At 71.3% G+C, this 225,739-nt stretch carries 203 protein-coding genes, 3 tRNA genes, 3 pseudogenes and 1 riboswitch (2 of these 210 running past the window's edge); of the genes and pseudogenes, 80 read left to right on the top strand and 129 right to left on the bottom strand.

The genetic code is table 11. The annotated features are described in order from the left end of the window. The 4 genes from G3I78_RS09365 to G3I78_RS09380 form a co-directional block, all read right to left on the bottom strand. A protein-coding gene (locus G3I78_RS09365; RefSeq protein ID WP_164422371.1) for a DegT/DnrJ/EryC1/StrS family aminotransferase crosses the window boundary here: on the bottom strand, nucleotides 1-502 show its 5' end (the start). The gene continues 638 nt to the left of window position 1, outside the view; the window shows 502 of its 1,140 coding nt (coding positions 1-502); the start codon lies at nucleotides 500-502; its stop codon lies off the left edge, out of view. After that, nucleotides 499-1,473: an NAD-dependent epimerase/dehydratase family protein gene (locus G3I78_RS09370; RefSeq protein WP_239157712.1), complete on the bottom strand. Its 975-nt coding sequence runs from the start codon at nucleotides 1,471-1,473 to the stop codon at nucleotides 499-501. Before G3I78_RS09370 ends, G3I78_RS09365 begins: the two co-directional genes overlap by 4 nt. A 74-nt stretch (nucleotides 1,474-1,547) precedes the next feature. Further along, nucleotides 1,548-2,597 carry a Gfo/Idh/MocA family oxidoreductase gene (locus tag G3I78_RS09375; RefSeq protein ID WP_343243695.1) on the bottom strand — a complete coding sequence of 350 codons (1,050 nt, stop codon included), beginning with the start codon at nucleotides 2,595-2,597 and terminating at the stop codon, nucleotides 1,548-1,550. Between the two features lie 23 nt (nucleotides 2,598-2,620). Next, a complete protein-coding gene (locus G3I78_RS09380; RefSeq protein ID WP_164422374.1) occupies nucleotides 2,621-4,060 on the bottom strand; it encodes an exopolysaccharide biosynthesis polyprenyl glycosylphosphotransferase in 1,440 nt (479 codons plus the stop codon). A 247-nt stretch (nucleotides 4,061-4,307) separates the two neighbouring features. On the opposite strand from G3I78_RS09380, the gene G3I78_RS09385 reads away from it, so the two are divergent. Genes G3I78_RS09385 through G3I78_RS09395 form a run of 3 tightly spaced genes read left to right on the top strand, consistent with a single transcriptional unit; the run spans nucleotide 4,308 to nucleotide 7,671 of the window. Then, nucleotides 4,308-5,159, top strand: coding sequence for a glycosyltransferase family 2 protein (locus G3I78_RS09385; RefSeq protein WP_343243696.1), 852 nt, complete (start codon nucleotides 4,308-4,310; stop codon nucleotides 5,157-5,159). A gap of 27 nt (nucleotides 5,160-5,186) precedes the next feature. Then, a complete protein-coding gene (locus tag G3I78_RS09390) occupies nucleotides 5,187-6,590 on the top strand; it encodes an MFS transporter (RefSeq protein WP_164422376.1) in 1,404 nt (467 codons plus the stop codon). 58 nt (nucleotides 6,591-6,648) lie between these two features. After that, nucleotides 6,649-7,671, top strand: coding sequence for a TolB-like translocation protein (locus G3I78_RS09395; protein ID WP_164423063.1), 1,023 nt, complete (start codon nucleotides 6,649-6,651; stop codon nucleotides 7,669-7,671). A 4-nt stretch (nucleotides 7,672-7,675) separates the two neighbouring features. On the opposite strand, the gene G3I78_RS09400 is transcribed toward G3I78_RS09395, so the two are convergent. Beyond that, nucleotides 7,676-9,490, bottom strand: coding sequence for an ABC transporter ATP-binding protein (locus G3I78_RS09400; RefSeq protein WP_164422377.1), 1,815 nt, complete (start codon nucleotides 9,488-9,490; stop codon nucleotides 7,676-7,678). A 167-nt stretch (nucleotides 9,491-9,657) separates the two neighbouring features. Here G3I78_RS09400 and G3I78_RS09405 point away from each other — a divergent pair, with 167 nt between their 5' ends. The 4 genes from G3I78_RS09405 (at nucleotide 9,658) to G3I78_RS09420 (ending at nucleotide 15,872) form a co-directional block, all read left to right on the top strand. Then, nucleotides 9,658-12,612, top strand: coding sequence for a GH59 galactosidase (locus G3I78_RS09405; RefSeq protein ID WP_239157713.1), 2,955 nt, complete (start codon nucleotides 9,658-9,660; stop codon nucleotides 12,610-12,612). Nucleotides 12,613-12,785: 173 nt separating this feature from the next. After that, nucleotides 12,786-13,814: an aldehyde reductase gene (locus tag G3I78_RS09410; RefSeq protein WP_164422378.1), complete on the top strand. Its 1,029-nt coding sequence runs from the start codon at nucleotides 12,786-12,788 to the stop codon at nucleotides 13,812-13,814. A 10-nt stretch (nucleotides 13,815-13,824) separates the two neighbouring features. Then, complete coding sequence (locus tag G3I78_RS09415) at nucleotides 13,825-14,640, top strand: helix-turn-helix transcriptional regulator (RefSeq protein WP_164422379.1); 816 nt, start codon at nucleotides 13,825-13,827, stop codon at nucleotides 14,638-14,640. A gap of 329 nt (nucleotides 14,641-14,969) precedes the next feature. Further along, the gene (locus G3I78_RS09420; RefSeq protein WP_239157714.1) at nucleotides 14,970-15,872 is read left to right on the top strand and encodes a carbon-nitrogen hydrolase family protein; all 903 of its coding nucleotides are present in this window, start codon (nucleotides 14,970-14,972) and stop codon (nucleotides 15,870-15,872) included. A 70-nt stretch (nucleotides 15,873-15,942) separates the two neighbouring features. Here G3I78_RS09420 and G3I78_RS09425 read toward each other — a convergent pair whose 3' ends face one another. Both G3I78_RS09425 and G3I78_RS09430 read right to left on the bottom strand, forming a co-directional pair. Next, a complete protein-coding gene (locus tag G3I78_RS09425; RefSeq protein ID WP_203614784.1) occupies nucleotides 15,943-18,756 on the bottom strand; it encodes an ABC transporter permease in 2,814 nt (937 codons plus the stop codon). Nucleotides 18,757-18,761: 5 nt separating this feature from the next. Then, nucleotides 18,762-19,460, bottom strand: a complete 699-nt coding sequence (locus G3I78_RS09430; protein ID WP_164422382.1) for an ABC transporter ATP-binding protein — start codon at nucleotides 19,458-19,460, stop codon at nucleotides 18,762-18,764. A gap of 63 nt (nucleotides 19,461-19,523) precedes the next feature. On the opposite strand from G3I78_RS09430, the gene G3I78_RS09435 reads away from it, so the two are divergent. Then, nucleotides 19,524-20,105 carry a PadR family transcriptional regulator gene (locus tag G3I78_RS09435; RefSeq protein WP_164422383.1) on the top strand — a complete coding sequence of 194 codons (582 nt, stop codon included), beginning with the start codon at nucleotides 19,524-19,526 and terminating at the stop codon, nucleotides 20,103-20,105. A gap of 139 nt (nucleotides 20,106-20,244) precedes the next feature. On the opposite strand, the gene G3I78_RS09440 is transcribed toward G3I78_RS09435, so the two are convergent. Beyond that, a tRNA-Pro gene (locus G3I78_RS09440) sits at nucleotides 20,245-20,318 on the bottom strand. A 100-nt stretch (nucleotides 20,319-20,418) separates the two neighbouring features. Here G3I78_RS09440 and G3I78_RS09445 point away from each other — a divergent pair. After that, nucleotides 20,419-21,060 carry a DUF309 domain-containing protein gene (locus tag G3I78_RS09445; protein ID WP_164422384.1) on the top strand — a complete coding sequence of 214 codons (642 nt, stop codon included), beginning with the start codon at nucleotides 20,419-20,421 and terminating at the stop codon, nucleotides 21,058-21,060. Nucleotides 21,061-21,070: 10 nt separating this feature from the next. Beyond that, on the top strand, nucleotides 21,071-23,152 hold the full coding sequence (locus G3I78_RS09450) for an MDR family MFS transporter (protein ID WP_164422385.1): 2,082 nt from the start codon (nucleotides 21,071-21,073) through the stop codon (nucleotides 23,150-23,152). A gap of 72 nt (nucleotides 23,153-23,224) precedes the next feature. Here the strand turns inward: G3I78_RS09450 and G3I78_RS09455 are convergent, their stop codons facing one another. Both G3I78_RS09455 and G3I78_RS09460 read right to left on the bottom strand, forming a co-directional pair. After that, on the bottom strand, nucleotides 23,225-23,998 hold the full coding sequence (locus G3I78_RS09455; RefSeq protein ID WP_164422386.1) for a sulfite exporter TauE/SafE family protein: 774 nt from the start codon (nucleotides 23,996-23,998) through the stop codon (nucleotides 23,225-23,227). A gap of 91 nt (nucleotides 23,999-24,089) precedes the next feature. Further along, the gene (locus G3I78_RS09460; RefSeq protein WP_164422387.1) at nucleotides 24,090-25,277 is read right to left on the bottom strand and encodes a thiolase family protein; all 1,188 of its coding nucleotides are present in this window, start codon (nucleotides 25,275-25,277) and stop codon (nucleotides 24,090-24,092) included. Between the two features lie 87 nt (nucleotides 25,278-25,364). Here G3I78_RS09460 and G3I78_RS09465 point away from each other — a divergent pair, with 87 nt between their 5' ends. From G3I78_RS09465 to G3I78_RS09480, 4 genes are all read left to right on the top strand, one after another. Further along, nucleotides 25,365-26,165 carry an alpha/beta hydrolase gene (locus G3I78_RS09465; protein WP_164422388.1) on the top strand — a complete coding sequence of 267 codons (801 nt, stop codon included), beginning with the start codon at nucleotides 25,365-25,367 and terminating at the stop codon, nucleotides 26,163-26,165. 163 nt (nucleotides 26,166-26,328) lie between these two features. Further along, nucleotides 26,329-26,808, top strand: a complete 480-nt coding sequence (locus G3I78_RS09470) for a DNA starvation/stationary phase protection protein (RefSeq protein ID WP_164422389.1) — start codon at nucleotides 26,329-26,331, stop codon at nucleotides 26,806-26,808. A 33-nt stretch (nucleotides 26,809-26,841) separates the two neighbouring features. After that, nucleotides 26,842-27,174, top strand: coding sequence for a DUF3140 domain-containing protein (locus G3I78_RS09475; RefSeq protein WP_164422390.1), 333 nt, complete (start codon nucleotides 26,842-26,844; stop codon nucleotides 27,172-27,174). A 218-nt stretch (nucleotides 27,175-27,392) separates the two neighbouring features. Then, a complete protein-coding gene (locus G3I78_RS09480) occupies nucleotides 27,393-28,187 on the top strand; it encodes an SAM-dependent methyltransferase (RefSeq protein WP_164422391.1) in 795 nt (264 codons plus the stop codon). A 28-nt stretch (nucleotides 28,188-28,215) separates the two neighbouring features. On the opposite strand, the gene G3I78_RS09485 is transcribed toward G3I78_RS09480, so the two are convergent. From G3I78_RS09485 to G3I78_RS09520, 8 genes are all read right to left on the bottom strand, one after another. Then, nucleotides 28,216-28,905, bottom strand: a complete 690-nt coding sequence (locus G3I78_RS09485) for an SDR family oxidoreductase (RefSeq protein WP_164422392.1) — start codon at nucleotides 28,903-28,905, stop codon at nucleotides 28,216-28,218. Beyond that, on the bottom strand, nucleotides 28,902-29,774 hold the full coding sequence (locus tag G3I78_RS09490; protein WP_164422393.1) for a cupin domain-containing protein: 873 nt from the start codon (nucleotides 29,772-29,774) through the stop codon (nucleotides 28,902-28,904). The genes G3I78_RS09485 and G3I78_RS09490 overlap by 4 nt, the downstream gene beginning before the upstream one ends. Further along, a complete protein-coding gene (locus tag G3I78_RS09495; protein ID WP_164422394.1) occupies nucleotides 29,771-31,117 on the bottom strand; it encodes an amidohydrolase family protein in 1,347 nt (448 codons plus the stop codon). The genes G3I78_RS09490 and G3I78_RS09495 overlap by 4 nt, the downstream gene beginning before the upstream one ends. Before the next feature lie 22 nt (nucleotides 31,118-31,139). Next, complete coding sequence (locus tag G3I78_RS09500) at nucleotides 31,140-32,120, bottom strand: alpha-ketoacid dehydrogenase subunit beta (protein WP_164422395.1); 981 nt, start codon at nucleotides 32,118-32,120, stop codon at nucleotides 31,140-31,142. Further along, nucleotides 32,108-33,085, bottom strand: a complete 978-nt coding sequence (locus G3I78_RS09505; protein WP_164422396.1) for a thiamine pyrophosphate-dependent dehydrogenase E1 component subunit alpha — start codon at nucleotides 33,083-33,085, stop codon at nucleotides 32,108-32,110. Before G3I78_RS09505 ends, G3I78_RS09500 begins: the two co-directional genes overlap by 13 nt. After that, nucleotides 33,072-34,430, bottom strand: coding sequence for a M24 family metallopeptidase (locus G3I78_RS09510; protein WP_164422397.1), 1,359 nt, complete (start codon nucleotides 34,428-34,430; stop codon nucleotides 33,072-33,074). Before G3I78_RS09510 ends, G3I78_RS09505 begins: the two co-directional genes overlap by 14 nt. A gap of 52 nt (nucleotides 34,431-34,482) precedes the next feature. After that, nucleotides 34,483-35,115: a cupin domain-containing protein gene (locus tag G3I78_RS09515; protein WP_343243697.1), complete on the bottom strand. Its 633-nt coding sequence runs from the start codon at nucleotides 35,113-35,115 to the stop codon at nucleotides 34,483-34,485. Between the two features lie 141 nt (nucleotides 35,116-35,256). After that, complete coding sequence (locus tag G3I78_RS09520) at nucleotides 35,257-36,402, bottom strand: sensor histidine kinase (RefSeq protein WP_164422399.1); 1,146 nt, start codon at nucleotides 36,400-36,402, stop codon at nucleotides 35,257-35,259. Nucleotides 36,403-36,562: 160 nt separating this feature from the next. On the opposite strand from G3I78_RS09520, the gene G3I78_RS09525 reads away from it, so the two are divergent. Both G3I78_RS09525 and G3I78_RS09530 read left to right on the top strand, forming a co-directional pair. After that, nucleotides 36,563-36,931 (top strand): DUF4333 domain-containing protein, encoded by a 369-nt coding sequence (locus tag G3I78_RS09525; protein ID WP_164422400.1) that lies wholly within the window; start codon nucleotides 36,563-36,565, stop codon nucleotides 36,929-36,931. A gap of 299 nt (nucleotides 36,932-37,230) precedes the next feature. Then, nucleotides 37,231-37,932 (top strand): response regulator transcription factor, encoded by a 702-nt coding sequence (locus G3I78_RS09530; protein ID WP_164422403.1) that lies wholly within the window; start codon nucleotides 37,231-37,233, stop codon nucleotides 37,930-37,932. 38 nt (nucleotides 37,933-37,970) lie between these two features. Here the strand turns inward: G3I78_RS09530 and G3I78_RS09535 are convergent, their stop codons facing one another. Then, a complete protein-coding gene (locus G3I78_RS09535; protein ID WP_164422405.1) occupies nucleotides 37,971-38,426 on the bottom strand; it encodes a potassium channel family protein in 456 nt (151 codons plus the stop codon). A 183-nt stretch (nucleotides 38,427-38,609) separates the two neighbouring features. On the opposite strand from G3I78_RS09535, the gene G3I78_RS09540 reads away from it, so the two are divergent. From G3I78_RS09540 to G3I78_RS09555, 4 genes are read left to right on the top strand one after another with little or no spacing between them, the layout of a single operon-like run. Then, nucleotides 38,610-39,422, top strand: coding sequence for an SAM-dependent methyltransferase (locus tag G3I78_RS09540; protein WP_164422407.1), 813 nt, complete (start codon nucleotides 38,610-38,612; stop codon nucleotides 39,420-39,422). Between the two features lie 39 nt (nucleotides 39,423-39,461). After that, nucleotides 39,462-40,865 (top strand): glutamine synthetase family protein, encoded by a 1,404-nt coding sequence (locus tag G3I78_RS09545; RefSeq protein ID WP_164422409.1) that lies wholly within the window; start codon nucleotides 39,462-39,464, stop codon nucleotides 40,863-40,865. 2 nt (nucleotides 40,866-40,867) lie between these two features. Next, nucleotides 40,868-42,022: an amidohydrolase family protein gene (locus tag G3I78_RS09550; RefSeq protein WP_164422411.1), complete on the top strand. Its 1,155-nt coding sequence runs from the start codon at nucleotides 40,868-40,870 to the stop codon at nucleotides 42,020-42,022. Between the two features lie 33 nt (nucleotides 42,023-42,055). Further along, nucleotides 42,056-42,592 carry an NUDIX hydrolase family protein gene (locus tag G3I78_RS09555; RefSeq protein WP_203614716.1) on the top strand — a complete coding sequence of 179 codons (537 nt, stop codon included), beginning with the start codon at nucleotides 42,056-42,058 and terminating at the stop codon, nucleotides 42,590-42,592. Nucleotides 42,593-42,596: 4 nt separating this feature from the next. On the opposite strand, the gene G3I78_RS09560 is transcribed toward G3I78_RS09555, so the two are convergent. The 3 genes from G3I78_RS09560 to G3I78_RS09570 all read right to left on the bottom strand — a co-directional run bounded on the left by G3I78_RS09560 (nucleotide 42,597) and on the right by G3I78_RS09570 (nucleotide 44,640). Beyond that, nucleotides 42,597-42,926, bottom strand: a complete 330-nt coding sequence (locus tag G3I78_RS09560) for a DUF2218 domain-containing protein (protein ID WP_164422415.1) — start codon at nucleotides 42,924-42,926, stop codon at nucleotides 42,597-42,599. A gap of 110 nt (nucleotides 42,927-43,036) precedes the next feature. After that, the gene (locus G3I78_RS09565) at nucleotides 43,037-43,966 is read right to left on the bottom strand and encodes a carbohydrate kinase family protein (RefSeq protein ID WP_164422417.1); all 930 of its coding nucleotides are present in this window, start codon (nucleotides 43,964-43,966) and stop codon (nucleotides 43,037-43,039) included. Further along, on the bottom strand, nucleotides 43,963-44,640 hold the full coding sequence (locus G3I78_RS09570; protein ID WP_164422419.1) for a class II aldolase/adducin family protein: 678 nt from the start codon (nucleotides 44,638-44,640) through the stop codon (nucleotides 43,963-43,965). Before G3I78_RS09570 ends, G3I78_RS09565 begins: the two co-directional genes overlap by 4 nt. A 58-nt stretch (nucleotides 44,641-44,698) precedes the next feature. Here G3I78_RS09570 and G3I78_RS09575 point away from each other — a divergent pair, with 58 nt between their 5' ends. The 3 genes from G3I78_RS09575 to G3I78_RS09585 all read left to right on the top strand — a co-directional run bounded on the left by G3I78_RS09575 (nucleotide 44,699) and on the right by G3I78_RS09585 (nucleotide 46,730). Beyond that, complete coding sequence (locus G3I78_RS09575; protein ID WP_164422420.1) at nucleotides 44,699-45,358, top strand: TetR/AcrR family transcriptional regulator; 660 nt, start codon at nucleotides 44,699-44,701, stop codon at nucleotides 45,356-45,358. Nucleotides 45,359-45,382: 24 nt separating this feature from the next. Continuing rightward, nucleotides 45,383-45,673, top strand: coding sequence for a DUF1905 domain-containing protein (locus tag G3I78_RS09580; protein ID WP_164422422.1), 291 nt, complete (start codon nucleotides 45,383-45,385; stop codon nucleotides 45,671-45,673). A 148-nt stretch (nucleotides 45,674-45,821) separates the two neighbouring features. Then, a complete protein-coding gene (locus tag G3I78_RS09585; RefSeq protein WP_164422424.1) occupies nucleotides 45,822-46,730 on the top strand; it encodes a hypothetical protein in 909 nt (302 codons plus the stop codon). Nucleotides 46,731-46,842: 112 nt separating this feature from the next. Here the strand turns inward: G3I78_RS09585 and G3I78_RS09590 are convergent, their stop codons facing one another. Then, nucleotides 46,843-47,736: an EamA family transporter gene (locus G3I78_RS09590; protein WP_164422426.1), complete on the bottom strand. Its 894-nt coding sequence runs from the start codon at nucleotides 47,734-47,736 to the stop codon at nucleotides 46,843-46,845. A gap of 69 nt (nucleotides 47,737-47,805) precedes the next feature. On the opposite strand from G3I78_RS09590, the gene G3I78_RS09595 reads away from it, so the two are divergent. Together G3I78_RS09595 and G3I78_RS09600 are read left to right on the top strand one after the other, a co-directional pair. After that, on the top strand, nucleotides 47,806-48,663 hold the full coding sequence (locus G3I78_RS09595) for a LysR substrate-binding domain-containing protein (RefSeq protein WP_164422428.1): 858 nt from the start codon (nucleotides 47,806-47,808) through the stop codon (nucleotides 48,661-48,663). 60 nt (nucleotides 48,664-48,723) lie between these two features. After that, nucleotides 48,724-49,719, top strand: a complete 996-nt coding sequence (locus G3I78_RS09600) for a glycoside hydrolase family 43 protein (protein ID WP_164423067.1) — start codon at nucleotides 48,724-48,726, stop codon at nucleotides 49,717-49,719. Here the strand turns inward: G3I78_RS09600 and G3I78_RS09605 are convergent. Genes G3I78_RS09605 through G3I78_RS09625 form a run of 5 tightly spaced genes read right to left on the bottom strand, consistent with a single transcriptional unit; the run spans nucleotide 49,709 to nucleotide 56,854 of the window. Continuing rightward, a complete protein-coding gene (locus tag G3I78_RS09605; protein ID WP_164422430.1) occupies nucleotides 49,709-51,817 on the bottom strand; it encodes a beta-L-arabinofuranosidase domain-containing protein in 2,109 nt (702 codons plus the stop codon). The genes G3I78_RS09600 and G3I78_RS09605 overlap by 11 nt on opposite strands. 25 nt (nucleotides 51,818-51,842) lie before the next feature. Further along, nucleotides 51,843-53,723 (bottom strand): beta-L-arabinofuranosidase domain-containing protein, encoded by a 1,881-nt coding sequence (locus G3I78_RS09610; RefSeq protein WP_239157715.1) that lies wholly within the window; start codon nucleotides 53,721-53,723, stop codon nucleotides 51,843-51,845. A 4-nt stretch (nucleotides 53,724-53,727) separates the two neighbouring features. Continuing rightward, a complete protein-coding gene (locus tag G3I78_RS09615; RefSeq protein WP_164422431.1) occupies nucleotides 53,728-54,549 on the bottom strand; it encodes a carbohydrate ABC transporter permease in 822 nt (273 codons plus the stop codon). A 14-nt stretch (nucleotides 54,550-54,563) separates the two neighbouring features. After that, nucleotides 54,564-55,508: a sugar ABC transporter permease gene (locus G3I78_RS09620; RefSeq protein WP_164422434.1), complete on the bottom strand. Its 945-nt coding sequence runs from the start codon at nucleotides 55,506-55,508 to the stop codon at nucleotides 54,564-54,566. Between the two features lie 32 nt (nucleotides 55,509-55,540). Continuing rightward, complete coding sequence (locus G3I78_RS09625) at nucleotides 55,541-56,854, bottom strand: sugar ABC transporter substrate-binding protein (protein WP_164422436.1); 1,314 nt, start codon at nucleotides 56,852-56,854, stop codon at nucleotides 55,541-55,543. 171 nt (nucleotides 56,855-57,025) lie between these two features. Here G3I78_RS09625 and G3I78_RS09630 point away from each other — a divergent pair, with 171 nt between their 5' ends. The 3 genes from G3I78_RS09630 (at nucleotide 57,026) to G3I78_RS09640 (ending at nucleotide 62,986) form a co-directional block, all read left to right on the top strand. Continuing rightward, a complete protein-coding gene (locus G3I78_RS09630; protein ID WP_164422437.1) occupies nucleotides 57,026-58,054 on the top strand; it encodes a LacI family DNA-binding transcriptional regulator in 1,029 nt (342 codons plus the stop codon). A 124-nt stretch (nucleotides 58,055-58,178) separates the two neighbouring features. Further along, the gene (locus G3I78_RS09635; protein WP_164422439.1) at nucleotides 58,179-61,505 is read left to right on the top strand and encodes a discoidin domain-containing protein; all 3,327 of its coding nucleotides are present in this window, start codon (nucleotides 58,179-58,181) and stop codon (nucleotides 61,503-61,505) included. Beyond that, a complete protein-coding gene (locus G3I78_RS09640) occupies nucleotides 61,502-62,986 on the top strand; it encodes a family 43 glycosylhydrolase (RefSeq protein WP_164422441.1) in 1,485 nt (494 codons plus the stop codon). The genes G3I78_RS09635 and G3I78_RS09640 overlap by 4 nt, the downstream gene beginning before the upstream one ends. Here the strand turns inward: G3I78_RS09640 and G3I78_RS09645 are convergent. From G3I78_RS09645 to G3I78_RS09655, 3 genes are all read right to left on the bottom strand, one after another. Beyond that, entirely contained in the window at nucleotides 62,975-64,330 is a 1,356-nt protein-coding gene (locus tag G3I78_RS09645; RefSeq protein WP_164422443.1) for an alpha/beta hydrolase, read from the bottom strand. The two genes, G3I78_RS09640 and G3I78_RS09645, sit on opposite strands and share 12 nt — an antisense overlap. Nucleotides 64,331-64,467: 137 nt before the next feature. Beyond that, on the bottom strand, nucleotides 64,468-66,585 hold the full coding sequence (locus G3I78_RS09650) for a nitrate- and nitrite sensing domain-containing protein (RefSeq protein WP_164422445.1): 2,118 nt from the start codon (nucleotides 66,583-66,585) through the stop codon (nucleotides 64,468-64,470). 477 nt (nucleotides 66,586-67,062) lie between these two features. Continuing rightward, nucleotides 67,063-67,704, bottom strand: coding sequence for a superoxide dismutase (locus tag G3I78_RS09655; RefSeq protein WP_164422447.1), 642 nt, complete (start codon nucleotides 67,702-67,704; stop codon nucleotides 67,063-67,065). Nucleotides 67,705-67,945: 241 nt separating this feature from the next. Here G3I78_RS09655 and G3I78_RS09660 point away from each other — a divergent pair, with 241 nt between their 5' ends. From G3I78_RS09660 to G3I78_RS09680, 6 genes and pseudogenes are all read left to right on the top strand, one after another. Then, entirely contained in the window at nucleotides 67,946-68,398 is a 453-nt protein-coding gene (locus G3I78_RS09660) for a transcriptional repressor (RefSeq protein ID WP_164422449.1), read from the top strand. 301 nt (nucleotides 68,399-68,699) lie between these two features. Beyond that, nucleotides 68,700-69,749: a tRNA (adenosine(37)-N6)-threonylcarbamoyltransferase complex transferase subunit TsaD gene (gene tsaD, locus G3I78_RS09665; RefSeq protein WP_164422451.1), complete on the top strand. Its 1,050-nt coding sequence runs from the start codon at nucleotides 68,700-68,702 to the stop codon at nucleotides 69,747-69,749. Next, nucleotides 69,749-70,315 carry a GNAT family N-acetyltransferase gene (locus tag G3I78_RS09670; protein WP_164422453.1) on the top strand — a complete coding sequence of 189 codons (567 nt, stop codon included), beginning with the start codon at nucleotides 69,749-69,751 and terminating at the stop codon, nucleotides 70,313-70,315. The genes tsaD and G3I78_RS09670 overlap by 1 nt, the downstream gene beginning before the upstream one ends. Before the next feature lie 7 nt (nucleotides 70,316-70,322). Beyond that, a pseudogene (locus tag G3I78_RS51855) lies at nucleotides 70,323-70,508 on the top strand (hypothetical protein); the annotation flags it as partial. 103 nt (nucleotides 70,509-70,611) lie between these two features. Continuing rightward, entirely contained in the window at nucleotides 70,612-70,944 is a 333-nt protein-coding gene (locus G3I78_RS09675) for an antibiotic biosynthesis monooxygenase family protein (RefSeq protein ID WP_164422455.1), read from the top strand. Between the two features lie 9 nt (nucleotides 70,945-70,953). Further along, nucleotides 70,954-71,751 carry a MucR family transcriptional regulator gene (locus G3I78_RS09680; protein ID WP_164422457.1) on the top strand — a complete coding sequence of 266 codons (798 nt, stop codon included), beginning with the start codon at nucleotides 70,954-70,956 and terminating at the stop codon, nucleotides 71,749-71,751. A gap of 18 nt (nucleotides 71,752-71,769) precedes the next feature. On the opposite strand, the gene G3I78_RS09685 is transcribed toward G3I78_RS09680, so the two are convergent. Together G3I78_RS09685 and G3I78_RS09690 are read right to left on the bottom strand one after the other, a co-directional pair. After that, a complete protein-coding gene (locus G3I78_RS09685; protein WP_343243698.1) occupies nucleotides 71,770-72,381 on the bottom strand; it encodes a class F sortase in 612 nt (203 codons plus the stop codon). Between the two features lie 47 nt (nucleotides 72,382-72,428). Then, the gene (locus G3I78_RS09690) at nucleotides 72,429-73,235 is read right to left on the bottom strand and encodes a hypothetical protein (RefSeq protein ID WP_164422461.1); all 807 of its coding nucleotides are present in this window, start codon (nucleotides 73,233-73,235) and stop codon (nucleotides 72,429-72,431) included. A gap of 152 nt (nucleotides 73,236-73,387) precedes the next feature. On the opposite strand from G3I78_RS09690, the gene G3I78_RS09695 reads away from it, so the two are divergent. The 5 genes from G3I78_RS09695 to G3I78_RS09715 are packed head-to-tail and all read left to right on the top strand — an operon-like array spanning nucleotide 73,388 to nucleotide 78,451. Next, nucleotides 73,388-74,974, top strand: coding sequence for an ABC transporter substrate-binding protein (locus G3I78_RS09695; protein WP_164422463.1), 1,587 nt, complete (start codon nucleotides 73,388-73,390; stop codon nucleotides 74,972-74,974). A gap of 26 nt (nucleotides 74,975-75,000) precedes the next feature. After that, nucleotides 75,001-75,969 (top strand): ABC transporter permease, encoded by a 969-nt coding sequence (locus tag G3I78_RS09700; protein ID WP_164422465.1) that lies wholly within the window; start codon nucleotides 75,001-75,003, stop codon nucleotides 75,967-75,969. Then, nucleotides 75,959-76,846, top strand: coding sequence for an ABC transporter permease (locus tag G3I78_RS09705; protein WP_164422467.1), 888 nt, complete (start codon nucleotides 75,959-75,961; stop codon nucleotides 76,844-76,846). The genes G3I78_RS09700 and G3I78_RS09705 overlap by 11 nt, the downstream gene beginning before the upstream one ends. Then, a complete protein-coding gene (locus tag G3I78_RS09710) occupies nucleotides 76,843-77,802 on the top strand; it encodes an ABC transporter ATP-binding protein (RefSeq protein WP_164422469.1) in 960 nt (319 codons plus the stop codon). Before G3I78_RS09705 ends, G3I78_RS09710 begins: the two co-directional genes overlap by 4 nt. Next, entirely contained in the window at nucleotides 77,795-78,451 is a 657-nt protein-coding gene (locus tag G3I78_RS09715) for an ATP-binding cassette domain-containing protein (RefSeq protein ID WP_164422471.1), read from the top strand. Before G3I78_RS09710 ends, G3I78_RS09715 begins: the two co-directional genes overlap by 8 nt. Nucleotides 78,452-78,582: 131 nt before the next feature. Here the strand turns inward: G3I78_RS09715 and G3I78_RS09720 are convergent. Together G3I78_RS09720 and G3I78_RS09725 are read right to left on the bottom strand one after the other, a co-directional pair. Continuing rightward, nucleotides 78,583-78,656, bottom strand: a tRNA-Pro gene (locus G3I78_RS09720). 81 nt (nucleotides 78,657-78,737) lie between these two features. After that, a complete protein-coding gene (locus G3I78_RS09725; protein WP_164422473.1) occupies nucleotides 78,738-80,165 on the bottom strand; it encodes an MFS transporter in 1,428 nt (475 codons plus the stop codon). Between the two features lie 176 nt (nucleotides 80,166-80,341). Between G3I78_RS09725 and G3I78_RS09730 the strand changes: the two genes are divergently transcribed. Continuing rightward, complete coding sequence (locus G3I78_RS09730; protein WP_164422475.1) at nucleotides 80,342-80,920, top strand: TetR/AcrR family transcriptional regulator; 579 nt, start codon at nucleotides 80,342-80,344, stop codon at nucleotides 80,918-80,920. Between the two features lie 85 nt (nucleotides 80,921-81,005). On the opposite strand, the gene G3I78_RS09735 is transcribed toward G3I78_RS09730, so the two are convergent. The 7 genes from G3I78_RS09735 to G3I78_RS09765 all read right to left on the bottom strand — a co-directional run bounded on the left by G3I78_RS09735 (nucleotide 81,006) and on the right by G3I78_RS09765 (nucleotide 87,581). Then, nucleotides 81,006-82,328, bottom strand: coding sequence for an aromatic acid/H+ symport family MFS transporter (locus G3I78_RS09735; protein WP_164422477.1), 1,323 nt, complete (start codon nucleotides 82,326-82,328; stop codon nucleotides 81,006-81,008). A gap of 113 nt (nucleotides 82,329-82,441) precedes the next feature. Next, the gene (locus tag G3I78_RS09740; protein ID WP_164422478.1) at nucleotides 82,442-83,392 is read right to left on the bottom strand and encodes a catechol 2,3-dioxygenase; all 951 of its coding nucleotides are present in this window, start codon (nucleotides 83,390-83,392) and stop codon (nucleotides 82,442-82,444) included. Beyond that, nucleotides 83,392-84,483, bottom strand: coding sequence for a 4-oxalomesaconate tautomerase (locus G3I78_RS09745; RefSeq protein ID WP_164422480.1), 1,092 nt, complete (start codon nucleotides 84,481-84,483; stop codon nucleotides 83,392-83,394). Before G3I78_RS09745 ends, G3I78_RS09740 begins: the two co-directional genes overlap by 1 nt. Then, complete coding sequence (locus tag G3I78_RS09750; protein ID WP_164423071.1) at nucleotides 84,480-85,184, bottom strand: 4-carboxy-4-hydroxy-2-oxoadipate aldolase/oxaloacetate decarboxylase; 705 nt, start codon at nucleotides 85,182-85,184, stop codon at nucleotides 84,480-84,482. The genes G3I78_RS09745 and G3I78_RS09750 overlap by 4 nt, the downstream gene beginning before the upstream one ends. Then, nucleotides 85,181-85,930, bottom strand: a complete 750-nt coding sequence (locus tag G3I78_RS09755) for a PIG-L deacetylase family protein (RefSeq protein ID WP_164422482.1) — start codon at nucleotides 85,928-85,930, stop codon at nucleotides 85,181-85,183. Before G3I78_RS09755 ends, G3I78_RS09750 begins: the two co-directional genes overlap by 4 nt. Nucleotides 85,931-85,978: 48 nt before the next feature. Then, nucleotides 85,979-86,629 (bottom strand): GntR family transcriptional regulator, encoded by a 651-nt coding sequence (locus G3I78_RS09760; RefSeq protein ID WP_164422484.1) that lies wholly within the window; start codon nucleotides 86,627-86,629, stop codon nucleotides 85,979-85,981. An 82-nt stretch (nucleotides 86,630-86,711) separates the two neighbouring features. Continuing rightward, the gene (locus tag G3I78_RS09765; protein WP_164422486.1) at nucleotides 86,712-87,581 is read right to left on the bottom strand and encodes a LysR family transcriptional regulator; all 870 of its coding nucleotides are present in this window, start codon (nucleotides 87,579-87,581) and stop codon (nucleotides 86,712-86,714) included. A 68-nt stretch (nucleotides 87,582-87,649) separates the two neighbouring features. On the opposite strand from G3I78_RS09765, the gene G3I78_RS09770 reads away from it, so the two are divergent. Then, the gene (locus G3I78_RS09770) at nucleotides 87,650-88,576 is read left to right on the top strand and encodes an EamA family transporter (protein ID WP_164422488.1); all 927 of its coding nucleotides are present in this window, start codon (nucleotides 87,650-87,652) and stop codon (nucleotides 88,574-88,576) included. Between the two features lie 84 nt (nucleotides 88,577-88,660). Here the strand turns inward: G3I78_RS09770 and G3I78_RS53160 are convergent, their stop codons facing one another. The 3 genes and pseudogenes from G3I78_RS53160 to G3I78_RS09780 form a co-directional block, all read right to left on the bottom strand. Continuing rightward, nucleotides 88,661-88,810: a helix-turn-helix domain-containing protein gene (locus G3I78_RS53160; RefSeq protein ID WP_343243718.1), complete on the bottom strand. Its 150-nt coding sequence runs from the start codon at nucleotides 88,808-88,810 to the stop codon at nucleotides 88,661-88,663. 187 nt (nucleotides 88,811-88,997) lie between these two features. Then, nucleotides 88,998-89,333: pseudogene (locus G3I78_RS53165) on the bottom strand (response regulator); the annotation flags it as partial. After that, nucleotides 89,330-89,854, bottom strand: a complete 525-nt coding sequence (locus G3I78_RS09780; protein ID WP_164422490.1) for a MarR family transcriptional regulator — start codon at nucleotides 89,852-89,854, stop codon at nucleotides 89,330-89,332. The gene G3I78_RS09780 and the pseudogene G3I78_RS53165, both read right to left, overlap by 4 nt. A 263-nt stretch (nucleotides 89,855-90,117) precedes the next feature. On the opposite strand from G3I78_RS09780, the gene G3I78_RS09785 reads away from it, so the two are divergent. From G3I78_RS09785 to G3I78_RS09795, 3 genes are all read left to right on the top strand, one after another. Next, the gene (locus G3I78_RS09785; RefSeq protein WP_164422492.1) at nucleotides 90,118-91,149 is read left to right on the top strand and encodes a zinc-binding dehydrogenase; all 1,032 of its coding nucleotides are present in this window, start codon (nucleotides 90,118-90,120) and stop codon (nucleotides 91,147-91,149) included. Nucleotides 91,150-91,288: 139 nt separating this feature from the next. After that, the gene (locus tag G3I78_RS09790; RefSeq protein WP_164422494.1) at nucleotides 91,289-92,491 is read left to right on the top strand and encodes a sensor histidine kinase; all 1,203 of its coding nucleotides are present in this window, start codon (nucleotides 91,289-91,291) and stop codon (nucleotides 92,489-92,491) included. A gap of 106 nt (nucleotides 92,492-92,597) precedes the next feature. Continuing rightward, nucleotides 92,598-94,079 (top strand): MFS transporter, encoded by a 1,482-nt coding sequence (locus G3I78_RS09795; RefSeq protein WP_164422496.1) that lies wholly within the window; start codon nucleotides 92,598-92,600, stop codon nucleotides 94,077-94,079. 112 nt (nucleotides 94,080-94,191) lie between these two features. Here the strand turns inward: G3I78_RS09795 and G3I78_RS09800 are convergent, their stop codons facing one another. Next, nucleotides 94,192-94,704: a hypothetical protein gene (locus G3I78_RS09800; RefSeq protein WP_164423073.1), complete on the bottom strand. Its 513-nt coding sequence runs from the start codon at nucleotides 94,702-94,704 to the stop codon at nucleotides 94,192-94,194. A gap of 123 nt (nucleotides 94,705-94,827) precedes the next feature. Here G3I78_RS09800 and G3I78_RS09805 point away from each other — a divergent pair, with 123 nt between their 5' ends. Further along, on the top strand, nucleotides 94,828-95,172 hold the full coding sequence (locus G3I78_RS09805) for a cupin domain-containing protein (RefSeq protein ID WP_164422498.1): 345 nt from the start codon (nucleotides 94,828-94,830) through the stop codon (nucleotides 95,170-95,172). Here G3I78_RS09805 and G3I78_RS09810 read toward each other — a convergent pair. Beyond that, nucleotides 95,162-96,166 carry a LacI family DNA-binding transcriptional regulator gene (locus G3I78_RS09810; RefSeq protein WP_164423075.1) on the bottom strand — a complete coding sequence of 335 codons (1,005 nt, stop codon included), beginning with the start codon at nucleotides 96,164-96,166 and terminating at the stop codon, nucleotides 95,162-95,164. The genes G3I78_RS09805 and G3I78_RS09810 overlap by 11 nt on opposite strands. 116 nt (nucleotides 96,167-96,282) lie before the next feature. Between G3I78_RS09810 and G3I78_RS09815 the strand changes: the two genes are divergently transcribed. Both G3I78_RS09815 and G3I78_RS09820 read left to right on the top strand, forming a co-directional pair. After that, nucleotides 96,283-97,443 (top strand): Gfo/Idh/MocA family oxidoreductase, encoded by a 1,161-nt coding sequence (locus tag G3I78_RS09815; protein ID WP_164422500.1) that lies wholly within the window; start codon nucleotides 96,283-96,285, stop codon nucleotides 97,441-97,443. Then, complete coding sequence (locus G3I78_RS09820; protein WP_164422502.1) at nucleotides 97,440-98,432, top strand: Gfo/Idh/MocA family oxidoreductase; 993 nt, start codon at nucleotides 97,440-97,442, stop codon at nucleotides 98,430-98,432. The genes G3I78_RS09815 and G3I78_RS09820 overlap by 4 nt, the downstream gene beginning before the upstream one ends. Before the next feature lie 4 nt (nucleotides 98,433-98,436). On the opposite strand, the gene G3I78_RS09825 is transcribed toward G3I78_RS09820, so the two are convergent. Further along, on the bottom strand, nucleotides 98,437-99,456 hold the full coding sequence (locus tag G3I78_RS09825; RefSeq protein WP_164422505.1) for a LacI family DNA-binding transcriptional regulator: 1,020 nt from the start codon (nucleotides 99,454-99,456) through the stop codon (nucleotides 98,437-98,439). A 107-nt stretch (nucleotides 99,457-99,563) separates the two neighbouring features. Here G3I78_RS09825 and G3I78_RS09830 point away from each other — a divergent pair, with 107 nt between their 5' ends. The 5 genes from G3I78_RS09830 (at nucleotide 99,564) to G3I78_RS09850 (ending at nucleotide 105,080) form a co-directional block, all read left to right on the top strand. Further along, a complete protein-coding gene (locus G3I78_RS09830) occupies nucleotides 99,564-100,730 on the top strand; it encodes a phytanoyl-CoA dioxygenase family protein (protein ID WP_164422507.1) in 1,167 nt (388 codons plus the stop codon). Nucleotides 100,731-100,770: 40 nt separating this feature from the next. Further along, nucleotides 100,771-101,547, top strand: coding sequence for an SDR family oxidoreductase (locus tag G3I78_RS09835; RefSeq protein WP_164422509.1), 777 nt, complete (start codon nucleotides 100,771-100,773; stop codon nucleotides 101,545-101,547). A gap of 70 nt (nucleotides 101,548-101,617) precedes the next feature. Beyond that, nucleotides 101,618-102,622 (top strand): Gfo/Idh/MocA family oxidoreductase, encoded by a 1,005-nt coding sequence (locus G3I78_RS09840; protein ID WP_164422512.1) that lies wholly within the window; start codon nucleotides 101,618-101,620, stop codon nucleotides 102,620-102,622. Nucleotides 102,623-102,661: 39 nt separating this feature from the next. Beyond that, a complete protein-coding gene (locus G3I78_RS09845; RefSeq protein ID WP_343243700.1) occupies nucleotides 102,662-104,026 on the top strand; it encodes an FAD-dependent oxidoreductase in 1,365 nt (454 codons plus the stop codon). A 46-nt stretch (nucleotides 104,027-104,072) separates the two neighbouring features. Then, nucleotides 104,073-105,080: a Gfo/Idh/MocA family oxidoreductase gene (locus tag G3I78_RS09850; protein WP_164422514.1), complete on the top strand. Its 1,008-nt coding sequence runs from the start codon at nucleotides 104,073-104,075 to the stop codon at nucleotides 105,078-105,080. A gap of 38 nt (nucleotides 105,081-105,118) precedes the next feature. On the opposite strand, the gene G3I78_RS09855 is transcribed toward G3I78_RS09850, so the two are convergent. The 6 genes from G3I78_RS09855 to G3I78_RS09880 all read right to left on the bottom strand — a co-directional run bounded on the left by G3I78_RS09855 (nucleotide 105,119) and on the right by G3I78_RS09880 (nucleotide 111,194). Next, the gene (locus G3I78_RS09855; RefSeq protein WP_164422516.1) at nucleotides 105,119-106,105 is read right to left on the bottom strand and encodes a hypothetical protein; all 987 of its coding nucleotides are present in this window, start codon (nucleotides 106,103-106,105) and stop codon (nucleotides 105,119-105,121) included. A 132-nt stretch (nucleotides 106,106-106,237) separates the two neighbouring features. After that, entirely contained in the window at nucleotides 106,238-107,257 is a 1,020-nt protein-coding gene (locus G3I78_RS09860) for a Gfo/Idh/MocA family oxidoreductase (protein ID WP_164422518.1), read from the bottom strand. Between the two features lie 11 nt (nucleotides 107,258-107,268). Then, nucleotides 107,269-108,171: a sugar phosphate isomerase/epimerase gene (locus tag G3I78_RS09865; protein ID WP_164422520.1), complete on the bottom strand. Its 903-nt coding sequence runs from the start codon at nucleotides 108,169-108,171 to the stop codon at nucleotides 107,269-107,271. 1 nt (nucleotide 108,172) lies between these two features. Continuing rightward, on the bottom strand, nucleotides 108,173-109,090 hold the full coding sequence (locus G3I78_RS09870) for an ATP-binding cassette domain-containing protein (protein ID WP_164422522.1): 918 nt from the start codon (nucleotides 109,088-109,090) through the stop codon (nucleotides 108,173-108,175). A 5-nt stretch (nucleotides 109,091-109,095) separates the two neighbouring features. Then, the gene (locus G3I78_RS09875) at nucleotides 109,096-110,175 is read right to left on the bottom strand and encodes an ABC transporter permease (protein WP_164422524.1); all 1,080 of its coding nucleotides are present in this window, start codon (nucleotides 110,173-110,175) and stop codon (nucleotides 109,096-109,098) included. After that, entirely contained in the window at nucleotides 110,175-111,194 is a 1,020-nt protein-coding gene (locus tag G3I78_RS09880; protein WP_164422526.1) for a sugar ABC transporter substrate-binding protein, read from the bottom strand. Before G3I78_RS09880 ends, G3I78_RS09875 begins: the two co-directional genes overlap by 1 nt. Before the next feature lie 248 nt (nucleotides 111,195-111,442). On the opposite strand from G3I78_RS09880, the gene G3I78_RS09885 reads away from it, so the two are divergent. Genes G3I78_RS09885 through G3I78_RS09895 form a run of 3 tightly spaced genes read left to right on the top strand, consistent with a single transcriptional unit; the run spans nucleotide 111,443 to nucleotide 114,427 of the window. Beyond that, entirely contained in the window at nucleotides 111,443-111,733 is a 291-nt protein-coding gene (locus G3I78_RS09885) for a hypothetical protein (protein WP_164422528.1), read from the top strand. Continuing rightward, nucleotides 111,733-113,607 (top strand): 3D-(3,5/4)-trihydroxycyclohexane-1,2-dione acylhydrolase (decyclizing), encoded by a 1,875-nt coding sequence (gene iolD, locus G3I78_RS09890; RefSeq protein ID WP_203614722.1) that lies wholly within the window; start codon nucleotides 111,733-111,735, stop codon nucleotides 113,605-113,607. Before G3I78_RS09885 ends, iolD begins: the two co-directional genes overlap by 1 nt. Nucleotides 113,608-113,641: 34 nt before the next feature. Then, on the top strand, nucleotides 113,642-114,427 hold the full coding sequence (locus G3I78_RS09895) for a GntR family transcriptional regulator (RefSeq protein ID WP_164422530.1): 786 nt from the start codon (nucleotides 113,642-113,644) through the stop codon (nucleotides 114,425-114,427). A 1-nt stretch (nucleotide 114,428) separates the two neighbouring features. Here G3I78_RS09895 and G3I78_RS09900 read toward each other — a convergent pair whose 3' ends face one another. Further along, complete coding sequence (locus G3I78_RS09900) at nucleotides 114,429-115,412, bottom strand: aldo/keto reductase (protein ID WP_164422532.1); 984 nt, start codon at nucleotides 115,410-115,412, stop codon at nucleotides 114,429-114,431. 86 nt (nucleotides 115,413-115,498) lie between these two features. Next, nucleotides 115,499-116,161 carry an NUDIX domain-containing protein gene (locus tag G3I78_RS09905; RefSeq protein WP_164422534.1) on the bottom strand — a complete coding sequence of 221 codons (663 nt, stop codon included), beginning with the start codon at nucleotides 116,159-116,161 and terminating at the stop codon, nucleotides 115,499-115,501. 138 nt (nucleotides 116,162-116,299) lie between these two features. Between G3I78_RS09905 and G3I78_RS09910 the strand changes: the two genes are divergently transcribed. Then, nucleotides 116,300-118,156, top strand: a complete 1,857-nt coding sequence (locus tag G3I78_RS09910) for an acyltransferase (RefSeq protein ID WP_164422536.1) — start codon at nucleotides 116,300-116,302, stop codon at nucleotides 118,154-118,156. 678 nt (nucleotides 118,157-118,834) lie between these two features. On the opposite strand, the gene G3I78_RS09915 is transcribed toward G3I78_RS09910, so the two are convergent. Beyond that, a complete protein-coding gene (locus tag G3I78_RS09915) occupies nucleotides 118,835-120,679 on the bottom strand; it encodes a TerD family protein (protein ID WP_164422538.1) in 1,845 nt (614 codons plus the stop codon). A gap of 470 nt (nucleotides 120,680-121,149) precedes the next feature. Between G3I78_RS09915 and G3I78_RS09920 the strand changes: the two genes are divergently transcribed. From G3I78_RS09920 to G3I78_RS51160, 3 genes are all read left to right on the top strand, one after another. Further along, the gene (locus tag G3I78_RS09920) at nucleotides 121,150-121,959 is read left to right on the top strand and encodes a class I SAM-dependent methyltransferase (protein WP_203614723.1); all 810 of its coding nucleotides are present in this window, start codon (nucleotides 121,150-121,152) and stop codon (nucleotides 121,957-121,959) included. A gap of 183 nt (nucleotides 121,960-122,142) precedes the next feature. Continuing rightward, complete coding sequence (locus G3I78_RS51155) at nucleotides 122,143-122,427, top strand: hypothetical protein (RefSeq protein WP_203614724.1); 285 nt, start codon at nucleotides 122,143-122,145, stop codon at nucleotides 122,425-122,427. Nucleotides 122,428-122,452: 25 nt separating this feature from the next. Continuing rightward, nucleotides 122,453-122,611, top strand: coding sequence for a hypothetical protein (locus G3I78_RS51160; protein ID WP_203614725.1), 159 nt, complete (start codon nucleotides 122,453-122,455; stop codon nucleotides 122,609-122,611). 180 nt (nucleotides 122,612-122,791) lie between these two features. Here the strand turns inward: G3I78_RS51160 and G3I78_RS09930 are convergent, their stop codons facing one another. From G3I78_RS09930 to G3I78_RS09965, 8 genes are read right to left on the bottom strand one after another with little or no spacing between them, the layout of a single operon-like run. Next, the gene (locus G3I78_RS09930) at nucleotides 122,792-124,555 is read right to left on the bottom strand and encodes an ABC transporter ATP-binding protein (RefSeq protein ID WP_164422542.1); all 1,764 of its coding nucleotides are present in this window, start codon (nucleotides 124,553-124,555) and stop codon (nucleotides 122,792-122,794) included. Continuing rightward, nucleotides 124,552-126,291, bottom strand: a complete 1,740-nt coding sequence (locus tag G3I78_RS09935; protein ID WP_343243701.1) for an ABC transporter ATP-binding protein — start codon at nucleotides 126,289-126,291, stop codon at nucleotides 124,552-124,554. Before G3I78_RS09935 ends, G3I78_RS09930 begins: the two co-directional genes overlap by 4 nt. Continuing rightward, complete coding sequence (locus tag G3I78_RS09940) at nucleotides 126,288-127,493, bottom strand: alpha/beta hydrolase-fold protein (protein ID WP_164422544.1); 1,206 nt, start codon at nucleotides 127,491-127,493, stop codon at nucleotides 126,288-126,290. The genes G3I78_RS09935 and G3I78_RS09940 overlap by 4 nt, the downstream gene beginning before the upstream one ends. Next, nucleotides 127,486-128,340 carry an ABC transporter ATP-binding protein gene (locus tag G3I78_RS09945; protein ID WP_343243702.1) on the bottom strand — a complete coding sequence of 285 codons (855 nt, stop codon included), beginning with the start codon at nucleotides 128,338-128,340 and terminating at the stop codon, nucleotides 127,486-127,488. Before G3I78_RS09945 ends, G3I78_RS09940 begins: the two co-directional genes overlap by 8 nt. Beyond that, entirely contained in the window at nucleotides 128,337-129,374 is a 1,038-nt protein-coding gene (locus G3I78_RS09950) for an iron chelate uptake ABC transporter family permease subunit (protein WP_164423086.1), read from the bottom strand. Before G3I78_RS09950 ends, G3I78_RS09945 begins: the two co-directional genes overlap by 4 nt. Nucleotides 129,375-129,391: 17 nt before the next feature. Continuing rightward, nucleotides 129,392-130,447, bottom strand: coding sequence for an iron chelate uptake ABC transporter family permease subunit (locus tag G3I78_RS09955; protein WP_203614726.1), 1,056 nt, complete (start codon nucleotides 130,445-130,447; stop codon nucleotides 129,392-129,394). An 11-nt stretch (nucleotides 130,448-130,458) separates the two neighbouring features. After that, complete coding sequence (locus tag G3I78_RS09960; protein WP_164422546.1) at nucleotides 130,459-131,445, bottom strand: ABC transporter substrate-binding protein; 987 nt, start codon at nucleotides 131,443-131,445, stop codon at nucleotides 130,459-130,461. 55 nt (nucleotides 131,446-131,500) lie between these two features. Continuing rightward, a complete protein-coding gene (locus tag G3I78_RS09965; protein WP_164422548.1) occupies nucleotides 131,501-133,366 on the bottom strand; it encodes a siderophore-interacting protein in 1,866 nt (621 codons plus the stop codon). 129 nt (nucleotides 133,367-133,495) lie between these two features. Here G3I78_RS09965 and G3I78_RS09970 point away from each other — a divergent pair, with 129 nt between their 5' ends. Next, entirely contained in the window at nucleotides 133,496-135,094 is a 1,599-nt protein-coding gene (locus G3I78_RS09970) for an AraC family transcriptional regulator (RefSeq protein ID WP_239157717.1), read from the top strand. 206 nt (nucleotides 135,095-135,300) lie between these two features. Here the strand turns inward: G3I78_RS09970 and G3I78_RS09975 are convergent. The 8 genes from G3I78_RS09975 to G3I78_RS10010 all read right to left on the bottom strand — a co-directional run bounded on the left by G3I78_RS09975 (nucleotide 135,301) and on the right by G3I78_RS10010 (nucleotide 141,371). Next, nucleotides 135,301-135,374 (bottom strand) — tRNA-Pro (locus G3I78_RS09975). 96 nt (nucleotides 135,375-135,470) lie between these two features. Next, nucleotides 135,471-135,830 carry an MmcQ/YjbR family DNA-binding protein gene (locus G3I78_RS09980; RefSeq protein ID WP_203614727.1) on the bottom strand — a complete coding sequence of 120 codons (360 nt, stop codon included), beginning with the start codon at nucleotides 135,828-135,830 and terminating at the stop codon, nucleotides 135,471-135,473. Nucleotides 135,831-135,860: 30 nt separating this feature from the next. Continuing rightward, on the bottom strand, nucleotides 135,861-136,394 hold the full coding sequence (locus G3I78_RS09985; RefSeq protein ID WP_164422552.1) for a GNAT family N-acetyltransferase: 534 nt from the start codon (nucleotides 136,392-136,394) through the stop codon (nucleotides 135,861-135,863). Then, nucleotides 136,391-136,969, bottom strand: coding sequence for an XRE family transcriptional regulator (locus G3I78_RS09990; protein WP_164422554.1), 579 nt, complete (start codon nucleotides 136,967-136,969; stop codon nucleotides 136,391-136,393). The genes G3I78_RS09985 and G3I78_RS09990 overlap by 4 nt, the downstream gene beginning before the upstream one ends. A gap of 32 nt (nucleotides 136,970-137,001) precedes the next feature. Continuing rightward, nucleotides 137,002-137,904: a LysR family transcriptional regulator gene (locus G3I78_RS09995; protein ID WP_164422556.1), complete on the bottom strand. Its 903-nt coding sequence runs from the start codon at nucleotides 137,902-137,904 to the stop codon at nucleotides 137,002-137,004. Nucleotides 137,905-137,957: 53 nt separating this feature from the next. Next, nucleotides 137,958-139,151: a glycine C-acetyltransferase gene (locus G3I78_RS10000; protein WP_164422558.1), complete on the bottom strand. Its 1,194-nt coding sequence runs from the start codon at nucleotides 139,149-139,151 to the stop codon at nucleotides 137,958-137,960. 35 nt (nucleotides 139,152-139,186) lie between these two features. Continuing rightward, nucleotides 139,187-140,215, bottom strand: coding sequence for an L-threonine 3-dehydrogenase (gene tdh / locus G3I78_RS10005; RefSeq protein ID WP_164422560.1), 1,029 nt, complete (start codon nucleotides 140,213-140,215; stop codon nucleotides 139,187-139,189). A 226-nt stretch (nucleotides 140,216-140,441) separates the two neighbouring features. Then, nucleotides 140,442-141,371: a LysR family transcriptional regulator gene (locus G3I78_RS10010; RefSeq protein ID WP_164422562.1), complete on the bottom strand. Its 930-nt coding sequence runs from the start codon at nucleotides 141,369-141,371 to the stop codon at nucleotides 140,442-140,444. A 224-nt stretch (nucleotides 141,372-141,595) separates the two neighbouring features. Between G3I78_RS10010 and G3I78_RS10015 the strand changes: the two genes are divergently transcribed. Both G3I78_RS10015 and G3I78_RS10020 read left to right on the top strand, forming a co-directional pair. Continuing rightward, nucleotides 141,596-142,759, top strand: a complete 1,164-nt coding sequence (locus tag G3I78_RS10015; RefSeq protein WP_164423090.1) for a YbfB/YjiJ family MFS transporter — start codon at nucleotides 141,596-141,598, stop codon at nucleotides 142,757-142,759. Nucleotides 142,760-142,772: 13 nt separating this feature from the next. After that, nucleotides 142,773-143,381, top strand: coding sequence for a GPP34 family phosphoprotein (locus tag G3I78_RS10020; RefSeq protein ID WP_164422563.1), 609 nt, complete (start codon nucleotides 142,773-142,775; stop codon nucleotides 143,379-143,381). Nucleotides 143,382-143,397: 16 nt separating this feature from the next. Here G3I78_RS10020 and G3I78_RS10025 read toward each other — a convergent pair whose 3' ends face one another. From G3I78_RS10025 to G3I78_RS10060, 7 genes are all read right to left on the bottom strand, one after another. Then, on the bottom strand, nucleotides 143,398-143,973 hold the full coding sequence (locus G3I78_RS10025; protein WP_164422565.1) for a GAF domain-containing protein: 576 nt from the start codon (nucleotides 143,971-143,973) through the stop codon (nucleotides 143,398-143,400). Nucleotides 143,974-144,034: 61 nt separating this feature from the next. After that, complete coding sequence (locus G3I78_RS10030) at nucleotides 144,035-144,634, bottom strand: ATP/GTP-binding protein (RefSeq protein ID WP_164422567.1); 600 nt, start codon at nucleotides 144,632-144,634, stop codon at nucleotides 144,035-144,037. After that, nucleotides 144,612-144,983, bottom strand: coding sequence for a DUF742 domain-containing protein (locus G3I78_RS10035; RefSeq protein WP_164423092.1), 372 nt, complete (start codon nucleotides 144,981-144,983; stop codon nucleotides 144,612-144,614). Before G3I78_RS10035 ends, G3I78_RS10030 begins: the two co-directional genes overlap by 23 nt. Nucleotides 144,984-144,985: 2 nt before the next feature. Next, nucleotides 144,986-145,420 carry a roadblock/LC7 domain-containing protein gene (locus G3I78_RS10040; RefSeq protein WP_164422570.1) on the bottom strand — a complete coding sequence of 145 codons (435 nt, stop codon included), beginning with the start codon at nucleotides 145,418-145,420 and terminating at the stop codon, nucleotides 144,986-144,988. 68 nt (nucleotides 145,421-145,488) lie between these two features. Continuing rightward, a complete protein-coding gene (locus G3I78_RS51860; protein WP_239157718.1) occupies nucleotides 145,489-148,233 on the bottom strand; it encodes an ATP-binding protein in 2,745 nt (914 codons plus the stop codon). 620 nt (nucleotides 148,234-148,853) lie between these two features. Further along, the gene (locus tag G3I78_RS10055; RefSeq protein ID WP_164423094.1) at nucleotides 148,854-149,267 is read right to left on the bottom strand and encodes an Lrp/AsnC family transcriptional regulator; all 414 of its coding nucleotides are present in this window, start codon (nucleotides 149,265-149,267) and stop codon (nucleotides 148,854-148,856) included. A 59-nt stretch (nucleotides 149,268-149,326) separates the two neighbouring features. Continuing rightward, nucleotides 149,327-150,505, bottom strand: coding sequence for an MBL fold metallo-hydrolase (locus G3I78_RS10060; protein WP_164422572.1), 1,179 nt, complete (start codon nucleotides 150,503-150,505; stop codon nucleotides 149,327-149,329). A 175-nt stretch (nucleotides 150,506-150,680) separates the two neighbouring features. On the opposite strand from G3I78_RS10060, the gene G3I78_RS10065 reads away from it, so the two are divergent. After that, a complete protein-coding gene (locus tag G3I78_RS10065; protein WP_164422574.1) occupies nucleotides 150,681-151,859 on the top strand; it encodes a glutamate dehydrogenase in 1,179 nt (392 codons plus the stop codon). Nucleotides 151,860-151,911: 52 nt separating this feature from the next. Continuing rightward, complete coding sequence (locus G3I78_RS10070; RefSeq protein ID WP_343243703.1) at nucleotides 151,912-152,523, top strand: TetR/AcrR family transcriptional regulator; 612 nt, start codon at nucleotides 151,912-151,914, stop codon at nucleotides 152,521-152,523. Nucleotides 152,524-152,596: 73 nt separating this feature from the next. Here G3I78_RS10070 and G3I78_RS10075 read toward each other — a convergent pair whose 3' ends face one another. From G3I78_RS10075 to G3I78_RS10100, 6 genes are all read right to left on the bottom strand, one after another. Beyond that, nucleotides 152,597-153,382, bottom strand: coding sequence for an SGNH/GDSL hydrolase family protein (locus G3I78_RS10075; RefSeq protein WP_164422575.1), 786 nt, complete (start codon nucleotides 153,380-153,382; stop codon nucleotides 152,597-152,599). Between the two features lie 142 nt (nucleotides 153,383-153,524). Beyond that, entirely contained in the window at nucleotides 153,525-154,244 is a 720-nt protein-coding gene (locus G3I78_RS10080) for a DUF6250 domain-containing protein (protein WP_164422577.1), read from the bottom strand. Nucleotide 154,245: 1 nt separating this feature from the next. Next, a complete protein-coding gene (locus G3I78_RS10085) occupies nucleotides 154,246-155,340 on the bottom strand; it encodes a GDSL-type esterase/lipase family protein (protein WP_164422579.1) in 1,095 nt (364 codons plus the stop codon). After that, nucleotides 155,337-158,063, bottom strand: coding sequence for a Tat pathway signal sequence domain protein (locus tag G3I78_RS10090; RefSeq protein WP_164422581.1), 2,727 nt, complete (start codon nucleotides 158,061-158,063; stop codon nucleotides 155,337-155,339). The genes G3I78_RS10085 and G3I78_RS10090 overlap by 4 nt, the downstream gene beginning before the upstream one ends. Before the next feature lie 212 nt (nucleotides 158,064-158,275). Next, nucleotides 158,276-159,226, bottom strand: a complete 951-nt coding sequence (locus G3I78_RS10095) for a LysM peptidoglycan-binding domain-containing M23 family metallopeptidase (RefSeq protein ID WP_164422583.1) — start codon at nucleotides 159,224-159,226, stop codon at nucleotides 158,276-158,278. A 4-nt stretch (nucleotides 159,227-159,230) separates the two neighbouring features. Continuing rightward, nucleotides 159,231-159,392: riboswitch (cyclic di-AMP (ydaO/yuaA leader) on the bottom strand. A gap of 303 nt (nucleotides 159,393-159,695) precedes the next feature. After that, on the bottom strand, nucleotides 159,696-161,771 hold the full coding sequence (locus G3I78_RS10100) for an alpha-galactosidase (RefSeq protein WP_164422585.1): 2,076 nt from the start codon (nucleotides 161,769-161,771) through the stop codon (nucleotides 159,696-159,698). A 207-nt stretch (nucleotides 161,772-161,978) separates the two neighbouring features. On the opposite strand from G3I78_RS10100, the gene G3I78_RS10105 reads away from it, so the two are divergent. After that, entirely contained in the window at nucleotides 161,979-162,776 is a 798-nt protein-coding gene (locus G3I78_RS10105) for a tyrosine-protein phosphatase (protein ID WP_164422587.1), read from the top strand. A gap of 9 nt (nucleotides 162,777-162,785) precedes the next feature. Here G3I78_RS10105 and G3I78_RS10110 read toward each other — a convergent pair whose 3' ends face one another. From G3I78_RS10110 to G3I78_RS10200, 20 genes are all read right to left on the bottom strand, one after another. Further along, the gene (locus G3I78_RS10110; RefSeq protein ID WP_164422589.1) at nucleotides 162,786-162,908 is read right to left on the bottom strand and encodes a DUF6126 family protein; all 123 of its coding nucleotides are present in this window, start codon (nucleotides 162,906-162,908) and stop codon (nucleotides 162,786-162,788) included. After that, nucleotides 162,905-163,510, bottom strand: a complete 606-nt coding sequence (locus G3I78_RS10115) for an XRE family transcriptional regulator (RefSeq protein ID WP_164422591.1) — start codon at nucleotides 163,508-163,510, stop codon at nucleotides 162,905-162,907. Before G3I78_RS10115 ends, G3I78_RS10110 begins: the two co-directional genes overlap by 4 nt. Before the next feature lie 87 nt (nucleotides 163,511-163,597). Beyond that, nucleotides 163,598-164,983 (bottom strand): aspartate aminotransferase family protein, encoded by a 1,386-nt coding sequence (locus G3I78_RS10120; RefSeq protein WP_164422593.1) that lies wholly within the window; start codon nucleotides 164,981-164,983, stop codon nucleotides 163,598-163,600. Then, nucleotides 164,980-166,902, bottom strand: coding sequence for a 1-deoxy-D-xylulose-5-phosphate synthase (dxs, locus tag G3I78_RS10125; RefSeq protein ID WP_164422596.1), 1,923 nt, complete (start codon nucleotides 166,900-166,902; stop codon nucleotides 164,980-164,982). The genes G3I78_RS10120 and dxs overlap by 4 nt, the downstream gene beginning before the upstream one ends. A 27-nt stretch (nucleotides 166,903-166,929) precedes the next feature. Then, nucleotides 166,930-168,084: a flavodoxin-dependent (E)-4-hydroxy-3-methylbut-2-enyl-diphosphate synthase gene (gene ispG / locus G3I78_RS10130; protein WP_164422598.1), complete on the bottom strand. Its 1,155-nt coding sequence runs from the start codon at nucleotides 168,082-168,084 to the stop codon at nucleotides 166,930-166,932. A gap of 4 nt (nucleotides 168,085-168,088) precedes the next feature. Further along, complete coding sequence (gene hpnH / locus G3I78_RS10135) at nucleotides 168,089-169,111, bottom strand: adenosyl-hopene transferase HpnH (RefSeq protein ID WP_164422600.1); 1,023 nt, start codon at nucleotides 169,109-169,111, stop codon at nucleotides 168,089-168,091. A gap of 5 nt (nucleotides 169,112-169,116) precedes the next feature. Then, entirely contained in the window at nucleotides 169,117-169,758 is a 642-nt protein-coding gene (locus G3I78_RS10140; protein WP_164422602.1) for a 1-hydroxy-2-methyl-2-butenyl 4-diphosphate reductase, read from the bottom strand. Further along, the gene (gene shc / locus G3I78_RS10145) at nucleotides 169,758-171,749 is read right to left on the bottom strand and encodes a squalene--hopene cyclase (protein ID WP_164422604.1); all 1,992 of its coding nucleotides are present in this window, start codon (nucleotides 171,747-171,749) and stop codon (nucleotides 169,758-169,760) included. The genes G3I78_RS10140 and shc overlap by 1 nt, the downstream gene beginning before the upstream one ends. 121 nt (nucleotides 171,750-171,870) lie before the next feature. Continuing rightward, nucleotides 171,871-172,935: a polyprenyl synthetase family protein gene (locus tag G3I78_RS10150; protein ID WP_164423098.1), complete on the bottom strand. Its 1,065-nt coding sequence runs from the start codon at nucleotides 172,933-172,935 to the stop codon at nucleotides 171,871-171,873. 71 nt (nucleotides 172,936-173,006) lie between these two features. Beyond that, a complete protein-coding gene (gene hpnE, locus G3I78_RS10155; RefSeq protein ID WP_164422606.1) occupies nucleotides 173,007-174,401 on the bottom strand; it encodes a hydroxysqualene dehydroxylase HpnE in 1,395 nt (464 codons plus the stop codon). Further along, nucleotides 174,398-174,547, bottom strand: coding sequence for a DUF6380 family protein (locus G3I78_RS51865; protein ID WP_343243704.1), 150 nt, complete (start codon nucleotides 174,545-174,547; stop codon nucleotides 174,398-174,400). The genes hpnE and G3I78_RS51865 overlap by 4 nt, the downstream gene beginning before the upstream one ends. Then, entirely contained in the window at nucleotides 174,547-175,497 is a 951-nt protein-coding gene (hpnD, locus tag G3I78_RS10160; protein WP_164422609.1) for a presqualene diphosphate synthase HpnD, read from the bottom strand. The genes G3I78_RS51865 and hpnD overlap by 1 nt, the downstream gene beginning before the upstream one ends. After that, complete coding sequence (gene hpnC / locus G3I78_RS10165; RefSeq protein WP_164422611.1) at nucleotides 175,494-176,396, bottom strand: squalene synthase HpnC; 903 nt, start codon at nucleotides 176,394-176,396, stop codon at nucleotides 175,494-175,496. Before hpnC ends, hpnD begins: the two co-directional genes overlap by 4 nt. 387 nt (nucleotides 176,397-176,783) lie before the next feature. After that, a complete protein-coding gene (locus G3I78_RS10170; protein ID WP_164422613.1) occupies nucleotides 176,784-177,563 on the bottom strand; it encodes an ABC transporter ATP-binding protein in 780 nt (259 codons plus the stop codon). After that, a complete protein-coding gene (locus G3I78_RS10175; protein ID WP_164422615.1) occupies nucleotides 177,556-178,485 on the bottom strand; it encodes an ABC transporter permease in 930 nt (309 codons plus the stop codon). The genes G3I78_RS10170 and G3I78_RS10175 overlap by 8 nt, the downstream gene beginning before the upstream one ends. Before the next feature lie 97 nt (nucleotides 178,486-178,582). Beyond that, nucleotides 178,583-179,467, bottom strand: a complete 885-nt coding sequence (locus tag G3I78_RS10180) for a glycosyltransferase (protein WP_164422617.1) — start codon at nucleotides 179,465-179,467, stop codon at nucleotides 178,583-178,585. Next, nucleotides 179,464-180,243 (bottom strand): CDP-alcohol phosphatidyltransferase family protein, encoded by a 780-nt coding sequence (locus G3I78_RS10185; protein ID WP_164422619.1) that lies wholly within the window; start codon nucleotides 180,241-180,243, stop codon nucleotides 179,464-179,466. The genes G3I78_RS10180 and G3I78_RS10185 overlap by 4 nt, the downstream gene beginning before the upstream one ends. Then, entirely contained in the window at nucleotides 180,221-181,282 is a 1,062-nt protein-coding gene (locus tag G3I78_RS10190) for an iron-containing alcohol dehydrogenase family protein (RefSeq protein WP_164422621.1), read from the bottom strand. Before G3I78_RS10190 ends, G3I78_RS10185 begins: the two co-directional genes overlap by 23 nt. Beyond that, nucleotides 181,270-182,022: a phosphocholine cytidylyltransferase family protein gene (locus tag G3I78_RS10195; RefSeq protein WP_164422623.1), complete on the bottom strand. Its 753-nt coding sequence runs from the start codon at nucleotides 182,020-182,022 to the stop codon at nucleotides 181,270-181,272. The genes G3I78_RS10190 and G3I78_RS10195 overlap by 13 nt, the downstream gene beginning before the upstream one ends. Further along, on the bottom strand, nucleotides 182,019-183,806 hold the full coding sequence (locus G3I78_RS10200) for a DUF5941 domain-containing protein (RefSeq protein ID WP_164422625.1): 1,788 nt from the start codon (nucleotides 183,804-183,806) through the stop codon (nucleotides 182,019-182,021). The genes G3I78_RS10195 and G3I78_RS10200 overlap by 4 nt, the downstream gene beginning before the upstream one ends. Before the next feature lie 277 nt (nucleotides 183,807-184,083). Here G3I78_RS10200 and galE point away from each other — a divergent pair, with 277 nt between their 5' ends. From galE to idi, 3 genes are all read left to right on the top strand, one after another. Next, the gene (gene galE, locus G3I78_RS10205) at nucleotides 184,084-185,052 is read left to right on the top strand and encodes a UDP-glucose 4-epimerase GalE (RefSeq protein ID WP_164422628.1); all 969 of its coding nucleotides are present in this window, start codon (nucleotides 184,084-184,086) and stop codon (nucleotides 185,050-185,052) included. 143 nt (nucleotides 185,053-185,195) lie between these two features. Then, the gene (locus tag G3I78_RS10210; RefSeq protein WP_164422630.1) at nucleotides 185,196-186,137 is read left to right on the top strand and encodes a cation diffusion facilitator family transporter; all 942 of its coding nucleotides are present in this window, start codon (nucleotides 185,196-185,198) and stop codon (nucleotides 186,135-186,137) included. Nucleotides 186,138-186,324: 187 nt separating this feature from the next. Continuing rightward, nucleotides 186,325-186,918, top strand: coding sequence for an isopentenyl-diphosphate Delta-isomerase (idi, locus tag G3I78_RS10215; RefSeq protein WP_164422632.1), 594 nt, complete (start codon nucleotides 186,325-186,327; stop codon nucleotides 186,916-186,918). A gap of 6 nt (nucleotides 186,919-186,924) precedes the next feature. On the opposite strand, the gene G3I78_RS10220 is transcribed toward idi, so the two are convergent. Together G3I78_RS10220 and G3I78_RS10225 are read right to left on the bottom strand one after the other, a co-directional pair. Continuing rightward, entirely contained in the window at nucleotides 186,925-187,425 is a 501-nt protein-coding gene (locus tag G3I78_RS10220; protein WP_164422634.1) for an ATP-binding protein, read from the bottom strand. A 126-nt stretch (nucleotides 187,426-187,551) separates the two neighbouring features. Further along, a complete protein-coding gene (locus G3I78_RS10225) occupies nucleotides 187,552-188,181 on the bottom strand; it encodes an HdeD family acid-resistance protein (protein WP_164422636.1) in 630 nt (209 codons plus the stop codon). Nucleotides 188,182-188,250: 69 nt separating this feature from the next. Between G3I78_RS10225 and G3I78_RS10230 the strand changes: the two genes are divergently transcribed. Beyond that, a complete protein-coding gene (locus G3I78_RS10230; protein WP_164422638.1) occupies nucleotides 188,251-189,015 on the top strand; it encodes an enoyl-CoA hydratase/isomerase family protein in 765 nt (254 codons plus the stop codon). On the opposite strand, the gene G3I78_RS10235 is transcribed toward G3I78_RS10230, so the two are convergent. Together G3I78_RS10235 and G3I78_RS10240 are read right to left on the bottom strand one after the other, a co-directional pair. Then, nucleotides 188,987-189,637: a DJ-1/PfpI family protein gene (locus tag G3I78_RS10235; RefSeq protein ID WP_164422640.1), complete on the bottom strand. Its 651-nt coding sequence runs from the start codon at nucleotides 189,635-189,637 to the stop codon at nucleotides 188,987-188,989. The two genes, G3I78_RS10230 and G3I78_RS10235, sit on opposite strands and share 29 nt — an antisense overlap. 163 nt (nucleotides 189,638-189,800) lie before the next feature. After that, a complete protein-coding gene (locus G3I78_RS10240) occupies nucleotides 189,801-190,760 on the bottom strand; it encodes a GlxA family transcriptional regulator (RefSeq protein WP_164422642.1) in 960 nt (319 codons plus the stop codon). 128 nt (nucleotides 190,761-190,888) lie between these two features. Between G3I78_RS10240 and G3I78_RS52815 the strand changes: the two genes are divergently transcribed. Further along, a complete protein-coding gene (locus G3I78_RS52815; protein ID WP_343243705.1) occupies nucleotides 190,889-191,020 on the top strand; it encodes an LPFR motif small protein in 132 nt (43 codons plus the stop codon). Between the two features lie 80 nt (nucleotides 191,021-191,100). Next, nucleotides 191,101-193,473 carry a Tex family protein gene (locus G3I78_RS10245; RefSeq protein ID WP_164422644.1) on the top strand — a complete coding sequence of 791 codons (2,373 nt, stop codon included), beginning with the start codon at nucleotides 191,101-191,103 and terminating at the stop codon, nucleotides 193,471-193,473. A gap of 54 nt (nucleotides 193,474-193,527) precedes the next feature. On the opposite strand, the gene G3I78_RS10250 is transcribed toward G3I78_RS10245, so the two are convergent. Next, nucleotides 193,528-195,171: an ABC-F family ATP-binding cassette domain-containing protein gene (locus G3I78_RS10250; protein WP_164422646.1), complete on the bottom strand. Its 1,644-nt coding sequence runs from the start codon at nucleotides 195,169-195,171 to the stop codon at nucleotides 193,528-193,530. Between the two features lie 48 nt (nucleotides 195,172-195,219). Further along, entirely contained in the window at nucleotides 195,220-196,245 is a 1,026-nt protein-coding gene (locus tag G3I78_RS10255; protein WP_164422648.1) for an oxidoreductase, read from the bottom strand. A 66-nt stretch (nucleotides 196,246-196,311) separates the two neighbouring features. Between G3I78_RS10255 and G3I78_RS10260 the strand changes: the two genes are divergently transcribed. Further along, a complete protein-coding gene (locus tag G3I78_RS10260) occupies nucleotides 196,312-197,262 on the top strand; it encodes an FAD-dependent oxidoreductase (protein ID WP_164422650.1) in 951 nt (316 codons plus the stop codon). A 12-nt stretch (nucleotides 197,263-197,274) separates the two neighbouring features. Here the strand turns inward: G3I78_RS10260 and G3I78_RS10265 are convergent, their stop codons facing one another. From G3I78_RS10265 to G3I78_RS10275, 3 genes are all read right to left on the bottom strand, one after another. Next, nucleotides 197,275-198,975: a BCCT family transporter gene (locus G3I78_RS10265; RefSeq protein ID WP_164422652.1), complete on the bottom strand. Its 1,701-nt coding sequence runs from the start codon at nucleotides 198,973-198,975 to the stop codon at nucleotides 197,275-197,277. Between the two features lie 88 nt (nucleotides 198,976-199,063). Next, nucleotides 199,064-200,305 (bottom strand): M14 family metallocarboxypeptidase, encoded by a 1,242-nt coding sequence (locus G3I78_RS10270; protein WP_164422654.1) that lies wholly within the window; start codon nucleotides 200,303-200,305, stop codon nucleotides 199,064-199,066. Continuing rightward, on the bottom strand, nucleotides 200,302-202,287 hold the full coding sequence (locus G3I78_RS10275) for a Xaa-Pro dipeptidyl-peptidase (RefSeq protein ID WP_164422656.1): 1,986 nt from the start codon (nucleotides 202,285-202,287) through the stop codon (nucleotides 200,302-200,304). The genes G3I78_RS10270 and G3I78_RS10275 overlap by 4 nt, the downstream gene beginning before the upstream one ends. A 161-nt stretch (nucleotides 202,288-202,448) precedes the next feature. On the opposite strand from G3I78_RS10275, the gene G3I78_RS10280 reads away from it, so the two are divergent. Next, entirely contained in the window at nucleotides 202,449-203,951 is a 1,503-nt protein-coding gene (locus G3I78_RS10280; protein ID WP_164422658.1) for a M1 family metallopeptidase, read from the top strand. Nucleotides 203,952-203,990: 39 nt separating this feature from the next. Here G3I78_RS10280 and G3I78_RS10285 read toward each other — a convergent pair whose 3' ends face one another. The 3 genes from G3I78_RS10285 to G3I78_RS10295 are packed head-to-tail and all read right to left on the bottom strand — an operon-like array spanning nucleotide 203,991 to nucleotide 206,899. Next, complete coding sequence (locus tag G3I78_RS10285; protein ID WP_164422660.1) at nucleotides 203,991-204,902, bottom strand: PfkB family carbohydrate kinase; 912 nt, start codon at nucleotides 204,900-204,902, stop codon at nucleotides 203,991-203,993. Next, entirely contained in the window at nucleotides 204,899-205,387 is a 489-nt protein-coding gene (locus G3I78_RS10290; protein WP_164422663.1) for a macro domain-containing protein, read from the bottom strand. The genes G3I78_RS10285 and G3I78_RS10290 overlap by 4 nt, the downstream gene beginning before the upstream one ends. Before the next feature lie 45 nt (nucleotides 205,388-205,432). Then, nucleotides 205,433-206,899, bottom strand: coding sequence for an amino acid permease (locus G3I78_RS10295; protein WP_164422665.1), 1,467 nt, complete (start codon nucleotides 206,897-206,899; stop codon nucleotides 205,433-205,435). 256 nt (nucleotides 206,900-207,155) lie between these two features. On the opposite strand from G3I78_RS10295, the gene G3I78_RS10300 reads away from it, so the two are divergent. Then, a complete protein-coding gene (locus tag G3I78_RS10300; protein ID WP_164422667.1) occupies nucleotides 207,156-207,875 on the top strand; it encodes a MerR family transcriptional regulator in 720 nt (239 codons plus the stop codon). Here G3I78_RS10300 and G3I78_RS10305 read toward each other — a convergent pair. Next, nucleotides 207,852-208,577, bottom strand: coding sequence for an SDR family oxidoreductase (locus tag G3I78_RS10305; RefSeq protein WP_164422669.1), 726 nt, complete (start codon nucleotides 208,575-208,577; stop codon nucleotides 207,852-207,854). The two genes, G3I78_RS10300 and G3I78_RS10305, sit on opposite strands and share 24 nt — an antisense overlap. Nucleotides 208,578-208,714: 137 nt before the next feature. On the opposite strand from G3I78_RS10305, the gene G3I78_RS10310 reads away from it, so the two are divergent. The 3 genes from G3I78_RS10310 (at nucleotide 208,715) to G3I78_RS10320 (ending at nucleotide 212,609) form a co-directional block, all read left to right on the top strand. Beyond that, nucleotides 208,715-209,743: an ABC transporter permease gene (locus G3I78_RS10310; RefSeq protein ID WP_164422671.1), complete on the top strand. Its 1,029-nt coding sequence runs from the start codon at nucleotides 208,715-208,717 to the stop codon at nucleotides 209,741-209,743. Between the two features lie 300 nt (nucleotides 209,744-210,043). After that, on the top strand, nucleotides 210,044-211,105 hold the full coding sequence (locus G3I78_RS10315) for a sugar ABC transporter substrate-binding protein (RefSeq protein ID WP_164422672.1): 1,062 nt from the start codon (nucleotides 210,044-210,046) through the stop codon (nucleotides 211,103-211,105). A gap of 1 nt (nucleotide 211,106) precedes the next feature. Then, nucleotides 211,107-212,609, top strand: coding sequence for a sugar ABC transporter ATP-binding protein (locus G3I78_RS10320; protein WP_164422674.1), 1,503 nt, complete (start codon nucleotides 211,107-211,109; stop codon nucleotides 212,607-212,609). Between the two features lie 151 nt (nucleotides 212,610-212,760). Here the strand turns inward: G3I78_RS10320 and G3I78_RS10325 are convergent, their stop codons facing one another. From G3I78_RS10325 to G3I78_RS10350, 6 genes are all read right to left on the bottom strand, one after another. Continuing rightward, nucleotides 212,761-213,501 carry an IclR family transcriptional regulator gene (locus G3I78_RS10325; protein WP_164422676.1) on the bottom strand — a complete coding sequence of 247 codons (741 nt, stop codon included), beginning with the start codon at nucleotides 213,499-213,501 and terminating at the stop codon, nucleotides 212,761-212,763. Nucleotides 213,502-213,558: 57 nt separating this feature from the next. Next, nucleotides 213,559-215,187 (bottom strand): thiamine pyrophosphate-binding protein, encoded by a 1,629-nt coding sequence (locus G3I78_RS10330; protein ID WP_164422678.1) that lies wholly within the window; start codon nucleotides 215,185-215,187, stop codon nucleotides 213,559-213,561. A 287-nt stretch (nucleotides 215,188-215,474) separates the two neighbouring features. Then, nucleotides 215,475-217,652, bottom strand: a complete 2,178-nt coding sequence (locus G3I78_RS10335) for a 3-hydroxyacyl-CoA dehydrogenase NAD-binding domain-containing protein (protein WP_164422680.1) — start codon at nucleotides 217,650-217,652, stop codon at nucleotides 215,475-215,477. 42 nt (nucleotides 217,653-217,694) lie between these two features. Continuing rightward, nucleotides 217,695-218,909 carry an acetyl-CoA C-acetyltransferase gene (locus G3I78_RS10340; RefSeq protein WP_164422682.1) on the bottom strand — a complete coding sequence of 405 codons (1,215 nt, stop codon included), beginning with the start codon at nucleotides 218,907-218,909 and terminating at the stop codon, nucleotides 217,695-217,697. A gap of 41 nt (nucleotides 218,910-218,950) precedes the next feature. Continuing rightward, a complete protein-coding gene (locus tag G3I78_RS10345) occupies nucleotides 218,951-220,093 on the bottom strand; it encodes an acyl-CoA dehydrogenase family protein (protein ID WP_164422684.1) in 1,143 nt (380 codons plus the stop codon). Next, nucleotides 220,090-221,226, bottom strand: a complete 1,137-nt coding sequence (locus G3I78_RS10350; protein WP_164422686.1) for a CaiB/BaiF CoA-transferase family protein — start codon at nucleotides 221,224-221,226, stop codon at nucleotides 220,090-220,092. Before G3I78_RS10350 ends, G3I78_RS10345 begins: the two co-directional genes overlap by 4 nt. Before the next feature lie 230 nt (nucleotides 221,227-221,456). Here G3I78_RS10350 and G3I78_RS10355 point away from each other — a divergent pair, with 230 nt between their 5' ends. Next, entirely contained in the window at nucleotides 221,457-222,635 is a 1,179-nt protein-coding gene (locus tag G3I78_RS10355; protein WP_164422688.1) for a saccharopine dehydrogenase NADP-binding domain-containing protein, read from the top strand. Nucleotides 222,636-222,678: 43 nt separating this feature from the next. Here G3I78_RS10355 and G3I78_RS10360 read toward each other — a convergent pair whose 3' ends face one another. Both G3I78_RS10360 and G3I78_RS10365 read right to left on the bottom strand, forming a co-directional pair. Beyond that, nucleotides 222,679-222,837 (bottom strand): hypothetical protein, encoded by a 159-nt coding sequence (locus tag G3I78_RS10360; RefSeq protein WP_203614735.1) that lies wholly within the window; start codon nucleotides 222,835-222,837, stop codon nucleotides 222,679-222,681. A 49-nt stretch (nucleotides 222,838-222,886) separates the two neighbouring features. After that, nucleotides 222,887-223,612, bottom strand: coding sequence for an endonuclease V (locus tag G3I78_RS10365; protein WP_164422691.1), 726 nt, complete (start codon nucleotides 223,610-223,612; stop codon nucleotides 222,887-222,889). 42 nt (nucleotides 223,613-223,654) lie between these two features. Between G3I78_RS10365 and G3I78_RS10370 the strand changes: the two are divergent. Then, a pseudogene (locus G3I78_RS10370) lies at nucleotides 223,655-223,828 on the top strand (YciI family protein); the annotation flags it as partial. Between the two features lie 19 nt (nucleotides 223,829-223,847). On the opposite strand, the gene G3I78_RS10375 reads toward G3I78_RS10370, so the two are convergent. Continuing rightward, on the bottom strand, nucleotides 223,848-224,177 hold the full coding sequence (locus tag G3I78_RS10375; protein ID WP_164422693.1) for a plasmid stabilization protein: 330 nt from the start codon (nucleotides 224,175-224,177) through the stop codon (nucleotides 223,848-223,850). Between the two features lie 49 nt (nucleotides 224,178-224,226). Further along, on the bottom strand, nucleotides 224,227-225,294 hold the full coding sequence (locus tag G3I78_RS10380) for an oxidoreductase (protein WP_164422696.1): 1,068 nt from the start codon (nucleotides 225,292-225,294) through the stop codon (nucleotides 224,227-224,229). A gap of 290 nt (nucleotides 225,295-225,584) precedes the next feature. Between G3I78_RS10380 and G3I78_RS10385 the strand changes: the two genes are divergently transcribed. Continuing rightward, nucleotides 225,585-225,739, top strand: partial view of an SsgA family sporulation/cell division regulator gene (locus G3I78_RS10385; RefSeq protein WP_164422698.1) — the start only. The gene runs 262 nt beyond the window's last position; the window shows 155 of its 417 coding nt (coding positions 1-155); its start codon is at nucleotides 225,585-225,587; the stop codon falls past the right edge of the window.

Genomic DNA, 225,739 nt, shown 5'->3' on the forward strand with positions numbered 1-225,739 from the left:
GCTTGCCGCCGACGGTCGAGCCGATGGCGCAGGCCGCGTCCTCGACCAGCGGCAGGTCCCAGTCGGCGCAGGCGGCGCGCAGGGCGTGCACGTCGGCCGGCACACCGCCCTGATGGACGGCGAGGACGGCCTTGGTGCGCGGGGTGCGGACCTGGTCCACGGTGTCCGTGGTCAGGTTGCCGGTGGCGGGGTCGACGTCCGCGAACACCGGCTCGGCGCCGACGTACCGCACGGCGTTGGCGGTGGCGATGAACGACAGCGAGGGCACCACGACCTCGTCGCCGGGGCCGACGCCGAGGGCGACCAGCGCGAGGTGCAGGGCGGTCGTGCAGGAGCTGACGGCGACGGCGTGCTCGGCCCCGACCCGCTCGGCGAAGGCCTTCTCGAAGGCGGCGACCCGGGGGCCCTGGGCGACCCAGCCGGACAGCACCGCGTCGGAGGCCGCCCTGGCCTCCTCCTCGCCGAGCCAGGGGATCATCACGGGGATGCGGTCGGTGCTCACTTGGCGGCCTCCCGCTCCGAACGCCACCACTCGACCAGGTCCTTGAGCCCGGTGCGCAGGTCGATCTCCGCGGTGAACCCGAGCCGTTCGGCGGCCCGCGAGGTGTCGGCGAGGCGGCGGACCACGGAGTTGACCGAGCGGGCGGGTCCGTGGACCGGCTCCAGGCCCTCGGCGCCCATCGCCTCCAGCAGTCCGTCGGCGAGTTCGCGCAGCGAGGTCTCGGTGCCGCTGGCCACGTTGAACACCTCGTCGGTGACGTCCGACTCGGCGGCGAGGATGTTGGCCCTCGCGATGTCGCGGACGTCGACGAAGTCCATGGTCTGCGTGCCGTCGCCGAGGATCAGCGGCGGCTCGCCCGACTCGATGCGCTCCATCCAGCGGATGAGGACCTCGGTGTACAGGCCGTGGATGTCCATCCGGGGGCCGTAGACGTTGAAGTAGCGCAGCGCCACGTAGTCCAGGCCGTACATGGCGTGGAAGCTGCGCAGCATGCCTTCGTTGAAGGCCTTCGCGGCGCCGTAGAACGTGTCGTTGTTGTAGGCGTGGTGGCGCTCGGTCGTCGGGAAGTCCTCCGCCATGCCGTAGACGGAGGCCGACGAGGAGGCGATCACCTTGCCGACGCAGGCCGCGGCCGCCGCCTCCAGGACGTTGAACGTCCCGTCGACCAGCACCTCGTTGGCGAGCCTCGGCTCCTCCGCGCACTGGGTGATGCGGATCGCGGCGAGGTGGAACACCAGGTCGGCGCCCTCGGTGACCTTCCGGACCGTCTCGACGTCCCGTACGTCGCCCTCGACGACCTCGACGACTCCGCTGGGCAGGGCCCGCGCGAGGTTGGCGCGCCGACCGCGCACGAAGTTGTCGAGTACGACGATCTCGCGGGCGCCGCCCTCGGCGAGCAGGTCGACCAGGTTGGAGCCGATGGTGCCCGCTCCCCCGGTGACCAGGATCTTCTTGCCTCGTACGCTGCTCAACTGCTGTGCCCTCTCAGGGAATTGCATCGTTTGACTGGTTTCGCTCGGGCGCCCGGCGCCTTGGTCGGTGTCGCTCAGCGGCCGGCGCGCAGGCCGACGACCGCGCCCTTGAACTCCAGGCTTCGGGAGGCGGCCTCCAGGATGTCCAGCACCCGCAGGCCCGCCCGGCCGTCGGTCAGCGGCGCGCGGCCCGTCCTGATCGCGTCGGCGAACTCGTCGACCATGCTGCGCAGCGCTTCCTTCTCGCCGATCGCGGGCGCGACCATGTCGCCGGAGCGGTAGGAGATGAGCATGTCCCGGCGCTCGTCCGCGCCGATCTCCTGCGGGGCGGCCATGTCGACGCCCCGGTCGTAGACGGCCACCCGCTGAAGCGGGTTGAGGTCGTCCCAGACCAGGGTGCGCTTGGAGCCGCCCACCATGGTGGTGCGCACCTTGGTCGGCGACAGCCAGTTGACGTGGACGTGGGCGATGGCCCCGGTGTTGAGCGTCAGCGTCAGATAGGCGACGCACGCCTGTCCGGCGCCGATCGGGTCGGCCCCGTGGGCGGCGACGGCGACCGGCTCGACGCCCGCCGGGAGGATGAAGTCGAGGATCGACAGGTCGTGCGGGGCGAGGTCCCACATGACGTCGATGTCCTTCTGGACCAGGCCGAGGTTGATGCGGACCGAGTCGACGAAGTGGACCTCGCCGAGTTCGCCGGAGTGGACCAGTTCCCTGATCCGGCCCACGGCGGGCGTGTAGCAGTAGGTGTGGTCGCACATCAGGGTGAGCCCGCGCTCCTCGGCCTCGGCGACCAGCCGCTGCCCGTCGGCGTAGGTCGCCGCGAGCGGCTTCTCCACGAGGACGTGCTTCCCGGCGCGCAGGGCGGCCAGGGCGATGTCGAGGTGGGTGCCGGCGGGCGTGGCCACGGCGACGGCGGCCACGTCGGGGTCGGCGAGCACGGCCGCGTAGTCCGAGGTGGCCTGGATCGTGGAGTAGCCGCCGAGGACCCGCTGGGCGCGGTCCACGTCGAGGTCGCAGAGCCAGCGCAGCCGGAAGCGGTCGCTGGCCTGGAAGTTGCGGACCAGGTTGGGTCCCCAGTAGCCGGCCCCGACGACCGCGACCCCGAGCGGTTCCTGCGTCACTGTCTTCCTCTTCCTTCGGTCCATCAGTAGGCCCCCGTTCCGCGCACCACCGCTGTCGTGGTGCGCGCCAGGATGGACAGGTCGAGAGCGGTCGACCAGTTGTCCACGTATGCGAGATCGAGTCGGACCGCTTCCTCCCAGGGCAGGTCCGAGCGGCCGCTGACCTGCCAGAGGCCGGTGAGACCGGGCTTCACGAGCAGCCGGCGCTTGACCTCCGCCGGGTACTCGTCCACCTCCTCGGGCAGTGGGGGGCGCGGGCCGACGAGCGACATGTGGCCGCTGATCACGTTGATCAGCTGCGGCAGTTCGTCGAGCGAGCTGCGGCGCAGGAGCGAACCGACCCGGGTGATCCGGGGGTCCTCCTTCACCTTGAACAGCAGTCCGTCGCTGTTCTGGTTGAGGTGCTCCAGCTCGGCCCGGAGGGACTCCGAGTCGGGCCGCATGGTGCGGAACTTGAACATGGTGAAGTGGTCGCCGTACCGGCCCACCCGCTGTTGGCGGAAGAGCGCGGGGCCGGTGCTGTCCAGGCGGACGATCAGTGCGATGAACAGCAGCAGCGGGGCGAGGAGAAGCAGCAGGGCCGCGGCGAAGGAACGATCCAGCAGTTCCTTGGGCAGCCGGGAGGTCCGGGAGAGGTTGGGCGCCTGCACCCGGACCAGCGGCACCCCGTTGGTGGGGCGTACCGCGAGCCGGGAGGCGGAGACGTCGGCCAGTACGGGGGCCAGCAGGAAGTCGACGCCCTGCACGGCCGCGGTCCAGGACATCCGGCGCAGGACGTTGGCGTCGAACTCGGGTGCGGGGAGCACCACCACGGTGCCGATGCCCATGGCCCGGATGACGTCGTCCATGGTGTCGACGCCGCCGAGGACGGGGAGCCCGAGCTTGCGGACCTCCGCGGCGTTGCGCGGGTCGCTCAGGCACACGCCGGCGGCCTGGAGTTCCTGGACGCCGCCGCGCCGCAGCACGGCCACCAGCTCCGCGATGCCGCGCGCGGGACCGACGAGCAGGGTGGCGCTCCTGCCCCGGTCCCTGGCCCACCGCCGGTGCAGCCGGCGGCGGAGCGCGTAGCGGACGGCCACGGCGATGACCGCGGCCGGTATCGCGGCCATGGTCATGTCATGAAGAAGTCCTGAATCGTGGGTGAACGACCAGTGCGCGACCGCGGCCAGCGCCGGCAGCGCGACGGCGCCGCGCAGCACCCGCCGGTACTCCTCGGTGCCGAGCCCCAGGGCGCTGCGGTCGTAGGAGCGGTGGGCGAGCATCGCCACGATCCACGTCGGGGGCAGCACCAGGGCCACCGCCCAGCGGCCGTACGCCGCGTGGACCACGAAGGCCGCGGCAGCAGCGGCGAAGCTGTCCGCGACCAGCAGGACTATCCGGTACTTCTTCTCCCAAGGTCTTCGGCGACCTCGCGGAGCACTGTGTTCCACAAGCTGTTGCTCATGCGTGACCTCAATGGTCATGCGCCCCCCACCACGTGCACGGTTACCCCTGACCGAACACCGATGTGCCCCCGACACAGCGGCAGTTGATAACTAAGTAGCCTCAGCGGTTCCCCAACCGCCTCATGTCCCCTGCATGTCGGCTAGCGCCTCACGTTCCCCACCCAAACCGGTTCGGCGGCCCTCAATCTAGACCACCGAACGCAGTCACGGGAACAGTTGGACGAAACACACATCGCAATAGTGACATCGAATGCATACTGCCCAGGTGACGAGCATCGTGATCCCGGCCCACAACGAGGCGCAAGTCATCGGCCGGCTCCTCGACTCACTTCTGGCCGATTCCACCGAGGACGAGACAGACATAGTGGTCGTGTGCAACGGGTGTACGGACGACACCGCACGGATCGCGGCCGCCCGCGGCCCGCGCGTGCGGGTGGTCGAGATACCCGTGCCCTCCAAGCACGCCGCGCTGCGGGCGGGCGACGACCACGCGCGCGGCTTCCCGCGCCTCTACGTCGACGCCGACGTCGTACTCGGCGGCGCCGACGTACGGGCGCTGACCGAGCCGCTCGACGACGACTCCTCGGGCATCCTCGCCACCGCCCCGGAGCGCCGGATTCCGCTGACCGCCTGCGCCTGGCGGGTGCGCGCCTACTACCGGGTGTGGCAGCGGCTGCCCGCCGTGCGCGAGGGGCTGTTCGGCCGGGGGGTCATCGCGGTCTCCAAGGCCGGGCACGCGAGGATCGCCGCGCTGCCGCCGCTGATGGCGGACGACCTGGCCGCCTCGCTGGCCTTCGCGGCCGAGGAGCGGCTCGTGGTCGGCACCGCCCACGTGGTGGTGCAACCGCCACGAACATGGCCGGATCTGATCAAGCGCCGGGTCCGGGCGGCGGTGTCCACGGCCCAGGTCGAGCAGCAGCACCAGAGCCCCGAGGAGGCCACGGCACGCACCGGCAAGGCCGATCTGCTCGCCCTGCTGCGCGCGGATCCCGGGCTGGCCAGTGGCGTCGTAGTCTTCGTCGCGGCGGCGGTCGTCGCCCGGCGCCGGGCCGCGAAGGCCATCCGGGCACAGGACTTCGGCACCTGGCTGCGGGACGAGAGCAGCCGACAGAACTGATGCGCACCAGATCCGGAGTTCCCGAACATGTACCTCACTGACCGCTCCGCGCCCGTGGGGGCGGGCCCCGACCAGGGCCGAAGACGGGGCATACGGCCCCGGGTCGCCCCGGTCGTGCTCGTCCTCGGCACGGTCAGCCTGATCACCGACATCTCCTCGGAGATGGTCACCGCCGTCCTGCCGCTCTACCTCGTCACCACGCTCGGCTTCAGCCCGCTGGCCTTCGGCACCCTCGACGGTGTCTACAACGGCGTCAGCGCGCTGGTCCAGCTGACCGGCGGCCATCTCGCCGACCGGGTGCGCAACCACAAACTGCTGGCCGGACTCGGCTACGGCCTCTCCGCGCTGTGCAAGCCGCTGCTCCTGCTGGTGAGCAGCATCGGTGCCCTCGGCACGGTCCTCGCCGTGGACCGCACCGGCAAGGGCCTGCGCACCGCCCCGCGCGACGCGATGATCTCCCTGTCCACGCCGCTCGAGAAGCAGGGCCGGGCCTTCGGTGTGCACCGGGCCATGGACACGACAGGCGCGATGCTCGGCCCGCTGGCCGCCTTCCTCATCCTGAGCGCGGCGGCCGACGGCTACGACGCGGTGTTCGGCGTGAGCGCCTGCGTGGCGGTGCTCGGCGTCGTCGTACTGATGCTGTTCGTACCGGGCAAGCGGGCCTTCTCGGCGGGCGGTGCGGGCGGCGAGCAGTGGAGTGCCGACAAGCCCGCCCCCGTACCCGGTGCGCGTACGCCGGAAGGCGGCGCGCCGGGCGCGGCGCACGACGGGACCGCTTCCGGCGCGTCCGGAGAGGCCACTCCCGGCGCGTCCCGAGAAACCGCCACCGGCAGACCTCCCGTCCGTGTCCGCGAAGCGCTCGCGCTGCTGCGGCTGCCCCGGCTGCGGGCGCTCGCCGGCTGTGCCGCGCTGCTCGGTCTGACCACCGTCAGCGACGCCTTCGTCTATCTGCTCCTGCAACGGCGCGCGGGCATCGCCGAGCAGTGGTTCACGCTGCTGCCGCTGGGCACCGCCGTGGTGTTCCTGCTGCTGGCGGTGCCGGTCGGCGCGCTCGCCGACCGGATCGGGCGGCACACCGTGTTCCTCGCCGGGCACGTGGCCCTGCTCATCGGCTACGGCCTGCTGCTGTGGGCCCCGCACACCCCGGCCCTGCCCTTCCTCGTGCTCGCCCTGCACGGCGTGTTCTACGCCGCCACCGACGGAGTGCTCCCCGCCGCACTCGCCGACATCGTGCCCGAGCAGCTGCGCGGCAGCGGGCTCGCCATCGTCGGCACCAGCCAGGCGCTGGCCCGGTTCTGCTGCTCGCTGGCCTTCGGCGCCGCCTGGACGGTGTGGGGCGACGGCCCCGCCCTGGCCGCCTCCGCGATCGGCCTGCTGTGCTGCGCAGCCGTCGCGGGCCGGGTGCTGCGTCCGACGGACGCCACCCGATGACCACGACCGCCACGACCCTCCACCGAATCCCATGACCGGCACAGCCTCGAAGGTCCAGATGACACCTCTACGCCGCCGCCTGCTCATCCTCTGTACGGCGGTCCTGCTGCTCGCGGGCGTGGGCACCGGCATGGTCCTGCACGCCGCCGACCGCGCGGACCGGGCGAACAAGCCCCAGGCGGGCGGCCCCGCCGTCAGCACGGGCAAGCTGACGCTCGGCCAGAAGAACCGCCTCGCCTTCATCAACGCGGCCGCGGGACCGCACCGCACCGCGGTCGCCTCGGTCCCGTCCGCCGATCCGGAGAGCGGGCGCACCGCCTCGGACCTGAAGTGCGCCCGCTTCTACGCGGCGGCCGGCACCGGCATCTGCCTCCAGTCCAACCCCGGTGTCCTCAAGCAGAGCAACCGCGCCCTGCTCCTCGACGCCGACCTGCGCACCCGGCACACCTACGCGCTCGCGGGCACCCCGAGCCGGGCCCGGGTCTCGCCCAGCGGCCGTTTCGTCGCCTGGACGGTGTTCGTCTCCGGCGAGTCGTATTCCTCGGCGTTCTTCTCGACCCGGACCTCGGTCCTGGACACCCGCACCATGAAGCTGACGCCGAGCCTGGAGACCTTCTCCATCACCCTGGACGGCAAGCCGTACCAGGCCGCGGACGTCAACTTCTGGGGCGTGACCTTCGCCTCCGACGACGACACCTTCTACGCGACCCTCAACACCGCCAACAAGACCTATCTGGTGCGGGGTTCGCTGTCCGGCCGGAAGGTGACCACCCTGGTCGAGAACGTGGAGTGCCCCTCGCTCTCCCCCGACGGGACCCGGGTGGCCTTCAAGAAGCGGGTGCTGTCGCGCACCGACCTCTGGCACGAGTACGTCCTCGACCTGCGCACCCTCAAGGAGACCGCGCTCGCCGAACGCCACAGCGTCGACGACCAGGCCACCTGGCTGGACAACAGGACGGTGGCCTACGCCCTGCCCACCAACGGCAAGGTGGGCAGCAGCGATCTGTGGAGCGTCCCGGCCGACGGCACGGGCAGGCCGAGCCTGCTGATCCCGGGGGCCTCGTCACCGGCGCCCCTGTAACCCGTCAGTGCAACTCGGCCTCCACGGCGGTGTCTTCGAGGAAGCCACCCGACTGGTGGTGCCACAGCTTCGCGTACGGGCCGTCGAGCGCGAGGAGTTCCTGGTGACTGCCCTGCTCGACGATCCGGCCGCGGTCGAGGACGACGAGCTGGTCCATGCCCGCGACCGTGCTCAGCCGGTGTGCGACCACGAGCGCGGTCCGTCCCTCCATGAGCCGCCACAGCGCCTCCTGGACGAGGATCTCGCTCTCCGAGTCCAGGGCACTGGTCGCCTCGTCGAGCAGCAGGATCGGCGCGTCCCGCAGGATCGCCCGGGCGAGTGCGACACGCTGGCGCTGGCCGCCGGAGAGTTTGACGCCCCGCTCGCCGACCAGGGTGTCGAAGCCCTCGGGCAGCGCGTCGGCGAACTCCGTGACGTGTGCCGCCTCGGCCGCCCGGCGGATCTCGGCGTCGGTGGCGTCCGGCCGGGCGAAGGCGATGTTGTCGCGCAGGGTGCGGTGGAACATCGCCGGGTCCTGCGGGACGTACGCCATCAGGCTGCGCAGGTCGGTCTGGCGCAGCCTGCTGATGTCCTGGCCGCCGACGAGGATGCGCCCGCCGTCGATGTCGGTCATCCGCAGCAGCAGCCGGGTGAGGGTGGTCTTGCCGCCGCCGGACCGGCCGACGAGACCGACCTTCGTCCCGCCGGGCACCACCAGGTCGAGCCCCTCGAAGAGCCGGTCCGCGCCCGCGTGGCTGAAGCCGACCCGCTCGAAGCGGACGTCGGCGCGTCCGGGCAGCAGCGGCTCGGGCGACGGCGGGTCCAGGACGGTCGGCGGGGTCATCAGCAGTTCGGTGAACTGCGCGGCCTCCGTCATCGAGCTCTCCAGACGGCGGTAGATCTGGTTGAACTCGAACATGATCCGCGTCGCGTTGGAGTAGTAGGTGAAGGCGACCACGACCGCCTCCACGCCGTGCCGGCCCCCGCCGAGGGCGACCGCGAGGAGCAGGCCCAGCGCGTTGGTCAGCACCGACATCGGCGCCACGAAGGTGTCGATGCGCAGGTTGCCGTAGTCCCAGGACCTGAGCATGAGCCGGCGCGAGGTGGCGACACGGGAGCGGTGTTCGGCGGCCTCGCGCTCCTCGGCGCCGAACGCCCGGACCGTGTCCATGTTCATCAGGCTGTCGGCGACGTGCCCGGACACCCGGGCGACCGCCGCCTCGCGCTCGGCGACCAGTGCCTGGCGGCGCCGGATGAGCGGAGCCGCGCACAGCGCCGTCAGGACGATCATCGTCAACAGGCCGACGACGAGCAGCGGTTCGTAGCGCCACAGCACCACCGAGCCGAACAGCAGCGGGACGAGGCTGCCCACGATCTGGAAGACCAGGGTGTCGACGAACGGTTCGAAGCGGGTGGCGAAGCTCAGCACGCGCTTGGTCAGTGATCCGGCGAAGTTGTCGTGGAAGAACGTGGCGTCCTTGGCGAACAGTTCGTCCATCCCGATGACATAGAGGTGCTCGATACCGAGGGCGTCGAGGCGGTTGAGGCAGTGCAGGGCGACCCGCCACAGGCCCTCGGCGAGGAGCAGGACTCCGGCGAAGCCCAGTACGTACGGCAGCGCCGAACCTGCGGTGACGCGCGCGCCGTCCGCGATGCCGCCGGCCAGCTTGGCGACGATGAGCGGCGCGATGTAGTTGATGCCGATGCCGCCGAGCGCGGCCATCAGCATGGCGGGCACCGTCAGCCGGCGAAGCCGTGCCAACTCCCGTCCGTAGTAACGAAGCGCGAGGAGCACCGAGCCCTTGCGCGGGGGAATCCTCTGTAACTCAGGCGTCTGCATCCTGACCCTGTGTGTTGGGGAAGTCGCTGTCCGAGTTCGGCAGTGTCCCGCGACGAAGAGTCCGCGGTCCACGCGTTTTCCGGCGGGTGGCAACCCCTGGGGCAGCCAATTCTCAAGGGGCGCAAGGGGATTGACGCAGAAAGCGCTTGCCACCTACGGTCCCCCGAATGGGTATGAAGCGAAGATTCGGCTGGGCGTCGCTGGCCGCGGCGACCACCATGGCACTGGCGGCAGGAGTGACCTCGGCACCCGCCGCCCACTCCGCGGACGATCCCGTGCAGGTCGTGGTCGACGGGAACGACGTACGCGCCGACAACGTGAACGGCCTCACCTACAAGGGCCTCGGCCTGCTCAGCTGCAACAGCACGAGCAATCTGCTGATGGACTACAAGGCGGAGCACCCCGACCGCTACTGGGAACTCGTCCGGGTGCTCTTCGGCGGCCGGAACCCGCTCATCAACCACGTCAAGGTCGAGATGGGTTCGGACACCAACACCTCGACCGGTTCCGATCCGGCGACCATGCGCACGGCCGACGAACTCGCCGACGCGTCCCGCTCCCCCGGCTTCCAACTCGCCGCCGACGCCAAGACGGTGAACCCGCACCTCAAGGTCTCGATCCTGCGCTGGGTCATGCCCCAGTGGGTGCAGACCGAGTGGAACAAGGGCACCGGCACCGACGAGATGTACAAGTGGTACAAGGAGACGATCCTCGACGCGTACCAGAAGTACGGGTACATGGTCGACTACGTCGATCCGGACACCAACGAGACCACCAAGCCGGACATCTCCTTCATCAAGTGGTACAAGAACGCGCTGGCAAGCGACACCGAATTCACCGACGTCCGCTACGGTTTGACGCCCCGTCAGCAGAAGGCGGCGGCGAAGGCGTACCACGCCATCAAGATCGTCGCCTCGGACGAGAACACCACGAAGAACATCGGGCCCGCGATGCTCACGGACACCGAACTCTTCGGCATGGTCGACGCGGTGGGCTACCACTACACCACCGACGACCGGCTCGACGGTGCCCCCGACAGCGCCACGTACCGGCCCTACACGAAGCTGGCGACCGCCGCCTCGGGCCAGGACAAGGAGGTCTGGTACAGCGAGGGCGTCGGCTCCTTCGGCTGGACGGACCACCGGGTCGCCAACACCGAGGGCCCGGGCGGCGCGAGCACCGGGATCGGCGGGGTGCAGAGCGCGCTCGACCTCGCCAACCGTTCGGTGAAGAGCTACGCCAACTCCAAGCGGACGCACTACATCTTCCAGCCGGCGATCGGGGCCTTCTACGAGGGCGCCCAGTACAGCCACAAGGAGCTGGTCAGCGCCCGCGATCCGTGGTCGGGGAACATCCACTACGACGCCGCGCTGTACGTGATGCAGCACTTCACCCAGTTCGCGAGGACCGGCTGGGAGAACTCCGCCAACACGGCCGGGATCTGGCGCACCGTGCCGGAGGCGAGCTACAGCGGGGTGAGCGGTACCGAGAACGTCGACGGCTCGAACGGCGCCCCGAGTTACATGACGCTCGCCGACCCGAAGAAGAGGGACTTCTCCACGATCGCCGTCAACGACAGTGATCTGACGAGGACTTACCGAATCAGGGCCGAGAACATGGACCTGGGTGGCGACCCCACGATGGAGGTCTGGGAGACCCGCGCGGCGGACCCCGGCCAGGCGTACGACGCCAACTTCAAGCACCTGGCCGCCCAGATCCGCCCCGACGGCGACGGTGTCTACACCTACACGGTGAAGCCGCGCTCGATCGTCACCTTCACCACGCTCGACCGCAGCCGCGACAAGGCGACGAAGCAGCGCCTGCCCGAGTCCGGGGACCGCACGGTGCTCGACACCGACGCGACCGGCAAACGGCACGACACCCGTGACGGAGTCCTGTACGCCGACGACTTCGGGTACGAGGAGGAGGGCCGGGTCCGGGTCGGCGCGGACGACGGCGCCCGCACGGTGTCCCAGCCATACCTCAAGTCCCGTGGCAACCAGCCACGTTACCTGGTCGACCAGACCGGAGCGTGGGAGATCGGCAAGGACGCCGACGGCGACAACGTGCTGTACCAGTACCTGGACCAGTCCATGAAGGACACCGGCGCCTGGAACCGCAACACCCCCAACACCACGGTCGGCGACTTCCGTTGGGAGAACTACCGGGCTTCGGTGGACGTCTCCTTCCCGGATCCGCAGGGCGGCCTCGCCACCCTGGGCGTACGCCAGCAGAAGGGCATGGCCGCGACGGACGCCGCGTACAGCGTCGGGATCGGCCCCGCGGGGAACTGGACCTTCTACCGGTACGGCACCGCCCTGCGCACCGGAACGGTCGCCGCGTCCAGCGGTTACCGCCTCGCGGTCGAGGCGAAGGGCGCGTCCGTGACGGCGTACATCGACGGACAGGCCGTCACCACGTACCAGGACCCGGTACCGGTGACGGGCGGGCGCGTCAAGCTGGGCACCGACTTCCACCGGACCGCGTTCGACGACCTGAAGGTCGAGAAGGTCGCCGGCTTCACCCCGTACGCCACCACGCTGACCGACAACATGGACAACTCGGTCTCCTACGGCGGCACCTGGAGCCGGAACGCCTCCCTCGGCGACGCGATGAACTGGTACCGGTCGACCTCGACGAGTACGACCGCCGGCGCGACCGTCACCGTCCCGTTCCGCGGCACGGGCATCGACGTCATCGGTGGCAACGACGGAAGCGCGGTCCTCGACGTCTCCGTGGACGGCCACCCGGTCGCCCGCGCCGCGAGGACCACGGCCACGGACAAACGCCAGGCGACGTACTCGCTCCGCGGCCTGTCCGACGGCAGGCACACGGCGACCTTCACCCTGAGGTCGGGAAAGATCGTCCTCGACGCGTTCACCGCGCTCTCCGGGGACGTGGACGGACGGGTCGACACGACACCGCTCCGCAGCGCCCTGACCGCGGTGGGCTCCCCTGACCGGACCGCCTACACGGCCGACTCCTGGGCGCTCTTCGCCACCGCGCGCTCGGCCGCCGGAGCCGCGCTGTCGGGGCAGCGGGGCCTCGACACGATCGGCGTCGAACAGCTCGCGAGCAGGCTGGGCGCCGCGTACGCCGGGCTGGTGGTCAAGGAGGTCTGACCGGGACGAGCGGCGGGCCTGTCCTTCCTGGCGGGCCCGCCGTTCGGCATGGCCGGGACGACAGCGGGGGGCGTCACCGTGGAGTCTCCAAGCCGCGTCGCTGAGCCTGTCCCTGGGAGTACTGGTATCGGCGGGATCTGGAACCCACCGGCCCGACTGCCGAGCATGAAGGCATGGCACATGTACTCGTCACGGGCGGAACCGGTTTTCTGGGTTCCCACCTGATCGCGCGACTCCTGCCCGCCGGGCACACGGTCACGACCACGGTCCGTTCCCTGGCCCGGCGTCCTGACGTCGAGCGGATGCTCGCCGTGGCCGAAGCCCCGCACGCGGATGGCGTCTCCTATGTAGAGGCGGACCTGACCTCCGACCGGGGCTGGGAGCGGGCCGTGGCGGGAGTCGACCACGTCCTGCACGCGGCCTCGCCGTTTCCCGGGGCAGGGCCGAAGCACGAGGACGAGGTGATCGTCCCGGCCCGTGACGGGACCTTGCGGGTCCTGCGGGCCGCCCGGGACGCGGGGGTGCGGCGCACGGTGCTGACCTCTTCCTTCGCCGCGGTGGGCTACGGCCATGGCCGGACCGCACGGACGTTCGGCGAGGACGACTGGACCAGGAGCGACGGGCCGGGGGTGTCCGCGTACGTCAAGTCGAAGACGATCGCCGAACGGGCCGCCTGGGACTTCGTCGAGCGCGAGGGCGGCGGCCTGGAGCTGACGGTCGTCAACCCCGTGGGGATCTTCGGTCCGGTCCTCGGGCCTGACTTCTCCACGTCGATCCGTATCGTCCACGCGATGCTCACCGGCCGGATGCGGGCCGCGCCGCCGATCTGGACCAACACGGTCGACGTACGCGACGCGGCCGACCTGCACCTACGTGCCCTGACGGCACCGCAGGCAGCCGGACAGCGCTACCTGGCGCTCGCGGGCGAGCCGATCTCCTTCCACCACATCGCCCTGGCCTTGCGCGCGGAGCTGGGCGAGGCCGCCGCGGCGGTGCCCACCGGCTCGGCACCGGCCTGGCTGCTGCGTCTGCTGGCCATGGTGAACCCGGCGCTGCGCGAGACGGTGCCGCAGCTGAATGTCGTACGCCGTGCCTCCAACGCGAAGGCCCGCAAGGAGCTGGACTGGTCCCCGCGGTCCAACGAGGAAGCGGTCGTGGCCACCGCGCGGAGCCTGGTCCGACTCGGCCTGCTGAACGGCTAGCGTCGACGGCATGGCACGCGACACAGCCGACACCCTGGGCGAGTTCCTGCGGGCCCGGCGCGCATCGATCAGCCCGCGACAGGCCGGGCTGCCCGCCGGCGAACGGCGCCGGGTCCCCGGACTGCGCCGCGAGGAGGTCGCCCAGCTCGCCGGCATCAGCCCCGAGTACTACCTGCGCCTGGAACAGGGCCGCAACCTCAACCCCTCCGACCACATCCTGACCGCACTGGCCGGCGCCCTCCAGCTCGACGAGGACGCCGTCGCCTACCTGCACCGCCTCGCCCACCCCGCGCCACCTCCTCGCAGGCCGCGCAGCCGCACCCGTACGAACCAGGGCGATCTGCAACCGCTGCTGGACAGTTGGCCGCAGACCCCCGCCTACGCCCAGGGCCCCGGCGGACGAGTCGTCGCCGCGAACCGGCTGGCCGTACTCCTGTGCCCCTTCTTCGCCGTCGGCCAGAGTCCCCTGCGGGCCGCCTTCCTCGAACCCGAGATGCGCGGCCTCTACCCGCAGTGGGACGACATGACCGCGAAGGCCGTCTCAGGACTGCGCGCCATGATCGACGTGGACCAGGCCGACCCTGAGCTGCTGGAGACCATCGGCGAACTCACCGTCGCCAGCGAGCAGTTCAGCACTCTGTGGACCCGCCGCGAGGTCCGCCGCCGCGACACCGGCCTCACCCGCCTCGACCACCCACTCGTGGGCGAACTCGACCTGCGCTACGAGAAGATGATCCGCCCACAGGCCCGCCAACTGATCGTCGTCTACTACGCCGACCCGAACTCCACGAGCGCCGAACGCCTGGCGCTTCTCAGCAGCCTGTGAACCAACGGACGGGGACGGCAGGGCAGTAGGGATCTTGACGGGGTCCGCGAGCGACGGCATGATGGCCGACTGCGTGGCCTACGCCGAACCTCCCGCGACCGTCCCCGGCACGGTCTCCCACCGGAGGCAAAGGGACCAGCGTCTCAGGCCGTTGTCGCAGCCCGATCGCCTCGGGCGAGGTTGCCGGGGAACTGTCGCTCAGGGCGTGGAAGGCCGCGATGACAGCCCGTAGGAACTTCAAACGCCAGGTGCGTGCCCGCGCCGCCAAGACCGGCGAGTCCTATACGTCCGCCCTGCGGCACTTCCTTCCGACTCCATCAGGAGACGTCATGTCGGAAGCAAGGAATCCCAACACCGTACGGCTCGCCGTGGCGCAGACCCCGGTCCGCGACGACCCCCGAGACGTCCAGGCGCTGCGCGAGAGCGGGCGCGAGGTCCGCGCTCTGATGCGCGAGGCCGCCGCCCAGGGAGCGCGGCTCGTGCACTTCCCGGAAGGCGCGCTCTGCTTTCCGAGCAAGTTCGTCATGTCCGTCGACGGCCCCGACACGGTCGGCCCGGCGGACTGGGACCGGTGCCAATGGCCGGTGCTCCAGTCGGAGTTGGCCGCGATCACCGAGCTGGCCCGCGAGCTGCGGCTGTGGACGGTGATCGCATCGGTACACCGCCTGACCGGCCCGAATCGCCCGCACAACAGCCTCTACGTCCTCTCCGACCGGGGCGAGGTCGTCACACGCTACGACGAACGCCTGCTGTCGAAGACGAAGGTCTCGTACATGTACTCCCCGGGCGTCTCACCGGTCACCTTCGAGGTCGACGGCACACGCTTCGGCTGCCTACTGGGCATGGAGATCCACTACCCCGAACTGTTCGCGGAGTACGAGAAGTCGGACGTCGACTGCGTCCTGTTCTCCACCAGCGGCACCCCGGGCAACACCGCCGCCCAGGCCCAGGGCCACGCCACGGTCAACAGCTACTGGGTCAGCATGTCCGTCCCCTCCCAGCACAGCCCCACCGCCCCCTCCGGCATCGTCGCACCCAACGGCGACTGGCTCGCCCGATGCCCGGCCGACGGTTCGCCATCGGTCGCGATCGCCCACCTCGACGCCGGCTCGGAGGCCGCCGCCGACGCGGTGACCTACGGCCGCCCGTGGCGCCGTGAGGCACGCGCGGGCATCTACACCGAGCACCAGGTGAACGACCCACGCAGCGAGGACCGGACGGCGGCCTTCTAGCCCGGAGATCGAGCTTTCCTCCGTGTCACTCCAGGATCGGCCAGGGTCCGGGGGTGCGTGCAACCGCCGTTCACTCCCTCGCCAACAGCTGAGCCGGCGCGATACGGGACATCGCGCGGATCGGGAAGGAGAGTACGCCGCAGACCAGGGTGACGCCGGCCAGGGCTGCCAGAAGTGCTGCGCCGGCCAGGGCCGGCAGTCGGTCTGCCCAGAGTCCCTGGCCGATTGTCAGGACGGTGGTCAGGCCCGCGGCGGCTCCGGTGAGGCCGCCCAGGAGGGCGAGGCCGGCGCCCTCGTACAGGGCGAGGCGGGCGAGTTCGCGGTGGGACCAGCCGGTGGCGCTCAGGACGGCGAGGTCGGCGGCGCGCTCGCGTTGGGAGAGGACCAGCACGTCCACGGCGCCGGCCGCGCCGAGCACAAGGGACAGGGCCACGCTGAGGTAGTCGGCGGTGCGGGCCTGGGCGACGACGGCGTTGCCCAGCAGCGAGCCGGCCACCTCGCCGCGGAAGGCGAGGGTGAGGGAGAGCAGCACGGTGAACGCGGCCACGCCGAGCGCCAGGCCGGCCGCGCCGAGCACCGTCCGGCCGGGGGCGCGCAGCAGGTTGCGCAGCGCGAGACCGGCCACCGAGCGGACGGCGACCGCCCGGCGGGTGGCGGTGACCGGGGGTGTGACCGCGTCCAGCGGCTGCACCCGGGTCGCCCGCCAGGCGGGCAGCACACCCGCGGTGAGCGCGAGCAGCAGAGCGACGGGCAGCACGAGGGCCGCCTTCGCCACCGAGGTGGACAGGCCGAGCAGGGCGCCCAGGCCGTAGGCGAGAAGGGCGCCGAGCGTGCCCGCGGCGAGCCCGATCACCGCGAGTTCGCCGAGGATCAGCCGGAGGATCTCCGGCGCGCTCCAGCCGACGCAGCGCAAGGTGCCGATCTCGGTGCGGCGCGAGCGTACGGAGGCCAGGGCCGCCTGCGCGAGGAAGAGCCCGCAGACCACCAGGACCAGCCCGAACAGCACCGCGCTCTTGGTGTCCACGGCCCGCAGGATGCTCAGGGCGACCCCCTTGGCGACCCAGTGTTCGGTGACCTTGACGCCTCCCGGCAGCGCCACGGTCTGCGGGGCGGGCGAGCTGCCGACGGTGACGTCCACCTGGAGCGCGGGGTAGGCGGCGCGGATCTGGCCGGCGACCGAGTTGACGCGGGCGCGGGAGGCGGGGTCCACGCCGGTCACTCCTGCCACCCGGATGCGGATGGCGCTGACGGGCGCCTTCTCCTGCGCGGTGGGCTTTCGGCGGCTGTGGGTGATGACGGAGAGCGAGTCGAGGGTGGTGAGCAGGGTGGGCGGCGGGCTGAGGTAACCGCCGAGGTTCCGGTCGGGGCGCAGCGGCTGGTCGCCGAGGGCCGCGCGGGAGGCTTGGTCCGCGCCGACGACCTGCGGGGAACGGTAGGTCTCCAGCGGCACCTGGGAGAGGGTGGAGAAGCCGCGCAGCCGGTCGGTGTCGTAGCGGCCGACGATGTTCAGGACCGGTGTCGGACCGCGCCCGGCGTCCTTGCCCACGCACGTCTTGAAGGCCATGCAGTCGGTGGCCGCGTGGGCGGTGACCGCGCGGAACTGCGTGCCGGTGTTCTCCTCCGGGACGTTCGGCACCAGGTCGTCCTCGACGTTGGTGCGCCACAGGTCTCGCGGCTGGGCCGAGCGGGTCCGCACGGTGAGGCCGTCCTCGGTGGCCCGGTAGTCGACGGGGCCTACGGTCCAGTACAGGGGCACCTCGAAGTCGTCGCCGCTGGTGATGGTGCGGAAGCCGGCGCCGAGATCGGCGGTCACCTCGCCGGCGGCGCTGCCGCGCAGGCCGTTGACGTAGTCGTGGGCCCGCGGGCTCGCCAGCTCGGCGGGCAGGGCGGCGGGATCCTTGACGTCGAGCCGCTGGACGGTGGCGGTCAGGGCGCCGGCGGTGAGGGTGCGGCTGCTCAGGATGACGGGGACCTGGTAGTCGTGCTGCCGTTCGGACTCGACCGGGTTCAGGTCGAAGGCGTCGGGCCCCCAGAAGGGCTTGTCCTTGTCGGTGAGCATCCGGCCGGAGGTGACCGCGCCGCCCAGACCGACCAGCCGGTCCTCGGCGACCGGGTCGATCGCCGACAGGAGCACCGGGTAGGCGACCGGGATCCGCGCCGTGGCCTTTCCGTCGCCCGGTACGCAGGTCATCCGGGAACGGGCGTCGGGAGTGAAGGCCGTCCTGGGGACGGGGTTCCACACGAACAGCGGCTGGGGCAGCCGCTCCCCCAGACTGTCGAAGGTGTCCCCCTTCTTGTCCTCGTTGTAGAACCAGCACACCGCGTACTTCTTGTCGTCGGCGATCTCGTGCTGGAGGTCGGGCCAGATGGTCTCGGCCTTGTTCCACGTCTTGTACGTGACGATCGGGTTGCGGGTCAGGTAGACGTACTGGTCGGCCATCGGGTAGCTGCCCAGTCCGGCCTTCAACTTAGGTGTGAGGCGCAGGAGTTGGGCGGGCACATCGCTGTCGCGGAAGGCGGAGACATCCACGGGGACCGTGCTCTGCACCATCAGGTGGCCGACGTTGGCGACCGGTGCGGCGGTCTCGACCCCGGTGAGGGACTTGATGCGTTCGTACTGGCCGAGGGTGATGCCGCCGAAGATGCCGGACAGGAAGTTGGCCTCGACCAGGCCCTGCGCCTTCTCGACCTCGTCGCCCGCGCCCGGCGGGCGGACCAGGATGTCGTAGGCGGAACGCGCACTCTCCTCGACGAGGCCCGTGGTGCGGGCCTGGCTGGTGGTGACCGTCGAGGTGAGCAGGGTGAAGCTGGTGGCGGCGACCAGGATGCCCGAGGCGAGCGCCAGGGCGCGGGAGCGGCGGCGCCACAGCTGGGACAGGATCATGGCGATCACGGGCGCAGCCCTCCGAGCCGGTCGAACACGTCCTCGTCGGGGTCGAGTCGCTCGTCGGCGACGATCCGACCGTCGTGCAGCCGGACGATCCGGTCGCAGCTCACGGCGACTTCGGGGTCGTGGGAGGTGAGCAGCAGGGTCATGCCGTAGCGCTCGCGCAGGGAGAGCAGCAGGTCGATGATCTCGCGGCCGGTCGCGCTGTCGAGGTTGCCGGTGGGCTCGTCCGCGAGCAGCAGGCCCGGTCGGTTGATCAACGCCCTTGCTGTGGCGACCCGTTGCTGCTGGCCGCCGGAGAGTTCGGACGGCAGCGCGTCGGCGCGGGCGGCGAGGCCGACCGCCTCCAGGAGTTCCATGGCGCGTGCGCGTCGGTCGAAGTCCACCCGGCGGGGCAGCACGGGTGCGAGGACGTTGTCCAGCACGGTGAGCGCGGGCAGCAGGTGGAAGCGCTGGAAGACGAACCCGATCCGGCGCCGGTGCGCGTCGAGTCGGCGTGCCGTCAGTTCCGTGCCGTCGATCTCGATCGAGCCCTCGTCCGGCCGGTCCATGCCGCCGACCAGGTGCAGCACGGTGGACTTCCCGGAACCGGATGGGCCGGTGACCGCGACCGCCTCGCCGTCGCCTATCTCCAGATCGACCGCGTCCAGGGCGACCAGCCCCGGATACCGGCGCGTGACGCCCCTCAACCTCACACCCACTGCCGTCCTCCTACATTGGGACAATGCAGCGGTACATTGTCACAATCCAGGAGGTGTGTAAATTTGCCGCTGCACCACGCCGTGCTCGCCCTGCTGACCGAGGGGGAGAGTCACGGGTACGAGCTCAAGGGCCGATTCGAGGAGGCCATCGGCCCGCAGTGGGGCGGCCTCAATATCGGCCACCTGTACCAGATCCTGGACCGGCTGGTCCGCGACGGATTCGTCACCCGGTCCCAGGTGGCCCAGCCCGACCGGCCCGACAAGACCCTCTACCGGCTCACCCCGCCCGGGCGGCAGGAGGTGCGGGACTGGGCCACCAGTGCGTGGGTGCGCACCGGCGGGTTCCGCGACGAGCTGTTCCTGAAGCTGTTCGGCGCCTCAGCGCTCGGCGCCGAGGCCCTGGACACGTTCGTCGCGGCACAGCGCCAGACCTATCTCTCCGAACTCGCCGGGCTGACCCGGCTGCGCCGCACCCACACCGGCGACCCGCTGGTGTCCCTCCTCCTCGACGCGGCCATCGGCCATACCAAGGCCGACCTGGAGCTGGTGGAGGGCGCGGCCGAGCGGCTCGCACCGGCGGCGGGGCGGGACGCGTCCGCGGCGGACGACGGCGCCGGGAGCGCCGGCCGCAGTCGCCCGGCCTGAAGGGGCTCGCCTGGCCTCCGAACGGTCCCCGAAACGTCAAGGGACGGTTCCCGAAAACGTCAAGTGACGGTTCCCGAAAACGTCGAGGGGCCGTTTCAGATCTCCTCTGAAACGACCCCTGACCCGCGACTTCGTAAAGTCGGGACGACAGGATTTGAACCTGCGACCCCTTGACCCCCAGTCAAGTGCGCTACCAAGCTGCGCCACGTCCCGGTGCGCTGCCCCACGGTGGATCGCGGGAACGCGCGTAGGGAACTTTACCCCACGCCGGGGGCGGCTCCGAAGCCGGTGCCGGGCGCGGGACAATCGGTGTATGGCCAGTACATCGTCAGGGCGGCAGGCGGACGCGCGGGACCGGGACGGCGAGGGGCGGGCGCGGAACGCGCGGCCTCGGGACGGGTTGGGGCGGCCGCTGCCGTACGGGTCCGACGGGGTCGCCCGGCAGCCGGAGGGCGTCCTGCGCACCCCCGAGGAGACCGTGGCCGAGGCCCAGGAACTGCTGGACGCGGGGCGTCCCTTCCACGCGCACGAGGTCTTCGAGGACGCCTGGAAAGCGGGCCCAGACGAGGAGCGCACCCTGTGGCGGGGGCTGGCCCAGCTCGCCGTGGGACTGACCCACGCGGCGCGGGGCAACGTCACGGGCGGGGCCCGGCTGCTGCGGCGCGGGGCCGGGGCCGTGGAGGAGTGGCGGGCGGAGGCCGGGCAGCAGCGGCCGTACGGGATGGATCTCGGGGCACTCACGAGCTGGGCCCGGGAGCTGGCGGAGTCGGTGGAGACGGGCCACGCGCGCGTGGACGCGGCGGCACGGGCACCCCGGCTGCGGCGCTGGCCAGACGGACGGCCCGGCCCGCTCGGAGGCGGGCCCACGGCTCCTCCCCCACCCCACCACGACCACGCACCGCGCCCCGGCACCCACCCGGACCCCCCGGCATGCACGGATGGCCCAGCGATGTGATCGTGCCCTTGTGACCGTCGCCGAGGAAACCGCACCGTCCGCCGCCTCCCAGCCCCCCGTGCTGGACGCGCGCCGCCGCAACGTCGTCTTCGTGACGATCATGCTCGGCATGCTGCTCGCCGCCCTCGACCAGACCATCGTCGGCACCGCGCTGCCGACGATCGTGTCGGACCTCGGCGGCGCCGCGCACATGTCGTGGGTGGTGACGGCGTATCTCCTCGCGGAGACCGTCTCGACCGTGCTGGTCGGCAAGTTCGGCGACATGTTCGGCCGCAAGGTGGTCTTCCAGGTCTCGGCGATCGTGTTCATCACGGGCTCGTTCCTGTGCGGTCTCGCCGGGAACATGACGCTGCTGATCCTCTGGCGGGCGGTGCAGGGCGTCGGCGCGGGCGGGCTGATGGTGACGGCGATGGCGTTGATCGCCGACGTCATCCCGTTGCGCGAGCGCGGCAAGTACCAGGGCGCGATCGGCGCCGTGTTCGGGGTCGCCACGGTCATCGGGCCGCTGCTGGGCGGCCTGTTCACCGACCATCTGACCTGGCGGTGGGCGTTCTACGTCAACGTCCCGATCGCGATCGTCGTCGTGGCGGCGGCCGCCCGCACCATCCCGGTGGTGAAGTCGGCGACCCGGCCCGTGATCGACTACCTGGGCATCGCGTTCGTCGCCGTGGGCGCCAGCGCGCTGATCCTCGCGACGAGTTGGGGCGGCAACGAGTACGCATGGGGCTCCGGGGTCGTCATCGGCCTGTTCATCGGCGGGGTGGTGGCGCTCGGGCTGTTCTGCTGGGTGGAGACCCGGGCGGCCGAACCGATGCTGCCGATGCGGCTGTTCGCCAACCCGGTGTTCACGGTCTGCTCGATCCTGAGTTTCATCGTGGGCTTCGCGATGCTCGGCGCGATGACGTACCTGCCGAGCTATCTCCAGTACGTCGACGGCGATTCGGCCACCGTCTCAGGTGTCCGCACGCTCCCCATGGTGATCGGCCTTCTCATCGCCTCGGTCGCGAGCGGAAACGTGGTGAGCAAGACCGGTCACTACCGGCTCTTCCCGATCGCCGGGTCCCTGGTGATGGGCGTCGGCCTGTATCTGATGTCCCTGATGGGGCCGTCCACGGGCGCCTGGCTGGAGTCGCTGTACATGTTCGTGCTCGGCACCGGCATCGGGCTGTGCATGCAGGTGCTGACGATCGCCGTGCAGAACACCGTCGAGTACGCCGACCTCGGCACCGCGACCTCCGGCGTCACCTTCTTCCGTACGCTGGGCAGCTCCTTCGGCACCGCGGTCTTCGGCACGATCTACACCAACTCCCTCACGCCCAACCTCAAGGACGGCATCGCCTCGGCGGTACGGGCGGGCGACGGCATCGACCCGGCCGCCGTCGCCAAGGCGGCGACCAGTCCGGAGGGGGTGCACCGGCTGCCGTCGGCCGTCGCCGCGCCGATCATCGACGCGTACGCCGACACGTTGCAGACCGTCTTCCTGTGGACCGTGCCCGTCGCCGGGCTGGGGTTCGTCGTCGCCCTGTTCCTCAAGCAGGTGCAGCTGCGCGACAGCGCGCGGGCCGGCTCGACCGACATGGGCGAGGGGTTCGCGTCACCGTCGGGGGCGAACTCGCAGCGGGTGCTGGAGACCGCCGTGGGGAAGATCATCGGCAGCACGGACCTGGACACCGCGCGCCGGATCATGGCGGACTCCGACACCCGGCTCGACGTCGCCGGGGCCTGGGCGGTGATGCAGGTGGAACTGCACACCCGGATGGTGGGCCACGCGAGCCTCGGCATGATCGCCGCCCGCCGCCATCTGCCGCCCGAGGTGCTGCTGCCGGTCTTCGACCGGATGGTCGACGAGGGCTATCTGACCCGCGACGGCTCCCTCCTCTCGCACACCGAGGCGGGCGCGCGTGAGGCACGGGTCATCGGCAAGGCGTGGGGGTCCTGGCTGGAGGAGCGGGTGCGGCAGGACATCGGCCGTCCCTCGGGCACGGACCTGCGCGCCGCGGTGGACACGATCGCCAAGCGCCTGCTGGTGGAGGACCTCGGCACCGGACTCCCGCAGCGGGCGAAGGAGCTGACCGGCAGCTCGGCGTCCTGAGACGCCTGAGACGCCTGAAGCGGCCTACGACGTCCTGAGGCGCCCTGTGACCTCCCGAGCACCGGGTGGGCGTCAGCGGAGCAGGAGTTGTACGCCGCCCACCACGGTCGCCGCGATCACCAGTTGCTCGAAGAGTCGCTGGTTGATCCGGTTCACAGCCCACTTGCCCAAAAACGCGCCGGGCACGACGAACGCCACGAGCGCGAGGTCCAGCAGCAGCGAGTGGCCGTCGATCAGGCCGAGGCCGACGCTGAAGGGCACCTTGGAGACGTTGACGATCAGGAAGAAGAACGCCGAGGTGCCGAGGAAGCCGAGTTTCCGGAAGCCCGCCGAGAGCAGGTACATCGACATCACCGGCCCGCCGGCGTTGGCGACCATCGTGGTGAAGCCGCCGAGGACGCCGTAGGAACGGGCCTTGACGCGGCCCGCGCGGGTGCCGACCGAGTCGGGTTCCTCCTCCGTCCCGGCCTTGCGGCGGCGCCACATGGTCACGCCGGCCATGAACAGCAGGATCGCGCCGATCGAGGTCCGGACGATCCCGTCGTCCGCCCACTCCAGGAACAGCGTGCCCGCGACCACGCCGACCGCGACAGCCGGGAACAGCCGCCACAGGGTGGGCCAGTGGGCGTGCCGCCGGTAGGTGAGCACCGCCAGCACGTCCCCGGCGATCAGGATCGGCAGCAGGGCGCCGGTGGAGGCGCGGGCGGGCAGTACGGCGGCGAAGATCGCGAGGCTGACCGTGTTGGCCCCGCTGACGGCTGTCTTGGAGAAGCCGACGAGCAGGGCCGCGGCGGCGAGCGCGGCGAACTCCCCACCGGAAATGTGCCAGAGCGTCATCGTGTCCATGCGGAGACCGATGCTAGATGCAGGTAACCGCCCTGGTAAGTGCCGTCTCGCCGAGTGGTCCTGTTGCGTCGGCGAGCGCCGGGGGCCCGCACTACCCCCGCTCCACCAGCACCGCGCTCCCCTGGCCCACTCCCACACACATCGTCGCCAGCCCTCGTGCCGCCTCCGTCCTGCGCATCCGGTGCAGCAGGGTCGTCAGGATGCGGGCGCCCGAGCAGCCCAGCGGATGGCCGAGGGCGATGGCGCCGCCGGTGGGGTTGACGCGGTCGGGGTCGATGCCGAGCCGGTCGACGCAGGCGAGCGCCTGGGCCGCGAAGGCCTCGTTGAACTCGGCCTCCTCGATGTCGTCGACGCTCCAGTCCACGCGTGCGAGGGCCTTGCGGGTGGCGGGGACCGGGCCGATGCCCATCACGTCGGGGTGGACGCCCGCCGAGGCACCGGCGACATAGCGTCCCAGGGACTCCAGGCCCAGTTCCTCCAGGGCCTCCTCGCTGACCAGGAGGAGACCCGCCGCTCCGTCGTTCATCGGTGACGCGTTGCCCGCCGTGACCGTGCCGCCCGAGCGGAACACCGGCTTGAGGCGGGCCAGTTTCTCGTACGAGGTGTCCTCGCGGATGCACTCGTCGCTGTCCACGACCACGCCGTCCGCCCGCTCCACCGGGAGGAGTTCGTCGTCGAAGTGGCCGTTCTTGCGGGCCTCGGCGGCGAGTCGGTGGCTGCGCAGGGCGAACTCGTCCTGGCGGGCGCGCGAGATGTCGTAGCGCCCGGCGACCTCCTCGGCGGTCTCGCCCATCGGCAGCAGGCCGTGGAGGTCCTTCATCGCCGGGTTGACCAGCCGCCAGCCGAGCCGGGTGTCGAAGGTCTCCATGCGGTGCGGGAGGGTCTCGTCGGGGCGGGGCAGCACGAAGGGGGCGCGGCTCATCGACTCGGAGCCGCCCGCGAGCACGATGTCCGCCTCGCCCGCGGCGATGGTGCGGGCGGCGGTCGTCACGGCCTCCAGGCCGGAGGCGCACAGCCGGTTGACCGTGGCGCCGGGCACCGACTCGGGCAGTCCGGCGAGCAGCGCGGCCATGCGGGCGACGTTGCGGTTGTCCTCGCCCGCCTGGTTCGCCGCGCCCCAGTAGACGTCGTCGATACGCTCCGGGTCGAGCGCGGGCACGTCGGCGACCAGTCCGCGGATCACGGTGGCGGCGAGGTCATCGGGGCGTACGGCGGACAGGGCGCCGCGGAGCCGGCCGATGGGGGTGCGGCGGGCGGCCGCGAAGTGGACGGGACGCACGACTGGACTCCTGACCGTCGCCGGAGGGGGACCGAACAGCTTTAATTAGCACCGCTAGTTTCGGACTATAGCGCAGCTGGAGGAGACATGGCCGAGCACGCCCTGGCAGGAACCCGCGGCTCCCTCACCGTCCGCGAGTGGCCCCACGACCGGCCCCGGTACGTGGCCCTCCTGGTGCACGGCTACGGCGAGCACATCGGCCGGTACGAGGAGCTCGCCGGCGTCCTCTCGGCGCACGGCGCGGCCGTCCTCGGCCCGGACCACGTCGGCCACGGGAGGTCGGCGGGCGAGCGGGTCCTGATCGAGGACTTCGAGGACGTGGTCACCGATGTGCACACGGTGGCCGACCTGGCCCGGAGCATCCACCCCGGCGTACCGCTCGTCATGGTCGGGCACTCCATGGGCGGCCTCGTCGCCGCCCGCTTCGCCCAGCGCTACGGCGACGAGCTCGCCGCGCTCGTGCTGTCGGGGCCGGTGATCGGCGCCTGGGAGCTGCCGGGGGCGCTGCTCGCCCTGGACGAGATCCCCGACACGCCCATCAGCCCGGCCTCGCTCTCCCGGGACCCGGGGGTGGGCGCCGACTATGTGGCCGATCCCCTGGTGTGGCACGGGCCGATGAAGCGGCCGACGCTGGAGGCGTTCGCGCGCACCCTGGAGACCGTGTCCAAGGGCGGCTGTCTCGGCCCGCTCCCGCTGCTGTGGGTGCACGGCGACGACGACCGCCTGGTCCCGCTCGCCGGGAGCCGTGTAGGCGTCGAGGAGATCAGGGGCGGGCGGTCCACCGAAAGGATCTACCCCGGCGCCCGGCACGAGGTGTTCAACGAGACGAACAGGGCGGAGGTCTTCGCGGACGTGACGGACTTCCTGGAGGGCGTGCTCACCCGCTGAGCCACCCCTGTTTGCACCAGTACGCCCTGGGCACCCGCGCCCCCATGGAGTGGTTGCGTCGAGCGGCCTGTGCGGGAGAGGACCCCGAGCTGTTCTTCCCCGAAGCGTGTCTGCGCGCGCTGCTCCGTACCGACACTGGCCCTGCCCGAAGGAGGAGCACGGTATGACTGTGGTGAAGAGCGCCCTGTCCGACTCGGCCCGCGAGACGGCCGGGGAGGCCCTTCAGAGCACCCTGGTGGATCTGATCGGGCTGTCGCTGATCGGGAAGCAGGCGCACTGGAACATCGTGGGCCCGCGGTTCCGCTCCATCCATCTCCAGCTGGACGAGGTGGTGTCGACGGCCCGCGCCTTCTCCGACACGGTGGCGGAGCGCGCCGCGGCCCTGGGGCTGCCGCCCGACGGCCGGCCGGAGACGATCGCCGCCGCCTACACCCTGCCCGGCTCGAAGAACGGCTGGATCCGGGACGACGAGGTGGTCCGGCTGGTCGCCGAGACACTGGACGCGGCGATCGGCAGGCTCCGCGAGCGCATCGAGACCACCGAGAAGGCCGATCCGGTCACCCAGGACCTGCTGATCGGGATCACCGCCGAACTGGAGAAGCAGCGCTGGATGTTCGAGGCCGAGAACTGGCCCCGGGACTGACCGGCACGCCGTACCCGTGGAAAGGCGCACCCGATGACCGACGCCCTCGAACTCGACGCGCTGTGGGAGGACTTCCACCGCGCGGTGAACATGACCTCGCAGGAGCTGGCCGCCTGGCTGCGGGTGAGCGACGCCGACGAGTCCGCGGAGCCGCTGCCGGAGCACGCGGGCGAGCCGACGGGACAGCATGTCCTGGCGATCCTCCAGAAGCGGCGGACGGACCTGACCGACGACGACATCCAGGTGATGTACGAGGTCGTGGACACCGTCACCGCGGAGGCCGACGCGGGGGACGAACCGCAGGCCGAGGAGACGCTCCGCAGGCACCGGCTGATGTCCGTCGGTCACGACCCGCTCAGGCCGTGACCCCGGGCGAGCGCTGAGCCGCGGCGACTGTCGCCGGCACGACGGGCGTACGACGACCCCACTGGGCCAGGACGCCGGCCGGGGACACCCAACCGGCCGTCCTGGCCGCCGCGTTGGCGCGCGCGGGACGGGACGAAGAGGCGATCGAGGACAGCCTCCGCCGGGCGGGGTGATCGTGGCACACTGCTCGCACACATTGTCGAGCAGAGGAGCCGAGTGTGACCGGGACCGAGTCGGCCCGCCGTCGGATCGACACGAGCAGACCGCATCCTGCCCGGGTGTACGACTGGTTCCTCGGCGGCAAGGACAACTACCCCGTCGACGAGGAGCTGGGCCGGCAGATCACCGCGCGGGGTGACGCGCCCCGGCAGGCGCGGGCCAACCGCAGGTTCATGGAGCGGGCCACGCGGGTCGTCGTACGGGAGGCGGGCATCCGGCAGTTCCTCGACATCGGCTCCGGCATCCCCACCGAGCCCAACCTCCACCAGATCGCCCAGTCCGCGGTGCCGGACGCGCGCGTGGTGTACGTCGACAACGACCCGATCGTCCTCGCCCACGCCGAGGCCCTGCTGCACGGCACCCCGGAGGGGGCCACGCACTATCTCCAGGCCGACGCCCGCGAGCCGGAGCGGATCCTGCGCGGGGCCTCCGCCGTCCTGGACTTCGAGCAGCCCGTGGCCCTGTCGATGGTCGCGCTTCTGCACTTCATCGCCGCCGACGACGGCGCCCAGGAGCTGGTGGACACCCTGGTCGGGGCGCTGGCGCCGGGCAGTTGTCTGGTGCTGTCGGCGATGACGGCGGACTTCGACCCGGAGAAGGTGAACGCGGGCATCGCGGCGTACACGGCGAGCGGGGTCACGCTGGTGGCCCGCACCCACGACGAAGTGGCCCGTCTCTTCAAGGGACTCGACCTGCTGGAGCCGGGGATCGTGTCCCTGTCCCGGTGGCGTCCCGAGCAGGCGGAGGAGGGCGAGCCGATCTCGCTGTACGGCGCGGTCGGCATCAAGCGCTGAACGGCACGAAGGGCTCAGCGCCCCGGCCTCACCCCAGGAGCCATCCCCCGTCCACGCTCAACTCCACCGCGTTCACCGACCGGTTGCGCAGCAGGAAGTCCACGGCGTCCACCACGTCCGCCACGGTCGCCAGCTGCCCGGTCGGTGTCCTGGACCGCAGCCCGGCCAGCACCTCCTCCGGCTTGGCCCGCCAGTACGGGCTGTCGCCCACGACCCCGGGGTGGATCGCGTTGACGCGGACGGGGGCGAGTTCGACGGCGAGGGTGTGCATCAGCCCGGTCACCCCGGCGTTGACGGTCGCCACCGTCGTCGCCCCCGGGTAGGGCCGTTCCTTGGCCTGGCCGCCGAACAGCACGATCGCGCTGTCGTCGTGCAGCCGGGGCCAGAGGGTGTGCACGACCTCGGCGTACCCCACGAGTTTGAGGGTCACGAGGTGCACGGCCGCGTCGATGTCGTACGCGGTGACCCGGTTCTCGTCGCGGGAGATGCCCGCGATCACCAGGTGGTCCACGCGTCCCACGTCGCTCAGCGCGGCGGCGACCCCGTGCGGCTGTGCGAGGTCGAGGGCGAGACCCCGGGCGCCGATCTCCTTGGCGACGGTGTCGGTGCGGTGGGCGTCGCGCCCGGTGATCACCACCTCGTCGCCGCGTTCCGCGCGGGTCCGGGCGAACTCCCGCCCGATGCCCGAGGTTCCGCCGATCACCACCACGCCGCTCATCCGGACGCCTCCCTCAGGTAGTCCCAGTCCCGTGTGAACCGGTACGAGTGCCGCACCGGCGGCTGCGGCGCCTGCGTCTCCAGCCAACGCAGCGGTCCGTCACCGGCGTTGGCGAAGCCGTGCACACAACCGGCGCCCGCCCAGGCGCAGTCGCCGGGCCCGAGCCGGTAGCGCGTGCCGTCGAAGACCGCGTCCACCTCGCCTTCGAGGAACAGATAGGTCTCCTCGAAGGGGTGGTCGTGGGTGCCGGCGACGCCGTCCGGCGCGTACTGCACCATGAACATCGTCGAGGCGACCGCGCCGAGGTCGCCGTCGACCATCATCTTCACGGTGATCCCGCTGTAGACGAGCAGCGCGGTCCGCATGCTCGCCGACACCGCGAGCAGGTCCTGCGACTGCTTGCCGGGGTCCATCTGGGCGGGCTCGAAGTGCCCGAAGGACCGGGTGCGCGGGTCACGGACGTCGACGCGGACGGGCGGGCGCACGGGCCACGCGGGGACGGCCTGGGTGTCGTACCCGTAGCGGGCCCGCGGCACCGGCGCGAGCATGTCCGCCCAGCGGGCGACACCGTCCCCGGCGCCGCGCCAGGCGTGCGGGACCCCGGCCGGGAGGAGGCCGTAGTCGCCCTCCTCCAGCAGATACGACCCCTCGGGCACATCGAGGACCACGCTCCCGTCGAGGACGTGGAAGCTCTCCTCGTACGAGTGCACATGGGCCGCGATGATCCCGTCGGGCCGCAGCTCGCACACCCCGAAACCGGTGTGCGAGCTGCCGTCGGCCTCGCCGACCAACTCCCGTCGCCGGTAGCCGTGTTCGTCGTACGACGGCTCCGGGACGTCGGCCGCGCGGCGCACCAGGTGCAGCGTCACGCCTTGGCCTCCTTCGCGGCCAGCAGCCGGTCACGGGACTCCTCGACCAGGCGCCGGGCCCGGGCCACGTCGGCCGTGAGCCTGCCGTCGCGCTTGTGGACGACACCGTCGACGATGACGGTCTCCACGTTGGACACGTCGGCGCTCAGGGCCACGGCGGCCGCGGCGTCGTGAACGGGCGCCACGTTCAGGGCGGTTGCGTCGATCGCCACGATGTCTGCGCGCTTGCCGGGGGTCAGTGAACCGGTGCGGTCCTCCAGGCCGGCCACGTGCGCGCCGTTGCGGGTGGCGATCTCCAGCATCTGACGTGCCGTCAACATGGTATCGGGGACCGGGACATCGGCCTGCCAGCTGTCCGCGTTGACGCGGGCGCGCTCGGCGCCGAAGGCCGCGCGGATCTGGGTGAACATGTCGCCGGGCACGGTGGTGACAACGTCGATGCTGAGCGAGGGGCGCAGGCCGTGCTCGATGGCCTTCATGACCGGCGGCCAGCCGTGCCCCATCTGCGTCTCGACCTGCGGCGCGATGGAGACCGTACCGCCGCTGTCGGCGACCAGCCGCCACTCCTCCTCGCTGAGGTAGCAGCAGTGGATGTAGGTGGTGTCGGGACCGAGGAGTCCCAGGTCGTGGAGTTGCTTCACCATGCCGAAGCGGCCGGCGAGCCGTCCCATGGCCACGTGCACGGTGATCGGGATGTCCAGCTCACGGGCGAGGGCCCATTCGGAGGTGACGACGTCGTTGACGCAGAAGCCGGGGCCGCGGGTGGCGAGGGCCAGGGTGAGCAGGCCGTCGTCGGAGGAGAAGTGCTCGGAGCGGACACGGCGTACGTCGTCGCCCGGGATCGCGATCTTGCTCTCGAACCAGTAGTCGGCGAGGGAGGTGTTGGCGCTGCCGTACGCGTACTGGGCGCGGATTCCGGTCTCCTTCAGGGCCCGGATCGCCGCGTCGGGGTGCTCGGGCGTGTTGTTGATGTGGGACCAGTCGACGAGCGTGGTGATCCCGGCGTTGAGGCATTCCAGGGCGCCCGCGAGGTTCGCCGCGTAGACGTCCTCGGGGGTGTAGAGGGGGGCAAAGGTGTCGAGGATGTCGACGAAGTAGTCGTCGAGGGTGGCGTCGGGCGCCACGTTGCGGATCGAGGCCTCCCAGGTGTGGCGGTGGGTGTCGACGAAGCCGGGGATCACGATCCGGCCCGTCATGTCGAGGACTTCGGCGTCCGCGCTGATCTCGCGGTCCACCGCGACGATCTTCCCGTCCTCGATGAGCACGTCGCCCCTCGGCAGATCCCCGACGGCGGGGTCCATCGAGAGCACGTGCCCGGCACGAAGGAGTGTCCGATGGGTCATCGCGCTTCCTCCTCAGGGGTGTTCAGTACGCGGCGAGGCTCCTGACGGCCGCCACGACCTTGTCGACGGTGGGGATGACCTGTTCCTCCAGCGCGTCCGCGAAGGGCAGCGGGACGCACTCCCCCGCGATCCGGCGCAGCGGCGCGTCCAGCAGCCCGAACCCCTCGTCGGCGACGACGGAGACGAGGGTCGCGCCCCAGCCGCCCTGGTACGGGTTCTCCTCGACGGTGACGAGCCGGGAGGTCCGGCCGAGCGAGGCGAGGACGGTGGCCGTGTCCAGCGGCACCAGCGAGCGCAGGTCGACGACCTCGACGTCGATGTCCTCCTCGGCGAGCACCGAGGCGGCCTTCCGGGCGACCGGCACCATCGAGGCGAGCGCCACCAGCGTCACGTCGGCGCCCTCGCGCACGACGGCCGCGCGGCCCAGCTCGACGACGTGGCCGGGCGGCGGGGGCTCGCCCTTCGAGGCCAGCAGCCCCTTGTGCTCGAAGAACACCACCGGGTCGTCGCTGCGGATCGCGGCCGCCATCATGCCGATCACGTCGGCGGGCGTGGCGGGTGCCGCGATCTTCAGCCCGGGGACGGTCAGGGCCCAGTTCTCCGTGGCCTGCGAGTGCTGGGCACCGAAACCGAGCCCGCCGCCGTTGGCGGTGCGCACGACGAGGGGCATGGTGACCTGACCGCCCGTCATGTAACGCACCTTGGGTATCTCATTGGCGAGGTAGTCCCAACAACAGGCCAAAAAGTCCGAGAACATGATCTCCGCGACGGGCCGCATCCCGGTCATCGCGGCGCCCATCGCCGCGCCCACGATGGCCTGTTCGGAGATCGGCGTGTCCCACACCCGCTCGGGCCCGAACTCCTTGAACAGCCCGGCGGTCGTCTTGAACACCCCGCCCGCCTCGCCGATGTCCTCGCCGAGGCACACGACGGACGCGTCCCGCCGCATCTCCCGGGCGATGCCCTCGGCCACGGCCTCGCGATAGGTGATCACGTCCGCCATGCGGCACCTCCGTCGGCCCATACGTCGGTGAACGCCTCGCGGGGATCGGGGGGCGGCGCGTTCTTCGCGGCCTCGATCGCCTCCTGTACGACCGTCCGCACGCGAGCGTCGGCCGCGGTGAGCGTCTCCTCGGCCACACCGGCCTCGACCAGCCGGCCCCGCGCGAGGTCCAACGGGTCGTGCTTGAGCCAGCGTTCGACCTCCTCGGCCGGACGGTAGGTCGCCGGGTCGGCCCTGCTGTGACCGAAGTGGCGGTAGGTCTCGGCCTCCAGAACAGCGGGCCCGTCTCCGGCCCGGGCCCGCCGCGCCAGCCGTGCCACCGCCTCCTGGACCAGGACGACGTCGTTGCCGTCGACGACCTCGCCGGGGATGCCGTACGCGGGCGCCCGGTCGGCCGCCGGGCGGGGTACCGAGGTGACGGCGGCGATCGGCGTGTACTCCATGTACAGGTTGTTCTCGCAGACGAACAGCACGGGCAGCTTCCATACGGCGGCCAGGTTCAGGGCCTCGTGGAAGGCGCCGATGTTGGTGGCGCCGTCGCCGAAGAAGGCGACCGCGAGCTGTCCGGTGCCGCGCAGTTTCGCGGACCAGGCGGCGCCGACCGCCATCGGGAGGTGGGCGCCGACGATGGCGTAGGAGCCGAGCATGAACGCGTCGGCCTTGGTGAGGTGCATGGAGCCGCCCTTGGCCTTGCACAACCCCGTTGCCCTGCTCATGAGTTCGGCGAGGCACTCCTCGGGGGTGGCGCCCCTGGCCATCGCGTGGTGGTGGCCCCGGTAGGTGGCGAAGACGTAGTCGTCGTCGCGCAGGGCGGCGCTCGCGCCGACGGCGACGGCCTCGTGACCGGCGGCGAGATGGGTGGTGCCCTTGACCAGGCCCTGGAGGAACAGGTCGTGGGCGGCCTTCTCGGTACGGCGGATGAGGGCCATCTGCTCGTACCGGGCGAGGAGTTCAGCGCTGTCCATCGGCGGTCCCCCGGTGTCCGTCCGCGGTCCCCGTGTTGAGGTGGGACTGCGCCTCCCGGGCGGTGTTCAGCTCGCCGCCGACCGTCCAGTACTTGCGGCCCGCCACCAGGAGTTCCTCGGCAGGGAACTTGGTGATGACCTCGCAGCCGTCGGCGGTGACGACCAGCTCCTCCTCGATCCGGGCGGCGGACCAGCCGTCGGCGGCGGGCCAGTAGGTCTCCAGGGCGAACACCATGCCCGCTTCGAGGACTTCGGGGTGGTCGAGGGAGACCAGTCGGCTGAAGATGGGCTTCTCCCAGATCGACAGGCCCACCCCGTGGCCGTACTGGAGGGCGAACGCGGCGGTTTCGTCGGCGAAGCCGAACTCCTCAGCGCGCGGCCACACCTGGACGATGTCGGCGGTGGTGGCGCCCGGCCGGACCAGGGAGATCGCCTCGTCCATGTACTCACGGCAGCGGACGTACGCGTCCCGTTGCGCGCGGGAGGCGCTGCCGACGGCGAACGTGCGGTAGTAGCAGGTGCGGTAGCCGAGATGGCTGTGCAGGATGTCGAAGAAGGCGGGGTCGCCGGGGCGGATCAGGCGGTCGCTGTAGACGTGCGGGTGGGGTGAACAGCGTTCCCCCGAGATGGCGTTGACGCCTTCGACGTACTCGCTGCCGAGATCGTAGAGGACCTTGCTGACCAGGCCGACGCACTCGTTCTCGCGGACTCCGGGGCGGAGGTAGCCGTACAGCTCCTCGTAGGCCGCGTCGACCATCGCGCAGGCCTGGGCGAGCAGGGAGATCTCGTCGCCGGTCTTGATGCGGCGGGCCTCCAGGAAGACCTGCTGGCCGTCGACCACGTCGATGCCCTCGGCGCGCAGGGCGGCGAGGACCGGCATCTCGGCGACGTCGATGCCGAGGGGTTCGCCGGCCAGGCCGTGGGCGCGGAGTTCGCCGGCGATCTTCCTGGCGACGTCCTCGGCGATCCCGGCGTCCGGGTGGAAGGCGCCGCGCAGGGTGGAGATGCCGGCGCGGGCTCCGGTGGGCGGGCCGTCCTTGCCGTCGCTGTAGTCGAGCCACGGGTTGTAGAGCTGGTGATGGCGGGCCGCGGAACCGAAGTCCCAGACGATCGGCTCGCCGCCGCGGACCAGCAGGGCGAAGCGGATCAGCTTGTCCATCGCCCAGGTGCCGATGTGCGTGGCGGTCATGTAGCGGATGTTGGCGAAGTCGAAGCTGAGCACCGCGCCCAGCTCTGAACGGTTCAGCGTGTCGTGGAGCCGGGCCAGCCGCTGCCTGCGCAGCCGGTCCAGGTCGACGCGCTCTTCCCAGTCGACGGCATTGGGGCCGTAAGTGCGGATCGCCATCGCGACCACCCCCACCTTCGAGTCAACGACCGTCCGGAGAGCGTGTCAAGTGTCACTGAACACTTTGGCCGGACACGAACCAGACGCCCACGGCCGGTTCCTCGCCGTCGTTGCGGTAGCGGTGCGGGATCGTGCACTCGAAGGAGACCGCGTCGCCGGGGCGCAGGACGTGCTCGTCGAAGCCCAGGGTGAGGACGAGTTCGCCGGAGGTCAGACAGCCGTACTCGGTGCCGGCGTGCCGCATCAGGCCGCCCGAGGTGGAGGAGGAGCCGCCGGGCCGGTAGGTGACGAGCAGGAAGTCGACGTCCGCGCCGGGGACATGTCCGAGGCGCTCCCACACCACGCCCGAGTCCAGCTCCAGCACCTCCCGCTCACCGGGTGTGACCAGGGGTCCGATGCGTCTGCCGGGGTCGGCCGCGAAGGCCGCCAGGGCGTGCACGACCTGGGCCGGACTCGCCGCCGCGGCGGTCTCCCGCACCTCGAAGAGGGATTCGACGGAGATGCCGAGTGCGGTGGTGATGCCGTACAGCGTGCTCACCGACGGCTGGCTCTTGCCGGTCTCGATCTGGGAGACCAGGCTCGCGGAGACGCCGACCTCGCGGGCCAGGGCGCGCAGGCTCAGGCCGCGCTCCAGACGCGCCTGCCGAATGCGGGTGCCGACGGACGGCACGGGGGCGGGGGACACGGGCGGGCTCCTCTCCTGTGCAGTGCCATTGAACATCCCGGGCCCCACCCGGGGAAAGGGCACCCTCGTCATCCGGGAAGGACCGCCCACCTCGTCCAGGGAAGCCAGGGAAGCCAGGGAAGCCGGGAAGGACCGCCCACGTCACCCCGGGAAGACCGCCCGCACCTCCCACCCGTACCCGGCCCGCGGCCCCGCGTGCAGTTCCCCGCCCAGGGCCGTCACCCGCTCCTTCAATCCGACGAGGCCGAAGCCGCCCCCGTGCGCCGCCGCGGGCAACTGGCTGCCGCCGCGTCCGTCGTCGGAGACGGAGACCTCCAGGCGGGCCCGCCCGTAGCGCAGCCCGACGGTGACCTCGGTCGCGTCGCCCGCGTGCCGCCGTACGTTGGTCAGGGCCTCCTGCACCACCCGGAAGGCGGCCGCCTGGACCTCGTGCGGAAGGTCGCCCGGGACATCCGCCTCGCGGTGCAGGACGGCCTTCTGGATCGGGGTCGTGAAGCCGTCGACGAGTCCGGCGATGCCCACGAGGTCGCCCACCGGGCGGCGGTCGGCCGCTTCGTCGGTGTCGCGCAGCACGCCGACCGTGCGGCGCATCGAGGCGAGGGCCTCGGTCGCGGCCCGCTCGATCCCGGCGAGCACGGGGTCGAGATCGTCGCGCCCGGAGTCCGTCATCATGCGGGCCATCTGGGTCTGCACCAGGATGCCGGTGACATGGTGGGCGACGAAGTCGTGCAGGTCGGCGGCGATGGCGAGGCGCTCGGAGCGCCGGGTCTCGCTGACGGCGACGGTCCGCCGGTAGTCCTGCGAGCGCAGATACGCGGCGAACGCCACGGTCAGGCCGACCAGGACGAGCCCGATCAGCATGAACCCCAGCATGGTGTCGTGCTGGCTGAGGAACGGCCGTACCGGAAGCGCCAGCACGGCGGCCCCGTCGAGGGCGGCGCACGCCACGACCCAGTTGCGCGGACAGTGCCGTACGGCCACGAACAGCAGGCACAGGAGGATCAGCAGCTCGCCCGGGCCGAACAGGATGCCGGTGCGGACCACCGAGTCCAGCGTGCACACGAGGGAGAGCGCGGCCGGCAGGGCGGTGCGCAGCTGCGGGGTGAGCCGAGCGGGGCGCCGGGCAGCCGGCCACAGGACGGCGGCCCCGCCGAGCAGCAGGGTGGCGGCCAGCGACCAGGAGGGGCCGTCGGCCGCGTTCGCGTAGGCCACGTCGACGACGACGGCCGCGAACAGCGCACCGATACCGGCGCCGACCGCGCAGCCCCGGGCAGAAACGGACTTCATGCAGTTCACGGTATGCGCGACCGCCGTCCGCTGGATCGGCCGAACGGTCGAGGCACCGCCGTGTCGGGTCCGCGGGCCGTGGCCGTTCGGCCGAGGCGGGCGCCCGGGGCCGCGGGCGAGAGTGGAGTCACTTCCTCCCCCTTGCCCTCAGGAGTACGCGATGCCCAGCAAGTACCTCGTCAGCACCGTCGGCGGACTGGCCGGAGCGGCCGTCGTCTTCGGGCTCGGCACCCACTTCCTGGCCGGCACCGAGTCGACCACCGCGCTGGACACGCACAGCACCGCGTCCGTCGGCGGTCACAAGGCGCTCGCCGCGTACGTCGTCGAGGGCCGGACCGAGAGCAAGTACAACCCGCTGCCCTGGGTCGGCGTGCAGGTCTCGGACGTCACGTGCCCGACCGGCCTCAAGGCCGTCGCCGGGGCCAGTGTCACCTGCACCGGCAAGAAGCGGGACGGCGGGTCCGTGGACATCCCCGTCTCCGTGGTCAAGGCCTCGGACACATCGGTCACCTGGAAGTTCGACCGCTAGAGCCGATCCGGCGGATCATGCCGACGTCGCGGGGCAGACGCGCGCTCCCCCGCCGCCCCAAAGGCCCGGGGGCCCGGCAGCGTTGTCGGTAACTGGCCGACTGCGCCATGCTCGACTCGACCTCGCACCGGAGGGCCTCATCGCGTCGCCCGCCGCGGAGCGGCTGACGTCGGAGCCTCCTCCGCCCGGCAGCTGCCCGCACCGGACCCCGCTCACCCGCGCTGACAATCACCGGTTGCCCGAAGTCGGCCCGACCCGGCGGAGCCACCGCACCCCCACCCCTGAGGCATGATCGACCCATGACGAGCCCCACCTCCCCGGCCGCGCCGATCCGTGTGCTGATCGCCGACGACCAGGACATGGTCCGTACCGGCTTCCGGTTCTTCCTGGACGCGCAGCCCGACATGACCGTGGTCGCCGAGGCGGCCGACGGGGAGACGGCGGTGCGGCTGGCCCGGGAGGTCCGTCCGGACGTGTGTCTGCTGGACATCCGCATGCCGAAACTGGACGGGCTGGAGGCGACGCGGCTGCTCGCGGGGCCGGATGTCGCCGATCCGATGCGGGTGGTCGTGGTGACCACCTTCGACCTCGACGAGTACGTCTACGGCGCCCTGCGCGGCGGCGCCTGCGGGTTCCTGCTCAAGGACTCAGGCCCCACGCTCCTCGCCGAGGCGGTCCGCGCCGCCGCGGCCGGTGACTCGCTGGTCTCCCCCTCGGTCACGGTCCGCCTGCTCCGGCACGTCACGGCGGAGCCGACCCCGGAGCCGGTCGTCGCGGCCCGCCCCGCGCCCGCCACCGAGCCCCTCACCGACCGTGAGCTCGACGTGGTCCGCCTGGTCGCCCTGGGCCGCACGAACGCGGAGATCGCCGCCGAGCTGTACGTCTCCCTCTCCACGGTGAAGACCCACCTCTCCAGCGTCCAGCTCAAGCTCGCCGCCCGGAACCGCGTGGAGATCGCGGCCTGGGCCTGGCAGTACGGACACGCCCAGCCGGAGAGCTGAGACGCCCCTCAAGTCACGCCCCCAAGGCACGAGGCGGGTCAGCCCTTCTTCCGCCCCGCCTCCAGCAGCTCCTCCAGCCGGTCGAAGCGCTCGTGCAGGGCGTGCACCGTCTCGGCGCCCACCTCGTGCAGCCCGTGGCGCCGCTTCCGCTCCCGCCCCACGAACCAGGTGGCGAGGGCCGCCGTGACCATGCCGTACGTCGTGATGCCCACGACCATGACCACCGTGCCGACCGCCCGGCCCCACCAGGTCACCGGGTAGAAGTCGCCGTAGCCGACGGTCGTCGCCGTCTCGACCGACCACCACAGCGCCTTCGGGTACGAGGTCAGATTGGCGCCCCGCGCCCCGTCCTCGGCGCCGACCACCGCCCAGGAGCCGAGGAGCATCACGACGAGCAGGACGGCCGTGGCGGCGCCCGCGGCCTTCAGATGGAGCGAGCGTCCCTCCCGGCCGAGCAGCAACCCGACGGTCCTGGCGAGGAATCCGGGCAGCATGCTCACTCCTCGCGCTCAGGGGGTCGTATCGGGCCAGTGTCACCAGCGGAACTCGGGGCAGCATCCCGGACGGGGCGTTCGAGTCGCCGTTTCCGGGGACAAGCTGATCATCGGACGGCACAATGGCGGCAACGGCCGCAGGTACGAGCGGCAACGGCCGCAGGCGCGAGAAGGAGCACAGCAGTGAGCGAGAGCCACACCCCGTCGGGTCCGTCGGCGAGGCTGAACACCGGTGTGGCGCACAACGCGCGCGTGTGGAACTACTGGATCGGCGGCAAGGACAACTACGAGGTCGACCAGCGGGTCGGCGACCAGGTGGCCGGGATGTTCCCGATCATCCGGGACGTCGCCCGCGCGGACCGCTGGTTCCTGGGCCGCTCCGTGCGCTACCTCGCCGAGGAGCGGGGCATCCGGCAGTTCCTCGACATCGGCACCGGACTGCCGACGGTGGACAACACCCACGAGATCGCCCAGCGCATCGCGCCCGACGCCCGGATCGTCTACGTCGACAACGACCCGATCGTGCTGGTCCACGCCCGCACCCTGCTGACCAGCACCCACGAGGGCACGACCGACTACATCGACGCCGACGTCCACGACCCGGCCGCGATCCTCGAACGCGCCGCCGGCACCCTCGACTTCGACAAGCCGGTCGCCGTGATGATGCTCGGCATCCTGAACTTCGTCCTGGACACCGACGAGGCCCGCCGGATCGCGCGCGAGGTCATGGCCTCGATGCCGGCCGGCAGCCATCTCGCCCTGACGCACCCCACGTACGACGCCGACCTGGGCGGCGAGGGCAACATCCCGGCGATGGAGTTCTGGAACGCCAACGCCACTCCGCCGATCACGGCCCGCAGCGGCGCCGACATCGCCACGTTCTTCGAGGGACTCGAGATCCTCGAACCCGGCCTGGTGTCCTGCTCGCGGTGGCGGGCCGAGGCCGACTCCCCGGCCGTGGTACCGCAGTTCGGCGCGGTGGCCGTGAAAGCCTGACGCGGGATCCGAACCAGCGAAGCCCGTCGTGGAGGACGTATGACCACCCTTGCCGACCCCGTCCCCGGCGGCCGTCCCGGTGACGTGGACCGGGCCACCGTGCTCACCCAGGAGCTGTTCGAGAAGGGCGTGCACGGCGTGGTCCTGGCCTACGTCGACACCGCGGGCATCTGCCGGGTGAAGACGGTCCCGACGGCGAAGCTGCCGTCGGCTGCGGCCTGGGGCGTGGGCATGTCCCCGGTGTTCGACACCTTCCTGGCGAACGACTCCATCGTCACCACCGACAAGCTGGGCTCCCCCGACGGCGATCTGCGGCTGTACCCCGACCTGGACCGGCTGGTGGCACTGGCCGCGCAGCCCGGCTGGGCGTGGGTGCCGGTCGACCGGATCACGCAGGAGGGCGCCCGGCATCCGGGCTGCTCCCGCACGGTCCTGCGGCGGATCGTCGCCGAGACCGCCGAGCGGCACGGCATCACCTTCAAGGCGGGTGTCGAGATCGAGTGGGCGGTGGGCCGGGGCCCGGTGGCCGACGGCGAGTTCGTGCCCGCGGTGTCGGGTCCGGCGTACGGCGCCACCCGCCAGGTCGAGCTCAGCGAGTACACGGCCGACCTGCTGGCGGCCTGCGCCGAGCAGGGCATCGAGGTGGAGCAGCTCCATCCCGAGTACGCGGCCGGGCAGTTCGAGATCTCGACGAGCGCCCTGGACCCGGTGGCGGCGGCCGACGTCAGCGTGCTCGTACGGCAGACGATCCGGGCGGTGGCCCAGCGGCACGGCCTGGTCGTCTCCTTCTCCCCGTCGGTCTTCGCCGAGGGCGTCGGCAACGGCGGCCATCTCCATCTCTCCGCCTGGCGCGACGGCGTGAACCTCCACTCCGGCGGCAAGGGCCGCTACGGCATGACGCCCTACGCCGAGTCGTTCGTGGCCGGTGTCCTCGCCCACCTCCACGCCCTCGCGGCGCTCACCGCGCCGAGCCCGGCCAGCTATCTGCGCCTCAAACCCTCCCAGTGGGCCGGGGTGTTCACCGCCTGGGGCCGGGAGACCCGGGAGGCGGCCGTCCGGATCGTCACCGGCACCGCGGGCCTGACCGAGAGCGCCGCGAACATCGAGCTGAAGCCGGTCGACCTGGCCGCCAACCCGTATCTCGCGCTGACCGGTCTGATCGCCGCCGGGCTGGACGGTCTGACCTCGTCCCTGGAGCTACCCGAGGAGATCACCGGGGACCCGGCCCTGCTCGCCCCCGACGAGGCCGCCGCCGCGGGGGTGCGCCGGCTGCCGACCTCCCTCTCCCAGGCGGTCAGGGCGTTCCGCGCCGACGAACGGCTGCGGACCGCGCTGGGTCCGGTCCTCGCCGACGCCGTGGTCGCCGTGCGCTTCGGCGAGGTCGACTCGGTGGCCGACCTGGACGACGAGCGAATCGCGGCGGCGTACCGCTGGAAGTACTGAGCATGAGCGGACGCGTCCAGGAGGCACTCGCCGCCGCCCGGCTGGTGGACCACCACTGCCACGGGGTCGTCACCGACGGCCTCGACCGGGCGGACTTCGAGTCGTTGATCACCGAGGGTGCGGTCTGGCCCGGCGTCTCGCCCTTCGACAGCCCGGTCGGTGTGGCGGTCCGCCGCCACTGCGCGCCCCTGCTGGACCTGCCCCGTCACGCGCCGCCGGAGGACTATCTCGCCCGCCGCGCCGAGCTCGGCCCCCAGGAGGTCAACCGCCGCTTCCTGAGGGCCGCGGGCACGGACGTGTTCTGCGTGGACACCGGGTACGCGCCGGAACGTCTCACCACTCCCGCGGAGTTGGCCGGGAGTGCGGGCGGGACGGCGTACGAGATCGTGCGGCTGGAGACCGTCGCGGAGGCGGTGGCCGCGCGGGGCGTGGAGCCGGACGCCTACGCGGACGTGTTCCGCGCCGCCTGTCTGGAGGCCGTGGGCCGTCCGGGCGTGGTCGGCGTGAAGTCGGTGGCGGCCTACCGCACCGGCTTCGACCTGGACCCGGCCCGTCCGGCGGACGCGGAGGTCACCCGTGCCGCCGCCGGCTGGCTGGCCCGCGGCGGCCGGCTGGCCGATCCGGTTCTCGTACGGCACCTGCTGTGGACCGCCGTCGACCTGGGCCTGCCGCTCCAGCTGCACACCGGGTTCGGGGACAGTGACATCCGGATGCACCGCGTGGACCCGACCCACCTCACGGACTGGCTGCACCTGACCGCGGGCACCGTCCCGGTCCTGCTGCTGCACTGCTGGCCGTACCAAAGGCAGGCCGCCTATCTGGCCGCGGTGTTCGAGCAGGTGTACCTGGACGTGGGCCTCGCGCTGCACTACGTCGGCCCCGCGCGGTCCCGGGCAGTCCTGGCGGAGGCGCTGGAGATCACGCCGTTCCGCAAGCTGTTGTACAGCTCCGACGCCTACGGAGTGGCCGAGTTCCATCTGCTGGGCGCGCTGTCCTTCCGGCAGGGCCTCGGCGCCCTGCTCCAGGAGCGGGTGGCCGCCGACGAGCTGAGCCTGCCCGACGCCTTGCGCATCGCGGCCTGGACGAGCGGGGACAACGCCCGCCGCCTCTACGGACTTCCTGCCCCGGCCCCCGTCCCACCAGGCGAGCGCGACTGAGCGCCCGCCGTCCCCGGAAAGTATGATCCAACAATGTCTGACTTGACCGATACCACGCCCGGCTGGCTGACCGCCGACGACCTTGAGCAGGCGCGCGCCCGGATGCCCATCCTGTACGTCGAGGCCGTGCCCGTGCGCGTCGACGACAGCGGCGAAGTCACCAGCGTCGGCCTGCTGCTGCGCATCGGCCCCGACGGAACGGTCAGCCGGACGCTGGTCTCCGGCCGCGTTCTGCACCACGAGCGGGTCCGGGACGCCCTGTTGCGGCACCTGGAGAAGGACCTGGGGCCCGTGGCGCTGCCCCGGATCCCGTCCTCGCTCCAGCCGTTCACGGTGGCCGAGTACTTCCCGACGCACGGGGTCACGCCGTACCACGACCCGCGCCAGCACGCGGTGTCCCTCGCCTACGTCGTCCCGGTGACCGGCGACTGCCGGCCCCGCCAGGACGCCCTGGACCTGGTGTGGTTCAGCCCGCAGGAGGCCCTGTCACCGGCGGTGGAGAGCGAGATGCCCGGCGGGCACGGAGTGCTGCTCAAGCAGGCGCTGGCCCATGTGGGCTGTGTGATCTGACCTTTCAGTCCGATTCCTTGCGCTGGATCGTGCCCGGCTCCCCGGAGTCGCGGCGCCACTCGACGACGAGTTCGTCCTTGCTGCCGAAGCGGACGAGATGGCTGCCGACGACCCCTTCCAGGAGGTCGAGGTGCTCGGCCTCCGTCTCCAGGGTCAGCAGCAGCGCGCCCTCGGTCGCGGTGAGGGAGCCCTTGCCGCCGTTCTGGAAGAGCAGGCTGCCCTCGCCGCTGTCCTCGTCCCAGCTGGTGGTGGAGCGGCGGCCGAGGTGCGAGGCGAGCTGCTTGGCGTAGCGGTGCGGCCGGTCGGTGGCGACGCGGGCTTCGGAGCGGGGCATGGGGACGACTCCCTGTCGTGCGGTGCTGCGGGACGACTCGATGCTCCCGCAACACCGCCCGCCGTGGGCCCATTCCCCACCCGTCACAGCACGCGGGGTGAGGACGCGGATCAGGCCCGGGTGTCGTGGGTCATCGAGAACTCGTCGGCCTCCGCGAGGTCGAACTCCCCGTGGTCGCTGCCCAGTCCCTGTGCCACCAGTGCCGCCGCCGCACTGCCCAGGATCGCCGCCTCGCGCGATGTGCGGCCCAGGCTGATGCCCCGCAGGAAGCCCGCCGAGAAGGCGTCGCCGCAGCCGGTGGTGTCGACGACCTCGACCGCGAAGGCGGGCACCGCCTCCGTGCCCTCCGCGGTGACCAGCAGGGCGCCGTCGCCGCCGCGGGTGACGGCGACCAGGCCGACCCCGCCGGCCACGAACTTCTTCGCGCCGGCGACGAGATCCTGCTCCTCGCTGAAGCCGAGGACCTGGTCGTCGTTGGGGAGCAGGAAGTCGACGTACGGGAGCAGCGGTTCGATCTGGTCGAAGGTGCCGAGCTCGCCGGGGGCGAGGAGGTCGACCGAGGTGACCACGTCGTGGTCCTTGGCGTGCGCCAGGATGCGCGCGGCGACGTCGGCGCCGATCAGCTCGGGGCCGCCGAGGTGCAGGTGGCTCGCCCCGGCGACGGCGTCCCAGGGGACGTCGTCGAGGCCGTAGGTGATGTTGGCGCCGAGCAGGTGCAGGGAGGGGCGGTCGCCGTTGGGGCGGATCGGCAGGACGCTCGCGGAGGTGGAGGTGTCCCGGCGCCGGACCAGCAGCTCGGTGTCGATGCCCGCCCTGTCGAGGAGCTGGACGAGCAGGTCGCCGGTCGGGTCGGTGCCGATGGCTCCGGCGGTGCGCACCGAGGCGCCGAGCTTGGCGAGGGTGAGGGCGGTGCCTGCGGCCGTGCCTGCGGCGGTCATGCGGATGTCCTCGACCAGGGTCGCGCCCTGGCCCTCGGGTATCTCCTCGACCGGCCGTACCAGCACGTCCAGCACGTGCACGCCCATGGTGACGACGTTCATCTCTTCCCCTCCGGTGCGGATTGCGTGGTGCCGTAGTTGCGGGCGAGGGCTGCCTCGATCACCGCGATCTGCTGCTGTTCGTCGAGGATGCGCGGTGTGCCGAGGGCGGCCGCGCGCTGGTAGACACCGCAGGCCCACTCCAGGAGGAGCGCGTGCTCGACCGCCTTGTCGAGGGTCGGGGCGTGGGTGACGGCCCCGTGGTTGGCCATCAGGGCGGCGCCCCGGCCCTCCAGGGCGGTGAGGACGGACTCGGCGAGTTCCGGGGTGCCGAAGGTGGCGTACGGCGCGACCCGGACGGTGCCGCCGAGGGCGAGCAACTGGTAGTGGATGCAGGGCAGTTCGTCGAGGACGAGGGAGAGCGCGGTGGCCATCGGGGCGTGGGTGTGCACGACGGCGGTGGTGCCGTAGCGGCGGTAGACGCCGAGGTGGAGGTCGAGTTCGGAGGTCGGCAGCAGTCCTCCGGCGACGATCTCGCCGTCGAGGTCCACGACGGTCACCTGGTCCGGGGTGAGGTCGGCGAGGACCGCGCCGGTCGCGGTGATGGCGACCCGGTCGTCGACCCGCACGCTGACGTTGCCCGCCGTACCGATGAGCAGGCCCTCGGCCCCCAGCCGGCGGCAGACGTCCGCCACGGCGACCCGCTCCTCGCCGAGCACCGGGCTTGAGTCGGTCATGCGCGCGACGCTAACCTAAACATGAAACAAAGTCACGTTCAGGTTCGGAGGCTGTTGCGTGGGCGAGGTCACCGCTGACACCGATCGGGCGGCGTGGATCGCCTCGCTGCGCCGCACTCCCCAGCAGGCCCGCAGCCGGGCCCGGCTGGCCCGGGTGCTGGAGGCGGCCGAGCGCATCCTGGTCGAGGAGGGCGTCGAGTCGCTCACCACGACCCGGATCGCCGCCGAGGCGCGGGTGTCGGTCGGCTCGCTGTACCAGTACCTGCCCGACCGGGGCGCGATCATCGAGGCGCTCGCGGCGGGCTACTTCGCCAAGCTGGAAGCGGCGATGGACGCGCTGGTCGAGGCCGCGGCCGCCGAGCACTGGGAGGACCCGGTCGGCGTGCTCATCGACGCGTACGCCGAGATCTACCGCACCGAACACGGCTTCCGCGCCCTGTGGTTCGGCAGCGGGCTGACCGAGCGGACCCGGGCCGCGGACCGCGAGCACAAGCGCCGGATGGCCGACGGGGTGCGCCGCGTCCTGCTCGCCCTGCGCGTCGCCGAGGACGACGACACCCTCCCCCGGGTCTGCCACGCCGCCGTCCTCGCCGCCGACGCCCTCGCCCAGGAGGCCTTCCGCCGGGACACCGAGGGGGACACGGCGCTGCTGGAGGAGGCCAAGATCCTGCTCCGGGGTTATCTGACGGACATCGCGGCGCGGTACAACGGGTCCTGACGCACTTCGAGCGACGGGGGCCCCATGCAGCTCACCTTCACCGGCCGGGTCATCGAATGGCGCGGCCCGGCGCCGTACTACTTCGTGCCGGTGCCCGACCAGGAGTCCGCCGACATCGGCGAGGTGGCCAGGACGGCCTCGTACGGCTGGGGCGTGATCCCGGTCGAGGCCCGCGTCGGCGAGGTCACCTTCACCACGTCCCTGTTCCCGAAGGACGGGGGTTATCTGCTGCCGCTCAAGCAGGCGGTGCGCGGGCCGGAGGGGCTGGACGCGGGGGACGACGTGCGGGTGGAGATGACGGTGCGCTTGGGATGACGGTGCGCTTGCAGCGCGCGTGGGGTGTCGACTGCCGTCGGCCTTTGACTGTTGGCTGAAACGTCAACTCATCACACCTGAAACACAGTTGTCGCACAGGCTCCTCATTGGCAGACTCGCCCCGCCGACCACAACGGGGGGAACTTTCATGAATCTCTGTCTGCCCAGACGCGCCCTGGCCCGTGCCACCGCCACCCTGGCGCTGGCGCTCGCCATGGCCACCGGCACCACCGGCCTGCTCGCCGGCACCGAGGCACACGCCCTGCCCGTCACCGAGGGCTCCTTCAGCTTCAGCGGTGACGAGGGCGACTACATCAGCGGCGGCGGGTCCTACGCCTACACGGCGTCCCAGGACCGCATGAACGTCTCCGCCGACACCGCCAACAAGGCGGTCAGCGTCTCCGTCGACGGGGCGAACGGCGACTGGTGGACCCTGGACCTCGCGGCCCCGTCAGGCCAGGTCCTCAAGCCCGGGACCTACACGGGAGCCACCCGCTACCCGTTCAACGAGGGGGCCGAGCCGGGCCTCTCGCTCAGCGGCAACGGCCGTGGCTGCAACCAGCTCACCGGCACCTTCACCGTCTCCGCGGTGGAGTTCGGACCCCAGGGCTACGTGAAGAAGCTCGACGCCGCCTTCGAGCAGCACTGCGAGGGAGGCACCCCGGCCGCGCGCGGCGAGATCCACATCGAGAACCCGGCCCCGCCCGCCGAACTCGGCCTGGGCCTCGACATCGCCCTCAACGGCACCGCGAGCTCCCTCAACGGCAAGGCCACCTTCCACGGCACGGTGAGCTGCAACAAGCCGGTGCAGGTGACCGTGGCGGGCGACGTCACGCAGGTCAAGAAGCGGGACCTCATCCGCGGCTCCTACTCCACGTCGGTGTCCTGCACCCCGGGTGCCCCGGTCGCCTGGACCGGCACTGCCGTACCGACCGGCTCGGTCCCCTTCCAGAAGGGGGACGTCGAGGTCGAGGGCCGCGCGACGGCGACGGACCCGGACTACGGCCGGGCGGTGACGGTCAGCGAGACGGTGGCGGTCCGCCTCACCAGGGTCTGACCTTCGAGGATCTTCGCGGATCTTCGCGGATCTTCGCGGATCATCCCGGACGTGAGTGGCGGGTGGCCCGACGGCCACCCGCCTTCGTGATCACTCTCCGGAACCGGAACCACTAGCGCCCGCCCGTCCGCACCGCCCCCGCACTGGCCGCCACCACCAACCCGATCGCGGCGCACTGCGACAGCGTCAGGCCCTGGTCGAGGACCAGGTAACCGGCCAGCGCGGCGAGGGCCGGGGCCAGGCTCATGAGGACCGCGAAGGTGGCGGCGGGCAGGCGGCGCAGGGCGAGGAGTTCCAGGGTGTACGGGACTCCCGAGCCCAGGATCGCGATCGCCAGGCCCAGGCCGAGCACGCCGGGCTCCAGCAGGGCGGTGCCGGACGCGCCGATGCCGAGGGGCAGGCTGACCAGGGCGGCGACGCTCATCGCGATCGCGAGTCCGTCGAGGCGCAGGAAGCGGGCGCCCGCGCGGGCGTTGAGCAGGATGTACGCCGCCCACATGGCCCCGGCGCCGAGCGCGAAGCCCACACCGGCGCCGTCGAGGACGCCGAAGTCGCCGCGGCCCAGCAGGAAGACCCCGGTCAGGGCGAGGGCGGCCCACAGGAGGCCGGTGGCGCGGCGGGAGGCGAGCACCGAGAGCAGGAGCGGGCCGAGCACCTCGACGGTGACCGCGGCGCCGAGCGGGATCCGGTCGATCGACTGGTAGAAGAGGATGTTCATGCCGCCGAGGGCGACACCGAAGCCGGTGACCACCGCCCAGTCGGCGCGGGAGTGGCCGCGAAGGCGGGGCCGGGTGACGGCGAGCAGGAGGACCGCGGCGAACGCGGCCCGCAGCGCGACCGTGCCGAGCGCCCCGGCGCGCGGGAAGAGCAGGGCCGCGAAGGCGGACGCGAACTGGACGGAGACGGCTCCGGCCAGCACGAGGCCGACGCCGCCGAGGGAGCCGCGGCCCGCGGGACGCCGTACGACAAGGGGCGTGGTGGTGTCCGTGTGCGCCGTGGAGGTCATGCCGTTCACGCTAGGAACCGCGAGGCGCGGTGTGAAATGCCGGTTCGCCCGCGGTTATGCTCCGGAGGCATGACCGTCGAGCTGCGGCACCTGCGCGCCTTTCTCGTGATCGCCGAGGAGGGGAACATCACCCGTGCCGCGGCCCGGCTCCATCTGGGCCAGCCCGCGCTGTCCCGCACCCTGCGCCAGCTGGAGACGCAGCTCGGCGCCCGGCTGGTGGACCGCTCCACCCATCACCTCGAACTCACCGCGGAGGGCCGCACGTTCCGCGACAAGGCGGCCGTCGCCCTGGCGGCCGTGGAGAACGCCCTCGATCCGCGAGGCCTGAAGGCCTGGCCACTGCGGCTCGGCCACCCCTGGGCGGCGCTCGGCGACCACACGATCCCCCTGCTGCGCCGCTGGGACGAGACGCACCCGGACACCCCGCTGGAACTGCTCCGCATCGACGACCGTACGGCGGGCCTCACCCAGGGCAGGGTCGACGCGGCCCTCCTGCGCGGCGAGGTCACCGCGCCCGGTCTGCGCACGGAGCGGCTGCTGTCGGAGAAGCGGGTGGTGGTGATGGCGTCGGACTGCCCGCTCGCCGCGCTCCCCGAGGTGACCCTGGCCGACCTCACGGCCCACCGGATCGCCGTCAACACCGTCTCCGGCACCACGTCGGTGGACCTGTGGCCCGCGTCGGCCCGCCCGGCGGCGACCCTGGAGGTGACCAACACCGACGAGTGGCTCATGGCTGTGGCGGCGGGCCGCGCCGTGGGCATCTCCACCACGGCCACCCCCAGCAACCACGCCCACCCGTCCCTCCTCTTCCGCCCCCTGGTCGACGCCCCCGACATCCCCCTCCTCCTCGCCTGGCGCGAGGGCCCTGGCCACCCGGCACTGCCGGACCTGGTGGCGCTCACGCGGGAGATCCTCGCCGCCGGCTGATTCACCGGGCCGACGTATCGTTCAGCCGTGACCGACACCGAGCCCCTGCGGCTGCCCGACATGCCGTTGCACGATCCGTTCGTCGTCGCCGACGAGGAGACGCGGACCTATCACCTGTACACGTCCAACGAGCCTGCCGTGTCCGGGGTGGAGGGTGTCGGGACGATGGTCTACCGGAGTGGGGACCTGCGGGAGTGGACGCGGCCCGTGGTGGTGTTCCGGGCGGAGGAGCAGGAGGGGATCTGGGCGCGGGACGGCGGTTGGGCGCCCGAGGTGCACGAGTGGGGTGGCAGGTACTACCTGTTCACCACGTTGCACGACGAGAGCGCGCCGCTGCCGGTGCCGCCGGCCGGGCGGTGGGGTACGCCCTTCCAGCTGCCGAACCACGCGCGCGGCACGATCACCGCCGTGTCGGACTCGCTGCTCGGCCCCTTCACCGTCGTCGACCCGGCCGGGCCCACTCCGCCCGCGCATCTCATGACCCTCGACGGGACGCTGTACGTCGATCCCGACGGGCAGCCGTGGATGGTGTACGCGCACGAGTGGCTGCAGACCGTCGACGGCACGATCGAGGCCGTCCGGCTGGCTCCCGACCTGACCGGCACGGTCGGCGATCCGGTGTTCCTGTTCAAGGGCTCCGACGCGTCCTGGATCAGCGAGCAGATCCCCGCGGGCGTACCGCACCAGATCGCGCCCTACGTCACCGACGGCCCGCAGCTGCACCGCACCCCTGACGGCGCCCTCCTCATGCTGTGGTCGACGTACGAGAAGAACAGGGCCGGTGCGGACGGCACCGTCAGCGGCGACTACGTGCAGACCTACGCCGTCTCCAAGTCCGGTGCGCTGACCGGGCCTTGGGAGCAGCGCCGGCCGCTGGTCCGGGACGACAGCGGGCACGGCATGCTGTTCCGGACCTTCGACGGCCGGCTGATGATGATCCTCCACCGCCCCTTCGAGAACGCGCGCGGGAAGCTGTACGAGATGCGGGTCGAGGGCGATGAGCTGCGGGTGCTCCGGCAGCGCACCGACCTCGACGGGGACGGCGTCAGCGTCTGAGACCCGCGTTCTGCGCGGCGGCGACCACCCGGTCCCGTTCCGCACCGCTCAACAGCCCTTCGGCGACCCATGTGTTGGAGAGATCGCGTACCGCCTGGACGAAGGCTCCCGTGCTCGCGAAGGGGGCCTGCGCCCAGAGCACGTCCAGGAAGGTGAGGCCGTCGCCGCGGGGCCGGTTGGGGACCCCGGAGTTCGCCGCGCCGAAGACGACGACGGGTTCGGCGCGCTTGAAGTAGGCGTGGTAGCGGGTGTCGTCGGCGATGTGGAAGGGGGCGAGGGTGAGGCCGTGCGTGGTGAAGTACAGCGGGCGGCCCTCGGGGCGGACCGCGTCGGCCAGGTCGCCGCGGAGCGTGAAGTCCTTGTAGAGGGAGAACGCGCGCAGGGTCGTGGCCGGGCTCTGGGCGACCAGCAGGACCGGGCCGAAGAAGAGCGACTGGACGGTGGGGTCGTCCGACGCCCGTTCCACACGCAGCCGGTAGGGGGTGGAGACAGCCACCCGGTCGCCGGTCCGCCAGTCCCGGTTGAGGGTGATGTAGCTGCCGGGCACGGCCTGGACCTGCTGCCGCACCCCGTTGACCGTGACCGTGACTCCGGTCGTCGCCCAGGAGGGGACCCGGAGTCTGAGGTCCAGCCTGCCGCCGCCCTCGCGGAAGGTCAGGGTGCGGACGCCGTCGTACGGATAGGCGCTCGTCTGCTCAAGGACGAGCCCGCGCTCCGGCCAGCGCAGGGTCGAGGCGAGGTAGAGGTTCACGTACAGCGCGTTGCCGTCGGCGGAGCGGAAGTAGACGGAGTCCTGGTACTTGGTGTGGTTCTCCATCCCGGTGCCGCCGCAGCAGGTGCCGGTGTTGTCGTACTCGCGGACCGCCCCGGGGCCCATGCCGACGAAGTAGGTGACCTCCGGGCTGCTGGTGCTGGGCGTGTCCCGCCGGGAGGCGAGGATGTGGTTGGTCAGGCCCCGCTCGTAGTGGTCGATGTACTTGGGGTCCGGGTCGCGGAAGAAGAGCTGCCTGCTCAGCTTCAGCATGTTGTAGGTGGCGCAGGTCTCGGCGTTGTTGTCGCCGAGGGTGGTCGCGATGGCTCCCCTGGCCCGGAACATCTCGCCCTGTCCGGTACCGCCCAGGCTGTAGGTGCGGGGTCCCGCGACCATGCCCCAGAAGTTGCGGGCGGCGGAGGCGTAACGGGACTCCCCTGTCTCGTCGAACAGCCGGATGTAGCCGGTGAATTGGGGGATGTGCTGGTTGGCGTGGCGCCCGTCGAGGATGTCCCGGTTCTGCGAACAGGCTTCCAGCAGCGCGGTGTTGTCGAAACAGCGGGCTGCGGCGAGGTGTTCGGGCCGTCCGGTGAGCGTGTACAGGTCGGCCAGCACCTCGTTCATGCCGCCGTACTCACCGGCGATGTAGATCGACCACATCCGCTCCAACTGCGCCTTCGGCAGCCGGGACAGGCGGCTGTGCACCCAGTCCCCCATCGCCGAGGCGATCCGCAGGGCCTGCTGGTTCCCGCCCAGGGTGTGCGCGTCGAGCAGTCCGCGCATGATCTTGTGGCAGGTGTAGTACGGCGCCCAGATGGTGGGGTACGTCGTGTAGCTCTCCAGCAGGATGAACTGGGTCTCCGGGTAGGCCGCCAAGTATCCCGGATGGCTCGGTCTCGGCGAGCCGTGCTCCGCGAACGCCAGCCGGCACTCGTCGAGAGCGGTGACCAGGTAGTCGAGCTTGGTCTTGAGCGCGGGCTCCCTGGTGCCGGCGTACGCCTGGGAGACGAGCGTGAGGAAGTGGCCGCCGTAGTGGCCGCGCAGGTTGCCGTCGGCGGTCTCCCAGCCGCCGGGCGGCCTCGCGCCCCGGGTGTCGAGACCGGCGTTGGCGCGGAAGACGGCAAGGATGCGGTCGGCGGGGTAGGAGCGGGCGTAGTCGAGCATCAGGTCGCGCTTGCGGGGGAACACTCCCTCTCCGAGCGTGACTTGGTCGAGCGGGAAGGGCTGTACCGCCCAGGGGGTGGAGGCGGCGGCGTACGACACGGTGCCGAGCTGCGCGAGGGGGACGGCGGCGGCCGTGGCCGCGGCGATCCCCAACACGCGTCTACGGGTGGGGGGTTGGGTCATGCTCGCTCTCCGATCGTCGGATTCGTCAGGGCGGGGTCGTCGGCAGCCACACACGCATCGTCGAAGGCCCCCGGTTGGCCCAGGAGTGGTACGGCACCAGCACAAGCCCCCGCGGCTCGGCGGCGGCGGACACCCGGGCCGGGGCCAGGGGCCGGTACGGCCAGCCCTCGTCCTGCGGCTCGACCAGTTCTCCCGGCGCCACGACGGTGCCGTCCGGCCCGTCCACCGGCTCGGCGGCCCGGTCCACCCGTACGGCGTCCACGTCCCGTCCCTCCGGCAGGTCCACCGACTCGGCGCAGTACACCAGCGGTCCGCGCTGGACGGCGACCGTGCCGCGTACGGCGTCGACGCGGGGGTCGGGCTCGATCCAGCGGGGGGCGACGGGCAGTTCGAGCCGGATCTCGTCGCCGGGGCGGAAGACGCGGGTGACCGTGGCCGTGCCCGGGGTGACCGTGCGGCGGGTGCCGTCGGTGTCGACCAGCGCGGCCGGGATGCCCTCGGTCCAGGCCGGGACGCGCAGCGAGAGGGTCCACGGGTGGTCCGGTGCCCGGTCGATCCGCACGGCCACGGTCCCGCCGGAGGGGTAGTCGGTGCGGACGCGCAGGGCGGTGCCGTCGACGGCGATCTCCGCGTCGGCGTACTGGTGGAGCTGGATGCCCTGGCCGTCGGTCGTGGCCAGGTAGGTGGGCAGCAGGGCGAGGGTGCGGGCCACGTTGGTCGGGCAGCAGGACACCGCGAACCAGGGTGCGCGCAGGCTGGATTGGGCGCGGGGGCTGACCGCGTCCGGTGCGGGGACGGTGCCGCGTCGGCGGCGGTGCAGGGTGTTGGCGTAGAAGAAGGAGCGGCCGTCCTCGGCCGGGGAGGTCGCGACGACGTTGAACAGGGTCCGTTCGGCGAGGTCGGCGAAGCGTGGCTCGCCGGTGGCGAGGAGGAGCCGCCAGCTGAGCATCACGGAGGCGACGGATGCGCAGGTCTCCGAGTAGGCGCGGTCGGGCGGGAGGACGAAGTCGTCGCCGAAGGACTCGTCGCGGTGGTGGGAGCCCATGCCACCGGTGAGGTAGGTGCGGCGGGCGACCGCGGTCTCCCACTGCCGTACGACCGCCGCGAGGAGTTCGTCGTCGCCTGTCTCCACGGCGACGTCGACGGCGCCGGAGGCGAGGTAGAGGGCGCGGACGGCGTGGCCGCGCAGGACGGTCGCCTGCCGTACGGGCATGTCGTCCTGGTAGTAGGCGCGGCCGAACTCGCCGTCGGCGAGGGTGCCTTGGCCGCGGCGGGCGACGAAGAGGGCGGCCTGGTCGAGGTAGCGCTGTTCGCCGGTGGCGCGGGCGAGTTCGACGAGGGCGGTCTCGATCTCCGGGTGTCCGCAGACGCCTTGGATGCCGTCGGGGCCGAAGGCGGCGCACACGTGGTCGGCGGCGCGCAGGGCGATCTTCGCCAGTTCGCCCTCGCCGCGGGTGCGGATCCGGGCGACGCCCGCCTGGATCAAGTGGCCGTAGCAGTACAGCTCGTGGCCCCATTCGAGGTCGCTGTAGCGGGCCTGCTGCCCGGGGCGGCCGAAGTTGGTGTTGAGGTAGCCGTCGGGTTCCTGGGCGGCGGCGATCGACTCGGTGATCGGGTCGAAGCCGACTCCGGCCCAGGTCATCGCTTCGAGCAGCTTGTAGACGTCGGAGTCGGCGAACTCCCGTCCCTGCCTGGCCTCGACGGGCGCGCTGAAGTTGCCGAGCCAGCCGACGCGTTCCATCCAGTCACGGCAGTGGTCGAGGGTGGCGGTCGCGTTGGTCTCCCGGCGCCGGGCCCAGAAGCCTCCGGTGATCCGGACCTCGTCGAGGCCGAGGGGCCTCAGGCGACCGCGGCTCGGTGCGACCGGTACGACCAGGTCCGTGGGCGCATTCGACTTCGGCTTCAACGCATCATCCCTTCAGGGCACCCGACATGAATCCGCGCACGTAATGCCGTTGCAGGAGCAGGAAGACGAGGAGACAGGGCACGGCGAGGACCACCACGCCCGCCTCGGTGGCGCCGTAGTCCACGGCCCCCATGCTCTGCTGGCGCAGGTTCGCCACGGCCAGCGGCAAGGGGGCCTTCTCGCTGTCGGAGATGAGGATCAGCGGGGCGATGAAGTCGTTCCAGGCCGCGAGGAACGCGAAGAGGCCCACGGTGATCAGACCCGGACGCACCGCGGGGAGCAGCACCCGGCGCAGGGCGCCCGCGGTGCCGCAGCCGTCGACCAGCGCCGACTCCTCCAGTTCGCGCGGGACCGCCTCGAAGGAGATCCGCATCATGAAGGTGGCGAACGGGAGTTGGAACATGGCGAGCACCAGGCTCAGCCCGATCAGGGAGTTCTGGAGGTGCAGTCGGCCGAGGAGGACGTAGAGCGGGATGAGGAGGGTGGCGTACGGGACCATCAGGATGGCCAGGGTCAGCAGGAACAGCAGGTTCTTGCCGGGGAAGCTGAAGCGGGCGAAGGCGTAGCCGCCGAGCAGGGACACACCGACGGTCAGGGCGACCGTGAACGCCGAGACGAGCGTCGAGTTGAGGAGGTAGCGCCACAGGCCGGCGTCGTAGTCGAGCAGGGTGCGGTAGTTGCCGAGGCCGTAGCCGGACTGCTGGGCGGTGCCGGGCTGGGCGCTGACCGAGGCCCAGGTGTTCCACAGCAGCGGGAAGAGGAAGATGACGGCGAGGCCTGAGGCGACGACGTAGTACGGCGTCCGGCCGAGCGCTCGGGTGGGCACGGAGAGGTCCCTCCTCATGATTCGTCGGCGTGCCGCAGTCCGCGGAACTGGAGGGCGTTGAGGAGCAGCAGCGCGGCCAGCACGATGATCGAAAGGGCCGCCGCCGTACCGAGGTCGAGCCGCTGGAAGGCCTCCCGGTAGATCAACTGCACCACGGTGACCGTGCTGTTGTCCGGGCCGCCCTTGGTCAGTACGAAGAACTGGTCGAAGGCGAGCAGCGATCCGGTCACGCACAGCAGCAGGGACAGGGCGAGCGACGGGCGCAGCAGCGGCAGGGTGATGGAGCGGAAGATCTGGGCGCGGCTCGCGCCGTCCATGCGCGCGGCCTCGTACAGCTCGTGCGGGATGCGCTGGAGGCCGACCAGCAGGATCAGCATGTAGAACCCGGCGAACTTCCACACCACCAGGAACACCGTCGAGAGCAGGGCGGAGGTCGGGGTGCCGAGGAAGGACACCGGGTCGTCGACCAGGCCGAGTCGCTCCAGGGTGCGGCTGAGGGGGCCGGTGGTGGGGCTGTACATGCCCCAGAAGAGGAGGGAGGCGGAGGCGAGGCCGAGGGCGCCGGGCAGGAAGTAGACCGTGCGGAAGAAGCCGGTGCCTGGGCGGGACTCCTGGACCAGCAGGGCGAGGAGGAGGGCCAGGCCCAGCAGGACGACCGTGACGATCCCCGTGTAGAGGAGCGTGAAGCGGACGGCGGGCCAGAACAGGGTGCTGTCGGTGACGTCGGAGTAGTTCTCGGGGGCGTTGCCGCCCTGGTCCCCGGCGAGCAACGGCCAGTCGTGGAACGACATCTGGCCGACGAGGAGCAGCGGCCAGACGAAGAGGACGGCGACGAACAGGGCGGTGGGGGCCGCGTATCCGAGCCCCTGGAGGGTGCGGGAGTACCTCAGGCTCCGGGGCCGGCGTTCGGTCCGGACCGGGGGTTCGACCGCCGCCCGGTCCGGCGCCTTCACCCGCATGTCCCTCCTCTGCCGCAGACCGTGCGGCATGGTCAGTCGGCCAGGGAGGCGGTGACGGCCTCGTTGTCCTTGTCGACCTTCGCCGCGTCCCCGAAGACGGCGTCGCGCATCAGGGTCAGCCAGGGCCCGTTGGGGTCGTTGAAGGTCTGGCCGAACTTCAGGGCGTAGGGCGTACGGCCGTCCGCCACCAGCTGGTTGATGGTGACCAGGCGCGGGTCCGCCTGGGAGAACTTGTTGGCCGCGAGGTCGGAGCGCGCGACCACGTCCTTGTGCGCGGCGACCACGTCGACCTGTGCCTCGTCGCCCACGGACCAGGCGAGGAAGTTCCAGGCCTGGTCGACCTTGTCGCTGGTGGCGGAGACGCCGATGGCGTCACCGCCGACGAACGTCGACCTGCCGCCGTCCGGTCCGGGGATGGGGGCGACGCCGAGGTCGAGGTCCTTGGGCATCAGGCCCAGGGTCGTCGACGGCATAGGCATCACGCCGATCTTGCCCTTGGGGAAGATTCCGGTCCAGGTCACACCGGTCTCGTCGCGGGCGCCCGGGGCCACGATGTCGTCCTGGACCCAGCCGCGGTAGGTGTCGTAGACCTTCTTGGCGGTGGCCGAGGCGAGCAGGGACTCGGTGCCGTCCTTGTTCAGTACGTCCTCGCCGGCGGCCCAGATCGACGGCCACCAGGTGAAGACGCCGCAGCCGCCGCAGTTGCCGCCGAAGAAGGTGCCGTCTACACCGCCGCCCAACTTGTCGACGGCACGCGCCTGTTGGTCCCATTCGGCGAGACTGGTGGGCGGCTTGTCGGGGTCGAGCTTCGCCTTGCGGTACAGGTCCTTGTTGTAGAAGAGCACCGACAGGTCGAGGGTGTGCGGGACGACGTACTTCTTGCCGTCGTAGGTGCCCGCCTTGATGTGCGACTGGGCGAGCTTGTCGGCGAAGGGCAGGGCGTCGATGCGGGTGGTGAGGTCGGCGAAGAGCCCGCTGGAGGTGTAGTTCGGGACGAACACCACGTCGGAGGCGAAGAGATCGGGGAGGTCCTTGGAGCCGGCCGCCGCGCCGACCTTGGCCTGGTAGTCGTCGGTGGGGATGACGGTCAGCTCGACCTTGTTCTTGTGGTTCGCGTTGTACGCCTTGACCAGGGCCTCGCTCTGCGGGCGGGTGGCCGCGCGGGTCCACATGGTGAGCGTGGCGCCGTCGTCGACACCCTTGGCGTCCGCCTTGCCTCCTCCTCCCCCGCCGCCGGAGTCGCTCCCCGACCCGCAGGCCGTGGCCAGTCCCGCGGTGACGAGCAGCGCGACCGCCGCGACGGTCAGGCGGCGGACGGGTCCCTGTGATCCGGTCGGGCTCCCCATGACGATCCCCCTTCGTGACGAGCACCCGGAAGAAACGAGCCGAAAAGGCTTTCGTCAAGCTAGAACCGAGCTGAGGGCCCGTCAATCCCCTGTGCAGGACAACGCGTTCAGGTGGGGTACCGAAAATTCTCGCGTACGGTTTAGGAACGTGCCGCGAGACAGGAGACCCGCATGACCCCAGCCCCCGGCCCCTCCCGTGCGCACACCGCCACCCTCACCGACGTCGCCCGGCTGGCCGGCGTCTCCGTCGCCACCGCGTCCAAGGCCCTCAACGGCCGCAGCCAGGTGCGCGCCGAGACCCGGCAGCGGGTGATCGAGGCGGCGGAGCGGCTGTCGTTCCGACCCAACCAGCTGGCCCGCGGGCTGCTCGCCGGCCGGACGGGTACCGTCGGACTGCTCACCAGCGACCTGGAGGGCAGATTCAGCATCCCGATCCTGATGGGCGCGGAGGACGCCTTCGGCGCGGGCGAGGTCGCGGTGTTCCTGTGCGACGCGCGCGGTGACGCGATCCGCGAGCAGCACCATGTGCGCGCGCTGCTCGGACGCCGGGTGGACGGGCTGATCGTGGTGGGCAGCCGGACCGATCCGCGACCGTCGCTCGGCCGTGAGCTGCCCGTTCCCGTGGTGTACGCCTACGCCCCCTCGGACGATCCGGCGGATCTGTCGATCGTGCCGGACAACGTGGACGCGGGCCGGATCGCGGTCGAGCACCTGCTGGCGTGCGGCCGTACCCGGATCGCGCACATCACCGGCGACCCGGGGTATCTCGCGGCGCGGGACCGCGCGGACGGGGCCCGGGCCGCGCTCGCCGAGGCGGGTCTCGCCCTGGTCGGCGAGCCGCGGTTCGCGGAGTGGTCGGAGGGGTGGGGGCGGGCGGCGACCGCGATGCTGCTGGAGCGTCATCCGGACGTGGACGCGGTGCTGTGCGGCAGCGACCAGATCGCGCGCGGGGTGATCGAGGTCCTGCGGGAGCGCGGGCACCGGGTGCCGGAGGACGTGGCGGTGATGGGCTTCGACAACTGGCAGGTCCTGACCTCGGCCTCGCGGCCGCCGCTGACGAGCGTCGACATGAACCTGGAGCAGGTGGGGCGGGCGGCGGCGCAGGCGCTGTTCGGAGCGATCGACGGGGCGCCGCGCTCGGGGGTGGAGACGCTGCCCTGCCGGGTGGTGATCCGGGGGTCCACGGCTCAGCTGTCCTGAATCGCGCGGTCGCCGAACTTCGGCCCCAACGGCCACCCTTGACACTCCATCAGCTCGCTCCTACGTTGCGAAAACCTTTTAGGCATTTTCCGCCACAGGTCGTTTCGGCAAAGGGGAGCATCCGATGCGAAGACGAACTCCGGTGCGAAGTCGAACCCCGGTGCGCAGTCGAACTCCGGTGCGCAGAAGAACAGAGCCCGTCGCTCAGCGCCTCCTCGTGGTCCTGGCCCTCCTGCTCTGTTCCGTCTCCCTCGCGACGCCCGCCCGCGCCGCCCAGACCATCGGCTTCCCCACCTTCACCGGGCCCGCGATCCCGGCCCCGCCGGTCGCCCAGACCACCGGCGACATGATGCGGGCGATCTACGACTCGGAGAGTTCGGGCACCGACTTCTGGATGGACCGCCTGCTGGCCCGCACCGGTGACGACCCGGCCGGGCCCTGGTTGATGAGCCGTGGCCGCGCCCTCTTCATGAAGGAGCACAACCCCTCCCAGCTCGGTTTCGGCGGCAAGGTCGCCTACTGGGAGAGCATCAACGACAACAGCGCCTACACGGTCGCGATCACCCCGGGCACCTTCACCGAACAGGTCTCCCAGCGCCGCCAGACGCCGAGCAACTGGAGGAGCGTCCACACCAGCGGCTCGATCTCGGTCGAGCAGACCAAGTTCATCACCGACAACAACGTGGCCGTGACCAACCTGGCCATCAAGAACAACGGCAGCGGCTCGACCACCCTGCAACTGCGGGCGACTTCGCCGTACGCCACCTCGGGCACCGGCAGCGAGCTGACCGGCCAGGTCAACGCCTACAACAACCTCACCACCATCCGGCCCCGCCTCACCGGCGACGGCTTCACGGTCTCCAGTGGCGGCCTCAACCGCTCGGTGACCGTCGCGTCCGGTGCCACGGTGACCGTCAAGGTGGTGATGGGCTTCGTCACCGACGAGATCCCGGAGTCGCTGACCGAGTACAACGCCTACGCGGGCTACTCCGCGGCGACGGCGTTCGCGACCCATGTGAAGGCCTACAACCTGTGGTGGGCGCAGAACGTGCCCTACATCGACGTCCCGGAACCGGCGATCAAGAAGAGCATCTACTACCGCTGGTGGCTGATGCGGTTCAACAACCTCGACGCCGACATCCCCGGGCAGACCTTCCAGTTCCCGACCTCCACCGAGGGTGTCCTCGGCTACAACAACGCCATCGCGCTGACCCAGCCGATGCACATCGACGACCTCAAGTACCTGCGCAACCCGGCCTATTCGTACGGCGACTGGCTGAGCGTCGGCCAGATCTCCAAGGGCGGACGGTTCCTCGACAACCCGGGCGACCCGGCGAACTGGTCCAACAGCTACACCCAGTACATCGCCGAGGCGGCCTGGAAGAGCTACCAGATCCACGGCGGCCAGCCGGCGATAGCGAACCAGCTCGCGCACTACGCCGAGGGCGATGTGAAGGGCCAACTCGCCTACTACGACCACGACAACAACAAGCTGATCGAGTACGACTGGGGCGCCCTGACCGGCAACGACGCCGACGCGGTCTCCTTCCACTGGAAGCCCGGCAACATGGACCGCGCCGAGTCCGCCTACCAGTACAGCGGCGCCCTCGCCGCCGCGCAGGCCTACGAGGCGACCGGCAACACCGCCAAGGCGACGGAGATGCGCACCCTCGCGGGCCAGATCAAGGACGCCATCGTCAACGTCCTGTGGAACCCCAACAGGCAGCTGTTCGAGCACCGGCTGAAGTCGACGAACGAGTGGGTGCCCTGGAAGGAGATCAACAACTACTACCCGTTCTCGGTGGGCGCGGTCCCCAACACCGCGACGTACAAGCAGGCGTTGCGGCTCTACGACGACCCGGCCCAGTACCCGGTGTTCCCCTTCTACACGGCCAACCAGGTCGACAAGAAGGCGGCGGCGGAGGCGGGCGAGCCCGGCTCCAACAACTTCTCGACCATCAACTCCACGGTCCAGTTCCGGCTGTACTCCTCGGTGTTGCGCAACTACCCCAACTCCTGGATGAACGCCACGGACTACAAGAAGCTCCTCTACTGGAACGCCTGGGCGCAGTACGTCGGCGGCAACACCCAGTGGCCGGACGCGAACGAGTTCTGGGCCGACTGGAACGGCAGCTCGATCGACTACCGCTCCTGGATCCACCACAACATCCTCGGCAGCAGCAACTGGACCGTGATCGAGGACGTGGCGGGCCTGCGTCCGCGCAACGACAACAAGGTCGAGCTGTCCCCGATCAACATCGGCTGGGACCACTTCACGGTCAACAACCTCCGCTACCGGGGGGCCGACCTGTCGATCGTCTGGGACGACCCGGCCGACGGCGTGGTGCGCTACCCGGGCATCCCGGAGGGCTACTCGATCTACGTGAACGGCAACCGGGTCGCCACCGTCTCCTCGCTGGTGCCCTTCACCTGGGACCCGGCCACCGGTGACGTCACGACGAGCGGCACGGTCACCCACCACACGTCCGTCGCCGGGCTCAAGGCGCCGAACCAGGTCGTGCAGGACAGCCCCCGCATGGTCGACATGCTCGCCAAGGCCGGCGTCGACCTCACCGCTGACCTGACCAACCTCGCGGCCGGCGCCACCGTGTCCGCCTCCTCCACGGGTTCCGGCAGCACGACGGCCGGGGCGGTCGACGGCTATCCCACCAACGAGCCGTTCTGGGGCGCGGGCGGTTCGGCCGCCCAGGACTGGTACGAGCTGAACTTCGGCACGGCTCGCACGCTCAACGAGCTGCGCCTGTACTTCAAGGACAGCCGCCCGGCCTCGGCCACCTACCGGGCTCCGTCGGCGTACACCGTGCAGTACTACAACGGCAGTTCATGGGTGGACGCCCCGAGCCAGACGAAGAGTCCGGCCGCGCCGCGCGCCAACTACAACCTGGTGAGGTTCCCGGCGGTCAGCGCCCAGCGCGTACGGGTCCTGGCCACCAACGCCTCCGGCGCCAGGACGGGTCTGACCGAGGTCAAGGTGTTCAACCGGGGCGGGGTCCAGCCACCGGCCAACCAGGCGGCCTCGGCCACCGCGTCGGCGTCGTACACCTCCGCCTGGGAGAGCGTCGGCGCGGTCAACGACGGCATCGACCCGCCCTCCTCCAACGACACCGTCAACCCGCGCTGGGGCACCTGGCCCGAGACGGGCCAGCAGTGGGCGGAACTGACCTGGCCGACGGCGAGGACCCTGAACAAGGCCGACGTGTACTTCTTCGACGACGACCAGGGCATCGACATGCCGGCCTCCTGGAAGCTCCAGTACTGGAACGGCAGCGCCTACGTCGACGTGCCGGGCGCGAGCGGCTATCCCCTGGCCAAGAACCAGTACAACAGCGTCACCTTCACCGCCACGAACACCACGCGGCTGCGGGTGCTGCTGACGAGCAACGGCACGAACTCCGTCGGACTCCTCGAAGCGAAGGTGTACGGCCCATGACCAGATCCAGACTGCTCCTGGCCCTGCTCGTGCTGGCGACGGCCTTCCTCGTCGCACCGCCCGCGTCCGCCGCCGTCACGTTCACCTCGACAGCCGTCAACCAGAGCGGCGGCAACTGCCTGGACCTGCCCGGGAGTTCGACGACGGCGGGTGCTCAACTCCGGGCGTCCACCTGTTCGTCGGGCTCCAGCCAGAACCTCTCCTACACCCCCGTCTCCGGGACGAGCGACACGTACACGATCACCACCCAGTCCGGTCAGTGCGTGGACGTCTACGGCGCCTCCACGGCGGACAACGCGGCGATCATCCAGTGGCCCTGCCACGGCGGCACCAACCAGCAGTGGCGGCTCGTCCCGGTGACGGTCCCGGGCACCGACAGGACCTTCAACCTGGTGTCGGTGAGCTCGGGCAAGTGCGTCGCGCCGAGCGGGGGTTCGTCGGCGTCCAACACCAGCCTGGTGCAGCTGCCGTGTTCCACGAGCGGCGGCAGGGTGTGGCGGCTGCCCTCCTTCACCGGCGGCGGCACCACACCGGGCACCTTCGCCAACCCGCTCTCCCAGCACGGGCCCGACCCCTGGCTGACGTACTACGACGGCTTCTACTACCTGGCCACCACGACCTGGAACTCGACGGTCACAATGCGCAAGGCGAGCACGCTGGCCGGGCTCGCCACCGCCACGGACCAGGTGATCTTCAACCTGACCCGGCCCAACGGGGCGGGCACCATGTGGGCACCGGAGTTCCATCTGCTCGACGGCCCCAACGGCAAGCGCTGGTACTTCTACTACACGGCCGGGCGGGAGCCGTACGACCTCGGCACCCAGCGGATCCATGTGCTGGAGAGCGCGGGCCTGGACCCGATGGGCCCCTACAGCTTCAAGGCCGACCTGCTCGACCCGACCCAGGACAACACCTGGGAACTGGACCCGGGCATTCTTCAACTCAATGGCCGGCTCTATCTGTTGGGCACCTTCTACAACGGCTCGCAGCCCATGTTCATCCGCCCGCTGTCCAACCCGTGGACCGCGAGCGGCACCCGGCGCGTGCTGTCCACGCCGACCTACAGCTGGGAGACCGTGGGCGGCGCGGTCAACGAGGGGGCCGAGGTGCTCCAGCGGGGCGGGAAGACCTTCATCGTCTACTCGGCCAGCCACTGCTCCACGCCCGACTACAAGCTGGGCATGCTCACCTACAACGGCGGTGACCCGCTGAACTCCTCGTCCTGGGTGAAGTCGCCGAACCCGGTGTTCCAGCGGTCCAACGCCAACGGCGTGTACGGCCCCGGCCACAACGGCTTCTTCAAGTCGCCGGACGGCACCGAGGACTGGATCGTCTACCACGCCAACAGCTCCGCGAGCGGGGGCTGCGACATGAACCGCTCCACCAGGGCGCAGAAGTTCACCTGGAACGCCGACGGCACTCCGAACTTCGGCACCCCGGTGGCACTCGGGGTCCAACTGCCCGCCCCTTCAGGCGAGTAGGCCCCGCAGGAACGGCGCCAGGGTACGGGTGAAGGTGTTGCCCTCCGGGGCGGCGAACAGCGGGTCGAGGTGGTTCATCCCGTTGTCCGTCTCGTAAGTCGCGCGAGGGATACGGGAGTTCGCCACGACCTCGCGGGCCGCGGAGACGATCGTGCCCTTGGCGTAGCTCGTCTGGAAGGCGTACAGCGGGATGTCCAGGCCTGCGGCGTGCCGCAGGCGCAGGCCGAGGGAGCGGGCGGTGTCGGTCTCGGCGTAGGCGTCGGTGACGTCGAGGTCGAGGGAGAGCCGGGCCGGCCAGTACCACTCCCACACGGCCGGCTCGGGACCGCCCGCGTACGCCTCGGCGACCCGGCCGAGGGGCGTGATGCCCGCGTCGACCCAGCCGCGCGGGTCACCGCTGTCGGCGAGGTGACCCGAGTGCACGCTGATGTCGTTCGGCCAGCCGAATCCCGCGTCCACCAGGGTGCCGAGGAGACCCGCGTTGGTGACCGGGACGGGCGGTCGCAGGGCGTCGGGCATACGGGGCTGGAGGACCGAGGCGCCGTCCGGGTCGCGGTGCGCGTACCAGCCGGCGAGCTGGTACCAGATCTGGGTGCTCTCGGCCCGGTCGCCCAGCCCGACGGCACTGAGGGTCATGTCGAAGACCGCGCCGCCCTCGACGGCCGCCAGCCGCTCCTTCACCTTCTCCGGCGAGGTGTCGACCGGCTCCCCCGTCCCGTCGAACGCGCCGAGCACCCCGCCGTCGACCAGCACCAGACCGGCCACGTCCCGGTGACCGGGGCAGCCGTCGAAGTCCCAGGCGGCGTACGCCATGGCGGTGGTCGCACCCCACGAGTGGCCGCCGAGCACCACCCGCCGTCCGCCCCGGGCGGCGGCCCGTACGACCGCGCGCAGGTCCGCCAGCGTGCGGGCCAGGCCCCAGCCGGCGACGAAGCCGGACTCCGCCGGGTCCTGCGAGCGGTAGTGGCCGTCGAGGTAGTACGCGGCCGGGTCGGCGGTGCGGAAGCCGGAGCGGTCGGCCAGGTTCTCCTCGCGCCGGTCCAGCGACCACACCTGTACGCCGGGCACGGCCGCGACGAGGTCCCGGGCAGCGAGCCGGAAGTCGTTCGCGGCCCCGAACATGCCCGGCACCATCACCAGCACGGTGTGCGCGGTGTCGGGTCCGATCCTCAGCACATGGACCCGGTCCGAGCCGGCCGGCCCGCCTCCGCCGCCCACGGCCAGCGGGACGTACGGCTCCCGGGCCGCCCCCGCCGCGGCGGCCGGACCGGCCCCCGCCGCCAACAGGGCGACCCCACCGGCCACCCCGCCCAGCACCGACCTACGCGACAGACCTCTGGACACGTTCGTCTCCCTCTCAACTGACCGCCCACAAGCGCCGGATGACAACCTACGCTCCGTTTGTGACGGGGTTGGTGGCAGGTCCAGGCAAGATCATGTGCCGCGCGGGTCGGCCAGGGACGCGGACCGGACACCGCCGGTCAGGAGGGCTGGTCGTCCCAGTTCTCCTGGGCGTGGGCGGTATCCCTGGTGAAGGGCCTGTCGACGAAGGCGACGAGGGCCATGGTGTCGGCATCGGGCTCTTCCGCGGCCGTCGGGCGGCGGTTGATGGTGTGCGGGAGCATCACCAGTGCGGTCGTGCCCCGGTCCTTGCCCGAAGGACGCAGCTGGACGCGGATTCCGTGTCGGTCGGCGAGGCGGCCCACCACGTACAGACCCATGCGCTGGGAGATCGCGGCATCCACTGTGGGCGGGTCGGCAAGAATGCGGTTGATCTCCGCGAGTTCGTCCGGGGGCAGGCCGATGCCCTCGTCGAATATCTCCAGCATGATCCGGCCGTCGGGCATCCGCTCGGCGGTGACATGGACGGCCATGTGCGGGGAGGAGAAGGTGGTGGCGTTCTCCAGGAGTTCGGCGAGCAGGTGCACCAGGGCGTTCACGGCACGCTCGTCGATCTCGGCCTCGGGGACGCCGGCGAGCTGGATGCGCTCGTACTGTTCGACCTCCGAGGACGCGGCGCGGATCACGTCGACCAGGGGCAATGGCTGGTCCCACTGCTGGGCGGGGGTTTCGCCGCCGAGGACCAGGAGGTTCTCGCCGTTGCGGCGCACGCGGGTGGCGAGGTGGTCCAGTGCGAAGAGGTTGGCCAGCTGGTCGGGGTCGGCCTCCTTCCCCTCCAGGGTGGTGATGAGGGCGAGTTGACGCTCGATCAGGGACTGGTTGCGGCGGGCGAGGTTGCCGAGGATCGTGTTGATGTTGGCGCGCAGGAGGGCCTGTTCGGCGGCGAGCCGGACGGCCTCGCGGTGGATGTGGTCGAAGGCGCGGGCGACCTCGCCGATCTCGTCCGTACTGGTGATCGGGATGGGCTCGACATCGCCCTCGACGCGGCCGGGGATGGCGCGGGTGAGCTGGGTGAGTCGGGCCGGGAGCCGCTGCCCGGCGATCTCGAGGGCGGAGGCGCTGAGCCGACGCATGCTGGTGCTCATCGTGCGGGCCACCCAGTTCGCGAGGAGGATGGCGGCGAGGATGGCGGTGAGCACGAGCGTGGCGTTGAGGACGGCGTCGTCGCGGGCGTCGTCGGCGATGGTGTGCGCCTCGGCCAGTGCGGTGTCGGTGAAGTACACCTCGACGGCGCGGTAGGCGTCGAAGCTCAGGGTGGAGGCGGCGAAGAAGGTCTCGGGCGTGATGCCCCGCGCGGCGAGCTGCTTCGCTGTGGCACCGGAGGCGATGGCCTTGGTCATCTCCTCCAGGCTCGGTGGGGCGACGAAGACCTGCCCGGCCGCCTCGGCTCGCTCCCGGGCCTCGGCGACCTGTTGGCGGCCCTTCTGCTGCGCGTCCGTCAGTGCCTTTCGCAGCCGTGCCAGGTCAGCTGTGCTCGCGAAGCCCGCGTATTCCTGGAGCGCGATCTGTTCGAGGTAGACGTAGGAGCTGAACGAGCCGATCTGGGACTGGAGTTCACCCGGAGCGAGCTTGCTGCGGTCCTCGACGAGGAGGTGGGTTCCGATGGCCCGGATGAGGGACTCGGCGGCCTGGGTGAGGGAGACGGCGTAGAGGGTGCGGCCGGTGGTGGCCTGGCTGTGGATGCCGAAGCCGAGCTCGTTGGAGATCTCCATCAGCGGGTGCTGGACCGCGTGGTAGCTCTCCTCGGTCTGCACTCCGGTCAGCTTCGTGGTGAAGGCGTCGGCGCGGACCGCGGCGAGTTGTCTCTCGCCCGCGCGGACGAGTTCGACCCGGCGCAGCAGCCCGGCCGTCCGCGGCATCCGTTCCACTGCTTCCTCGAACTTCTTCGCGTCCGCGTCGGTGATCGCCCGGGCCTTGGCGACGGTGCTGGAGGTGCTGTCGCCCTGCACCAACGGGATGACGGAGACGTCCCGTTCGTTGATGGCGTCGCTGGCGTACTTGTTGGCGGCCTGGACCAACTCCGCCACTCGGACAGCGTCGTTGGCGGTCTGCCAGGTGTCGGCGGAGCGTTTGACCCGTACGCCGCCCAGGGCCAGGGCGACCAGTACCGGGATGAGGAGGATGGCCTGAAGCTTTTGTGCGACGCGCCAGTTGAGGGTGCCGAATCTTCGGCGCGTGGGGGTGGGGGTGTGCGACACGGTCGTCCTATCGGCTTGGAACCGCCTCGGGTTCGACACTCTCCTCAACAAGGCGGTTACAGGGAGTTGCTGTGATCAGATCGTTCCGATGTCTAGCACTCCGCGTTTCGTCCCGCGCGAACTTCACCGAAGTGAGGCGCAGTTGGCTTCTCATCGGTGACCGGATGACGGATTCGCGAAGAGCGTCGCGTACAGGTCAGCCGTGAGGTCCGCTTCTTCGAGCCGGTGGGTGGCGAGTGAGGCATGCAGGATGCCTGCGCAGGCACGTCCGCCGCCGGGTCCGGGAAAGACCACAGGTGGTGGAGGGATGCGGTACAGGTGGCGCCGGTCGTGGCATCGCCCCGTCCCCACCGCCGCGGGAAAAGCGAAGGGCTCCCGCGAGTCACGTCCTCGCGGGAGCCCTTCGTTGTACCGCCTGCAGGTGAAGGTTGAGAAGACGATCACGAGCAGGACGTCTGTGTGGACGCGGTCAGCGCGTCACGGCGCGAGCAGCAGGCTGTCGCCGCGCTCCTTCGCTGCGGCGTAGCGCCGGGCCACGTCCTGCCAGTTGACGACGGCCCACATGGCGTCGATGAAGTCGACCTTCTGGTTCTTGTACTGGAGGTAGAAGGCGTGCTCCCAGGCGTCGAAGACCAGGATCGGGGTCGAGCCCTGGCCGACGTTGCCCTGGTGGTCGTAGACCTGCTCGACGATCAGCAGTCCGCTCAGCGGCTCGTAGGCCAGGACTCCCCAGCCCGAACCCTGCGTGGTCGCGGCGGCCTTGGTGAGCTGCGCCTTGAACCCGGCGAACGACCCGAAGGACTCGGTGATCGCGTCGGCGAGGTCACCCACGCCGTCCGCCGCCAGCGGCTCGCCGCCGCCGTCACCGGTCATGTTGTGCCAGTAGATCGAGTGCAGGATGTGCCCGGACAGGTGGAAGGCCAGGTTCTTCTCCAGCCCGTTGATCGAGCCCCACGACTCCTTGTCCCGCGCCTCGGCCAGCTGCTCCAGCGTGTCGTTGGCGCCCTTCACATAGGCCGCGTGGTGCTTGTCGTGATGCAGCTCGACGATCAGCGGATTGATGACCGGTTCGAGCGCCGAGTAGTCGTAGGGAAGTTCCGGGAGCGTGTAAACCGCCATGTCCAATGTCCTCCGACATTATTGCCACTCATGTGCAGTTGCACGCTAGCAGCAGGAACCTTAGTGGCCGATCAGGCGTTGGTCCTAGGACTTGAGGCGGGTCCGACGGACCCATGGGAGGACTTTTGCTGTTGCAAGGAGTTCGCAATAACCTCTGTGGGGCAGTCTGGTGGCATTCGGCAGTCGCCCGGCCGCGCCCCCGTTCGCGCGCGCTGGTCGCCGAACCGGGAAAGGCGGCACCGTGAGCGTGGCCCCGCAGGCGGAGCGCGATCGCGCGGCGGCGTCGGACGAACCCCGGATCCGGTTGCGGCGACTCGGACTGCGGTGCACTCCGGCGCGACTGCGGATCCTTACGCTGCTCACCGTCTCCGGGTGCCATCTGTCCATTTCGGAGGTGGGGGATCAGCTGGCGCGGTCCGGAGAGGCCATCCACCCGACCACGGCCTACCGCACACTCGAAGCCCTGACCGCCGCCGACCTGGTGCACGCCGTGCACGGCCCGGGACCGGCGCGCTACGGCATCACGGGGGAACCGCACCATCACACCGTCTGCCGGCAGTGCGGCCACGTCGAGGGACTCGCGAGCCGGCATCTGACGGAAGCCGTGGGGAGGATCGAGGAACTGACCGGGCTACGGCCCGACTCCTCCGGGTCCCTGCTCGTCTACGGCTGGTGCGCCGACTGCGGCGGATAGGCGGTGGCCGGGTGCGAGGTGCCGTCATGGAACAGACGCTGTCAGGCGGGACGGCACCCCGCCCCCGGTCGCACCGGAAGGCTCCACAGGACCTCGACCGACCGGCGCTTATTGCAATGTAGAGGCTATTGCGAATCAGTAGCAACAACTTCTTCGACGCCCAGGGTCCCCTGACGCCGGCACCGGTTCCCTCGACCTCGCCGTTACGGGGGTGACGCACGGACACAACCCCGACTTCACAGACCCGGGACTCTTATTGCACACTTCTCGCAATAGCCAAAGCATTGCAGGAAGGCGGGCAATGGCTTCTCCGATCGTGCTGGGCATCGAGTCGTCCTGCGACGAGACCGGTGCCGGGCTGGTTCGGAACGGGCGACTGCTGGGGCATGCGGTGGCGTCGAGCATGGACGAACACGCCCGGTTCGGCGGTGTCGTGCCCGAGATCGCCTCCCGGGCGCACCTGCACGCACTGCGCCCGGTGATCCGGCAGGCGCTGGACGAGGCCGGGCTGCGGCTGTCCGACATCGGCGCGGTAGCGGTAACCACCGGCCCCGGGCTGTCCGGCGCCCTCCAGGTCGGACTGGCCGGAGCGAAGGCGATCGCCTACGCACTCGGCGTCCCGCTCCACGGCGTCCACCACCTCGCCGGCCATGTCGCCGCCGACACCCTGGAGCACGGCCCGCTGCCCAACCCGTGCATGGTGCTGATCGTCTCCGGCGGACACACCTCGCTCCTCCTCGTCCGGGATCTGGCCCGCGATCCGATCCTCCATCTCGGCGACACCCTCGACGACGCCGCCGGCGAGTGCTTCGACAAGGTCGCGCGGGTCTTCGGACTGCCCTATCCCGGCGGCCCGGCCATCGACCGTGCGGCGCGTGAGGGGAACCCGCGCGCCGTCGCCTTCCCGCGCCCGCTCCCGGGGTCGTACGACTTCTCCTTCTCCGGTCTCAAGACCGCGGCCGCCCGCTGGGCCGAAGGGCACACGGGCCGTGAGCTGCCCGTGACCGACGGTGCCGCCTCCCTCCAGGAGGCCGTGGCCGACGTACTGACCCGCAAGGCCGTGGCCGCCTGTGCCGAACATGGTGTCGGCACACTGGTCGTCGTCGGCGGGGTCGCCGCCAACTCACGGGTGCGGTCACTTGCGGAGCAACGATGCCGGGCGGCAGGGATCGAGCTGCGTGTCCCGCCGCTCAAGCTGTGCACGGACAACGGCGCGATGATCGCCGCCGTGGGCGACCTGCTCGTACGGGCCGGGGCCGAACCCGCGCCCCTGAACGTGTCGATCGACCCGTCGGCACCCCTGGAGTACGCGGCCCTGCACCCGGCCGGGGCCGGAGCGGTGGCGGCCTGATGGACATCCGGATCTTCAGGGACGACACCGTGCGGGATCACGCCGTCGCCCTGCACTCGGTCTACGTGGAGGCGTTCTGCGCCCCGCCGTGGCACGAGGACGAGGAGCGTGCCGTGGAGTTCACGGGGCGGCTGCCGATGAACGTACGGCGTCCCGGTTTCACGGCCGCCCTCGCCTTCGAGGGCGAACAGCTCGTCGGGTTCGCCACGGCGTGGACGACCCTCGCCCCGTTCCCCACCGACCGCTGCTACCCACAGGCGGCGGCCGGGCTGGGAGCCGGCCGGACGGCGCAGTGGCTGTGCGGTGCCCGCGAGATCGACGAACTGGCCGTCGGTCCCACAGCTCAGGGGACGGGTCTGGCCGGTGCCCTGCTGGAGGCCGTCACCGCGGACGCCCCCGACGGCCGTTCCTGGCTGCTGACCTCCGTGCAGTCGACCCGGGCCATGTCCTTCTACCGCCGCCAGGGCTGGACCCAGGCCACCCACCCCTCACCCGACGGCAAGGGCATCGTCGTCTTCCTCGGCCCCCATCACCCTGCCCGTAGCCTCGCCGCCCAACCTCTGTGAGTCCTCGTTGCGCACCTCCGGGATCCGCCGCCGCTCCCTCGACCACCTCGCCGAGCCCGGATCTGTCACCGTCCCCAGCGCCCCGCCGCCCACGCCCGGCGACCCGACGCCGCTGTTCGCCAACGCCGGGATGGTGCCCTTCAAGCCGTGTCCGACGGGTGAGGCACCGTGGCCGGCCAGCGTCCAGAAGTGCGGGCCGGGGTCAGCACGGGCGTCCGGGGCGGAGCGTTGCCCCATCGGGAGGAATGTCGGCTCGTCCGTGTCACCACGACGCAGGTAAGGGGAGAAAGAGAACCATGACTGTTACCGCACAGATCGACAGCTCCCGTCCGGTGGCCACGCTCATCAACGTCTTCACGGTCTCCCCCGACCGTCAGGCCGAGCTGATCGCCCTCCTCGCCCGTGCCACCGAGGAGACGATGAAGCACCAGCCCGGCTTCGTCTGTGCCAACTTCCATGCGTCCCAGGACGGCGAGCGCGTCGTCAACTACGCCCAGTGGGAGTCCGAGGAGCACTATCGCGCGATGCTCGCCGACCCCGAGGCCCGCGTCCACATGGACCAGGCCGCGCTCATCGCGACCGACGTCCAGCCCCGCCTGTTCCACGTACGGTCGACACACGCCAGGTAGGTGACGCCCATGTCCCCACCGCGGACAGCTGGGGGAGCCGAACCGGTCCGGCATCCCGACTTCGGCCGCCTGATCCGTGACGAGACCGCGGACACGGTGATCTGCCATGTCTGCGGCAGGGACTTCCGCTCCCTCGGGGCACATGTGCGTGTCCACGGCTTGACCGCCGCGGAGTACCGGGAGGAGTTCGGGCTGCTGCGCACCCGGCCGCTCAGCGCGCGCTCCCTCAGCCAGGAGCGGTCCGGTTCCCGGCGCGACCGGTACAGCGCCTCGAAGGAGCTGCGGGGACACCTCGCGGCCGGCCGGGCCATGGCCCGCTCCGGGGAACTGACCCGCAGGCGCCGCAGCGGTACGGCCGAGGACGGGACCCGGGACGAACTGCGGCGCGTGCGGCGGGAGACCCTCGACGCAGGCCGCCGCACCCGGACCCGCGACGCGGAGGCACGCCTGACGGACGCGCTGCGGGCCGGAGGCTTCACCGACGTGGGACAGGCACTGCGTGTCGTGTACGTGGAAGGCGACAGGAGCATCGAGGAGACGGCAGCCGTTCTCGCCGTCGGCAAGAACCGGCTGCAACAGCTGCTCACCGAGCACGGAATCGGCATCCGCCCGGCCGGCCGGAACTCCGGTGCCGGCCGGCGGGCCCGTGTCCTGCTCAATGACCGGGCCGCCGCCGAGCGCGTCGGTGCCCGGGACATCACGGTGTGGCTGCGCGGGCGGGCCGCCGCCGGGGCCACACTGCGGGAGCTGGCGGAGGCCACCGGTCGCAGCGTCCCGTGGGTGGCGGCCCGGATCGGCCGCCGCTGAACCGTGCGGACCGGTTGCCTAGGCGACGCCGGTCAGGCTCGCGAACACCACCGTGTTGTTGGGGTAGTAGTGCCGGTCGGCGTCGAACTCCCCACCACAGGTGATCAGCCGAAGCCCCGCGTGGTCGAGGTTCTTGTACACCTCCAACGTGGGGAACTTCGCCTTCTCGTACTCCTCGACCCGGTCCACCGTGAACGTGGCCGTCCTGCCGTCCTCGCGGGACACCTGGACCGTGTCACCGGCCTTCATGGTCTTGAGCTTCTTGAAGACCGCGTCCGCACCGTTCCAGGTGACATGACCGGCAATCACCGCAGGCCCTTCGGAGCCGGGAGTGGGGCCGGGTTCGTACCAGCCCGCCAGATCCGGGTCCTTCGGGGTCGTCATCGCGCCCTCGGCGTTCTGTCCCAGGGTCTCCAGCGCACTCGACACACCGAGGGAGGGGATGGTGACCTCGGTCGGCACCGACCTGTCCAGGGCGGCGACGGTCCCACCGGTCCCGGCACCCGTCTCCGGTGTCCCGCCGCCGACCGTCCCCAGCGGCGCGTTCTGCCCCGGGGACGCCTGCGAGGCGGTGGTGTCCTGACCCGCGCAGGCGGTGAGCAGCAGGGCGGCGACCGCAGCGGAGGCCACGGCGGCGGCACGTCGGGAGCGAGTTCGCGGGCGCGCGGCTGTCCGGATCACGCGGCGTCCCCGCCCTTCGCGGTCGCCCGACGCCGTACGACGATCAGCGCACCGGCCGCGGCGGCGGAGGCGGCACCGGCCGCGCCGATCATCGTCACCGGGGACACGCCGGTCGCGGTCGACCCGCTGCCGGTCTCGACACCGCCGACCGGCACGGAGCCCACCGCCGCGCCCTTGACCTCACCGCAGTTGGTCGGGGCGGTCGCCTCCTGGGGCAGCTTCGGGTCGAGTTCGCTCTTGCCGGCGCCCTCGAAGTCGTACTTGTCGTTGTTGTTGGGGTCGATGCCGTGCTGCACGACGTGCAGGTCCTTGATGTGGTCGATCACGTCCTGCGAGACGGGGATGGTCCGCTTGTAGGCGATCTTCCCCTCCTTGTCGGCGACCGGCATCCGGTCCACCGCCAGTCCACTGGTCGCGGCGTCGGTGTCTCCGGACACGGTGAGCGCGATGTTGATGTCGCCGTAGTGGACCGTGGCCTCGGTGTTGTTGAGGATGCCGTCGCCGTTGGTGTCGGCGCTGTCGTCCGGGCACACGAAGTCGTGCCCCTCGGTGGAACCGTGCAGATGCTGCGCCGACGGCTGCCCCGGCACCATGCCCTCCGACTTGATCCACACCGTCAGCTCCGTACCACGGGCGCTCAGCAGGACCGTCCCCTTGGAGCCGGAGTCGTTCAGCTGCTGCAGGTCGATCTGGTAGGCCGGGGTGTCCTCCTCCGCGAAGACCGGCGCCGAGCCCGCGACGGTCAGGAGCGCGGCGGGAAGAGCGGCGAGTACCGCGAGACGACCAACACGCTTGGATGTCACGTTCGTTCCCCTTATTGCAATGAGTTCGCAGTTACTCATAGAACGCAGAAAGAGGTGACGGTGTTCAGCGACTGAGAGCCGACACCCCTGGGTAGCCCCTTGTCGCAAATCTTTGGCAAGAACGCCCTCTTCGCAGTAAAGGTGTGAGGCTGATGACGACCCGCCTGATACGAGGTGCCGCCGTCACGGCGGCGATGGTCACCGGGCTCGCCGCCTGCTCGGCCCCCACCAGCGGCGACGGCGGGAGCGAGGCGGCCGACTCCGTCGTGATCGGGGTGGCGTCGGAGCCGGACACCCTCAGCCCACTGCTCGGCTACGGCAAGGACGGCAACTCGAAGATCTTCGACGGCCTCCTGGCCCGGGACGGCGCCCTGAAGCTGAGACCCGCCCTGGCGAAGGCCCTGCCCGAGGTCGCCGACGCCGGCATGACCTACACGTACGCCCTGCGCGACGGCGTCCGGTTCAGCGACGGCGAGCAACTGACCGCCCAGGACGTGGTCTTCACCTACGAGACCGTCCTGGACGAGAAGACGAACAACACCGGCCGCAGCGAGCTGGACGCCGTCAAGGACGTGAAGGCGGTCGGTGACGACAAGGTCGTCTTCACACTCAAGTACCCCTACGCGCCCTTCGCCGGACGAACGGTCCTGCCGATCGTCCCCGAGCACATCGCCGCCGGGCAGGACCCCAACACCGGCTCCTTCAACACCGAACCGGTCGGCACCGGACCGTACGTCCTGTCCTCCTGGAGCAAGGGCGAGAAACTCATCTTCAAGGCCAACCCCCGCTACTGGGGCGGCACTCCGAGGGTGAAGACCTTCACCATGGCGATTATCGCCGACGACAACGTGCGTGCCACCCGGCTGCGCTCCGGCGATCTCGACGGCGCGATCCTCCCGCCCAACCTGGCCGCCGCCTTCAAGAGCGACGAGAGTGTGAGGACGTACGACGCGAAGTCCTACGACTTCCGCACGGTCACCCTGCCCACGGACGGCGCGGTCACCGGTGACCGCGCCGTCCGGCAGGCCCTGGACGCCGCCGTGGACCGCGAAGCCATGGTCGACAAGATCCTCGACGGGGCGGGGCGCCCGGCGTACGGGCCGCTGCCGGTCGACGACCCGTGGTTCGCACGGGGTGTTGAGCGCAAGCAGGACCTCACCAAGGCCAATCGTCTTCTGGAACAGGCCGGTTGGAAGACCGGCGGCGACGGCATCCGCGCCAGGGAGGGACAGCGGGCCGCCTTCACCCTGCTCTACCCCTCGGGCGACAAGGTCCGCCAGGACCACGCCCTCGCCTACGCCTCCGACGCCAAGAAGGCCGGCATCGAGGTGACGGTCGAGAGCGCCACCTGGGAGGTCATCGAACCGCGGATGAAGAACACCGCGGTCCTGGCGGGCTTCGGCAGCACCGGCGACCCCGACTTCGGCCTCTACACGCTCCTGCACTCCTCCCTCGCGGGCGACGGCTTCAACAACATGGCCCGCTACGACGATCCGGCCGTGGACAAGGCCCTGGACACCGGCCGCCGCAGCCAGGACCCGGCCACCCGCGAGGCCGCCTACACCACGCTCCAGCGGGAGTTGGTGAAGAACCCCGGCTACACCTTCCTCACCCACATCGACCACCTCTACGTCCTCGCCGACCGCTGGTCCGGGCTGACCACCCAGCTCGAACCGCACGAACACGGCTTCGCCAGCGGCCCGTGGTGGAACATCGAGGACTGGCAGCCGAAGAAGTGAGCCCCAGGTCTCTCCCCTGGAGCGCGATGGCGCGACTGGCGGGACGGCGCGCGCTGTTCGCCGTCCCCATCCTGCTCGTCGTCACCTTCGGAGTGTTCGCCATCGCCGCCGCCTCCCCCTTCGACCCCGTGAAGGCGTACGCCGGCACGGCCGCCCTCGGTGCCGACCAGGAGACCCTGGACCGGCTGCGCGAGAGTCTCGGCGTGGACGAGCCGTTCACCGTCCGCTGGTGGCGGTGGCTGTCCGCCGCGCTCGGCGGGGACTTCGGCCAGTCCAGCGTGCTGCGGCAGCCGGTGGCGCAGGTGATCGGCGAACGGCTCGTGTGGTCCACGCTGTTGTGCGCGGTCGCGTTCGTCGTCGCCGTCCTGCTCGGCACGCTGCTCGGCGTGCTCGCCGCCGGGCGTCCCGGCTCGATGCTCGACCGGACGGTCACTTCCCTCTCGTACGCCCTGGAAGCCGCTCCGGTCTTCTGGATCGCACTGCTGGCCGTCTGGCTGTTCGCCCTCCAGCTGGACGTGCTCCCGGCGGGCGGGCTGACCGACACCGCCAGTGAACGGGTCACCGCAGGGCAGGTGTCAACTCACCTGATCCTGCCCGCCGGTGTGCTGGCCATCTCCCAACTCCCCTGGTTCGCCCTGTACGTCCGCCAAGGGGTGAGCGACGCGCTGAGCGAGGATCCCGTACGGGGCGCCCGCGCACGGGGATTGAGCGAACGCACCGTCCTGCTCGGCCACGCCCTGCGCTCCGGGATGCTCCCCGTGCTCACGCTGATCGGCTCCCGCGTACCCGAACTCATCACCGGCGCCCTGCTCGTGGAGAGCGTCTTCAGCTGGCCGGGCATCGCGGCGGCGACCGTGGAGGCGGCCACCGCCGTCGACTTCCCGCTCCTCGCCGCGCTCACCACACTGGCCACCGGCGCCGTCCTCGCCGGGAACCTGCTCGCCGACCTGCTCTACGGACTGTTCGACCCGAGGGTGAAGTTCAGTGACATGTGAATCCACGGCCCCCGACGAGGCCGTCTGGCGGTCGTACGGCACGAGACGCCGCTCCACCCGGACGGTCCGGGTGCGCACCTCGGCCGCGCTGGTCGCCGTGACCGTGCTCGCCGTGCTGCTCGTGCCGCCGCTGGTCCAACTCGACCAGCAGGCAGTGGACTTGAGCGCGAAATTGCTGCCACCGTCCTGGGGCCACCCGTTCGGCACCGACGACGTCGGCCGCGACCTGCTGCTGCGGTGCGTCTACGGCCTGCGGGTCTCCCTGCTCGTCGGCGCGGCCGCCGCGCTCACCGCGACCGTGATCGGCACCGCGGTCGGCGCCACCGCCGGGGCGCTGGGCGGCTGGGCGGACCGCGCCCTGATGCGCCTGGTGGACACCTTCTCCTCCGTGCCCCATCTGCTGCTCGGCATCTTCATCGTGGCCATGTTCCGGCCGGGCGTCTGGCCGGTGATCGTCTCGGTCGGGCTCACGCACTGGCTGTCCACCGCCCGGATCGTGCGTGCCGAGGTGCTGTCCCTGCGCTCCCGGCCGTACATCGACGCCGCAGTGTCCGGAGGCGCCTCGCGGTGGCGGGTGGCCGTACGGCATCTGCTGCCGGCGGTACTCCCGCAGGCCGCGCTCGCCGCCGTACTGATGGTGCCGCACGCCATGTGGCACGAGTCGGCCCTGTCCTTCCTCGGACTCGGCCTGCCCACCCACCTGGCGAGTCTGGGCAACCTCATCCAGAACGCGCGGGGTTCGCTGCTGGCCGGACAGTGGTGGCCGACCTTGTTTCCCGGCCTGTTCATCATCGTGCCCACCCTCGCCGTCGCCGGGCTCGCCGGAGCCTGGCGGGAGCGAATCGACCCCCGCCGCCGATCGGAGCTGATGCTGTGACCGCCCCCGTGCTCTCGGTCCGCGGGATGTCCGTGCGCTTCCTCATGCCGGGTGGCGGCCGGGTCGCCGCCGTCACCCACGCCCGCTTCGACGTGGCCGCCGGCGAATGCCTCGCCCTGATCGGCGAGAGCGGCTGCGGCAAGTCCGTCCTCGCCTCCGCCCTTCTCGGCCTGCTCCCGGCCAACGCCCAGACCGCGGGCGAGGCCCGCCTCGGCGACCTCGACCTGCTGGCCGCCGACGAACGCACCCTCGCCCGGACCGTACGGGGCCGCCGTATCGGACTGGTACCGCAGAGCCCGGCCGCGCACCTGACCCCGGTCCGCACCATCCGCGCCCAGCTGGAGGAGACGGTCACCGTGCTGACCGGAGTCCGGGGCCGTAGGACTGTCCGTGGCGCCGCCGAAGCGGCCGCCGAGCGCACCGCGTTCCCCACCGACCACCTCGACCGCCACCCCCACGAGCTCTCCGGCGGCCTCGCCCAGCGCGCCGCGACCGCCCTTGCCCTGGTAGGTGACGCGCCCCTCCTGCTGGCCGACGAACCGACGGCCGGCCTCGACCGCGACCTCGTGGAGCACACCGTCGACGAACTGCGCCGCCACATCGAGGACGGCCGCCGGGCCCTGCTGATGATCACCCACGACCTCGCCGCGGCCGAACGGATCGCCGACCGGGTCGCCGTCATGTACGCGGGCCGTATCGTCGAACTCACCGACGCCACCGCCTTCTTCGGCTCCCCCGGCCCTCGCCACCCCTACAGCCGCGGCCTCCTCCGGGCCCTCCCCGAGCGGGCCTTCTCCGCCATCCCCGGCATGCCCCCGGAACTCGGCGACCTCCCCGACGGCTGCGCCTTCGCACCCCGCTGCGACAGGGCGACCGACATCTGCGGCGGGCTACCGGCCCTGACGGGCGCCGTGGCCTGCCACCACCCGCACGTCGGGGAGGACGCCCGTGCTTGAACTGCGCGCCATCACCGCCGGATACGACAGACACGCCCCCGTCGTCCGGGACGTCTCCCTCACGGTCGAACCGGGCGAAGCCGTCGGCCTCCTCGGCCCCAGCGGCTGCGGCAAATCGACCCTCGCCCGGGTCGCCGCACTCCTGCACCGCCCGGACTCCGGGACCGTGGTCCTCGACGGCACCCCCGTCCGGCGCTGGCGTCACCGCGCACCGCGCGAACAACGCACCGCCTTCGGCGTCGTCTTCCAGCAGCCGAGGCTGGCCGCGGACCCCCGCCTTCGGCTACGGGATCTGATCGCCGAGCCCCTGCGCGCCACCGGACGACGAGACATGCTCACGGAACGGGTCACGGAGCTCGCCGCGCTCGTCGGTCTGACTCCGGATCTGCTCGGCAGACGCCCCCACGAGGTCAGCGACGGCCAGCTCCAACGCGCCTGCCTCGCCCGCGCCCTCGTCCTGCGCCCGCGTCGGCTGATCTGCGACGAGATGACCGCGATGCTCGACACCTCGACAACCGCCGCGCTGGTCACGGCAGTCGAGGACTACCGGCGGTCCACCGGCGCGGGCCTGCTGGCCATCGGCCACGACCGCACTCTCCTGGACCGGTGGTGCGATCGCACAGTCGACTGGGCGGACGCACTGTCCTGAACCGTCCGTGCACCACGTCCGATCAGGCGTCGACGCGAACAGGGCAGTGGCCCTCGAAAGGTCTCCAGAACGCTCAAGGGGCTGCTTCGGATTTCCTCCGAAGCAGCCCCTTGAATCGCGACTTCGCAAAGTCGGGACGACAGGATTTGAACCTGCGACCCCTTGACCCCCAGTCAAGTGCGCTACCAAGCTGCGCCACGTCCCGGCCGCGTCCGCCACGGGGATTCCGTGTGAACAGGCAGGTAAACCCTACCGCACGCGCGCGGCCGGACCGACTGGCGCGGGGTCAGCCGCGGGTGGTGACGGTCTCGCGCACGCCCTCGGTCGCCGTGACGACCCGGCGCACGGCCCGCCGTACCGGCACGAGCAGGGCGGCGAGCGCGGCGGCCAGGCAGAGGACGGCCAGCAGGGTAAAGCCGTGGGTGTAGCCGGATTCGTACGGCAGCCCCGAGGGCTGGAGATGTCCGGTGACCAGCACGCTGGTGACGGCCGCGCCGATGGAGCCGCCGATGGTGCGGATGTTGGCGTTCATGCCGGTCGCGGCACCGGTCTGGTCGGCCGGGACGCTGCCCACGATCAGGTTGGCCATGGAGGCGAAGGCGAGTCCGATGCCGAGGCCGAACAGGCCGGCGACGACGGCGATCTGCCACTGCTCGTCGTGCCACAGGGCGAGGAAGCCACAGGCCACCGCGCCCAGCGCGGCCCCGGTCACCAGCAGGGACTTGGCGCCGACCACCGGCTCGAGACGGCCGCTGAGCACACCGGAGAGGAACATCGCGACCAGCATCGGCAGCATGAGCAGCCCGGCCGCGGTGACGCTCGCACCGAAGCCGTATCCGGCCGAGGACGGTGTCTGCACGAACCCCGGCAGGAAGGACCAGATCGAGTACATCCCGGCGCCGAAGAGCAGCGCCGCGGTGTTGGTGGTCCAGACGGCCGGCAGGCGCATCACCTTGAGGTCGATCAGCGGAGAGCGGGAGCGGGCCTCGGAGTACAGCCACAGCGCGAACAGCACGACGGCCGTACCGAACAGCCCGAGCACCCGGGCCGAACCCCAGCCCCACTGCCCCGCCTGGCTGAGCGGCAGCAACAGCGCCACCAGCCACGCCGACAGCAGCACGGCACCGAGCCAATTAACGTTGCCCTGCGCCCTGTTGGGCGACTCGGGCACATAGCGTACGGCGATCAGGGTCGCGGCGATCACGATGGCGACCGGTATCCAGAACAGCCAGCGGTAGTCGAGCGCGGTCACGATGGGACCGGCCGCCACCATGCCGACGCCACCGCCGGCGGCGATCACTGCGGACAGGTTGCTGATGGAGCCGCTCACCTGGGACGCGGCGAACTCGTCCCGGATGATCCCGAAGGAGAGCGGGAACAGGGCGCCGCCGACGCCCTGGACGACCCGGGCGACGATCAGGACCCCGATCGAGGGGGCCAGCGCGGCGAGCAGACAGCCGACGGCCACCGTCACGAGGACCGCGACGAGGGTGCGCTTCTTGCCGATCAGGTCGCCGACGCGGCCGAGGATCGGGGTGAAGATCGAGGCGGAGAGCAGATAGGCGGTCATCACCCAGGTCGCGGTGGACTGCGAGGTGTGCAGCGCGTGCTGGACGGTCGGCAGGGCCGGCGCGATCAGCGACTGGAGCATGGAGAACACGCCCGCACCGGTCGCGAGGACCGCGAAGGTGAGGCGGGTGGACTTGCGGGGCATGGAGAGCCTCTCCGAACGAACGGGGTGCGGCCGGAGCCTCTGGGGAAGCGGTCGCGGAAAGGGCGAGGGAGAACCTCGACTGCTAGAGTGGAGGTATGCCTCCACTATATCGGAGGCAACCCTCCGCTTCAACCCGTATCGGAGGTACACCTCCGTTTCAGCCCCGGGAGGCATCCGTGACCGCCGCCTCGTTCCCGATCAGCGAGATCGTCGCGTCCCGCCGGCCCCACCGGAAGGACGCCGCCCGCAACTACGACGCCCTGCTGGCCGCCGCACGCGAGGCGTTCGCGGAGCACGGTGCGGAGGCGTCCCTGGAGGACATCGCGCGCCGCGCGGGCGTGGGCATCGGCACGCTGTACCGGAACTTCCCGACCCGCCGCCATCTCTTCGAGAGCGTGTACGCGGACGAGGTCAACACCCTGGTGAAGGTGGCCCAGGACGTCGCCGACCAGGAGCCCTGGCAGGCCCTCACGGCCTGGCTCGACCGGTTCGCGGGGTACATGGTGACCAAGCGGGCCGTACGCGAGGCGCTCAACGACGAGTCGGAGATCTTCGCGGCGTGCCGGGAGTCGATGTACGCGGCGGGCGGGCCCCTGTTCGAGCGGGCGCAGGCGGCGGGCGAGGCGCGGTCCGACATGGACTTCGTCGATCTGCTGAGGATGGTCGCCGGGATCACGGCGACGGCGTTCGACGACGACGTCCAGCGCGATCGGGTGCTGTCGATCGCGCTGGACGGGGTTCGTGCGGTGCGTTGAGCCGGAGAGCGCCTGAGGGCCCGGGTCCGCATCACCGCTCACGCGTCAGGGGCATCCGTGCGACGGCCGGCGTCTCGCGTACCGCTCAGTGCGCGGCGACCAGCTCCTTCTCGTTGTCGCCGGCCGCCTGCCGGGAGCTGCGCAGGGCGGCGATGCCGATGAAGACCATGGACGACAGACCGGCGACGGCGAAGGCGGTGAAGCCCTGGTCGCCGTTGCCGGAGGCGAGCAGCTGGCCGCCGAGCCAGGGACCGAAGACGGCGCCGAAGCGGCCCATGCCCGAGGTCCAGCCGACGCTGGTGGCGCGGTTGGCCGGGGTCGAGCGGATCGAGACCGTGGCGTAGATCATCGTCTGGGCGCTGTTCAGGAAGACACCGGTGAGGAAGACGACGATCATCGTGACGGTCTGCGCCATGTGGACGCTGAGCAGGAAGACTCCCACGGCGGTCAGCGCGAACCACAGGGCGGAGATGCGCGGGGCGCCGAAGCGGTCGGCGGCCCGGCCCGCGACCAGCATGCCCACGATGCCGCCCAGGTTGAAGACGACCACGAAGGACAGGGCGTCGCCGAGCGCGTAGCCCTCGTTGCGCATCAGGGTGGGCAGCCAGGTGGCGACGCCGTAGACGAGGAGGAGACCGCCGAAGGAGGCGATCCAGTACAGCAGGGTCTGGATCCACTCGCCGCCGCGGAAGAGATTCGCCAGATTCGTCCAGCGGTCACCGGCCCGCGTGGACTTCGCGGCCGGCACCTCGACGTCGTAGCGCCCGGCGAGCGCCCTCGCCTCCTCGGTGCGGCCCTTGGCGACCAGGAAGCTCAGCGACTCGGGCAGGAACTTCGCCAGTACCGGGGCGAAGAGCAGCGGGAGCACGCACACCCAGAACGCGGCACGCCAGCCGACCGGGTCGATGAGCCACTTGGCGACGTAGGCGGAGAGGATGCCGCCCGCGTGGTGGGCGGTCATCAGCAGGCCGATGACGAGGGCGCCGCGACCGCGCGGGGCGTAGTCCGAGACCATGCTGATCGCGGTCGGCAGCAGTCCGCCGAGGCCGACGCCCGCAAGGGTCCGGCCGAGGCCGAAGACGGCGACGCTCTCCGAGATCGCGCAGAGGCCGGAGGCCAGCGAGAAGAGGGTCACGCAGACGACCATCAGCTTCTTGCGGCCGATCCGGTCGGCGATCGTGCCGGCGATGAGCGCGCCGACCAGCATGCCGAAGGTGGCGTAGCTGCCGAGGTCACCGGCCTGGTCCGCGGTGAGGCCGAAGGTCCTGGTCTCCAGCAGGTGGGGCAGCACCGAGCCGTAGATGAACATGTCGAGACCGTCGAAGAGCACGGCCAGCCAGCACAGACCGACGACCAGGAGGGCCAGTCTGCTGCCGCGGGCGGACAGCGGGGAGGGGGAGGAAGACATCGTTGGTTGCCTCTCGTACTTGGTGCGCTAGACGCTAAGGAGCCACCCTCTGAGTGTCAACGCTTTTGTCAACAATCTCATCGACAATCGATGCGAGGGTGGCTCCGGGCACCTCAGCCGACCGGCGGAGTCCCGTGCGTGTGGAAGGACTCGATGGTCTTCAGGCCCCAGGCCTGCCCCTTCTTCCGCTCCTCCTCGGTCCACGTGATCAGCGGCCAGTCGGGGGCGAGCACCAGCCGGGTGAGCGGGTTGCACAGCTCGATCCGGTTGCCGCCGGGCTCGTAGACGTAGAGGAAGAACGTCTGCTGGATGGCGTGCTTGTGCGGGCCCGTCTCGATGAACACCCCGCTGTCGATGGCGAGATCGGCCGCCCGCAGGATGTCCTCCCGGGTGTCCGTCGCGAACGCGATGTGGTGGAGCCTGCCTTCGCTGCCGGTCCAGTCCTCCGTGTAGACGACGTCGTACGACTTGTCGGTGAAGGTCAGCCAACGCGCCGCGATCCGGCCGGAGTCCAGCTGGATCTGTTCCGTGGGCCGGGCGCCGAGGACGTTCTGCTGGAACTCGGCGTTGGCGAGCACGTCGGCGGCGAGGAAGTTGATGTGATCCAACCGCCGTACGCCCACTCCCCTGTTGGGCTTGGCCTGCGGCTGGTTCTTCAGCGCGGGCCGGAGTTCCTCGGGGGCCCGGTAGTACTCGCTCTCCCAGTACAGGGCGTGTTCGTGGCCGTCCGGGTCGGTGGTGACGTACAGCTTGCCGAGGCCGGGCTCGTCCTCGACCCAGGTGCCGGTGCCGCCGGATTCCTCGACCGCCTTGACACGGCGGTGCAGTGCCTCCTCGCTGGAGGTGCGCAGGGCGAGCCGGCCGAGGCCGGGCCGCTCGCGGGCGGTGAGGACCAGGCTGTGGTGCTCGTAGTCGTCGTAGGTCCGCAGATGGACGGTGTCGCCGTCCTGGCCGCTCACGGTGAGGCCCAAGTAGTCGGTGAAGAAGGCGACGCTGGCGTCCAGTCGGGGCGTGAAGAGCTGGGTGTGGCCGATGTGGGCGATGTCGCCGAGGGGCGGAGTCATCAGTGACCTCCTGTGGGTCGGGCGACGGCCCTGGGGAAGACGGTGCCGTCGAGGATCTTGCGGGCCGTACGGACGACGGCCGTGCGGCGGGCGGTGGGGAGGCCGTCGGGGGTGGTTGCGAGGCTGCTCTCTATGTCGAGGAAGCCCGTGGGATGTTCGATGCGTACGCGGTCGCTCGCCGGATCGAGCACCGCGAGGTCGGCGCCCACACCGCCGTCGATCCGCAGCCCCGCCGCCACGCCGGCCGCGCCGAGGACACCGATGGAGGTGTGGCAGCGCACCGGGATGAAGGTGCGGGTGGTGATCGCGCCGCCGTCCCGGGGCGGGGCGAGCAGCGTGAGCTTGGGGACCGTGCTGCCGGACACGTCACCGAGCCCCATCAGCCGGCCCGCGGCCAGCCGCAGGGAGCGCAGCCGGCCGGCGAGGGCGTGGTCCTCCTCCAGGTCCCGGGGCGACTCGTAGCCGGTGACCTTGAGCGAGGTGGCGGCGACGAGAACGGTCGGCATGCCGTTGTTCACACACGTCACCCGGACTCCGTCGATGTCGTCGACGACGTTGCCGGTGGGGAGCAGCTCCCCCACGCCCGGCGGGAACTCGATCACCACGGGCGCGGCCGACCCGGGCACGCCCGAGATCTCGGCGTCTCCGGTGTAGTCCACCCGGCCGCCGGGGGTCGGGAAGGTCGCCGTGGCGTGGTCGCCGGAGTTGACCATGCGGATCCGCACGGAGGTCTCCCGCTCCCCCGCCGGGACGAGTCCGCGCTCGACGGCGAAGGGGCCGACGCCGGCGAGGATGTTCCCGCAGTTCTGACGGTCACTCACCTCGGGCCGGTCTACGGCGACTTGGAGGAAGAGGTAGTCGACGTCGGCGTCCGGGTCGGCGGACGCCGAGATCACGGCGACCTTGCTGGTGAGCGGGTGCGCGCCGCCCAGGCCGTCGATCTGGCGCTCGTCCGGGCTGCCCATGATCCGCAGCAACAGGTCGTCGCGCGGGGCGGGTTCGGCGGGCAGGTCGGCGGCGAGGAAGTAGGCGCCCTTGGAGGTGCCGCCCCGCATCAGCAGACAGGGCACCTCCTCGGGCACGGCGGTCATGACGACTCCCCCGTGTACTGCTCGTACGTCTTGTACTCGACGCCGAGGTTCCTCAGCGTCTCCCGCAACCCGTAGCGGTCCAGGCCGAGTTGGCCGTCCAGGAAGGCGGCGCGGGTGGCGGCCTCCTTGGCCTCGCGGGCCTCCGACTTCTCCACCGTCTCCGCGACGCGCTCGCGCGGGACGACCACGACACCGTCGTCGTCGGCGAGGATCACGTCGCCGGGGTTGATCACCTGGCCGTCGATGGCGATCGGCACGTTGACCGAGCCGCCGGTGGCCTTGACCGTGCCCTGCGAGGAGACGGCCCGGGACCAGGCGGCGAAGCCCATCTCGCGCAGCCCCTGGGTGTCGCGGATACCGGTGCTGGTGACGACTCCGCGTACCCCCCGCCGCTTGAGCGCGGTCGCGAACAGCTCGCCGAACAGGCCGTCCGTGCACGGTGAGGTGGTGGTGACGACCAGGATGTCGCCCTCGCCGCACTGCTCGACGGCCGCGTGGATCATGAGGTTGTCGCCGGGCCAGCTCAGCACGGTCACGGCCGTGCCCGCGACGCGCACGCCCTGCTGGACAGGGCGAACCTCCGGGCCCAGCAGGCCGGTTCGGCCCATCGCCTCGCTGACCGTGGCCACGCCGTACCGTGCGAGCGCGTCGACGTCCTTGAGGGCGGCCTTCGGCGGGTCGGTGACGATGACGCCCATCAGGACAGCTCCTTCGCGATCTGCGGGTAGGGACGCATGAACGCCTCGGCCATGGTCTTGTGGGCCAGGCCCAGGTTCGGGCCCGCGTTGCGCCTGAGCTGGACGCCCCGGCGCACGGCGAGGTCGGTGTAGTAGTCCCACAGGTGCTGCTGGGCGCCGAGGCACTCCATGGCCTTGCGCTTGGTGTCCCAGACCTCGGTGATGTCGAGGAGGACCTCGGGCCGGAAGCCGCTCATCTCGGGCTGGTGGGGCTCGAAGTAGAAGACCGGCGGGGCCCCGATGATCTCGCCCTCGCCGGGATAGCCGATGGCCTGGGCGAGGACGCGGGCCTCCAGCGCCATCCGGTTGGCGGCCGGGTGGTCGCCGTTGTACGGGTCCTCGACCGGGTGGGTGAGCACCACGTCGGGCTGGACGGCCCGGTAGACCTCGACGAGCCGGTCGGTCAACTCCCGTGTGGCGACCAGCGGGTAGTCGCCGGCGTCGAAGAAGCGGACCCCGGCGCCGAGGGTGGCGGCGGCGCGCTCGGCCTCGTCCCGGCGGATCGCCTTGATCTCGTCGAGTTTCCTGCCCTCGCGCCAGGCCTTGGCGGACTCCCCGCGCTCACCGAAGGTCAGACAGGCGATGGTGACCTGCTCGCCACGGGAGGCGGCCAGGGCGATGGCACCACCGGCGCGCCACACAAAGTCCCCGGCATGCGCGGTGATCACAAGTGTCGAACGTGGACTGGCGGGCGCGCCGGACTGCGTCATTGCGGAAATCTCCTTGGAGTGGACAGGTTCGCGCCCGCCTCGCGCGGCTCAGTCGCGCAGCGCCTCGATCACGCTGGTGAGGTGGGCGCGGACGGCCTTCTCGGCCGCCTGCGGGTCCCTGGACCTGATCGCCTCGATCATCGCCAGATGCTCGTTCAGGGAGTGCTGCGGGCGTCCCGGCCGCAGCGCCAACTGGAAGCGGTGACGCACCAGTTGGGCGTTGAGCCGCTCCAGCAGATCCACGGCGGTCCGCTGGCCGGAGAACTCCCGGACCTTGGCGTGCAGCGCCTGGTTGAGCTCGGAGTAGGTCATCGGCTCGCCGTCGGCCACGGCCTTGGTCATCGCCGTGCCCAGCTCGGTCAGCTCGGCGAGCTGCTCGTCGCTAGCCAGGGTGGCCGCCTTGGCCGCGCACAGTCCTTCGAGGACCATGCGGCACTCGGTGATGGCGACCGCCTCCTCGACGGTCACCACCCGCACCCTCGAACCCCGGTTGCGGATCCGCTCCACGAGGCCCTGGGCCTCCAGATCGATGAGCGCGGCCCGGATGCTGGCCCGTGTCACACCGAACTGCTCGGCGAGCTCGTTCTCCACCAGCCGCTGCGCCGGTGCCATCTCGCCGTGCAGGATCGCCTGCCGCAGCTGCGCGAACGCATGCTGTTTGGCCTGCTCCCCGGTGCTCGGACGGGCTTCTTTCGGCATCGTTGCCCTCCCTGAGTGAGTGCCTGTCGAACCTAAATCTAGCCAGACAAGATTGTCAACAATTTTGTCTGCCGTATTGCGGTCATCGATCTCCGCGATACAACGCGCTCAGCAGTTCCAGCACCGCCTGGGCGGCCGGATGCGGATCGTCCCGCCACCACGCGAGCCGCACCGCGATCGGCTCGGCGTCCCGCACCGGCCGGTAGACGACCCCGGGCCGCGGATACTGGTTCGCCGTCGACTCCGCCGTCATCCCGACGCACCGCCCGGTGGCGATCACGGTGAGCCAGTCGTCCACGTCATGGGTCTCCTCCACCACGGGACGGTCCCCTTCCGGCCACAGCTGCGGGGTCGTGGTCCCGGTACGGCGGTCCACCAGCAGGGTGCGCCCGCCGATGTCGGCCAGCCGGACCGAGCGGCGGCGGGCCAGCGGATCGTCGGCGGCCATCGCGCACAGCCGCCGCTCCAGACCGACGACGGCCGACTCGAACCGCCGGTCGTCCGGCGCCCTGCGCACCACGGCCAGATCGCAACTGCCCTCCGCGAGCCCCGCCGAGGCCGAGTTGACCCGCACCAGATGCAGCTCCGTCTCCGGGTGCGCGGCGCTCCAGCCGCGCTGGAACGGCAGCGTGTGCCGCCCGAGCGCTGCCCAGGCGTACCCGATCCGCACCTGGGCGTGCCCCGACACCGCCTCCCGGACCAGGTCGTCCACCTCGCCGAGCACCCGCCTGGCGTGCGCCACCACCCGCAGCCCGGTGCTCGTCGGGGTCACCTCGCGCGAGGTCCGCCTCAACAGCCGTACCCCCAGGGCCTGTTCGAGGGAGGCGAGGTTCCGGGACACGGCGGCCTGGGAGACGCCGAGCACCGCGGCGGCGTCGGTGAAGGTGCCCTCGTCGACGATCGCGACGAGACAGCGCAACTGCCTGAGGTCCACCGAGTCCGCACCATCCATGAGTACAGCGTATAGATCTCGACGGTGATGCATTTTGCGTATCCGAGAACCGGGCGCACGATCGCACCATGTCGGCGACCTCCGTACGCTCCACCGCCTCCCCGCACCCGACGTCCCCGGAGTCATCTCGGGGACGTCGGGCCGGTGTCGCGACCATGGTCGGCAGCGGTCTGTCCAACCAGACCGGCGCCGCGATCGGCTCGCTCGCGTTTCCCGTGCTCGGGCCCGTCGGGGTGGTGGCGGTGCGCCAGTACGTCGCCGCGCTCGTCCTGTTCGCGGTCGGCAGGCCCCGCCCGCGGTCGTTCACCTGGCGGCAGTGGTGGCCGGTGCTGCTGCTCGCCGTGGTGTTCGGGACGATGAACCTGTCCCTGTACACCGCCGTCGATCGGGTGGGCCTCGGCCTCGCGGTGACGCTGGAGTTCCTGGGCCCGCTGGCCATCGCGCTGGCCGCGTCCCGGCGGCGGGCGGATCTGTGCTGTGCGCTGCTCGCCGCGGCCGGGGTCGTCGTACTGATGCGGCCGCGGCCCTCGACCGACTACGTGGGGATGGGCCTCGGGCTGCTGGCCGCGGTGTGCTGGGCGTCGTACATCCTGCTCAACCGCACGGTCGGCCGACGGCTGCCCGGCGCCCAGGGCTCCGCCGCCGCGGCCGGTGTGTCCGCCCTGCTGTTCCTGCCGGTCGGCGTGCTGGTCGCCGTACGGCATCCGCCGACGCTCACGGCGGCCGGGTGTGCCGTGGCGGCCGGGGTGCTGTCCTCGGCGGTGCCCTACCTGGCCGACCTGTTCACCCTGCGCCGGGTGCCGGCCCCCGCCTTCGGGCTGTTCATGAGCGTCAATCCGGTGCTGGCCGCGGTGGTCGGGTGGGTCGTCCTCGGACAGCGCCTCGACTGGACGGAGTGGGCGGGGATGGCGGCCGTCGTGGCGGCGAACGCGATCGGCATCCTCACCGCGCGGGACGGCCGAACACCGGTTCCGGACGGCCGTACACCCGAGTGAGGTTCCCTGCGTCCCGCCGTCCACCGTGACGGTCCGCGGCCCGTCACGTCCTGCTACGGCTCACCCGTCGCCTCCAGCTACGGCTCACCCGTCGCCGCGGCCGAGCCGGTAGCCGAAGCCGCGGCGGGTGTGGAGCAGGGCCGGGTGCTCCTGGTCGACCTTGCGGCGCAGTCGGGAGACCAGCTTCTCGATGGCCTGGTCGCCGCGGTACTCGCCCCAGACGACGCCGACCACGTGCTGTCCAAGGAGCAGATCTCCCGGTGCGCCAGGCCCGGCAGGTGGCGTCGTCGAGGACCAGGTCGGCGTAGCCGGGCCGGTCCACGTGGCGTCCGGCGGGCCTGCCGCGCAGCAGGACCTGGGTCCGCGCCAGCACCTCGGCGATCCGCAGCGGCTTGGTGACGTAGTCCTCGGTGCCAGGACCGAGTTCGGGGACCAGGGCCTGGAGCGAGTCGCAGGTGGCCAGGAAGAGCATCGGGGGCCGGTCCGCGGCGGGCAGTCTGCGGCCCCGGGCGAGGGTGTCCTGGTCGGGCAGTGCGGAGTCCCGGACGACCAGGTCGAACCGGTGCCGGGTGATGCGGGACATGCCCTCGGCGCCGGTGCCGGCCGAGCCGACCCGGTAACCGGCCAACCCCAGGGTGGTGGTGAGCAGTTCGGTCTCGCGCGGGTCGTCCACGACGACCAGGAGGTGCTGTCCCCCGCCGCGGGGCGCGGGCCGGGGTTCCTCGACGACGTTCGCGTACCTGGCACGGCCGTTCATACGAGGCTCGCCCCGGCCGTCGGGGCGGGCAGGTCGAGCGGGCTCTCGGTGTGGGCGACGAAGTCATGGACCAACCGCCGGAAGAACGCGGCGAGTTGCTCCAGCTCCTCGGGCGTCCACTCGGCCAGGGCCAGCTCCACGCCCCGGCGACTGGCCTCCCTGATGCGCTGCACCGCCGCCAGCCCCGCGGCCGTGAGCTGCACCCGCTGGGCGCGGCGGTCCTCCGGGTCCGCGACCCGCACGACGTATCCGCCCCGCTCCAGCTGCCGCAGCTGCCGGGTGACATGGGAGGCCTCCACGGACATCCGGACCGCGAGGACCCCGGGCCGCAGCGGCTCGCTCTCGGCGATGTTCCGCAGGATGGTCACGGCGGCCCGGTCCAGATCCAGACCGGCCACCGCCATCAGCCGTTCGTGCTGGCGGGACCGCCCGGCCAGATAGGTCATCCGGCTGAGAACCTGCTCGATCTCGACCACGTTCGCGGACACGGACGCTGCCGTCGCGGGATTCTGTGCGGGCATGACATCACCCCAAAGGTCGTTGCCTGACTTAAGTAATATGCAATTGCTTGCTTGACTTAAGTAACTCGCATGTGCTTGCCTAAGTCAAGCAAGCCGACACAGACGGGGCCCGCGTTGAGCGGACGCGGGCCCTCGCGCCCGACCCGTGGGGACGGGGTACGGCGCGGTCTCCGGGCCCGGCGGGCGGACCAACTCCCCCCGGTCCGCCGCCGGGCCCGGCGACACCGACCCCCTCGGCACCTCCGAAGAAAGTGAGACACCCCATGGCCACGATGAAGTCCGTCCTCACCGCGAAGGACAAGGTCGACGTGGTGGACGTCGAACGGCCCTCGCCCGGCCCCAAGGACGCGCTCGTGCGCATCCGGGCCTGCGGGATCTGCGGCACGGACACCTTCTTCCTGCACATGGGCGGCATGCCCGCCGGTGCGGACGGGTCGATGCGGGCCATCCCCCTCGGCCACGAGCCGGCCGGCGAGATCGTCGAGCTCGGCGCCGAGGTCAGCGGCCTCGCCGTCGGCGACCGGGTCGTGGTCAACCCGCAGGGCGTGCCCTCCGGCATCATCGGCTGCGGCGGCACGCTGGGCGGCATGGACGAGTACCTGCTGATCGAGAACGCCGAGGTCGGCGGGAGCGTCGCCGTCTTCCCCGACGACATGCCCTTCGACGTGGCCTCGCTCAACGAGCCGATGGCGGTCGCCCGGCACGCCGTCAACCGCTCCGAGGCGAAGCCCGCGGACAAGGTGGTCGTGTTCGGCGCCGGGCCCATCGGGCTGGGCGCGGCGATCTGGCTGAAGCTGCGCGGGGTGGAGCACGTGACCGTGGTCGACATCATCCCCGAGCGGCTGGAGACGGCCCTGGAGGTGGGCGCCGACGCCGTCGTCAACTCCGCCACCGAGGACCTCACGGCACGGCTGACCGAGCTGCACGGCTCCGCCGTGAACGCCCTGGGGCAGCCGCGGGTCGGCACCGACATCTTCATCGACGCGGCGGGGGCGCCCGCGGTCTTCAACTCCGTGATCGCCAACGCCAAGTGGCACGCCAAGCTGGTCATGGTCGCCGTACAGAAGAAGGGCGAGGTCGACCTCGGGGGCATGCTGCGCAGTGAGCTCACGCTCATCGCGTCGCAGGGGTATCCGACGGAGATCTTCGAGGTCACGGCCGAACTGGTCGAGCACCGGGAGCGGTTCGCGAAGCTGATCAGCCACCGGGTGCCGTTCGGTGAGGTCGGCCGGGCGTTCGAGCTGGCGCTCACTCCCGGGGCCGCGGAGAAGGTCGTCGTGACCTTCGACGCCTGATCGCGGCCACGGAAGTGCCGTGACCGGCCGCGGCACCGTCGAGGCCCGTCGCGCCCGCGCGGCGGAGCCGCAGGATGCCACAGCCCCGCGCCCCTCGGGGGCGCGGGAGCGCACGGCATCGGACAGGGACCCCCACCCCATGATCGAGAATCTGCACGGCTTTCCCGACCATCGTCCTCGCGTCACCGACGCGGCCCTCGCTCTCGCGCTCTTCGGGTGTTCGCTGCCCGGGAGCCTGATCACCCTGCCGGGCAGTGATCCGGTGGTCGACTGGTGGCCCGGTGTGGTGCTCACCGGGGTGGCGTGCAGCGCGCTGCTGTGGCGCCGCCGCCGGCCCCGGGTGACCACGGCGGTGGCCGTGGTGTGCGCGACCGCGGTGTCGGCGCTCGGCTATCTGCTGACCGTCCTGCTGCTCGGGCCCCTCATGGTCGCCCTGTACTCCCTGGCGGCACGCACCGGGCGCAGGACCGCCAACACCTACGCGTTCTGCGCCGTCGCCCTGCTGGTCTCGGCCGCCTTCCTGGCCGGGCCCGCCGGCGAACCCCTGATCCTCAAGCTGTTCGGGCCGGCCGCCTGGCTGCTGCTGCCCACCGCGCTCGGCACCATGACCCGGCTGCGCCGCGCCTATCTGGAGGCGGTGCGGGCCCGCGCCGAGGACGCCGAGCGCACCCGCGAGGAGGAGGCCCGGCACCGGGTCACCGCCGAGCGGATGCGGATCGCCCGCGATCTGCACGACGTGGTCGCCCACCATCTCCTGCTGGCCAACATCCAGGCCGGCGCGGTCGGCCGCATGCTGCCCGAACGGCCCGCCGAGGCCGGGAAGCTCGCCGTGGAGCTGGCCGGCACCACCTCGTCGGCGCTGCGCGAGCTGAAGTCCACGGTGGGTCTGCTACGGCACCACGCCGACCGTACGGCCGACCCGGACAAGCCGGTGGAGCCGACGCCGGGGCTGGCGCACCTGCCGGAGCTCGCCGGGTCCTTCCGGCACGCCGGGCTCACCGTCGTCCTCGTCACCGAGGGCACGGCGAGGCCGCTGTCCGCCGGGGCCGACCTCACGGCGTACCGCATCGTCCAGGAAGCCCTCACCAACGTCACCAAGCACGCGGGCGTCGACACCGCGGAGGTACGGCTCGCCTACCGGGCCGACGCCCTTGTCGTGTCCGTCGTCAACGGCGGTGGCGCGTGTCTCGACTCCCCCTCCCCCGACGGGGGTTACGGCCTGATCGGGATGCGCGAGCGGGCCCGTTCCGCGGGCGGCCGGATCCGTACGGGGCACCTTCCCCAGGGCGGTTACGAGGTCGTCGTCGAGCTGCCGTACTGCCCTCGGGAAGCGGCCGCCTGAGCCGTGTCGTCCAGCCCACATCAGATTCAACTTGCTTAAGTCAATCAATTGCGATTCACTTGAGTGAGTCAAGCAACCCCCCTTGTTCCTGACGGAGGCCCCAGCCATGTCCGACGCCCTTGCCCGACCCGCCGAAGCGGGGTCGTCTGCCCCGCCGAAGCCGAACGCCGTGGTGGCGGTGCTGGCCCTGGCCGGAATCGTCGTCTCGCTGATGCAGACCCTGGTCATCCCGATCGTTCCCGAGCTGCCCAAGCTCCTGAACGCGGAGCCCTCCGACACCGCCTGGGCGGTCACCGCCACCCTCCTCGCCGCGTCGGTGGCCACGCCGGTGGTCGGGCGGCTCGGCGACATGTTCGGCAAGCGCCGGATGCTGCTGCTCTCGATCGTCCTGCTGGTCTCCGGCTCGGTGGTCTGCGGTCTCGCCGACTCACTGGTCCCGATGATCATCGGACGTGCCCTTCAGGGCCTGGCCGCGGCGGTCGTGCCGCTCGGCATCAGCATCATGCGGGACGCGCTGCCGGCCGACCGGCTGGCCGGGTCCACCGCGCTGATGAGCGCCTCGCTGGGTGTCGGTGGCGCGCTGGGTCTGCCCGCCGCTGCCTTCATCGCCGACAACTGGAACTGGCACATCCTGTTCTGGGTCTCCGCCGCGCTCGGTGCGGTCGCTTTCGCGCTGGTCCTGCTGATCGTGCCGGAGTCGAAGGTGCGGGCCGGGGGCCGGTTCGACCTCGTCGGCTCGCTGGGGCTGTCGGCCGGTCTGGTCTCGCTGCTGCTGGCCGTCTCCAAGGGCGGTGACTGGGGCTGGACCAGTGGCACCACGCTCGTTCTCGGCGCCGCCGCCGTCGTGATCCTGCTGTCCTGGGGCTGGTGGGAGCTGCGCAGCCCCCAGCCGCTGGTCGACCTCCGTACGACCGCCAAGCCGCAGGTGCTGTTCACCAACCTGGCCTCGATCGCGCTCGGCTTCTCGATGTTCGCGATGTCCCTGGTGCTCCCGCAGCTGCTCCAGCTGCCGACGCAGACCGGCTACGGCCTCGGCAAGTCGATGATGACCGTCGGTCTGGTGCTGGCCCCGCAGGGACTGGTGATGATGGCCATGTCCGCCGTCTCCGCGGGCGTCACCAAGGCCAAGGGCCCCAAGGTCACGCTGATGATCGGCGCGCTGATCGTGGCCGCGGGCTACGGCCTGAACATCGTCCTGATGTCCGAGGTCTGGCACCTCATCCTGGTCTCCTGCGTCATCGGCGCCGGCGTCGGCTTCACCTACGGCGCGCTGCCCGCCCTGATCATGGGCGCCGTGGACCCGTCCCAGACGGGCGCCGCCAACAGCCTCAACACCCTGATGCGGTCCCTGGGCACCTCCTTCGCCAGCGCCATCGCCGGCGTGATCCTGGCCCAGATGACCACCGACTTCGGCGGCACGGCACTCCCCTCGGAGAACGGCTTCAAGGTCGTCATGGCCATCGGAGCGGGCGCCGCCCTCCTCGCCTTCCTGGTCGCCACCTTCATCCCGCGCCAGCGCCGGTCGACCCCGACCGGCGCCCCGGCCGAGGGCCCGGCGGAACCGGCGGAGGTCGGCGCGAAGGCATAGCGCCGGGTCGGACGCAGGGCTGGTCGGCCGTCGCTCCCCTTGCGGGAGTGGCGGCCGTTCGGCGTGGGGGGCGAGTCGGACGGGGACTCCGCCCGCCCTGACCGCCGTCCCCCTACTTGATCACCGCGTTCGCCACCACGACCACCGCCCCCAGCATCGCGTCCACCAGCCCGATCCCCATCGCCCACGCCCAGGACCGATGGGACCACCGGGCCGTGACCACGCCCAGGGCGAACAGCAGGATGATGTTGAGGACGAAGGCGGAGTACTCGACGCCGTTCGCGGGCCACCAGCCCCAGCCCGCGCCGGCGAGGAGGAGGACCGTGGGGACGACGGCCGCGACCAGGGGCCACTCGTCGGCCAGGGTGCGCAGGACGTCCCAGCGGCGGTGCGGGGCGCGTTCGGCGATGTAGTGGGCGTATCCGTGGGCGAGGGCGGAGGCCAGGGCCGTCACCAGGAGCCAGGCGGCGTCGTAGCGGCGGCTGTCCCGGGAGGTGTGCCCGTACTGGGTGAGCGCGGCCACCATGGAGCACGCGAGGACGGAGCCGTAGACACCGCCGAACAGGACGGCCTCACGTGTGTCGTGCTGGTGCGGCCGGGACACGGCAGCCTCGGTCTCCGCCATGTCCTCCACGATCACCCGGGCGGCGGGCCCGCGCCAGTCCGCGACGGAGTGTCCTCCCACCCGCGCCGCCACTCCACACACTGTCGGCGGACGGGCCGGGAACGCTCTCGCTAGGGTCGCCCCATGGACCACAGCTTCGTACTCCACATCCCCGACGCCGAGCTCGAGTCCGAGCCGCTCGCCCGGGAGCAGATCGTGTCCGGGACGCCCGAGGTGACCGGGAAGGTGGTCTGGGAGTCGGAGGACGGGCGGCAGATCCGGGGCATCTGGCAGATCACCCCGGGAGTCGTCACCGACACGGAGGCCGACGAGCTGTTCGTCGTCGTCAGCGGCTCGGCGACCATCGAGGTGGAGGGCGGGCCCACGCTGGAGGTGGGGCCCGGCGACATGGCCGTGCTGCGCGAGGGCGACCGTACGACGTGGACGGTGCACGAGACCCTGCGCAAGGCGTACGCGATCAATCTGTGAGCGGGGGCGCGGTGGTGCCCCGGATCTCCAGCGCCGCCGCCGTGAGATGCGTACGGCCCTCTCCCCCGCGTCCCTCGAACCGTTCGAGCAGACACCGCGCGGCCCGGCGGCCCACCTCGTGCCCCGCGTTGTCGACCGTGGTGAGCCAGACGTGGCGCAGCCGGGCGATGCTGGTGTTGTCGTAGCCGACGACGGACAGGTCGCGCGGGACGCGCAGGCCCAGTTCGTCGGCGGCCGACAGGACACCGATCGCGGCGATGTCGTTGACGGCGAAGACGGCCGTGGGCCGGTCGGGGCGGCTGAGCAGCCGGACCGTCGTGCGGTAGCCGCCCTCCTCGGTCAAGTCGCTCGGTTCGACGACCGCCCCCTGGGCGAGGCCGTGCTCCCGCATGGTCTCCTCGAAGCTGCGCCGGCGCAGCTCGCCGACCGCGCCGTACCCCGCGATGTGCGCGACACGCCGGTGGCCGAGCCCGATCAGGTGCTCGGTGACCAGCCGGGCGCCGCGCTCGTCGTCGTTGGCGACGACGTCCACCCCGGGGAGGACCGGCTCCCGCGCGCCCGCGACGACGACCGGGAGGCGTTCGGCGACCGCTGCGAGCGCGGCGGCGTCGGGCAGCGTGCCGATCACGATCAGGCCGTCGACCCCGAGGTCGAGGAAGGGCCCGGCCGGGTCCTGTCCGGTGCGGCGGTTGAGGCGGGCGTCGGCCAGGAGCATGCGCAGGCCGTTGTCGTGGAGCAGGGAGTTCAGGCCGTCGAGGAGGTCGACGAACCAGGGGTTGCGCAGGTCGTCGAGGAGGACCCCGACCGTGCGGGTGCGCTGCTCGCTGAGGCTGCGCGCCGCCGCGTTGGGGCGGTAGCCGAGCTCCCGGACGGCCCGCAGCACGGCGTCCCGTTTCTCCGGGCGGACCTGGTCGGAGCCGCGCAGTACGAGGGAGACCAGCGACTTCGAGACTCCGGCCCGGTCGGCCACGTCACGGATCGTCGGCGGTCTCATGGCCATGGACCGTTCCATGCCCCGGTGCGGCTTGTCAAAGGGTTGACAGCTCGCGAAGACGGCACCCAAGGTGACCTGGACAGAGTATGGACCGGTCCAAAGAGGGGCTGTCAGTCATGGTGGACACGCTGGGCGTCGCCGTCGTCGGGTTCGGCTGGATGGGGCGGGTGCACACCCAGGCGTACGCCCGTGTCGCGCACCACTACCCACGGCTCCCCGTGCTGCCACGGCTCGTGACCGTCGCCGAGGACGTGCCGGGACGGGCCGACGAGGCCGCCGCGCAGTTCGGTTTCGCCTCGGCGACCCGTGACTGGCGCGAGGTCGCCGCCGACCCCCGCGTCCAGGCCGTCAGCATCACCGCCCCGAACTTCCTGCACCGCGAGATCGGTGTCGCGATGGCCGAGGCCGGCAAGCACATCTGGATCGAGAAGCCGGTCGGGCTCGGCGCGGCGGACGCCCGCGCGGTGGCCGACGCGGCGGACCGGGCCGGGGTGCGCGGCGCGGTCGGCTTCAACTACCGCAACGCGCCCGCCGTGGAGACCGCCCGCGACCTGATCGCCGCCGGCGAGATCGGCACGGTCACCCATGTCCGCATCCGTCTCCTCAGCGACTACGCGGCCCATCCGCAGGGGGCCCTGACCTGGCGTTACGAGCGTGAGCGCGGCGGCAGCGGTGTGCTCGGGGACCTCGCCTCGCACGGCGCCGACCTGGCCCGCTTCCTGCTCGGCGACATCACCGCGCTGACCGCCGACACCGCGATCTTCGTACCGGAGCGCGCCCGCCCCACCGGCGCCACCGCCGGGCACACCCTCGCGACCGGGGAGCTGGGACCCGTCGAGAACGAGGACTACGTCAACTGCCTGCTGCGCTTCGCCTCCGGTGCCCGGGGCGTCCTGGAGGCCTGCCGGGTGTCGGTCGGCGAGCAGAACAACTACGGCTTCGAGGTGCACGGCACGAAGGGCGCGGTGTTCTGGGACTTCCGGCGGATGGGCGAGCTGGGCATCAGCCGCGGCACGAGCTACCAGGACCAGCCGGTGAGCACGGTGTACGTCGGCCCGGGCGCCGGTGAGTTCGGTGCCTTCCAGCCGGGCGCGGCGAACGCCATGGGCTACGACGACCTGAAGGTCGTGGAGGCGTACCGCTTCCTGCGTTCGGTCGCCGAGGGCACCTCGTACGGGGCGACGCTCGCGGACGCCGTGCACAGCGCGACCGTGCTGGACGCGATGGCCCGGTCGGCCGAGAGCGGTTCGTGGGTCTCCGTGGAGGCGTCGGCATGACGGTCCGGGTGGGGGTGATCGGGGCCGGGGTGATGGGCGCCGACCATGTGCGGCTGCTGCACGGAGCGGTGTCGTCGGCCGAGGTCGTGGCGGTGACGGACGTGGACGCGGCCCGTGCGCGTGCCCTCGTGGACACCGTGCCCGGGGCGCGGGTCAGTCCCGACGCGTGGGCGCTGATCGCCGATCCCGGTGTGGACGCCGTGGTCGTCGCCTCGCACGACTCGACGCACGCCGAGCTGACCACGGCCGCCGTGCGGGCCGGGAAGCCGGTGCTGTGCGAGAAGCCGCTGGCGCCTACGGTCGCCGAGTGCGTCGAGGTGGTCCGGGCGGACGACAAGGCGGGCGGCGGACTGGTGTCCGTCGGGTTCATGCGGCGGTTCGACCCCTCGTACGTCGCCCTGAAGGCGGCGCTGGGAGAGGGCCGGTGCGGGCGGCCCCGGATGGTGCACTGCGTGAGCCGGCAGGTGACGTCGATGCCGGGCGCGGTCAGCGAGTTCAGCGTCACCGGGTCGGCGATCCACGAGCTGGACACCGTGCCGTGGCTGCTGGAGTCACCCGTCACCGCGGTCTCCTGGCACGCGCCCGAGGGCGGCTCCGCTCCCGGTCTGCGCGACCCCCAGCTGATGCTGCTGCACACCGCCGACGGCACCCTCACCACGGTCGAGACCTTCCTCAACGCCCGCTACGGCTACGAGGTGCGCTGCGAGGTCGTGGGCGAGCGGGGCGCGCTCCGGCTCACCGACCCCGCGCTCGTGGTGACCCATCTGGAACGGACCCGGTCGACGGGGTATCCGGCCGACTGGCGGCCCCGGTTCGCCGACGCCTACCGGCTGGAGCTCCAGGCGTGGACCGACGCGGTCGTCGCCGGGCGGCCGTCGCCGCTGGCCTCGGCGCGGGAGGGGCTGACCGCGTCGGCGGTCGCCGAGGCGGTGATCGTGTCGATGCGCGAGGGCGGCCGGACCGTCCCCGTCTCCGTGCCGGTCCCCTGACGGCTCAGTACGGCATGTTGTACGGCGTGACCACCTGGATCGCCGACGGTGTCGTCGGGCCCGCGGGCGGCAGCGCCCCGTGGGCCCGCATCACGATGTGGCAGGCCTCCCGCATGTCCTGGCGCAGGTCGTGGTGGAGCACGGCGGACAGCCGGTGTTCGCGCAGCAGGCGGTCGTTGTCGTGGTCCAGGTCGTGGGCCACGAACACCGCGCACTCCCGGTCCAGGTCCTCGAACGCCTTCAGCGTGGCGATGTTCCCGCCACCGATCGAGTAGACCGCGCGGATGTCCGGGTCGCGCTCCAGGGCGGCCCTGACCAGGTCGTACTGGGTGGCGTCCAGGCCCTGGCCCTCGGCTATCTCCACCACCGTGCGGTCGGGGTGGTGGGTGCGCATGGCGCTGCGGAAGCCCATCTCGCGCTCCTCCTCGTTGCGGAAGAAGCCGCTGCTGAGGCTGGCCAGGACGTTGGCGGGGCGCTCCCCCAGCCACTGGCCCATCAGATACGCCGCGGTCGCCCCGGCCGCCCGGTTGTCGATGCCGACATAGCCGAGGCGGGCGCTCGCGGGCAGGTCGGTGACCAGGGTGACCACGGGGATGCCCGCCTCCGCGAGCCGGCCGACGGCGGCCGTGACCTCGGGGACGTCCGGCGCCTTGAGGATCACTCCCTGGGAGCCCCTGCGCGCGATCCGGTCGAGGGTCCTGGTCAGCTCGGCGACCGGGCCCGTCTCGCGGAAGTGGAAGCGGGAGCGCAGCACGGCGGGGTGCAGGGCGGGCAGTTCGGCCTCCAGGGCCGCGCGGACGGCCGTGGAGAAGCGTTCCGGCGTCTGCATCACTATGTCGACCATGAAGGTACGGCCCACCAGCCGGACCTGGGTGCGCTGCCGGTCCAGGTCGGTGATCGCCTGGTGGACCTCGCGGGCGGTGCTCTCCCTGACCCCTCCCCTGCCGTTCAGCACGCGGTCCACGGTGGCCTCGCTCAGCCCCGCCTGACGTGCGATTTCCCGGATCGGGAACGGGTGTCCCACGTGCCTGCTCCTTGAGGGGTTTTTGATGGCCGCCTGCTGGTTGTTCGACGCCTTTGTCATGACAAGAATGACAGCGCTGAGTCGCCCCTGTCACCGAGAGGACGCCGATGTCCTTCACCGCCGTACACCACCGCGCCTGGCTCTCCGAGCAGGACTGCGACCTCGACTCGTTCCGCGCGCTCGTCGAGCGGACGGCCGACCCCGCCGACTACCCGCACGCCAGTGCCGTGGAGCGGAACGTCCTGCTGTACGACGCCGAGCGCGTCCTCGGCGCCGAGGACCGCCGGGGCGTCCAGGAGGAACTGGTCCGGGCCCTGACCGACGGCCCCGGGATCGTCGTCCTCCGCAATGCCTTCGCCGACCACGCGGTCGTGGACCGGTTCACCGAGGTCTTCGACTCGCTGATCCGCGAGCAGTACGCGGCGGGCACCACCGCCGGCGACCACTTCGCGAAGCCCGGCGCCAACGAGCGGGTGTGGAACGCGCTGGAGAAGGCCGCCCTCTACGACCCCGCCGCGTTCGCCGACTACTACGCCAACCCCGTCCTCGCCCTGATCTCCGAGACCTGGCTCGGCCCCGGCTACCAGGTCACCTCGCAGGTCAACGTGGTCAACCCGGGCGGTCTCGCGCAGACCGTGCACCGCGACTACCACCTCGGCTTCCTCTCCGACGAGGTCGCCGCGGCCTATCCGGCGCACGTCCACCGCCTCTCCCCCGTGCTCACCCTCCAGGGCGCGGTCGCGCACTGCGACATGCCGGTGGAGTCGGGGCCGACGCTGTACCTGCCGTTCTCGCAGGCGTACGAGCCCGGGTATCTGGCGTGGCGGCGGCCGGAGTTCCAGGCGTACTTCAAGGACCACCACGTCCAGCTGCCGCTCGCGAAGGGCGACGCCGCGTTCTTCAACCCGGCCCTCTTCCACGCCGCCGGGACCAACCGGACCACGGACGTGCGGCGCATGGCGAACCTGCTCCAGGTGTCCTCGGCCTTCGGGCGGGCCATGGAGACCGTGGACCGGGAGGCGGTGTCGAACGCCGTCTACCCCGCGCTGCTGCGGCGCAAGGCGGAGGGCGCCGACGAGCGGTGGCTGGAGAACGTGATCGCCGCGAGCGCCGAGGGCTACCCCTTCCCCACCAACCTCGACAGCGACCCGCCGGTCGACGGTCTCGCACCGCCCTCGCAGGCGGACCTGGTGCGGCGGGCGCTCGCCGAGGGATGGAACCCGCGCACGCTCAGGGACGAGCTGCGGGCGGGCGCGGACCGGCGCACCAGCTGAGCCGCACGCAGGAGCCGAACCGAAAGGGACTGGCACATTCATGGGACTTCTCGACGACAAGGTCGTCCTCGTCAACGGCGGCAGCCAGGGCGTCGGTGCCGCCATCGCCCGGGCCGCCGTCCGTGAGGGGGCGGTCGTCGCCGTCACCGGCCGCCGCCCGGAACCCGGCGCGGCACTGGTCGCGGAGCTGGAGGCGGCCGGCGGCAAGGCGCTGTTCGTCCGCGCCGACCTCGCCGACGCCGAGCAGGCCAAGGAGTCGGTGCGGCGGGTCGTCGAGGTGTACGGCCGTGTCGACTGCCTGGTGAACTCCGCGGGACTCACCTCGCGGGGCACGCTCCTCGACACCACGCCCGAGCTGTTCGACCAGCACATCGCGATCAACCTCAAGGCGCCCTTCTTCGCCATGCAGGCCGCGGTCGCGGACATGGTCGGCCGGGGGGCGCCCGGCACGGTCGTCAACATCATCACGTCCTCGGCGCACGGCGGTCAGCCCTTCCTGGCGCCCTACGTCGCCGCGAAGGCCGGTCTGATCGGCCTGACCCGCAACGCCGCCCACGCGCACCGCTGGGACCGGGTGCGGATCAACGGCCTCAACATCGGCTGGACGGCGACGGAGGGCGAGGACGCCACCCAGAGGACCTTCCACGGCGCAGGCGACGACTGGCGCGAGGAGGCCGCGGCCAGGCTGCCCATGGGCAAGCTGGGTCAGCCGGACGAGATCGCCGACTTCGTGGTGCTGCTGCTGTCGGAGCGGTCGGGCGTGGTCACCGGGTCCGTGATCGACTGGGACCAGAACGTCCTCGGCGGCCTCGACTGACCTCCCCGCTCAAGCAGCCACCCCTCGACCGACACCGCTCACCGCAAGAACCCTCAAGGAGTCACCCCCCATGCGCATCGGAATCCTCGGCCTCGGCCGCATCGGCGCCTTCCACGCCGAGACCCTCTCCGGACTCGACGCGGTCGAGTCGCTCGTGCTCACCGACCCGTTCGCGGAGGCCGCCAAGTCCGCCGCGGAGCGGTTCGGCGGCGAGGTCGTGGACTCGCCCGAGGCACTGCTGGCGGCCGGCGTGGACGGCATCGTGGTCGCCGCGGCCACGGACGCCCACCCCGGGCTGATCCTGGCCGGTGTCGAGGCCGGCATCCCGGTCTTCTGCGAGAAGCCCGTCGCCAAGCACATGAGCGAGGGCGTCGAGGTCCTCAAGGCCGTCCAGGGCAGCGACGTGCCGATCCAGATCGGCTACAACCGCCGCTTCGACACCGGTTTCGTCAACGCGCGCGCCGCCGTGCAGAGCGGTGAGCTGGGCAAGCTGCACACCGTGCGCTCGACCACCCTGGACCCGGCCCCGCCGCCGGCCGCCTATGTCGCCGCCTCCGGGGGCATCTTCCGGGACTGCTCGGTGCACGACTTCGACATCATCCGCTGGGTGACGGGCCGCGAGGTCGTCGAGGTGTACGCCGTCGGCGGCAACCGGGGCGCCGACTACATCAAGGAGGCGGGCGACGCCGACACCACCGGCGCGATCCTCACCCTGGACGACGGCACCATCGCGGTGGTCTCCAACTCCCGCCACAACGCCCGGGGTTACGACGTCCGCATGGAGATCCACGGCTTCCAGGACTCCATCGCCGTCGGCCTGGAGGACAAGCTGCCGCTGCGCTCGGTCGAGCCCGGGGTGACCTTCCCGGCGGGCACCCCGCACGACTTCTTCATGGACCGGTTCACGGCCGCCTACCGCGCCGAACTCACCGCGTTCACCGAGGTCGTGGCCGGTACCCGGACCTCGCCGTGCACCATCGCGGACGCCCTGGAGGCGGGCTGGATCGCCGAGGCGTGCACGCTGTCCCTGTACGAGCACCGCCCGGTGACGATCGCCGAGGTCCGCACGGCCTGACGGCTGAACGCCGGGCTCCTGGTATCCGTTCAGGGTCATGTGATCTCTCCACATGACACCGGGACGGCTCCAGGAGCGCGGACCGCGGCCGCCGAGCGTGAACCCGCTGAACTCTCCGAGCCCTCCAGGCTTTCCGGGCTCTCCGCACCCTCCGGCCCGAGGGGCGTCGTCGTCATCGGCGCCGGACCCGGCGGCCTGGCCGTCGCCCGCGAACTGGAGGCGGCCGGGCACCGGGTGACCGTGCTGGAGGAGCGCGACACGGTGGCCGGCAAGTGCCAGAGCGTGCACGTCGACGGGCGCGCCTACGACCTCGGCGGCCACATCTGCACCAACAAGTACGAGCGGACGGCACAGTTGCTGACGGACCTGGACGTGCCGACGGAGCGCACCAGCCGCTACCGCGTTCTCGACGCCGAGGGCGGCGAGGCGGTCCGGCAGTCGATGGCGTTCCTCCGGGACGGCTCCCTCCCGCGCTACCGGTCGTTACGCGCACGGGAGTTCCCGCGCATCGCCGAACCCGGGCTCGCGCACTCCGCGCGGGCGCTCGCCGCTCCCGTCGCCCGGTGGCTCGACGATCACGGGCTCCGGTCGATGGCCGACTCCTTCGGCACCGGGTACACGGCGGCCGGGTACGGCCACCTGGACGACGACGTGCCCGCCCTGTACTTCGTCAAGTACGCCGAGATGACGGGGTTGTTGGATCCGGGCCCCGAACTCCTGGGCCACCCTGGCGACTTCACGGTGGCCGGCGGGTTCGCCACGCTGTGGCGCCGGGTCGCCGACGAGCTGAAGGACGTGCGGTGCGGGGTGCGGGTGACGTCGGTGGAGCGGCACCCGGCCGGGGTGCGGGTGCACACCGACTCGGGGCCGGTCGAGGCGGACGACCTGGTGCTCGCCGTCACTCCGGACCGTGTCCTGCCGGTCCTGGACGCCACCGACGAGGAGCGCGACCTGGCCGGGCGGATCCGCTCGCACGCCTACCGCACCACCCTCGCCACCGCGACCGGCCTGCCGGGGGACGCCTTCTACTTCCTCGCCGCGCACACCGCGAGCCGCGCGACGGCCGGCCACTGTGTGTCGTACCACCACCGCTACCCGGACAGCGAGGTGCGCACCTTCTACTCCTACGGCCGCCCCGGCGACACCACCGCGCTGCTGCGGGAGGACGTCACGGCGCTGGGCGGACGGCTGGCGCAGGTGCACCTCGGGCGGGAGTGGGCGTTCATGCCGTACTTCGGCGGCGCCGACCTCGCGGGCGGCGCGCTGGACCGGCTCGACGCGCTTCAGGGCCGTGACCGCACCTACTACGTGGGCGGGCTGCCCGCGTTCGAGCTCGTCGAGTGCGTGGTGGCCCAGGCCCAGGAACTCGCCCGGCGCCACTTTCCGCCCGCTCGGCCACACTGACCAGGCGGGGACCACGCTCCGCCACGATCCAGGAGGAACCACGGACATGACTGAGCCGCTGCGCATCGGAGTGCTGGGAGCCGCGCGGATCAGCGAGGCCTCGTTGATCGGCCCGGCCCGGGCGACCGGTCACCGGGTCGTCTCGGTGGCCGCGCGCGACCGGTCCCGCGCCGAGGCCTACGCGGCCGAGCACGGTATCGAGCGGGTGGCGGGGTCGTACGCCGAACTGATCGCCGATCCCGAGGTCGAGGTCGTCTACAACCCGCTCGCCAACGGCCTGCACGGGCCGTGGAACCTCGCGGCCCTCGCCGCGGGCAAGCACGTGCTGAGCGAGAAGCCGTCGGCGAGCAACGCCGAGGAGGCCGCGGAGGTGCGGGAGGCGGCGGCGAAGGCCGGGACGGTCTTCATGGAGGCCTTCCACTACCTCTTCCACCCGCTGACCCGGCGGCTGCACGAGGTCCTCGCGAGCGGCGAGATCGGCGAGCCGCGGCACGTCGAGGCGCTGGTCGCGATCCCGGCGCCGGCCGACACCGACCCGCGCTGGTCGCTGCCACTGGCCGGCGGCGCGGTGATGGACCTCGGCTGCTACAGCCTGCACGCGCTGCGCGTGCTGGCCCCCTGGGCGGGCGGCGCGCCGCGGCTGGTCTCGGCGCGGGGCGGGGAGCGGGCCGGTGCGCCCGGGGTCGACGAGTGGCTCGACGCGGACCTCGCCTTCCCGGGCGGTGCGACCGGGTCGGCGCGCTGCCACATGGCGTACGACAGGCTGGAGATGAGCTGCCGGATCACCGGTTCGCGGGGCGAGGTGCTGGCGCCGAACTTCGTGCTGCCGCAGCTCGACGACCGGCTCGTGGTGCGCACGGCGGACGGCGAGCGCACCGAGCGGCTCGGCACCCGGTCGTCGTACACCTACCAGCTGGAGGCGTTCGCGGACCGGGTGCGCGGCGGCGCGGCGCTGCCGTTGGACGCGGACGACGCGGTGGCGACGATGGCCCTGATCGACGCCTCCTACCGGGCGGCCGGGTTCGAGCCCCGGCCACGGCACGTCCCCGCCTGAACGGTGTTGTACGGCAGACGCCCCTTCCGCAGCGGGACCTAGGGCCGGTCCGCGGTGAAGTCGGCGTCCAGCGCGGCGAGTTCGCGCCGGACGCCCGCTTCCTTGTCGGCCTCGCCGAGGTCCCCGAGGATGTCGGCGAGGCAGGCCAGGGCCGACGACAGCGCGCCCGCCCCGGCAGGTCTGCGGCCGTCGGCCACCGCCTCCTCGGCGCAGGCGCGGGCCTCGACCGGGTCGCCGGTGGCGCGGTGGCAGTGGGCGAGGTCGACCAGGAGCCGGATGCGCAGCGGCAGCACGACCTCGGGGACGGTCCACGCGACGGGTCCCCGCAACGCCTCCCTGGCCTCGGGGCCGACGCCCAGCGCGTCCTGGTGCCGCCCCGACTCCCGCAGTCCCGCGACCAGTTCGGCGAGCACCTGCGGCCGGACCAGCTCGATCTGCGTCAGCTCCCGCAGGGACAGGGCGGCGAGCAGCGCGGCGCACTCCTCGTAGCCGGCGACGGACTCCTCGGTGCGGCCGACCGCGCCGAGCAGCAGCGCGTACGTCCGCAGCGCCCCGGGCAGGCTGCCGAGCGCTCGGTCCCTGCGGTCGGCGGCGGACAGCCCGCGGTAGGCCGCCACGCACGCGTGTGCCGCCGCCACGGCGTCCTCGACCCGGCCGGCGGCAGCGAGGGCCTGCGCCCGCACCAGCCCCGCGAAGGCGGCCGGTGCCGGGGAGGGCCGAGCGCCGGGTACGGCGGTCACCTCGTCCGCGGCCGTGCACGCCTCCTCGTGCCGCCCCGACAGCAGCAACGCGTGGGCGCGCAGCGCCAGGGCACGGCTCAGCCCGTCGGTGTCGGCCGTCGCCCGGTAGACCGCGACCGCCTCCTCGGCCCAGGCCAGCCGCCGCGCGGGCGACGGTGACCTGAGGCCCGCCCAGGACGGTGTGACGCAGTACGACAGCGCTGCCCCCAGCAGCGGTCCGCCCTTCTCCGGTGACAGCCGGGCCGCGGCCCGCGGCAGCGGCAGCAGTATCCGTACGATCCCCATACGCACCCCCTCGCCGCCCCGCCGAGGACAGCCGCGCCATGGTTGCACAGGGGGTCGCGCCGGTGCCGCGATTCGCGCAGGACGTAGCGAGCACGGGGGAACTTCGCCGAACCTCCCGTGTACGGCGGGGAGTCAGCCGTACAGCGCGGGCCGCTCGACGAGGTCCACCGTGACCCGGCCGCCGTCGTCCAGCGACCGTACGCCCGCCTCGCACACCGCGGCCGCCGCGTAGCCGTCCCAGACGCTGGGCCCGGTGACCTCGCCGCGGCGGGTGGCGTCGACCCAGGTCTGGACCTCGCGGTCGTAGGCGTCGGCGAAGCGTTCGACGAAGTCCTGGGCGATGGTGCCGCCCCAGCGGCCCGCCATGTCGGTGACCATGGCGTGGCCGTCGCCGATGCGGGCGGTGCCGCGTTCGCAGACCACCTCGGCCCTGACCTGGTACCCGAAGCCGCAGTTGACGAAGATCTCCACGTCGGAGAGGGCGCCGCCGTCGGTCTCGAACACCACGAACTGCGGGTCCTGGAGGTCGTCGGGGGCGTTCACGGACGGCGTCGGGCGCAGCACCGTGACCGCCGTGATCTCGTGTCCGAGCAGCCAGCGGGTCACGTCGGTCTCGTGTGCCACGGAGTCGCTGATCAGCATGGAGCTGGTGAAGAAGGGCGGGCTGGCGGCGTTGCGGTGCCGGTTGTGCAGCATGAGCGGCCGCCCCAACTGGCCCGTCTCCAGCAGGGACTTGAGCTTCATGTACTCGGCGTCGTAGCGCCGCATGAAGCCGACCTGGACGCGTCTGTGGCCCAGTTTCCGCTCGGCCTCCAGGACCCGCAGCGCGGAGGCCGCGTCCGGGGTGAGGGGCTTCTCGCACAGCACGGGAAGGTCGTGGTCGAGGGCCTGGAGGAGTGCCGCCTCGTGGGCGGGGCCCGGTGAGGCGATCAGGACGGCGTCGACGTCGGGCGCCGCCATCGCCGCGGCCGGGTCGGTGTGGGCGGTGCAGCCGTCGACGCGGGCGGCGACCTGTTTGGCGCGCTCCGCGTCGACGTCCACGACGGCGGCCACCCGGGCGCCGCTGGTCACCTCATGGATACGGCGGACGTGATCGGCGCCCATCTTGCCGGTGCCGATGACGGCGACGCCGAGGGTGCCTCGCTCGGACATGGTCATCCCCTTCAGGCGCCGCAGGACCTCAGGAACTTACGGGTGCGCACCGCGATCGGCAGCGGCTTGTCCGGTTCGCAGGGGTACATGTCCTGCTCGACGATGGCGAACAACTCCACACCGAGTTGCTGCGCGGCCACCAGCACCGGCTCCAACTCGGGTACGCCGGAGGGCGGTTCGCACATCACTCCGCGCTGGACGGCGGGCCCGAACGGCACCTCGTTCCGCACGACGTCCGCGAGGATCTCCGGGTCGACCTGCTTGAGGTGGAGGTAGCCGATGCGTTCGCCGTACGTCTCGATGAGCTTGACGCTGTCGCCGCCGCAGTAGGCGTAGTGCCCGGTGTCCAGGCAGAGGTTGACGAGTTCGGAGTCCGTCGAGTCGAGGAACCGCTCGACGTGGTCCTCGGTGTCGATGTGGGTGTCGGCGTGCGGGTGGACGACGATGTCGAGGCCGTAGGCCTCCTTGACCTCGTGCCCGAGCCGCTCCATCCCCTTGGTGAGGTGGGCCCACTGCTCGGCGGTCAGCTCCGGCGGCTCCAGGATCTCGGCGGTCTTGTCGTCGCGCCAGAAGGACGGGATCACCACCAGGTGCCGCGCGCCCATCGCCTGGGTGAGCGCGGCGACCTGGCTGACGTGCTCCCAGGTGGACTCCCAGACCGAGGGGCCGCGGTGCAGGCCGGTGAAGACCGTGCCCGCGGAGACCTTGAGGTCGCGCCGGGCGATCTCGTCGGTGAGCCGGGCCGGGTCTGTCGGCAGATAGCCGTACGGTCCCAGCTCGATCCAGGGGTAGCCGGCCTCGGCGACCTCGTCCAGGAAGCGTTCCCACGGCACCTGTACGGGGTCGTCGGGGAACCAGACGCCCCAGGAGTCGGGGGCCGAGCCGACGCGGATGCGGTCGAGGGGGGCCGCCATGTCAGGACTTCCCCTCGGCGGTGCCGGCCACCGGCGCGGTGAGGTCGGCCGCTTCCGGGAGCGCCTCGGTGTCGACGCCGCGGACCTGGGACAACTCGTGCTTGAGCGCGGCGAGTTCGGCGCCGCCCGCCATGTGGTTGGTCAGCTCTTCGAGGGTGATCTGGTCGCGGGACGCGGACAGTTCGAGGGTGCCGAGGCGCAGCACGCTGAAGTGGTCGCCGACCATGTAGGCGTGGTGCGGGTTGTGGGTGATGAAGATGACGCCGAGTCCGCGGTCGCGGGCGGCGGCCACGTACTTGAGCACGACACCGGACTGCTTGACGCCGAGGGCCGCGGTCGGCTCGTCCAGGATCAGCACCCGGGCGCCGAAGTACACGGCGCGCGCGATGGCCACGCACTGGCGCTGGCCGCCGGAGAGCGTGCCGATGGGCTGCTCCAGGTCGTCCAGGACGATGCCCATGTTGCGCAGTTCCTCGTCCGCGGTCTTCTTCATCCTCTCGATGTCGAGACGCCGGACGGGCCAGGGGCCCTTGGTCATCTCGGAGCCGAGGAAGAAGTTGCGCCACACCGGCATCAGCGGGACGACGGCGAGGTCCTGGTAGACGGTGGCGATGCCCTTGTCGAGCGCCTCGCGCGGGGTGGAGAAGCGCACCGGCCGGCCGTCGACGAGGAACTCGCCCTCGGTGTGCTGGTGCAGCCCGGAGATGATCTTGATGAGGGTGGACTTGCCGGCGCCGTTGTCGCCGAGCACACAGGTGACCTGGCTGGGGTGCACCTTCAGGCTCACGCCGTGCAGGGCGCGGACGTTGCCGTAGGACTTGCCGGCGTTCCGCAGTTCGACGATCGCCCCGTCGCCGTCACCGGGGGCGGGGGTCTCGTCGGCGAGGACGGCGCCGTGCGTGCCTGCTTCGTTGGTCATGCGGTTCACCTCCGGGTCGCCGTGCGGCTGACCCACAGATTGATCAGGACGGCGCCGAGGAGCATCACGCCGAGGAAGGCCTTGAACCAGTCCGGGTTCCAGTTGGCGTAGACGATGCCCTGCTGGACCATGCCGAACATGAACGCCCCGAACACCGGTCCGATCGCCGAGCCGGCACCGCCGGTCAGCAGACAGCCGCCGATCACGGCCGCGGAGATGTAGATCAGCTCCTGGCCCACGCCCTCGCCGGACTGCACGGTGTTGAAGGAGAACAGGTTGTGCATGCCGACGAACCAGGAACCGAAGCCGACCAGCATGAACAGCGAGATCTTGGTGAAGTTCACCGGGACACCGACGGCCCGCGCGGACTCCTTGTTGCCGCCGACCGCGAAGATCCAGTTGCCGTACTTGGTGCGCAGCAGCACCCAGGTCGCGAGCGCCGCGAACACCAGCCAGTACACGATGGTGATCTTGAACTGGACCCCGGCGACCTCGAAGGACGAGGCGAAGACCTTCTTGGCCTGCGCGAAGCCGTCCATGTCGCTGATGTCGTCGGTGGCGACGTTGCCGGTGACCAGCTTGGTGACCGCGAGGTTCACGCCCTGGAGGATCAGGAAGGTGCCCAGGGTGATCAGGAAGCTGGGCAGACCGGTCTTGACGACCAGCCAGCCGTTGAGGAAGCCGATCGCCAGCGAGACCAGCAGGGCGACGAACACCCCCGCCCACACGTTGAGCGTGAGCTGGAAGGCGAACATCGACGCGGTCAGCGCCGAGGTGATCACCGCGACACCGGACGACAGGTCGAACTCGCCGCCGATCATCAGCAGCGCGACCGGCAGGGCCATGATCCCGATGGTCGACGACTGGTACAGGATGTTCGCCATCGCGCTGCCCTCGCGCACCGGGGGCGCGGCGATCAGGAAGAACACCCACACCGCCACGGCGCCGAGGAAGACACCGACGTCGGGGCGGGCCAACAGGCGCAGGACGAACGGGCGTTCAGTGGTCCGCCCGTCCTTGACCTGGCCCGGGCCGGGGGCCGGCGGTGTGCTCACCGCCGGCTCGGCGTGCTGGGTCATACCCATCACCTGGTGCCCTTCGCGGCGTACTTGGCCACGGTCTCGACGTTCGACTTGTCGACGAAGGCGGGACCGGTCAGCACCGGCTGCTCGCCGCCGCCCATGTAGTTGCCGTTGTTCTTGTAGAGCCACAGCGAGTCGATCGCCAAGTAGCCCTGGAGGTAGGGCTGCTGGTCGACGGCGAACTCGATGGTGCCCTTGCTGATGGCGCCCGTCAGGTCCTTGTTGAGGTCGAAGGTGGCGATCTTCGCCTTGCTGCCCGCGTCGGACACCGACTGCACCGCGGTCAGCGCGAAGGGCGCGCCCAGGGTGACGACGTAGTCGATGGACTTGTCCTGCGAGAGCTTGGCGGTGATCGTCGACTTCACGGACGGCATGTCGGTGCCGTTGACGTTCAGCGTCTGGAGCTTGCCGGTGAAGGTCTTCTTCACACCGTCGCAGCGCTGGGTCAGGCCGATGTTGCCCTGCTCCTGGATGACACAGACGGCGTTCTTGGCACCGGCCTCGTTGAGCCGCTTGCCGAGCGCCTCGCCGGCGACCGACTCGTCCTGGCCGAAGAACTCCATCAGGCCGAGCTTCTGCCACTCGCTGACACCGGAGTTGAGGCCGACGACGGGTATGCCCGCCGCCTTCGCCTTGCTCACGACGTCCTTGAGGGCGTCCGGCTTGGCGAGGGTGATCGCGATGCCGTCGACCTTCTTGTCGATGGCGTTCTGCACCAGGTTGGCCTGGTTGGCCGCGCTCGGGTCGGCGGAGTAGACCAGGTCCACGTTGTCCTTGGCCGCCGCGGCCTCGGCACCCTTGCGGACGATGTCCCAGAAGGTGTCGCCGGGCGACTGGTGCGTGACCAGGGCGATGGTCATCCGGGGTGTGGTGGCCTTGCCCGCGGAGGCGCCGTCCGCGCTCTCCTCGGACTTCTTGCCGCCCGAGCTGCTGGAGCAGCCGGCGAGCGTCAGGGCCGCGGCCGCGGCGAGTGCCACGGCGGGAGCGAATCTCCGCGAACGGGAGAGAGAAGAGCGATCCATCTTTCCTTGCACCTCACTGTGCGACGGGGAGAACGTCGGGAAAGGGGGCGGAATCACGCCGATTGCGTTGGGACGGAATCCAATCCCCGAGCGCGCCCGCTGTCAATACTTTGTTAAGACATCATTTCACGCACAGGTCCGAATGTAAGTACAAACTATTGACAGCGTTGCCCTCCGAGTCCTACACCTGGGGAAGCACCAGGCCCGTTGGGCCCGGCGTCCCCAGCCCGGATCGAGGAGCGTCGCGCATGGCCGAGCCAGTCCAGCAGTTCGACGTGATCAGTATGGGCCGTATCGGAGTTGATCTCTACCCGCTCCCTCCCGGTATGCCATCGACGCAGGTCAGGCCCTACGGAAGGCCCCTGGGCGGCTCGATCGCCGACGTCGCTGCCCGGCCCGCCCGCCGCCCTGCCGCCGGCCCCCGTACGCACACCGATCCGCACGGCACACATCTCCACCAGACCCTCACCGAGTCCGCCGTCGACCACCGCCGGGCGCCCTCCCGCCGCCCCCTCCACACCGCACCGGAGAAGTCCTGATGAGCAGCACGACCCGCCTCACCGTCGCCCAAGCCCTGGTGCGGTTCCTGTCCGTCCAGTACACGGAGCGTGACGGCGTACGGCACCGGCTGATCGCCGGGACCTGGGGCATCTTCGGCCACGGCAACGTGGCGGGCATCGGGCAGGCGCTCCTGGAGGCGGGCGAGGACGCGATGCCCTTCCACCAGGGCCGCAACGAGCAGGCCATGGTCCACGCGGCGGTCGGCCACGCCCGCCAGCTGAACCGGCTCTCCGCGCAGGCGGTCACCACGTCGATCGGCCCGGGCGCCACGAACCTGGTCACCGGCGCCGCCCTGGCCACCATCAACCGCCTCCCGGTCCTGCTGCTGCCCGGCGACTACTTCGCCACCCGCGCCGCCGACCCGCTCCTCCAGCAGCTGGAGCACCCGACCGAGGCCGACGTCTCGGTGAACGACACCCTGCGCCCGGTCTCCCGTTACTTCGACCGCGTCCACCGCCCCGAGGCCCTGATCCCCTCCGCCCTCCAGGCCATGCGGATCCTCGCCGACCCGGCCGAGACCGGCGCGGTCACCCTCGCCCTCCCCCAGGACGTGCAGGCGGAGGCGTACGACTGGCCGGAGGAGTTCTTCGCCGAGCGCGTGTGGCGGGTACGGCGTCCCGCGCCGGACCCGGTCGAACTGGCGGAGGCGGTACGGGCGATCAGGTCGGCCGCCCGCCCCCTGATCGTCGCGGGCGGCGGAGTCCACCACAGCGAGGCCGAGGACGCGCTGAAGTCCCTGGCCGACGCCACCGGCATCCCGGTCGCCTCCACCCAGGCGGGCAAGGGCGCCCTGCGCCACGACCACCCCGCCGACCTCGGCGGCATCGGCCACACCGGCACGGCGGTCGCCGACGACCTCGCCCGCACCGCCGACCTGGTCATCGGCGTGGGCACCCGCTACTCCGACTTCACCACCGCCTCCGGCACCCTCTTCCAGAACCCGCACGTGCGCTTCCTCAACCTCAACATCACCGCCTTCGACGCCCACAAGCTGGCCGCGCGGACCGTCGTATGCGATGCGCGGGCGGGTCTGGAGGCGCTGGCGCCCGCACTCGAAGGCCACCGCGTGGACGCGGCCTACGAGGCCGAGTACGCGACCGGCAAGAAGCGCTGGGAGCAGGTCGTCGAGGCGGCCTACGCGGCGGCCGACGACAACGCCGTCCCCACCCAGACCCAGCTGCTCGGCGCACTGGACTCGGTGGTCGGCGACGAGGACGTGGTGATCAACGCGGCGGGCTCGCTCCCCGGCGACCTGCACAAGCTGTGGCGGGCCCGCTCCCCGCGCCAGTACCACCTGGAGTACGGCTACTCCTGCATGGGCTACGAGATCCCGGCGGCGATCGGCGTCCAGCAGGCGACCCCGGACACCCCGGTGTGGGCGCTGGTGGGCGACGGCACCTATCTGATGATGCCGACGGAGCTGGTCACCGCGGTCCAGGAGGGCCTGCCGATCAACCTGGTCCTCATCCAGAACCACGGCTACGCCTCCATCGGCGGCCTCTCGGAGTCGGTGGGCGGTGAGCGCTTCGGCACCGCCTACCGCTACCGCGCCGCCGACGGCACGTTCAGCGGCGACCCGCTCCCGGTCGACCTGGCCGCCAACGCGGCCAGCCTCGGCATGGACGTCCTGCGCGCGAAGACCGTGCGCGAGCTGCGCGAGGCCCTCGCCGCCGCACGCGCCTCGGACCGGCCGACCTGCGTCTACGTCGAGACGGACACCGTGAACCCGGCCGCTCCCCCGGCGGAGGCCTGGTGGGACGTGCCGGTGGCGCGGACGGCGTCCCGCGAGGCCGCCGTCGAGGCCCGGACGGAGTACGACCGTCAGGTCGCCGCCCGCCGCACCCACCTCTGACCAGCGCCCCCGACCCCACCAGGGAGGTACCTCCATGGCGAAGCCCGGCGACAGCTCACGTGCCGCCTCGGCCCCCGCGCTCGACTCCCTGGACTTCGCCCTGGACCGGGCCAGTCCGGTGCCCCTGTACTACCAGCTCGCCCGGCAGCTGGAGGCCGCGATCGAACACGGGGTGCTCGCCCCGGGGAACCTCCTGGGCAACGAGATCGACCTCTCCGTACGCCTGGGCCTGTCCCGCCCGACGGTCCGCCAGGCCATCCAGACCCTGGTCGAGAAGGGCCTGCTGGTCCGGCGGCGCGGGGTGGGCACCCAGGTGGTGCACAGCCAGGTCAAGCGCCCGCTGGAACTGAGCAGTCTCTACGACGACCTGGAGGCGGCCGGGCAGGGTCCGGCGACCCGGGTCGTGCGCAACGAGACCGTCCCGGCGTCGGCGGACGTGGCGGCCGCGCTGTCCGTCCCGGAGGGCAGCGGGGTCACCCTGCTGGAGCGGCTGCGCCTCACCCACGGCCAGCCGGTGGCGCTGCTCAGCAACTACCTCCCGGCGGACCTGCTCGACCTGGACAGCGAGCGCCTGGAGTCGACCGGCCTGTACCGCGTGATGCGCACGGCCGGCATCACCCTGCACAGCGCCCGCCAGACCGTCGGCGCCCGCTCCGCCACCGCCGAGGAGGCCGCCCGCCTCGACGAGAAGGAGGGCGCGGCCGTCCTGACCATGCAGCGCACGGCGTACGACGACACCGGGCGGCCGGTCGAGTACGGCACGCACATCTACCGGGCCTCGCGGTACGCGTTCGACTTCCAGCTGCTGGTCCGCCCCTGACTCAGTGGGCCGCGTCCAGCCGGGCCCGCTGCTCCTGGGTCAGTTCCAGGTCCACCGCGGCGAGGTTCTCCTCCAGCTGCGCCACGGAGGAGACCCCGGCGAGCGGGACGATGGGCAGGTCGGCGCCGATCTGCCAGGCCAGCACGACCTGGTTGACGGTCGCGCCGGTCTCCTTCGCCACCTCGGCCAGGGCCGCGAGGCGGGGCGGGGTGCCGGGGTGGTCGAAGTCCTGGGGCAGCCGGTCCGGGTGGGTGTAGGCGCCCCTGAGGAGGGGTGAGTAGGCGACCAGGGTCAGGCCGGGCTCGGCCCTCAGATAGCTCAGCAGGTCGGGTCCGACATGGCCGAGGCTGCCGTCGGGGAAGAGGCTCTGGGGCACGTCGGTGCGGGGCCGCAGGTGGGTGTACGCGTACTGGAGGACCTCGTACCCGGCCAGCCCCGCCGCGGCGGCGAGCGCCCGGGCCCGTTCGACCCGCCAGGTCGCGTGGTTGCTCGCGCCGAGCAGGCCCACGGTGCCCTCGGCGACCAGCTCGCCGAACGCCTCGACCGTCTCCTGGAGCGGCACCCGGTGGTCCTCGATGTGGGCGTAGAGCAGGTCCAGCTTCGCCACGCCCAGACGTTCCCGGCTCCGCTCGGCGGACTCGCGGATCACCTTCACCGACAGGCCCTCCGGGTTGTCGACGAAGCCGGTGCCGGGGGCCAGGGGGCGGGCGCCGAGCTTGGTGGCGATGAAGACCTCGTCGCCGATGCCACGGCTGCGCCGCCACCGGCCGAGCAGCTCCTCGCTCTGGCCGCCCTGACCGCCGTCCTCCCAGAAGGCGTAGTTGTCGGACGTGTCGATGAAGTTGCCGCCGGCCTCGACATAGCGGTCGAGGACGGCGAAGGAGGTCTCCTCGTCGGTGCGTGAGCCGAAGAGCATGGCGCCGAGGGCGAGGACGCTGACCTCGCGGCGGGTGGCCGGGGCGGTGCCGATGGTGCGGAACTTCATGGTGATTCCCTCCGTGTGTGCCCGTCTCCGGGGCACACACGGGAGTCTTCATCTTGAAGCGCACTTCAAGTCAAGGACTTGCGCGCTCACTTGCTGAACGGGCCTTCCAGAGCCGCCCACTGGAGCAACATGATGGTCTTCGCGTCGGCGATCTCACCGGTTCGGATCATCTCCAGCGCCCTCGGGAAGGGCAGTTCGAGGATCTCGATGTCCTCGCCCTCCTCGTCGAGGCCACCGCCCTCGTGGGTGCGGGTCGACGGAGCGTACTCGGCGGCGTAGAAACTGACCCGCTCGGTGACCGAGCCGGGGCTCATGTAGACGTCGAAGACGTGCCGGACCTCCCCGATGGTGTGCCCGGTCTCCTCGACGACCTCGCGCCGCACGGCGATCTCGGGGTGCTCGTCATCGTCGTCCAGCAGTCCACCGGGGGTCTCGATCAGCAGCCCGTCGGGGTGGCCGTTGACATACACCGGGAAGCGGAACTGCCGGGTGAGCAGCACGGTTTCCCGTTCGACGTCGTACAGCAGCATGGTGGCGCCGTTGCCGCGGTCGTGCGTCTCGCGCTGCTGGGTGCTCCAGGTGCCGTCGGCGCGCTGGAGGTCGAAGGTCGTGGCCCGCTCGACGTACCAGTGGCTGGACAGCAGTTTCACGTCCCGGACCTTGACGCGCGGGTTGCCGGTCAGGTCCAGGCCGGTGCGGTCGAGCCCGGTGCGGCCGCGACGGTCGGGGGTGTCGATGCCCTCGGTCATCGGACACCGGCCGGGCGGAGGCGGGGGGAGATCAGCTGCGAGTTGGTCATGCCCGCTTCTACCATTTCGGACCGGTCCGCGTCGCGCGGCCGCCTTCCCCCCTTCCGTGCCGGGCCCCACTCTGCCTAGCGTGCGGTCATGGATCTTCCGGGACAGCCGTCCGTACGGCACTTCGACCACTGCCCCTGGCTCTTCACCGGTCAGGCCACCGAGGAACAGCGCCTAGCGCAGCGGGAGGTGCAGCGGGCGGTCGTCGGGGACACCGGCTTCGGTGAGCGCTGCTACGTCGCCGAGTCCGCGGCGGTCTTCCCGGACCGACTGCGCCTCGGGAACGACTCCTACATAGCCGCCCATGCCTACGTCACCGGCGACCTGACCACCGGCACGGACTGCACCCTGAACCCCTTCACCACGGTCCGCGGAACCGTCGCCCTCGGCAACGGCGTCCGCATCGGCGCCCACACCTCCCTGCTCGGCTTCAACCACACCATCTCCCCCGACCTGCCCGTCTTCCGCCAGCCCCTCACCAGCCGGGGCATCCGCATCGGCGACGACGTCTGGATCGGCTCGAACGTCGTCGTGGTCGACGGCGTGACGGTCGGCGACCACTGCGTGATCGGGGCGGGGGCGGTGGTGACCAAGGATCTGCCGGCGTGGTCGGTGGCTGCGGGGAATCCGGCTCGGGTTCTGCGGGACCGGAGGGAGCAGCGGGGACGGCGGGGAGAGGGGGTGGACTCGGGCACGGGTGCCGTGATCTCCGACCCCGGTATGAGTGGCGCGCCTGCGCATACCGGCCCTGCGGGAGTGATCTCAGCCCCCGGTACCAGCGAGGCAACCCCCGGCTCAGGCGACACGGCTCCTGAGCACCGTACAGACCATGCCGCCCCGAACTCCCGCCCAAGCACTGCCACTTCTCCGGACGGTGCCCGACGTCACCCCCTCGACCTCGCCGGCTTCGCGGACACCGCCCGCTCCCAGGTCGCCCCGCTGCTCGAACGGTGCTGGGACGGCGAGCGCTATGTGGACCGGCCCGGCGCGGCACCCACCGTACGGGCCCACTGCGACGCCGTGGAGATAGCCGATCTGCTGCTGAGTGCCGTGCCGGAGCAGCTGTCCGCCGAGGAGCACGTGGGTCGGCTGAGCAGACTCCAGGACCCGAAGAGCGGACTCGTCCCCGAGTTCGGCGAGCCCCTGCCCGAGGCCGAAGCGGACGGATTCATCGGAGACGGAGCCGCGCTGTACCACGTGCTGTGCGTCGGCTACGCGCTCGACGTGCTGGGCAGCGGCCTCCCCCACCCGGTGCGCGGAGTACAGGACATGACGGCACGTCAACTCACCACCAGGTTGGAGGCGTTGCCGTGGCGCACGGGTGCGTGGGGCGCCGGGGCATGGATCGACAGCTGGGCCACGGCGGCCCACTGGAACCTACGACACGGCGAGCCCGGCAACGCGACGACGGAGTCCCTGTTCGGCTGGCTCCTCACCCGGGCCGACCCATGGACCGGGATGTGGGGCACCCCCTCGGCCGAGGCGGGCCGACTCCAGGTGGTCAACGGCTACTACCGCCTGACACGCGGCTCGTTCGCCCAGTTCGGACTCCCGGTGCCCTACCCGGAACGAGTCGTGGACGCGGTCCTGGACCACTCCCGTGACACCCGCTACTTCGGCGCGTCCCGGGAGAACGCCTGCAACGTCCTGGACGTCGCCCACCCCCTCTGGCTGTCCACCCGCCAACTCAACGGCTACCGCACCCCCGAGATCCAGCACTGGGCCGAACACCAACTCACCGCCCTCCTCCCCCGCTGGCACCCGAGCCACGGCTTCGCCTTCGGCCCCGGCCCCGGCCCCGAACCCGGCCTCCAGGGCACAGAAATGTGGCTGGCCATCACCTGGTACCTGGCCGACCTCCTGGGCCGCTCCGACGAGCTGGGCTACCACCCCAGAGGAATCCACCGCCCCGAACCGGCCCGACAGGGGGTGCGACGGCTGAACTGAGCCGAGAGAAGGGCCCGCCGCTCCGCCTCATCCCGGCGCAACAACTCCCCTGTGCTCCTCCCCGGGCCGACCACCGATACGGATACCGCGTACACGACCAGCTTGCCGAACGCCCTCGCCCAGAGCCGCTCCGCGTCCCCGGTCAGCGCGTCGGCACAAGCCGCCTCGACACCCGCCGGGCCGCCGGTCAGGGTTCGCTCCAGAGAAGCGGCGAAGAACAGCTCCGGCAGATCACGCTTGTCGCCAAGCCTCACGGGGTTCCGCATCTCGTCCAGTACCCCGATCGCCGCAGCCCCGGTCCTGATCACCGCCCGGAACAGGTATGGCGTGAGATACCCGGAGCGTGCGGCGAGCGCAGTTGAGCAGGAACCCGGACCTGCGGCGCGTCGCTCGGCGCCTGCCCCGCCACGCTGTGATCTCGTCCTCATGCCGTGCACGGGGTGCTCCTGGTGTGGGCCGTTCCGCAGAGAGAACGTCCCTGCCTCGGTGACCTGTGGATCCGCTTCGCCTTCGTCACGCCGGATCGCCAACAGCCCCCGGTCACGCGACGCATAGGCCGACCGCCACTCACCAGGCTCCCTGGATTCCCTCGCAGCCCACACCGTCCCCTCGCCGTCTGCAATGACACGTACGGGGATGGCTCGTTGGGGGGGCGACTCTGCCTGAGAGACCTTTCTGCTATTCCGCGACGTCGACGCCGTAGCCGCGAGCGAGATCGGCAAGGCCGTCGTCGTACCCCTGCCCGACGGCCCGCAGCCGCCAGCCCGCTCCCCTGCGGTACAACTCGGCGAGGATCATCGTGCGCTCCGTGGTGGCGGCGTCGAGAGTCGCTCGGGCGGTCGGAGCCGCGCCAATCCCGCACATGGCGGTGATCTCGATGGCCCCGACGTCAGCGAAGGTCGCGGCACCGTCGATCGCGGCCGCGATGACGACCCGGTGGACCTCCAGGGGCAGCCGCTCCAGGTCGACGGTGACGGCCTGCTCCGTCGGACTGTCCGTGGCGAGCCGCACGGTGCCGTCCGGGTGCTCGGGGGCGCCGTGGAAGACGAAGTCCTCGTCTCCTGCAACCTGTTCGCGCGCATCGACCGCGAAGGCGACAACGTCCACGTCACAAGCGGTCTGCTGACGCCACGCGGCGGCCACCGTCCATGCCGTGCCGGTGTCGGACAGGTCGAGGACGGCTCCTCGGACCAGGACCACCGCCGTATCCGGCCGGTCTGCGACCGCGTTCTGTACCGATGCGGACATCGGCGGTGTCGTGGGCGAGAGCAGCCAGCCGGCGTCGTGCACGCGCAGGCCGAGGGCCGCGACACGACTCATGCGCCGGTCGGCTTCGCCTCCGGGCAGCACGACGACGTCGGAGACGCCGGCGGAGAGGTTCACCGCCGCGGAGGCGCCCAGGGCGACCGCACGCGCGCGTGCCTCTACGGCCTCGTCGTGGGTGCCGCCCAGGACCAGGACCCTGCGCCCTGTGAGCGGCCGATCCTCCACACCAGCGGATTCCGTCGGTGGGGCAGTCCGCTGTACGGGGACAGCGGACGTCGACGCAGGCAGTGCGCAGGGCACATCGCCGGACGTCTCCGCAGCGGCACGCCGACGGGCGGCGCCCTTGGACTTGCCGGGCTGCACCGTCTCCAGCAGTCGCAGGTACGTCGGCTCATCCACGAGGGGGACACCTGCGCCCTCAGCGCGCTTCAGCTTGACAGTTCCGGTCCCGAGGTCGTTGGTGACGACGACGCTGGTCTGGCCACTCACCGAGGTCATGATGTTCAGCCCGGCCGCCACCGAGCGGGCGATGAGTTCCTCACGAGAGATCCGGGTGTCCCCGGTGATGGCGACCTTCATTCCCTGTACCAGCGGCTCACCCGACTCAAGACGACCCGGATTGCGGTACGCACAGGGAGACTTGGGAACGTACGGCCTGTAGTCCTGGCGAGGTGGACATTCCAGGAGCGGCAAGGCCAGGCCAAGTTGCCCGGCCGCGCTCAGCGAACCGCGCAGGATGCCGGAGAGCACCCGTACGTCGTCCTGCGCATCGTGGGCCTTCTCCTGGAGCACACCGTAGTGCGCGGCGAGCGTGCCCAGCTTGAGATCGGGCGTCGGGGGACCGACCAGGCGGTTGAGGGCCAGCGTGCACAGACGTCTGCCGACCGGGACCCAGGAGCGGGCGTGGGCGAACTCGTGGGCAAGGAAGTCGTAGTCGAACTGTGCGTTGTGCGCGACCAGGACGCGGCTGCTGAGCAGCGCCCCCACCTGAGGCGCGATCTCATCGAAGGTGGGCGCGCCGGCAAGCCGGTCGAGGGTGAGCCCGTGGATGTGCACGGGGCCGGGATCGCACCCGGGGTTGAGCAGAGTGGCGAACTCGCCGGTCTGGTTGCCCTGAGCGTCCAGCGTGAGGATCGCGAGAGAAAGGACACGGTCCCGACCGGGTCTCAACCCGGAGGTCTCCACGTCCACCAACGCCCAGTCATGGAAGTAGTCGGGCAAGGCGGGCCACTTCGGGCTCGACGGCGACAGGACCATACGAGGCTCCCCTCCCCCGGGCGCGGCAGTCGGCACACAGCCTTCACGCCGGTGATCAAGTGGTGGGATTTTCGCACGCCCCGGACGCAGTTCGTGGCGGGTTCGTCACGGAGTGCCAGGGGCTGCTCCTGAACCGCCGGGCCACCTCCCTGTCATTGACCCCTTCCTCGATCAAGTCCGCTGCTGCGAACCGAACTTGCTCACACCGGGCCCGCTCCTCGGCCGCCAGCCCGCCACCCTCGGGATACCCCATCCCTCCGACCCAGCACAGACATCACGACCCGACGCAACCCGCACCGGTAAAGATTCTTCATCAGTGCCGATCACCTTGCCAGAGCCGGCAGCCACCGCCCCGCGGCAACAGGTGATGAGCGGTCAACCGGGGGAGTTGATGTCCAGCCGACCCACCTCTAGCCTCACTTAGGTAACCCTAACTTCGCCAGGGCGGTGATCATGTGACCAAGGAGAGCGTGCGGCTGGGCACTGTGCAGGAGACACTGCTCATTCCGCTGTACGGGCGAGCGCTCGACGCGCGGGCCCGCCACCCGGTCCTGAGGGACGACGCGGCATGCGGCATGGTCGAGAGGATCGACTACGACTTCGCCAAGTTCCGCGGCCCTTCCCTCGGCGGCTCCGTACTGCGCAGTGCGATCTTCGACGGGTGGGTCAGACGGTTCCTGGCCGAACACCCCGACGGCACCGTGATCGAACTCGGAGCAGGACTCAGCACCCGTTCGCTCCGCCTCGACAACGGGCGGGCGCGCTGGTTCGACCTCGATCTGCCGGACACCGTCCAGTTGCGGCGGCGGTTCTTCACCGACTCCGAGCGGACCACGACTCTCGCGGCCTCGGTACTGGACACCAACTGGTTCGAACAGGTCGCGCGGACCGGCGGGCCGTACTTCTTTGTCAGCGAGGCCGTGCTCCTCTACCTCGACGAGGAACAGGTCCGCTCCGTCGTACGGGCTCTGGCGGACCGCTTCCCCGGGGCCGGCCTGAGCTTCGACACCGGCGGCGGCGCCATGATGCGCAACCAGGACCGCAACCCGGTGTTCAAGACCGTCGACGCGCGGATGACCTGGACCTGTGACGATCCGAAGACCCTGGAGGACTGGGGGCTGCGGTTGCGCGAGAGCAGGACATTCGCCACGGCGCAGCCGGACGTGGCCCGTACCTGGCCATGGCGCCACCGTTACGGCATGCCCCTGCTGGCGCGCCTGGTCCCGCCCGCCGTCAACTCGTACCGGATGAACCTCTTCACGCTGGAGAAAGGTCAGTGACCGCGCCCGTCCGCAAAGCGCGTGTGCGGGGCTCCCCTGACTGGATGCCCATGCCTGACGGACGGTGGCTCTACGCGATGGTCCGGCCCGGACCACGACTGGACGGTCCGACCGGCGTGTTCGAGGCCGGGGCCGGTGCGGGCAGGTCCTCGTGGGCCCTGGTGCAGTCGTCCGTCGCGCCCCATGCCCGGACCCGTCGCCAATGACCGCTCCGGCCCCTTCCTCCTTGTCGGGCACGGCGCGGGCGGCTCGCTGGACCGGCTCGCCGCCGCACGCGCGCCCCGACGGATCGCCGGCCTGGTCCGGGTGGACCCCACCGACGAGACCGGCGATGTACCGTTCGCCGGCCGGTTCCGGCGGAGGGAGCGCATCGTCCTCAACCTCGGCGGCGCCGCCACCCTAAGCTGCTGGGTGCCCTGTTCCGCGGCGAGGCACCGCCGGACACCGGTGGCATCCCGGTCACCGTGAGCTCCGGCGGCCTACCGGAGACGGCATGGGCAACGCCGTGTGCGCCGCGACGAACACCTTCCGTGCCCATCGAGCCGGCCAGGGCGAAAGGCAGACACGTGATCGCGAGAAGGTCGGGCCACTCGTGCCACTGACCGAACCCGAGGTCGTCGTCCGCGAGATCGTGGCCCTACTGCCCGGCTGAGGTACGACGTGCTCCACGCCCCGGACACTGTCCATCACGCGCAAGCACCCCTGCCCGAACAACACTCGTCCGAGCCGATGAAAGGCCAGGTGGCAATGGGCCGGGCCTGGATCGGGCTCCGCCGCCCAGCCGACGCGCCCTGTGGCTGCTCCGTTGCCCGAAGACGGTCCGGCGCCGCCTTCACCTGTTCGTGCCGATGTGCTGCCCGGCTTGCCACACCGCCCACAGCCGGGCGTATGTGCCGTCGGCGGCGAGGAGTTCGCCGTGGGTGCCGATCTCGGTGACGCGGCCGGCGTCCATGACCACGATCCGTTCGCACGTGGCGGCCTGGGAGAGCCGGTGAGCGATCACGATGCCGGTCCGGCCGGCAAGGACCGCTTCCGACGCACGATCGAGCCGCCCGGCATGGGCGGAACCGGCCTCGGCGGTGGCTTCGTCGAGGATCGCCAACTCCGGGTCGGCGAGCAGCAGCCGGGCGAGGGCGAGCTGTTGCGCCTGTGCCTCGGTGAGCGGGTGTCCGCCGGTGCCGACCACCGTGTCGAGAGCATCCGCCGACAGGTCCAGCAGATCGGCCGCGCCGATGGTTTCGAGCGCGGCGCGGATCTCGCGGTCGGTGGCGTCGGGGGCGGCTAGCGTGAGGTTCTCTCTCAACGTCCCGGCGAACACGTGTACTTCCTGGGTGATCACCGCGGTGCGACAGGGACGGGTCACTGTCCCGGCGTCAGGTCGGTGAACGCCCGCGATCACGGCGGCGAGCGTGGTCTTCCCCGCCCCGGACGGGCCGACGATCGCGAGGTGCTGACCGGCGGGGATGTGGAGGCCGATGTCGTCGAGCGCGAGTGGACCGGCGCCGTAGCGGAACGCGACCTCGCGGAGCCGGACGGCGGTGGCTGTCCTGGCCGGGTCCGCCGGCCTCGTCGACGCGTCGACCGTGTCCACCGTCGGGATCGTGACGACTCCGATCATGCGGCTCAGCGAGGCGAGAGCCGACTGAAGGGTGTCGATGACGAACAGCAGCTGATTGACCGGCCCCAGCAGGCGCAGCACGAACAGCATGGCGGTGGTGGCACCGCCGACGGTTGAGGATCCGCGGTCGATCAGGACGAATCCGACGACGAGCACGGCGGCCAGGCTCAGGCATTCGCCGAGGTTGAGCCGGGCGTTGAGCATGCTCTGCACGGTGCGTGCCCGCAGCGACTGCACCGCGACGCCCCAGGAGTCCGACATCACGGCGCGATGGCGTCGCTCGGCGAGCCCGAAGCCGAGCACGGTGGCGTACCCGCGCTGGGACTCGAGGATCTGCTGCGCACGCCCGCTCATCGCCGCACGCTCGGCCCGGTACACCCGGGGCCCGGTGCGCAGGTACCACCGCATGGCGAGCGCGTAGACGGGCAGTACGACCACGAACGCGACCGTATAGGGCCATTCCAGTGCCGCCAGCCCGCCCAGCGACACGACGATGGTGAACGCGGTGACGGTGAGTGCGGGGATCACTGTGGGGGCGGCATCGGCGACGGCGGTGACGTCGTCGCTGGACCGGGATATCAGGTCCCCCGTACCGGCGCGCTCGACGAGGTGCTGCGGGAGGGTCATGGCGCGGCTCACCAGCCGCTCGCGCAGTGCGGCGAGGACGGTGTGGTAGACGCGGGTGGCGAGCACGATCGCCACCGCGGTGCCTGCGGCGCCGAGGACGCCCGAGAGCGCCATGACGACCGTGACCGTCAGGACGGTGCCGAGATCCGCGGTGCCCGTCTGCACCCGGTCGACGAGGTATCCGATCGCCACCGGCGGGATCAGGTCGACGGCGGTGCTGACGATCCCGACCATACCGACGGCGGCGAGCCGGAGCCGGTGTCCGCGGCTGAGTCTCAGGACCTCCCTGGCCGTCGCCCGGCCGCCCGCGACGGGCAGCGCGTGCCCGGTCGTAGCGGATGCCTCGCTCATCCCACCGTCCTTCCGTGCACGGGTGCGTCCGCCAACAGGTCGACGACGCGGTCGCAGCGTCCGAGCAGCACCGGGGACGAGGCGATCAGCAGCGTCGAGCGGCCTGTCCGGGAGCCGCGCAGACGCACCGCGATCGTGTGTTCGGTGACCGGGTCCACCGCCGTGGTCGGATCGTGCAGCACGAGTACCGGCGCATCGCTCGCCAGCGCGCGGGCGAGCGCGATCCGCTGGCGCTGGCCGCCGGAGAGGCGGTTGCCGTCCTCGCCGACCGGGAGGTCGAGATCGGCGGCGAAGTCGCCGCACGCTGCGGCTCGCAACGCACCATCGACCAACTCGGGCGCGCCGGCGCCGAGATTGTCGCGGATCGTTCCGCTGAACAGTGTGGCCCGGTGCGGCGCGACCGTGACCCGCGAGCGGTACTCCTCCGCGGTCAACTCCCGCGCCGGGAGTCCGTCGAGCCGCGCCTCCACCTCGCCGCCGGCCCGCGGGTCCAGCAGGGCCCGGGCGATGCGGGCGGCGGTCCGATCGTCGGCGCGCACTCCCACGAGTTCTCCGGGGTCCACGCGGATCGTCGTACCCTGCGCGGACACCTCCACCACCGGCAGCCTCGCGACCTCTGCCCCTGCCCTGTCGTCCGGCCCGGGGCTCTCACCGCCGTTGCCACGCAGCACGTCGATGACGCGCACGGACGCGGCGCGGGCTCCGGCGAGGTTGGGAATGGAGGCGCTCGCGATCGACTGGATCTGCGGCAGCAGCGCCTGGGTGAGGCCGACGGCGGCGATCAGCTCGCCGATGCTGAGCCGCCCGTCCACGGCGAACCAGCCCGCGAGCCCCATCACCGCGGCGACGAACGTGCCGCTGACCGCACCCGAGCCGGCGAGGAACCTCCCCAGCAGTCCCGCGTTGCGCCTGGCCCCGACGAGGGTCTCCTGGCTCGCCTGCCGGTACCTCCTGGTCGCCTCGGTCTCGGCGCGTATGCCCTTGACCACCCGGTAGCCGGCGACCAGATCGGTGGCCCGCCCTACCGTGGACGCCAAGAGCTCCTGGTACACCCGGGTGTCCCGGGAGAGCCGCTCGCTGAGCACGCCCATCAGCCACACTGCGGCAGGCGCCCCCAGCAGCACCACCATCCCGAGCAGCCAGTGCGTCGCCAGCAGCGACACGGCGATGAAGCCGATGGCCGCGATCCTGGAGACCGGCAGGATCACCAGGATCACCGCGTTGGCCAGGCGGGCGACGTCGCTGGTCATCACCGAGACGACGCTGCCGTCCGGCGCCCGGGCCGCGCCGCCGACCGGATGCAGTACGGCGGTCGAGAGGGTGCTCCGCAGCCGGTGTTGCACCAACTGCACCGCATACGAGGTCAGCCGGTTCGCCAGCTTCGCCGCCATCGTCAACGCGACGTACAGGGCGATCAGCACGCCGAGCCACAGCACCAGCTGCCCCGCGTTCCCGGTCGCCAGCGCCCGGTCGATGGCCACCCCCATCACCACGGGGACCGCCGACTCGCCAACCTGCCACACGACCGCAAACAGCATGCCGGGAACGGTGACGCGCTTCACCGAGAAGATCACCCGCAGCAGGAACCGACCCGGCGTGAGCCCCGCCCCGGCGTCGAAGGGAGGAGCCTCGGTCGGTTCGGGAGGCGCCTGGAGCAGCACGGGCAGCCGGCGGGTCAGAGGTCCTCGCCCCAGTCCCGCGGTGTCGGCGCCCGGGAAACGCGAAGAGTCCCTCACGCCTGGCTCCCGTCCCCGCTCCTGCGTGGGAAGCACCAGAGCAGGGCATCGGCGAGGAGTCCTCGCCACCACGCGTAGTCGTGCCCGCCGGCGAACTCGCGGTAGAGGGTGTCGTAGCCCTTGCCGGTGAGCACGTGATCGAGCCAGCGGCTGTGGGTGAGCGAGCTCTCCAGCTCACCGACGTCGTGGAAGAGGCGGATCGGTGCGGTCTGTTCCGCCAGAAAGTCGGCCATCAGGGTCGGTACGGGGGTGCGGCGCAACAGCTCATCCGCCCCGGTGCCCCACGTGAGGTCGGGGTGGTACCCGCACGACGGGGACTGGAGAATGGCGTTGCCGAACGCCGTCGGGTGGTGGAGCGCCGTCCAGCCGGCGCACAGACCGCCGAAGCTCTCGCCGGCCAGCGCGACGTCGGCGGGGTCGCGCGTGAGCGGATACCGGTGGTGGAGCCACGGCAGCAGTTCTTCGACCAGCATCCGGGAGAACGCAGGGTCGCAGCACAGCTCTTCGGCGCGCCGCAGAGCAGGCTGCTCGACGAGGACCACCACGCAGGGGCGGACGAGCCCCGCCCGGACCAGGGCGTCTCGAACGCTCGGGGCGCTGTGGTCCGGCGTCCCGTCCAGGTGGATCACGAAGGGCAGTGCGCTCTCGTCCGAGAACTCTCCCGGAGGCATAGAGACCCAGATGCGGCGTTCGTCTCCCAGGAACTCGCTCTTCAGCACGGCAGGTTCCACTGCCGGAGTCGGCCGCGCCTCAGCTTGGTCGAGCCAGGGCAGCGGCTCCGCGTCGGGCAGCACGGCCACCGAGGCCCCGGAGAACCGCTCCACCGAGCACTCCGAGAACCTCGGCGGCGGGTTGAAGGGGTCCGGAACCTGTTCAGCCTCGCCTGCCGACCCACGTCGTGCGAACACGTACGAGAAGCGCAGGTCGGAACGCATCCGCAGGGTCAGAACACGGAAAGGGGTCCCCGCGACCGGGGCGAACTCCGTGTCGATCGGGTTGAAGCCGATTCTGGGGCCGATCACCACCGAGAGGGTGACCGTCGTGTCGTCCCCGGACTCGTCGACGAAGTCGACGAAGGTGACCTCCACCTCGTCCGCGGAGACCCGCCCGACAAGCGGTGTACCTGTCTCCTGGAGATGTCGCCTGAACCTCTCCGGGCTCCACTCACCGGTCGACAGCTTCTCTACGGACGGATCAGACATTTATCGCGCTCTCTGCATCGGCGTTGGCAACGGACTCGCACCGGGTTCGTTCACGGCCGAGCGGCACCACCTGGGGGCTGCCGGCCACCGGATCGCGCGTCACCAGGCAGCGCAGACCGAACACCTCCTCGACCAGCCCGGCCGTGACGACCTCGTCCGGAGTGCCCTCGGCGACCACCGCGCCGTCCTTCATGGCGATCAGGTGGGTGCCGTAGCGGGCGGCGTGGTTCAGATCGTGCAGTACGGCGACCAGGGTGTGGCCGACGTCGTTCAGGTCGGTGAACAGCTCAAGGAGCTCGATCTGGTGGGTGATGTCGAGGAAGGTGGTCGGTTCGTCGAGCAGCATGATGTCGGTGTGCTGCGCGAGTGCCATCGCCACCCATACGCGCTGGCGCTGCCCGCCCGACAGCTCGTCCACCGGACGCCCGGACAGCTCGGTGACCGAGGTCTGGCGCATCGCCCTGAGCACGGCCCGCTCGTCGTCCTCGGTCCACTGCCGGATGAACCCCTGGTGGGGGTACCGTCCCCGGGCCACCAGGTCGGCGACGGTGATCCCGTCCGGGGCGATCGAGGTCTGCGGCAGCAGTCCGACCTGCCGCGCCACCTCTTTGGTCTTGTACGAGTTGATGTCGGCGCCGTCGAGGACGATCTGCCCGGCCGACGGCTTCAGCAGCCGGGACAGGCCGCGCAGCAGGGTGGACTTGCCGCACGCGTTCGGGCCGACGATGACCGTGAACGACTCGTCGGGGATCGTCACCGAGAGGTCCTCGGAGATGATCCGCTTGTCGTAGCCGATCGTCGCCGACTGCACGCTCAGGCGCGCGGTGTCGGTGGAGATTGCGCTCACAGGCGTCTCCTTGCTTCGGTGACCAGCAGGTATCCGAGGTATCCGCCGCCGAGCACGACGGTGATGATGCCGACCGGCAGCGGGGTGGGGGCGACGTGCTGGGCGAGGTAGTCCGACGCCAGGCACAGCAGCGCCCCGACGAAGGCGGCGGGGACGAGGGTGATCCCGGCGGTGCGGGCGAGTCGGCGTGCGATCTGGGGGGCGACCAGGGAGATGAACGCGATCGGCCCCGACGCGGCCGTGACCGTCGCCGTCAGCGCCACTCCCACCAGGATCAGGCCCAGACGTGCGGGCGAGACCCGTACCCCTTGCGAGGCGGCCACGTCGTCACCGAGCTCCATCTGCCGCAGCGGCCGGCTCAACGCCCCGGCCGGCAGCAGGAGTACGGCGATGCAGGCGCCGCCGATGGCGACCTGGTCCCAGGACACGCCGTTGAGCGAACCCGCACCCCAAGCTGCCGCGGACATCGCCTCGTCTAGGTCGGCCTTGAGGATCAGCCAGATGTTGAGCGACTCGAGCATCGCCGAGACACCGATGCCGACGACGATCAGCCGGAACCCCTGCACCCCTCGCCGGTAGGCGAGCACGTACACGGCCACGGCGGTGGCCATCCCGCCCAGCAACGCCCCGCCGACCAGCTGCGCGTAGGTGCCGTTGACGACCAGGATCACGACCAGCGCGCCGGTGTAGGAACCGTGGGAGAACCCGATGATGCCGGGGTCGGCGAGAGGGTTGCGCAACAGTGACTGGAAGACCGCCCCGCTCACGCCCAGAGCCGCGCCGAACACCAGCGCCGCGACCACCCGGGGCAGCCGCCACTCGACCACGATCTCGCGGACGAAGCCGGTTTCCCGGCCGGTCAGTGCGGAGAGCACCTGCCCGGGACTCAGCGCGTACGAGCCGGTCATCAGCGCGAGCACCGCCGTACCGGCGATCGCGACCGCGAGCACCGTGCAGACGACGACCGAGCGCCACTGGAGCCGGACCGCGATCCGCCGGTGCCGCAGCACCAGCGTCCGCCGCCCGAAGTCCACCTGGGGAAGGCTGGTGTTCACAGTCCGCTCGCCTTCTTCCGCCGCACCAGCGCGACGAGGACGGGAGCGCCGACGAAGGCGGTGACGACACCCACGGGGATCTCGGCGGGTCTCATCACGACGCGGCCGAGGATGTCGGAGACCAGCAGCAGGCTCGGGGCGAGGAGGATGCTGTGGGCGAAGATCCAGCGTTGGTCCGGGCCGACGATCCAGCGGGCCACGTGCGGCACCATGAGTCCGACGAATCCGATGGGCCCGGCGATCGCGGTGGCACCACCGGCGAGGAAGGTGAGGGCGATCACCGCGAGCACCCGGGTGCGCGCCAGCCGGACCCCTTGGGCGACCGCCAGCTCGTCACCCAGAGCCAGGGCGTTGAGCGGGCCCGACACCGCGAAGGCCAGGACGACTGCAAACGCGAAGAACGGCAGGACCGGCCAGACGACCTCCAGCGGGCGACCCGCGATCGACCCGGCGTTCCAGTACCGCATCGCGTCGAAGGCGTCCGGGTCGGTCAGCTGGAGCGCTTCCCTTGCGCCGCCCAGCACGGCGCCGACGCAGACCCCGGCGAGCACCATGACCACCGGCGAGGAGCCCTTCCGTGTCGACCCGAGGGCCAGCACCAGGAGCGTGACGATCAGTGCCCCCACGAACGCGAACCACATGTAGCCCTGCGATGCGCGGACACCGAACAGGCCCACGGCGACCGTCACCGCGAAGGATGCACCGGCATGGACGCCGAGGACACCCGGATCGGCCAGCGGGTTACGGGTGAGCGCCTGGATCAGCGCGCCAGACAGACCGAGTGCGACGCCGACGACCAGACCCACGGCCGTGCGCGGCAGCCGGAAGTCGCGGACCGCGAACTGGTCAGCATTGGAAGACGGGTTGAGCAGTGCGTCCCAGATCACCGAGACCGGTATCGCCTTGGAGCCGACCATCAGGCTCAGCACCATCAGCACGATCAACACGGCGAGGGCCGCGACCAGCCCGATGACACGGCGGCGCCGATACGAGACCGCGGCCGGCGGCTCTTCTGTGAGCGTCGCCGCTTCCATTGCGTCCACGAGCGTCATCCGGCCTCGGGCTACTTCTCGGAGAGCGTCGCCAGAGCACGGTCCAGCGAGTCCAGGTACTGCAGGACGGGCCCGTAGGAGTTGTTGCCGGGGCAGAAGACTCCCAGCGCTCGACCGGAGTTCACGGCGGGCAGCGCCTTCCAGGTGTTGGTCTCGGTCACCGGCTTGAAGGGCTCGGTCGGCTTGCCGTCGGCGTCGACGGGGTAGGTGATCACGTCGTACTTGGACAGCTCGCTGATCTGCTCGAACGGCAGGGATTCGTAGGCCAGGGGGTCCTTGCCCGCGGCCGCCTCGGGCAGGTCGAGGCCGATGTCGTCCCGGGCGATCTCGGAGCAGCCGATGTCCGCGATGTAGAACGTTCCGGGATCGCTCCAGTCCCCGCGGGAGATGTCGACGAACGAGGTGTCGTCGATGGTCTTGCCGTAGGTCTCCTGGATCTTGGCGACCTTCTTCTTGAACTCCGCCGTCTGCCGGCTGAGCGTATCCGTGACATTGCCGGCCTCCGCGATGTCACCGGCGAAGGTCTTCCACTCGGTGTCGAGCCCCCAGAACACGGTCGGGGCGATCGACTCGAGTCGCTTGCCGACCTTCTTCCAGTCATTCGGGTGGAACTGGACCAGGATGAGGTCCGGCTTGAGGCCCGCGAGCTTCTCCAGGTCCACCTCGCCGCCGCTGCTGCCGATGACCTCAGCCGCCTCGTACGCGGTCTTCTGTTCCGCGGGCAGCACGTCGAGTTCGGAGTCGGACACCTCGGTGACGCCCACCGGCTTGCCTCCCAGATCGATGAAGGGGAGGTTCGTGTTGCCGATCGTGACGATCCGCTGGGGGTCGGCGGGAATCTCGATGGTGCCGTTCTCGGCCTTGACACTGCGGGTCTCGGCGGCGGCCTTGTCGCCGGTGTCGTCGCCTTCGCCGCCGCAGGCGGTGAGGACGAGCGACGCGCTCATCAGCCCGGCGGCAAGGACCGTTCCACGCCTCGTTCTGAGGGTGCTGCTCATGGTGGTTCTTCTTTCTCTTCTTCCCTGGGGGAGGAGTTTTTTGGGGTGGAGGGGGTCAGTCGGTGGTGGAGCGGACGAGTTCGTGGACGGTGGTGCCGAGGCCGACGGTGTGTGCTGATCGGCGCGTGAGGCCGGCCCGGGCGATGACGGTGTCCAGCTCCGCCGCGGTGCGAAGGCCTGAGCCGTGGCAGACCAGGCCGATCAGGTCTGCCTCGCCGTCGTGCTCGTCGAGGTCGTCGGTGTCGAAGACCTCCTCGATCAGCAGCACTCGTCCGCCAGGGGTGAGGTTCTCGGCCGTCCGACGCAGGGCGTGAGCGGCGTCGGCGTCGGGCAGGGTCTTGAAGGCGCGGCTGACGAGTACGGCGTCGGCCGCCGGGCCGGCCTCGAAGACGGACTGTTCCAGCACACTGACCCGCGTGCGCTGCGGCTCGTCGGGAATCGTGGCGGGCAGGTCGCGGCGCAGCCAGTCGGCCTGGGCGGGCAGGGCGCAGATCGTCACACGCAGGCTGTCGTAGGCCGCGACGTACTCACCGGCGTGAGCGCCTGCACCACCGGAGTGGATCACCAGGTGCCGGACTCCGTCGAGCAGGCCGGACGTGGCGATCGGTCCGGCCAGTGCGGGCTGGAACTTCGCCAGGCGCTCCAGGTGGCGGTCCTCGTAGTCCTGCTCGGCCCGTACGTCGGCGAAGGTCTGGCCGGTGACCGACGCGTAGGAGGACCGGCCGGTGCGGACCGACTCCGTGAGTCCGTGGATGCCGAGCATCTCGCGACCGACCACCCCGGTGGAGTGGAGCCCGTCGGCGATGAAGTCGAGGGTGAGGACATCACCGACCGGCGTCAGGGCGTAGTGACCCGGTTCCGTCTCGGTCACCACCTCCAGGGTGTGCAGATAGCGCAGCAGCTTGCCCAGAGCGCGCTCGTCGACGCCCGCCTTGGCGGCCAGTTCGGTCGCGCCGGTCACGCCTCGGGAGATCAGATCGGGAACGCCCAGTTCGACTGCGGTGCGGATCGCGATCGGTGCGACGAGTTCGGTCAGGTCGTGGAGCTTCTGGAACGGGGTGACCGTCCGCTCCGGGTCGGGTACCGCCCCGTCGGTCTCCAGGGCGACGACCGAGGAGCGGCGCCAGTAGCCGGCGAAGTCGATGTCCTCCTTGGGCACACCTCGGTCCTCGACCAGGTGCCGACGAATGTCCCGGACGGCCGTGTGCTCGCCGGCCAGCCACACGAACGCCTGGCCCGGCCACCACCGCGTACCGCGGACGGCCTCGGTGAGCGGCGAGGCGGTCCCGGCCGTCGCTCCGGGGCGGACCAGCCACGTCACGCCCACCCCGGGCAGCTGACGCAAGTCCTGGCGGTGGCCTTCCTCGGCGATCTCGATGAACACCTGCGCCCGGGCGTCGGACGGGAGCCCGTCGAGCAGCCTGCCGATCGCGGGGAGTGCGGTGTCGTCGCCTGCCACGAGCCACCAGTCGGCGCCCACCGGGAACGCCTTCGACGTGCTCGGGCCGCTGAGGTGGATCCGGTCACCCGGCCGGGTGCGGTAGGCCCACGTCGTTCCCGCGCCCACCCCGTGCCTGACGAAGTCCACGTCCAGCTCGCCCGCCTCGGGGTCCCACCGGCGGACCGTGTAGGCCCGCGACAGCGGTCGAGGATCCTTGGGCGCGGTCAACTTGGCCTGGCCCTGGACCGGGAGCACCGGATCGGACTGACCGGGGTACGGGAAGTAGAGCGCGAGGTCGTCGTCGAAGCCGTTGGACTCGAAGGCAGGCCGCGCGAACCCGTCGGCGGTGGTGAAGGCACGCAGCTGATCGCCGCTCAGCGTGACCCTCCGCATTCCCGGGGTGATGTCGAGGGTCCGGACCACCTCGACCTCACGCAGGGTCGGCGGGTGCACGGTGAGCCGGCGCGAGGTCTTGGGCATGCGGGAGACCGAACTTTCTCATCACTTCAAGGGCGGGAGCCGCGCGCCGGAATCAGGAGGGCGCGCACGACGTAAGGTTAGGGAAACCTTACTTTGAATGGTGTGCGCAGACTGCCGTACGGTTAGGACATGACGATGCCCTCATCGTTCGCCCCGGAGTCCGGCCGCCCTCCGCCGATTCCGGGCGCGCGATGGGATCCGGCGGACGTGCCCCTTCGACCGCTGCTGCTATGGGTTCGCAAAGGCGCGGCGCACGTACGCCTCGACGGCGGGCCGGTGCTCCACCTCAAGGCCGGCGAAGGCGCCTGGATTCCCGCGGACGGCCCGGGAGAGCGGGCGATCACCACCGAGCCGGGCACGATCGCTTTCCCGCTGTGTCCCCAGGCCGGCGTCGGCGCTCGGGGGTTGTCGGAACTGACGCGGTTCGACGTTCCCAGCGGCTGGCAGGACTGGCTGATCCAGCTCTTCAACCTGCACGTCACTCCGTTCAGCGGCCGCGAGTACTCCCCCGAGGCGATCATGGAGCTCCTTCGGCGACCCGGCTCGCCGGCGCCCGCCCTGGTCGGGCGGGATCCGGCCCCAGAGGGGTTCGCCGCGCCGGCGATGCCGCGAGCCCGCGGCGCCCGAGCGGTCGCCGAGGAACTGATGTGCGACCCCGCGCTTGACCTCACGGTCGAGCGATGGGCGTCGCGGGTGCTCTCCAGCGCACGCACCCTTCGCCGCGACTTCCTCGCCGACACCGGGCTCACGTTCGAGCGGTGGCGGCTGCTCTGCCGGCTCGGCGCCGCCGTGGAGTTCCTCGCCGCCGGTTACGACGTGGACCAGGTGGCCTCTCTGGTGGGCTTCGCCAGCCGCAACGGCCTCACGCGGGCCTTCAAGGGGCGGTTCGGGCTGACCCCCCACGAGTTCGGACGGGAGCTCTTCGCCCGACCCGGCACCGGCGGGCTGACACAACGGGCGGCGGCAGGGCAGACCGACGACCTGATCCGGATGATGCGCGAGAGTGACTCCCCCACCGCGCCAGAGATGCTGCCTGCGGCCAGCACGCCGTCACACACCAACGACGTCCACGTCCTCAGCTGGATGTACCGAGGCAGTGGGTATCTGGACATCGGCGAGCAGCGCTACGAGCGGGAACGAGGAGTGGCGACCTGGATCCCGGCAGAAAAGGAGCATGTCACCGGCCTCCGCGAGAACTCCGTCTCCCTGCCGCTGGGCAACGCGAGTACCGCCGACCTCAACCTGAACGTGCCGCTGCAAGTGCGGTTCTCGCCTGCGTGGGACGACTACTTGATGTTCTGCTCGATCAGCGCCCGATCCGCTCTGCGTCCCCACGAACACAACCCCCGCCACATCCTCGACCTGTTCGCGGAACAGGTCGCCGCGCAGCGAGCGCTGTCGGTACCGATGCCGACCGATCCGCGCGCGCGTGCTGTCGCGATGGAGTACCTGCGTCGTATCGGCGAGCCGGGCGGGACGCAGGATGCCGATGTCCGTGCCGAGATCCACCGCGCCTTCCGCGACGAGACAGGGATGACACTCGGTCGCTGGCGCTACGCCGCCCGCATGCGCATCGCCCGCGACCTGCTCGCCGGGGGCGCCCCGCCCAGTGCCGTCGCGCGCCGGATCGGGTACGCCCACCTCCCCACGTTCAGTGCCGCCTTCTCCCGCTTCCACGGGCTCTCCCCTCGCGCTTACCAGGAACGCGAGGCGGCCAACAGCCGCTGAGAGGACGTTCGCGCTCGCGCCATCAAAACCCAGATGTTCGGAGCATGCAGACCGCGCGGCGGGCCCACCGCTCCGCCGGCACACCTGGCACCCCGTCAGAACGCCCGTGAAATGAGTTTCACGAACGTCGAGTCATCGGAAACAAATGGCCAAAGGGCCGTTTCAGATCTCCTCTGAAACGGCCCCTGACCCGCGACTTCGTAAAGTCGGGACGACAGGATTTGAACCTGCGACCCCTTGACCCCCAGTCAAGTGCGCTACCAAGCTGCGCCACGTCCCGGTGCCCGTCTGACCTGGGGTTTCCCCTGGCCGAACGCGCAGACAAACCATACCGCACTCGGGTCGGTGGTCGCGCACTGCATTTGTCGCGCGGGCGTCAGGCGCCGCCCGGTGTGCCGAGGCCCGGGTAGGCCTCCAGCAGCCGGGTGGGTGCCGCCTGGCGCCAGGAGTCGGCCAGGATGTCCCGCAGCTCGCTCTCGTCGTCGATCGCGGTCAGCCGGGCCCGTACCCAGGCGAACTGTGCCTCGTGGTCGGCGATCCAGAACTTGTCCGGCTCGGCCAGGACCAGTTCGTCGCGCTCCTCCTTGGGGCAGCGCACGGCGATGGAGGTCTCGTCCTCGGGCATGGTGGCGAACATCTTCCCCGCGACCCGGAACGTGGGCATGCTCCAGGCGATCTTCTCCGTCGTGTCCGGCAGGGACAGGGCGATACGGCGTACGTCTTCGGCGTCCGGCATGACAGGAACCGTAGCCGCTGCCACTGACAATCAGCAGGTGGGAGCGGTCGCCCCCAGCCGCTTGTAGTAGAGGGTCGTCGACCGCAGGACTCCGCCGGGGTCGGCCGCGTAGTCGGGGATGGCCCCGGCCCTGGTCCACCCGGCCGAGGCGTAGAGGCGTTCGGCGGGGCTGTCGGTCTCGGTGTCCAGGTGGAGCAGGGTGATCCCGGCCTCGGCGGCGGCCCCCTCCGCGGTGTCGAGGAGCCGGCGTCCGAGGCCCCGCCCGCGCGCGTCCCGGTGGACCATGAGCTTGACCAGTTCGGCGCGGTGGCGGCTGTTGGGCTTGTCGGGGAGCGCCAGGCCGACGGTGCCGAGGGTGCGGTGCCCGTCGCACGCGGCCCACACCAGACACCGCCCGGCGGCCACCGCGTCCGCGCGTTCCCGCCACCAGCCGAGGGCGGCCGTACGGTCCATGGGTGCGAGGAATCCGACGGAGGCGCCACCCGCCACGGTGTCCACCAACAGGTCGGCCAACTCCTCGGCGCGCTCCAGCAGTTGCGCCCCGTCCAGGCGGGTGACGATCACGGCAGCACCACCGCCAGCACGTACCGTGCCGCACCGGGACCGGCGCACCGGAACCGCGTCGGACCCCACACCCGCAGCCGCAGGCAGTCGCCGGTGCCGAGGTGGTGCTCGACGTCCTGGGCGGTGACGTCGAGCGCCCCTTCCAGGACCCAGATGTGCTGTTCGAGGCCGGGCACGGGCGGGCGGTCGTAGGCGATGTCGGAACCGGCGGCCAGGCGTCCCTCGACGAGTTCGCCGCGCAGCCCGGTGTGCGGCGGCGACACTGATCGCCGTACGAAACCGGAGGCGCTGTCCTCCCACACCGGCTGCTCGGCGGCCCTGAGCAGCAGCGCGGGCTCGGCCTCGACCTCGCTCAGCAGCTGGGACATGGTCCGTCCGTACACCCCGCACAGCCGGTTCAGCAGCGAGGCGGTGGGGCTGATCTCCGCCCGCTCGGCGCGCGAGAGGGTGGACTTGCTGATGCCGCTGCGCTCCGCCAACTCGCCCAGCGACCAGCCGCGTTCGGCCCGCAGCTCGGCGAGGCGGGCGCCGAGACGGGTGTCGACGGGGTCCGGCCCGATCTCCGCTTGTTTCATATCGGGGATGATATCCCGGATATGAAACGCAACTACCCTTGCGCGACGGCTCCGAGCGCGTCCAGCACCGGGCGGATCAGCGGGTGCTCCTCGGCTCCCCGTCGTACGGCGGCGAAGACCCGGCGGGTCGGGGCGGTCCCGTCGACGGGCCGTACGACCACCCCGGCGAGGTCCATGCCGATCAGCGCCGACCGCGGCACCAGCGCCACGCCGGCGTCCGCCGAGGCCAGCGCGACCACCGCGCGGAAGTCGTCCGAGGAGTGCTCCAGTCGGGGCTGGAACCCGGCGCTCTCGCAGGCGAGGACCACCACGTCGTGGCAGGGGTTGCCCGGGTAGGGGCCGATCCACGGGTCCTTGGCGAGTTCGGCCAGCGGCACCTCGCGCGCGTCGGCCAGCCGGTGGCTCACCGGGACGACCGCGTCGAAGGGCTCGGCGTAGAGGGGGACGTGCGCGAGGCGCGGGTCGCCGGCCGGCGGGGCGCCCCGGTACTCCACCGCGACCGCCACGTCGACCTGCCGGTCCAGCACCATCGGCAGGCTGGCGTCGCCCTCGGCATCCTGGACCCGGATGCGGATACCGGGCGAGGTCGAGGCGAGGCGGGCCACCGCGGGGGCCACGACCAGGGCGATCCCGGTCGCGAAGGAGGCGACGGTGACCGTGCCGGCCGCGCCCGAACCGTACGCGGCGAGCTCGGCCTCCGCGCGCTCCAGCTGGGCGAGGACCGCGTTGGTGTGGCTGAGCAGGATCTCGCCGGCCGGAGTCAGCCGTACGCCCTTGGCACCGCGCTCGACGAGACGGTGCCCGGTCTCCTGCTCCAGGGCCGCGAGCTGCTGGGAGACCGCGGAGGGGGTGAGATACAGCGCGGCGGCAGCCGCTGTCACCGTGCGGTGGTCGGCCACCGCACGCAGGATGTGGAGCCGCCGTGCCTCGATCATGGGATCGATTATCGCAATACGTCAGGACTGGGGCGCCTGCTGCGCGCTCGCCGCTAGGCCGCCAGTTCCGCCCTCGCGGCCACGAACGCGTCGACCGCTCGATCGACGTCGTCCGTGGAGTGCGCGGCCGACAGCTGGACGCGGATCCGCGCCTGTCCCTGCGGTACGACCGGGTACGAGAAGCCGATCACGTACACCCCGCGCTCCAGCAGCAGCTCCGCGAGACGGCCCGCCTCCGAGGCGTCGCCGATCATGACGGGGGCGATGGCGTGGTCACCGGGGAGGACGTCGAAGCCCTCCTCGGCCATCCGGCGGCGGAACAGCGCGGTGTTCTCGCGCAGCCGCACCCTCAGGTCGTCCGCAGACTCCAGCAGGTCGAGGACCTTCAGGGAGGCGGCGGCGATCACCGGGGCGAGCGTGTTCGAGAAGAGGTACGGCCGTGAGCGCTGCCGCAGGAGTGCCACGATCTCGGCGCGGGCGGCGACGTAGCCGCCGGAGGCGCCGCCGAGTGCCTTGCCGAGGGTGCCGGTGACGATGTCGACGCGGTCCATGACGCCGTGCAGCTCGGGGGTGCCGCGGCCGCCGGGGCCGACGAAGCCGACTGCGTGCGAGTCGTCGACCATGACCATGGCGTCGTAGCGGTCGGCGAGGTCGCAGATCTCCGCGAGCGGGGCCACGTAACCGTCCATGGAGAAGACGCCGTCGGTGACGATCAGCCGGCGCCTGGCGTCCGACGCGTCCTTCAACTGCCGTTCCAGATCGGCCAGATCACGGTTGGCGTACCGGAAGCGGCGGGCCTTGGACAGCCGGATGCCGTCGATGATCGACGCGTGGTTCAGGGCGTCGGAGATGACGGCGTCCTCGGGGCCCAACAGGGTTTCGAAGACACCGCCGTTGGCGTCGAAGCAGGAGGAGTAGAGGATGGTGTCCTCCTGGCCGAGGAAGGCCGAGAGCCGTGCCTCCAGCTCCTTGTGCACCTCCTGCGTGCCGCAGATGAAGCGCACGGAGGCCATGCCGTAGCCCCAGCGGTCCAGGGCCTCGTGGGCGGCGGCGATCACCTCGGGGTGGTCGGCGAGGCCGAGGTAGTTGTTGGCGCAGAAGTTGAGGACCTCGCCGGGGCGGCCGCCCGCGGACACGTTGACGGTCGCCGACTGCGGGGTGTCGATCACCCGCTCCGGCTTGTGCAGTCCGGCGGCGCGGATCTCGTCGAGGGTGGCGCGCAGGTCATCGCGCACGGAGTCGAACATCGTGAGTCCCTAGGTCAGTTGGTCCGGCGGAGAAGTCAGATGGTCCAGTCGAGGATGACCTTGCCGCCGCGGCCGCTCGCCGCGTCGGCGAACGCCGCCTCGAAGTCGCGGTGGCCGTACCGGCCGGTGATCACGGGAGCGAGGTCGAGACCGCCCTCCAGGAGCACCGACATCGCGTACCAGGTCTCGAACATCTCACGGCCGTAGATGCCCTTGATGGTGATCATCGAGGTGACGATCCGGGCCCAGTCGACTGGGAACTCCGCGGCCGGGAGCCCCAGCATCGCGATCCGGCCGCCGTGCGTCATGTTGGCGATCATGTCGCGCAGCGCCTCGGGCCGCCCGGACATCTCCAGACCGATGTCGAAGCCCTCGCGCAGCCCCAACTCCCGCTGTCCGTCGGCGATCTGACCCTCCGACACATTCAGCGCGAGACTCACGCCCACCTTGCGGGCCAGCTCCAGGCGCTCCTCGCTGACGTCGGTGATCACGACGTTGCGGGCCCCCGCGTGCCGGGCGACGGCCGCCGCCATCAGGCCGATCGGCCCGGCCCCCGTGATCAGCACGTCCTCGCCGACCAGCGGGAAGGACAGCGCGGTGTGCACGGCGTTGCCGAACGGGTCGAAGATCGCGGCCACGTCGAGTTCCACCGGAACCCGGTGCACCCACACATTGGCGGCGGGCAGGGCTACGTACTCCGCGAAGGCCCCGTCCCTGCCGACCCCGAGCCCGACGGTGGCCCGGCACAAGTGCCGCCGACCGGCGAGGCAGTTGCGGCACCTGCCGCAGACGAGGTGCCCCTCGCCGCTGACCCGGTCGCCGATGCCGATCTCCGTGACATCGCGCCCGGTCTCGACGACCTCGCCGACGAACTCGTGCCCGAGGACCAGTGGGGTGCGGATCGCCTGCTGGGCCCAGCCGTCCCAGTTGCGGATGTGCAGGTCGGTGCCGCAGATGCCGGTGCGCAGCACCTTGATCAGCACGTCACCGGGTCCGACGGCCGGCTCCGGGACGTCCGCGAGCCACAGTCCGGGCTCCGCCTTCTCCTTGACCAGCGCCTTCACGCTACGGCTCCTGTGGGTGCGAGGGGTGGAAACGCCCTGCAATCTGCCGTACGGCACCGTCCTGGTCCATCGAGGATTTCTTAAGCGCCGCCACAGCTGGGCTTCACGCCCGCTGCGCGCCGCCGAAAAACGCGGGACGCGCCGGGCCTGCATTCGAGCCGCGCAGTCCGTGGCCGAGCGCACCCAAGGGCGGATCAGTCACGGTGAACCCTTCGACAGGCAGGAGTCATTCGGGCGAGGCGAACGGATCTCCGGCCGGCAGCCAGGAACCCGTCGCGTGGATGCCGAGGTCGCCCACGCCGTGGCACAGGGCGTCGACCACGGCGAGGACACCGTCGCGGTCCTCGTCCGCGCGCCGGACCAGGGACCAGGTCCAGTGGATCCTGGGCGCTACGACCTCGCGGCGGACCAGGTCGGGCGGGAGTGAAGTGGTCTGGCCCTTGGGGCAGTTGAGGACGGGTCGGCTGCCGCGGCGGACGTGGTCGAAGAAGGCGGGCCCGGTGACACCGCCGTCGGAGATGCGCACGGGGCGGGAGCCGGTGGACCGTGCCACGTCTTCCGCGTACACGTTCCAGGACGCCCAGGCTGTGACGTCGTCGTCGATCAGGACGTCGGTGTCCGAGGCCCGGACGTCGGCGGTGTCGGGGCCCTTGGCGACGGCGTGGACCCGGTCGGCGCCGATGAGTTCGGCCCGCAGCCCGAGCCGTTCCAGGTCCTCGGTCCGCACCCAGCACACGGCCAGGTCCAGGCTGCCGTCAGCGACCCGCGCGGCCTGTGTGTGCGAGGGCGCGACCCACGCGTCGACATGCACCCGCGCCACCGCCGCCGTACGCGAAGCCAGGTCCGGGGGAAGCCAGTTGACGTATCCGACGCGCACCGCCCGCGAACCCGACAGCCGGCCCGCGCGGCGGCGCAGGTCGTCGGCGCGTTCCAGCAGGGCGCGGGTGTGCGGGAGCAGGGCGGCACCGGCCGGTGTGAGGGAGACCGAGCGCCGGTCCCGGTCGAACAGCCGCACACCCAGGTCGCGTTCGAGCACCTTGATCTGCTGGGAGAGCGAAGGGCCCGCGATCAGCAGTCGCTCGGCGGCCCGGCCGAAGTTCAGCTCCTCGGCGACCGCGACGAAATACCGCAGCTGACGCAGCTCCACGCCCGCCATGCTACGTGCGCTGGGAGGCTGGGCCTATCAGCAGCGAGGCAGCCGGTCGTGGCATCGGTGCTGGTGATGGGGCCAGGATCGGGGGTGGTGGTCCGGTGTCGGGGAGGGGAGGGGACATCATGCGGGGGCTCTTGGCCGGGATCACGGTCCGCGGCCTCCGTACGACGAGCGATACGTCCCCGTGGGCTCACGTCGTCCGGGCCGCCGCCGCGCTCGCCGCGGGCATGGGCGTCGGCCGGTTCGTGTACACCCCGATCCTGCCGTTGATGCAGGCCCAGGCGGAGCTGTCCGCCGGTGCGGGGGCGGACCTGGCCACCGCCAACTACGTCGGGTACCTCCTCGGAGCGCTCGCGGGCATCCTGTTCCCGCCGCTGGTCCGCTCGCGCGCCGTGCTGCGCGGCTCCCTGCTCGTCCTCGCCGGGACGCTCGCCTGCATGCCCCTCACCCACAGCACGGCGGTGTGGGCCGGCCTGCGGCTGACGGCGGGTGCCGCGAGCGCGCTGGTGTTCGTCGTGGCGGCCGGTTCGCTCCTGCACCACCTGCGAACTCACTCACCGCATCTGCCCGGTTGGGCCTTCGGCGGGGTGGGTGCCGGTATCGCGCTCTCCGGTCTGCTGGTCCTCGTCCTGCGTACGGCGGCCGACTGGCGGGCCGCGTGGTGGGCCTCGGCGGCCCTGGCCCTCGCGCTGACCGGTGCCGCGTGGAACCTGCGGCCGGAGGAGGCGACCGCCGGTCCCGCCGCGAGGCCCGGGGAGCGTACGCACCGCTGGTTCTGGGCCCTGTTCGTCGGCTACACCCTGGAGGGCGCCGGATACATCGTCGCCGGGACCTTCCTGGTCGCCGCGATCGGCCAGGGCTCCCCCGGCTGGGTCGGCGGTGCCGCGTGGGTGCTGGTGGGGCTGGCCGCCGTACCGTCGACGGCGTTGTGGGCCCGGCTCGCGCGCCGCCGGTCGCGACCGGACCTGCTGCTCGCGGCCCTGCTGGTCCAGGCGGTCGGCATCGCCCTGCCCGCCCTGGTCGGCGGCGCGGCGGCGGCCCTCGTCTCGGCGGTGCTGTTCGGGGCCACCTTCCTGGGGATCTGCACCCTCGCCCTGGCCACCGGGGCACAGCTGCGGTTCCCGCGCTCGGTGGCGTTGCTGACCGCCGGGTACTCCGTCGGCCAGATCCTCGGCCCGCCGGCGGTCGCCCCGATGCTGCACGACGGCTACCGCTCCGCCCTGCTCCTGGCCGCCCTCGTCGTACTGGTCTCGGCCGCGGTGACGATCGTCCTCAGGTTCGATTTTCCGCATCACATGGCCGTCACGGGCGGATCGCGGAGAGAATCGACCCAGGACACGCGGCCCGACCGACCGGATCGCGGCGCCCTCGCCCCGCACTCGGCCGACTGACGTGGAGCCGCTCATGACCACCGCACGGGACCTCGCGATCGTCGCCCTGGACGTGCCGCCGGACCGCTCCCTGGAGCAGGGCGACCTGTCGCTCGCGCTCGCGGGGGCCGAGCTGATCGACCTCGCCGAAGCCGGGGCGCTCGCGCTCGACGGCGACCGCGTCGTGCCCGGGGCGGAGGGGGCGACGGGAGACCGGCTGCTGGACGAGGCGGCCGCGGCGCTGGTCCGGGCGGAGCCCTACGAGACGGTCGAGGACTGGCTGTGGCGCCGGGGCCGTGATCTCTCCGCCGCCTACGTCGACGACCTGGAGAGGATCGGGCTGACCACCCGTAAGCGGGGCCGCCGGTTCCCGCTGCTCGGCGCCCGGACGGTACCGGTCGACTCGGCGGCCCGCAGCAGCGCCGAGGAGCGCCGGGCGGCGGGCGAGCCGGTCCTCGCCGCCCTGGCTGCCGCCGCCGGGGTCGAGGACAAGGGGCCGGAGTTCGACGAGGACCGCGTCGGGGAGGCGGTCACGGCGGTGCTGGCGGCCGTCGGCGACGCGGTGATGGAGCTGGAGGCCGTACGACAGCGGCGGGCGATCGAGAACTCCGCGTTCGACAACATCTGGCGCGGAGGCGTGTGAGGGAGGCTCGTGGCGCTCACAGCGGGAGCCCGTCGGCCTCCCCCCGCTCCAGCCGTGCCACGAGTTCCGCCGCCGACGACTTGATCGTCTCCAGGCCGGACTTTCCCCAGGACCGGGGCTCGGTGTCCTCGACGCACACCGTGCCCAGCACCATCCCCGTGGAGTCGATGAGGGGCGCGCCCAGATAGGAGCGGATGCCGAACTCGTCGACGACCGGGTTGCCCGCGAATCTCGGATAGTCCCGGACGTCCTCCAGGACCAGCGCCTTGCGGCGGACGACAACATGGGGGCAGAAGCCGTAGTCCCGCTCCATATAGCGGCCCACCTCCGGCTTGGCCTCGTCGGTGTCGGTCGCGGGCCGGGCCGCGGGAATCCGCAGACCGGCGAAGAACTGCCGGTTCTCGCCGATGAAGTTGACCATGGCGTACGGCGCCCCCGTGCGCTCGGCGAGCCGCCGGGCGAAGGCGTCGAGCGCGGGCTCGGGTCGCTCCCCCAGGCCCAGCAGACGCAGCCGGCGCGTCCGGTCCGGCGCCTCCTTGTCCACCGGCGTGAGCAGCAGACGACCGGCCGGGCGCGGTGGGTCGTAGCTCATGGGCGGTTTCCGTCGCTGTGGACGTGGGTCATATGCGGCTCCGTGGCGGTGTGTGCGGGGGTCACATGTGGGCGCCGTGGCTCGGCGCGGGCTCCGGGCTGTGGGCGATGAGATGCCGGACCAGGGTGAGCAGGGTCTGCACACCGGAACTGGAGATCCGGGCGTCGCAGCGCACGATGGGGATCTCCGGCGGCAGGTCGATGGCGGCACGGACCTCCTCGGGGTCGTAGCGGTACCCCCCGTCGAACTCGTTGATCGCGACGATGAATCCGAGGCCGCGTTGCTCGAAGAAGTCCACCGCCGCGAAGCAGTCCTCCAGACGCCGGGTGTCGGCGAGGATCACCGCCCCGAGCGCGCCCTCGGAGAGCTCGTCCCACATGAACCAGAACCGCTCCTGTCCGGGCGTGCCGAACAGATAGAGGACGTGTTCCGGATCGAGGGTGATCCTGCCGAAGTCCATGGCCACCGTCGTCTCGACCTTGTTCTCGATACCGTCGAGACTGTCGGTCGCGGCGCTGACCGTGGTGAGCAGTTCCTCCGTGCTGAGGGGTGCGATCTCGCTGACCGCGCCCACGAAGGTCGTCTTGCCTACCCCGAACCCTCCCGCCACCAGAATCTTCAGTGCGGTGGGGAAGGGGTCAGAGCTGTCGTCGTAGTCCATCGAGCACTGCCTCCAGAAGGGCCCGGTCAGTGGGGTTGTGGTGGAACTCGGGGGGCTTGGTGGTGAGCACCCCGCAGTCGACGAGGTCGGACAGCAACACCTTGGTGACCACCGCCGGCAGCTTCAGTTGGGCGGCTACCTCCGCGACCGAGACGGGCGCCCTGCACAGGTCGAGGGCCTGGGCGTGTTCGGGGCCGAGGTAGCCGAGGGGGGTGACACCGGTGGCCATCACGTGCGACAGGAGGTCGAGCGCGATGGTGGGCCGGGTCCGGCCGTTGCTGACCGTGAAAGGCCGCACCAGCCGTCCGGCCGCGTCGTCGAGCCAGGGCCCGTCGCCGGCCGCCGCCACGCTCAAGGCCTCATCGCCGACGGTTCGACGGCGTGCTGACGGGGCGCGGTGACCAGGTAGGGGCGGACGCTCTTGACGAGCATCGCCATCTCGTAGCCGAGCACCGCCGCGTCGGCCTCGCGGCCCGCGAGCACGGCGAGACAGGTGCCGGAGCCCGCGGTGGTCACGAACAGCAGCGTCGCGTCGAGTTCGACGACGACCTGGCGGACGTCACCGCCGTCGCCGAAGCGGACGCCCGCGCTGCGGCCGAGGGAGTACAGGCCGGAGGCCAGGGCCGCCATGTGGTCGGCGCTGTCCCCGTCGAGGCCGTGGACCGACTTCACGAGGCCGTCGCAGGACAGGAGGACCGCGCTGGTGGTGTGCGGCACGCGCTGCACGAGGCCGCTCATCAGCCAGTCGAGATCGGATACATGGCCGGTCGGCGCTTCGCTCGCCATGGTGGATCGACTCCTTGAAGTACGAAGGTCAGCGGGAGCGCTGGGGGGTGGGTTGTACGCGGGGGTGGTCATCCGGCGGGTGCGCTCCCGTCGTGCCGGGGGGTGATGCGGGTGGGACGCGTGGGACGGGTAGGACGGGTGGGGCGGTCCTGATCCGGGTCGAGGCCGGATGCGGGGATCGCGTCCCGCCCGTCGTGTGCTTCGGGTATGTGGGGCCGCGCGAGGGGGGTTACGTCCATGGGGGTTACGTCCATGGGGGCGGGCTCGGTGGTGGGTGTGGCGTCTGTGTGGCTCGCGTCGAGGTCGGTGTCCAGACCGGTGTCCAGACCGGTGTCCAGACCGAAGTCGAAGGAGGCGGACGGGTTGGGGGACGGGGCCGGTCGGGACTCCAGGGGGACGGAGGCCAGGGGGCCGGCGTCTGTGTGGGCTGAGCCCATGTGCAGGGAGTCCATGTGGAGGGAGTCCCCCTGTGCCGCATGGGTCGAATGCGCCGACGCCGTGTAGGCCGCGTCCATGTGGTCGAACTCCATATGGTCCGACACCAGCGGCGTGCCCGATTCGGCGTGCTCGGTCTCCAGATGCTGCTGGGCCTCGGCGAGGCTGATGCCCCGCTGGAAGGCGGCCATCAGTCCCGGGTCGTGCCCGGTCAGGTACTCGGCTTCCGGCCGGGGCGCCGCGGGCCCGTCCCGCAGTTGGGGTGCGATGTGCTCCTGGGCGCGGCGCCGGGGCAGTTGCGGCTTGCCCATGGTGCCGCGCACGGTCCCGGTACGCGGGGTGGGCGGCGCGACCACGTGCTCCGCGACCAACGGCCGGTCGTCGGGCCTGATCCCGGGCACGGCCTCGGCGGGGTTGGCCCGCTCGGCCCGGGCCCCGCGCACGGGCAGGGGCGCGTGCCGACCGGCATCCGAACCGGGGGCACGGCGGTCGGAGCCGGCCTCAGTTCCGTTGGGCGTACCCCCACCGGTTCCGTGGAGATGCCCGCCACGTCGGGGAACAGCACCGGCGCCACTCGACGAGGGCCCGCTCCCGTTCGACACGGCACCGCCATGGGGTACGGCCCCGCCGTCACCCGGCGCCCCGGAGGCACCGTTCAGATGGCCACCGGGTCCAGCTCCATGGCCACCAGGCAGCCCCGAACCGCCGTTCAGGTAGCCGCCGTTCGACAGAGACTCACCACCAGGCCCGCCCCCACCGACACCCGGCACGAAACCACTACCGCCCGCCCCATGCCCGGTGGCCCCGTTCGCCACGGCCCCGGAACCCCTGGAACTCATGGAACCTCCGGACGCCCCGGAAACCACCCCCCGCCCGTTCGAAGCCGGCCCCCCACCCCGCGGCCCCGCCCCGTTCCCGTGCCCGTTGACCCCACTCCCCCCGCGCCCGTTCAGCCCCGCATCCGTAACCGGCGCACCAGCACCAGCCCGAACCCCCCTCCCCCCGGCCGAGTCAAGCCCCCGAGACTCACCCCCGGACCGCGTCTCCGCCGACGCCCCCCGATGCCGAGCCTCATGACCGCCCCGCGCCTCACCCACCCCCGGCAAAGGCCCCCCGGCCCCAACCCCACCCGCACCCGCACTCTCCGGCGGCTGCGCCCCCACCGCCCCCGGCGCCGACCCCAACAACGCCTGCGGCACGACGAGAACGGCCTGTACACCGCCGTAGATATTGGTCTGGAGCCGCACATGGATGCCGTGCCGCTTGGCGAGCTGGGACACCACGAACAACCCGATGCGGCCGTCCGCGAGCAGGCTGGCGACATTGACCTGGTCCGGGTCGGTCAACAGCGCGTTCATACGGTGCTGTTCGTTGACGGGCATCCCGAGTCCGCGGTCCTCGACCTCGACGGCCAGCCCCGAGGTGACGAGGTTGGCGCGCAGCAGGACCTGGGTGTGGGGCGCGGAGAACACCGTGGCGTTCTCGACGAGTTCGGCCAGCAGATGGATGACGTCGGCGACGGCGTGCCCGCGCAGGGTGCCGTCGATCGGCGGCACGAGTTTGACCCGTGAGTACTGCTCGACCTCGGCGATGGCGGAGCGCAGCACCTCGGTCATGGAGACGGGGTTGCTCCACTGCCGCCGTGAGACGGCCCCGCCAAGCACGGCGAGGTTCTCGGCGTGCCGGCGGATCCGGGTGGCGAGGTGGTCGACGTGGAAGAGCCCCTTGAGCAGATCGGGGTCCTCGATCTCGTTCTCCAACTCGTCGAGGATGGAGATCTCGCGGTGCACCAGCGACTGAAGCCGCCGCGCGAGGTTGACGAAGACCTCCAGCTTCTGTTCGCTGCCGGCCTGGCTGGAGAGCTGCGCGGCCTGGACGACGGCGGTGACGGCCCCGTCGTGGGCGCGGGTCAGGTCCGCGGCGAGCAGTTCGAAGTCGTCGGCGTCGTCGGCCGGGCCGCTGCGCGGACCCCGCGCGGGCGGCACCTCGCCGCGCCGCAACCCGTCGACCAGGGCCCGCAGTTCGGCCTCGCGACGGGCACTGCTGCGGCGCAGCGCGCCGACCCGGTCGCTCACCGACTTCGCGGCGCGGTCGGCGGCGACCGCGGCGATCAAAATGCCCGCGAGGGTCACCGAGACCGCGCCGCCCAGCACGCCCCACAGGACGAGGCCGGGCTGCGCCCCGGTGGAGCGGACGGTGAACAGGACGGCCGCACAGCCGCTGAGCGCGACCGCGATCGGCGGGAGCACGGCAAGCCGCAGCAACTGCGGCCGTATGTGCGTCTCGGGCAGCGAGGCGGCCGGGCGGGCGACCGGCCGCCCGTGCCGCCCGCCCTCACGGCGGTCTGCGCGTGCGGCCGGTGCACGGAGGTGAGACATCGGTGTCCTTGTAGTGGTCCGTCGGTCCTGATGGCCGGAGGGTCCCTGGCGGACCCGGGCGGGTTCGCGGTCTCCGGCGCGCGCTCCCACGGGTTGTCGGCTGCGTCCGTGCCGGGCGGGCTGCGCCGCGGCGTGGTCGTCGGTCACCGGCACCCCCGGGGTCCCGGCCGCGGTCGGGCAGGGGGAAGCCCCATCGTGTCGACTCCCTCCTCCGGCTCGCGGCCACGCGCAGTGGGCATGGGTGTGCGTCATCGCGGTGCCGGTCGGAAGAACCGAAGACTTCGGCCCTCCGTTGCCCGGCGGACACTCACAGTAGTCGTCAACGCTTCATGTGCGATGGGCAGTTGACAAAGTCCCACACGGGAGGTCCCACTCTGGTATGAGCCGTCGCACGACAGACCGACAAGACGACCGGACGGGCTCCCCCGAACGAGTGAATACCGATCAGCCCTGTTCAGAAGCGATCCGGAACGAGCGCCGCGGACTCAGGAGGTAAGCGCACCCCAGCCCTCGCGTCCCCCGGTTTTGGCGCACGACAGGCGCCCCGGCAGGCCCCAGCAGACCTCCCGAGCGTTGGCCCGAGCCTTCCTGAATGTCACGGACCGTATCGGCGGGCGGTCTCAGTCACCCAGCCACGGCGCGAGCATCCCACCGCGTTCGAGCGAGCCCAGCACCATCGAGACGTCCACCGACGCGGTGTCCCGCAACCACGTGGAGCGCGTGACGAAGTCGTGCAGGGCGGCCTCGTCCGGGAACGCGGCGAGCACCAGCAACTGCCGCTCGCCGGTGACGAAGCTGACGTACCGCACATGGGCGGAGCACGAGAGCGCGGCCGTCACCGTCCCGACGGCCGCCGGAACGGCACGCACCCACAGCACCGCCTCCACCGGCAGTCCCAGCAGCACCGGTTCGATGACGGCCCGGATCCACACCCGGCCTTCCCGCCGCAGCGCACCGAGCCGACGCCAGGCGGTGGCCTCCGACACCCCGGCGACCCGGGCGAGTTCGTCGTAGGTGCACCGCCCTTCGAGCAGGCAACGCTCACCGGCCGGCGAAGACCCGCCCGCCGGCCCTGCCGGGCGTCAGGCCCGCCTCAGTGCTCGACCACGGCCTCCACGTCCCCCGAAACGGTGGGCAGCGCCGCCCACCCCCCGACCGGAGGCCGAGCCACCGCCCGCCACCAGGGATCGACCACCGGCACCGCACCCGGCTCGAACGGCTCCCCCGGCCGGGGCGAGGCCATCGGGACGCCGGCCTCGTGGGCGAGCAGCATGGTGCGCTCCGCGGGCTCCGCCCAGGGGTGCGTGGCCAGGTTGAACGTCCCCCAGTGGATCGGCAGCAGCACGCCCGCCTTGGCGTCGCCGCCCTGAAGATCGAGGTGGGACCGCACGGCCTCCTCGGGCGTCATGTGGATGTCCGGCCAGAAGTCCGAGTACGCCCCGAGCTGGATCATCGTCGCGTCGAAGGGCCCGAAGGCCGACCCGATGTCCTTGAACCCGTCGAAGTACCCGGTGTCACCGCTGTGGTACACCCGGTGCTCCCCGCTGGAGACGACCCAGGACGCCCACAGCGTGTGCTGGGTGTTGCGCAGTCCGCGTCCGCAGAAGTGCCGGGCCGGTGTGGCCGTCAGGGTGAGGCCGGCGACCTGGGTCGACTCGTGCCAGTCCAGCTCGCGCAGCCGGTCGGCGGAGACGCCCCAGTGCTCCAGGTGGGCCCCGACCCCGAGCGGCACGGCGAACACGGTGTCCGTCCCGGCGAGTTCCTTGATGGTGGGCATGTCCAGGTGGTCGTAGTGATCGTGGGAGATGACCACCACGTCGACCGGTCCGAGCGCGGCGAGCGGCAGCGGGACGGGGTGCAGCCGCTTGGGCCCGGCGAAGGGGAAGGGGGAGCAGCGCTCGCCCCATACGGGATCGAACAGCACCCGGCGGCCGTCGATCTCGGCGAGCACGCTGGAGTGGCCCATCCAGGTCAGCCGCAGCCCGGTGGCGGGCGGCTTGACGAGGTCGGCGAGGGTGGTGGCATGCACCGGGATACGGCCTTCCGGTGCCCGCTGGGGCCGGGTGTCGCCGTCGAAGAAGACCTTGGCGAACTCCAGCGGCGACCCGTCGGGCCGGGTCCTGGCCGCGGTGCCGCCCGGGTTCTGGAAGACGCCGTCCTTGAAGTGGGGGGATCTGCGGATGCGCGCCATGCGCTCACCGCTCGGGTCCGCACCGAAGGCCGCGGGCTGCAGCGCGCGGAGCCCGGAGCTCAGGGAACGGAAGCCGGTCACGGTACCTCCAGATGGAGAAGCTGAGGCATCCATTATGGTCCGCCCCTCTGACAGTGCCGGTTCTGCCCGGTCACAGGGGGAAGGACGCCGTCGGAGGGGATCACGTTGACAGGGCGCGCCGCACTGCCAATACTGACTCCCCGTTCAGTAGCCGTCCCTCACCCCCGGAGCCCGTGTGACCACCCCCCTGCTGTCGCTCACCTGGACCGATCACGTCACCGGACGTCAGGGCTTCCTGGTCGTCGACCGCCTGGTGCGGGGCGTGGCGAGCGGCGGTCTGCGGATGCGCCCGGGCTGCACCCTGGACGAGATCACCGGCCTCGCCCGCGGCATGACCATGAAGGAGGCGCTGCACTACGACCCCGACGCGCGGTACGTCCCGCTGGGCGGCGCCAAGGGCGGCATCGACTGCGACCCCCGGGCCCCGGAGGCGTACGGGCTCCTCGTCCGCTACCTGCGCGCCGTGCGGCCGTACGTCGAGAGCTTCTGGACGACCGGCGAGGACCTCGGTCTCAGCCAGGACCTGGTGGACCGGGCGGCCGCGGAGGCCGGCCTGGTCTCCTCGATCCAGGCGGTGTACCCGCTGCTGGACGACGAGCAGGCGGCCAGGCGGCGGCTCGCGGACGCGTTCGCGGTCGAGGTGGACGGCATCGGCCTCGACGAGCTGGCGGGCGGCTGCGGGGTGGCCGAGTCGATGCTCACCGCGCTCGACCGGGCCGGGGTGCCGTACGCGGGCACACGCGTGTGCGTGCAGGGACTGGGCACCATGGGCGGGGCCACGGCCCGTTTCCTCACGCGCGCGGGGCTCACCGTGGTGGCCGTCGCCGACGTCAAGGGCACCGTCTTCAACCCGGCGGGCCTCGACGTGGAGGCGCTGCTGGCCGCCCGGGACGCCTACGGCACGGTGGACCGCTCCGCGCTGCGCCCCGCCGACCGGGAACTGCCCGGCGACGCCTGGCTGTCGCTGGACGCGGAGGTGCTCGTGCCCGCGGCCGTGTCGTACACGATCGACACCGGCAACCAGGAGCGGATCCGGGCCCGTTGGATCGTCGAGGCGGCCAACATGCCCGTGCTGCCAGCGGCGGAGACCCTGCTGGCCGCGCGCGGGATCACCGTCCTGCCGGACGTGGTCGTCAACTCCGGGACGAACGCCTGGTGGTGGTGGACCCTGTTCGGCGACATCGGCGCGGACGCGGACGAGGCCTTCGCCCACATCCGGCGTTCCATGCGCGCCCTGGTCGGGCAACTGCTGGCCCGCGCGGAAGCGGACGGCACCTCACCGCGCGCCGCCGCGCACGCGCTGGTCGCGGACCGGCTGCCGGTGATCGCGGAGCGGTTCGGCCGGTACCGCTGACCTCGGCACCCGCCGCGCGGTGCCGCACAGGGTGACGGATTAGGGTGACCTCGTGGCAAGAGTGCGGTTGACGGTGGCCGAGCGGCGCGAGGAGCTGCTGCGGGCGGCCGTGGAGCAGATCGAGGCGCGGGGTGTGGCGGCGGTGCGGATCGCCGACGTGGCCTCGGCGCTCGGGGTGAGCAACGCCCTGGTGCTCTACCACTTCTCGACGAAGGAGAAGCTGGTCGCCGCCGCGTTCACCTACGCCGCCGAGGACGACCTCGCTCATCTCCGGGGGCTTCTGAGCCGTCGTACCAGCGCGCTACGGCGGCTGCGGGCGGCCGTGCGCTGGTACGCCCCCACCGGCCAGGCCAAGGGCTGGCGGCTGTGGATCGAGGGCTGGGCGGTGTCCCTGCGCGAGCCGGCGCTCCAGGAGGTCACGCGCAACCTCGACAGCCGCTGGAAGGCCGCGCTGACCGAGGTGATCGCCGAGGGCGTCACCGCGGGCGAGTTCGACTGCCCGGACCCCGACGCCACCGCCCTCCGCCTCACGGCCCTCCTGGACGGCCTCGCCGTCCAACTGACCTCCTACCCGGGCGCGATCCCCCGCTCCCGGGCCCAGGAGTGGGTGGACGAGGCCCTGGCGCGGGAGCTGGGCCTGGACAGGGCGGCGCTCACGGCCTGAAGGGGCCGGGCCGCCCCACCGCGCTCACCGCACCCCGCCCCATCCAGGGCCGCCATCCCGCTCCACGCACCGCTCAGGCCACAGAAGCGATCCGCGTCTTGATGTCGTCCGGGGACAGCACACCCTTGGCCGTCACGTGGTCCCCCGAGGACTCGCCCCGAAGCCGCCGACCGATCCAGGGCACCAGGTAGTCGCGGGCCCAGTGCACGTCGTCCCGCCGTACGTCCAGCGGCCCGCGATGCGGCAGCGGCGGCCACGCCTGGTCCGGGTCGGCCGGGACATCGAGCCCGAGCACCTGTCCCGCGCGGAGCGCCACACGCGTGTGGCCCTCGGGAGACAGATGCAGCCGGTCGTCGTCCCACGCCCGCCGGTCCTGCACGGTCTTGAGGGACCACAGGTCCAGCACCGGGCACCCGTACCGGTCCGCCACGGCCCGCACATGCCCGTTGTACGTGGCGATCTTGCCGCGCAGATGCTTCAGCACCGGCACACCACGCGTGTCGAACCCGGTCGTCACCATGACGGTGCCGCAGACCGCGCTGAGCCGCGCGATGGCCCGCTCGAAGCGCTCGGCGACCTCGTCGGGGTCGGTGCCCGGCCGGATGATGTCGTTGCCGCCGGCGCAGAACGACACCAGGTCCGGTGCCAGTTCGACGGCCTGCGGAAGCTGGTCCTCGACGATCTGGTCGAGCAGCTTCCCGCGCACGGCGAGATTGCTGTAGTTGAAGTCGCCCTCGGGCCGTCGGTCCGCGAGCAGCACCGCGAACCGATCGGCCCAACCGACGAACGCCCCGTCGGGGCCGGGGTCGCCGACGCCCTCGGTGAAGCTGTCCCCCACCGCCACGTACGACCCGATCACTGCTCTGCCGTCATTCTTCGAATCGTCTGTCACAGTCGTTCATGATTCACCTTCGAATGTGACCTACGCGACCGTAGGAAGGGCTTGACGGGCGGTGAGATAAGCCACTCCTAAAGTGTTCGCCAAACGAGGAATAGGTCTCTCAGCAGGACTGTTGACGCTGCGACCGCCACACCCGGAAGTCACTGATCCTGAAGTGGCTCCAGGTGGTCCGGAACGCGAAATGCCCACTCGTGTACGGCGCCGGGTCCGGGTAGTCGAAGACGAGCCGCCCGTTGTCCCACCACCGCACCCGGGAGCCGTCGGACACGATCCGCACCCGGTTGGGCTCGTTCGCGACGAGCAGCGGCTCGGTGTAGTCGTAGATCAGCGGCCGGACGCCGGCCTCGCCGACGTAACGGCGCAGTCGGGTCGTGGTGTTCGTGTTGGCGCCGTATCCGACGTAGTACGTCTTGAGGTGGTCGTACTCCGCGAGGACTCCGCCGCGCCGGGTGGCGAAGAGGTCGTCGGGGGACCGGACGTCGACCGCGTTCCAGAAGTTGTTCAGATCGGACACCCGGTCGTTGACCCCGCCCTCGGAGACGGGCGTGGCCGTGTACTCGATGACGTACGGCCCTTCGAGCCGCTTCCTGAACCAGACCGTGGCGCCGGCGGGTACGTCGACCTCCAGCACTCCCCGCTTCGCGGTGACCGTGCCGCCCTGCTCCAGCTCGACGGCCCACTGGCCGAGACCGTGCCGGAAGTCGTCGTGGGCGAGGAGGCGGCCGTGCCGGGGCGAGGCGCTCGCGGTGGCCGTGGGGGCGAGGGCCGCCAGGGCGGCGCCGGCGGCGAGGGCTCCGAAGGTTCTGCGGGTGGTCGTCATGTCAGAGGACTCCATTCGGAATGCTTGCACTCGGGGGCTTCGCTTGAGGGCTCTGCTGGGGGTGCTTCTTCGAGATGAGGCCGATCAGCCGTTCGGCCACCTTGCGGTGGCCCCGGGCACTGGGATGGACCGTGCCGTTGAAGTCGCCCTGGGCCGCGTCGAGCCAGCCGGTCGTGTCGACGAACTCGGTTCGCCGGTCGGCGAGTTCGTGGACTACGTCCGCGATGTCGGCGGCATGGCTGCCGTCGAAGGGGCGCAGGGCGAGAATGCGGGCGTGCGGCGCGGCGGCCCGGAGCCGTGACAGGTAGGCGCGACAGGCGACTTGGAACTCCGCCGAGCCGAACGCGGTGTCGTTGGTCCCCTGGTTCACCACGATCACGTCGGCCCGGCGATCCGGATCAGCCCTGGAACCGGCGTAGTTCCAGCCGTAGGCGTCCGACGCGGCGGGCACTCCCCCGTTCCCGGTCTGGATCACCCCCTGCCGCCCGAACCCGACCTGCGTGAGCGAGGCGTGCAGGGCGTCGGCGACCAGGGTGGGATAGGCGGCCGTACCGTCCGCGCAGTCGGAGGTGTTCACCTCGCACAGCGCCATGACACCTTGGGTGATCGAGTCGCCGTAGAACACCAACTCACGCTTGCTGAGGACGTGTTGAGACAACAGGTGCCCCCTTATTCCGGTGAGCACCACCCCGCTCTCCAGCGGAGGCGTCCATCGGTTGACGCGCGAGAAGACGTCCTTGACCGAGATCTCGACGGTGTGGGCCCCGCGGCCGTGCGCGACGATCTCCAGGTCCCCCGCGTCGACGGCGTGCACCTCCTTGGGCCCGCCGTCGACCGACACGTGGATCTGCGCGGGCATGGTGACCGACGAGATGTCGAAGAGCGCGTGGACGGTCGTTCCGGAGAAGCGAAAGCGGAGCCGGGAACCGGAGTTGACGGTGACGGCCGCGTCGGCGGTCCGGCTCCAGTGCCCCTCGTAGGCGATACGTCCGTCGTCGGGACGTACGACGTCCGGGGCGCCGGACGCGAGGGCGGGCGGTGTCGCGGCGACGAGCAGCCCCGCGATCGTCGCCGCGGTCGGCAGTGTGCGTCTCATGACGGGATCCGGTCTCCGATCAGGGCCAGGTTCTGGATGGCCGCGAGGGCCCACTGGGCGGAGGAGTTGGTGGAGACCCAGGGGATCTCCTTCGTGGTGCGCAGGACCGTCGGGGTCCTGATCGTGACGGGGTTCCAGTCGTTGGACGGGAAGTAGGTGTCGTTGCCGGTGAAGAACTCGTTCCACGCGCGCGTGGCGAGCGACGGGTCGCTCCTGCGCCGAGCCGCGTACGCCGTGACGCGCGAGTGGGCGGCGGGCAGCGCCGACTTCCAGGTGGAGCCGGTGAGTTGCTTCTTCTGGGCGTCGGTGGCGTTGTAGTACTGCGCGTAGTCGAGCCAGGCCGTACGGAACTCCGGCTCCTCGTCGCCCAGCAGCGACACGATCTCGCTGTTGGTCTCCACGAGCCCGAACACGGCGCTGAGATGGGAGACGTTGACGGCCTTGTCGGTCGTCACCGCGAACTTCCCGGTGTCGGCGTCGAGAAGGCCCGTCCCCGTGAAGAACCCGTTGGGCTGCGCGGCGATCGTCCGCAAGGAGTTGACCAGCTTGGCCTTCGCCTTCGCCGCGCCCGGGCCGCCCCGCTCCCACTCCGTGAGCCAGGCGGCCGAGATTCCGCCCCAGTCGGTTCCGAAGCCGACGGACAGGGCGTGCCGGTCGCCGGGCTCGTAGCCGTCGGTGCGGACCTTGCGCTGGGGGTCGACGGCCAGGAACGTCAGCTCCACGTCGGCGAGTTCGCTCAGCAGGTCGCCGGTGCGTTCGTCACCGGTGAGGAAGTAGTGGAAGCGGCGGTTGGCGGCCGTGGAGATACGGACCTGCTTGGCGCTGTCCGCCCAGTGCTGCACTCCGTGGCGGATGCCGAGGCCCGCCCACTTGCCGAGGTGGTAGACATCGACCTCGCCGGTGTGCCGGGTCATGGCCTCCGCGAACCGGAACACCTCTGCGGAGCCGGTGCGCAGGAAGTGATACCAGAGCCAGAGGTCGGTGCCCAACTCCGAGTTGTCCCAGGCGAATCCGCCGATGTCGTAGCGCCAGACATGCCGGTCGTTGTCGTAGGTGTGCTGGACGTCGCCGTAGTCGAGGAAGCCGTACCAGCGGCGCTCCTCGCGCTGGTCGCGGTAGTAGGCGAACAGGTCGTCGAGGTGGTCCTCGATCACCGCGCGGGCCTTGGAGGAGCGGTCCACTGGCGCCCAGTCCCCGAACACCCCGGCGGAGTGCAGGCGTTGGGGTGTGGCGGTGAGCAGCGGTGGAACGGCCACGGCCTTCGCCTGAGCCGCCAGCTCCGGGGCGGACGGCGTCTTCTCCAGGGCCCAGAAGGTCAGTTCGCTGGTCCGCGCGATGCCGTAGGGCGTGCCGAAGCCGGGCTCGTAGTCCTCGTAGGTGATCTCCAGGCCGCCGTCGGACTGCTTCTCGTAGGTGTCCTGGCCGAGGCCGTCGTGGTAGAAGCGCAGGTCCAGGGGCTGCGCCTCGGGTGAGTACAGCCAGAGCGTGACCTCGGCGGCCTCGGATGCGGCGCCGCGTACGTCGAGCTGGGTGGGGTGGCGCTGCCAGAAGTCCCGTAGCCCGAAGGAGAGTCCACCGCTCGCGCCGCCGACGTACCCGAATCCGCCCGCGCGTTGTCCGGCCGCGGCCGGGATCCAGCCGTACCCGGCCTTGGTGCGTTTGCGGATCTGGTAGCCGTCCGCGGTGGGCTGCGTGAGCGTGAAGTCGCCCCACTGCGGGATGTAGGCCAGCCGGCTCGACACGCGGGTGTCCCAGCCGGCGGTGTCCGGCAGCCGCTCGCCCGCGATCTGCGCGGCCCGTACCGCGGCGCCCGGGTCGCGGCGCAGTCCCGTGATGCCCTGGACGGCCTCGCCGAAGAGGCCGCCGCCGGCGTCGGCGAACCGCACATGGCGGTCGTAGGGCCGGTCGCTCAGGGGGACGGTGAAGCGGACGCCGAGCCCGCGCAGGAAGTCGCCCCGGTCGGAGCCGGGTCTCTGCTCGCCGTCCCAGACGAAGGTGTGCACCAGGCGGAAGGAGTCGGCGCCCGCGGAGAAGGCGAACCGCAGCACGAACGGCAGCCAGGCCCTGCCGCCGTGCCGGTGCCGGCCCTCGACCCGGATCACGGCTCGCACCGGTCCGTCCTGCTCGACCGTGATCGTCTCGATCCGGCCCGCGAAGCTGTCGAGGTCCGCGCCCTCCCGCACGGACTCCTGCCGCAGTGCGACCAGCCGGCCGTCCCGGGCGATCTCGGTCGTGCCGCGTCGGACGGCCCGTACGACGGTGTCGGAGCCCTTGGCGCCGAAGACCGCGGAGATCACGCCGGTCGACACCTCGACCCGGCCGCCGCGGTCCCGGCCGACGGTGACCCGGTGGGTGGGGGCGGCGGGGGCGCCCGCGCTCAGGACGTAGCGGTCGGCCTTCGGCGCGTCGGGCGCGATGGCGTGCGCGGTCCACTTCACCGAGCCGTCGGGCCAGTGGGCGGTGACCCAGCTCTGGACCGGCACCGCGTCACCGCCGGAGGTGGTCAGCGCGAACCGCTGCTCCGGCCGGTGCCTGCCGCGCGCCCATGGCACACCCCAGGTGGTGCCGGCGTGGACCTCGGGCGTGGCGCCCTCCAGCCAGTGGAGCTCGGTGCCCTCGTCGTCCGCCGCGGTGGCGGTGCGGGACAGGGTCCAGGAGAGCGGGGTGAGGGCGGCCGCGGCGGCGGCGCCCTTGAAGACGGTGCGTCGGTCGACGCCGGACACGGTGACCTCCGAAGGCCGTAGAAAGCGCTTGCGCGGCAACGGAGTTCACTGTGTCCCCACCCTCCCCTCCCTGTCGACGCCCTGAGCGTGCCCGCCACAAGAACGCAATGAAGTGATCATGAACGCGGAAACACGGGGGGCCTCGGCGCGGAAACACCGAAGGCCGGACCCGGGGATCGGGGTCCGGCCTTCGGTGGCGCAGGGAGGCGTCGTCAGCCGACGGAGACGCCCTTCGAGCGGAGGTAGGAGACCGGGTCCACGTCCGAGCCGTAGTCCGGCGTGGTGCGGATCTCGAAGTGCAGGTGCGGCCCCGTGACGTTGCCGGTCGCGCCGGAGAGGCCGATCTGCTGCCCCTCGGTCACGGTCTGGCCCGCCGAGACGGAGAGCTGGGAGAGGTGGGCGTACTGGGCGTAGTAGCCGTCGTTCAGCTTGATGACGACCTGGTTGCCGTACGCGCCGCCCCAGCCGGCGGAGACGACCGTGCCGGCGGCCACGGCCTTCAGCGAGGTACCGGTCGGGACGACGAAGTCGACGCCGGTGTGGTACCCGCTGGACCACATGCTGCCCGAGACGCGGTAGCCGGTACCGACGGTGGCACCGGTGACCGGGAGGGTGTAGCCGCTGGAGCTGGTGGTGTCGGAGCTCTGGGTGGCGGCCGTGGAGTTCGACGTGGACGCCTTCGACTCCGTCTTCTCCGCCTTCGAGGAGGACGAGGAAGAGGAGGAGGCCGAGGACTCGGTCCTCGCCGTGCTCGTCTTGGCCTTCTTGCCGATCGACAGCTTCAAGCCGGGGTGGATCAGCGAGGGGTCGTCGCCGACTGCCTGGCGGTTGTCCGCGTAGAGCTTCTGCCAGCCACCGCTGACATTCTGCTCGTCGGCGATCTTCGAGAGATAGTCGCCGGCGCGCACCGAATAGGTGTGCACGGTCGAGGTCTTCGCGGCGTCCTTCTTGGTCGCCGTCCTTTCCGCGGACTTCTCGGCGGCCTGCTGCGTGACCGGCAGCGACTGAACGGCCTTTTCCGGTACGGACTGGGAGGTGGCCGCGTGGGCGCCGGTGGCCCCCATCAGCGGGAGGGCGAGCGCGGCGCCCCCGGTGCCGGCGACGGCGATCGAGCGGGTGAAGCGCTGGGACTTCGGGCGGCGGTGCTTACCCTTCGCGGGCATGGCGAATTCCTCTCCGGCGCCTGCGAGGTGAGCTGTCGGGTTCGGACTGGAGATGCCCGGCCGCGCCGAGACGCGACTTAACCCCTAGCCGTTCCGGAGACCGGAACAGGCGGTACTGCCTGTGGGTCCCCCGCTCCTGCCGTGCACGGGTGAGTGTGTGCGGAATCCGTTCGGCGGCAGGATTGGGCGTCCGACCGGATCGGTGGCGAACGTAAACGAGCAAGACGCAAAGGGACAAGTGAGAGGTTCCCTGTGTATGCGTTCCTGTTGATCCCGTATGAGAATTACCGGTCACCCTGCGTGAATCGGACGCCCTCCATCCGAGCCAAATCCCCTTGAGAACCCCGCGAATTACGTGAACATGACGGGCGACACACCGTCACGGATATGACGCTCCTCACGTCACGAATTCACAGGAACCCTTTTCCCAGAAGGAGTTGGGAGGAAGTCGCCAATTCGGGCACATGCCCTAGATGCGGCGGAGACGGAGAACTGCCGCATCCAGGTCGCCCCGCACATCGACGCGAAGTCCGTGATGCAGCAATACGGCCCCTCGGTGAACTTCGCCCGTTTCGAGGCATTCGTAGGAGGCTGTCGGGTCGAGCCCGCGCAACCGCAGCGCCGGGGCGGACTCGCCGTACTGCTGCGCCTGGAGCCAGGCCAGCACGACGGTCTCGTCACCGAGGACGTACTGCACCGCGCTGAGCCCGCCCCGCGGAGCACGCAGCCGGTACAGGTCGCCGCGCTGCACCAGGGGCCGGATCCGCTTGTAGAGCTCCACCCACTCATGCGCCTCGGCGAGTTCCTCCTCGGTCCACTCCGCGAGGTCCCCGCCGACCCCGAGCACCCCGGCCATGGCGCTCACGAACCGGAACCGCAGCGAGCTGACCCGGCCGTTGAGCTGGGTGTTGGGGCTGTCGGTGACCCAGGCGGCCATCACGCGCGCGGGGTGGATCTGGCTGAAGCCGTGCTGGATGGCGAGGCGGTCGAGCGGGTCGGTGTTGTCGGAGGTCCACACCTGGTCGGTACGGCTCATCACTCCGAGGTCGATCCGGCCGCCGCCGCCCGAGCAGGACTCGAACGCCACACCCGGGTGCGCCGCCCGCAACCGGTCCAACAGGGCATAGAAGCCGCGTACATGGTCGACCCAGAGGCGCTGCGGGTACGGCTCGCCGGGCCAGCCCGCGTCGGTGAAGCAGCGGTTGAAGTCCCACTTCACATAGTCGATCGGGGCACTCGAAAGGAGCGTGTCGAGCTGCTCCCACAGGTACTCCCGCACATCCTCGCGCGCGAGGTTCAGCACCAGCTGATTGCGGAACTCCGTCCGCTTTCGTCCCGCTTGGTACTGCACCCAGTCGGGGTGGGCGCGGTACAGCTCGCTGTCCGGGTTGACCATCTCCGGCTCGACCCAGATGCCGAACTGCATGCCCAGCGCGCACACGTAGTCGGCGAGCGGCTTGAGGCCCGAGGGGAAGCGGTCGGGGTTGGGTGCCCAGTCGCCGAGCCCGGCCCGGTCGCTGGTGCGGGTGCCGAACCAGCCGTCGTCGACCACGAACAGCTCGACGCCGATCGCGGCGGCCCGCCGGGCGAGGGTGCCCTGCTGCTCCTCGGAGATGTCGAAGTTGGTGGCCTCCCAGGAGTTGAACAGCACGGGCCGGTCCTGGTCCGCGTCCGGGATGACGTACGCCCGCTGGTAGGCGTGCCAGGCCCGGCTCGCGCCGCCGAAGCCGCCGTCGCTCCACAGACCCGCGAAGACGGGGGTCGCGAAGGACTCCCCGGCCGCCAGGCTCAGCAGGCCCGAGTCGTCGTACCCGGCGCCGCCGGTGATCTGCACGCGCGCGTCGGGGAGTTGGGCGACGGCGATCCGCCAGGACCCCGACCAGCCTAGGGCACAGCCGTAGACCTCGCCGCGCTCCTCGGTGGCGTCGGTGTCGAGTGCGACCCACGGCAGGTGCTGGTGCCCGGTGTGGCCGCGGCGGCTGCCGATGACCTTCTCGCCGTAGGTCAGGGGGGCCTGCGTGAGCCGGGACTCGGCGGCCCAGCGGCCGTGCAGCTGGGAGAGCCGCCAGGCGTCCTCGCGGTCGGGCAGCGTCCAGGTGGCCGAGTCGGCGCGCAGCACCTCGACCGGCTCCGGGCCGTCGTTGTCCAGCGTCACCCAGCGCTCCACGACGTCGTGGCGCATCCGGTGGTGCAGTGTGATCGCCAGCCCGCCGTCCCGGAACCGCAGCCGCAGTTCGTCGCCCTCGGTGTCGTACCTCTCGAAGGTCCACTCGGTGCCGCGGCGCTCGTCGGTGCGCACGGACAGGGCGGGGCGGGTGAAGCGGGGGCCGCCCTCGACCGGGTACTCCTCACGCCCGTCGAGCTGGGACTCGAAGGGCCAGTACTTCGGCTCCGGCCGGGCGGCGAGGGCCTCGGCGTCGGCGAGGGAGATCCGCGCTCCCCAGTGCAGGTGCAGCAGTTCGCCCTCGGCACCGAGGTGCAGGGCGTAACTGCTGGTCGGCCCGGACAGAATCCACGTACGGCCGTTCTCGGCGATCTCCAGCATCGTGCCCCTCACAGATCCGAACAGGTGCCAACAGGTGTGCTCAGGCACCAACATCATCAACGTCCGCGAGCCCCGTCTGCAACGCCTGTGGAGAACTCGTTGCCGGGCCTGTGGACAACTCATTGCCCCACGAACACATGTCGTATCGTCGAGAGCGTGCCCGCCGACGAGCAGCGCCGGCGGTGCCCGCGGCTGGGAGGAGCCCCCGTGACGCAGCAGATCCCGTCGACCGAACCCGAGCTGGCCGGTGTCCGCAATTTCCGTGACGTGGGCGGACTGCCGACGGCGGACGGACGGCGGGTGCGGCACGGAGTGCTGTTCCGCAGCGGTCACCTCGCGCACGCGACCGAGGCCGACACGGCCTTCCTGTCCTCCCTCGGCCTGCACACGATCTTCGACTTCCGCAACGCGGCGGACCAGAAGCTGGAGGGCCTGGACGTCGAGCTGCCGGGGGTGCGCAATGTGAACCTCCCGCTGAGCGACCCGGCCGACGGCGTCGAGTTCTGGAAGATGGTCCGCGACGGCGAACTCGACCAGCTGCGCGAGATCCTCAGCGACGGCAAGGGCGCGAACCGGATGATCACCGCCTACCGCAAGATCGTCAAGGAGCGCACCGCCGAGCACTCCCAGGTGCTGCGCGCCCTCGCCGAGGACAGCGTCCCGGCCCTCATGCACTGCGCGGCCGGCAAGGACCGCGCGGGGCTCTCCATAGCCGTGACCCTGCTCGCCGTGGGCGTGGAGCGCGAGGCGATCGTCGCCGACTACCTGGAGTCGAACGCCAAGCACCGCCGCTACCGGGTCCGCCGCACCTCGGGCGCCGCCGACGCCTACTCCCCCGAGGTCATGGAGCTGCTGAGCCCGCTGTTCGACGCCCGCACCGAGTATCTGACGGCGGGCTTCGAGACCATCGAGGAGACCTGGGGCGGCGTCGACGCCTACCTGGAGAAGGGTCTCGGGATCACCCCGGAGATCCGCGAGCGGCTGCGCGCCCGGCTGCTCGACTGAGGTATACGGCTACTGCCCCGCGCCCACCTCGAAGAGCAAGTAGATGAAGGCCGCGAAGACGTGCCCGATCACCAGATAGATGATCAGGCGCACCCACAGGGCGCGAGGGAACTTCTCCTCCATGTCACTCATGGCGTCTCTCCAGGGGTGGGGCCCAGGCACAGCGCGGCCGTGGGACTCTGCAACAGGGTGTGGACGAACAGGAGCTCGACGCCGGCGGGGTCCTGGGCGGCGATGCGGTGCGGGGTCAGCGAGTCGAAGTGCGCGCTGTCGCCCGGACCGAGCCGGTGTGTGGTGTCCCCGAGGCGGAGCCTGAGCCGCCCCTCCAGGACGTAGAGCCACTCCTCGCCGGGGTGCACCCGCACGATGTCGCCCTGCGAGCCCTGGGGGACACGGACCCGCAGGGCCTGCATCCCGCGACCGGACGCGCCCGCCTGGAAGTAGGTCCAGCCGCCCGCCTCGGTCGGTTCCATGTCGGCGGCGCGCACCACGGCGTCCCGGTCGGCGACCGACTCACCGAGCAGTTCCGAGACCGTCGTACCGTAGATACGGGCCAGCGCGAGCAGCATCGGCAGTGAGGGCTGGCGCTGCCCGGTCTCCAGCCTGGAGAGGTGGGCGGGCGACAGCCCCGCGGCGGCGGCCGCGGCCTCCAGGGTGAGGGAGGCGCGGCGGCGCAGTGCGCGGAGCTGAGGAGCCACCGAGGGCAGCTCCGTGAAGGCTTCCGGGGAGCTCATGCCTCCATTGAGCCGAAGTTTTGCCTCTGCGGCAAATTCATTGCCTCAGAGGCAAAACTCCCGTCAGCGACCGTCCACCGCTCCGTCTCAGCGGTTGGCCACCGCCTGCTTCACCAGCGTCTTGCTGAAGTCCCACATCAGTCCGCTGCCGCTGTGCGCGTCGTCCATGACGTCGGTGAAGGCGTCGACGAACCGGTCCACCTCCTTCTCCCCGACGACCAGCGGCGGGATCAGCTTGATCACCTCCAGGTGGTCGCCGGAGACCTGGGTGAGGATCCGGTGCCGCTGGAGCAGCGGGACGACGACCATCTGCGCGAACAGGCCCTTGCGCGCGGCCTGGAGCATGGTCCAGCGCCCGCGCAGCTTCAGCGACTTGGGCCGGCCGAACTCGATGCCGACCATCAGCCCCCGGCCGCGTACGTCGGCGAGCAGTTCGTACTTGTCGACCAGTGCCGCGAGCCGGGACCTGAGCAGGTCGCCAGCGGCGCGGGCGTTCGCGACGATCTGCTCGTTCTCCATGACCGAGAGGACGGCGAGCCCGGCCGCCATGGCCTGGGCGTTGGCCCCGAAGCTCGCGGAGTGCACGAGGACCCGGTCCATCGAGGAGTAGACCTTCTTGAAGATCCAGTCCTTGCCGAGGGTGGCGCCGACCGGCACATAGCCGCCGGAGAGCGCCTTGGCCACACACACCAGGTCGGGCTCGACGCCGTCCTCGTGCTGATAGGCGTAGAAGTCCCCGGTCCGGCCGAGCCCGGTCTGCACCTCGTCGGCGATGAGCAGCGCCTTGTGCCTGCGCAACAGCTCCTGCGCGGCCCGCAGATAGCCGGGCGGCGCCTCGTGCACGCCCTTGCCCTGGATCGGCTCGACGACCAGGGCGGCGACGTCGCCCTTCTTCAACTCCCTTGCCAGGGCGTCGAGATCACCGAGAGGTACGGCGGTGTCGGGCAGCAGGGGTGCGAATCCGTCCCGGAAGCCGGACTCGCCGTTGACCGAGAGCGACCCGGTGGTCAGCCCGTGGAAGGCGTGGTCGCAGTACAGGACCCGGGGCTTCCCGGTGGCGTACCGGGCGAACTTCAGCGCGGTCTCCACCGCCTCCGTGCCGCTGTTGCCGAAGAACACCCGGTCCAGGTGCGGGCTGTACGAGAGCAGCTTCTCGGCCAGCAGCCCGGGCAGCGGCTGGCAGTCGAAGCGGGTGAGGTCGGCGAGGCCGGCGTCGAGGACGTCGTGCAGCGCCTTGCGGACGACGGGGTGGTGGCGCCCCAGGCCCATCACCCCGAACCCGGCGAGCATGTCCAGGTAATCGTTGCCGTCCGCGTCCCAGAAGTAGGCGCCCTGACCGCGCTCGTAGACCTTGTCGAAGCCGATGGTGTGCAGCATGCGCGGGAGTTGGTGGTTCAGGTACTTCCCGTGCAGTTCGTAGCGTTCGGCTCCGCGCTCGGCCAGGAGTCTGCCGAGGTCGAACTCCGTGGTCATTCAGGTTTCTCCTTGGCTTCGGCCTGTTCCTTGACGACGGATTCGGCCTGTTCCTTCACGGCCAGGCTCGCGCTGATCCGCCCCGCCACCTCGACCGGCGTCAGCCCGATGTCGGCGAGCACCTCGCCCCGCTTGGCGTGCGCGAGGAACTGCTCCGGAATCCCGAACCGCCGTACGGGCACGTCGACTTCGGCGTCCCCAAGGGCCAGCGCGACCGCCGCGCCCACCCCGGCGGCCCGGCTGTTGTCCTCGACGACGGCCACCAGCCGGTGCTCGGCGGCGAGCCCCGGCAGCGCGGGGTCGACGGGCTTGACCCAACGAGGGTCCACCACCGTGCAGTTGACGCCCCGGGCCGCCAGCAGTTCGGCGGCTTGGAGGCACACCGGCGCCATGACACCGACGGCGACGAGCAACACCTCGGGCCGCTCCCCTCGATGGAGCACGTCCATGCCGCCCACGTGGTCCACCGCCGCGATCACGGGACCCACCGACTCCTTCGGGAACCGCACCAGCGTCGGCGCGTCGTCCACGGCGACCGCCTCCCGCAGCTGCGCCCGGAGTTGGTCGGCGTCCCGGGGCGCGGCGATCCGCAGCCCCGGCACCACCTGGAGGATCGACATGTCCCACATCCCGTTGTGGGAGGCCCCGTCGACACCCGTGACCCCGGCCCGGTCCAGCACGAAGGTCACCCCGCAGCGATGCAGGGCGACATCCATCAGCAACTGGTCGAAGGCCCGGTTCAGGAAGGTGGCGTAGACGGCGACGACCGGATGGAGCCCACCGGTGGCGAGCCCGGCCGCCGACACGGCCGCGTGCTGCTCCGCGATCCCGACGTCCCACACCCGGTCCGGGAACCGCTGAGCGAACTTCCCGAGCCCGACCGGGTGCAGCATGGCCGCCGTGATCGCCACGACGTCCTCGCGCTCCTCCCCGATCGCGACGATCTCGTCGCCGAACACCGAGGTCCAGGAAGGCCCGTTGGAGGGCGCGAGCGGCTCGCAGGTGAGGGGGTCCATCACCCCGACGGTGTGGAAGTGGTCCTCCTCGTGCGCGAGGGCGGGCTCGTAACCGCGCCCCTTCTCCGTGAGGCAGTGGATGAGCACCGGGCCGTGGAAGCGTTTCGCGCGCCGCAGGGCGGACTCGACGGCCCCGATGTCGTGCCCGTCGATCGGGCCGACGTACTTCAGCCCCAGGTCCTCGAACATGCCCTGCGGCGCGAAGGCGTCCTTGAAGCCCTTCTTCGCGCCGTGCAGCGACTCGTAGATGGTGTTGCCGACGACCGGGGTCTTCAGGAGTACGTCCTTCCCCCAGGCCAGCACCTTCTCGTAGCTGTCCGTCGTACGCAGGGTGGCCAGGTGGTTGGCGAGGCCCCCGATGGTCGGCGAGTACGACCGCTCGTTGTCGTTGACGACGATGATCAGCGGCCGGTCCTTGGCGGCCGCGATGTTGTTCAGCGCCTCCCAGGCCATCCCGCCGGTGAGCGCGCCGTCGCCGATGACCGCGACGACGTGTCCCGTGTCCCCCTGCACCTGGCGGGCCTTGGCGAGTCCGTCGGCCCAGCCGAGCGCCGTGGAGGCGTGGCTGTTCTCGACGATGTCGTGCTCGGACTCGGCCCGCGAGGGGTAGCCGGACAGGCCGCCCTTGGATCGCAGCTTGGAGAAGTCCTGACGTCCCGTCAGGATCTTGTGCACATAGCTCTGATGGCCGGTGTCCCACACGATGCGGTCGACCGGCGACTCGAAGACCCGGTGGAGCGCGATGGAGAGTTCCACCACCCCCAGGTTGGGCCCGAGGTGTCCGCCGGTCCTGGCGACCGCGTGCACCAGGAACTCCCTGATTTCTTCGGACAGTTCACCGAGATCCGACTCGGACAGCGCCTTCAGGTCGCGTGGTCCCCGGATGGTCTCCAGAATGGTCACGCTCGGGCCCCCTTCGGTCCGTGCTGTTCAACTCACGGTGACGGCCGGCTCCCCCGAGACGCCGTCCTGTTCCATCTGCTCGGCGATCTTCATCGCCTCCTCGATGAGGGTCTCCACGATCTTCGACTCCGGGACGGTCTTGATGACCTCGCCCTTCACGAAGATCTGCCCCTTGCCGTTGCCGGAGGCGACCCCCAGGTCCGCCTCCCGCGCCTCGCCGGGACCGTTGACCACACACCCCATCACCGCGACCCGCAGGGGCACTTCCATGCCCTCGAGACCCGCCGTGACCTCGTCGGCCAGCTTGTAGACGTCGACCTGAGCGCGCCCGCAGGACGGACACGACACGATCTCCAGGCGCCGCTGCCGCAGGTTCAGCGACTCCAGGATCTGGATGCCGACCTTGACCTCCTCGACGGGCGGGGCGGACAGGGACACCCGGATGGTGTCGCCGATCCCCCGCGACAGCAGCGCCCCGAAGGCCACCGCCGACTTGATCGTCCCCTGGAAGGCGGGCCCGGCCTCCGTGACCCCCAGGTGCAGCGGGTAGTCGCACTGCTCGGCGAGGAGCGTGTAGGCACCCACCATCACCACGGGGTCGTTGTGCTTGACGGAGATCTTGATGTCCCGGAAGCCGTGCTCCTCGAAGAGCGACGCCTCCCACAGCGCGCTCTCCACCAGAGCCTCGGGAGTCGCCTTGCCGTACTTCTGGAGCAGCCGCCGGTCCAGCGACCCGGCGTTGACCCCGATCCTGATCGGCGTGCCGTGGTCCTTCGCGGCCCGCGCGATCTCCTTCACCTTGTCGTCGAACTGCTTGATGTTGCCGGGATTGACGCGTACGGCCGCGCAGCCGGCCTCGATCGCCGCGAACACGTACTTGGGCTGGAAGTGGATGTCCGCGATCACCGGGATCTGCGACTTGCGCGCGATGGTCGCCAGCGCGTCCGCGTCGTCCTGCGTGGGGCAGGCGACGCGGACGATCTGGCAGCCGGACGCGGTGAGTTCGGCGATCTGCTGGAGCGTGGCACCGATGTCCGACGTACGGGTCGTCGTCATCGACTGCACCGACACCGGGGCCCCGCCCCCGACCGCCACCGGCCCGACCATGATCTGCCGCGACACGCGCCGCTCGGCGATCGGCCGGACCGGTACCTCGGGGACGCCCAAGGGAATGGCGGTCACGGCGCTACTCGCGGTTTCCGGAGACGGTCTCGCGCATGGCCCGCAGCGACTCCTTGAGCGAGCCCATGGTGGCGAGGACGGCGGTGGGCTCGTAGCCGCAGTGCGCCATGCAGTTGGCGCAGCGCGGGTCCTTGCCGCGGCCGTACTTGTCCCAGTCGGTCTCCTCGATGAGTTCGCGGTACGTCGGCACGTACCCGTCGCTCATCAGGTAGCAGGGCCGCTGCCAGCCGAACAGGGAGTAGTTCGGGATCGCCCAGGCCGTGCACGGGAAGTCGACCTTGCCCTCCAGGAAGTCCAGGAAGAGCGGGGAGTGGTTGAGCCGCCACTTCTTGCGGTTGCCGCCCGCGAAGGCCTTCTTGAACAGCTCGCGGGTCTGCTCCACGCCCAGGAAGTGCTCCTGGTCGGGCGCCTTCTCATAGGCGTAGGCGGGCGAGATCATCATCTCGTCGACCTTGAGGTCGTCGTTGAGGAAGTTGAGCACCTCGATGATGGTCTGCGGGGTGTCGGTGTTGAAGAAGGTCGAGTTGGTGGTGACCCGGAAGCCGCGCTGCTTGGCCTCCTTGATCGCCGCCACGGCCTCGTCGAACACGCCCTCCTTGGCGACCGACTCGTCGTGCCGCTCCTTCAGGCCGTCGATGTGCACGGCGAAGGCGAAGTACGGGGAGGGTTTGAACTTGTCCATCTTCTTGCGCAGCAGCATGGCGTTGGTGCAGAGGAAGACGTACTTCTTCTTCGCCACCAACTGCCGCACGATCTCGTCGATCTGAGGGTGCATCAGCGGCTCACCGCCGGCGATGGACACCATCGGCGCACCGGACTCCAGGACCGCTCCGACGGCCTGCGCCACCGGCATGCGCTGCTTGAGCACACCCGCCGGATGCTGGATCTTGCCACAGCCCTCGCACTTGAGATTGCACGCGAAGAGGGGCTCCAGCTCCACGATCAGCGGGAACTTGTCCCGCTTGCGGAGCTTCTGTTCGGCCAAGTATGTAGCGACCTTGATGGACTGACGCAGCGGCATGGCCATCTGGCTCACCTCCTGGGGAGCAGCAAGGAACGGTGCCATTCGTAGAAAGCCGGAAGTACGGCACGAAGGACGCGGAAAGCCGATATTCCACCGCGCACCGTGCCGATACGGACGAGTTCATGTTGTGGAGCGTCCACGACCACCCGGACGGCCGCAACGGGGCGCTCGCCCGCGCGTACGGCGCTCAGGAGCGTGGTCGCGGATTCCATGTCGACCGCGATCGCGCCGGTCGCGAGCAGATCGGAGCGCTCGTGACCTCGGATGACGTGATCGGAGCCGGCGAGAGGGCCGGTGTGCACGGTACGTCCCGGTACGACCCGTGCGAGCTCCTTGACGAGTAGGTCGGTCTCCACACACGGAACGGTTCCGTCCGGATCCCGGGTCTCCTCGGCGACCACCAGATCGCCGGGGTGCATCCCGGGGGCGAGCCCCGCGCAGAAGCCGGTGGCGAGGACGGCGGCCCCGGCGAGGTCCGGGTCGGCCAGGCGCCGGGTGACGGAGCGTTCCGCCGCCTTGGGGCCCATGCCGGTGCGGAGCAGGGTGACGGGCCCGCCGGCCCCGCCGCGCTCGCCGGTGCGCAGGGCGAGGTGCTCGATGCCGAGCGCGCAGGCGATCAGCAGCGGGGCGGTGGCGGGCTGGGCGCTCATCAGAGGGCCTCGGTCCGGGAGAACGGTTCTCCGTGGACGTATCGACCGAGGGCGGTGAGTGGGAAGACCTGCCGGTAGAGGTGGTAGTTGATGGAGAAGTCCCAGGGGAAGCCGGTGCCGGTGAAGTACGGCTCGTCCCAGGAGCCGTCCTCGCGCTGGGTGCTCGCGAGCCATTCGATGCCCCGCTCGACGGCCTTGGAGTCCATCTCCCCCGCCGCGAGCAATGCCATCAGTGCCCAGGCCGTCTGGGAGGCCGTGGAGGCGCCGCGGCCGCTCCACTCCTTGACGTGCTTGTAGGAGCGCAGATCCTCGCCCCAGCCGCCGTCGTCGTTCTGGACCTTCTCCAGCCAGGCGACGGCCCGGCGGATCGCCGGGTGCGAGGCGGGCAGCCCCGCCGCGGTCAGCGCGGGCACCACGGACCCGGTGCCGTAGACGTAGTTGACGCCCCAGCGCCCGAACCACGAGCCGTCCGGCTCCTGTTCGGCGAGCAGCCAGTCGATGCCGCGCCGGGTGCGCGGGTCGTGGGACAGCCCCTCGACGGCCAGCATCTCCACCACGTGCGCGGTGACGTCGGCGGACGGCGGGTCGATGACCTCGCCGAAGTCGCAGAAGGGCAGCCGGTTGGGGAACGGGCTGGTGTTGTCGACGTCGAACGCGGCCCAGGCACCGTTCTTCGACTGCATCCCGAGGTTCCAGCGCACCCCGCGCCCGATGGCCCGCTCGATCCGCTCGGGGTCGTGGTGCTTGACCCGGCGCAGCGCGAGGACGACCTCGGCGGTGTCGTCGATGTCGGGGTAGTTGTCGTTGTGGAACTCGAACGCCCAGCCGCCCGGCGGAAGTTGGGGCCGCTTCACCGCCCAGTCGCCGGGCCGCACGATCTCCTCACCGAGCATCCAGTCCGCGGCCTTGACGAGCTGCGGGTGATCGGCGGGCACTCCGGCGTCGAACAGCGCGATGGTGGCGAGGCAGGTGTCCCACACCGGCGACTGGCAGGCCTCGATCATCCGGGACCCGTCCTCGCGCCAGATGGCGAAGCGGTCCAGGGACTCCAACCCGGCCCGCATGACCGGGTGTTCGAGGTCGTAGCCGAGCAGGTGCAGGGCGATCACCGAATAGACGGCCGGGGGCTGGATGCCGCCCCAGCAGCCGTCGTTCTCCTGCCGCTCGATGATCCAGCGGGCCGCGCTGTTCATCGCCGCTCTGCGGAGTCTGCGCGGGGCGACCTTGCGCAGCTGGTGCAGCGCCTTGTCGAGCCGCTGGAAGGCGCCGTCCCAACTCGCCACCGGGGCGAGCGGCTTGGCCGGGTTCGGGGCGGCGGCGTCGGCGTGCAGTTCGTCGAGCGGGAAGGGCGCGGGCCGCACCGGGCGCTTCGCGGAGACGATCGTCAACGGGACGATGGTCTGGCGGGCCCAGCACCCGAAGTCGTAGATGTTGAGCGGGACCCACTTGGGGAAGTAGATGAGCTCCGGCGGGAGTTCGGGCAGGTCCTCCCACTTCCACCAGCCGAACAGGGCGAGCCAGATCCGGGTGAACACCCGGGCGGCGGCGATCCCGCCCCGGGCGCGGATCCAGGCGGACGCCTTCGCCATGTGCGGGGCGTCCGGCGCGTCGCCGTCCAGGCGGAGGGCGACGTACGCCTCGATGGTGGTGGAGAGTTCGCCGGGCCCGCCGTAGAAGGAGGCCCAGGTGCCGTCCTCGCGCTGCTCGCCGCGGATGAACTTCGCGGCGGCGCGGGTGGTCGCCTCGTCGCGGATGCCGATGAACTGACGGAGCAGCAGATCCTCGGCGTCCATCGTGACGTTGGTCTCGAGGTCGCCCTTCCACCAGCCCTGGGAGTCCTGCCGGGCGAGCAGGTGGTCGGTGGCGCGCTGTACGGCTCGTACGGCGGCTTCTTGTACCCCGGCCGCCACGGGGGTGTCGAGACGGGTTTCGCTGGCCGCGGCAGCGCGGGGCGGGAGGGCCCCGGTGCTTCCGTCGGTCGTCGCTGTCATGGCTTCCCCTTCGTGCAGTGTGCAATGTGGTGCTCTGCTGTGGGTCCGCCGTCGGCCGGTGCTTTTCCTTTCCTCGCAGCACCGGCCGGCGACTACGCGAGGGCTATTCGACCGATAGTGATCATCTCTTTCGTACGACGACGAAGTCCGCGAGCGCCGTGAACTGCGCCCGTACCCGGTCGGGCATGTCGATGGCGTCGAGGGCCTCGATGGCGATGGTGTGCTGACGGCGTGCTTCTCCGGCCGTCCACTCGCGTCCGCCCGCCTCCTCGATGAGGGCGGCGCGGGACGCGAACTCCTCCTCGGAGAAGTTCTCGAAGTCGCTGCTCTTGGCGTCCGCGGCGAGGATCTCGCCGAGCCGGTCGGAGGCGGAGCCGCCCGCCGCGAGCGCGGCCACGACCGGCAGGGACTTCTTGCGCTGGCGCAGGTCGCTCCAGGTCTGCTTGCCGGTGGAGACCGGGTCGCCCCAGATGCCGAGGAGGTCGTCGACGGCCTGGAAGGCGAGGCCGAGGTGGTAGCCGTACTTCTCCAGGGTGTCGGCGGTGCGGTCGTCCGCGCCGCCGAGGACCGCGCCGATGGAGGAGGCGCAGGCGAGCAGGGCGCCGGTCTTGTTGCCCTCCATCTCCAGGCACTCCTCGACGCTGACGCGGTCGCGGTGCTCGTAGGAGATGTCCTGGGCCTGGCCGTCGATCAGGGCGCGGGTGGCGGTGGTCAGCCTGCGGGTGGCGCGGCCCGCCTCGGCGGTGCCGATCTCCAGCAGGACCTCGTTGGCCAGGGCGAACAGGGCGTCGCCGACGAGGATGGCCTGGGCGGGGCCGTGCACCTTCCACACGGTGTCGCGGTGGCGGCGCTGTTCGTCGCCGTCCATGAGGTCGTCGTGCAGCAGGGAGAAGTTGTGGACCAGTTCCACGGCGACCGCGCCGGGCACGCCGGTCTCGGGCGCGGCGCCGGTGACCTCGGCGGAGAGGACCGCGAGGGCAGGGCGCACGGCCTTGCCGCCGTCGCCGTCGGCGGGGTTGCCCTCGGCGTCGATCCAGCCGAAGTGGTAGGCGGAAACGGTGTCCATCGGGGACGCGAGGCGGTCGACGGCCGCCTTCAGCACCGGTGTCGCCAGGGTCCGGCCGCGCTCCAGCAGCGCGGTCACGTCCACCGCGGACCTCGCAGCGGCCGTCTCGGCCGGGGGCACAGTGGGCACAGTCTCTCCTCTTGTTGCGGTACCGGAGGTGCTGGGGCCGGACGCGCCGTGCTGATCGAGCATCACGCGGCCTCCTCGAACTCGAAGAGGTGGGCGGGGCGGGGCCGTCCCAGGGCGCTCAGCGCGGCGTCCGCCGCACTGACACCGCTGCGGACCGCACTCTCCATGGTCGCGGGCCACCCTGTGGCGGTCCACGCACCGGCCAGGTACAGGCCGGGGGCTTGCGTACGGGCGCCGGGCCGCAGCCGTCCGACGCCGGGGGTCGGGGCGAACGTCGCCGTGCGCTCCCTGGTCACGAAGAAGTCCCTCACCTCGGCGCCGCGCGCGAGCGGCAGCAGCCGCTCCAGCTCGGGGAGGTAGCGCTCGCGCAGTTCGGCCACCGGCTGGTCGATCTCGTCGTGCGCGGCGGACTGGGACAGGGCGAGGTACTGGCCCTCGCGCAGTCCGGAGGCGTCGGTGCGGTCGAAGACCCACTGCACCGGGCTGCCGAGGGCGGTGAAGAACGGCTTGTCGAGGACCTTGCGGTCGTAGACGACATGGACGTTGAGGATCGGGGCGGTGCCGATCGCCCGGAGATTTTCCGGGGCGGCCAGTGCCCCCTCCGGCAGCAGGTCACACGCCTCGTCCTGGGCCACGGCGAGGACGACGGCGTCGGCCCGGAGGGTCTCCCCGGGAACCTGAACGCTCCAAGTGCCGTTCTCGTCAGTAGAGATGGAGGTGACGCGTGTACGGACCTCGGTACGCACGCCCGCGGAGTCGAGCGCCTTGCGGGCCAGCCGGTCATGCAGTTCGCCCAGCGGGACGCGCGCCCATCCGATGTCGGCCGCGCCCGGGTCGGAGAGCAGACCGGTCTTGAACACCATCGCGGCGAGCCCCAGCGAGGCGTCGCCCGCGACCGCGTTGAGGGTGGCGACCCCGACCAGGTCCCACAGGGCCTCCACGGCGCGCGCCGACTGACCGTGCGCGGTCAGCCAGCTGCCGAAGTCCTGTGCGTCCAGGCTCGGATCGGCGAGGTCGAGCCCCTTGAGCGCGAGCGCGGCACGCCCCACCTTGGCCCGCTCGGCGAGCGAGAGATGCGGATAGGTCGCGAGGCTGCGCCCCAGGTGCAGGGGCACCGGCAGCGCGTCGCGCCGCAGCCTGCCGAGCCGTCGGCCCTCGGGCCGGGCCACGTCGAGTACGGGCACGTCGAGACGATCCTGCAGCGGCGCCAGCGCCGTCCCCTCGATGCGGTCGAGGAACCAGCGGTAGGCGGTGCAGCAGCGCAGGTAGACGTGCTGGCCGTTGTCGACGGTCAGTTCGCCGCGCCGGAAGGAGAAGGCCAGTCCGCCCAGGCGGGGCCGGCCTTCGAGCAGGGTGACGCGCACTCCTGCGTCGGCGAGTGCGAGCGCGGTGGTGATGCCGGCGAGCCCGCCGCCGATCACGACGGCGTCCCGCCCGGACTGATGTCCGTCGGTCATCGCGCACCCTCCCCTGAGCGGCCGCCGTGGTGGTTCAACGGTGCACGGTCGGCCGTTGCAGTCAGGGACGCCGTCCTTGAGCGGAGGGTTGCGTGCCACTTTTCTCCGGTGACATCACCTTGGACCGAATTGTCCATGCCACTCATCAGGCACGCCTCCTGACGGTCCGCCGCATCACATGCCGGGTGTCCAGGCCGGACAGACCGCGGACCGCGACGTACGCCTTCTCGCGTCCGGGCAGCGAGACCCGTCCGCGCAGCACCGCCTCCGGGTCGCGCTCGATGCGGTCGAGCAGCCTGCGGTAGATGCCGGCCATGGCCGCGACACAGGCGCCGCTGCGCCGGTCGAGCATGGGGAGCAGCCGGTAGCCCTCGGCGAAAAGGGCGCGGGCCCGTCGCACCTCGAAGTGCACGAGGCCCGCGAAGTCGGCGCCCTCCGGCGGCTTCGGCCCCTTGAAGCCGGCCGAGCAGCCGAACTTCGCGAGGTCGTCCGCGGGCAGGTAGGTGCGCCCGCCCTCGGCGTCCTCCCGGACGTCCCTGAGAATGTTGGTCAGCTGGAGCGCGAGCCCGAGCGTGTCGGCGTACTCGGACGCGCGTTCGGCGGCGCGCGCCCCGGGTTCGGTGCCGAACACTCCGAGCGAGAGCCGCCCGATGGCGCCCGCCACACAGCGGCAGTACACCTTCAGGTCGTCCCAGGTCTCGTAGGTCTCGCCGCGTACGTCCATCAGGACGCCGTCGATCAGCTCGTCCAGGCCGCCGAGCGGGATCGGGAAGGTCTCGGCGGCGTGGGCGAGCGCGACCGCGACCGGGTCGGTGTCGTCCTCGTCGACCGAGCCCTCGCGCACCCGGGCCAGCATCGCCCGGGTGTCCTCGAGTCTCGCGCCCTTGACGTCGTCCGCCAGCTCGCCGTCGCCGATGTCGTCCACGCGCCGTGAGAACGCGTAGAGCGCCGACATGGCCCGGCGCTTCGACGTGGGCAGCAGCCTGATGCCGTAGGCGAAGTTCCGGGCCTGCTGCCCGGTGACGGCCTCGCAGTAGCTGTAGGCGGCGAGTACCGGTGCGGACACGTGCGGTGGTGACTCCACGGTCCGGATCACCCCTCTCCTCGCAGAGTGACGCCCACCTCGCGCAGCAGCTGGAGCTTGCCGGGCTTGGGCGGGCCGGGAAGTACGTCGTACTCGGCTGCGGCGATCGCGCGGATCGCCGCCCGTCCCCCCGCCACGAACCCCGCGAGCAGCAGCTTCAACCTGCCGTGGACGCTACCCACCAGTGGGGCGCCTTCATTCAGGAGTTCACGGGCGCGTTGTGCTTCGTATGCAACCAGTGCGCGCACCGATGCGCCCGCGATTTTCGTGGCGAGATCCGCCTCCTGGACATGAAAGCGCTTCATGTCCGCGGCGGGCAGATAGATCCGGTCGCGGCCGAGGTCCTCGGCGACGTCCTGGAGGTGTTCGACGATCTGGAGGGCCGTGCAGACCGCGTCGGACAGCCGGACCCGCTCCGGGGTGGAGGTGCCGGTGACGGCGAGCACGAGACGGCCGACGGGGTTGGCGGACAGCTCGCAGTAGGCGAGCAGGTCGTCGTAGGTCTCGTAGCGCTTGACGAGCTGGTCCTGGCGGTTGGCGGCGATCAGGCCGAGGAAGGGCTCGGGGGTCAGCGCGCGGCGGCGGACCGTGGGCTGGAGGCGGCGCAGCAGCGGGTGGCGCGGGGTGCCGTCGAAGACCCGGTTCAGGTCGGCCTCGAAGGCGTCCAGGAGGAGCAGCCGGTCACCGGCCTCCTCGGGCGCCACGCCGAGCAGGGCGGCGTCGGCGCCACCAGGGGCCAGATCGCCGTCGCCGATGTCGTCGACCAGGCGGGCGAAGCCGTAGACGGCCATGAGGTCGGTGCGCCAGTCCTTGGGCAGGAAGAACGGAGCCACGGGGAAGTTCTCCCCCGCGGCCTTGTCGAGCGTGCCGCGCTCCGGATCACCGGCGCGCGCCGTACCGGTTCCCGTCACCGCTCACTGCCTCGGGCGGGGACGGCACGAGCTGCGTGGAGCTGGGGATCTTCGGTCGCCATTGCCGTCACATCTCCCGTTCTACACCGCCGACCCAATACACACTATTTCGGACACGCCGCCCGGCCGTCCGCGCGGCGTCCGGGGTTGCGGGTGTCGCGCATTATCGCCCCACTTGCTGCGATTAGGCACCGGTACAGCTTACGTTGTACAACGCTGCAAGGATCGTCGGGGTGTCCTGCACATCACAACAACACACCGATTGGCCCCAAGATTCCTAAGGGGGGCCGAAGTTGACGTTTCCTTTGCAGACGCGGGGCCCCGCCGGAGCAGTTCCGGCGAGGCCCGGTCAAGCGGAGCGGTGTTTTTCGTCCGGGGCGGGGTGGACTACTTGCCCGTGAACTTCTCGTACTCCTTGATGACCTCGTCGGTCGGGCCGTCCATGCGCAGCTCGCCGCGCTCCAGCCACAGGACGCGGTTGCAGGTGTCACGGATCGACTTGTTGTTGTGACTGACCAGGAACACCGTGCCCGCGGTCTCGCGGAGCTCGCGGATACGGGCCTCGGAGCGCCGCTGGAAGGAACGGTCGCCGGTGGCCAGGGCCTCGTCGATCATGAGGACGTCGTGGTCCTTGGCGGCGGCGATGGAGAAGCGGAGGCGGGCCGCCATGCCGGAGGAGTAGGTGCGCATCGGAAGGGTGATGAAGTCGCCCTTCTCGTTGATCCCGGAGAAGTCGACGATCTCCTGGTAGCGCTCCCTGACCTGCTCGCGGGACATGCCCATGGCGAGCCCGCCCAATATGACGTTCCGCTCGCCCGTGAGGTCGTTCATCAGGGCCGCGTTGACGCCGAGCAGCGAGGGCTGGCCGTGGGTGTAGACCTTGCCGCTCTCCGCCGGCAGCAGACCGGCGATGGCGCGCAGCAGGGTCGACTTGCCGGAGCCGTTGGAGCCGATCAGGCCGATCGCCTCGCCCTTGTAGGCGACGAAGGAGACGCCCCGGACGGCGTGCACCTTGCGCACGCCCCGCTCCTCGCCGCGCTTGATGATGCGGCTGAGCGCGGCGGTGGCGCTGCCCTTGCCGGTCTTGGCGCCGTTGACGCGGTAGACGATGTGCAGCTCGTCCGAGATGACCGTGGGGATCAGCTCGTCCTGGATGTCCTCAGCCACGGCCGTACCTCTCCTCAGCCTTCCAGAAGTACACGAAGCCGCCGAGCGCGAAGAGCGCGGCCCAGCCGCCCGCGGCCACCCAGACGTGGTCGGGCAGGTTCTCGGCGCCGTAGTCGTCGATCAGGGCGAACCGCATGAGGTCCATGTAGAGGGCCGCCGGGTTCCACTGGAGCACCGTGGCGAGCCACTGCGGCTTGTCGGCCAGCATGATCGGGATCGAGAACATCACGCCGGACGCGTACATCCACGTACGCATCACGAAGGGCATGAGCTGGGCCAGGTCGGGGGTCTTGGCGCCCGCGCGGGCCATGATCAGCGCCAGGCCGGTGTTGAACAGGAACTGCAGGGCCAGGATCGGCACGATCAGCGCCCAGGACAGGTCCGGGTAGTGGCCGAAGCCGACCGCGACGGCGAACAGCACGACCATCGAGAACAGCAGCTGCTGGAGCTGCTGGAGCGCGAAGGAGATCGGCAGGGAGGCGCGCGGGAAGTGCAGCGCGCGCACCAGGCCGAGGTTGCCGGAGATGGCGCGCACGCCCGCCATGACCGAGCTCTGCGTGAAGGTGAACACGAAGACGCCCGTGACCAGGAACGGGATGTAGACGTCCTTCGACATGCCCCGGCTGGCGTTCAGGATGACGCCGAAGATGAAGAAGTACACGGCGGCGTTCAGCAGCGGGGTCGCCACCTGCCACAGCTGGCCGAGTTTGGCCTGGCTGTACTGGGCGGTCAGCTTCGCCCGCGAGAACGCGAGGATGAAGTGCCGCCGGTCCCAGAGCTGGCGGACGTAGTCGACGAGCGAGGGGCGGGCGCCGCTCACTGACAGGCCGTGCTTCGCGGCCAGCCGGGCCGCTGTGAGGCCCTCGTCGGGCGACACGGGCGCGCTGGTCGCGACCGTGCCGTCGTGCGTTGTCTCACTCACTGGTGGGTAACTTTCGTCTTCGAGATACGCGGCCTGTGCGGACAGGGCACGAGCGTGGGGCCGTGGTGCGGGCCGGGTGCGCCCGGGTTCGAGCTTGTCAGATGACGGGGGGTCGGCCCAGTCGGGTCAGCCGCCACACCGTACGCCACTTCATGGGCCTGCGCGGACCGCACGGTGTGCTCCAGCCTTCGCGGAAACCGCCGAACCAGGCCTTGAGGGCGGAGCGCGAGGGGCGGCGCAGCAGGGTGAGCAGCAGCCAGACGCCGAGGTAGACGGGGACCAGGGGCGCGGGGAGGTTGCGGCGGGCGAGCCAGACGCGGTTGCGGGCCACCATGCGGTGGTAGACCGCGTGCCGGGAGGGCGCGGTCGTGGGGTGGAACAGCACCATGTCGGACCGGTAGTCGATCATCCAGCCCGCGTCGAGGGCCCGCCACGCCAGGTCGGTCTCCTCATGGGCGTAGAAGAACTCGTCCGGGAGGCCGCCGACCTCGGCGAAGACCTGGGTGCGCACGGCGTTGGCGCCGCCGAGGAAGGTGGTGACCCGGGAGGAGCGCATCGGGTCGGCGGCGCGCAGCCGCGGGACGTGCCGGCGCTGGGTGATCCCGGTCTCGGGGTCGGCGATGCGGAAGCTGACGATGCCGAGGCTCGGGTCGGCCTCGAAGGCCTGGCGGCACAGCTCGGCGGTGTCGTGCTGGGCGAGGAGGCCGTCGTCGTCGAGGAAGAGCAATATGTCGACATCTCGACCGCTGGGCCCGAAGGCCTCGATGCCGACATTGCGGCCGCCGGGGATGCCGAGGTTCTCGGGCAGCTCGATGGTGCGGACGCCGTCGGGGACGTCCGGGACCGGTGAGCCGTTGCCGACGACCACGATCCCGACCGGGTCGCCGTCCTGCTTGACGACCGAGTCGATGAGGGCGCGCAGCTCCTCGGGGCGGTTGCCCATGGTGATGACGACCGCGCCGACCTTCATGCCGGTGCTCACTTCAGCCTGCTGGAGGCGAGGATCGACACGAGGTGCAGGAGGGTCTGGAGGAGCGCGATGCCGGCCAGCACCGCGACACCGAGCCGGGAGAAGAACAGATCACCGCGGGCCTGGTCCACGAAGGCCAGGACCAGGATCAGCAGGGACGCCTCGATGCCGAGGATCAGCCGGTGGAACCTGAGCAGGGCGGCGGCCTTGCGGGCCAGCGCCATGCCGGAGGAGCGCATCTCGGCGGCGGACTCCTGCACGGGCGGCTTGCCGGCCTGGTGACGGGCGACGCCGACCAGGTCGGTCTCGGCCTTGATCAGGATCGCGCCGAGCGCGGCGAGGGTGCCGAGGAAGGCCCACAGCCAGTCGATACGGCCGCTGCCGAACAGGTCGGCGGCGCGCAGGCCGAAACCGACGAGCACGGCCGCGTCGGTGAGGTAGGCGCCGACCCGGTCGAGGTAGACGCCGTTGAGGGAGTACTGCTTCTTCCAGCGCGCGATCTCGCCGTCGACGCAGTCCAGGAGCAGATACATCTGGACGCAGACCACGCCGAGCACGGCGCCCGTGATCCCCGGCACCAGGAGGGCCGGGGCCGCGAGCACGCCGAAGACGGTCATCAGGTACGTGAGCTGGTTGGGCGTGACCCTGGTGTTCACCAGGTAGCGGTCGACCCGCAGGGACACCTCACGCATGTAGAGGCGTCCCATCCAGTGCTCACCGCTGCGCCGGTCCTTGACCCCCGCGGGGTGGACGACCGGGCGGAGTTCAGCTACCGATGGCCTTGACATAGTCGGCGTAGGTGTCCTTGATCTGGTCGGTCTTGAGGTCGAGGTGTTCGAGGATGGTGTAGCGGCCGGGGCGGGTCTCCGGAGCGAACTCCACGGCGCGCACGAACTCCGCGGGCGTGAAGCCGATCTCCTCGGGAAGCACCGGCAGTCCGTGCCGGCGCAGTACCTCGGCCATGTACGCCGCTTCCTCGTGGGCTCCGCGCAGGTACATCGCGAAGGCCGCGCCCAGGCCGCACTGCTCGCCGTGGGCGGCGGCGCGCTTGGGGAACAGCAGGTCGAACGCGTGGTTGATCTCGTGGCAGGAGCCCGAGGCGGGCCGGGAGTCGCCCGAGATCGACATCGCGACGCCGGTGAGGACCAGCGCCTCGGCGAGCACCTGGAGGAAGTCGTTGTCGCCGACCCCGCCCGGGTGCCGGAGCACGGCCTCGCCTGCCTGGCGGGCCATGGCCGCGGCGAGTCCGTCGATCTTCTCGCCCTTGACGCGGCCCGCGAGTTCCCAGTCAGCGATCGCGTTGATGTTGGAGATCGCGTCGCCGATGCCCGCGCGCACGAAGCGCACCGGGGCCTCGCGGATGACGTCCAGGTCGATGACGGCCGCTATCGGGTTGGGCACGCCGTAGGAGCCGCGGCCCGCGTCGTTGTCGAGGGTCGCGACCGGTGAGCACAGGCCGTCGTGCGCGAGGTTCGTCGGTACGGCGACCAGGGGCAGGCCGATACGGGCCGCGGCGAACTTGGCGCAGTCGATGATCTTGCCGCCGCCGAGGCCGACGACCGCGTCGAAGTGGCTCGCCTTCATGTCGCCGGCCAGCCGGATCGCGTCGTCGAGGGTGCCGCCGCCGACCTCGTACCAGGTGGCGCCGGGCAGCGAGGGCTCGAGACGCTCGCGCAGCCTGGCGCCGGAGCCGCCGCTGACCGCGACCGCCAGCCGGCCGGAGTGCGAGATGCGCTCGTCGGCGAGCACACAGGCCAGGTCGTCGAGGGCACCCGGGCGGATGTCCACGACGACCGGCGAGGGGATCAGCCTGGTCAGTACCGGCATGCGATCTCCCGTCCGCGGGCGAGATCGTCGTGGTTGTCGATCTCCACCCACTGAACGTCGCCGATCGGCGCCACGTCGATCCGGAAGCCGCGGTTCACGAGCTCCTGGTAGCCGTGCTCGTAGAACTGCTGCGGGTCGGTCTCCCAGACCGTCTTCAGGGCGTCGGCCAGTTCGGGGGCGGCGTCGCCCTCGATGAGGGTGACGCCGATGTACTCGCCGGTGGCCTCGGCGGGGTCCATCAGCTTGGTGATCTTCGTCATCCCCCGGTCGGGGTCGACGACGACCTTCATCTCCTCGTCCGCGAGGGACTTCACGGTGTCCAGGGCCAGGATGATCCGCTTGCCCTCACCGCGCGCGGCGAGCAGCGTCCGCTCGACGGAGACGGGGTGCACGGTGTCGCCGTTGGCGAGGATCACGCCGTCCTTGAGGGCGTCGCGGCCGCACCACAGGGAGTAGGCGTTGTTCCACTCCTCGGCCTTGTCGTTGTCGATGAGGGTCAGCTTGAGGCCGTACTTCGCCTCCAGGGCCGCCTTGCGCTCGTACACGGCCTCCTTGCGGTAGCCGACGATGACCGCGACCTCGGTCAGACCGATCTCGGCGAAGTTGCCGAGCGTCAGGTCCAGGACCGTGGGTTCGCCCTCTATGCCCGCAGGACCCACCGGCACCAGAGCCTTGGGGAGGCTGTCGGTGTAGGGGCGCAGTCGCCGTCCGGCGCCGGCCGCCAGCACGAGGCCGATCATGCGGGTTCTCCTTCATCGTGTACGGCGGGCGCCCCTGCGGACACCCAGAAGCGGATGCTCTCGACGAGCACCACCAGGGCCACGGCCACGGCCAGGACCGTGAGCGTGACCGTGAACTGTGCAGCCGTGAGCGCCGCGGCCAGAACGGTGACGAGGAGCGTGCGCCCCTCCTGCCCCCCGACGGCACGCACCAGCCAGGCCGGGGGCGCTCCGGCGTTGCCGCGGATGCGGTACACCGTGTCGTAGTGATGGTAGGCGACAGCGGCCACCAGCCCGAAAGCCGCCGGAAGGGCTCCGTTCACGTCCGCTTTCGCCGCCAGGATCAGGACGGTGCCGTACTCGGCGGCGCGGAACAGCGGGGGGACCAGCCAGTCGAGGGCGCCCTTGAGGGGGCGGTACAGGGCCTGACCGGCGGTGACCGTGTAGACGAAGGCACCGGCGACGGGCGCCCAGGTGACGCCGGAGAAGAGGGAGACGGCGAGGACGGCCGTGCCCGCCGCCGCGACCAGCAGGGGGGCACCGAGGCGAGCGCGTGTGGCACGGGCCACGAGGGAGGCGAGCGGTCCGTTGTCCGCGAGGTCCGCCAGCGCCCCCGCCGCCCGGTCCGTCCGCCGAGCCTTGCGGGTCAGCGACCGCAGCACCCGGCCCGCCGTGGTGTACGTCGCCGCGAAGGCGCACCCGACGAGAAGGACGTAGAAGGTGATCCGGGGGGTCGTCACCGCGGTCAGCACCGCGATCATCGCCCAGCGCTCGCCGATCGGCAGGACGATCATCCGGCGCACCCACACGGTCCAGCCGACGCTGTCGAGCTTGTCCGAGAGGGCCGCCGTGGGGCTGGTGTTGGCGGTGGCGTCGTGGTTCGCCTCGTTGAAGGAGAAGTCGACGACGTGCCGGCAGGTCTGGAGGACCATCGCGCCGAGGGCGAGCGCCCACACGTCGTCGCCGCCGCGGGCCGCGCCCAGGGCGAGGCCCGCGTAGTAGGCGTACTCCTTGGCGCGGTCGAAGGTGGCGTCGAGCCAGGCGCCGAGGGTGGAGTACTGGAGGGAGTAGCGGGCGAGCTGGCCGTCGGTGCAGTCGAGGACGAACGAGGCGATCAGCAGGACGCCGGCCGCGACGAAGCCGCCGCGGGTGCCCGTGGCCGCGCAGGCCGCCGCGATGAGCGCGGTGATCAGGGACGCGGTGGTGACCTGGTTCGGGGTCAGGCCCCGGCGGGCGCACCAGCGGGCAAGGTAGCGGGAGTAGGGGCTGATGAAGTGCGTGGTGAAGAAGCCGTCGCGGGACTTCACGGCGGACTTCAGGCGTACGGCCTCGTCGTCGACGTCCGCGACGGCCTGCCGTGCCTCGTTGCGGGCCTGCGGGTCGGTGGGGACGGCGGCGACCAGGCTGCCCAGTTCGGGGTGGTGCACGTCGGCGCCGTCGTCGGCCAGGGCGGTGACGATGCGGTCGGGGAGGCTGTCCACGGCCACCGCCGTGCCGCCGCCGGCGGAGTTCTCGCGGGCCAGGGCCCGGGTGAGCGTCACGCGGCCGTCGGGCTGCGCGGTGACGGCGCCGGGCAGCGCGGCGAGGGAGAAGCGCGGGTCGGTGAGGCCGAGGCGCAGGGCGTGGACGTGGCCGACGAAGCGGGCGTCGACCAGGGCGACCCGTTGCTCGCAGGGCGCCTCGGCGACGAGCCGCTCGGCGTCGGCGGCGTCCGCGGCGACCCGTACGTCGAAGCCGAGGGACCGCAGATCACCCTCGATCGACGAACCGGGGACCGGCTGACCGGTGAGGATGGCGGTCGACAACCGAACTCACTCCCTGGGTGCCGACGCGCTGGCGCCGGTCATGTGCACGATGGGGGCGCCCCTTGGCTGCACCAGGCGGGCGGCATGTCGGCAGAGGTTATCGGATGGAAAGAAGGCTGCGTTCACCACCCGTTAACGGGACGATCAACAGCGCCTCTCCCGGCCTTTGCCACGATCATCATCGGTGATCCGGGCCCCCGCCCACAAACCGCGCCTCCCAGAGCGGACATCCGGGACACCGGGAGCGGTCCGGAGGGTCGGCATAGGGTGGGCGACCATGACGTGGCTGATCACCGGCGGTGCCGGGTACATAGGGGCGCATGTGGCGCGGACCATGACCGAGGCCGGGGAGCGTGTCCTCGTCCTGGACGACCTCTCGGCGGGCCTACCGGAGCGGCTGCCCGCCGAGGTGCCGCTGGTACGGGGCTCCGCGCTCGACGGGGGCCTGCTGAAGCGGGTGCTGGCCGAGCACGCGGTGACCGGTGTGGTGCATCTCGCGGCGCGCAAGCAGGTCGCCGAGTCGGTGGCGCAGCCCACCCGGTACTACCAGGAGAACGTCGGGGGCCTCGCGACCCTGCTGGAGGCGGTCGCGGAGGCCGGTGTCGAGCGCTTCCTCTTCTCCTCGTCGGCGGCCGTCTACGGCAACCCCGATGTGGGCCTGATCACCGAGGACACGCCCTGCGCCCCGGTGAACCCGTACGGCGAGACGAAGCTGGCCGGGGAGTGGCTGGTCCGGGCGGCCGGGCGGGCACACGGAATCTCCACCGTCTGTCTGCGCTATTTCAACGTGGCGGGGGCGGCGGCGCCGGAACTGGCGGACACCGGTGTCTTCAACATCGTCCCCATGGTCTTCGACCGGCTCACCCGCGACGAGGCCCCGCGGATCTTCGGCGACGACTACCCGACACCGGACGGGACCTGCGTCCGCGACTACATCCATGTGGCCGACCTGGCCGAGGCTCATCTGGCGGCGGCGCGACGGCTGTCCGAGGGCGGCCGGAACGGCGACCTGACGGTCAACATCGGTCGCGGCGAGGGCGTTTCCGTACGCGAGATGGTCACGGTGATCGGTGAGGTGACCGGGGACCGACGGCCGGCTCTCGTGGAGCCCCGGCGTCCCGGCGACGCGCCCATGTCGGTCGCCTCGGCCGCCCGAGCCGCACAGGTCCTCGGCTGGAACGCGCGCCGAGGGGTACCCGAGATGATCGAGTCGGCCTGGCGCGGCTGGCTCGCGCACCACAACTGAGGCTGCCCTGACCTGCGATAAGTTTCCGCAGGTCAGAGCACATGACAACGGTGTTCAGTGCCGCGTTGCCCGATACCCCCCACCCGTAGTTCACTGTGATCCCGGACAGGCTTTTCCGGATCGACGCGCAGGAGGCGGCTTCCATGGGGGCAGGGCACGACCACGGGCACACGCACTCGCATGCCCCGGCCGGCGGTACGGCGACCGCGGCGTACGTCGGCAGGCTGCGGGTGGCGCTGTCGATCACGCTCACCGTCATGGTGATCGAGATCGTCGGCGGTGTCGTCGCGGACTCCCTCGCCCTGGTCGCCGACGCGGCGCACATGGCGACGGACGCGCTGGGCCTCGGCATGGCCCTCCTCGCGATCCACTTCGCGAACCGCCCTCCGACCGGCAACCGCACCTTCGGGTTCGCCCGCGCGGAGATCCTCGCCGCGCTCGCGAACTGTCTGCTGCTGCTCGGCGTCGGCGGGTACGTCCTGTACGAGGCGATCCAGCGGTTCATCACTCCGGCCGCCACCGAGGGTGGGCTGACCATCGTGTTCGGCGCGATCGGCCTGGTCGCGAACATGATCTCGCTCACCCTGCTGATGCGCGGCCAGAAGGAGAGCCTGAACGTCCGCGGCGCGTTCCTGGAGGTCGCGGCGGACGCGCTCGGCTCGGTCGCGGTGCTGATCTCGGCGACGGTGATCCTGACCACGGGCTGGCAGGCCGCCGACCCGATCGCCTCGCTGGTGATCGGCCTGATGATCGTGCCGCGCACCTTCAAGCTGCTGCGCGAGACGCTCGACGTGCTGCTGGAGTCGGCGCCCAAGGACGTCGACATGACCGAGGTGCGCACCCACATCCTCGCCCTCGACGGGGTGGAGGACGTCCACGACCTGCACGCGTGGACCATCACCTCGGGCATGCCGGTGCTGTCGGCGCACGTGGTGGTGCGCTCGGACGTCCTGAGCGCGATCGGCCACGAGAAGATGCTGCACGAGCTCCAGGGCTGCCTCGGCGACCACTTCGACGTGGAGCACTGCACCTTCCAGCTGGAGCCGAGCGGGCACGCGGAGCACGAGGCGCGACTCTGCCACTGAGACGCGTGTACGGTCCACGGAACGCCTGTTCCGGCGGAACGCAGCGATCCGGCGCGCCTTGGCGTCCTCCACTCCACAACGTCGCCCGGAGCGGTTCCCCGCCCGCCGCGCCGGGCACGATCAACTGCTGGGAGTGCCGGATCCGTGCGGCACACTTGGGGCGCGAAGACCGATGTGAAGGATGGGTATGCCGACCACACCTGCCACCACGACGCACACTCCGTCGAACGGCACCGCTGACGCGATCCTGCTGGAACTGGTCGACGAGCACGGTGTGACGATCGGCACCGCGGAGAAGCTCGCCGCCCACCAGCCACCGGGACAGCTGCACCGCGCGTTCTCGGTGTTCCTGTTCGACGAGCGGGGCCGGCTGCTGCTCCAGCAGCGGGCGCTGGGCAAGTACCACTCCCCCGGTGTGTGGTCGAACTCCTGCTGCGGCCACCCCTACCCGGGCGAGGCACCCTTCGCGGCGGCGGCCCGGCGGACCTTCGAGGAGCTGGGGGTCTCCCCGACGCTGCTCGCCGAGGCGGGCACGGTCCGCTACAACCACCCGGACCCGGACTCGGGCCTGGTGGAGCAGGAGTTCAACCACCTCTTCGTCGGCATGGTCCAGTCCGCGCTCGCCCCAGATCCGGAGGAGGTCGGCTCGACCGTCTTCGTGACCCCGGCCGAGCTCATGGAGCGGCACGCGAAGGACACGTTCTCGTCGTGGTTCATGACGGTGCTGGACGCGGCCCGTCCCGCGGTCAGGGAGCTGACGGGCCCGTCCGCCGGCTGGTGACGGGCGCTACGGCACGCGCACGGCCTTGAGCGGCAGGGCGGCCCAGATCACCTTGCCCCCGCCGGCCGTGTGCTCGACGTCGCACGCCCCGCCCGCCTCCCGGGTGATCTCGCGCACCAGGAGCAGTCCCCGCCCGCCGGTCTCGCTGTGCGGGTGGTCCAGGGCGGTCGGCCGGTAGGGGTGGTTGTCCTCGACGGACACCCGCACCCACTCCGCGCCCACCGCCACCTCCACAGCGAGCATCGGCGAGAGCAGGGCCGCGTGCCGGACGGCGTTCGTGACCAGCTCCGAGACGATCAGCAGGAGGCCCTGGACGAGGTCGTCCGAGACGGGCACCCCCTGGCGGTACAGCAGGTCCCGCACGGCGTGCCGCGCCTGCGGGACCGACGCGTCGACGGCGGGGGCGGTGAACCGCCACACGCCCTCGTACGGCAGCGGGTCCGGTACTGGAGGTTCTCCTCCGCCACCTGGTGGGCGAGGGCCGTACCCGCGCCCATCGTCGTCCATTCTCCGGTCGCCACCCTTGCGCTCGATTGTCACCACGCATCGAGTGTTGGCAGCGGCCCACCTCACCCCGGATACCTGAACAGAAGTCAGCGAATATCGAGTGCCACTGACCGTTTCCCTACGGAACTACTCGTCTTGTGACGGTTTGGAGGCGCTTTCCTGCTGCCCGGCGACCATGTCGACGATCCTGCGTCCGCCGAAGCCGGTGGCCATGAGGCCGAGCCCGTCGAAGAGCAGGGCGAGCGAGAAGAAGCAGCCGATCACGTACTTGCTGCTGCTCGGCCAGGAGGCCAGCACCAGGATGCCCAGCAGCAGACCGAAGGCGCCCTGGACGAGCGTCCAGCCGAACTGCGGTCCGCGCACCACCAGACTGCCGGCCAGCCGGAACACCCCGCCGGTCAGGAAGAGCAGCGCGGCGAACATGGTCAGGGCCGCGGCCGCCGCCTCCGGGCGCCCGATCACGACGACACCGGCCGCGATGTTCAGGGCGGCGACCACCACCCCGAGCCAGAAGAAGTTGGAACCGCGGGCCTGGATCGCGTGCAGCAGTCCGACCACGCCGCCGATCAGCAGGAGCCAGCCGAACAGCAGCATCGAGGTGAGGGTGGCCACCCCGGTGTAGATCAGCCCGACCAGTCCCGCGAGCACCAGGATCACGCCCAGTGCGGCCAGCCAGCCGAAGCCGCGGCTCAGTTTCGCGGTCTCGGTGCGCTCCGCCCTGGTGGTCGGGGTGTTCTCCGCCTTGTTCTCCGTCATGCGGGGCCTCCTAGCGCTGCGGCCCCCTTCTTGATCGTACGGGCGGGGGGTGCGGCTAGCATCCGACGCATGGAGCCCTCGGAGCCGCAGCTGTTGCACGCCGTCACCGACTCGGTCGCCACCGTCGTAGTGCACAACCCGGCCAAGCGCAATGCCATGACGGCCGCGATGTGGCGGGCGTTGCCGCCGCTGCTGGACACGCTGGCCGGCGATCCGGGCGTACGGGCGCTGGTGCTGACCGGGGAGGGCGGGACGTTCTGCGCGGGCGCCGACATCTCCACGCTGCGGGGGTCGCCCGAGGAGGCACAGGGGCTCGCGGTGCGGGCCGAGGAGGCGCTCGCCGCGTTCCCGAAGCCGACGCTGGCGGCGATCCGGGGGCACTGTGTGGGCGGCGGGTCGCAGCTCGCGGCGGCGTGCGATCTGCGTTTCGCGGAGGAGGGCGCGCTGTTCGGGGTGACACCGGCGAAGCTCGGGATCGTGTATCCGGCTTCCTCCACCCGGCGGTTGGTGTCGCTGGTCGGTCCGGCGAGCGCCAAGTACCTGCTGTTCTCGGGCGAGTTGATCGACGCCCAGCGTGCGCTGCGCACGGGTCTCGTCGACGAGGTGCTGCGCGGGGGCGAACTCGCCGAGCGGGTCACGGAGTTCACCCGGGTCCTGGCTTCCCGCTCGCAGTTGACGCAGGCCGCGGCCAAGGAGTTCGCGGACGGGCGCACGGACCGGGACGCGTACTGGACCGGGCAGGCACGCGGCAGCGGCGACACCGCCGAGGGGGTCGCCGCGTTCCTGGAGCGCCGTCAACCGCGGTTCACGTGGTCGGTTCCTGGCCGAGGATGAACCGGCTCTGCGACCGCATCAGTTCGACGACGTCCGCGGGCGCCTTCTGCGGTGCCCCGGCGTCGTAGGGCGGCTGCGGATCGTACTCGATCCCCAACTGCACCGCCTGGGCGACGAATTCGCCGGAGATCCGGCCGACCAGGGCGAGCCCCATGTCGATGCCGGAGGAGACACCGGCCGCGGTGACGTACTTGCCGTCGGTCACCACCCGCTCCCCCGTCGGCTCGGCGCCGAACCTCCGCAGCTCGTCCAGGGCCAGCCAGTGCGAGGTCGCGCGGCGCCCTTCGAGGAGCCCCGCGGCGGCCAGCAGCAGGGAGCCGGTGCACACGGACGTCGTCCAGGTGCTGGTGGCGTCGGCGGCGCGGATCCAGTCGAGGAGGGCGCCGTTCGTCATCTGCGGGGTCTGTCCGGGGCCGCCCGGCACGACCACGATGTCGGGGCTCGGCACCTCGGCCAGGGTCCGGTCGGCGGTCAGCGCGAGGTTCCCGGTGTCGGTGCGGACGGGACCGGTCCGCTCGGCGACGAACACGGTCTCCGCGTCGGGGAGACGGCCGAGGGTCTCGTAGGGCCCTACGGCGTCCAGGGCGGTGAAACGGTCGTAGAGGACGATGGCGATCTGCACGGGAGTCCTTTCGGTGGGCGGGCGGCGGGCGTAGATGGATGGGCGCCGGATGTCAGGGAGCGGGCACAAGGCGGCGGCATTGGGTAGGCGCCAGGCGTCAGTGGGCGGGCGACGGGCGTCAGGGAGCGGGCACAAGGCGGCGGCATTGGGCGGGCTCGGGGCGTCAGTGAGCAGGCGACGGGCGGAATCGGCGGCGGTACTCGGCCGGTGCCGTGCCGAGGGTTCTGACGAAGGCGCGGCGCATGGCCTCCGGGGTGCCGTAGCCGCTGGTGCGGGAGATCTCCTCGATGCCGTCGGTGGTGTCCTCCAGGAGCCGGCGGGCGTGTTCGAGGCGGACCCGGTCGACATAGCGGCCCGGGGTCGTCCCGGTCTCGGTGCGGAAGGCGCGGGCGAAGTGGCGGGGCGAGAGCCGGGCCCGGGCCGCAAGGGACTCCACGCCGAGGTCGTCCGCCGGGTGCTCGGTGATCCACTGCTGGATCTCCCGCAACGGCTCGCGCTGCGCGGTCTGGGCGGCGAGCTGGGCGCTGAACTGGGCCTGGTTGCCGGGTCGGCGCAGGAAGACGACGAGGTGCCGGGCGACGGTGAGGGCGGCCTCGCGCCCCAGGTCCTCCTCGACCAGGGCGAGCGCGAGGTCGATGCCGGAGGTGACCCCGGCGGACGTCGACACCTGTCCGTCCCTGATGTAGATCGGGTCGGGGTCCACCTCGACGGCCGGGTGGTCGCGGGCGAGCTTGGCGCTGTACGCCCAGTGGGTGGTGGCCCGGCGGCCGTCCAGCAGGCCCGCCTCGGCGAGCAGGATCGCCCCGGTGCACACCGAGACCAGCCGCTCGGCGTCCGGCCCGTGCTCGCGCAGCCAGTCGGTCAGGCGCGGGTCGGGGCGCCGGGTGCCCTGGCCGCCGGGCACGAGGAGGGTGTGCGGGGTGCCGGCCCGCGCGAGGGACTCGTCCGGTACGAGGGTCAGGCCGCTGGAGGTGCGGACGGGAGCGTCGTCCAGGGCGGCCGTGCGGATGCGGTAGGTGCCCGGGGTGTGCTGCTCGGCCCCCGCGAAGACCTCCAGCGGGCCGGTGACATCGAGACTCTGCACGCCGTCGAAGAGGACGACGAGGACGGTTCGCTGCGCCATGCCCTCGATTCTCGAAGCCGGGCGCGAGGGCGGCAATGACGAGTACCCCACCTTTCCTGCCACGGGATCTCTCCGCATGACCCGGGGCGGCCGAGGTACCCGGACCTCCCCGAGGAGAGGACGAACTCGTGTTCCGTGCGATCGCAGACGTACTGCGGCAGATCGGTGGCGCGGTCGCCACCGTCGTGACGCTGCCCTTCCGGGCGCTGGCCCGGCTGTTCGGCGGCGCGTCGAGCTCCACGAGGAGCCGCACGGCCTGATGCCCGCGCCCTGATCCCCGAGTGTCGGTGCCACCTGCCACAATTGCCGCGCAACCTCAGTGAGAAGGCGGTACGGGATCGTGACGACACCCGAGTCGATCGACGTTGGGTCCATCGAAGGCAGGATCGCCGAGGAGCTCGGCGTACGGGAGCGGCAGGTCAAGGCCGCCGTGGAACTGCTCGACGGCGGTTCCACGGTTCCCTTCATCGCCCGCTACCGCAAGGAAGCGACCGAGATGCTCGACGACGCGCAGCTGCGCACGCTCGAGGAGCGGCTGCGCTATCTGCGGGAGCTGGAGGAGCGGCGGACGGCGATCCTCGACTCGGTGCGCGAGCAGGGCAAGCTCACCGACGAGCTGGCGGCGCAGATCCGGGGCGCGGAGACCAAGGCACGCCTGGAGGACATCTACCTCCCGTACAAGCCCAAGCGGCGCACCAAGGCGCAGATCGCGCGCGAGGCAGGCCTGGAGCCGCTCGCCGAGGGCCTGTTGGGCGACCCGGGGGTGGAGCCCCTCGCGGCGGCGGCCGCGTTCGTCGACGCGGACAAGGGCGTCGCCGATCCGCAGGCCGCCCTCGACGGTGCCCGGGCCATCCTCACCGAGCGCTTCTCCGAGGACGCCGACCTGATCGGTGAGCTGCGTGAGCGCATGTGGGTGCGGGGCCGGCTGGCCGCCAAGGTGCGCGACGGCAAGGAGGAGGCGGGCGCCAAGTTCGCCGACTACTTCGACTTCGCCGAGCCCTTCACCGCCCTGCCCTCGCACCGGATCCTGGCGATGCTGCGGGGCGAGAAGGAGGAGGTCCTCGACCTCGTCCTGGAGCCGGAGGAGCCGTCCGAGCAGCCCGGTCCCTCCTCGTACGAGGGGATCGTGGCCCACCGGTTCGACATCGCCGAGCGTGGCCGTCCCGGCGACAAGTGGCTGACGGACACCGTGCGTTGGGCCTGGCGGACCCGGATTCTCGTGCACCTCGGCATCGACCTCAGGCTGCGGCTGCGCACGGCCGCCGAGGACGAGGCGGTCAACGTCTTCGCCGCCAACCTCCGCGACCTGCTGCTCGCCGCCCCGGCCGGCACGCGCGCGACGCTGGGCCTGGACCCCGGTTTCCGTACCGGCGTGAAGGTGGCCGTGGTCGACGCGACCGGCAAGGTCGTCGCCACCGACGTCATCTACCCGCACGTCCCGGCCAACAAGTGGGACGAGGCGATCGCCAAGCTGGCCCGGCTGGCGCAGCGGCACTCCGTCGAACTGGTCGCGATCGGCAACGGCACGGCGTCCCGGGAGACCGACAAGCTCGCCGGTGAACTCATCTCCAAGCACCCGGAGTTGAAGCTCACCAAGGTGATGGTGTCCGAGGCGGGCGCGTCCGTGTACTCGGCCTCCGCGTTCGCCTCGCAGGAGCTGCCCGACATGGACGTGTCGCTGCGCGGCGCGGTCTCCATCGCGCGCCGGCTCCAGGACCCCCTCGCCGAGCTGGTGAAGATCGACCCCAAGTCGATCGGCGTCGGCCAGTACCAGCACGACCTGTCCGAGGTGAAGCTGTCGCGTTCGCTGGACGCGGTGGTGGAGGACTGTGTGAACGGCGTGGGGGTGGACGTGAACACGGCGTCCGCGCCGCTGCTCTCCCGGGTCTCCGGGATCACCTCCGGGCTGGCCGAGAACATCGTGTCGCACCGGGACACGAACGGACCGTTCACCTCGCGCACCGAGCTGAAGAAGGTGGCCCGGCTCGGGCCCAAGGCGTACGAGCAGTGCGCGGGGTTCCTGCGGATCCGGGGCGGCTCCGACCCGCTGGACTCGTCGAGCGTGCACCCCGAGGCGTACCCGGTGGTGCGGCGGATGGTGAAGACCGCAGGGCAGGAGGTGGGGTCCCTCATCGGCAACACCGGTGTGCTGCGGTCACTGAAGCCGCAGGACTTCGTGGACGAGACGTTCGGTCTGCCCACGGTGAGCGACATCCTCAAGGAGCTGGAGAAGCCAGGGCGTGACCCCCGGCCCGCCTTCAAGACGGCGACCTTCAAGGACGGCGTCGAGAAGATCTCCGATCTGGTCGCCGGGATGGTCCTCGAAGGGGTCGTGACGAACGTGGCGGCCTTCGGGGCGTTCATCGACGTCGGTGTCCACCAGGACGGTCTTGCGCATGTCTCCGCGCTGTCGAAGACGTTCGTCAAGGACCCGCGGGACGTGGTGAAGCCCGGCGACATCGTCAAGGTGAAGGTGCTGGAGGTCGACATCCCGCGGAAGCGGATCTCGTTGACGCTGCGGCTCGACGACGAAGCGGCTGCGAAAACCTCCGGTGGGGAGCGGCGACAGCCTCAGCGAGGTGGACGGCCGCCTCAGCAGCGGCAGCAACAACCCCGTCAGCAGCAGCGGTCCGCGCCCGCTCCGGCCAACAGTGCGATGGCTGACGCTCTGCGCAAGGCCGGGTTGCTGGATTCCAAGAAAAAGGGGCGGTAGCGGTTGTGGGGAACTGCGGGCCGGTTGTGGCTGGTCGCGCAGTTCCCCGCGCCCCTAAGGAGTCTCCGCCACCTTGCCCGATGAGACCTCCAGTCTCCTGGTCACCCTTACCGCGTCCAGCATTCTGCGGTCGTGGGTGACCAGAAGCAGGGTTCCCTCGTACGCGTCCAGCGCCGACTCCAGCTGTTCGATCGCCGGGAGGTCCAGGTGGTTCGTCGGTTCGTCCAGGACCAGGAGGTTGACGCCTCTGCCCTGGAGCAGTGCGAGCGCGGACCTCGTCCGCTCCCCCGGTGACAGGGTCGCCGCCGAGCGCAGGACGTGGTCCGCCTTCAGGCCGAACTTGGCCAGCAGGGTGCGGACTTCCGCCGGTTCCGTGTCCGGGACCGCCGCGCAGAAGGCGTCCAGGAGGGATTCCTCGCCGTGGAAGAGCTTGCGGGCCTGGTCGACCTCGCCGATCAGGACGCCTGAGCCGAGGGATGCCTGGCCGGAGGTCAGGGGGACGCGGCCGAGCAGGGCTGCCAGGAGGGTCGACTTGCCCGCGCCGTTCGCGCCCGTGACCGCGACCCGGTCCGCCCAGTCGATCTGGAGGGAGACCGGGCCGAGGACGAAGTCGCCCTGGCGCACCTCGGCGTCCCTCAGGGTCGCGACGACGGCGCCGGAGCGCGGGGCCGACGCGATCTCCATGCGCAGTTCCCACTCCTTGCGCGGTTCCTCGACCACGTCGAGGCGTTCGATCATGCGCTGGGTCTGGCGGGCCTTCGCGGCCTGCTTCTCGCTGGCCTCGCTGCGGAACTTGCGGCCGATCTTGTCGTTGTCGTTGCTCGCCTTGCGGCGGGCGTTCTTCACGCCCTTGTCCATCCAGGAGCGCTGCATCTGGGCCCGGTCCTGGAGCGCGGACTTCTTGTCGGCGTACTCCTCGTAGTCGTCCCTGGCGTGTCTGCGGGCGACCTCCCGCTCCTCCAGGTAGGCCTCGTAGCCGCCGCCGTAGAGGGTGATCTGCTGCTGGGCGAGGTCGAGTTCGAGGACCTTGGTCACCGTGCGGGTGAGGAACTCGCGGTCGTGGCTGACGACGACGGTGCCGGCGCGCAGGCCCTTCACGAAGCGCTCCAGGCGCTCCAGGCCGTCCAGGTCGAGGTCGTTGGTCGGCTCGTCGAGGAGGAAGACGTCGTAGCGGGATAGGAGGAGGGAGGCGAGGCCGGCGCGGGCCGCCTGGCCGCCCGAGAGGGAGGTCATCGGCTGGTCCAGGTCGACCGCGAGGCCCAGCGAGTCGGCGATCTCCTCGGCGCGTTCGTCGAGGTCGGCGCCGCCCAGGTCGAGCCAGCGCTCCAGGCCGGTGGCGTACGCGTCGTCCGCGCCCGGTGCCCCGTCGACCAGGGCCTGGGTCGCCTCGTCCATCACGCGCTGGGCCTCGGCGACCCCGGTGCGGCGGGCGAGGAACGCGCGGACGGTCTCGCCCGGGCGCCGCTCCGGCTCCTGCGGGAGGTGTCCGACGGTGGCCGTCGGCGGGGAGAGCCGGAGCTCGCCCTCCTCCGGTGCGAGCAGGCCCGCGAACATCCTGAGCAGCGTGGACTTGCCCGCGCCGTTGGCCCCGACCAGGCCGATGACGTCTCCGGGCGCGACGACGAGGTCGAGCCCGCTGAACAGGGAGCGGTCGCCGTGGCCGGCGGCGAGGTTCTTGGCGACGAGGGTGGCAGTCATCAGACCGTCGATCCTAGTGGCCGTACGGAGCGCCCGGCGCTCCGATTCTCACCGGGCCATCGCCTCCACCAGGACACTTCCCGAGGTGCGTGCCACCACGAACGATTCTCCTCGTACCGCCTTGGCGTCCAGGGCGATGCGGTGCCGCCCCGCCTCCAGGACGCCGTCGAAGACCTCGTGGGCGTGGGTGCGGTAGAGCCGGTCGAGGCGGTACGCCGTGAGGCGGACCCGGCACGGTGAGGTGACCTCGACGCCCGCCTCGCCGTCGGCGGCGACCAGGCGGGTCAGCCGGCGCTGATCGACCGGGCTGCGGTCCAGGGCGTGCTCTATCTGGGCCACGAGCAGCGGGATGATCGGGGCGAGTCCGTCGACGTAGGCCACGTCGACGCCCGCGTGTGCGAAGGAGTGGCGTACGGCGGCACGTTCCTCCTGGGAGACCGCCCTGCCGAAGGCGACGGCGCCGTAGCCGCGCAGTTCGTCGGCGGGGACGTCGACCACGCCGTGGGTGATGTCGGCGCCGATGCCGATGGTGCGCAGGGCGGCGGCCAGTTTGGCGAGGACGGCGACGCGGGCGCCGATGAGCAGGACGCGGCGGCGCGCGCCCTCCGGACCGGCGCCCTGGAGCAGGGCGTCGAGCGCCGCCCGGTAGTCGGCGCCGTGGAAGCGGAAGGGCCCTATGCCGTGGTAGCCGTTCATCTGGAGGTCCACGGCCTCCTCGGTCTGCCAGGCGAAGTCCCGCCAGATGAAGTCGTCGCCGTCGCGCTCGATGACGGCGGTGACGGCACCGCAGGCGAGGTCCTCGCACTCGGGGCAGCCGTAGATGACATAGCGGCCGCCCGGAAGCGGGGCGTCCGTCTCGCCCAGGAGGCTGCGGACCTGGGCGGTGAAGATCGCGGGCGGGACGTCCGAGGCGAGTGGGGAGACGGCGTCGAGGTCGGAGAGCTGGAAGAGGAGCGGGCGGCCGTCGACGATGAAGTCCACGAAGTCCCGGTGGATCTGGAAGTCACCGTTGGCGAGGACTCCACCGGCACGCATCGCCGGTGCCAGGCCGAAGGTCGCAAATGCGGCAGACATGCTGTGAGTATTCCCGGCTGTGGACCGGTCTGAGCACGGCATGGGGCATTCCGCTAACGTCCCCGCGTGGACAGTGCGCTGAGCGACGAGATCGTGGTGGTCGGGGGCGGGGTCGTCGGGCTGACGACGGCCGTCGTGCTCGCCGAGCGGGGGCGGCGGGTGCGGCTGTGGTCGCGGGACCCCGTCGAGCGGACCACCTCGTGGGTTGCGGGCGCGCTGTGGTGGCCCTACCGGATCAGACCGGTGGCGGCGGTGCGCGCGTGGGCGCTGCGCTCGCTCGACGTGTACGCGGAGCTGGCGGCGCGGCCCGAGGTCACCGGCGTACGCATGGTCGAAGGGGTACTGGGCGAAACGGACCTGGACGAGGCCCGCTCCTGGGCCTCCGTGCGGATTCCGGGGCTGCGGGCGTCGACGGCCGAGGAGTACGCCGGGTCGGGGACGTGGGCCAGGCTGCCGCTCATCGACATGTCGACTCATCTCCCTTGGCTGCGGGAGCGGTTCGTGGCGGCGGGCGGGGTGGTCGAGGAGCGTACGGTCACGGACTTCGCCGAGGTCGGCGCGCCGGTCGTGGTCAACTGCACGGGGCTCGGCGCCCGTTCGGTCGTACCGGACCCGGCCGTGCGTCCGGTGCGCGGGCAGTTGGTCCTGGTGGAGAACCCGGGCATCCGGACCTGGCTCGTGTCCAAGGGCGCCGACGGGGAGATGGCGTACTTCTTTCCGCAGCCGGGGCGGCTGGTGCTGGGCGGCACGGCGGAGGACGACGTGTGGTCGACCGAGCCGGATCCGGCGGTGGCCGAGGCGATCGTACGGCGGTGTGCGGCGCTGCGGCCCGAGATCGCCGGGGCGCGGGTGCTGGGGCACCGGGTGGGGCTCAGGCCCGCGCGGGACGTCGTACGGCTGGAGCGTGAACCGCTGCCGGACGGGCGGCTGTTGGTGCACAACTACGGGCAGGGCGGGGCCGGGGTGACCGTGGCCTGGGGGTGCGCGGAGGAGGCGGCCGGGCTCGCCGCCTCCTGACGCGCGCCGGGTTCAGCTGTGGTCGTGGCCCAGCGGGTCGCCCTCCGTCTCGGTGCCGGGGCCCGGGCCGACCTGGATGCCGAAGTCGCCGTCGTACTTCTTGTGGCCCTCGATCACGGCGAGTTCGACGGCCTCGGAGCCCATCTCGCCGCGCACGATGACCGGGTCCCTGCGCAGGTCGCGCATGAGGGCCACGCACATGCCGATCATCACCAGGACGAAGGGCGCGGCGGCCAGGATCGTGAGGTTCTGGAGGCCGGTGAGGGCGTCGCCCTGGCCGCTGCCGACGAGCAGCATGATGGCGGCGACGGCTCCGGTGACCACGCCCCAGAACACGACGACGAACCGGCCGGGTTCGAGGGCGCCCCGCTGGGAGAGCGTGCCCATCACGATGGACGCGGCGTCGGCTCCTGAGACGAAGAAGATGCCGACCAGGATCATCACCAGCAGGCTGGTGGCGGTCGCGATGGGGAACTCCTGGAGGACGGCGAAGAGTTGGCCCTCGGGGGTGTCCTCGCCGCCGAGCGCGCCGCCCTCCTTCAGCTTCATGGCCGTACCGCCGAAGATCGCGAACCAGACCAGGCTGACGGTGCTGGGCACGAGGATGACACCGCCGACGAACTGGCGGATGGTGCGGCCGCGGCTGATACGGGCGATGAACATGCCGACGAAGGGCGTCCAGGAGATCCACCACGCCCAGTAGAAGACGGTCCAGCTGCCGAGCCAGTCCGCGACGCCCTTGCCGCCGCTGGCCTCGGTGCGGCCCGCGAGCTCGGGCAGGTCGCCGAGGTAGGAGAAGATCGAGGTGGGCAGCAGGTCCAGGACGATGATCGTGGGGCCCGCGACGAACACGAACACGGCGAGGATCAGGGCGAGCACCATGTTGGTGTTGGACAGCCACTGGATGCCCCGCTCGATGCCGGAGACAGCCGAGGCGACGAAGGCCAGGGTCAGCACCGCGATGATGGCGACGAGCAGTCCGGTGCTGACGTGGTCCATCCAGTCCAGTTCCTGGAAACCGGAGCCGATCTGGAGGGCGCCGAGGCCGAGGGAGGCCGCGGAGCCGAAGATCGTGGCGATGATCGCGAGGATGTCGATCACCCGGCCCGCGGTGCCGTTCGCGTGCTTCTCGCCGATCAGCGGGGTGAAGACCGCGCTGATGGTCTGGCGCCGGCGCTTGCGGAAGGTGCTGTAGGCGATGCCGAGTCCGACCACCGCGTAGATCGCCCACGGGTGCAGCGTCCAGTGGAAGAGGGTCGTCGCCATCGCCGTCTCCATGCGTTCACCGGAGCCGGCGGGGTTCGTGCCCGGGGGCGGGGTCGTGTAGTGCGAGAGCGGTTCGCTGACGCCGTAGAACATCAGGCCGATGCCCATGCCCGCGCTGAACATCATCGCGACCCAGGACACGGTCTTGAACTCGGGTTCCTCGCCCTCGTCGCCGAGGTGGATACGGCCGTAGCGGCTGATCGCGAGCCAGAGCGCGAAGACCACGAAACACGAGGCGGCCAGCATGAAGGCCCAGCCGCCGTTGTGGATCAGCCCGTTGAGCATGGTGGTGGAGACGTCCTCCAGCGAGTCCGTCGCCGCCCAGCCCCAGATCACGAAGGCCACGGTGACGGCGGCGGTGACGCCGAACACCACCCGGTCGGTCTGCTGGCCGAGAATGCCCGCGGGGCCTTCCCGGCCGCCTCTCTTCTTCACGTCTTCAGTCATCTGCGGCACCTTCCCCTGGGGCGGTGGATACGCCGGTTTTCACACAGTTCCCCAGGACCTACCACAGGTGCCGCAGATCTCGACCGATTCAGCAGCCGGTGTCGGGCTCCGCGGCCGTGAGGTGGTACGGGGCACGTGCGTCGAGGAGCAGCGGGACGAGGGCGCGCAGAGGCTGCCTCAGCGGCACGTAGGTGCCCTCGGTCCGCACTCCGTGCAGGGCGAGTTCGTCCTTCACCTCCGTGTACTGGGCGTCGGTGAGCCGGTAGCCGCAGGGCGGGTCCTGGATCACCTCGGCGGGTTCGGGCGGGTCGTTGTCGGCGCCGCCGAGATAGACCGGGCCGGTGCCTGGCCGGTGACGGGCCTCGGTGGTGGCCTTCTCGATCCGGCCGCGACGCTCGTCGGTGAAGCCGAACAGGCCTTTCAGGGCGGCCAGTTGGGAATCGACCCGGCGCCGGTTGTTGGCCGCCTCGCCGGTGGCGGCGAGCGGCTCGACGCGGCTCTCGATCAGCAGGCCGATCGCGTGCTTGACGCCGGACATGTTCCGCAGGATGCGTTCCTGGCCGTCACCGGCGACCTGTCTGATCGGGTCGCCGGTGACCGGGTCGGTCCAGATGCCGTACGTGCCGGTCGTGTAGCCGGACTTCCGCGCGGCGGGGCGCACGTACGCCTGGGACAGGGTCTCGGCCTCGTCGTGGACGGCCTCGTCGGTGTTGAGGTTGCGGGGCCAGAGGTCGAAGAGGTCCTTGTCGTAGTAGGGCGGGGTGGCGCCGTACTCGTGCAGGTCGTAGATGACGTCCGGCTGCCGGTCGCGGACGACCGCCGCCATGGCGCGGGCCTCCGCGGTGGCCAGGGCCAGGTGGTCGCGGTTGATGTCGACGCCGTCGCCGTTGCCTCGGGTGTCGGCGGCCCGGCCGTCCGGGTTGGCGGTGGGCACGACCAGCACGGTGGTGCGGTCGAGGAAGCGCCGGGTGCGGGCGTCCTTCGCGTAGGCCAGGTCGCGGATCTTGGTGAGACAGGCCTCGCGGCCGGAGGGCTCGTCGCCGTGCTGGCTGCACACGAGGAGGACCTTGGTGGGGGCGTGGCGGGCGCCGACCTGGACGAGCCGGAGGGGACGGCCCTGTTTCGTCGTACCGATGCGGTCGACGGAGACCCGGGGGCTGCCCCGGTCCACGGCCGCCAGGAAGTCCCGCTCCTCGGTCTCCCCCGTCCAGCGGGCCCCCGCCGACTTCTCGAAGCCGGTGCGGGGCGGCTTCTCCGTGGCCGCGAGCGCCGGGGTCGCCGTGACGAGGAGGGCCGTGGCGGCGGCCGCCGTCGTGAGTGCCCGGATCATCGGGCCTCCCGCGGGACGCGCTGCGTGGTGCGCGGGGCCCGGACGCCGTCGAGCGGCGTGGCCTTGTCCGGTACGACGGTCTCGGCGCCCTTCGTGGCGTGCGCGAACGCGGACGCGCCGCCGACCAGCGGGACGCGGGCCGAGGTGCGGGACAGGTCGACGGTGAGCGTGGGCTTGGTGGACGGCGGGTCGATGAGGTCCTTGTCGGTGCCCGCCACGATCAGGGCGAGACGGTGGCCGGCCGGGACGACGTGGTCCGTGGTGCCCAGGTCGAGGGTGATGGTGTAGGCCCTGCCCGGGGTGAGCGGGACGCCCTTGCGGTCCGAGGCGTAGTTCCCGAGGTCGGCCCAACCACGGCTGACGACCGTGTAGTCGACGGCGGCGGTCTGCGCCCGGGTCTCCTTGAAGCAGGCGCTGTCGCCGGTGGTGCTGAAGCCCCAGCAGGTGCGGTCGGTGAGCGTGGTGATGCCCTCGCCGCCGGCCGCGTAGTCACGGATGGTGTCGGGGCCGAGGTCCACGAGCACGGCGGAGAGGTGGGCCGTGGAGGTGGTCGGGGTCGCCGTGACGGTCACCTTCGAGGCTCCGGAGAGGCGGAGGTCCTTGCTCAGGGTGCCGGTGGTGAAGCCCGCCTTGCCCGGGGTCGAGGTGTCGATCTGCGCGGCCCAGTCGGTCTCGCTCAGCGCCGGGTCGTCGGTGAAGGTCTCGGTGCCCTTGGCCTTGCCGAGGCCGAGGGTGCCGACGCCAGGCTGGGAACCCTTCGCGGGGCGCAGCGTGGCCGCGGAAGTGCCGCGCGGGGGCCAGGACTTGGAGGTGACCCACTGGTCGGGGTGGCGTTCGATGTCGGCCATGGGCTCGCGGTCGATGCCGTTGTCGTAGCCGAGGAGTTCGTGGTCGAACCAGCGGTGCAGGGTGTTCACCCACTCCGCGCGCCGGAAGTCGAACGGGTCGACGTGGCCGGTCTGGGAGAGCCAGATCTTGCGCTCGACGCCGTTCTTCGCGAGGGCGTCCCACCACGGGCCGAGGTGCTGGAGACGGACGTTGAGGTCCTGCATGCCGTGCACCGCGAAGACGCTGGCCTTGACCTTCTTGGCGTCCTTCACGTAGTCGCGCTCGGTCCACAGCGGGGTCCGGTCGCCGGTGCGGGGCGCCTGGTCGACGAGTTTCTGCTGGACTGCGGCGCACCTGGCGCGGGCGTCGGGGCTGTCGACGTAGTCGGAGAGCCAGTCGGGGCCCGAGTCGTAGAGCGGAGCGCCCTTGGAGAAGTAGTAGTCGTACCAGGTGGAGATGGCGCTGATCGGGACGATGGTCCTCAGGCCCTCGACTCCGGTGGCGGCGACGCCGTTGGCGATGGTGCCGTCCCAGCTCTTGCCGATCATTCCGGTGCGGCCGTTGGTCCAGGTGGCCTTGGCCTTCGCGGTGCCGGTGCGGCTCGTGTAGGCGGTGGCCCGGCCATTGAGCCAGTCGACCACTGCCTTGGCGGACTGGATGTCGGAGCGGCCGCCCACGTCCACACAGCCGTCGGAGCGGTTGGTGCCGGCGAGGTCGACGCCGACGAAGGCGTAGCCGCGGGGCACGAAGTAGTTGTCGTAGAACAGCGGCATCTGGACGACATCGCCCTGGGCGTCATACGTCTTCAGCTGGCTCTCGTTGCCGCGCCCGCAGCAGGAGTAGTAGGGGCTCGCGTCCATGATGACCGGCACCTTGCGGCCCTGCTGGGCAGCTTCGCGGGGCCGGACGACGTCGACGGCGACCCGGTCGGTCCTCCCGTCGCCGTCGCCGTCGAGGCGGGTGTCCACCCAGACGGCCTCGCGGACGGCGTTCCCGTACGAGTAGACCGGTTGGCTCTCCCGCGTCTTCGCCGGCGCCGCCTGGGGCTGTGCCTGTGCGGTCGCGGGTGCGAGGAGGGTGGCCAGCAGGGCGGCGGTGGCCGCGGCGGCCGTCGCGAGCGGTCTCCAGATCGTGAAGCGCGTTCTTGTCGACATGCGCGGACGGTACTGCGGTCAACTCCCGCACAAAAGAGGGCCTCTTGGGACCATGTCGGCCGAATGGCGATCGTGTGACAGGGGCGACCATGGACACACGCAGCTCACAGGTGGTGAATAGGCTGCGAACAGACTTCATGCCCCCACGACTTGGAGCTTTCGTGCACCGCAGACTCATCGCACCGGGCGCGCTCGCGGCGGCCTCCCTGATGCTGGCGATCCCAGCGTCGGCAGCGACCTCCTCCCCCGGCTCTCCGGGCATCGGCGACCCCTACTACCCGGACTACGGCAACGGCGGATACGACGTCTCCCACTACGACCTGCGGCTGAAGTACCAGCCGGCGACGGACGAACTGGAGGGCACGGCCACCCTCCTGGCGCGCACCACACAGGATCTGTCCCGCTTCGATCTGGACTTTCTCCTCGACGTGAGCGAGGTGCGGGTCAACGGCTCCAAGGCGTCGTTCACCGCCTCGGGCGAGCACGAGCTGGAGATCACGCCGAGAACGCCGCTGGCCAAGGGCACCGAGATCACGGTGGTGGTCCGCTACCGCGGGGTGCCCTCCTCCAAGCAGGCGTACGGCTTCACCAGCTGGCACCGCACTCCGGACGGCGGGGTCGGGGCGAACGAGCCCGAGTCGGCCTGGTGGTGGTTCCCGAGCAACGACCACCCGCTCGACAAGGCGACCTACGACGTGTCGGTCCAGGTGCCCGACGGCAGCCAGGCGATCTCCAACGGCACGCTCCAGTCGACGAGTTCACGGCTCGGCTGGACCCGCTGGAACTGGCGGTCCGACAAGCCGCAGGCCACGTATCTGGCGACCCTGGCCGTCGGCCGGTTCGACGTCACGACCGGGACGACCGACGGCGGCATCCCGGTCGTCAACGCCTACAGCAAGGACCTCGGGGCCAACTACGGGGCCGCGCGGGCGAGCGTCGAGCGGACCGGGGAGATCGCCGACTGGCTGAGCGGGTACTTCGGGCCGTACCCCTTCGACGCGCTCGGCGGATACGTCCCGAACACGGACACCGGGTACGCGCTGGAGACCCAGACCCGGCCCTTCTACAGCCCGCGCCAGTTCGCGAACGGCTCCAACACCTCCGTGGTCGTGCACGAGCTGGCCCACCAGTGGTACGGCGACCTCGTGTCCGTGCGCGGCTGGAAGGACATCTGGGTCAACGAGGGCTTCGCCCGGTACGCCCAATGGCTGTGGTCCGAGCACGAGGGCGAGGGGACGGCACAGGAACTCGCCGACTACGTGTACGACTCGCACCCGGCCGACGACGCGTTCTGGACGGTGAAGCCGGGTGACCCCGGGCCGGAGAACCAGTTCGACATCGCCGTCTACGACCGCGGCGCGCTGGCCCTCCAGGCGCTGCGGAACGAGATCGGGGACGAGGCGTTCTTCGCGGTGCTGAAGGGGTGGCCGCAGAAGTACGCGTACGGCAACGCGTCCGTGGCCGACTTCCAGCGGTACGCCGAGGAGGTGTCCGGGCAGCCGCTGGCCGCGCTGTTCGACACGTGGCTGTTCCAGCCGTCGAAGCCGGGGGCGCCCGCCGCGCGGGGTGCGTCGATCGCGAAGGCGTCGGAGGCGTCGGAGGCGCCGGTGCGGCCGAGGTCGTGGAAGAAGATCGCGGCGACGAACGACGTGCACGGGGAGTAGGGCTCTGGAGCGGTCCCGGCCTGCGGGACGGGGCCGCTCCTACCGGCTCGGGCCGCGGGTCGCGCGGGCCAGCAGTGTGTCCCTCGTGATCGCGTCGGTCCGCGTGGACGGCACGGTGCAGGCGTGGGCGCCGGCCAGCGCGCCGTAGAGGGCGCACCTTCGCGGGGGTTCGCCGGAGAGGTGGCCGAAGAGGAACGCGGCGGCGAAGGCGTCGCCCGCGCCGTTGGAGTCGATCACGGGGGCGGGCGGGGTGACCGGTGGGACGTGGGTCAGCGTGCCGTCCGCGAGCAGGTACGCGCCCTCGGCTCCGGCGGTGGCGACGACGATCCCGGCACGGCCGCGCCCCGCGATGTCGCGCAGGGTGCGCTCGGGGTCGGTGAGGGCGGCGGCGGACAGGAACACCACGTCGGCCGCGAGGGCGAAGGGCTCGTGGTAGGGGTTCTCGCCATCCCAGTCGTGGAGGTCGGTCGAGAGGGTGGCGCCGGTGTCCCGGAGGACGGGGAGGGCGTGGGCGCAGGGGTGGGTGATCGAGACGTGGATGTGCCGGCTCGCCTCGGCGAGGGGACGCAGGGTGTCCGCCGGGAACCGGTCGTCGGGGTGGGCCCGGCTGGTGTCGTACAGGGAGAGTCTTCTGCCGTCGGGGCCGACGAGGTTCACGGCCCGCTTGGTGCCGGCGGGCTGGGGGACGGCGGTGAGCACGATGCCCCGGTCGCTGTGCAGGGTGCGGACCAGGTCGCCCTCGGGGTCGTCGCCGAGGAAGTCGAGGTGGTGGGTGGTCAGGCCGAGGGCGGTGAGCCCTACGGCCACGAAGTCGCCGGTCTGTCCGGCACGGGTGCGGATACCGGAGTCGATCATGTAGCTGTCGGCGTGGGGCAGGGGCAGCTCGGGGACGTGGACGATGGTGTCCACACCGGCTCCGCCCAGCACCAGGACGTCGATGTCCTTGGTCAACTCCCGCTCTCCCCACGGTCGTAGACGGTGACCGCCAGGCCCGGCTCCACCAGTCGCCCGATGATCAGCGGCTCCACGCGGGACCACTTCCCGCCGGCCAGCCCGCACCCTATCCGCGGCATGTGCACGGACGCCCCGAGCTCGACGGCTTTCACGGCGACCTTGCGGAGGGCCGCGTCGATCGCCTCGTACCGCACGGGCACGCCCTTGCTGCCGCTTCGTGTGCCTCGCTGCCCGACCATGTTGGCCACCCACACATACGGCTCGACCCGCACGAACTGGGCGGCGCCCAGCCCGAAGTCGTTCGACGCGCGCTCCCGGTGCCAGGCCCGGTACGCGGCCTCGGGTTCGGGCCAGCGGCGCGAGACCGCGACCACGAAGCCCTTGCCCCAGCCCCCGAGGTCGTTGCAGACGTGCGCGATCAGCTTGACGCCCTTCACCGACGGGACGGTGGCGTCGCCCTGGACGTACTTGATCTCCCCCATGACCCCACCGTAGAGGCCGGCACTGACAACGGCGTCGGTCAGTGGTCAGTGCGTGAGGTCGGTCAGTTCGCGGTCCGTCGTGTCCGACACCCTGCGGCGGACGCCGAACCAGCCCGCGACCAGGAGGGCCGCGATCACGGGGACCAGGAGGAGGGTCTTGCGGCCGACCTCGGGATCGTTGGCCATCATGCCGAGACAGGCCAGGAGGAAGGCGATCGTGGTGATCTCGGTGAACGGGGTGAAGGGGAGGCGGAAGGACGGGCGGGTCAGCAGGCCCGCGCGGGCGCGGCGGACGAGGACCAGGTGGCAGATCATGATGATCACCCAGGTGCTGATGATGCCGAGGGAGGCGACGTTCAGCACGATCTCGAAGGCCCGGCTCGGCATGAGGTAGTTGAGGCCGACACCGAGGACGCAGACGGCGCAGGTGAGCAGGATGCCGCCGTAGGGGACCTGGCTGCGGTTCATGCGGGCGGTGAACCTCGGGGCCGAGCCCGCCGTCGCCATGGAGCGCAGGATGCGGCCCGTGGAGTACAGGCCCGAGTTCAGGGAGGACATGGCCGCCGTCAGGACCACCAGGTTCATCACGTCGCCCGCCGCCGGGACGCCGATCTTCGAGAGGACCGTGACGAAGGGGCTCTCGTCGGCCGAGTAGACCGAGCCGGGCAGGAGCAGGGCCAGGAGGACGACCGAGCCGACGTAGAAGAGGCCCACGCGCCACATGATCGAGTTCACCGCGCGCGGGACGACCTTCTCCGGCTCCGCCGTCTCGCCCGCCGCGACACCGACCAGTTCGAGGGCGGCGTACGCGAAGATCACGCCCTGCATGACGAGGACGACCGGCATGACGCCGTGCGGGAGGACACCGCCGTTGTCGATGATCACGCCGACACCAGGGGTCTGCCCGCCCACCTCGTGCCGCGTGGCCAGCAGGAAGATGCCGATCAGCATGAAGCCGACGAGCGTGGCCACCTTGATGATCGCGAACCAGAACTCCAGCTCGCCGAAGATCTTCACCGAGATCAGGTTCACGGCGAGGACCACGGCGAGGGCGATCAGCGCCAGCGTCCACTGCGGGATGTCGGTGAACAGGCTCCAGTAGTGCGTGTAGAGCGCGATCGCGGTGATGTCGGCGATGCCGGTCGTCGACCAGTTCAGGAAGTACATCCAGCCGGCGACGTACGCGCCCTTCTCGCCGAGGAACTCACGCGCGTACGACACGAAGGAGCCCGAGGAGGGGCGGTACAGGACCAGCTCGCCGAGCGCCCTGACGACGAAGAAGGCGAAGATCCCGCAGACCAGGTAGGCGAGGGCGAGCGCAGGGCCCGCGGTGTGGAGGCGTCCTCCGGCGCCGAGGAAGAGGCCGGTGCCGATCGCGCCGCCGATGGCGATCATGTTGACGTGGCGGGCCTTGAGGTCCTTGCTGTAGCCGGCGTCGCCCGCGTCCGCGGGTACCTGGGCCGCGTCGGTGCGGGTGGCGGCCTGTGCCGAGTGCACGGCGTCCTTGCTCACGGGTCGTTCCACTCTCTGGTGCGCTGCGCCCCGGCGGGTCCCGCTCGGGCTTTCGGACGTACGTCGGCCTGTGCCTCCTGGCGAGAGGCACAGGCCAGGGGCTCGCCTTCCCCGCGCGGCACGGCACATGCGGTGGCACATGTCACAGAGGGGGCTTCTCGCCTGATCGATGCCTGAGCGACGTCTGATCGACGGATGATCGACGACTGGCCGCACCGGGTGTCACAGCAGTGGTGAGACAGCGATACTGCTGCACATGACGACCGACACCCCCACCGGCACCGAGGAGCCGGCCCTCACGATCGACGAGCTGGCCGCGCGGGCCGGGGTCACGGTCCGCACGGTCCGCTTCTACGGCACCCGGGGGCTGCTGCCACCACCGGTGATCGGTCCGCGCCGGGTCGGTCACTACGGCCCTGAGCACGTGGCCCGACTGGCGCTGATCGAGGAGCTCCAGCACCAGGGCATGACGCTGGCGGCGATCGAGCGGTACATGCAGCAGCTGCCGGCCGAGCTGAGCGCCCACGACCTCGCGATCCACCGGGCCGTGGTCGCCTCCTGGGCACCGGACGTCGTGGAGCGGATGGACCCCGACGAGCTCCGGCGGCGGGCGGGGCGGGCGCTGGGCGACGACGAGCTGGAGCGGCTCGCCGCGATGGACGTGGTCCGGCGGGACGGCGACGCCTACCGGGTCGACCTGGGGCTGCTGCGGCTCGGTGTCGGGCTGCTCGACGTACCGTTGTCGCAGGAGGCGATCCTCGCGTCGCGGAAGGTGCTGATCGAGCACTCCCGGGCCGCGGCGCGCGAGTTGTCGCAGCTGTTCCGGGGCGAGGTGGCCCAACGCGACGCGCAGGACGTCAAGTCGCTGTCCGCGCACATGGAACCGCTCGTCGTCCAGGCCCTGCTGACGACCTTTCAGCGGTCCCTGAAGGAGGAGCTTCGGGAGTGGACGTCAGAGGTAGGCGGAGCCTCCTGACACGTTGAGGGTCTGCCCGGTGAGGAAGTCGCTGCCCTTGTCGACGACGTAGAGGAGCGTCGAGACCAGGTCGGCCGGTTCCTGCGTCCGCTCGACGACCTGTCCGGAACGCACCTGCTCGAAGCCGCCGTCCGCGCCCACCGTCCGCTCGGCGGTGGCGGTACGGACCATGCTGGGCGCGATGGCGTTGACCGTGATGCCGTAGGGCGCGACGGCGGCGGCGAGCGAGCGGGTGAAGCCGATCAGGCCCATCTTCGAGGAGACGTACGGGACCATGGCGGGCGGTGCGGTGAGCACGGCCGCGGAGGCGATGTTGACGATCCGGCCCCACCCGGCCGCCTTCAGATACGGCAGCGCGGCACGCGTCACCAGGAACGGCGCCTCCAGGTTGACCCGCATGACCCGGCGCCAGTCCTCGAGCGTGGTCTCCTCGAAGGGTTTCGCCGGGTACACACCGGCGTTGTTGACCACCACGTGCAGGGTGCCGAACCGGTCGACGATCTGTTCCAGGCCCTCCTCCACCGCGCCCGGGTCGGTGGCGTCCCCGACCAACTCCACGTAGTCCAGGATCTGTTCGGCGGTCTCCGACTGCGGTTCCAGGTCGAGTCCCGCGACCCGGTAGCCGCGCCCGGCGAGCGCGACGGCGAACTCCCGTCCGAGGCCCTGTGCCGCTCCGGTCACCAGGGCGGTACGCGTCTCCATGCGCCGAGTGTGACGACCCGTCAGGCGCGCGGCAAGGGCGCATTCCACTCGCTGGAACGCCGCTGTTGCCGCCCGGGTCCGTGGCGTCGACGCTGCGGGGCGATGCCAGCAGCCGCTTGCTACGGGAGCCGTGCCCGATGACCGAGACCGAGCGTGCCGTGGACGACGCCGAGCGCGCCCGCGAACAGGCCGGCGGGCGGCGCCGGTCGCGTCCGTCGCCGCGCCGGCTGGTGCGGGACGAGCTGGGTGTGCTGCTGGTGCTGGGGCTGCTGATCGCCGGGATCGGCATCCCGTACCCGGACTTCCTCGACACCGGCAACCTGCTGTCGACGGCCCACAACTCGGTCTACATCTCACTGATGGCGTGCGGGATGGTCTTCGCGCTCGCCATGCGCGAGGTCGACCTGTCGGTGGGCGGCAGTTACGCCATGTGCCTGGTCGTCGGGGCGCTGCTGATCCGGGACGGGACGGCGCCCTGGCTGGCGGTGCCGGTGGTGCTGGCCACCGGTATCGCCGCCGGCGTGTTCAACGCGCTGGTCACGACGGTCCTCGCGCTGCCGTCGTTCATCGTGACGCTGGGCACGCTGCTGCTCTTCCGGGGTGTCGGCCTGGCCCTCGCCGACGGCAAGCAGATCACCGATCTGCCGCTGGACGACTCGTTCTTCACCTTCGCGGGCGGCGACCCCGGCGGGGTGCCGTTCGCGCTGTGGGTACTGCTCGCGGTGGTCGTCGTCCTGGCGGTGGTGCTCGCCCGCACCCGGTTCGGGGCCCGGGTGCGGGCGATCGGCTCCAACCCGGACGCGGCCGCCTTCAGCGGTATCCCGGTGGTCCGCACCCGCGTCCAGGCCCTCGCCCTGTCCGGCCTGACCACGGCGTGCGCCGCCACCCTCGCCCTCGCCTTCTACGGCGCGGGCGACCCGACCCTCGGCCAGGGCTACGAGCTCCAGGCCATCGCCGCCTGCATCATCGGCGGCACCCCGCTGGTCGGCGGCCGGGGCTCGGTGGTCGGCGCGGTGGCGGGGGCGATGATCCTCTCGGTCGTCGCCGCCGGGCTGGTCTTCTTCGAAGTCCCCATCAACTGGACGTCGTTCGCGACCGGCGGGGTCATCCTCGTCGCGGTCGCGGCCGACAGCGCGCTGCGGCGCGGTGGACGCCGTCGCAAGTGACCTGGGGGGTGTCGTTTGGATCAGGTCGGCTGCTGTGAGGAACGGTGCGTCCCGGCGGAGCCGAGCGGGGTCTGGTGCGTGCCGGCTGCGAGGCGGAGGAGCCGTGTCGATCAGCCGCTGCCGCGGCGGGCGACGCGATGGGGCCCCTCCCGCGCGAGGTTGCTTCGAGCGTGGGGGAGTCGGCGACCGACGACAACGCCGCTGGGGGTCCCCCGCGCCCTTGAGGCTGTGGGGGAGTGCGTGCCAGCCCCCGCGACGCCGGACTGATCCGAACGACACCCCCCAAACCTGGAGGCCGTGATGCAACCCCGATTCCGTACGGTGTCCGCGGCGCTCGGTGCGCTGCTGCTGGTCGGTGCCGCAGGCTGTGGGGGCGGCGGTTCCGGCAAGGGCGACAAGTTGAGCATGGGCATCGCGGTCGCCAACATCTCGCTCAACTTCGCCCACGAGATGGTGCTGGGCGCGGAGAGCGCCGCGAGCCACGCGGGGGATGTCGACTTCAAGGCCGTGGGGCCGCCCAACACGGACGGGCCCGCCGAGGTGCAGCTGTTCCAGAACCTGACCACGCGGGCCAAAGACGGCATCGTGCTGGAGAACCTGGATCCGCCGATCTTCACCCGGCCCGCAGCGCAGGCCGTCGACAAGGGCATCCCGATCGTCGCCCTGGACACCTCCCCCACCGACGGCAGCAAGGTGGGCTTCTACGTCGGCAACGACAACTACGCGCTGGGCGAGTTGATGGCCAAGGAGGCCCTGAAGCGGCTCGGCGCCGATCCGAAGGGCGAGGTCGCCATCGGGGTGCCGAACCCGGGGACGCCGGTGCTGGACAACCGGGCGAAGGGGATCGCCGACACGTTCAGGAAGGAGGCGCCGGGGGTGAAGGTGGTCGGGCCCTTCCAGACGTACAGCGATCCCGGGCAGAACTACAGCAGTTGGTCGGCGCAGGTCAACGCGCACCCGAACGCGCTCGCCTTCCTCGGCGTCGGGGACGCCGACAGCTACAACCTCGCCAAGATCAAGAAGGCGGAGAACGGCAAGTGGCTGACCGCCGGTTTCGACGTCGACCCGAAGACCCTGGACGCGGTCAAGGACGGCTCGAACTTCGTCACCATCGACCCGCAGCACTTCCTCAAGGGCTATCTGTCGACCGCGATCCTGATCGAGTCGGTGCGCGAGAAGGACGGCAAGCTGCCCGACGGCTGGTTCCTCTCCCCCGGCGGGGTCGTCGACTCCTCCAACATCGACGAGATCATCGCCCGCCAGAAGTCGGCGAAGGCGGCCTACGACTGGTACACGCCGACCATCGACAAGCTCCTCGGCGACCAGGGCGCGCAGATGAAGCCGCTCAAGGACGCCCGCTGAGATGACGTACGGCGACATCCTGGTGGCGCGGGACCTGGTCAAGTCGTACGGCGGCGTACGGGCGTTGGACGGGGCCGGCATCCGGCTGCGGGGTGGCGAGGTGCACGCGCTGGTCGGTGAGAACGGGGCGGGCAAGTCGACCCTGGTACGGATACTGTCCGGGTCGCTCGCGCCGGACGAAGGCACGGTCGAGTCGGGCGGGATGGAGTCGGGTGAGGCGGAGTCAGGTGAGGACGCCCAGATCGCGACCGTGTCCCAGGAGTTGAGCCTCTTCCCGGACCTGTCCGTGCGGGAGAACCTCTTCCCGTACCGTCCGCCGCGCCGCTTCGGACTGCTCGACCGGGGTGCCATGGACCGGGCGGCCCGGCCCGTTCTCGCGGAACTGGGACTCGACGTCGACCTGGACACCGAACTCGGCGAACTCCCGCTCGCCGACCAGCAGTTGACGGAGATCGCACGGGCCCTGCTGCTCCGCCCGCGCCTGCTGATCCTGGACGAGCCGACCTCGGCGCTCCCGGCCACCGCCGTCGACCGCCTCGAACAGGTGCTGCGCACGCTCACCGGGCGGGGCATCGCCGTCCTGTACGTCACCCACTTCCTGGAGGAGGTCATGCGGATCGCCCAGCGGGTGACCGTGCTTCGGGACGGCCGGGTCGCTCTGGCGGGGGTGCGCCGGGAGGAGGTGGACGTGCCCGAGCTGGTGACGGCGATGCTCGGCGGACGGCCCGAGCAGCCGGCCCGAAGGGCGCGGGCCGCGGTCGATCTGCCGCCGCCGGTGGTGCTGTCCGGGGTGAGCGTGCCGGGCCGGCTCGCCGACGTGACCTTCACCGTGCGGGCGGGTGAGGTGGTCGGGGTCGCCGGGCTCCAAGGGGCGGGCCATCTCGACGCGTTGGAGGTGGTGTGCGGGCGCGCGGACGTCTCGGCGGGCCGGGTGGACGAGGGCGGCCGGGGCCTGCCGCACTCGCTGCGGGCGGCGGTGCGGGCAGGCGTGGCCTTCGTGCCGAGCGACCGCAAGCGGTACGGGCTGATGGTGGACCGTACGGTGTGGGAGAACACCACCGCGGTGAGCTGGCTGGCGCTGGGGCGGGGCGGGTTCATGCCGTCCCGGTCCGAACTCGTGCGGCACACACGAGATCTGACGGAGCGTCTGCGACTGCGGGGCGGGCCCTACGACGTAACGGCCCGGCTGTCCGGCGGCAACCAGCAGAAGGTCGTGTTCGCCAAGTGGCTGGCGACGGAGCCGAGGATCGTGGTGCTGGACGATCCCACCCGGGGCGTCGACGTCGGCGTACGGAGCGAAATGCACCGGATCGTCGGCGAGTTGGCGGCGGGCGGGGCGGCCGTACTCCTGGCGTCGACGGATCTCGCGGAGCTGACGGAGATCTGCGATCGGGTGCTGGTGTTCGTGCGGGGGCGGCTGGTGGGTGAGGTGCACGGGGAACGGCTGACCGAGCACGCGTTGGCGGTGGCGATGCAGCAGGGGGCGGCCGACGAACCGGAGTGACCGGGCCCGGGCCGGGGCTGGTTCAGGCCCGGCAGGGTGCTGGTGGGTTTCGGACCGGCGGGTGCTCGTCGGTATCAGACGGGCAGGGTGCTGGTCGGTTTCAGACAAGCAGGGTCCTGGTGAGTTCAGGCCGACAGGGTTCTGGTGGGTGTCAGGCCGACAGGGTTCTCGTCAGTGCCCGTGCCGCCGCGCACACGCGGGCGCCGATGCGGTCCATGTCGAGCCGTCGGGTGCCGCCGGTGACGGAGATCGCGGCGACCGGGCGGGAGTCGGGGCCCCGCGCGTAGACGGGGGCGGCGACCGCCGAGACGCCGATCTCGGCCTCCTCCAGGTTGACGCCGTAGCCACGGGCCCGGGTGCGGGCGAGGTCGCGGGCCAACTGGCCGGGCAGGACCAGGGTGCGCGGGGTCAGCCGGGGCAGCGCGCGGCCCGGTGGGCTGGGGTCCAGGGCGAGGAAGACCTTGCCGGTGGCGGTGCAGTGGGCGGGAAGCCGACCACCGGTGCGGGAGACGATCGGGGTGGCGCGGCGGCCGGTGACCTTCTCCAGGAACAGGGTGTCGGTGCCGTCCGGGACGGCCAGGTGGACGTTCTCGTGGGTCGCCTCGTGCAGATCGCCGAGGTACGGCAGCGCCGCGTCCCTCAACTCCCGCACGGACGGCGCCGACTGGCCCAGCACGAACAGCGCGAGCCCGACACGGTAGCCGCCCTCCCCGGTGCGCTCGACGAGCCCGAGCCGGACCAGTTCGCCGATCAGCCGGTGCGCGGTGGGTTTCGGCAGGCCGGTGCGCAGGGCGGCTTCGGCGAGGGAGAGGGCGGTGTCGGACTCGCCGCAGACACGCAGCAGCGCGGCTCCGCGGGCTAGCACCGACTTCGGCGGCCGACCGTCCGTCATGGACCGATGATCGACCCGGGCGGGCGGGGTGACAAGACGCCGGTTCCTGTGAGTCCGCTATCCCCGCAGCGGTACGTCGACGAGGAGCGGCCCGGTGAGTTCGCCCGCTCCGGCGACGAGTTCGGCGAGATGGGTCGCGCTCTCCGCCCGTGTCGCGTCGACGCCGAAGAAGGCGGCCGCCCGGGTGAAGTCCAGGGGGCCCAGTTCGGTGCCGGGGCAGGGGCCCTCAACGCCCATCGCCCGGTAGGTGTCCTGGAGGGTGCGGTAGACGCCGTTGTTCATCACCACGAACAGGACGGGGGTGTGCTGGCGGGCCGCGCTCCACAGGCCCTGGAGGCCGAAGAGGGTGCAGCCGTCGCCCAGGACCGCGACGACCGGGCGGTGCGGTTCGGCGAGGGAACGGCCCACGGCGGCGCCGATGCCCCAGCCCAGGCCGCCGCCGACGGTGTGGGTGTAGCTGCCGGGGCTTTCGAGCCGTACGTGCCGGCGGAGCAGGAGGCCGACGGTGATCGCCTCCTCGACGACCACGGCGTCCGGCGGCAGCGCGCTCGCCACGGCGTGGGCGCCGGCCCAAGGAGCCAGCGGCGCCGGGGAGTAGGCGGCCCGGGCCGCGGCGTCGGCACGCTCGCGGTCCGCGGTGTGCTGTTCACCGGCGCGCAGGACGCGGGCCTTCGCCGTGTGTTCGGGCACCCGGTCGCGCAGCAGGTCCGCCAGACGGTGCAGGGAGGGGCCGAGGGCGCCCACGAGACCGGTGTCGGCCGGGAAGTTGCGGCCGATCTCGTCCGGGTCGGAGTCCAGCTGTACGACCGTGAGGCCGGGCGGCAGGGCGGGGCCCGGGGTGTAGTGGTGGGGGGTGAAGGCGTGGGCGCCCGCGATCAGGACGGTGTCGTACGCGGCCAGGGCGGCGCGGATCGCGTCGTGGCGGGGTGGCAGCATGCCCGCGTAGAGGGGGTGCGTGGTCGGGAAGTTGAGCGCGTCCGCCATCGGCTGGTGGTGGACCGGCGCGCCGCAGGTCTCGGCCGTGCGGATCAACGCGCCCAGCGCGTCCTCGCGGGCCACTCCGTCGCCGGCGACGATCGCCGGGCGGGCCGCCGAGCCCAGGAGGAACGCGGCGCGTTCGATGCCGGGGGCCGGGCCCAGCGGGGGTGTGGGGGTGCGGGGCGGGATCTCCACTTCCGTCTCCTCCTGGAGGAGGTCCATGGGGATCGAGAGGAACACCGGGCCCGCGGGCGGGCGTCGGGCCAGCGCGAAGGCTCTGCGGAGGGCCAGCGGGAGGTCCCGGGCGTGCTGGATGTCGTACGTCGCCTTCACCGCCGGGGTGGCCAGGCCGATGAGGTCGCCGGAGAGCATGGGGTCCTGCTGGAGATGGCGGCGGTCCTGCTGGCCTGCGGTGACCACCAAGGGGGTGCGGGAGCGGCGGGCGTTGAGGAGGCCGATGAGGCCGTTGGCGAGGCCGGCCGCGATGTGGAGGCTGACGAAGGCGGGGCGGGCGGTGGCTCTCGCGTAGCCGTCGGCCATGGCCACGACGGAGCCCTCGTGTACTCCCAGGACGTACTCGGGGGCGTTGTCCTGCTGTGCGAGTGCGGCGAGGAAGGGGAGTTCGGTGGTGCCGGGGTTGCCGAAGATTCGGTCCACGCCCTCGTCTCGGAGGATGTCCAGGACGGCGAGGGCGGGGCGGTGACGCATGGGGGCTCCTCCGTGGGGGCGGGAAGGTGCGACCGGCTCGCTGGCCAGCGTCGGGGAGGTGGGGGTGGGGCGGCAAGGGGGGCGTGTCGCTGAGCGGTATGGGTTGGTGCCGGGCTTTTTTCGCCCCCGCCGCCCCTACCCGTCCCATCCCCAGGGGCTGCTGCCCCTTCGACCCCGCCGCTCCTGGGGGCTGCGCCCCCAGACCCCCCCCATCGGCCCTCAAGGGGCCTCGTCCTCAAACGCCGGACGGGCTGGAACAGCCCAAGCCCGGCGTTCGAGACTCCCTCTCACGCGTCCCCGAACCGCTCCCCCTTCTCCGCCTTCTCCACCAGCAGCGCCGGAGGCGTGAAGCGGTCACCGTAACGGGCCGTCAGTTCGCGGGCGCGGGCCACGAAGCCCGGGAGGCCGCCCTCGTAGCCGTTGATGTACTGGAGGACGCCGCCGGTCCAGCCGGGGAAGCCGATGCCGAAGATGGAGCCGATGTTGGCGTCGGCGACCGAGGTGAGGACGCCCTCCTCAAGGAGTCTGACCGTGTCCAGGGCCTCGGAGAAGAGCATGCGTTCCTGCATGTCCCTGAAGGGGATCTCCGAGCCGGGGCGGGTGAAGTGCTCGCGCAGGCCCGGCCAGAGGGCGGAGCGCCTGCCGTCGTCGCCGTAGTCGTAGAAGCCGCCGCCCCCGCTGCGGCCCGGGCGGCCGAACTCGTCGACCATGCGGTCGATGACCGCCTCGGCGGGGTGGGGCGTCCAGGTGCCGCCGGACTCCTCGACCGCCTGCCTGGTCTCCTTGCGGATCTTGCGCGGGAGCGTGAGCGTCAGTTCGTCCATCAGGGAGAGGACCTTGGCCGGGTAGCCCGCCTGCGCGGCCGCCTGTTCGACCGACGCGGGCTCGATGCCCTCGCCGACCATCGCGACCCCTTCGTTGATGAAGTGGCCGATCACGCGGGAGGTGAAGAAGCCGCGGGAGTCGTTGACGACGATCGGCGTCTTCCTGATCTGCCGGACCAGGTCGAAGGCGCGGGCCAGGGCTTCCTCGCCCGTCCGCTCACCCTTGATGATCTCCACCAGTGGCATCTTGTCGACCGGGGAGAAGAAGTGCAGGCCGATGAAGTCGGTCTGGCGTTCCACTCCTTCGGCGAGCGCGGTGATGGGGAGTGTCGAGGTGTTGGAGCACAGCAGTGCGTCCGGCTCGACGATGTGCTGGATCTCCTGGAAGACCTTGTGCTTGAGGGCCGTGTCCTCGAAGACCGCCTCGATCACCGCGTCGCAGCCCGCCAGGTCCTGGGGGTCGGCGGTCGGGGTGATGCGGGACAGGAGCGCGTCCGCCTTCTGCTGTGTCGTACGGCCCCGGGAGAGCGCCTTGGCGCAGAGCTTCTCGGAGTAGGCCTTGCCCTTGGCCGCCGCCTCCGGTGACACGTCCTTCAGGACGACCTCGATGCCGGCGCGGGCGCAGGAGTACGCGATGCCCGCGCCCATCATCCCGGCACCCAGGACGGCCACCTTGCGGACCTGACGCGGTTCCACGCCCTTGGGGCGGTTGGCGCCGGAGTTGACCGCCTGGAGGTCGAAGAAGAACGCCTGGATCATGTTCTTGGACGTCTGGCCCGCCGCCAGCTCGACGAAGTAGCGCGCCTCGATGACCTGCGCGGTCTCGAAGTCGACCTGGGCGCCTTCCACCGCGGCCGCGAGGATGTTGCGCGGGGCCGGGTAGGGGGCGCCGTTGGTCTGCTTGCGGAGGTTGGCCGGGAAGGCGGGCAGGTTCGCCGCGAACTTCGGGTTGGCGGGGGTGCCGCCGGGGATGCGGTAGCCGGGCTTGTCCCAGGGCTGCTGGGACTCGGGGTTGGCCTCGATGAACGCCCGTGCCTTGGCGAGGAGTTCGTCCTGGGTGGTGGCCACGTCGTCGACCAGGCCGTTCTGGAGGGCACGCTGCGGGGCGTACTGGGTGCCCTGGAGCAGGACCTTCAGGAGGGCGTCCGCGATGCCCAGGAGGCGGACCGTGCGGACCACTCCCCCGCCGCCCGGCAGCAGGCCGAGGGTCACCTCGGGGCAGCCGATCTTGGAGCCGGGCGCGTCGAGGGCGATGCGGTGGTGGCAGGCGAGGGCGATCTCGTAACCGCCGCCCAGGGCCGCGCCGTTGATCGCGGCGACGACCGGCTTGCCCAGGGTCTCGATGCGGCGCAGGTTGCGTTTGATCGCGAGGCCGCCGTCGAAGAGCTCCTGCGCGGTCTCCGGGGTGACCCGGATGAGGTCGCGCAGGTCGCCGCCGGCGAAGAAGGTCTTCTTGGCGGAGGTGATGATGACACCGCGGACGGTGTCCTTCTCGGCCTCCAGGCGGTCGGTGACCACCGCGAGGGAGTCGCGGAAGGCCTGGTTCATGGTGTTGGCGGACTGGTTCGGGTCGTCGATGACGAGGGTGACGACGCCGGTGCGGTCCTGTTCCCAGCGGATGGCCGTGGACTGAGTGCTCATGTGGAAGTGCTCCGTGTGATCCGTCGTATCCGTGGGAGGGGGTCAGATGCGCTCGACGACGGTGGCGATGCCCATGCCGCCGCCGACGCAGAGGGTCGCGAGGCCGTAGCGCTTGTCCTGGCGCTCCAGTTCGTCGATCAGGCTGCCCAGGATCATCGCGCCGGTGGCGCCGAGCGGGTGGCCGAGCGCGATGGCGCCGCCGTTGACGTTGACCTTGTCCAGCGAGAGGCCCATGTCCTTCACGAAGCGCAGGACGACGGCCGCGAACGCCTCGTTGATCTCGACGAGGTCGATGTCGTCGATGGTCAGCCCGGCCTTGGCGAGCGCCTTGCGGGTGGCGGGGGCGGGGCCGGTGAGCATGATGGTGGGCTCGGAGCCGGAGACGGCCGCGGAGACGATCCGCGCGCGCGGGGTGAGGCCGTAGCGCTCCCCCACCTCCTTGGAGCCGATCGCGACGAGGGAGGCGCCGTCCACGATGCCGGAGGAGTTGCCCGCGTGGTGGACGTGGTCGATCTTCTCGACCCAGTGGTACTTCTGGAGGGCCACCGCGTCGAAGCCGCCGAGGTCGCCGATGTCCGCGAAGGACGGCTTGAGCCTGGCCAGGGAGTCGGCGGTGGTGCCGGGGCGCGGGAACTCGTCGTGGTCGAGGACGACGAGTCCGCTGCGGTCCTTGACGGGGACGACCGAGCGGTCGAAGCGGCCGTCCTTGATGGCGTTCGCGGCGCGCTCCTGCGACAGGGCCGCGTACTCGTCGACGTCACGCCGGGAGAAGCCCTCGATGGTGGCGATCAGGTCGGCACCGATGCCCTGCGGCACGAAGTTGACGGCCAGGTTGGTCATCGGGTCGTTGAACCAGGCGCCGCCGTCCGAGGCCATCGGCACCCGGGACATGGACTCGACGCCGCCCGCGAGGACCAGGTCCTCCCAGCCCGAACGCACCTTGGCGGCGGCCATGTTGACGGCTTCCAGGCCCGAGGCACAGAAGCGGTTCTCCTGTACGCCCGCGACCGTGTCCGGCAGGCCCGCGGCGACGGCGGCGATCCGGGCGATGTCGGAGCCCTGGTCGCCGACCGGGCCGACGACGCCGAGCACGATGTCGTCGACGGCCGCCGGGTCCAGGTCGGGGAAGCGGGCGCGGATCTCGTGGATGAGTCCGACGACCAGGTCGATGGGCTTGGTGCCGTGCAGGGCGCCGTTCGCCTTGCCGCGGCCGCGCGGGGTGCGGATCGCGTCGTACACGTACGCTTCGGTGCTCACAAGCAAGCCTTTCAATGAGGGTCGGCCGGGCCGAAGAGCCTTCAGCCGAGCAGGGAACGGCCGATGATCTCCTTCATGATCTCGGTCGTGCCGCCGTAGATGGTCTGGATACGGCCGTCCGTGAAGGCCTTGGCGACCGGGTACTCGCTCATGTAGCCGTAGCCGCCGTGCAGTTGGAGGCAGCGGTCGGCGACCCGCTTCTGGAGTTCGGTCGCCCACCACTTGGCCATGGAGGCGTGGACGGCGTCGAGCTGCCCGATCGAGTGGTCCTCGACGCAGCGGTCGAGGAACGTCCGGGTGACCGCGCACTCGGTGGCCATCTCGGCTATCTCGAACCGGATGTGCTGCTTGGTGGCGAGGGGCCGCCCGAAGGCCTCGCGCTCCTTGACGTACTCGGTGGTGATCTCCAGGAGGTGCTCGGCGGCGGCGATCGCGGCGACGGCGATGCTCAGGCGCTCCTGCGCGAGGTTGGTCATCAGGTGCACGAAGGCGCCGTCGCGCTCGCCGAGGAGGTTCTCCTTGGGCACGTGCACGTCGTGGAAGAACAACTCGGCGGTGTCCTGGGCCTTCTGGCCGATCTTGTCGAGGTTGCGGCCACGTTCGAAGCCCTCCGTGCCGCGCTCGACGACGAGGAGAGACAGTCCGCGGGCGCCGCCCTCGGGGGTGGTCTTCGCGACGACGATCACCAGGTCGGCGAGGATCCCGTTGGAGATGAACGTCTTGGAGCCGTTGAGCAGCCAGTGGTCGCCCCGGTCCTCGGCGTGGGTGCGGATGCCCTGGAGGTCGGAGCCCGCGCCGGGCTCGGTCATGGCGATGGCGGTGATCAGGGAGCCGTCGCAGAAGCCGGGCAGCCAGCGGCGTTTCTGCTCGTCGGTGGCGAGGCCGGTGAGGTACGGGCCGATGATGTCGTTGTGCAGGCCCAGGGCGAGTCCGGGGGCGCCCGCGCGCGTGAACTCCTCGGCGAGGACCGCGCTGTAGCGGAAGTCGGCGGTGCCGCCACCGCCGTACTCCTCGGGGACGGCGAGCCCGAGGAGGCCCTGTTTGCCGGCCGCCCGCCAGGCCTCGCGGGAGACGATGCCGTCCTTCTCCCACTGCTCGTAGTACGGCAGGACCTCCCTGGCCAGGAAGGCGCGCACGGTCGCGCGGAACGCGTCGTGCTCGGGGGCGAAGAGCTGCCGCTTCATTCGGGGCCTTTCAGGAGTTCCGGCGCGTCCCAGTCGCGCGCCACATCGGCGGTGCCTGAGCCGGGCCGGGCGGGGCCGGTGCGGACGGCCGTGGGGGTCGCGGAGAAGCGGGGCGCGGGTGCGGGCTGGGTGATGCCACCGTGTTCGGTGAAGGTGCCGCGGGCGGCGAGGTGCGGGTGGTGCGGGGCCTCCCGGAGCGAAAGGACGGGGGCCACGCACGCGTCGGTGCCCTCGAAGACGGCCGTCCAGTCGTCTCTCGTACGACCGCGGAAGCGCTCGGCGACTGCCTCGCGCAGCTCGCCCCAGCGGGTCCAGTCCTTGCGGGCGTCGGCGAAGCCGGGCAGGCCGAGCAGGTCGAGGAAGCGGTCGTAGAACTGCGGCTCCAGGGCGCCCACCGCCATGTATTTGCCGTCGGCGGTCTCGTAGGTGCCGTAGTACGGGCAGCCGCCGTCGAGGAGGTTGGCGCCGCGCCGGTCCTGCCAGCCGCCGGCGGCGGTCATGCCGTGGATCATCGCGGTGAGGTGGGAGGTGCCGTCGACGATGGCGGCGTCGACGACCTGGCCCGTGCCGGTGGCGCGCGCGTGGTGGAGGGCGGCCAGGACGCCGACGACGAGGTAGAGGGAGCCGCCCGCGAAGTCGCCGAGGAGGTTGGCGGGGACGACGGGGGGCCGGCCCGGTTCGCCGATCATGCCGAGGGTGCCGGTGAGGGCGATGTACGCGATGTCGTGCCCGGCGCGGTCGGCCAGCGGTCCGTCCTGGCCCCAGCCGGTCATGCGGCCGTAGACGAGGGCGGGGTTGCGCGCGTGGCAGTCCCCGGGGCCCACGCCGAGGCGCTCGGCGACTCCGGGGCGGTTGCCCTCGATCAGGATGTCGGCGCGGGCGGCGAGGTCGAGCACGCGCGCGGGGCCGTCGGCGGCCTTGAGGTCGATGATCACCGAGCGCTTGTTGCGGTTGGTGACGTCGTAGTCCGGGTCGATCGCGAGTCCGGTGCCGCCGGGGCGGTCCACGCGGACGACGTCGGCGCCCAGGTCGGCGAGGAGCATGGCGGCGAACGGGCCTGGCCCGATGCCGGCCAGCTCCAGCACGCGCACGCCGGCGAGCGGGCCGTGCCCGGACGTCGTTGCCGTTGTCATCCAGCCCCCATTGGCGTGACACAACTGATGTAACACCAGTGATGCTAAGAAAGCGGTCCGGTGGACACAAGACCTGGGCGAGCAAGCGCTTAGCCAATTATCGGCCGGTCAGCGTCCGTCGCACCCCCTCGTCCGGCTCCACACACATCGCACCCCCTCGTCGGGCTCCGCACTTCTCACGCTAGCCTCGGCCACCGACAACGGCGCGTGCGGTGGGATCCAGGAGTGTCATGAGCAGGCTGAAGAGGTCGGACCGTCCCTACGACATCGTGCTCTTCGGGGCCACCAGCTTCGCGGGGACGCTCACCGCCGAGTACCTCGCCGCGCACGGCCCGGACGAGCTGCGCTGGGCGATCGCCGGCCGCAGCGAGGAGAAGCTCAGGGCGCTGCGCGAGCGGCTGCCGGAGGGCACCGAGGTCGGGGTGCTCACCGCCGACGTGTCCGACCCGGACTCGCTGCGCGCGCTCGCCGGGCACGCGCGCGTGGTGGCCACCACCGTGGGCCCCTATCTGACCTACGGCGAGGAGCTGGTCGCCGCCTGCGCCGAGGCCGGTACGGACTATCTCGACCTCTCCGGGGAGCCGGAGTTCGTGGACCTGATGTACGTCCGGCACGACGCACGCGCGCGTGAGACAGGCGCGCGGATGGTACACGCGTGTGGCTTCGACTCGATCCCGCACGACCTGGGGGCGTACTTCACGGTCCGGCAGCTGCCGGAGGGCGTGCCGCTGACCGTCGACGGGTTCGTGACCGCGGACGCCATGTTCTCGGGCGGGACGTTCGCCTCGGCGCTCAACCAGTTCGCGCGCGGCCGGCAGATGATCGCCGCCGCGCGGGACCGGGGCCGGCACGAGCCGCGGCTGGTGGGCCGACGGGCGTCCGCACCGACCGGAACCCCGCGCTACGCGCAGGAGATCGGCGCCTGGGCCCTGCCGCTGCCGACCATCGACGCGCAGATCGTCGAGCGCTCCGCGAAGGTCCTGGAGCGCTACGGGCCCGACTTCCGCTACCGCCACTACGCGGCCGTACGGCGGCTGCCCGTCGCGGTGGGCGGGGTCGCGGCCGTGGGCGCGCTGTTCGCGGCGGCCCAACTGCCGCCCGCCCGGCGCTGGTTGTCCGGCCGGGTCAAGCCGGGTGACGGACCGAGCGCCGAGAAGCGGGCCAAGAGCTGGTTCTCGGTGCGGTTCGTCGGCGAGGGCGGTGGCCGGCGGGTGTTCACCGAGGTGGCGGGCGGCGACCCCGGGTACGACGAGACGGCGAAGATGTTCGCCGAGTCCGCGCTGTCGCTGGCCTTCGACGACCTCCCCGAGACCGCCGGTCAGGTCACGACGGCGGTGGCGATGGGCGACGCGCTGATCGAACGACTGCGGCGCGCGGGCATCACCTTCCGGGTGGCGGCGAGCCGTTGAGCGGGCATCACCTTCCGGGTGGCGGCGAGCCGTTGAGCGGGCATCAGAAGGACCAGCCCGCGACCGTGTAGATCATCCCCACGATCCAGCCGAGCCCCGCGAGCACGCCGAGCACCAGGGCGGCGTTCACCGCGCGCTCGACGGGCCGGTTCGGGTCGGCGAGGGGCTTGGGGGAACGGTGGGTCATGCGGTGCGTCGTCATGCGGAACAGCCTGCCGATCACACCGGGACGCGCACATCCGTACAGATACTCAGACGACGTACTCAGTACCCGCCCCGGCACCGCCCGGTGCCGTCGCCTCGCGCAGGGCCCTCCGGCACAGCGCGTCGGCCCGCCGGGTGGTCTCCGGCAGCCGGTAGGCCGGGGTGAGCGCGAGCGTGTGCGCGCAGGCGTTGTCGAGGCTCACCCGGTGGCCGACGGAGACGAACACCGGCTTCACGGCCTCGCGGGTGCGCAGGGCCCGGCCGACCTCCTCGCCGCCCGCCAGGAGCGGCGCCCACGCGCCGCGCTGGGCGCCGGGATCGTCGTAGGAGAAGGTGAACGGGTTCTTGGCGACACCGATCGTCGGCAGCCCGGTGAGGACGCCGAGGTGGCTCGCGAGGCCGAAGCGGCGGGGGTGGGCGCGGCCGTAGCCGTCGCAGACGACCAGGCCGGGCGGCTCCGGCAGGGCGTCGAGGGCGGCCAGGACCATGGGGATCTCGCGGAAGGCGAGCAGACCGGGGACGTACGGGAAGGAGATCCGCCCGACGGCCGTGGCCTCGGCGACGACCTCCAGGGTCGCCGCGTCCAGGACGACGGCCGCGGCCGCCACGACGTCCCGCTCGTCGTCGTAGGCCACGTCGACCCCGGTGACCCGGCCGGTGCCGGGCGGCGGCCCCAGTTCACCGAGGATCGTCCGGGCCCTCAACTCGTCCTGGACGGCGCGTGCTTGTTCCTCGGTCGCGGGCCAGCCCGCGGGGATGTCTACGGTCGTCATGGTGGGGTCGAGGGTACGGCGGGACGGCGTGGGCTCGCGATCGTGTTCGTACTGGAGCTGACCTGCACCGCGCCCCTGGATGCCGTGGACATCGTGCTGCCGGCGCATGTCGTCTGGCTGGACGAGCGGTACGGCAAGGGGGTCTTCCTGGCGTCCGGGCCCAAGAGCCCCCGCGAGGGCGGGGTGATCCTCGCCGTCGCGGAGGACCGGGTCCGGGAGACGCCCGGCTGAGGGGTCAGCCCTTGCCGCCCAGCGCTCGCTGGAGCTGGCTCTTGTTCATGTCCGAGCGGCCCTTGACGCCCTTGCGCCTGGCCTCCTCGTAGAGCTGGTCGTAGGTCGGGCCCTGTGCGCCCTTCCCGGACCGCCGGCCGCCCCTCTCGCCGGACGACATGTCCTGGGTCGAGGTGCGGCTCGCGGTCTTGGACTCGCCGGAGCGGGCGCGCTCCTTGTTGACCGTGCGGGCCGCGATCTCCTTGGCCCGTCCGGTGCTCTCGCCCCGGTCCTCGGCGCTCTTCCTGATGTGTTCGTACTGGCGTTCACGCTTGGAACTGGAACCGGCCGGCATGGTGGGCACTCCTTTCGCCGTCGGCGACCGGGTACCCACATTCCGCCGCTCACTTCTCCAGACGGGCCACCCGCCCCTTCTCGCCGGCCGCCCAGCAGCCGCCGTCGACCGTGCAGTCCACCGTGTCGTACGAGCCGGTGTCCACGGTCCGCCAGGTGCGGCCGCCGTCGGTGGTGAGGTCCGTGCCGGTGGGGCCGACCGCGAGGGCCGCGGCGCGGCTGTGCGGGAGCCAGGCGACTCCGGAGCGGTAGCCGGGCGGCGGGGCGGCGGCGGGCCGCCAGGTGCGGCCCGCGTCGGTGGTGCGGGCGCCCGCGCGCGGGGAGGGCTGGTCGAGGTTGTAGTCGCCGCCGACGGCGAGTCCGTGCGCGCGGTCGCGGAAGGCGAGCCCGAAGACGCCCTTGGCCGCCGCGCCTCCCGGGATCGGCGCGTCGGAGGCTGTCCAGGTCAGGCCGCGGTCGGCGGAGTGCAGTACACGCGCGCGTGCGGCGCCGCCGGTGGCCAGCCAGACGTCTCGCGGGCCCGAGCTGACCAGGCACTGGCCGCTCGCCGCGAAGCCCGCCTCGCCGTCGAGCGCGGCCGGCATGCCCTTGTTCGGCAGCACCTTCCAGGACCGGCCGCCGTCGGAGGTCGACAGGATGCGGAACTTCCCGTCCACCGGGTCGCTCATGGCGAGGCCGTGACGGCGGTCGAAGAAGGTCAGGCAGTCGTAGAAGGCCTTGGCGTCGGTGTTGCGGAAGGACTCGGTCCAGGTCGCGCCGCCGTCGTCGGTCCGGTACACGCGGGACGCCTCGCCCTCCCCGATGGCCAGCACCACGGCCCGGCGCGCGTCGAACGCCTCGACGTCCCGGAACTGGAGCTCCCCGGCACCCGGCGGTGAGACGTTTCGCCAGCTCGCCCCGCCGTTCGTGGTGCGCAGCACGGTGCCCTGGGTACCGGCCAGCCAGGCGGTGTCCCGGCTGACGGCGGACAGGCCCCGGAACCGCACCTCGGGCGTGCCGCTGTCCTTGAGCTCCCAGTGCGGTGTCCGGCCGTCCGGGTCGTGGGCCTCGGCCGGTACGGCGGTCAGGACGGCCAGCGCCGCCGCACAGGCCGCCCCCACGGCGATCGTCCGGCTCATCGGGCCCGTCCGTCTCTTGCCTCGCGTGTTCCCCAAGCGCCTCATGGCGGGCGAAGCTAGTCCACGCTCCCGGCGCCGTCCAGATGCCCTCGGCCGCCCGCCGGGTGGTGCGCGGGGCGCCACAAGTGTCTCCCGGGGCACGGGAGGCGGGCTGGGTCACACCCGTGCATGAAGACGGTGACAGAGGTCACTCGACTTTCGTGTACACGGATTGACTCATTCCGACGTCTCTCCCAGTGCCCGTCCCATCCCCCCGGAAGTCCAACCAGCCGTCACAAGGGAGCAAGGCGTTGTCCACCGTCATCGAGCAGCCCGTAGAGGCCCGTCTCGTCGCCGCGGCACCGCGGATGCCGAGCATTCCCGCCACCCTGCGCTACGACCGCGACGATCCGTTCGCCGTGCGCATGACCTTCCCGGCCCCGGCCACCCTGGAGGGCGTCGAGGT

This window comes from Streptomyces sp. SID13726, from assembly GCF_010548375.1.
Taxonomy (GTDB): domain Bacteria; phylum Actinomycetota; class Actinomycetes; order Streptomycetales; family Streptomycetaceae; genus Streptomyces.

Bases quoted from the DNA above. Each gene is read 5' to 3' on its own strand.
- G3I78_RS09380 (WP_164422374.1), bottom strand. From the start codon at position 4,060: ATGACCATTGAGGTCACGCATGAGCAACAGCTTGTGGAACACAGTGCT.
- G3I78_RS09390 (WP_164422376.1), top strand. From the start codon at position 5,187: ATGTACCTCACTGACCGCTCCGCGCCCGTGGGGGCGGGCCCCGACCAG.
- G3I78_RS09395 (WP_164423063.1), top strand. From the start codon at position 6,649: ATGACACCTCTACGCCGCCGCCTGCTCATCCTCTGTACGGCGGTCCTG.
- G3I78_RS09400 (WP_164422377.1), bottom strand. From the start codon at position 9,490: ATGCAGACGCCTGAGTTACAGAGGATTCCCCCGCGCAAGGGCTCGGTG.
- G3I78_RS09405 (WP_239157713.1), top strand. From the start codon at position 9,658: ATGGGTATGAAGCGAAGATTCGGCTGGGCGTCGCTGGCCGCGGCGACC.
- G3I78_RS09410 (WP_164422378.1), top strand. From the start codon at position 12,786: ATGGCACATGTACTCGTCACGGGCGGAACCGGTTTTCTGGGTTCCCAC.
- G3I78_RS09415 (WP_164422379.1), top strand. From the start codon at position 13,825: ATGGCACGCGACACAGCCGACACCCTGGGCGAGTTCCTGCGGGCCCGG.
- G3I78_RS09420 (WP_239157714.1), top strand. From the start codon at position 14,970: ATGTCGGAAGCAAGGAATCCCAACACCGTACGGCTCGCCGTGGCGCAG.
- G3I78_RS09425 (WP_203614784.1), bottom strand. From the start codon at position 18,756: ATGATCCTGTCCCAGCTGTGGCGCCGCCGCTCCCGCGCCCTGGCGCTC.
- G3I78_RS09445 (WP_164422384.1), top strand. From the start codon at position 20,419: ATGGCCAGTACATCGTCAGGGCGGCAGGCGGACGCGCGGGACCGGGAC.
- G3I78_RS09455 (WP_164422386.1), bottom strand. From the start codon at position 23,998: ATGGACACGATGACGCTCTGGCACATTTCCGGTGGGGAGTTCGCCGCG.
- G3I78_RS09465 (WP_164422388.1), top strand. From the start codon at position 25,365: ATGGCCGAGCACGCCCTGGCAGGAACCCGCGGCTCCCTCACCGTCCGC.
- G3I78_RS09470 (WP_164422389.1), top strand. From the start codon at position 26,329: ATGACTGTGGTGAAGAGCGCCCTGTCCGACTCGGCCCGCGAGACGGCC.
- G3I78_RS09475 (WP_164422390.1), top strand. From the start codon at position 26,842: ATGACCGACGCCCTCGAACTCGACGCGCTGTGGGAGGACTTCCACCGC.
- G3I78_RS09485 (WP_164422392.1), bottom strand. From the start codon at position 28,905: ATGAGCGGCGTGGTGGTGATCGGCGGAACCTCGGGCATCGGGCGGGAG.
- G3I78_RS09495 (WP_164422394.1), bottom strand. From the start codon at position 31,117: ATGACCCATCGGACACTCCTTCGTGCCGGGCACGTGCTCTCGATGGAC.
- G3I78_RS09500 (WP_164422395.1), bottom strand. From the start codon at position 32,120: ATGGCGGACGTGATCACCTATCGCGAGGCCGTGGCCGAGGGCATCGCC.
- G3I78_RS09505 (WP_164422396.1), bottom strand. From the start codon at position 33,085: ATGGACAGCGCTGAACTCCTCGCCCGGTACGAGCAGATGGCCCTCATC.
- G3I78_RS09510 (WP_164422397.1), bottom strand. From the start codon at position 34,430: ATGGCGATCCGCACTTACGGCCCCAATGCCGTCGACTGGGAAGAGCGC.
- G3I78_RS09520 (WP_164422399.1), bottom strand. From the start codon at position 36,402: ATGAAGTCCGTTTCTGCCCGGGGCTGCGCGGTCGGCGCCGGTATCGGT.
- G3I78_RS09525 (WP_164422400.1), top strand. From the start codon at position 36,563: ATGCCCAGCAAGTACCTCGTCAGCACCGTCGGCGGACTGGCCGGAGCG.
- G3I78_RS09530 (WP_164422403.1), top strand. From the start codon at position 37,231: ATGACGAGCCCCACCTCCCCGGCCGCGCCGATCCGTGTGCTGATCGCC.
- G3I78_RS09535 (WP_164422405.1), bottom strand. From the start codon at position 38,426: ATGCTGCCCGGATTCCTCGCCAGGACCGTCGGGTTGCTGCTCGGCCGG.
- G3I78_RS09545 (WP_164422409.1), top strand. From the start codon at position 39,462: ATGACCACCCTTGCCGACCCCGTCCCCGGCGGCCGTCCCGGTGACGTG.
- G3I78_RS09550 (WP_164422411.1), top strand. From the start codon at position 40,868: ATGAGCGGACGCGTCCAGGAGGCACTCGCCGCCGCCCGGCTGGTGGAC.
- G3I78_RS09555 (WP_203614716.1), top strand. From the start codon at position 42,056: ATGTCTGACTTGACCGATACCACGCCCGGCTGGCTGACCGCCGACGAC.
- G3I78_RS09560 (WP_164422415.1), bottom strand. From the start codon at position 42,926: ATGCCCCGCTCCGAAGCCCGCGTCGCCACCGACCGGCCGCACCGCTAC.
- G3I78_RS09565 (WP_164422417.1), bottom strand. From the start codon at position 43,966: ATGAACGTCGTCACCATGGGCGTGCACGTGCTGGACGTGCTGGTACGG.
- G3I78_RS09570 (WP_164422419.1), bottom strand. From the start codon at position 44,640: ATGACCGACTCAAGCCCGGTGCTCGGCGAGGAGCGGGTCGCCGTGGCG.
- G3I78_RS09580 (WP_164422422.1), top strand. From the start codon at position 45,383: ATGCAGCTCACCTTCACCGGCCGGGTCATCGAATGGCGCGGCCCGGCG.
- G3I78_RS09585 (WP_164422424.1), top strand. From the start codon at position 45,822: ATGAATCTCTGTCTGCCCAGACGCGCCCTGGCCCGTGCCACCGCCACC.
- G3I78_RS09590 (WP_164422426.1), bottom strand. From the start codon at position 47,736: ATGACCTCCACGGCGCACACGGACACCACCACGCCCCTTGTCGTACGG.
- G3I78_RS09595 (WP_164422428.1), top strand. From the start codon at position 47,806: ATGACCGTCGAGCTGCGGCACCTGCGCGCCTTTCTCGTGATCGCCGAG.
- G3I78_RS09600 (WP_164423067.1), top strand. From the start codon at position 48,724: ATGCCGTTGCACGATCCGTTCGTCGTCGCCGACGAGGAGACGCGGACC.
- G3I78_RS09605 (WP_164422430.1), bottom strand. From the start codon at position 51,817: ATGACCCAACCCCCCACCCGTAGACGCGTGTTGGGGATCGCCGCGGCC.
- G3I78_RS09620 (WP_164422434.1), bottom strand. From the start codon at position 55,508: ATGCGGGTGAAGGCGCCGGACCGGGCGGCGGTCGAACCCCCGGTCCGG.
- G3I78_RS09625 (WP_164422436.1), bottom strand. From the start codon at position 56,854: ATGGGGAGCCCGACCGGATCACAGGGACCCGTCCGCCGCCTGACCGTC.
- G3I78_RS09630 (WP_164422437.1), top strand. From the start codon at position 57,026: ATGACCCCAGCCCCCGGCCCCTCCCGTGCGCACACCGCCACCCTCACC.
- G3I78_RS09635 (WP_164422439.1), top strand. From the start codon at position 58,179: ATGCGAAGACGAACTCCGGTGCGAAGTCGAACCCCGGTGCGCAGTCGA.
- G3I78_RS09640 (WP_164422441.1), top strand. From the start codon at position 61,502: ATGACCAGATCCAGACTGCTCCTGGCCCTGCTCGTGCTGGCGACGGCC.
- G3I78_RS09655 (WP_164422447.1), bottom strand. From the start codon at position 67,704: ATGGCGGTTTACACGCTCCCGGAACTTCCCTACGACTACTCGGCGCTC.
- tsaD (WP_164422451.1), top strand. From the start codon at position 68,700: ATGGCTTCTCCGATCGTGCTGGGCATCGAGTCGTCCTGCGACGAGACC.
- G3I78_RS09670 (WP_164422453.1), top strand. From the start codon at position 69,749: ATGGACATCCGGATCTTCAGGGACGACACCGTGCGGGATCACGCCGTC.
- G3I78_RS09675 (WP_164422455.1), top strand. From the start codon at position 70,612: ATGACTGTTACCGCACAGATCGACAGCTCCCGTCCGGTGGCCACGCTC.
- G3I78_RS09680 (WP_164422457.1), top strand. From the start codon at position 70,954: ATGTCCCCACCGCGGACAGCTGGGGGAGCCGAACCGGTCCGGCATCCC.
- G3I78_RS09695 (WP_164422463.1), top strand. From the start codon at position 73,388: ATGACGACCCGCCTGATACGAGGTGCCGCCGTCACGGCGGCGATGGTC.
- G3I78_RS09700 (WP_164422465.1), top strand. From the start codon at position 75,001: ATGGCGCGACTGGCGGGACGGCGCGCGCTGTTCGCCGTCCCCATCCTG.
- G3I78_RS09725 (WP_164422473.1), bottom strand. From the start codon at position 80,165: ATGCCCCGCAAGTCCACCCGCCTCACCTTCGCGGTCCTCGCGACCGGT.
- G3I78_RS09735 (WP_164422477.1), bottom strand. From the start codon at position 82,328: ATGTCTTCCTCCCCCTCCCCGCTGTCCGCCCGCGGCAGCAGACTGGCC.
- G3I78_RS09740 (WP_164422478.1), bottom strand. From the start codon at position 83,392: ATGACTCCGCCCCTCGGCGACATCGCCCACATCGGCCACACCCAGCTC.
- G3I78_RS09745 (WP_164422480.1), bottom strand. From the start codon at position 84,483: ATGACCGCCGTGCCCGAGGAGGTGCCCTGTCTGCTGATGCGGGGCGGC.
- G3I78_RS09755 (WP_164422482.1), bottom strand. From the start codon at position 85,930: ATGACGCAGTCCGGCGCGCCCGCCAGTCCACGTTCGACACTTGTGATC.
- G3I78_RS09760 (WP_164422484.1), bottom strand. From the start codon at position 86,629: ATGCCGAAAGAAGCCCGTCCGAGCACCGGGGAGCAGGCCAAACAGCAT.
- G3I78_RS09765 (WP_164422486.1), bottom strand. From the start codon at position 87,581: ATGGATGGTGCGGACTCGGTGGACCTCAGGCAGTTGCGCTGTCTCGTC.
- G3I78_RS09770 (WP_164422488.1), top strand. From the start codon at position 87,650: ATGTCGGCGACCTCCGTACGCTCCACCGCCTCCCCGCACCCGACGTCC.
- G3I78_RS09780 (WP_164422490.1), bottom strand. From the start codon at position 89,854: ATGCCCGCACAGAATCCCGCGACGGCAGCGTCCGTGTCCGCGAACGTG.
- G3I78_RS09785 (WP_164422492.1), top strand. From the start codon at position 90,118: ATGGCCACGATGAAGTCCGTCCTCACCGCGAAGGACAAGGTCGACGTG.
- G3I78_RS09790 (WP_164422494.1), top strand. From the start codon at position 91,289: ATGATCGAGAATCTGCACGGCTTTCCCGACCATCGTCCTCGCGTCACC.
- G3I78_RS09795 (WP_164422496.1), top strand. From the start codon at position 92,598: ATGTCCGACGCCCTTGCCCGACCCGCCGAAGCGGGGTCGTCTGCCCCG.
- G3I78_RS09800 (WP_164423073.1), bottom strand. From the start codon at position 94,704: ATGGCGGAGACCGAGGCTGCCGTGTCCCGGCCGCACCAGCACGACACA.
- G3I78_RS09805 (WP_164422498.1), top strand. From the start codon at position 94,828: ATGGACCACAGCTTCGTACTCCACATCCCCGACGCCGAGCTCGAGTCC.
- G3I78_RS09810 (WP_164423075.1), bottom strand. From the start codon at position 96,166: ATGAGACCGCCGACGATCCGTGACGTGGCCGACCGGGCCGGAGTCTCG.
- G3I78_RS09815 (WP_164422500.1), top strand. From the start codon at position 96,283: ATGGTGGACACGCTGGGCGTCGCCGTCGTCGGGTTCGGCTGGATGGGG.
- G3I78_RS09820 (WP_164422502.1), top strand. From the start codon at position 97,440: ATGACGGTCCGGGTGGGGGTGATCGGGGCCGGGGTGATGGGCGCCGAC.
- G3I78_RS09830 (WP_164422507.1), top strand. From the start codon at position 99,564: ATGTCCTTCACCGCCGTACACCACCGCGCCTGGCTCTCCGAGCAGGAC.
- G3I78_RS09835 (WP_164422509.1), top strand. From the start codon at position 100,771: ATGGGACTTCTCGACGACAAGGTCGTCCTCGTCAACGGCGGCAGCCAG.
- G3I78_RS09840 (WP_164422512.1), top strand. From the start codon at position 101,618: ATGCGCATCGGAATCCTCGGCCTCGGCCGCATCGGCGCCTTCCACGCC.
- G3I78_RS09850 (WP_164422514.1), top strand. From the start codon at position 104,073: ATGACTGAGCCGCTGCGCATCGGAGTGCTGGGAGCCGCGCGGATCAGC.
- G3I78_RS09855 (WP_164422516.1), bottom strand. From the start codon at position 106,105: ATGGGGATCGTACGGATACTGCTGCCGCTGCCGCGGGCCGCGGCCCGG.
- G3I78_RS09860 (WP_164422518.1), bottom strand. From the start codon at position 107,257: ATGTCCGAGCGAGGCACCCTCGGCGTCGCCGTCATCGGCACCGGCAAG.
- G3I78_RS09865 (WP_164422520.1), bottom strand. From the start codon at position 108,171: ATGGCGGCCCCCCTCGACCGCATCCGCGTCGGCTCGGCCCCCGACTCC.
- G3I78_RS09870 (WP_164422522.1), bottom strand. From the start codon at position 109,090: ATGACCAACGAAGCAGGCACGCACGGCGCCGTCCTCGCCGACGAGACC.
- G3I78_RS09875 (WP_164422524.1), bottom strand. From the start codon at position 110,175: ATGGGTATGACCCAGCACGCCGAGCCGGCGGTGAGCACACCGCCGGCC.
- G3I78_RS09880 (WP_164422526.1), bottom strand. From the start codon at position 111,194: ATGGATCGCTCTTCTCTCTCCCGTTCGCGGAGATTCGCTCCCGCCGTG.
- G3I78_RS09885 (WP_164422528.1), top strand. From the start codon at position 111,443: ATGGCCGAGCCAGTCCAGCAGTTCGACGTGATCAGTATGGGCCGTATC.
- iolD (WP_203614722.1), top strand. From the start codon at position 111,733: ATGAGCAGCACGACCCGCCTCACCGTCGCCCAAGCCCTGGTGCGGTTC.
- G3I78_RS09895 (WP_164422530.1), top strand. From the start codon at position 113,642: ATGGCGAAGCCCGGCGACAGCTCACGTGCCGCCTCGGCCCCCGCGCTC.
- G3I78_RS09900 (WP_164422532.1), bottom strand. From the start codon at position 115,412: ATGAAGTTCCGCACCATCGGCACCGCCCCGGCCACCCGCCGCGAGGTC.
- G3I78_RS09905 (WP_164422534.1), bottom strand. From the start codon at position 116,161: ATGACCGAGGGCATCGACACCCCCGACCGTCGCGGCCGCACCGGGCTC.
- G3I78_RS09910 (WP_164422536.1), top strand. From the start codon at position 116,300: ATGGATCTTCCGGGACAGCCGTCCGTACGGCACTTCGACCACTGCCCC.
- G3I78_RS09915 (WP_164422538.1), bottom strand. From the start codon at position 120,679: ATGGTCCTGTCGCCGTCGAGCCCGAAGTGGCCCGCCTTGCCCGACTAC.
- G3I78_RS51155 (WP_203614724.1), top strand. From the start codon at position 122,143: ATGCCCGGACCCGTCGCCAATGACCGCTCCGGCCCCTTCCTCCTTGTC.
- G3I78_RS51160 (WP_203614725.1), top strand. From the start codon at position 122,453: ATGGGCAACGCCGTGTGCGCCGCGACGAACACCTTCCGTGCCCATCGA.
- G3I78_RS09930 (WP_164422542.1), bottom strand. From the start codon at position 124,555: ATGAGCGAGGCATCCGCTACGACCGGGCACGCGCTGCCCGTCGCGGGC.
- G3I78_RS09940 (WP_164422544.1), bottom strand. From the start codon at position 127,493: ATGTCTGATCCGTCCGTAGAGAAGCTGTCGACCGGTGAGTGGAGCCCG.
- G3I78_RS09955 (WP_203614726.1), bottom strand. From the start codon at position 130,447: ATGACGCTCGTGGACGCAATGGAAGCGGCGACGCTCACAGAAGAGCCG.
- G3I78_RS09960 (WP_164422546.1), bottom strand. From the start codon at position 131,445: ATGAGCAGCACCCTCAGAACGAGGCGTGGAACGGTCCTTGCCGCCGGG.
- G3I78_RS09965 (WP_164422548.1), bottom strand. From the start codon at position 133,366: ATGCCCAAGACCTCGCGCCGGCTCACCGTGCACCCGCCGACCCTGCGT.
- G3I78_RS09970 (WP_239157717.1), top strand. From the start codon at position 133,496: ATGACGATGCCCTCATCGTTCGCCCCGGAGTCCGGCCGCCCTCCGCCG.
- G3I78_RS09980 (WP_203614727.1), bottom strand. From the start codon at position 135,830: ATGCCGGACGCCGAAGACGTACGCCGTATCGCCCTGTCCCTGCCGGAC.
- G3I78_RS09990 (WP_164422554.1), bottom strand. From the start codon at position 136,969: ATGAAACAAGCGGAGATCGGGCCGGACCCCGTCGACACCCGTCTCGGC.
- G3I78_RS09995 (WP_164422556.1), bottom strand. From the start codon at position 137,904: ATGATCGAGGCACGGCGGCTCCACATCCTGCGTGCGGTGGCCGACCAC.
- G3I78_RS10000 (WP_164422558.1), bottom strand. From the start codon at position 139,151: ATGTTCGACTCCGTGCGCGATGACCTGCGCGCCACCCTCGACGAGATC.
- G3I78_RS10010 (WP_164422562.1), bottom strand. From the start codon at position 141,371: ATGGCGGGCGTGGAGCTGCGTCAGCTGCGGTATTTCGTCGCGGTCGCC.
- G3I78_RS10015 (WP_164423090.1), top strand. From the start codon at position 141,596: ATGGGCGTCGGCCGGTTCGTGTACACCCCGATCCTGCCGTTGATGCAG.
- G3I78_RS10020 (WP_164422563.1), top strand. From the start codon at position 142,773: ATGACCACCGCACGGGACCTCGCGATCGTCGCCCTGGACGTGCCGCCG.
- G3I78_RS10025 (WP_164422565.1), bottom strand. From the start codon at position 143,973: ATGAGCTACGACCCACCGCGCCCGGCCGGTCGTCTGCTGCTCACGCCG.
- G3I78_RS10030 (WP_164422567.1), bottom strand. From the start codon at position 144,634: ATGGACTACGACGACAGCTCTGACCCCTTCCCCACCGCACTGAAGATT.
- G3I78_RS10040 (WP_164422570.1), bottom strand. From the start codon at position 145,420: ATGGCGAGCGAAGCGCCGACCGGCCATGTATCCGATCTCGACTGGCTG.
- G3I78_RS51860 (WP_239157718.1), bottom strand. From the start codon at position 148,233: ATGTCTCACCTCCGTGCACCGGCCGCACGCGCAGACCGCCGTGAGGGC.
- G3I78_RS10080 (WP_164422577.1), bottom strand. From the start codon at position 154,244: ATGACGACCACCCGCAGAACCTTCGGAGCCCTCGCCGCCGGCGCCGCC.
- G3I78_RS10085 (WP_164422579.1), bottom strand. From the start codon at position 155,340: ATGAGACGCACACTGCCGACCGCGGCGACGATCGCGGGGCTGCTCGTC.
- G3I78_RS10095 (WP_164422583.1), bottom strand. From the start codon at position 159,226: ATGCCCGCGAAGGGTAAGCACCGCCGCCCGAAGTCCCAGCGCTTCACC.
- G3I78_RS10100 (WP_164422585.1), bottom strand. From the start codon at position 161,771: ATGCTGGAGATCGCCGAGAACGGCCGTACGTGGATTCTGTCCGGGCCG.
- G3I78_RS10110 (WP_164422589.1), bottom strand. From the start codon at position 162,908: ATGAGTGACATGGAGGAGAAGTTCCCTCGCGCCCTGTGGGTGCGCCTG.
- G3I78_RS10115 (WP_164422591.1), bottom strand. From the start codon at position 163,510: ATGAGCTCCCCGGAAGCCTTCACGGAGCTGCCCTCGGTGGCTCCTCAG.
- G3I78_RS10120 (WP_164422593.1), bottom strand. From the start codon at position 164,983: ATGACCACGGAGTTCGACCTCGGCAGACTCCTGGCCGAGCGCGGAGCC.
- hpnH (WP_164422600.1), bottom strand. From the start codon at position 169,111: ATGGCCATGCCGCTGCGTCAGTCCATCAAGGTCGCTACATACTTGGCC.
- G3I78_RS10140 (WP_164422602.1), bottom strand. From the start codon at position 169,758: ATGAGCGCCCAGCCCGCCACCGCCCCGCTGCTGATCGCCTGCGCGCTC.
- shc (WP_164422604.1), bottom strand. From the start codon at position 171,749: ATGACAGCGACGACCGACGGAAGCACCGGGGCCCTCCCGCCCCGCGCT.
- hpnE (WP_164422606.1), bottom strand. From the start codon at position 174,401: ATGACCGACGGACATCAGTCCGGGCGGGACGCCGTCGTGATCGGCGGC.
- G3I78_RS51865 (WP_343243704.1), bottom strand. From the start codon at position 174,547: ATGAGTGGCATGGACAATTCGGTCCAAGGTGATGTCACCGGAGAAAAG.
- G3I78_RS10185 (WP_164422619.1), bottom strand. From the start codon at position 180,243: ATGTCAAGGCCATCGGTAGCTGAACTCCGCCCGGTCGTCCACCCCGCG.
- G3I78_RS10190 (WP_164422621.1), bottom strand. From the start codon at position 181,282: ATGCCGGTACTGACCAGGCTGATCCCCTCGCCGGTCGTCGTGGACATC.
- G3I78_RS10195 (WP_164422623.1), bottom strand. From the start codon at position 182,022: ATGATCGGCCTCGTGCTGGCGGCCGGCGCCGGACGGCGACTGCGCCCC.
- galE (WP_164422628.1), top strand. From the start codon at position 184,084: ATGACGTGGCTGATCACCGGCGGTGCCGGGTACATAGGGGCGCATGTG.
- G3I78_RS10210 (WP_164422630.1), top strand. From the start codon at position 185,196: ATGGGGGCAGGGCACGACCACGGGCACACGCACTCGCATGCCCCGGCC.
- idi (WP_164422632.1), top strand. From the start codon at position 186,325: ATGCCGACCACACCTGCCACCACGACGCACACTCCGTCGAACGGCACC.
- G3I78_RS10220 (WP_164422634.1), bottom strand. From the start codon at position 187,425: ATGGACGACGATGGGCGCGGGTACGGCCCTCGCCCACCAGGTGGCGGA.
- G3I78_RS10225 (WP_164422636.1), bottom strand. From the start codon at position 188,181: ATGACGGAGAACAAGGCGGAGAACACCCCGACCACCAGGGCGGAGCGC.
- G3I78_RS10230 (WP_164422638.1), top strand. From the start codon at position 188,251: ATGGAGCCCTCGGAGCCGCAGCTGTTGCACGCCGTCACCGACTCGGTC.
- G3I78_RS10240 (WP_164422642.1), bottom strand. From the start codon at position 190,760: ATGGCGCAGCGAACCGTCCTCGTCGTCCTCTTCGACGGCGTGCAGAGT.
- G3I78_RS10250 (WP_164422646.1), bottom strand. From the start codon at position 195,171: ATGACTGCCACCCTCGTCGCCAAGAACCTCGCCGCCGGCCACGGCGAC.
- G3I78_RS10255 (WP_164422648.1), bottom strand. From the start codon at position 196,245: ATGTCTGCCGCATTTGCGACCTTCGGCCTGGCACCGGCGATGCGTGCC.
- G3I78_RS10265 (WP_164422652.1), bottom strand. From the start codon at position 198,975: ATGACTGAAGACGTGAAGAAGAGAGGCGGCCGGGAAGGCCCCGCGGGC.
- G3I78_RS10270 (WP_164422654.1), bottom strand. From the start codon at position 200,305: ATGATCCGGGCACTCACGACGGCGGCCGCCGCCACGGCCCTCCTCGTC.
- G3I78_RS10275 (WP_164422656.1), bottom strand. From the start codon at position 202,287: ATGTCGACAAGAACGCGCTTCACGATCTGGAGACCGCTCGCGACGGCC.
- G3I78_RS10290 (WP_164422663.1), bottom strand. From the start codon at position 205,387: ATGGGGGAGATCAAGTACGTCCAGGGCGACGCCACCGTCCCGTCGGTG.
- G3I78_RS10300 (WP_164422667.1), top strand. From the start codon at position 207,156: ATGACGACCGACACCCCCACCGGCACCGAGGAGCCGGCCCTCACGATC.
- G3I78_RS10305 (WP_164422669.1), bottom strand. From the start codon at position 208,577: ATGGAGACGCGTACCGCCCTGGTGACCGGAGCGGCACAGGGCCTCGGA.
- G3I78_RS10310 (WP_164422671.1), top strand. From the start codon at position 208,715: ATGACCGAGACCGAGCGTGCCGTGGACGACGCCGAGCGCGCCCGCGAA.
- G3I78_RS10315 (WP_164422672.1), top strand. From the start codon at position 210,044: ATGCAACCCCGATTCCGTACGGTGTCCGCGGCGCTCGGTGCGCTGCTG.
- G3I78_RS10320 (WP_164422674.1), top strand. From the start codon at position 211,107: ATGACGTACGGCGACATCCTGGTGGCGCGGGACCTGGTCAAGTCGTAC.
- G3I78_RS10325 (WP_164422676.1), bottom strand. From the start codon at position 213,501: ATGACGGACGGTCGGCCGCCGAAGTCGGTGCTAGCCCGCGGAGCCGCG.
- G3I78_RS10330 (WP_164422678.1), bottom strand. From the start codon at position 215,187: ATGCGTCACCGCCCCGCCCTCGCCGTCCTGGACATCCTCCGAGACGAG.
- G3I78_RS10335 (WP_164422680.1), bottom strand. From the start codon at position 217,652: ATGAGCACTCAGTCCACGGCCATCCGCTGGGAACAGGACCGCACCGGC.
- G3I78_RS10345 (WP_164422684.1), bottom strand. From the start codon at position 220,093: ATGAAGCGGCAGCTCTTCGCCCCCGAGCACGACGCGTTCCGCGCGACC.
- G3I78_RS10350 (WP_164422686.1), bottom strand. From the start codon at position 221,226: ATGACAACGGCAACGACGTCCGGGCACGGCCCGCTCGCCGGCGTGCGC.
- G3I78_RS10355 (WP_164422688.1), top strand. From the start codon at position 221,457: ATGAGCAGGCTGAAGAGGTCGGACCGTCCCTACGACATCGTGCTCTTC.
- G3I78_RS10360 (WP_203614735.1), bottom strand. From the start codon at position 222,837: ATGACGACGCACCGCATGACCCACCGTTCCCCCAAGCCCCTCGCCGAC.
- G3I78_RS10365 (WP_164422691.1), bottom strand. From the start codon at position 223,612: ATGACGACCGTAGACATCCCCGCGGGCTGGCCCGCGACCGAGGAACAA.
- G3I78_RS10375 (WP_164422693.1), bottom strand. From the start codon at position 224,177: ATGCCGGCCGGTTCCAGTTCCAAGCGTGAACGCCAGTACGAACACATC.
- G3I78_RS10380 (WP_164422696.1), bottom strand. From the start codon at position 225,294: ATGAGCCGGACGATCGCCGTGGGGGCGGCCTGTGCGGCGGCGCTGGCC.